The 229,315-nt window shown below is 60.1% G+C and carries 208 protein-coding genes, 3 tRNA genes, 1 other RNA gene and 1 riboswitch (2 of these 213 cut by a window edge); of the genes, 123 read left to right on the top strand and 89 right to left on the bottom strand.

Annotated elements, in window-relative coordinates; genetic code table 11:
• The 4 genes from AACQ95_RS07340 to AACQ95_RS07325 form a co-directional block, all read right to left on the bottom strand.
• Positions 1-63: the 5' end (the start) of a cobalamin biosynthesis protein CobD/CbiB gene (locus AACQ95_RS07340; protein ID WP_241278192.1), read on the bottom strand. The gene continues 888 nt to the left of window position 1, outside the view; 63 of the gene's 951 nt are visible here — the first part of the coding sequence; its start codon is at positions 61-63; its stop codon lies off the left edge, out of view.
• Entirely contained in the window at positions 60-752 is a 693-nt protein-coding gene (gene mtnN, locus AACQ95_RS07335; protein WP_043136828.1) for a 5'-methylthioadenosine/S-adenosylhomocysteine nucleosidase, read from the bottom strand. The genes AACQ95_RS07340 and mtnN overlap by 4 nt, the downstream gene beginning before the upstream one ends.
• 140 nt (positions 753-892) lie before the next feature.
• Positions 893-1,651, bottom strand: coding sequence for a substrate-binding periplasmic protein (locus AACQ95_RS07330; protein WP_241278191.1), 759 nt, complete (start codon positions 1,649-1,651; stop codon positions 893-895).
• Between the two features lie 97 nt (positions 1,652-1,748).
• The gene (locus AACQ95_RS07325; protein WP_043137005.1) at positions 1,749-2,681 is read right to left on the bottom strand and encodes a ZIP family metal transporter; all 933 of its coding nucleotides are present in this window, start codon (positions 2,679-2,681) and stop codon (positions 1,749-1,751) included.
• Positions 2,682-3,050: 369 nt separating this feature from the next.
• On the opposite strand from AACQ95_RS07325, the gene AACQ95_RS07320 reads away from it, so the two are divergent.
• Positions 3,051-4,682, top strand: coding sequence for a methyl-accepting chemotaxis protein (locus AACQ95_RS07320; RefSeq protein WP_043136824.1), 1,632 nt, complete (start codon positions 3,051-3,053; stop codon positions 4,680-4,682).
• 380 nt (positions 4,683-5,062) lie between these two features.
• Here the strand turns inward: AACQ95_RS07320 and suhB are convergent, their stop codons facing one another.
• A complete protein-coding gene (suhB, locus tag AACQ95_RS07315; RefSeq protein WP_005310327.1) occupies positions 5,063-5,866 on the bottom strand; it encodes an inositol-1-monophosphatase in 804 nt (267 codons plus the stop codon).
• A gap of 200 nt (positions 5,867-6,066) precedes the next feature.
• Here suhB and AACQ95_RS07310 point away from each other — a divergent pair, with 200 nt between their 5' ends.
• The 3 genes from AACQ95_RS07310 (at position 6,067) to emrD (ending at position 8,824) form a co-directional block, all read left to right on the top strand.
• Positions 6,067-6,522 (top strand): hypothetical protein, encoded by a 456-nt coding sequence (locus tag AACQ95_RS07310; protein WP_043136820.1) that lies wholly within the window; start codon positions 6,067-6,069, stop codon positions 6,520-6,522.
• Between the two features lie 190 nt (positions 6,523-6,712).
• Positions 6,713-7,375: a glutathione S-transferase family protein gene (locus AACQ95_RS07305; RefSeq protein ID WP_241278190.1), complete on the top strand. Its 663-nt coding sequence runs from the start codon at positions 6,713-6,715 to the stop codon at positions 7,373-7,375.
• 249 nt (positions 7,376-7,624) lie between these two features.
• The gene (emrD, locus tag AACQ95_RS07300) at positions 7,625-8,824 is read left to right on the top strand and encodes a multidrug efflux MFS transporter EmrD (protein ID WP_043136815.1); all 1,200 of its coding nucleotides are present in this window, start codon (positions 7,625-7,627) and stop codon (positions 8,822-8,824) included.
• 194 nt (positions 8,825-9,018) lie between these two features.
• On the opposite strand, the gene ssrS is transcribed toward emrD, so the two are convergent.
• A non-coding RNA gene (gene ssrS, locus AACQ95_RS07295) (6S RNA) lies at positions 9,019-9,201 on the bottom strand.
• A gap of 16 nt (positions 9,202-9,217) precedes the next feature.
• Positions 9,218-9,550, bottom strand: coding sequence for a cell division protein ZapA (gene zapA, locus AACQ95_RS07290; protein ID WP_042865847.1), 333 nt, complete (start codon positions 9,548-9,550; stop codon positions 9,218-9,220).
• A 173-nt stretch (positions 9,551-9,723) separates the two neighbouring features.
• Between zapA and AACQ95_RS07285 the strand changes: the two genes are divergently transcribed.
• The 6 genes from AACQ95_RS07285 (at position 9,724) to gcvP (ending at position 18,214) form a co-directional block, all read left to right on the top strand.
• The gene (locus AACQ95_RS07285) at positions 9,724-10,293 is read left to right on the top strand and encodes a UPF0149 family protein (protein ID WP_042034443.1); all 570 of its coding nucleotides are present in this window, start codon (positions 9,724-9,726) and stop codon (positions 10,291-10,293) included.
• 203 nt (positions 10,294-10,496) lie between these two features.
• Positions 10,497-11,720 (top strand): 2-octaprenyl-6-methoxyphenyl hydroxylase, encoded by a 1,224-nt coding sequence (ubiH, locus tag AACQ95_RS07280; protein WP_241278189.1) that lies wholly within the window; start codon positions 10,497-10,499, stop codon positions 11,718-11,720.
• Between the two features lie 100 nt (positions 11,721-11,820).
• The gene (locus tag AACQ95_RS07275) at positions 11,821-13,056 is read left to right on the top strand and encodes an FAD-dependent 2-octaprenylphenol hydroxylase (protein WP_241278188.1); all 1,236 of its coding nucleotides are present in this window, start codon (positions 11,821-11,823) and stop codon (positions 13,054-13,056) included.
• Between the two features lie 415 nt (positions 13,057-13,471).
• The gene (gene gcvT / locus AACQ95_RS07270) at positions 13,472-14,569 is read left to right on the top strand and encodes a glycine cleavage system aminomethyltransferase GcvT (RefSeq protein WP_241278187.1); all 1,098 of its coding nucleotides are present in this window, start codon (positions 13,472-13,474) and stop codon (positions 14,567-14,569) included.
• 93 nt (positions 14,570-14,662) lie between these two features.
• Positions 14,663-15,052 (top strand): glycine cleavage system protein GcvH, encoded by a 390-nt coding sequence (gene gcvH / locus AACQ95_RS07265; protein WP_043136806.1) that lies wholly within the window; start codon positions 14,663-14,665, stop codon positions 15,050-15,052.
• 285 nt (positions 15,053-15,337) lie between these two features.
• A complete protein-coding gene (gcvP, locus tag AACQ95_RS07260; protein WP_241278186.1) occupies positions 15,338-18,214 on the top strand; it encodes an aminomethyl-transferring glycine dehydrogenase in 2,877 nt (958 codons plus the stop codon).
• Positions 18,215-18,341: 127 nt separating this feature from the next.
• On the opposite strand, the gene AACQ95_RS07255 is transcribed toward gcvP, so the two are convergent.
• Positions 18,342-18,587 (bottom strand): hypothetical protein, encoded by a 246-nt coding sequence (locus AACQ95_RS07255; RefSeq protein WP_241278185.1) that lies wholly within the window; start codon positions 18,585-18,587, stop codon positions 18,342-18,344.
• Positions 18,588-18,705: 118 nt separating this feature from the next.
• On the opposite strand from AACQ95_RS07255, the gene AACQ95_RS07250 reads away from it, so the two are divergent.
• Positions 18,706-19,998 carry an MFS transporter gene (locus AACQ95_RS07250; protein ID WP_241278184.1) on the top strand — a complete coding sequence of 431 codons (1,293 nt, stop codon included), beginning with the start codon at positions 18,706-18,708 and terminating at the stop codon, positions 19,996-19,998.
• Between the two features lie 70 nt (positions 19,999-20,068).
• Here the strand turns inward: AACQ95_RS07250 and ahpF are convergent, their stop codons facing one another.
• The 3 genes from ahpF to AACQ95_RS07235 form a co-directional block, all read right to left on the bottom strand.
• Positions 20,069-21,661 carry an alkyl hydroperoxide reductase subunit F gene (gene ahpF, locus AACQ95_RS07245; protein WP_241278183.1) on the bottom strand — a complete coding sequence of 531 codons (1,593 nt, stop codon included), beginning with the start codon at positions 21,659-21,661 and terminating at the stop codon, positions 20,069-20,071.
• Between the two features lie 91 nt (positions 21,662-21,752).
• Positions 21,753-22,319, bottom strand: coding sequence for an alkyl hydroperoxide reductase subunit C (gene ahpC / locus AACQ95_RS07240; protein ID WP_017411392.1), 567 nt, complete (start codon positions 22,317-22,319; stop codon positions 21,753-21,755).
• A gap of 661 nt (positions 22,320-22,980) precedes the next feature.
• On the bottom strand, positions 22,981-23,427 hold the full coding sequence (locus AACQ95_RS07235; protein ID WP_098984366.1) for a CBS domain-containing protein: 447 nt from the start codon (positions 23,425-23,427) through the stop codon (positions 22,981-22,983).
• Between the two features lie 211 nt (positions 23,428-23,638).
• On the opposite strand from AACQ95_RS07235, the gene queA reads away from it, so the two are divergent.
• The 7 genes from queA (at position 23,639) to nlpI (ending at position 30,634) form a co-directional block, all read left to right on the top strand.
• Entirely contained in the window at positions 23,639-24,706 is a 1,068-nt protein-coding gene (gene queA / locus AACQ95_RS07230) for a tRNA preQ1(34) S-adenosylmethionine ribosyltransferase-isomerase QueA (RefSeq protein ID WP_241278182.1), read from the top strand.
• Positions 24,707-24,776: 70 nt separating this feature from the next.
• Positions 24,777-25,913 carry a tRNA guanosine(34) transglycosylase Tgt gene (gene tgt / locus AACQ95_RS07225; RefSeq protein ID WP_042865859.1) on the top strand — a complete coding sequence of 379 codons (1,137 nt, stop codon included), beginning with the start codon at positions 24,777-24,779 and terminating at the stop codon, positions 25,911-25,913.
• A gap of 50 nt (positions 25,914-25,963) precedes the next feature.
• Positions 25,964-26,299, top strand: a complete 336-nt coding sequence (gene yajC, locus AACQ95_RS07220) for a preprotein translocase subunit YajC (protein WP_098984364.1) — start codon at positions 25,964-25,966, stop codon at positions 26,297-26,299.
• 18 nt (positions 26,300-26,317) lie between these two features.
• Positions 26,318-28,171 carry a protein translocase subunit SecD gene (secD, locus tag AACQ95_RS07215; RefSeq protein ID WP_043555278.1) on the top strand — a complete coding sequence of 618 codons (1,854 nt, stop codon included), beginning with the start codon at positions 26,318-26,320 and terminating at the stop codon, positions 28,169-28,171.
• 9 nt (positions 28,172-28,180) lie between these two features.
• Positions 28,181-29,128 carry a protein translocase subunit SecF gene (gene secF, locus AACQ95_RS07210; RefSeq protein WP_043136784.1) on the top strand — a complete coding sequence of 316 codons (948 nt, stop codon included), beginning with the start codon at positions 28,181-28,183 and terminating at the stop codon, positions 29,126-29,128.
• A 99-nt stretch (positions 29,129-29,227) separates the two neighbouring features.
• Entirely contained in the window at positions 29,228-29,596 is a 369-nt protein-coding gene (locus tag AACQ95_RS07205; protein WP_241278181.1) for a rhodanese-like domain-containing protein, read from the top strand.
• 90 nt (positions 29,597-29,686) lie between these two features.
• On the top strand, positions 29,687-30,634 hold the full coding sequence (nlpI, locus tag AACQ95_RS07200; RefSeq protein ID WP_280136097.1) for a lipoprotein NlpI: 948 nt from the start codon (positions 29,687-29,689) through the stop codon (positions 30,632-30,634).
• 167 nt (positions 30,635-30,801) lie between these two features.
• Here the strand turns inward: nlpI and AACQ95_RS07195 are convergent, their stop codons facing one another.
• Positions 30,802-31,674 carry a U32 family peptidase gene (locus AACQ95_RS07195; protein WP_241278180.1) on the bottom strand — a complete coding sequence of 291 codons (873 nt, stop codon included), beginning with the start codon at positions 31,672-31,674 and terminating at the stop codon, positions 30,802-30,804.
• 14 nt (positions 31,675-31,688) lie between these two features.
• Entirely contained in the window at positions 31,689-32,684 is a 996-nt protein-coding gene (ubiU, locus tag AACQ95_RS07190) for a ubiquinone anaerobic biosynthesis protein UbiU (protein ID WP_241278179.1), read from the bottom strand.
• 190 nt (positions 32,685-32,874) lie between these two features.
• Between ubiU and ubiT the strand changes: the two genes are divergently transcribed.
• Positions 32,875-33,414 carry a ubiquinone anaerobic biosynthesis accessory factor UbiT gene (gene ubiT / locus AACQ95_RS07185; RefSeq protein ID WP_043137002.1) on the top strand — a complete coding sequence of 180 codons (540 nt, stop codon included), beginning with the start codon at positions 32,875-32,877 and terminating at the stop codon, positions 33,412-33,414.
• Here ubiT and AACQ95_RS07180 read toward each other — a convergent pair.
• The gene (locus AACQ95_RS07180) at positions 33,361-33,777 is read right to left on the bottom strand and encodes a hypothetical protein (protein ID WP_043136773.1); all 417 of its coding nucleotides are present in this window, start codon (positions 33,775-33,777) and stop codon (positions 33,361-33,363) included. The genes ubiT and AACQ95_RS07180 overlap by 54 nt on opposite strands.
• 180 nt (positions 33,778-33,957) lie before the next feature.
• Here AACQ95_RS07180 and trmJ point away from each other — a divergent pair, with 180 nt between their 5' ends.
• The 20 genes from trmJ to AACQ95_RS07080 all read left to right on the top strand — a co-directional run bounded on the left by trmJ (position 33,958) and on the right by AACQ95_RS07080 (position 53,022).
• Positions 33,958-34,680, top strand: a complete 723-nt coding sequence (gene trmJ / locus AACQ95_RS07175; RefSeq protein ID WP_241278178.1) for a tRNA (cytosine(32)/uridine(32)-2'-O)-methyltransferase TrmJ — start codon at positions 33,958-33,960, stop codon at positions 34,678-34,680.
• Positions 34,681-34,773: 93 nt separating this feature from the next.
• On the top strand, positions 34,774-35,277 hold the full coding sequence (gene iscR / locus AACQ95_RS07170; protein ID WP_042865866.1) for a Fe-S cluster assembly transcriptional regulator IscR: 504 nt from the start codon (positions 34,774-34,776) through the stop codon (positions 35,275-35,277).
• 57 nt (positions 35,278-35,334) lie between these two features.
• Positions 35,335-36,549 (top strand): IscS subfamily cysteine desulfurase, encoded by a 1,215-nt coding sequence (locus AACQ95_RS07165; protein ID WP_043136767.1) that lies wholly within the window; start codon positions 35,335-35,337, stop codon positions 36,547-36,549.
• Positions 36,550-36,590: 41 nt separating this feature from the next.
• Positions 36,591-36,974 carry a Fe-S cluster assembly scaffold IscU gene (gene iscU, locus AACQ95_RS07160; protein ID WP_005310405.1) on the top strand — a complete coding sequence of 128 codons (384 nt, stop codon included), beginning with the start codon at positions 36,591-36,593 and terminating at the stop codon, positions 36,972-36,974.
• A gap of 15 nt (positions 36,975-36,989) precedes the next feature.
• The gene (iscA, locus tag AACQ95_RS07155) at positions 36,990-37,313 is read left to right on the top strand and encodes an iron-sulfur cluster assembly protein IscA (protein ID WP_042865868.1); all 324 of its coding nucleotides are present in this window, start codon (positions 36,990-36,992) and stop codon (positions 37,311-37,313) included.
• A gap of 112 nt (positions 37,314-37,425) precedes the next feature.
• Entirely contained in the window at positions 37,426-37,944 is a 519-nt protein-coding gene (gene hscB, locus AACQ95_RS07150) for a co-chaperone HscB (protein WP_043136762.1), read from the top strand.
• A gap of 28 nt (positions 37,945-37,972) precedes the next feature.
• Positions 37,973-39,835 carry a Fe-S protein assembly chaperone HscA gene (gene hscA / locus AACQ95_RS07145; RefSeq protein WP_241278177.1) on the top strand — a complete coding sequence of 621 codons (1,863 nt, stop codon included), beginning with the start codon at positions 37,973-37,975 and terminating at the stop codon, positions 39,833-39,835.
• A 1-nt stretch (position 39,836) separates the two neighbouring features.
• Positions 39,837-40,175 (top strand): ISC system 2Fe-2S type ferredoxin, encoded by a 339-nt coding sequence (gene fdx / locus AACQ95_RS07140; RefSeq protein ID WP_005310414.1) that lies wholly within the window; start codon positions 39,837-39,839, stop codon positions 40,173-40,175.
• Positions 40,176-40,333: 158 nt separating this feature from the next.
• Positions 40,334-41,638: an aminopeptidase PepB gene (gene pepB / locus AACQ95_RS07135; RefSeq protein WP_103472925.1), complete on the top strand. Its 1,305-nt coding sequence runs from the start codon at positions 40,334-40,336 to the stop codon at positions 41,636-41,638.
• 103 nt (positions 41,639-41,741) lie between these two features.
• Positions 41,742-43,025 carry an aminopeptidase PepB gene (pepB, locus tag AACQ95_RS07130; RefSeq protein WP_043136753.1) on the top strand — a complete coding sequence of 428 codons (1,284 nt, stop codon included), beginning with the start codon at positions 41,742-41,744 and terminating at the stop codon, positions 43,023-43,025.
• Between the two features lie 283 nt (positions 43,026-43,308).
• On the top strand, positions 43,309-43,737 hold the full coding sequence (ndk, locus tag AACQ95_RS07125; RefSeq protein WP_043136750.1) for a nucleoside-diphosphate kinase: 429 nt from the start codon (positions 43,309-43,311) through the stop codon (positions 43,735-43,737).
• 166 nt (positions 43,738-43,903) lie between these two features.
• Positions 43,904-45,007: a bifunctional tRNA (adenosine(37)-C2)-methyltransferase TrmG/ribosomal RNA large subunit methyltransferase RlmN gene (locus AACQ95_RS07120; protein ID WP_098984356.1), complete on the top strand. Its 1,104-nt coding sequence runs from the start codon at positions 43,904-43,906 to the stop codon at positions 45,005-45,007.
• A 12-nt stretch (positions 45,008-45,019) separates the two neighbouring features.
• On the top strand, positions 45,020-45,811 hold the full coding sequence (gene tapF / locus AACQ95_RS07115; RefSeq protein WP_098984355.1) for a PilW family type IVa pilus biogenesis/stability lipoprotein TapF: 792 nt from the start codon (positions 45,020-45,022) through the stop codon (positions 45,809-45,811).
• Positions 45,801-46,736 carry a RodZ domain-containing protein gene (locus AACQ95_RS07110; protein WP_241278176.1) on the top strand — a complete coding sequence of 312 codons (936 nt, stop codon included), beginning with the start codon at positions 45,801-45,803 and terminating at the stop codon, positions 46,734-46,736. Before tapF ends, AACQ95_RS07110 begins: the two co-directional genes overlap by 11 nt.
• 10 nt (positions 46,737-46,746) lie before the next feature.
• Positions 46,747-47,862, top strand: coding sequence for a flavodoxin-dependent (E)-4-hydroxy-3-methylbut-2-enyl-diphosphate synthase (gene ispG / locus AACQ95_RS07105; RefSeq protein ID WP_043136741.1), 1,116 nt, complete (start codon positions 46,747-46,749; stop codon positions 47,860-47,862).
• Positions 47,863-48,001: 139 nt separating this feature from the next.
• Complete coding sequence (gene hisS / locus AACQ95_RS07100; protein WP_241278175.1) at positions 48,002-49,279, top strand: histidine--tRNA ligase; 1,278 nt, start codon at positions 48,002-48,004, stop codon at positions 49,277-49,279.
• Positions 49,280-49,282: 3 nt separating this feature from the next.
• Positions 49,283-49,933, top strand: coding sequence for a YfgM family protein (locus AACQ95_RS07095; protein ID WP_042865878.1), 651 nt, complete (start codon positions 49,283-49,285; stop codon positions 49,931-49,933).
• The gene (gene bamB / locus AACQ95_RS07090; protein WP_043136735.1) at positions 49,926-51,110 is read left to right on the top strand and encodes an outer membrane protein assembly factor BamB; all 1,185 of its coding nucleotides are present in this window, start codon (positions 49,926-49,928) and stop codon (positions 51,108-51,110) included. The genes AACQ95_RS07095 and bamB overlap by 8 nt, the downstream gene beginning before the upstream one ends.
• Positions 51,111-51,184: 74 nt before the next feature.
• The gene (gene der / locus AACQ95_RS07085; protein ID WP_042865880.1) at positions 51,185-52,684 is read left to right on the top strand and encodes a ribosome biogenesis GTPase Der; all 1,500 of its coding nucleotides are present in this window, start codon (positions 51,185-51,187) and stop codon (positions 52,682-52,684) included.
• 104 nt (positions 52,685-52,788) lie between these two features.
• Complete coding sequence (locus AACQ95_RS07080; RefSeq protein WP_241278174.1) at positions 52,789-53,022, top strand: zinc ribbon domain-containing protein; 234 nt, start codon at positions 52,789-52,791, stop codon at positions 53,020-53,022.
• A 354-nt stretch (positions 53,023-53,376) separates the two neighbouring features.
• Here the strand turns inward: AACQ95_RS07080 and mltF are convergent, their stop codons facing one another.
• On the bottom strand, positions 53,377-54,867 hold the full coding sequence (gene mltF / locus AACQ95_RS07075) for a membrane-bound lytic murein transglycosylase MltF (protein ID WP_241278173.1): 1,491 nt from the start codon (positions 54,865-54,867) through the stop codon (positions 53,377-53,379).
• Positions 54,868-55,016: 149 nt separating this feature from the next.
• Between mltF and purL the strand changes: the two genes are divergently transcribed.
• Entirely contained in the window at positions 55,017-58,934 is a 3,918-nt protein-coding gene (gene purL, locus AACQ95_RS07070; protein ID WP_241278172.1) for a phosphoribosylformylglycinamidine synthase, read from the top strand.
• Positions 58,935-59,001: 67 nt separating this feature from the next.
• Here purL and AACQ95_RS07065 read toward each other — a convergent pair whose 3' ends face one another.
• From AACQ95_RS07065 to AACQ95_RS07050, 4 genes are all read right to left on the bottom strand, one after another.
• Positions 59,002-60,543 (bottom strand): HD domain-containing phosphohydrolase, encoded by a 1,542-nt coding sequence (locus tag AACQ95_RS07065; RefSeq protein WP_241278171.1) that lies wholly within the window; start codon positions 60,541-60,543, stop codon positions 59,002-59,004.
• A gap of 18 nt (positions 60,544-60,561) precedes the next feature.
• Positions 60,562-61,995 (bottom strand): HD domain-containing phosphohydrolase, encoded by a 1,434-nt coding sequence (locus AACQ95_RS07060; RefSeq protein WP_241278170.1) that lies wholly within the window; start codon positions 61,993-61,995, stop codon positions 60,562-60,564.
• Positions 61,992-63,122 (bottom strand): FIST signal transduction protein, encoded by a 1,131-nt coding sequence (locus AACQ95_RS07055; RefSeq protein ID WP_241278169.1) that lies wholly within the window; start codon positions 63,120-63,122, stop codon positions 61,992-61,994. Before AACQ95_RS07055 ends, AACQ95_RS07060 begins: the two co-directional genes overlap by 4 nt.
• 203 nt (positions 63,123-63,325) lie before the next feature.
• On the bottom strand, positions 63,326-63,454 hold the full coding sequence (locus tag AACQ95_RS07050) for a hypothetical protein (protein ID WP_277604278.1): 129 nt from the start codon (positions 63,452-63,454) through the stop codon (positions 63,326-63,328).
• Positions 63,455-63,637: 183 nt separating this feature from the next.
• Here AACQ95_RS07050 and AACQ95_RS07045 point away from each other — a divergent pair, with 183 nt between their 5' ends.
• Positions 63,638-65,533, top strand: a complete 1,896-nt coding sequence (locus AACQ95_RS07045) for a M6 family metalloprotease domain-containing protein (RefSeq protein WP_241278168.1) — start codon at positions 63,638-63,640, stop codon at positions 65,531-65,533.
• A gap of 196 nt (positions 65,534-65,729) precedes the next feature.
• Here AACQ95_RS07045 and nuoN read toward each other — a convergent pair whose 3' ends face one another.
• The 20 genes from nuoN to mepA form a co-directional block, all read right to left on the bottom strand.
• Positions 65,730-67,193: an NADH-quinone oxidoreductase subunit NuoN gene (gene nuoN, locus AACQ95_RS07040; RefSeq protein ID WP_043136710.1), complete on the bottom strand. Its 1,464-nt coding sequence runs from the start codon at positions 67,191-67,193 to the stop codon at positions 65,730-65,732.
• A 61-nt stretch (positions 67,194-67,254) separates the two neighbouring features.
• On the bottom strand, positions 67,255-68,775 hold the full coding sequence (nuoM, locus tag AACQ95_RS07035) for an NADH-quinone oxidoreductase subunit M (protein ID WP_103472933.1): 1,521 nt from the start codon (positions 68,773-68,775) through the stop codon (positions 67,255-67,257).
• Positions 68,776-68,853: 78 nt separating this feature from the next.
• Complete coding sequence (gene nuoL / locus AACQ95_RS07030) at positions 68,854-70,701, bottom strand: NADH-quinone oxidoreductase subunit L (protein ID WP_241278167.1); 1,848 nt, start codon at positions 70,699-70,701, stop codon at positions 68,854-68,856.
• Positions 70,698-71,006: an NADH-quinone oxidoreductase subunit NuoK gene (gene nuoK, locus AACQ95_RS07025; RefSeq protein WP_042034381.1), complete on the bottom strand. Its 309-nt coding sequence runs from the start codon at positions 71,004-71,006 to the stop codon at positions 70,698-70,700. The genes nuoL and nuoK overlap by 4 nt, the downstream gene beginning before the upstream one ends.
• Positions 71,003-71,566, bottom strand: a complete 564-nt coding sequence (gene nuoJ / locus AACQ95_RS07020; protein ID WP_241278166.1) for an NADH-quinone oxidoreductase subunit J — start codon at positions 71,564-71,566, stop codon at positions 71,003-71,005. The genes nuoK and nuoJ overlap by 4 nt, the downstream gene beginning before the upstream one ends.
• Positions 71,567-71,575: 9 nt before the next feature.
• Positions 71,576-72,118 (bottom strand): NADH-quinone oxidoreductase subunit NuoI, encoded by a 543-nt coding sequence (gene nuoI, locus AACQ95_RS07015; RefSeq protein ID WP_043136700.1) that lies wholly within the window; start codon positions 72,116-72,118, stop codon positions 71,576-71,578.
• Between the two features lie 128 nt (positions 72,119-72,246).
• A complete protein-coding gene (gene nuoH, locus AACQ95_RS07010) occupies positions 72,247-73,215 on the bottom strand; it encodes an NADH-quinone oxidoreductase subunit NuoH (protein ID WP_043555312.1) in 969 nt (322 codons plus the stop codon).
• On the bottom strand, positions 73,212-75,950 hold the full coding sequence (nuoG, locus tag AACQ95_RS07005) for an NADH-quinone oxidoreductase subunit NuoG (RefSeq protein WP_241278165.1): 2,739 nt from the start codon (positions 75,948-75,950) through the stop codon (positions 73,212-73,214). The genes nuoH and nuoG overlap by 4 nt, the downstream gene beginning before the upstream one ends.
• 158 nt (positions 75,951-76,108) lie before the next feature.
• Positions 76,109-77,494 (bottom strand): NADH-quinone oxidoreductase subunit NuoF, encoded by a 1,386-nt coding sequence (gene nuoF / locus AACQ95_RS07000; protein ID WP_043136999.1) that lies wholly within the window; start codon positions 77,492-77,494, stop codon positions 76,109-76,111.
• Between the two features lie 67 nt (positions 77,495-77,561).
• Positions 77,562-78,104, bottom strand: coding sequence for an NADH-quinone oxidoreductase subunit NuoE (nuoE, locus tag AACQ95_RS06995; RefSeq protein WP_043136692.1), 543 nt, complete (start codon positions 78,102-78,104; stop codon positions 77,562-77,564).
• A gap of 62 nt (positions 78,105-78,166) precedes the next feature.
• Entirely contained in the window at positions 78,167-79,972 is a 1,806-nt protein-coding gene (nuoC, locus tag AACQ95_RS06990; protein WP_274452119.1) for an NADH-quinone oxidoreductase subunit C/D, read from the bottom strand.
• A 2-nt stretch (positions 79,973-79,974) separates the two neighbouring features.
• Entirely contained in the window at positions 79,975-80,649 is a 675-nt protein-coding gene (locus AACQ95_RS06985; protein ID WP_042034369.1) for a NuoB/complex I 20 kDa subunit family protein, read from the bottom strand.
• Between the two features lie 29 nt (positions 80,650-80,678).
• Complete coding sequence (locus AACQ95_RS06980; RefSeq protein ID WP_042865893.1) at positions 80,679-81,083, bottom strand: NADH-quinone oxidoreductase subunit A; 405 nt, start codon at positions 81,081-81,083, stop codon at positions 80,679-80,681.
• A 313-nt stretch (positions 81,084-81,396) separates the two neighbouring features.
• Positions 81,397-82,275, bottom strand: a complete 879-nt coding sequence (locus tag AACQ95_RS06975; protein ID WP_043555315.1) for a flagellar motor protein MotB — start codon at positions 82,273-82,275, stop codon at positions 81,397-81,399.
• Entirely contained in the window at positions 82,250-83,008 is a 759-nt protein-coding gene (locus AACQ95_RS06970) for a flagellar motor protein (protein WP_043555316.1), read from the bottom strand. The genes AACQ95_RS06975 and AACQ95_RS06970 overlap by 26 nt, the downstream gene beginning before the upstream one ends.
• 323 nt (positions 83,009-83,331) lie before the next feature.
• A tRNA-Ser gene (locus AACQ95_RS06965) sits at positions 83,332-83,419 on the bottom strand.
• Between the two features lie 177 nt (positions 83,420-83,596).
• Positions 83,597-84,214, bottom strand: coding sequence for a TPM domain-containing protein (locus AACQ95_RS06960; protein ID WP_098984343.1), 618 nt, complete (start codon positions 84,212-84,214; stop codon positions 83,597-83,599).
• 29 nt (positions 84,215-84,243) lie between these two features.
• The gene (locus tag AACQ95_RS06955; protein ID WP_043136681.1) at positions 84,244-84,981 is read right to left on the bottom strand and encodes a TPM domain-containing protein; all 738 of its coding nucleotides are present in this window, start codon (positions 84,979-84,981) and stop codon (positions 84,244-84,246) included.
• Entirely contained in the window at positions 84,978-85,583 is a 606-nt protein-coding gene (locus tag AACQ95_RS06950) for a LemA family protein (RefSeq protein WP_172955367.1), read from the bottom strand. Before AACQ95_RS06950 ends, AACQ95_RS06955 begins: the two co-directional genes overlap by 4 nt.
• Positions 85,584-85,625: 42 nt before the next feature.
• The gene (mepA, locus tag AACQ95_RS06945) at positions 85,626-86,393 is read right to left on the bottom strand and encodes a penicillin-insensitive murein endopeptidase (protein ID WP_241278164.1); all 768 of its coding nucleotides are present in this window, start codon (positions 86,391-86,393) and stop codon (positions 85,626-85,628) included.
• A 167-nt stretch (positions 86,394-86,560) separates the two neighbouring features.
• Here mepA and AACQ95_RS06940 point away from each other — a divergent pair, with 167 nt between their 5' ends.
• A complete protein-coding gene (locus AACQ95_RS06940; protein WP_241278163.1) occupies positions 86,561-87,103 on the top strand; it encodes a hypothetical protein in 543 nt (180 codons plus the stop codon).
• Between the two features lie 218 nt (positions 87,104-87,321).
• The gene (locus AACQ95_RS06935; RefSeq protein ID WP_080741091.1) at positions 87,322-87,600 is read left to right on the top strand and encodes an RNA recognition motif domain-containing protein; all 279 of its coding nucleotides are present in this window, start codon (positions 87,322-87,324) and stop codon (positions 87,598-87,600) included.
• 81 nt (positions 87,601-87,681) lie between these two features.
• On the opposite strand, the gene AACQ95_RS06930 is transcribed toward AACQ95_RS06935, so the two are convergent.
• Complete coding sequence (locus tag AACQ95_RS06930; RefSeq protein ID WP_241278162.1) at positions 87,682-88,581, bottom strand: aldo/keto reductase; 900 nt, start codon at positions 88,579-88,581, stop codon at positions 87,682-87,684.
• Between the two features lie 107 nt (positions 88,582-88,688).
• On the opposite strand from AACQ95_RS06930, the gene AACQ95_RS06925 reads away from it, so the two are divergent.
• From AACQ95_RS06925 to ltaE, 3 genes are all read left to right on the top strand, one after another.
• On the top strand, positions 88,689-89,096 hold the full coding sequence (locus tag AACQ95_RS06925; RefSeq protein ID WP_043136665.1) for a helix-turn-helix domain-containing protein: 408 nt from the start codon (positions 88,689-88,691) through the stop codon (positions 89,094-89,096).
• 90 nt (positions 89,097-89,186) lie between these two features.
• A complete protein-coding gene (locus AACQ95_RS06920) occupies positions 89,187-89,888 on the top strand; it encodes a short-chain dehydrogenase (protein ID WP_241278161.1) in 702 nt (233 codons plus the stop codon).
• A gap of 90 nt (positions 89,889-89,978) precedes the next feature.
• On the top strand, positions 89,979-90,998 hold the full coding sequence (gene ltaE, locus AACQ95_RS06915; protein WP_241278160.1) for a low-specificity L-threonine aldolase: 1,020 nt from the start codon (positions 89,979-89,981) through the stop codon (positions 90,996-90,998).
• Positions 90,999-91,070: 72 nt separating this feature from the next.
• Here the strand turns inward: ltaE and AACQ95_RS06910 are convergent, their stop codons facing one another.
• The 4 genes from AACQ95_RS06910 to AACQ95_RS06895 form a co-directional block, all read right to left on the bottom strand.
• The gene (locus AACQ95_RS06910; RefSeq protein WP_241278159.1) at positions 91,071-91,502 is read right to left on the bottom strand and encodes a PAS domain-containing protein; all 432 of its coding nucleotides are present in this window, start codon (positions 91,500-91,502) and stop codon (positions 91,071-91,073) included.
• Between the two features lie 9 nt (positions 91,503-91,511).
• Entirely contained in the window at positions 91,512-92,540 is a 1,029-nt protein-coding gene (locus AACQ95_RS06905) for a response regulator (protein ID WP_043555334.1), read from the bottom strand.
• A gap of 54 nt (positions 92,541-92,594) precedes the next feature.
• A complete protein-coding gene (locus AACQ95_RS06900; protein ID WP_043136656.1) occupies positions 92,595-93,533 on the bottom strand; it encodes a LysR family transcriptional regulator in 939 nt (312 codons plus the stop codon).
• Positions 93,534-93,606: 73 nt separating this feature from the next.
• On the bottom strand, positions 93,607-94,308 hold the full coding sequence (locus AACQ95_RS06895; protein WP_043555338.1) for a DUF2982 domain-containing protein: 702 nt from the start codon (positions 94,306-94,308) through the stop codon (positions 93,607-93,609).
• 169 nt (positions 94,309-94,477) lie between these two features.
• On the opposite strand from AACQ95_RS06895, the gene AACQ95_RS06890 reads away from it, so the two are divergent.
• From AACQ95_RS06890 to AACQ95_RS06875, 4 genes are all read left to right on the top strand, one after another.
• Positions 94,478-96,415: a putative bifunctional diguanylate cyclase/phosphodiesterase gene (locus AACQ95_RS06890; RefSeq protein ID WP_043136650.1), complete on the top strand. Its 1,938-nt coding sequence runs from the start codon at positions 94,478-94,480 to the stop codon at positions 96,413-96,415.
• 93 nt (positions 96,416-96,508) lie between these two features.
• Entirely contained in the window at positions 96,509-97,234 is a 726-nt protein-coding gene (gene nfsA, locus AACQ95_RS06885) for an oxygen-insensitive NADPH nitroreductase (RefSeq protein WP_043555340.1), read from the top strand.
• 188 nt (positions 97,235-97,422) lie between these two features.
• Positions 97,423-98,187 carry a hypothetical protein gene (locus AACQ95_RS06880; protein WP_043136644.1) on the top strand — a complete coding sequence of 255 codons (765 nt, stop codon included), beginning with the start codon at positions 97,423-97,425 and terminating at the stop codon, positions 98,185-98,187.
• A complete protein-coding gene (locus tag AACQ95_RS06875; protein WP_241278158.1) occupies positions 98,181-98,735 on the top strand; it encodes a VOC family protein in 555 nt (184 codons plus the stop codon). Before AACQ95_RS06880 ends, AACQ95_RS06875 begins: the two co-directional genes overlap by 7 nt.
• A 60-nt stretch (positions 98,736-98,795) precedes the next feature.
• Here the strand turns inward: AACQ95_RS06875 and AACQ95_RS06870 are convergent, their stop codons facing one another.
• On the bottom strand, positions 98,796-100,016 hold the full coding sequence (locus AACQ95_RS06870) for an MFS transporter (protein WP_241278157.1): 1,221 nt from the start codon (positions 100,014-100,016) through the stop codon (positions 98,796-98,798).
• 93 nt (positions 100,017-100,109) lie between these two features.
• On the opposite strand from AACQ95_RS06870, the gene AACQ95_RS06865 reads away from it, so the two are divergent.
• Both AACQ95_RS06865 and cysB read left to right on the top strand, forming a co-directional pair.
• The gene (locus tag AACQ95_RS06865; protein WP_241278156.1) at positions 100,110-100,985 is read left to right on the top strand and encodes a LysR family transcriptional regulator; all 876 of its coding nucleotides are present in this window, start codon (positions 100,110-100,112) and stop codon (positions 100,983-100,985) included.
• A 73-nt stretch (positions 100,986-101,058) separates the two neighbouring features.
• Positions 101,059-102,033, top strand: a complete 975-nt coding sequence (gene cysB / locus AACQ95_RS06860; RefSeq protein ID WP_043136635.1) for an HTH-type transcriptional regulator CysB — start codon at positions 101,059-101,061, stop codon at positions 102,031-102,033.
• A 79-nt stretch (positions 102,034-102,112) separates the two neighbouring features.
• Here cysB and ribA read toward each other — a convergent pair whose 3' ends face one another.
• Positions 102,113-102,706, bottom strand: coding sequence for a GTP cyclohydrolase II (gene ribA, locus AACQ95_RS06855; protein ID WP_043555348.1), 594 nt, complete (start codon positions 102,704-102,706; stop codon positions 102,113-102,115).
• A 248-nt stretch (positions 102,707-102,954) separates the two neighbouring features.
• Between ribA and cmk the strand changes: the two genes are divergently transcribed.
• From cmk to pyrF, 6 genes are all read left to right on the top strand, one after another.
• Complete coding sequence (gene cmk, locus AACQ95_RS06850; protein ID WP_241278155.1) at positions 102,955-103,647, top strand: (d)CMP kinase; 693 nt, start codon at positions 102,955-102,957, stop codon at positions 103,645-103,647.
• Positions 103,648-103,741: 94 nt separating this feature from the next.
• The gene (rpsA, locus tag AACQ95_RS06845) at positions 103,742-105,412 is read left to right on the top strand and encodes a 30S ribosomal protein S1 (protein ID WP_042034339.1); all 1,671 of its coding nucleotides are present in this window, start codon (positions 103,742-103,744) and stop codon (positions 105,410-105,412) included.
• A 92-nt stretch (positions 105,413-105,504) separates the two neighbouring features.
• Complete coding sequence (ihfB, locus tag AACQ95_RS06840) at positions 105,505-105,789, top strand: integration host factor subunit beta (protein WP_005299934.1); 285 nt, start codon at positions 105,505-105,507, stop codon at positions 105,787-105,789.
• 156 nt (positions 105,790-105,945) lie between these two features.
• Positions 105,946-106,230 (top strand): LapA family protein, encoded by a 285-nt coding sequence (locus AACQ95_RS06835; protein WP_103472943.1) that lies wholly within the window; start codon positions 105,946-105,948, stop codon positions 106,228-106,230.
• A gap of 9 nt (positions 106,231-106,239) precedes the next feature.
• Positions 106,240-107,406, top strand: coding sequence for a lipopolysaccharide assembly protein LapB (lapB, locus tag AACQ95_RS06830; RefSeq protein ID WP_043555350.1), 1,167 nt, complete (start codon positions 106,240-106,242; stop codon positions 107,404-107,406).
• A gap of 124 nt (positions 107,407-107,530) precedes the next feature.
• Positions 107,531-108,232: an orotidine-5'-phosphate decarboxylase gene (pyrF, locus tag AACQ95_RS06825; RefSeq protein ID WP_241278154.1), complete on the top strand. Its 702-nt coding sequence runs from the start codon at positions 107,531-107,533 to the stop codon at positions 108,230-108,232.
• 63 nt (positions 108,233-108,295) lie between these two features.
• On the opposite strand, the gene rrtA is transcribed toward pyrF, so the two are convergent.
• Entirely contained in the window at positions 108,296-108,874 is a 579-nt protein-coding gene (gene rrtA, locus AACQ95_RS06820) for a rhombosortase (protein ID WP_241278153.1), read from the bottom strand.
• Here rrtA and AACQ95_RS06815 point away from each other — a divergent pair.
• From AACQ95_RS06815 to AACQ95_RS06795, 5 genes are all read left to right on the top strand, one after another.
• Positions 108,804-109,493 carry a tRNA-uridine aminocarboxypropyltransferase gene (locus AACQ95_RS06815; RefSeq protein ID WP_241278152.1) on the top strand — a complete coding sequence of 230 codons (690 nt, stop codon included), beginning with the start codon at positions 108,804-108,806 and terminating at the stop codon, positions 109,491-109,493. The genes rrtA and AACQ95_RS06815 overlap by 71 nt on opposite strands.
• 22 nt (positions 109,494-109,515) lie before the next feature.
• A complete protein-coding gene (queC, locus tag AACQ95_RS06810) occupies positions 109,516-110,223 on the top strand; it encodes a 7-cyano-7-deazaguanine synthase QueC (RefSeq protein ID WP_241278151.1) in 708 nt (235 codons plus the stop codon).
• Positions 110,224-110,284: 61 nt separating this feature from the next.
• Positions 110,285-110,956 (top strand): 7-carboxy-7-deazaguanine synthase QueE, encoded by a 672-nt coding sequence (queE, locus tag AACQ95_RS06805; RefSeq protein WP_241278150.1) that lies wholly within the window; start codon positions 110,285-110,287, stop codon positions 110,954-110,956.
• 1 nt (position 110,957) lies between these two features.
• Complete coding sequence (locus AACQ95_RS06800; protein ID WP_098984327.1) at positions 110,958-111,188, top strand: DUF3820 family protein; 231 nt, start codon at positions 110,958-110,960, stop codon at positions 111,186-111,188.
• Positions 111,185-111,748, top strand: a complete 564-nt coding sequence (locus AACQ95_RS06795) for a cob(I)yrinic acid a,c-diamide adenosyltransferase (RefSeq protein WP_241278149.1) — start codon at positions 111,185-111,187, stop codon at positions 111,746-111,748. The genes AACQ95_RS06800 and AACQ95_RS06795 overlap by 4 nt, the downstream gene beginning before the upstream one ends.
• Positions 111,749-111,814: 66 nt before the next feature.
• Here AACQ95_RS06795 and AACQ95_RS06790 read toward each other — a convergent pair whose 3' ends face one another.
• Positions 111,815-112,219 carry an H-NS family histone-like protein gene (locus AACQ95_RS06790; protein WP_042871358.1) on the bottom strand — a complete coding sequence of 135 codons (405 nt, stop codon included), beginning with the start codon at positions 112,217-112,219 and terminating at the stop codon, positions 111,815-111,817.
• Positions 112,220-112,541: 322 nt separating this feature from the next.
• Positions 112,542-112,713, top strand: a riboswitch (Lysine riboswitch).
• Between the two features lie 86 nt (positions 112,714-112,799).
• Here AACQ95_RS06790 and AACQ95_RS06785 point away from each other — a divergent pair.
• Both AACQ95_RS06785 and AACQ95_RS06780 read left to right on the top strand, forming a co-directional pair.
• Entirely contained in the window at positions 112,800-114,380 is a 1,581-nt protein-coding gene (locus AACQ95_RS06785) for a Na+/H+ antiporter NhaC family protein (protein WP_241278148.1), read from the top strand.
• A gap of 86 nt (positions 114,381-114,466) precedes the next feature.
• The gene (locus AACQ95_RS06780; protein ID WP_043136617.1) at positions 114,467-115,048 is read left to right on the top strand and encodes a thymidine kinase; all 582 of its coding nucleotides are present in this window, start codon (positions 114,467-114,469) and stop codon (positions 115,046-115,048) included.
• A gap of 54 nt (positions 115,049-115,102) precedes the next feature.
• Here AACQ95_RS06780 and AACQ95_RS06775 read toward each other — a convergent pair whose 3' ends face one another.
• Positions 115,103-116,440 (bottom strand): flavohemoglobin expression-modulating QEGLA motif protein, encoded by a 1,338-nt coding sequence (locus AACQ95_RS06775; protein ID WP_103472946.1) that lies wholly within the window; start codon positions 116,438-116,440, stop codon positions 115,103-115,105.
• 157 nt (positions 116,441-116,597) lie between these two features.
• Here AACQ95_RS06775 and AACQ95_RS06770 point away from each other — a divergent pair, with 157 nt between their 5' ends.
• Positions 116,598-117,053: a YbjN domain-containing protein gene (locus AACQ95_RS06770; protein ID WP_084214039.1), complete on the top strand. Its 456-nt coding sequence runs from the start codon at positions 116,598-116,600 to the stop codon at positions 117,051-117,053.
• A 213-nt stretch (positions 117,054-117,266) separates the two neighbouring features.
• A tRNA-Ser gene (locus AACQ95_RS06765) sits at positions 117,267-117,354 on the top strand.
• Between the two features lie 368 nt (positions 117,355-117,722).
• On the opposite strand, the gene alr is transcribed toward AACQ95_RS06765, so the two are convergent.
• The 10 genes from alr to AACQ95_RS06715 form a co-directional block, all read right to left on the bottom strand.
• Complete coding sequence (gene alr, locus AACQ95_RS06760; protein ID WP_241278147.1) at positions 117,723-118,877, bottom strand: alanine racemase; 1,155 nt, start codon at positions 118,875-118,877, stop codon at positions 117,723-117,725.
• A 442-nt stretch (positions 118,878-119,319) separates the two neighbouring features.
• Positions 119,320-120,948: a methyl-accepting chemotaxis protein gene (locus AACQ95_RS06755; RefSeq protein ID WP_241278146.1), complete on the bottom strand. Its 1,629-nt coding sequence runs from the start codon at positions 120,946-120,948 to the stop codon at positions 119,320-119,322.
• A 122-nt stretch (positions 120,949-121,070) separates the two neighbouring features.
• Positions 121,071-122,291, bottom strand: coding sequence for an EAL domain-containing response regulator (locus AACQ95_RS06750; protein ID WP_241278145.1), 1,221 nt, complete (start codon positions 122,289-122,291; stop codon positions 121,071-121,073).
• A 2-nt stretch (positions 122,292-122,293) separates the two neighbouring features.
• Positions 122,294-123,370, bottom strand: coding sequence for a protein-glutamate methylesterase/protein-glutamine glutaminase (locus AACQ95_RS06745; RefSeq protein ID WP_241278144.1), 1,077 nt, complete (start codon positions 123,368-123,370; stop codon positions 122,294-122,296).
• The gene (locus AACQ95_RS06740) at positions 123,367-124,230 is read right to left on the bottom strand and encodes a CheR family methyltransferase (protein ID WP_241278143.1); all 864 of its coding nucleotides are present in this window, start codon (positions 124,228-124,230) and stop codon (positions 123,367-123,369) included. The genes AACQ95_RS06745 and AACQ95_RS06740 overlap by 4 nt, the downstream gene beginning before the upstream one ends.
• The gene (locus AACQ95_RS06735; RefSeq protein WP_098984283.1) at positions 124,227-124,757 is read right to left on the bottom strand and encodes a chemotaxis protein CheW; all 531 of its coding nucleotides are present in this window, start codon (positions 124,755-124,757) and stop codon (positions 124,227-124,229) included. The genes AACQ95_RS06740 and AACQ95_RS06735 overlap by 4 nt, the downstream gene beginning before the upstream one ends.
• Before the next feature lie 10 nt (positions 124,758-124,767).
• Complete coding sequence (locus tag AACQ95_RS06730; RefSeq protein WP_241278142.1) at positions 124,768-126,447, bottom strand: methyl-accepting chemotaxis protein; 1,680 nt, start codon at positions 126,445-126,447, stop codon at positions 124,768-124,770.
• A gap of 43 nt (positions 126,448-126,490) precedes the next feature.
• Positions 126,491-128,629, bottom strand: coding sequence for a chemotaxis protein CheA (locus AACQ95_RS06725; RefSeq protein ID WP_241278141.1), 2,139 nt, complete (start codon positions 128,627-128,629; stop codon positions 126,491-126,493).
• A complete protein-coding gene (locus AACQ95_RS06720; RefSeq protein WP_098984280.1) occupies positions 128,616-128,936 on the bottom strand; it encodes an STAS domain-containing protein in 321 nt (106 codons plus the stop codon). The genes AACQ95_RS06725 and AACQ95_RS06720 overlap by 14 nt, the downstream gene beginning before the upstream one ends.
• A 16-nt stretch (positions 128,937-128,952) precedes the next feature.
• Complete coding sequence (locus AACQ95_RS06715) at positions 128,953-129,321, bottom strand: response regulator (protein ID WP_098984279.1); 369 nt, start codon at positions 129,319-129,321, stop codon at positions 128,953-128,955.
• A 700-nt stretch (positions 129,322-130,021) separates the two neighbouring features.
• Between AACQ95_RS06715 and hybO the strand changes: the two genes are divergently transcribed.
• The 12 genes from hybO to AACQ95_RS06655 all read left to right on the top strand — a co-directional run bounded on the left by hybO (position 130,022) and on the right by AACQ95_RS06655 (position 142,317).
• On the top strand, positions 130,022-131,155 hold the full coding sequence (gene hybO, locus AACQ95_RS06710) for a hydrogenase 2 small subunit (protein ID WP_042871387.1): 1,134 nt from the start codon (positions 130,022-130,024) through the stop codon (positions 131,153-131,155).
• A gap of 2 nt (positions 131,156-131,157) precedes the next feature.
• Positions 131,158-132,201 carry a hydrogenase 2 operon protein HybA gene (hybA, locus tag AACQ95_RS06705; RefSeq protein WP_241278140.1) on the top strand — a complete coding sequence of 348 codons (1,044 nt, stop codon included), beginning with the start codon at positions 131,158-131,160 and terminating at the stop codon, positions 132,199-132,201.
• Positions 132,194-133,381 carry a Ni/Fe-hydrogenase cytochrome b subunit gene (gene hybB, locus AACQ95_RS06700; protein WP_042871392.1) on the top strand — a complete coding sequence of 396 codons (1,188 nt, stop codon included), beginning with the start codon at positions 132,194-132,196 and terminating at the stop codon, positions 133,379-133,381. The genes hybA and hybB overlap by 8 nt, the downstream gene beginning before the upstream one ends.
• The gene (gene hybC / locus AACQ95_RS06695) at positions 133,378-135,081 is read left to right on the top strand and encodes a hydrogenase 2 large subunit (protein WP_241278139.1); all 1,704 of its coding nucleotides are present in this window, start codon (positions 133,378-133,380) and stop codon (positions 135,079-135,081) included. Before hybB ends, hybC begins: the two co-directional genes overlap by 4 nt.
• A complete protein-coding gene (locus AACQ95_RS06690) occupies positions 135,081-135,611 on the top strand; it encodes a HyaD/HybD family hydrogenase maturation endopeptidase (RefSeq protein WP_241278138.1) in 531 nt (176 codons plus the stop codon). The genes hybC and AACQ95_RS06690 overlap by 1 nt, the downstream gene beginning before the upstream one ends.
• Positions 135,593-136,120, top strand: a complete 528-nt coding sequence (gene hybE / locus AACQ95_RS06685; protein WP_241278137.1) for a hydrogenase-2 assembly chaperone — start codon at positions 135,593-135,595, stop codon at positions 136,118-136,120. The genes AACQ95_RS06690 and hybE overlap by 19 nt, the downstream gene beginning before the upstream one ends.
• Before the next feature lie 129 nt (positions 136,121-136,249).
• Complete coding sequence (locus AACQ95_RS06680; RefSeq protein ID WP_241278136.1) at positions 136,250-137,860, top strand: ABC transporter substrate-binding protein; 1,611 nt, start codon at positions 136,250-136,252, stop codon at positions 137,858-137,860.
• Positions 137,845-138,855 (top strand): ABC transporter permease, encoded by a 1,011-nt coding sequence (locus AACQ95_RS06675; RefSeq protein ID WP_241278135.1) that lies wholly within the window; start codon positions 137,845-137,847, stop codon positions 138,853-138,855. The genes AACQ95_RS06680 and AACQ95_RS06675 overlap by 16 nt, the downstream gene beginning before the upstream one ends.
• The gene (locus AACQ95_RS06670; protein WP_241278134.1) at positions 138,845-139,660 is read left to right on the top strand and encodes an ABC transporter permease; all 816 of its coding nucleotides are present in this window, start codon (positions 138,845-138,847) and stop codon (positions 139,658-139,660) included. Before AACQ95_RS06675 ends, AACQ95_RS06670 begins: the two co-directional genes overlap by 11 nt.
• Positions 139,654-140,442, top strand: a complete 789-nt coding sequence (locus AACQ95_RS06665) for an ATP-binding cassette domain-containing protein (protein WP_241278133.1) — start codon at positions 139,654-139,656, stop codon at positions 140,440-140,442. Before AACQ95_RS06670 ends, AACQ95_RS06665 begins: the two co-directional genes overlap by 7 nt.
• Before the next feature lie 114 nt (positions 140,443-140,556).
• On the top strand, positions 140,557-141,189 hold the full coding sequence (locus tag AACQ95_RS06660; protein ID WP_241278132.1) for an ATP-binding cassette domain-containing protein: 633 nt from the start codon (positions 140,557-140,559) through the stop codon (positions 141,187-141,189).
• A gap of 285 nt (positions 141,190-141,474) precedes the next feature.
• On the top strand, positions 141,475-142,317 hold the full coding sequence (locus AACQ95_RS06655; RefSeq protein ID WP_241278131.1) for a hypothetical protein: 843 nt from the start codon (positions 141,475-141,477) through the stop codon (positions 142,315-142,317).
• An 89-nt stretch (positions 142,318-142,406) separates the two neighbouring features.
• Here the strand turns inward: AACQ95_RS06655 and hypB are convergent, their stop codons facing one another.
• A complete protein-coding gene (gene hypB / locus AACQ95_RS06650) occupies positions 142,407-143,255 on the bottom strand; it encodes a hydrogenase nickel incorporation protein HypB (protein WP_241278130.1) in 849 nt (282 codons plus the stop codon).
• Here hypB and AACQ95_RS06645 point away from each other — a divergent pair.
• Positions 143,136-143,528 (top strand): hypothetical protein, encoded by a 393-nt coding sequence (locus AACQ95_RS06645; RefSeq protein WP_241278129.1) that lies wholly within the window; start codon positions 143,136-143,138, stop codon positions 143,526-143,528. The genes hypB and AACQ95_RS06645 overlap by 120 nt on opposite strands.
• On the opposite strand, the gene hypA is transcribed toward AACQ95_RS06645, so the two are convergent.
• From hypA to AACQ95_RS06550, 19 genes are all read right to left on the bottom strand, one after another.
• Positions 143,506-143,847: a hydrogenase maturation nickel metallochaperone HypA gene (gene hypA, locus AACQ95_RS06640; protein WP_098984267.1), complete on the bottom strand. Its 342-nt coding sequence runs from the start codon at positions 143,845-143,847 to the stop codon at positions 143,506-143,508. The genes AACQ95_RS06645 and hypA overlap by 23 nt on opposite strands.
• Positions 143,848-143,929: 82 nt before the next feature.
• A complete protein-coding gene (gene hypE, locus AACQ95_RS06635) occupies positions 143,930-144,934 on the bottom strand; it encodes a hydrogenase expression/formation protein HypE (protein ID WP_241278128.1) in 1,005 nt (334 codons plus the stop codon).
• 85 nt (positions 144,935-145,019) lie between these two features.
• Positions 145,020-146,138 carry a hydrogenase formation protein HypD gene (gene hypD, locus AACQ95_RS06630; RefSeq protein ID WP_241278127.1) on the bottom strand — a complete coding sequence of 373 codons (1,119 nt, stop codon included), beginning with the start codon at positions 146,136-146,138 and terminating at the stop codon, positions 145,020-145,022.
• Entirely contained in the window at positions 146,132-146,383 is a 252-nt protein-coding gene (locus AACQ95_RS06625) for a HypC/HybG/HupF family hydrogenase formation chaperone (RefSeq protein ID WP_241278126.1), read from the bottom strand. Before AACQ95_RS06625 ends, hypD begins: the two co-directional genes overlap by 7 nt.
• A gap of 5 nt (positions 146,384-146,388) precedes the next feature.
• The gene (gene hypF / locus AACQ95_RS06620; RefSeq protein WP_241278125.1) at positions 146,389-148,815 is read right to left on the bottom strand and encodes a carbamoyltransferase HypF; all 2,427 of its coding nucleotides are present in this window, start codon (positions 148,813-148,815) and stop codon (positions 146,389-146,391) included.
• Positions 148,812-150,743, bottom strand: coding sequence for a selenocysteine-specific translation elongation factor (gene selB, locus AACQ95_RS06615; protein ID WP_241278124.1), 1,932 nt, complete (start codon positions 150,741-150,743; stop codon positions 148,812-148,814). Before selB ends, hypF begins: the two co-directional genes overlap by 4 nt.
• A gap of 4 nt (positions 150,744-150,747) precedes the next feature.
• Complete coding sequence (gene selA / locus AACQ95_RS06610) at positions 150,748-152,223, bottom strand: L-seryl-tRNA(Sec) selenium transferase (RefSeq protein ID WP_241278123.1); 1,476 nt, start codon at positions 152,221-152,223, stop codon at positions 150,748-150,750.
• A gap of 267 nt (positions 152,224-152,490) precedes the next feature.
• Positions 152,491-152,582: transfer RNA gene (locus AACQ95_RS06605), tRNA-Sec, on the bottom strand.
• A 213-nt stretch (positions 152,583-152,795) separates the two neighbouring features.
• Positions 152,796-153,287, bottom strand: coding sequence for a hydrogenase maturation peptidase HycI (gene hycI / locus AACQ95_RS06600; RefSeq protein ID WP_241278122.1), 492 nt, complete (start codon positions 153,285-153,287; stop codon positions 152,796-152,798).
• Positions 153,287-153,700 carry a formate hydrogenlyase maturation HycH family protein gene (locus AACQ95_RS06595; RefSeq protein WP_241278121.1) on the bottom strand — a complete coding sequence of 138 codons (414 nt, stop codon included), beginning with the start codon at positions 153,698-153,700 and terminating at the stop codon, positions 153,287-153,289. The genes hycI and AACQ95_RS06595 overlap by 1 nt, the downstream gene beginning before the upstream one ends.
• Complete coding sequence (locus AACQ95_RS06590; RefSeq protein WP_241278120.1) at positions 153,693-154,508, bottom strand: NADH-quinone oxidoreductase subunit B family protein; 816 nt, start codon at positions 154,506-154,508, stop codon at positions 153,693-153,695. Before AACQ95_RS06590 ends, AACQ95_RS06595 begins: the two co-directional genes overlap by 8 nt.
• On the bottom strand, positions 154,508-155,068 hold the full coding sequence (locus tag AACQ95_RS06585) for a formate hydrogenlyase complex iron-sulfur subunit (protein WP_241278119.1): 561 nt from the start codon (positions 155,066-155,068) through the stop codon (positions 154,508-154,510). The genes AACQ95_RS06590 and AACQ95_RS06585 overlap by 1 nt, the downstream gene beginning before the upstream one ends.
• Positions 155,069-155,077: 9 nt before the next feature.
• The gene (locus AACQ95_RS06580) at positions 155,078-156,796 is read right to left on the bottom strand and encodes a hydrogenase large subunit (RefSeq protein WP_241278118.1); all 1,719 of its coding nucleotides are present in this window, start codon (positions 156,794-156,796) and stop codon (positions 155,078-155,080) included.
• Positions 156,797-156,875: 79 nt separating this feature from the next.
• On the bottom strand, positions 156,876-157,829 hold the full coding sequence (locus AACQ95_RS06575; RefSeq protein ID WP_098984256.1) for a respiratory chain complex I subunit 1 family protein: 954 nt from the start codon (positions 157,827-157,829) through the stop codon (positions 156,876-156,878).
• A gap of 1 nt (position 157,830) precedes the next feature.
• Positions 157,831-159,702 carry a hydrogenase 4 subunit B gene (gene hyfB, locus AACQ95_RS06570; protein ID WP_241278117.1) on the bottom strand — a complete coding sequence of 624 codons (1,872 nt, stop codon included), beginning with the start codon at positions 159,700-159,702 and terminating at the stop codon, positions 157,831-157,833.
• Positions 159,702-160,382 carry a 4Fe-4S dicluster domain-containing protein gene (locus AACQ95_RS06565; RefSeq protein WP_241278116.1) on the bottom strand — a complete coding sequence of 227 codons (681 nt, stop codon included), beginning with the start codon at positions 160,380-160,382 and terminating at the stop codon, positions 159,702-159,704. The genes hyfB and AACQ95_RS06565 overlap by 1 nt, the downstream gene beginning before the upstream one ends.
• Positions 160,383-160,853: 471 nt before the next feature.
• Positions 160,854-162,722 carry a low affinity potassium transporter Kup gene (gene kup, locus AACQ95_RS06560; protein ID WP_098984253.1) on the bottom strand — a complete coding sequence of 623 codons (1,869 nt, stop codon included), beginning with the start codon at positions 162,720-162,722 and terminating at the stop codon, positions 160,854-160,856.
• 598 nt (positions 162,723-163,320) lie between these two features.
• Positions 163,321-163,743, bottom strand: a complete 423-nt coding sequence (locus AACQ95_RS06555) for a GNAT family N-acetyltransferase (RefSeq protein ID WP_241278115.1) — start codon at positions 163,741-163,743, stop codon at positions 163,321-163,323.
• A 63-nt stretch (positions 163,744-163,806) separates the two neighbouring features.
• Entirely contained in the window at positions 163,807-164,559 is a 753-nt protein-coding gene (locus tag AACQ95_RS06550; protein WP_241278114.1) for a hypothetical protein, read from the bottom strand.
• A 698-nt stretch (positions 164,560-165,257) separates the two neighbouring features.
• Here AACQ95_RS06550 and AACQ95_RS06545 point away from each other — a divergent pair.
• The 32 genes from AACQ95_RS06545 (at position 165,258) to AACQ95_RS06390 (ending at position 194,347) form a co-directional block, all read left to right on the top strand.
• A complete protein-coding gene (locus AACQ95_RS06545; protein ID WP_241278113.1) occupies positions 165,258-165,872 on the top strand; it encodes a 4Fe-4S binding protein in 615 nt (204 codons plus the stop codon).
• Positions 165,873-166,008: 136 nt separating this feature from the next.
• Positions 166,009-168,153: a formate dehydrogenase subunit alpha gene (gene fdhF / locus AACQ95_RS06540; RefSeq protein WP_241278112.1), complete on the top strand. Its 2,145-nt coding sequence runs from the start codon at positions 166,009-166,011 to the stop codon at positions 168,151-168,153.
• A gap of 82 nt (positions 168,154-168,235) precedes the next feature.
• A complete protein-coding gene (locus tag AACQ95_RS06535) occupies positions 168,236-168,634 on the top strand; it encodes a hypothetical protein (protein WP_241278111.1) in 399 nt (132 codons plus the stop codon).
• Between the two features lie 365 nt (positions 168,635-168,999).
• Entirely contained in the window at positions 169,000-171,114 is a 2,115-nt protein-coding gene (locus AACQ95_RS06530; protein WP_241278110.1) for a sigma 54-interacting transcriptional regulator, read from the top strand.
• Positions 171,115-171,124: 10 nt separating this feature from the next.
• Positions 171,125-171,949 (top strand): formate dehydrogenase accessory sulfurtransferase FdhD, encoded by an 825-nt coding sequence (gene fdhD, locus AACQ95_RS06525; RefSeq protein WP_241278109.1) that lies wholly within the window; start codon positions 171,125-171,127, stop codon positions 171,947-171,949.
• 196 nt (positions 171,950-172,145) lie between these two features.
• Positions 172,146-172,748, top strand: coding sequence for a recombination mediator RecR (gene recR, locus AACQ95_RS06520; RefSeq protein ID WP_043138375.1), 603 nt, complete (start codon positions 172,146-172,148; stop codon positions 172,746-172,748).
• Between the two features lie 241 nt (positions 172,749-172,989).
• Positions 172,990-174,903 carry a molecular chaperone HtpG gene (gene htpG, locus AACQ95_RS06515; protein ID WP_098984246.1) on the top strand — a complete coding sequence of 638 codons (1,914 nt, stop codon included), beginning with the start codon at positions 172,990-172,992 and terminating at the stop codon, positions 174,901-174,903.
• Between the two features lie 257 nt (positions 174,904-175,160).
• Positions 175,161-175,805 (top strand): adenylate kinase, encoded by a 645-nt coding sequence (adk, locus tag AACQ95_RS06510; protein WP_043555429.1) that lies wholly within the window; start codon positions 175,161-175,163, stop codon positions 175,803-175,805.
• 113 nt (positions 175,806-175,918) lie between these two features.
• Positions 175,919-176,893, top strand: coding sequence for a ferrochelatase (gene hemH, locus AACQ95_RS06505; RefSeq protein WP_241278108.1), 975 nt, complete (start codon positions 175,919-175,921; stop codon positions 176,891-176,893).
• Positions 176,894-176,933: 40 nt separating this feature from the next.
• Positions 176,934-177,326 carry an MAPEG family protein gene (locus AACQ95_RS06500; protein ID WP_241278107.1) on the top strand — a complete coding sequence of 131 codons (393 nt, stop codon included), beginning with the start codon at positions 176,934-176,936 and terminating at the stop codon, positions 177,324-177,326.
• 185 nt (positions 177,327-177,511) lie between these two features.
• Entirely contained in the window at positions 177,512-178,816 is a 1,305-nt protein-coding gene (locus AACQ95_RS06495; RefSeq protein ID WP_043138387.1) for an inosine/guanosine kinase, read from the top strand.
• Between the two features lie 182 nt (positions 178,817-178,998).
• The gene (locus AACQ95_RS06490; protein WP_241278106.1) at positions 178,999-179,361 is read left to right on the top strand and encodes a DUF2750 domain-containing protein; all 363 of its coding nucleotides are present in this window, start codon (positions 178,999-179,001) and stop codon (positions 179,359-179,361) included.
• 336 nt (positions 179,362-179,697) lie between these two features.
• Positions 179,698-181,098 carry a gamma-mobile-trio recombinase GmtY gene (gmtY, locus tag AACQ95_RS06485; RefSeq protein ID WP_241278105.1) on the top strand — a complete coding sequence of 467 codons (1,401 nt, stop codon included), beginning with the start codon at positions 179,698-179,700 and terminating at the stop codon, positions 181,096-181,098.
• Positions 181,099-181,107: 9 nt separating this feature from the next.
• Positions 181,108-183,723: a gamma-mobile-trio integrase GmtZ gene (gene gmtZ, locus AACQ95_RS06480; protein ID WP_241278104.1), complete on the top strand. Its 2,616-nt coding sequence runs from the start codon at positions 181,108-181,110 to the stop codon at positions 183,721-183,723.
• A 5-nt stretch (positions 183,724-183,728) separates the two neighbouring features.
• On the top strand, positions 183,729-184,388 hold the full coding sequence (gene gmtX, locus AACQ95_RS06475) for a gamma-mobile-trio protein GmtX (RefSeq protein WP_241278103.1): 660 nt from the start codon (positions 183,729-183,731) through the stop codon (positions 184,386-184,388).
• A 655-nt stretch (positions 184,389-185,043) separates the two neighbouring features.
• Positions 185,044-185,472 (top strand): hypothetical protein, encoded by a 429-nt coding sequence (locus AACQ95_RS06470; RefSeq protein ID WP_241278102.1) that lies wholly within the window; start codon positions 185,044-185,046, stop codon positions 185,470-185,472.
• 438 nt (positions 185,473-185,910) lie between these two features.
• Positions 185,911-186,573 (top strand): site-specific integrase, encoded by a 663-nt coding sequence (locus AACQ95_RS06465; RefSeq protein ID WP_241278101.1) that lies wholly within the window; start codon positions 185,911-185,913, stop codon positions 186,571-186,573.
• Entirely contained in the window at positions 186,573-186,824 is a 252-nt protein-coding gene (locus tag AACQ95_RS06460) for a hypothetical protein (RefSeq protein WP_241278100.1), read from the top strand. Before AACQ95_RS06465 ends, AACQ95_RS06460 begins: the two co-directional genes overlap by 1 nt.
• Before the next feature lie 148 nt (positions 186,825-186,972).
• A complete protein-coding gene (locus tag AACQ95_RS06455; protein ID WP_241278099.1) occupies positions 186,973-188,277 on the top strand; it encodes a hypothetical protein in 1,305 nt (434 codons plus the stop codon).
• A gap of 230 nt (positions 188,278-188,507) precedes the next feature.
• Positions 188,508-189,263, top strand: coding sequence for a hypothetical protein (locus AACQ95_RS06450; RefSeq protein ID WP_241278098.1), 756 nt, complete (start codon positions 188,508-188,510; stop codon positions 189,261-189,263).
• 14 nt (positions 189,264-189,277) lie between these two features.
• Positions 189,278-189,445, top strand: a complete 168-nt coding sequence (locus AACQ95_RS06445) for a hypothetical protein (RefSeq protein WP_241278097.1) — start codon at positions 189,278-189,280, stop codon at positions 189,443-189,445.
• A gap of 9 nt (positions 189,446-189,454) precedes the next feature.
• Positions 189,455-189,997, top strand: coding sequence for a YbjQ family protein (locus AACQ95_RS06440; RefSeq protein ID WP_241278096.1), 543 nt, complete (start codon positions 189,455-189,457; stop codon positions 189,995-189,997).
• A gap of 1 nt (position 189,998) precedes the next feature.
• Positions 189,999-190,322 (top strand): hypothetical protein, encoded by a 324-nt coding sequence (locus AACQ95_RS06435; protein WP_241278095.1) that lies wholly within the window; start codon positions 189,999-190,001, stop codon positions 190,320-190,322.
• A 16-nt stretch (positions 190,323-190,338) separates the two neighbouring features.
• Positions 190,339-190,995 carry a tetratricopeptide repeat protein gene (locus AACQ95_RS06430; protein ID WP_241278094.1) on the top strand — a complete coding sequence of 219 codons (657 nt, stop codon included), beginning with the start codon at positions 190,339-190,341 and terminating at the stop codon, positions 190,993-190,995.
• A gap of 210 nt (positions 190,996-191,205) precedes the next feature.
• Positions 191,206-191,463, top strand: a complete 258-nt coding sequence (locus tag AACQ95_RS06425) for a hypothetical protein (RefSeq protein WP_241278093.1) — start codon at positions 191,206-191,208, stop codon at positions 191,461-191,463.
• Between the two features lie 189 nt (positions 191,464-191,652).
• Complete coding sequence (locus AACQ95_RS06420) at positions 191,653-192,195, top strand: hypothetical protein (RefSeq protein ID WP_241278092.1); 543 nt, start codon at positions 191,653-191,655, stop codon at positions 192,193-192,195.
• 129 nt (positions 192,196-192,324) lie between these two features.
• Entirely contained in the window at positions 192,325-192,690 is a 366-nt protein-coding gene (locus AACQ95_RS06415; RefSeq protein WP_042468255.1) for a hypothetical protein, read from the top strand.
• An 18-nt stretch (positions 192,691-192,708) separates the two neighbouring features.
• Positions 192,709-193,086, top strand: a complete 378-nt coding sequence (locus tag AACQ95_RS06410; protein ID WP_241278091.1) for a hypothetical protein — start codon at positions 192,709-192,711, stop codon at positions 193,084-193,086.
• A 39-nt stretch (positions 193,087-193,125) separates the two neighbouring features.
• The gene (locus tag AACQ95_RS06405) at positions 193,126-193,311 is read left to right on the top strand and encodes a hypothetical protein (RefSeq protein WP_241278090.1); all 186 of its coding nucleotides are present in this window, start codon (positions 193,126-193,128) and stop codon (positions 193,309-193,311) included.
• Positions 193,312-193,337: 26 nt separating this feature from the next.
• Positions 193,338-193,718, top strand: a complete 381-nt coding sequence (locus AACQ95_RS06400) for a hypothetical protein (RefSeq protein ID WP_241278089.1) — start codon at positions 193,338-193,340, stop codon at positions 193,716-193,718.
• Between the two features lie 203 nt (positions 193,719-193,921).
• Positions 193,922-194,176, top strand: coding sequence for a hypothetical protein (locus tag AACQ95_RS06395; RefSeq protein ID WP_241278088.1), 255 nt, complete (start codon positions 193,922-193,924; stop codon positions 194,174-194,176).
• Positions 194,177-194,182: 6 nt separating this feature from the next.
• Entirely contained in the window at positions 194,183-194,347 is a 165-nt protein-coding gene (locus AACQ95_RS06390; protein WP_241278087.1) for a hypothetical protein, read from the top strand.
• Between the two features lie 463 nt (positions 194,348-194,810).
• Here AACQ95_RS06390 and AACQ95_RS06385 read toward each other — a convergent pair whose 3' ends face one another.
• On the bottom strand, positions 194,811-197,456 hold the full coding sequence (locus tag AACQ95_RS06385; protein WP_241278086.1) for an AAA family ATPase: 2,646 nt from the start codon (positions 197,454-197,456) through the stop codon (positions 194,811-194,813).
• 764 nt (positions 197,457-198,220) lie between these two features.
• On the opposite strand from AACQ95_RS06385, the gene AACQ95_RS06380 reads away from it, so the two are divergent.
• Positions 198,221-198,715, top strand: a complete 495-nt coding sequence (locus AACQ95_RS06380) for a hypothetical protein (RefSeq protein ID WP_043138390.1) — start codon at positions 198,221-198,223, stop codon at positions 198,713-198,715.
• Here the strand turns inward: AACQ95_RS06380 and AACQ95_RS06375 are convergent.
• The gene (locus AACQ95_RS06375; protein WP_241278085.1) at positions 198,678-200,318 is read right to left on the bottom strand and encodes an EAL domain-containing protein; all 1,641 of its coding nucleotides are present in this window, start codon (positions 200,316-200,318) and stop codon (positions 198,678-198,680) included. The genes AACQ95_RS06380 and AACQ95_RS06375 overlap by 38 nt on opposite strands.
• 188 nt (positions 200,319-200,506) lie before the next feature.
• On the opposite strand from AACQ95_RS06375, the gene glgC reads away from it, so the two are divergent.
• Positions 200,507-201,781, top strand: coding sequence for a glucose-1-phosphate adenylyltransferase (gene glgC, locus AACQ95_RS06370; RefSeq protein ID WP_043138394.1), 1,275 nt, complete (start codon positions 200,507-200,509; stop codon positions 201,779-201,781).
• Positions 201,782-201,875: 94 nt separating this feature from the next.
• On the opposite strand, the gene AACQ95_RS06365 is transcribed toward glgC, so the two are convergent.
• Together AACQ95_RS06365 and AACQ95_RS06360 are read right to left on the bottom strand one after the other, a co-directional pair.
• Positions 201,876-203,876: a hypothetical protein gene (locus AACQ95_RS06365; RefSeq protein ID WP_241278084.1), complete on the bottom strand. Its 2,001-nt coding sequence runs from the start codon at positions 203,874-203,876 to the stop codon at positions 201,876-201,878.
• 146 nt (positions 203,877-204,022) lie between these two features.
• A complete protein-coding gene (locus tag AACQ95_RS06360; RefSeq protein ID WP_241278083.1) occupies positions 204,023-204,574 on the bottom strand; it encodes a lipoprotein in 552 nt (183 codons plus the stop codon).
• Positions 204,575-204,899: 325 nt separating this feature from the next.
• Here AACQ95_RS06360 and AACQ95_RS06355 point away from each other — a divergent pair, with 325 nt between their 5' ends.
• The 7 genes from AACQ95_RS06355 to AACQ95_RS06325 are packed head-to-tail and all read left to right on the top strand — an operon-like array spanning position 204,900 to position 220,398.
• Entirely contained in the window at positions 204,900-206,063 is a 1,164-nt protein-coding gene (locus AACQ95_RS06355; protein ID WP_241278082.1) for an isochorismate synthase, read from the top strand.
• On the top strand, positions 206,060-207,727 hold the full coding sequence (locus AACQ95_RS06350) for a (2,3-dihydroxybenzoyl)adenylate synthase (RefSeq protein WP_241278081.1): 1,668 nt from the start codon (positions 206,060-206,062) through the stop codon (positions 207,725-207,727). Before AACQ95_RS06355 ends, AACQ95_RS06350 begins: the two co-directional genes overlap by 4 nt.
• Positions 207,728-207,750: 23 nt before the next feature.
• Positions 207,751-208,662 (top strand): isochorismatase family protein, encoded by a 912-nt coding sequence (locus tag AACQ95_RS06345; protein WP_241278080.1) that lies wholly within the window; start codon positions 207,751-207,753, stop codon positions 208,660-208,662.
• Positions 208,659-211,748, top strand: coding sequence for an amonabactin biosynthesis non-ribosomal peptide synthetase AmoF (amoF, locus tag AACQ95_RS06340; RefSeq protein WP_241278079.1), 3,090 nt, complete (start codon positions 208,659-208,661; stop codon positions 211,746-211,748). Before AACQ95_RS06345 ends, amoF begins: the two co-directional genes overlap by 4 nt.
• 29 nt (positions 211,749-211,777) lie before the next feature.
• On the top strand, positions 211,778-212,527 hold the full coding sequence (dhbA, locus tag AACQ95_RS06335) for a 2,3-dihydro-2,3-dihydroxybenzoate dehydrogenase (RefSeq protein WP_241278654.1): 750 nt from the start codon (positions 211,778-211,780) through the stop codon (positions 212,525-212,527).
• Between the two features lie 21 nt (positions 212,528-212,548).
• Positions 212,549-218,866, top strand: a complete 6,318-nt coding sequence (locus tag AACQ95_RS06330; RefSeq protein WP_241278078.1) for a non-ribosomal peptide synthetase — start codon at positions 212,549-212,551, stop codon at positions 218,864-218,866.
• Complete coding sequence (locus AACQ95_RS06325; RefSeq protein ID WP_339357887.1) at positions 218,863-220,398, top strand: amino acid adenylation domain-containing protein; 1,536 nt, start codon at positions 218,863-218,865, stop codon at positions 220,396-220,398. The genes AACQ95_RS06330 and AACQ95_RS06325 overlap by 4 nt, the downstream gene beginning before the upstream one ends.
• Positions 220,399-220,609: 211 nt before the next feature.
• Here the strand turns inward: AACQ95_RS06325 and AACQ95_RS06320 are convergent, their stop codons facing one another.
• Positions 220,610-221,554 carry an amonabactin ABC transporter substrate-binding protein gene (locus AACQ95_RS06320; protein ID WP_241278077.1) on the bottom strand — a complete coding sequence of 315 codons (945 nt, stop codon included), beginning with the start codon at positions 221,552-221,554 and terminating at the stop codon, positions 220,610-220,612.
• Between the two features lie 159 nt (positions 221,555-221,713).
• Here AACQ95_RS06320 and amoD point away from each other — a divergent pair, with 159 nt between their 5' ends.
• The gene (gene amoD / locus AACQ95_RS06315; RefSeq protein WP_241278076.1) at positions 221,714-222,439 is read left to right on the top strand and encodes an amonabactin biosynthesis phosphopantetheinyl transferase AmoD; all 726 of its coding nucleotides are present in this window, start codon (positions 221,714-221,716) and stop codon (positions 222,437-222,439) included.
• Positions 222,440-222,508: 69 nt separating this feature from the next.
• On the opposite strand, the gene AACQ95_RS06310 is transcribed toward amoD, so the two are convergent.
• From AACQ95_RS06310 to AACQ95_RS06290, 5 genes are all read right to left on the bottom strand, one after another.
• The gene (locus AACQ95_RS06310; RefSeq protein WP_043137045.1) at positions 222,509-223,312 is read right to left on the bottom strand and encodes an amonabactin ABC transporter ATP-binding protein; all 804 of its coding nucleotides are present in this window, start codon (positions 223,310-223,312) and stop codon (positions 222,509-222,511) included.
• Positions 223,312-224,379 carry an amonabactin ABC transporter permease subunit 1 gene (locus tag AACQ95_RS06305; protein ID WP_043137048.1) on the bottom strand — a complete coding sequence of 356 codons (1,068 nt, stop codon included), beginning with the start codon at positions 224,377-224,379 and terminating at the stop codon, positions 223,312-223,314. Before AACQ95_RS06305 ends, AACQ95_RS06310 begins: the two co-directional genes overlap by 1 nt.
• A 14-nt stretch (positions 224,380-224,393) precedes the next feature.
• A complete protein-coding gene (locus AACQ95_RS06300) occupies positions 224,394-225,410 on the bottom strand; it encodes an amonabactin ABC transporter permease subunit 2 (protein WP_043137052.1) in 1,017 nt (338 codons plus the stop codon).
• A 71-nt stretch (positions 225,411-225,481) separates the two neighbouring features.
• Entirely contained in the window at positions 225,482-227,455 is a 1,974-nt protein-coding gene (locus tag AACQ95_RS06295) for a siderophore amonabactin TonB-dependent receptor (protein WP_241278075.1), read from the bottom strand.
• A 57-nt stretch (positions 227,456-227,512) separates the two neighbouring features.
• A complete protein-coding gene (locus tag AACQ95_RS06290) occupies positions 227,513-228,748 on the bottom strand; it encodes a siderophore amonabactin export MFS transporter (protein WP_157774645.1) in 1,236 nt (411 codons plus the stop codon).
• Positions 228,749-229,004: 256 nt separating this feature from the next.
• Here AACQ95_RS06290 and AACQ95_RS06285 point away from each other — a divergent pair, with 256 nt between their 5' ends.
• Positions 229,005-229,315, top strand: partial view of a hypothetical protein gene (locus AACQ95_RS06285; protein WP_241278074.1) — the 5' portion only. It continues 442 nt past the right edge of the window; the window shows 311 of its 753 coding nt (coding positions 1-311); the start codon lies at positions 229,005-229,007; its stop codon lies beyond the right edge, outside the window.

Below are 229,315 nucleotides of genomic sequence, written 5' to 3'. Positions count from 1 at the left end.
GGCCCCGAGCAAAATGGCCGCCGGAGTGGCGGCCATCTGTTCCAGCGTGGCGAGGTCGATCACAGCTTGCCGAGCATCTTGATGATCATCTCGGCCGAATGCTGGCCCGCCACCTCGATGAAGGCGTCGAAGGATTCAACCTGTTCCTTGCCGGCGATGTCCGACATGGCGCGGACCACCAGATAGGGGACCTTGAACATGTGGCACACCTGGCCGATGGCGGCCCCTTCCATCTCGACTGCCAGCATCTGCGGGAAATCGGCACGGGCTTTCGCAATCGCCTCGGGCTTGCACATAAACTGATCGCCGGTGCAGATGAGGCCAACTTTGGTCTGATGCTTGCCTTGCTCGGCGATGCAATCCTGGGCCACCGCGATCAGCTTCTCGTCGCAGGGGAAGGCGGCGGGTTGTTGCGCCATCTGGCCCATCTCGTAGCCGAAGGCGGTCACATCCACGTCGTGGAAGCGCATTTCGCTGGCGATGACCACGTCACCTATATGCAGATCCTGGGCGAAGCCGCCGGCGGAGCCTGTGTTGATCACGCAATCCGGAGCAAATTTTTCCAGCAGCAGGCTGGTGGCGACGCTGGCGGCGACCTTACCGATGCCGGAGCGAGTCAGGATCACCTCTTTGCCCGCCAGCATCCCCTGATAGAACTCGCAACCGCCCAGTTGCAGGGTGGTTGGCTCGCTCATCTGGCTGCGCAGCAGGGCCACTTCCTGTTCCATGGCGCCGATAATACCTACTTTCATCACTCACCTCGTCTCGATGGCCGCGTGGCCGAATAAGTTGTTGTGGATCATAACAAAAGTTGGCGATGGCGCCGAGCATTCCGAGAGGGTCGCCAGGAGGAAGATAAAAGGGGAAAGAGGCGGAAGTGATGTGTCCCCGCTCAGCGGTATTGTTCCACCAGCCTGGTCAGCGCGCCGCTGTCGGCCAGTTGCTGCAGCGTGCTGGCAAACAGGGCCAGCCGTGCGGGCGAGGTGTGTTGATGAAATAGTATGTAGAAAGGGGTCTCCTCCAGGACGGTGGGGAGTATGCGCACTTGGCCGGTGAGCCTGTGCTGGCGAATATCGAATTCGAAGCCGGGTGAGCGGTAATAGATGAAGCGCCCCCGTTTCATCCGCAGCTTGTCGTAGTTGGCCGTGCTGTTGATCCCGCCGCTGTCGATGAGTAGTCCGCCGATGGCTTGCAGCCGCTCTATGGCTCCGCTGCCATGGTTGATGAGGATGATGCCCTCCTTGCCGAGGGCCCTGACATCGTCCCAGTGACGAATATGAATGGGGTCGTCGCTGCGCACTGCCAGGTGGTAGCGCACCGTGAAGATGGGAGGTTGCAGATAGATGAAGTGGTTGCGGCGGGCCGGGTTGTCACCGACGCCGCAGATAAAATCGAGCTGGCCGTGCAGCACGCTCTTCTCCAGTCGTTTCAGCGGCCGGAAGATCTGATCGCCCTGGATGCGCAGGGCGGGTTCCCGCTGCTCCATGAGTCGAAACAGGTCGACGCAGATCCCGCCGACGTGTCCATCCGGGTTTTCAATGTATTTTGGGGCCGACTCCGGCTGCGCCGCCGTGTGATAGACCTCTATGGTACTGGCTGCCCAGAGCGCAGGGGCAAGCAGGAAAAGCAGTGAGGCCACCCAGGATCTCATCTCATGCAGGCCCTCGATGAAGGCTCGGGGAGATCCCGATGCCAGCTATGTCAGTATCGTCAACGAATGAGACATTGGGCTATTTATCAGCATCTTATCAACCCAATGCGGTGTCGAGCGTCATCATGAGGGCAAAGCCGGCCATCAGCCCCAGGGTGGCGTGGGTCTGGTGACCATTGCGATGAGTCTCGGGGATCACCTCGTGGGAGACCACAAACAGCATGGCGCCGGCGGCCAGCCCCAGCCCTATGGGATAGGCGATGGCCATGCCGCTGGAGAGGCCCACCCCGAGCAGGGCGCCGAGCGGTTCCAGCAGACCGCTGCCGATGGCGACCAGTACGGCTTTGCCTGGATGAAAACCGGCGGCGCACATGGCCAGCGCCACCGCCAGCCCTTCCGGAATGTCCTGCAGTGCGATGGCGGTGGTGAGTGGCAGCCCCACCGACATGTCCCCCTGGGAGAAGCTCACCCCGATGGCCATGCCCTCCGGCAGGTTGTGCAGGGCGATGGCAAACACGAACAACCAGACCCGGGAGCAACTCTCATGGCCCGGGCCGCAGGGGCCCGTCTTGTCGTGTTCATGGGGGGTGAACTGATCCAGTCCCAGCATCAGCAGTACCCCCAGCGTCATGCCGGCTACCACCACGGCGGCGGCGAGGAAGCCATCCCCGGTGATCCCTTCCGCCGCCTCGAGTCCCGGCAGCAGCAGGGAGAAGGCACTGGCGGCCAGCATCATGCCGGCGGCAAAGCCCAGCATGCTGTCTTCCACCCGTTGCGGCACGGCGCGCAGGAAGAGGGCCGGCAGGGCCCCGAGGGCGGTGGCGGCAAAACCGGCCAGTCCACCGATGAGGCCATAACGGGCTCCCGGACTGATGTCGCCAGCCGCCAGCATGATGAGGCTCTGCAACAGCAGCAACAACACGGCTGCCAGGGCGATGAGCAGGCCGATCGCGGTCAGCGGGCGAGCCTGCATCTGCTCGCGCAGCTGAATTGACCAGGAGGAAACCGGCAGCGCCGACGCGTTATCCATAAGCATGACCTCGATTGGCAGCGGATGAGGGGGCTCATCACCATGGTCTTGCATTACACCGAGACGGGCCTGCTTTGTCCATGCCCGCTGACCGATTGCCTTCATCGGTTAACTATTTGATATGTTTTGGTCGCTATAAAAAGTTTGTGATGAAAGTCCGGTTGTACGGAAAAACAACTTGCTTTCACGCCGCGAAATCCGGTGAAGGAGTAGGCAGATCTGTGGTAAAGTGCCGCCCTCGCGAAACCAGCCCTTCCCTTGGTTTTTCGCAACGTCCCATCTCCCGTCAGGAATGTCCGGGTATCAGCTCATACGGATGTGATCGCCACAGTGCACCTGCTTGTCAGCAGTTGAGGATCACCAGCCACCATGTTTTATAAAAATCTGTCTATCGGCAAGAAGATTGCCGTGGTCTTTGCGGTCATTGCCGCCGTCAACGTGATATTCGGTATTTTTCTCTCCAGCGAGCTGCGCGGCGTGCGCGACCGCGTGCTGAACTTTACCGACTCCACCCTGCCGAGCGTGCTCTCGGTGGAAACGCTGCTCTACGATGTCTCCTACGTGCGTCGGGCCCAGTTCGCCCTGCTGATGGTTGACGATGCCGCCGATCTGCAGGCCCGCCGTGGCCGCATTCAGGACAATGTCCAGAAGGTCGAGCGTGCCTTTCGTGCTTACGAGTCAACGGTTGGTGCCGATCATGAGCGCCAGGTGTTCAACCGCGCCAAGCAGGACTGGCAGCAGTACCTGAACTCGGTCAATGCGGTCGATCAGCTGCTGGTACAAGGCCAGCTGGCCCAGGCCAAGGCGCAGCTGTTCCAGTCCAACGCCGCCTATGGTGCGCTGGAACAGTCGGTCAACAGCCTGGTGGAGGTGAACCTCGGCTTCGTGAAGGAGAATCGGGGCAGCCTGCTCGACAGCGTCAACATGGTGACCAGCTTTGCCATGGTGAGCATAGGCGGCCTGCTGCTGTTCATGATGGCCATGACCTGGTTCCTGACTCGCCAGATCTGCCTGCCACTGCAAGCCGTGGTGGCGCAGGCCAACGCCATCGCCGCCGGTGATCTGACCCATCAGCTGGATCGCCAGCACATAGGCCGCGATGAGCTTGGCATGCTGGCCAAGGCATCCCTCAAGATGCAGGACAACCTGCGTGGCTTGATCGAAGAGGTGGTAGCCGCGGTGACCCAGCTTGGCGCCGCCATCGAAGAGGTGAGCGCTGTTTCCGAACAGTCGGCGCAAGGGATCCAGAGCCAGCAGCAGGAGATCTCCCTGGTGGCAACCGCCATGACCCAGATGAAGGCGACCGTGGCCGACGTGGCCGGCAACACTGAGACCGCGTCCGAATCGGCCAGCTCTGCCAACGCCCTGGCCCGTCGCGGCAATCAGGATGTGCAGAGCTCGCTGGTGGCCATTACCCGGGTCGCCGAGGAGATTGAACAGGCGGGGACCCTGGTCGCCGAGCTGGAGCGTGAATCTGCCCAGATCAACGTGGTGGTGGATGTGATCCGTGGCATCGCCGATCAGACCAACCTGCTGGCGCTCAACGCCGCCATCGAGGCGGCCCGTGCCGGCGAGCAGGGTCGCGGCTTTGCCGTGGTGGCCGATGAGGTGCGTACCCTGGCGGGCCGTACCCAGGCATCCACCGGCGAGATAGTGGCCATCATAGAAACCCTGCAGGCGCGCGCCAACCAGGCGAAAGAGGTGACAGGTCAAAGCTGTGACATGATCCGCCAGTGCGTGGTGCAGAGCGAGCAGACCAGCAACGGCATCCAGCAGATCGAAGAGGCGGTCGCCCAGATTGCCGACATGGCCATTCAGATTGCCAGTGCCTGTGGCGAGCAGGATGCGGTCTCCGATGAGCTGGGTCGCAACGTGGAGCGGATCAATGAATCCTCCAACGAGGTTGCCATCGGTGCCGATCACACCGCCCGCGCCTGTCTGGAGCTGAGCCAGCTGGCAGCCGGTCTGAAGCAGACCATAGGTCGCTTCCGCCTGGCCTGATGAGGGCAATGCTGGCTTGGTCTAGGCTGAGCCGGCCAATGCCCGCTGGACACACAACAAAACCCGGCGCTTGCCGGGTTTTGTTGTTTTACAGGGCGCCAGGGGAGGCGGATACCCGGTGCATAGTGAATCCTGATCTTCACGCCGGGCCTGCGACAGCGGGCGGATGGCCGCGGGCAAGGGATTGATGTCGGCAGTGACGCCTGGTGAAACCCGGTTGGCAGGAAAGGGGGTATGAGGATTTGCGTTGATAACGCTCATGCCAGCTGAGCTGAAAGGGAGGCTCAGCACTGCCACGGGATGGCCTGGCCTCGTTGCTGTAGCAATAAAAAAACCCGGCCAAGGCCGGGTTTTTTGTGCGTGCGCTGCGAGAGGCTGGCTTATTTGGCCAGGGACTCCGGCAGGTTTTCGCGGATCTTGCCGAGCATCTCTTTCAGGACGCGCGGGTTGGCAACCACTATGTTGCCGGAGTTTTCGTAGTTGTGACCACCCACGAAGTCGGTGACGATGGCACCGGACTCTTTGGCCAGCAGCTCACCGGCAGCGGTATCCCAGGGCTTGAGGCCGATTTCCCAGAAACCGTCGACGCGACCGGCGGCCACATAGGCCAGATCCAGTGCGGCAGAGCCGGAGCGACGGATGTCGGCACATTCGATGAACATGCTCTGGAACATCTTCAGGTACGGCTCTATGTGGTGCTTCTGCTTGAACGGGAAACCTGTGGCCAGTACTGTGCCAGCCAGCTCTTTGGCCTTGCCGACACGGATGCGGTAGCCGTTCAGCTGGGCGCCGTTACCACGGGTCGCGGTAAACAGCTCGTCACGGATGGGATCGTAAACGACGGCCTGTTCGGTCTTGCCCTTGACGCGCAGGGCGATGGAGACGGCAAAGTGCGGAATGCCCTTGACGAGGTTGGTCGTGCCATCCAGTGGGTCAATGATCCATTGGTAGTCCGGATTGGTACCGGCAATCTCACCAGACTCTTCAGCTATGATGCTGTGTTCCGGGTAAGATTTTTTGATGGTGTGAATGATGGCCGCTTCGGCGTCACGGTCAACGTTGGTCACGAAGTCATTGCTGCCTTTCTGGATGGCCTCGATGTTCTCGGGCTGGGAGAAGGCTTTTACTACTACTTGACCGGCGTTGCGCGCAGCGCGCACGGCGATATTCAGCATCGGATGCATAGGTTCACCACTGGATGTTAAAGAACGGGGGATAAAAGGACGCGGTATAATACCAGTCTTTTCGATAATGGCAACCGTTATACGCCTTCTCCCTGACCTTGGCGACTGCCAGATCTGACGGCTCCAATATAGGCTCCTTTTGGTCTAGTCTTATGGCAGCAGCCGAATAACAGGCTGCATTGAGCATAGGGACGTGGATCATGAATCTGTCATTAGTCAGTCAAAAACCGTCGGCAGCGAGCACTCAAGGGCTGCTGGCTGCCTTGAGAGCATCAACCGGATATGGCGACTACTTCAATGAGGTGAGCATTGCCCAGCCATCACAGTGGCAACCGGGCAAAGAAGAGGCGGCCATACTGCTGCTCGATGGCGATACCCCCTGGCCCGAGTTTGCCTGGCAGCGCAGCGGCGAGACGTTCGGCTTGCCGGTATTGCCGTTGCTGATGCGCGGCGGGGATGAGACCCTCACCATTCAGGGGCCGGATGTGCGGGATCCGCGCTTCTATTTTGTCTCCAACGGCATAGTGCTGGACGAATCCGAGCTGGCCGATCCCGCCTGCAGCAGAGTGCTGTTGAGCAAGCTTGAGTCCTACTTCCCGCTGTTGTCCCGCCTCATTTTGCTGCGCCAGCGCCAACCCGTGGGGCTGTGCAACTAGCGCTTATCTTCCGGCTTTCGGGCTGTTCAAGCGGTGCAATATTTGTCATAACTGACCCGTATTGCGCCGCTTTGCCATGCCGGAGCCGGGAAAATGTCCGCATGGCGTCTATCCCGTAGTCTTTACCTGCTTGGCATCAGCACAGCAGTGGTCGTGTCTGTGCCAATGTGTGGATCACAAGGAGTTCATGATGATCGATTTTTATACCGCAGCCACCCCCAATGGTTTCAAGGTGGCGATCGCCCTCGAAGAGCTGGGGCTGCCCTATCGGGTGATCCCGCTGGATTTGTCGGCGCTGGATCAGAAAACCCCCGCGTTTCTGGCCATCAACCCCAACGGACGCATCCCGGCCATCATCGATCGGGATAACGGTGACTTCGCCGTGTTCGAGTCCGGCGCCATCCTGCTCTATCTGGCAGAGAAGGCGGGCAAGTTGTTGCCGCAGGATCCCAAGCGTCGTTCCCAGGCCATCCAGTGGCTGATGTTCCAGATGGGCGGGGTCGGCCCCATGATGGGGCAGGCCAACGTCTTCTATCGCTACTTCCCGGAGAAGATCCCGGCGGCCATCGAGCGCTATCAGAAGGAGGGGCGCCGCCTGTTCGAGGTGCTCGACAGCCACTTGGCGCAGCACGAATACCTGGCCGATGAGTACAGCATCGCCGACATCGCCACCTGGCCCTGGGTACGCATTCATGACTGGAGTGGCATCTCCATCGAGGGTCTGCCGCATCTGCAAGCCTGGATGGCGCGCATGGCAGAAAAACCCGCCTGCCAGAAGGGGATCACCATACCGCCACGCAACGAGACACCGGAGGATCTGGTCAAGCAGGCCCAGCAGATGGTAACGCGTTGATTTTTATTGCTGACGGGGCAAATTGCCCCGTTACATTAGAAAAACTAGGGAAAGCTGATTACAAAGATTCGTTCGTTTTTCGTGATCTGAATCACTAAGATCACGCCAAGCCAAGGGAGTGTCCTGCTCCCGGCCGGTGCGGGTTCTCCGCCTTGTATTTTCACCTTTGATTGACTCTGTTTTTTGGATCCCCTCTGCAGGTTTCTGCCAGGGGTGCGGCAGCTTTTTGATGATTTGCGGGACTGAGATATGTATCGGCACAGTTTTTACCCTCTGTTTTTTCTGACCATCCTGATGGTCGCCGTGGGTCAGATGACCCAGACCCTGTATGTGCCCTCCATTCCCATGATGGCGGGGGACTTCAACGTGGCCTCCGGCCAGTTGCAGGCGGTGATGGCCTGTTACCTCATTCCGTACGGGCTCTCCCAGTTCGTCTATGGCCCGTTGTCGGATCGCATCGGTCGTCGTCCTGTGCTGCTCATCGGCATGATGGTGTTTCTGGTGGGGACCCTGACCATTCAGCTGATCCCGAGCTTCACCGCATTGCTGGTGGGCAGCCTGATCCAGGGGATGGGCACGGGTGCCGGCGGTGCCATGAGCCGGACCGTGATGCGCGATCGTTACAGCGGCGCCGAACTGAACCGGGCCAACAGCCTGGTGAGCATGGGGGTGATCTTCTCCCCGCTGCTGGCCCCCGTCCTGGGTGGCTGGTTGACCGAGCTGTTCAACTGGCGTGCCGGTTACTGGTTCCTGTTTGGCTTTGGCGCCGTGACCACCCTGGCCCTGCTGGCCTGGTTTGGTGAAACCCTGCCGCAGGCGGCTCGCCAACAGCCGCTGCGGGTCGGCGCTGCCTACCGCCACGTGCTGGGCAATCCGCGCTTTCAGGGCAATCTGCTCTGCCTGATGGCGACCTTCGCCGGTCTGGCGGTGTTTGAAGCGGCGGCCGGCGTGCTGCTCGGCGATGTGCTCAAGCTGAGCGCCCGCACAGTGAGCGTGCTGTTCGTGTTGCCGCTGCCCGGCTACCTGTTCGGCGCCTGGCTCTCCGCCAAGCTGAGCTTCCGGCTGAGTCAGGGCAAGCTGATGCGCCTTGGTATCGTCTTCCTGGCGCTGGGCTCCCTCATCATACTGTTGCCTGGCTTGTTCGGGGTGGTGAGTGCGGCCTCGCTGGTGGGGGGCGCGGCCGTCTACTTCATCGGTAGCGGCATCCTCTATCCGACCGCCACCTCCTGCGCCATCGAGCCCTTCCCGGGGCAGGCGGGCACCGCCGGCGCCATCCTGGGTGGCATGCAGAACCTGGGGGCGGGGATAGTCACCCTGCTGGCAGCCTGCTTCCCGATGGAAGGCCAGGTGACCCTGGGAGCCATCATGACGCTCATGGTCCTGCTGGTGGCCCTGAGCTTTGCCTGGCTGCGCCACCACGGCTCGCCGCACGAGCAGATGGCCGTCTGATCGCCTCGTGACAGTGACAAGCCCGCCCTCGCCGGCGGGCTTTTTATTGGCTCGATACTGGGTGTCGTGGGGGCCTGGGTTAGGGGAGAAGTAGGGGATGAACCTGAGCAGACAAGAATGAGCTGTCGCGCTGGGTCCCTGTAAACGAGAGACAAAGAAAAAGCCCGTCATCGTGATGACGGGCTTTTTGCTGTTGGTACCCCGGAGATGCCGTTGCCGGTTTGGGCCCTTGAACCGTAGGTTCAAGGCGGGAATCGAATCTGACCGCAGGCTTCTCGGTCGTGCCGAGCATGCGCAATAGCCAGAAGGCCGATCCCCTGGTGGGTATGATTATCGGCTCGGGGACTTGAACCGGCTGACGCACATCCCAGGGAATTTTAAAACGGTGCGCGATTAGGGCTGCAGGCCCTCGCCGCTGGATTCGCCATACTGTCCGTGCTCGATCAAGGCCGCTTCTATGGTGCGTTGCAGCATCTTGATCCGCTTGTCCATGGTCTCAGAGTATTGGTGATTCTTCTCTTTTTCAAGGCAGAGCTCATGGCAAAAATTGAGCGCTGCCATGATCGCCAATTGCTCGTTGCTGGAGACCTTGGAACGTTGACGCAGCTCGATGAGTTTGTCAGTCAGCTGGTCGGCGGCCTGGCGCAGGGCATCCTGCTGTCCCAAGGGACAGGATACCTTGTAGGGACGTCCCAAAATGACGATTTCTACGGCCTCTGTGCTCATGCCTTCCTCAATACGGCGGTGCTGATTTCCGCCTTTATCCACGTGGACAACTGGGCGGGACTATATAGCGCAGATGCAGAAGTTTCAAGGCCTTGCTGGCTCTGGAAGGGGGAGAATGCTAGGATCCTGACCATTAATTTTGCATATTTGCCTGAACTTTGAGCGGATCTTCGATGAGCAAAACGAACCCCCTGAAATACACGGCCGTGGCCGACCTGATGGAACAGCATGAGCTGATGGCAACGGCGGTGGAGGCCCATGGCGTGATCTGTGGTCTCGTCTGCGGTGGCGTGGCACTGGATGACAAGAGCTGGCTGCCGCCCTTCAACGATCTGGTCAACGACGGTTTCGGCTTGCCGGCCCCGGTGCGCCAGGTGATGACAGATCTCTATCACGAGATAGTCGAGAGCCTGATGGCCCAGAAGGGCGTCGAGCTGCTGCTGCCAAGCGATGAGGCGCCGCTCGATGAGCGCATCGATTCGCTTGTTGACTGGTCACAGGCATTTCTGGCCGGGTTTGGCGTGGTGCAGCAGGAGCTTTCCAGGGCGTCCGAAGAGTTGCAGGAGATGATCCAGGACATCGCCAGCATCACCCAGGTCTCTGCCGAGTTCGATCAGGAAGATGACGAGAACGAAGCCTCCTTCCTGGTGCTCTACGAGCATGTACGTCTGGGGGTCATGATGACCTTCGAGGAGTTTGGCAAGCGTCCCGATACCCCGATCGCACCGCCGACCCTGCACTGATCGCCCCTGCGACAGAAACAGCATAAAACAACGCAGAGCGCCCCGGTGGCGCTCTGCTTTTATCCGGCCGTATGGGGGAGGCAGCTCAGCATTTTTTCAACCAGATCATGGTCGTGACGCCGTTTTTTGCCCGTGGCCTCGCATCCCGGCCCCCCGCTTTGTGATAGCATGAGGTCACGTTCCCAGCTTCTTCCTCTCATCTCATGTCTCAATCTGATCTGGTTCACGTCGACGTGGCTATCGTCGGCGGTGGAATGAGCGGCGCCGTGCTGGCGCTCTCTCTTGCCGCGTTGCGAGGTGCCGACGGCGAGCCCCTGCAGATCCTGCTGCTGGAGGCGAGCGCCCCCGAGCTCAATGCCCATCCGGGCTTCGATGCCCGCGCCATCGCGCTCTCTGCGGGCACCTGCGAGGCACTGGCCCGTCACGGGCTCTGGCCTCGCTTCGCCCCTCACTGCTCCCCCATCACCCAAATCCATGTCTCGGATCGGGGCCACGTCGGCCAGGCTGGATTGTCGGCGGCGGAATATGGTCTGCCCGCGCTCGGCCAGGTGATAGAGCTGTCGGCGGCCGGCATAACACTGCAGCAGGGGATGGCGGCCTGCCCCAACATCCATATGCTGTGCCCGGCCCAGCTCTCGACCATTGAGCCGCTTGAGGAGGGCGTGACCCTGACGCTGGCCGGTGGCGAGCGCTACCAGACCCGGCTGCTGGTAGCGGCCGATGGCGGTCACTCCTTCGTGCGCCAGCACTTCAAGATGGCCGTCACTCGTCACGACTTTGAGCAAAGTGCCATCATAGCCACGGTCAAGACCGCCGAGGATCCCGCCGGGCGGGCGTTCGAGCGCTTCACCCAGGGGGGGCCGCTGGCCTTGCTGCCGATGCAGGATGGGCTCTCCTCCCTGGTGTGGAGCGTCGGGCGGGAGCAGGCGGATGAACTGATGGGGCTGGATGAGGCCGCCTTTCTCGCCCGGTTGCAGCAGGCGTTTGGCTGGCGGCTGGGCCGTTTCGAGCGATGCGGCCAGCGCCACGTCTATCCGCTGGTACAGACGGCCACCGACTACCCGCTGGCCCAGCGCACCGTGCTGGTGGGCAATGCCGCCCACCTGCTGCACCCCATCGCCGGGCAGGGCTTCAACCTCGGTATGCGCGATCTGGACCTGCTCACCCAGGCGGTTGCCGGCGCGCTCGCGGCGGGGGAGGACATAGGCAGCTTTGCGGTGCTGAACGGTTACTGGCAGCTGCGCAAGGAGGATCAGGCCCGGACCATCTGGCTCACCTCCTCGCTGGCCCAGCTCTTCTCCAATGGCCACGATCCGCTGGTGGCGGGCCGCAACCTGGCGCTCTCCCTGATGGGACGGCTGACTTGCCTCAAGGCGCCGCTGGCCTCCCGTACCCTGGGGTTTGTGGCCGACCTGTGCCGTAAATGAGGGGCGCCGCCCACCCGCGGCGGTCAATCGCGAATTGAAAGGGGCTATGCCAACGGGCGTCCCCTGCTGACCCGGCGGTCAGCCACGAAAGGAACAGATGATGCAGATGCAAAACGTGGATGTGGTGATTGTGGGGGGCGGCATGGTGGGCCTGGGGCTCGCCGCCGCGCTCAAGGAGAGTGGCCTCAAGATTGCCATCGTGGAGGGGCAGTTGCCCGAACCCCAGCTCGGCGACGCGCCGGACAACCGGGTCAGTGCCCTGAGTCTGGCCAGCCAGCGCATCTTGCAGCAGGTCGGCGCCTGGGCCGGAATAGCGGCGCGGCGCCTGCAGCCCTACGAGAAGATGCAGGTGTGGGAGCAGGACAGCTTCGGCCAGATTGGCTTTGATGCCGCCAGTCTGCGCCAGGGGGCGCTCGGTCACATAGTTGAGAACCGGGTCATCCAGCTGGCGTTGCTGGAGGCGATTCTTGGTGGCAATGCAGGGGATGCAGACAACATACAGCTGCTGAGTCCGGCCCGGGCCGCCAGCCTGCAAAGTGGCGAGGCGGGGTCGCTCCTGCTGCTGGACGATGGCCGCGCGCTGTCGGCCAAGCTGGTGGTGGCCGCCGATGGCGCCCACTCCTGGGTGCGCCGCCAGGCGGACATTCCGCTCACCAGCTGGGATTACGGCCATCACGCCCTGGTGGCGACGGTGCGCTGTGCCGAACCCCACGAGGCGGTGGCCCGCCAGATCTTCACCCCGGATGGCCCGCTCGCCTTCCTGCCCCTGTGGCAACCGGATCTCTGCTCCATCGTCTGGTCCGTGCCCGCCAGCCGGGCCGAGGCACTGTGCGCCTGCGATGACGAGCAGTTCAACCGCCAACTCACCACCGCCTTCGATGGCCGGCTGGGGCTGTGCAAGGTGGAAGGGGCGCGCAGCGCCATCCCGCTCACCGCCCGCTATGCCCGCGACTTCGCTCGCGAGCGGCTGGTACTGGTGGGGGATGCGGCTCACACCATACATCCGCTGGCGGGGCAGGGGGTCAACCTGGGCCTGCTGGATGCGGCGGCGCTGGCGGAGCAGATTGTGCAAACGCATCGTGCCGGTGGGGACATAGGTCTGCTGGCCAACCTGCGCAGCTACGAGCGCTGGCGCAAGAGCGAGGCGGCCCGCATGCTGGCGGCCATGGAAGGGCTCAAGCGGCTGTTCAGCGGGGCCAACCCCCTCAAGAAGCTGGTGCGCGGGGTGGGATTGTGCGCCTTCGACGCGCTGGTGCCGCTCAAGCAGGGGGTGATCCGGGCTGCCATGGGGCTCGATGGCGAACTGCCCGCCCTGGCCAAGGGTGAAAAAATCTAATACTACTCAGGTTTTTTTACAACAAAACTAATCTGACGAGGCTGATGACCCATTTTGGGCATCAGCCTTTAATCTGGGTGGCAGGCGAAACGTTTTTCTTCAAATTGTGACGAAACGGTAAAAATCAAAATTTAATCTCGTGTGAGTCGCTGTTCGACTGTTTTTATCACTGTTTTTACCTTAGTGTCTGGGGTCTGTTTACTGGCGGTGGATTAGTTTTTTTTGAGCGGCAGGCTCGCCCGCTTGTCATATAATCCGCTGCGTTCAAGGAATCACTCTTGCCCCGCGGGGCTGGAACGAGCACAGACTCCGACTGTCTTTTCTCTTTCTGTTGCACAGGCGATTGCATGTCCTGTTGGCTGTCAGGGGAGGGCGGATTGCGAGTGTTGTCGCGAACGCTTAAGGAAACACAGCGATGATCCAGACTACAGTACTGCATCCCAAGCACCTGGAAGCCGGCGCCAAAATGGTGGACTTCCACGGTTGGGAAATGCCCATCAACTACGGCTCCCAGCTGGAAGAGCACCACGCGGTGCGCACCGATGCCGGCATGTTCGACGTCTCCCACATGACCATAGTCGACTTGACCGGCGAACGGGTCAAAGCCTTCCTGCAACACCTGCTGGCCAACGACGTGGCCAAACTCACAGTCCCGGGCAAGGCCCTCTACAGCGGCATGCTCAATCCGGAAGGCGGCGTCATCGACGACCTCATCACCTATTATCTTGGCGATACGTTTTACCGCCTGGTGGTGAACTCCGCCACCCGCGAGAAGGATCTGGCCTGGATCCGCCACCACGCCATCGATTTTGCCGTGAGCGTGACCGAACGTCCCGAGCTCGCCATGATCGCGGTGCAGGGCCCCAACGCCAAGGCCAAGACGGCCAAGGTGTTCACTCCTGAGCAAAATGCGGCAGTGGAGGGGATGAAGCCCTTCTTCGGCGTGCAGGCAGGAGATCTCTTCATCGCCACCACAGGCTACACAGGCGAAGACGGCTATGAAATCGTGGTGCCACAAGAGAAGGCGTGCGACCTGTGGCAGGCGCTGCTGGACAACGGCGTGGCCCCCTGCGGGCTGGGCGCGCGGGATACCCTGCGCCTCGAAGCCGGCATGAACCTCTACAGCCAGGACATGGACGAGAGCATCAGCCCGCTCGCCGCCAACATGGCCTGGACCCTGGCCTTCGAGCCGGCCTCCCGCCAATTTATCGGTCGCGCCGCGCTGGAAGCACAGAAGGCGGCGGGCACTCAGCCCAAGCAGGTCGGTCTGGTGATGGAAGAGAAGGGCGTACTGCGTGCCGGCATGCCGGTCACCTTCACCACCGCCAGCGGCGAGAAGCGGGAAGGTGTGATCACCTCGGGTTCTTTCTCGCCGACCCTGGGCTACAGTATTGCCTTGGCGCGGGTGCCCCGCGACATCGGCGAACAGGCCGAGGTGGAGATCCGCAAGAAGCTGGTCACCGTCAAAGTCACCAAGCCCGCTTTCGTGCGCAACGGCCAGAAGCTGGTGTAACAACCCCATTGCGGCGAAGGGGCTGCCCTTCGCCAGTACCCCTTGTACGCGGTCCAGGTACAAGTGATCCAAGTGAATAAGAAGGAAGCACAAATGAGCCATATCCCGAGCGAACTGAAATATGCCACCTCCCACGAGTGGATCCGTGTTGAAGCCAACGGCGAGGCCGTGGTCGGTATCACCGAGCACGCCCAGGATCTGCTGGGAGACATGGTGTTTATCGATCTGCCGGAAGTGGGCAAGCAAATTGGCGCCGGTGATGACTGCGCCGTGGCCGAGTCGGTCAAGGCCGCCTCCGACATCTACAGCCCGGTGAGCGGCGAAATCATCGCCATCAACGAAGAGCTGGAAGGCAGCCCGGAACTGGTCAACTCAGACCCCTACGGCGCCGGCTGGCTGTTCCGCATCAAGCTGGATGACGCGGGCGAGCTCGCCAATCTGCTGGATGCCGAAGGCTACCAGAACCTGGTGGACGAAGAGTAATGCCCCCGGGCCCTGCCAACACAGCAGGGCCCCTTTGTATGACCGCCAGCCGGGCACATGCCGGCCGGTGGAAGGGTGAAGTCGCCCGCGCCTGCCGTTTGCCAGCCTGGCCTTGCCAGGGGGCAAGCGGGCCGGTACGCAACAAGGCGATCCCCTGTCGATGCTGGCGCAGCATCCGGTGCCGCACCCAGCCTGCGGGACCCAGAACATGAGTGGAGTCGGTATCAACCGGCTATCAGGAACATCAGGTCTTGGTTATCAGGACTTAATACCAGGAATAGGGAAATGACCCAGTCACTGTTTGAACTCGAGCAAAAAACCGATTTCATCCGTCGCCACATAGGCCCGGGTGAGGAAGAAGTGCGCGCCCTGTTGGCCACCGTGGGCGCAGAGAGCCTGGACGATCTGATTGAGCAGACGGTCCCCGCCGCCATTCGCCGGCCGGGCCCGCTCGGCATCGGCGTCCCCATGACGGAAGTGGAGGCACTGGCCAAGCTCAAGGGCTACGCCGCCCAGAACAAGATCGCCAAGAGCTATATCGGCATGGGCTATCACGACACCCATGTGCCCCACGTCATCCTGCGCAACGTGCTGGAGAACCCGGGCTGGTATACCGCCTACACCCCGTACCAGCCCGAGCTGGCCCAGGGCCGTCTCGAAGCCCTGCTCAACTTCCAGCAGCTGACGCTGGACTTGACCGGCATGGATCTGGCAAGTGCCTCCCTGCTGGATGAAGCCACCGCCGCCGCCGAAGCCATGGCGCTGGCCAAGCGCATGGCCAAGTCCAAGTCCCATCTCTTCTTCGTGGCCGATGACGTGCACCCCCAGGTGATCGACGTGGTCAAGGAGCGCGCCGTGCATTTTGGCTTCGACGTGGCCGTCGGCCCCGCCGGCGAGGCGGTGAGTGAAGAGGTGTTCGGTGCCCTGTTCCAGTACCCCACCACCACGGGTGAGGTGAAAGATCTGCGTGCCCTGATCGCCGCCGTGCAAGCCCAGAAGGGGCTGGCCTGCGTCAGTGCCGACCTGCTCTCCTTGCTGCTGCTCAAATCCCCGGGGGAACTGGGGGCCGACGTGGTATTCGGCTCAGCCCAGCGCTTCGGCGTGCCCATGGGTTACGGTGGCCCCCACGCCGCCTTCTTCGCCACCCGCGATGCCTACAAGCGCTCCATGCCGGGCCGCATCATAGGCGTCTCCAAGGATGCCCGCGGCAAGGCTGCCCTGCGCATGGCGATGCAGACTCGCGAGCAGCATATCCGCCGCGAGAAGGCGAACTCCAACATCTGTACCGCCCAGGTGCTGCTGGCCAACATGGCGAGCTTCTACGCCGTCTACCACGGCCCTGTGGGGTTGAAAACCATCGCCTCCCGCGTTCACCGTCTCACCAGCATCCTGGCGCTGGGGCTTAAAACCAAGGGCGTGGCCCTCAAACACGCCAGCTGGTTCGATACCCTCACAGTGCTGACCACGGGCAAATCAGAGCTGATCGCCAAGGCTGAAGGGCTCGGCATCAACCTGCGCGCCGATCTCGATGGTGCCGTGGGCGTGTCCCTCTCCGAAACCACCACCCGTAGCGATGTCGCCGAGCTGTTCGAGCTGTTCCTGGGGGCAGGCCACGGCCTGGACATTGAGGCCCTCGACAAGGCGGCCCAGACCCATCACGGCATACCGCAGGATCTGCTGCGCACCGACGCCGTGCTGACCCACGAGGTGTTCAACAAGTACCACTCCGAGACCGAGATGCTGCGTTACATCCACCGTCTCGAGGCGAAAGATCTGGCGCTCAACTACGCCATGATTTCGCTCGGCTCCTGCACCATGAAGCTCAACGCCACCGCCGAGATGATCCCGGTGACCTGGCCCGAGTTCGGCAAGCTGCACCCGTTTGCGCCGCTGGCCCAGGCCAAGGGCTACCAGCTGCTGCTGGCCGACCTCGAAGACTGGCTGGTGAAGGTGACAGGTTACGATGCGGTCTGCATGCAGCCGAACTCTGGCGCTCAGGGCGAGTACGCGGGCCTTCTGGCCATCAAGAAGTACCACGAGTCCCGTGGCGATGGTCATCGCGACATCTGCCTCATTCCGGCTTCCGCTCACGGCACCAACCCGGCTTCCGCCCAGATGGCGGGGCTGCGGGTCATAGTCACCGCCTGTGACAAGTCAGGTAACGTGGATCTCGACGACCTGCGTGCCAAGGCCGCCGAGGCGGGGGATCAGCTCTCCTGCCTGATGGTGACCTACCCTTCCACCCACGGGGTGTATGAGGAGACCATCAAGGAGGTGTGCGACATCGTTCACCAGCACGGTGGTCAGGTCTATCTGGATGGCGCCAACATGAACGCGCAAGTTGGGCTGACGGCGCCGGGCTTCATCGGGGCGGACGTCTCCCACCTCAACCTGCACAAGACCTTCGCCATTCCTCACGGCGGTGGCGGCCCGGGCATGGGCCCCATAGGCGTGAAGAAACACCTGGCACCCTTCGTGGCCGGTCACGCCGTGGTCAAGACCGACAAGGAGAGCCGCAACAACGGCGCCGTGTCGGCAGCCCCGTTCGGTTCGGCCAGTATCCTGCCCATCAGCTGGATGTATATCGCCATGCTGGGCGACGAGGGGCTCAAAAAATCCACCCAGGTGGCCATCCTCAATGCCAACTATCTGGCCAAGAAGCTGGGGGAATCCTTCCCCGTACTCTATTCCGGGCGCAACGGCCGGGTGGCCCACGAGTGCATCCTGGATATTCGCCCGCTCAAAGAGGCGTCCGGCATCAGCGAGATGGACGTGGCCAAGCGGTTGATGGACTACGGCTTCCATGCGCCGACCATGAGCTTCCCGGTGGCGGGCACCCTGATGGTCGAGCCGACCGAATCTGAATCCAAGCGCGAGCTGGATCGCTTCGTCGAGGCGATGACCGCCATCCGTGCCGAGATAGCCAAGGTGCAGGACGGCCACTGGAGCCTGGCCGACAACCCCCTGGTCAACGCGCCCCATACCCAGGATGACGTGATGGACGAGCAGTGGAACCGTGGTTACAGCCGCGCCGAGGCGGTCTTCCCGTCCGACGCCGTGCGCGCCGCCAAGTTGTGGCCGTCGGTCAACCGCATCGACGACGTCTACGGCGATCGCAACCTGTTCTGCTCCTGCATCCCGACCGAGGATTACGCCAAGTAATAGCGGCGCAGAGTGAACGCGGGCCAGCTGCCCGATAAAACCAAGGCCACCCCAGCGGGTGGCCTTGTTGTTTATGGCGAATGTCTGACATGACATCACGCAGGAGCCTTCTCAGCCTCGGGCTGCGTCAGGATTTGGCCGGTGCGAGCAGGGCCAGGGCTTTGGCCAGGGTATCGACGGATTCCTGATGCTTGCCCGTCTTGTGCAGTGCCTCGCCTTCGGCGCGCAGCTGCTTCACCTCGGCCAGCTGCTCGGCGCTGAGGGCGGGGCCTGCGGCGAGGGCATCATCGATCTTCTTCATGTCTGCGGGGCAGTGAAACGCGAGGGCACTGCCGGCAAAGAGCAGGCCAATCAATAACAGGACAGGTTTCATCTTGGTTACCTCAATGGTGGGTCTCATCAAGGATAGTCCGGCCGTGGCGGGGCCGGTTGGGTTGAAGTGGGCGGGAAGCAAACGGTACCATGGCTGTTTAGCCCTACAGGGAGACCCCATGACACTCACAAGGTTGTTGTCACCCTTGGCCAGTCTGGTGATATTCATTCTGGGCCACGGCATGCTCAATACCCTGCTGACGGTGCGACTCTCGGCCGAGCAGGTGTCGGTGCAGGCCATAGGTCTGGTGTCGGCCGCCTATTTCGGCGGCCTGGTGCTGGGAGCCTTCGTCAACGCTCGCCTCATCATACGGGTCGGCCATATCCGGGCCTATGCGGCCTACGCCTCCCTGCTCTGTTTTCTGTTCCTGCTGCACGGCATGGTGGTGGAACCCGTCAGCTGGGCGGCGCTGCGGCTGCTGGGTGGCTTTGCCACAGGCGGCCTGTTCGTGGTGCTGGAGTCCTGGATGCTGGTTTCCAGCACCCCGGCCAACCGGGGGCGGCTGATGTCGCTCTACATGATACTGCTCTACGGATCTCTGGCCATGGGCCAGTTGCTGCTCAAGTGGGTGGATCCCATGGTGCTGACCCCGTTTGCCCTGTGCGCCATGGCGGCCACCCTGTCTGTGGTGCCGCTGGCGCTCTCCCGGGTGGCGACGCCCGCCATGGTGGCGCCCCAACCGGTCGGGGTGATCGAGCTGGTGCGGCTTACCCCGGCGGGTATGGGCAGCAGCTTCACCTCGGGCCTGATCCTCGGTGCCATCTACGGCCTGCTGCCACTCTATTTTACCGACAGCGGCGCCTCGCTCTCGCGGGTGGCGGACATGATGGCGCTGGTGATCCTGGGGGGCATGTGCCTGCAATATCCCATAGGCCGCATGTCCGATCGCTATGACAGGCGGCTGGTGATCCTGCTGCTCGGCGCCGTGCTGACCCTGCTCGCCCTGCTGATGGTGCTGTTGCCGGAGGCGTGGCGCGAGCCTGTCACCGGCACCCTGGTGTTCTTGCTGGGGGGGATGGCGTTTTCCATCTATCCCCTGAGCCTGAGTCACGCCTGCGATGAGCTGCGCCCGGATCAGGTGCTGGGGGCCAATCAGGGGCTGCTGCTCGCCTACAGCCTGGGGGCCATGATAGGGCCGCTGCTGGCGCCTTTCGTCATGCTGCAGTTCGGGCCGCAGGGCTTGTTCGTCTACTTCGCTCTGTGCGGCACCCTGCTGACGGCGTATCTGGGCTGGCGCAAGCGGCAGCGGGCCCCCATTCCGCTGGCCGATCATCAGGTGTTCATGCCGGTGCCGCCCAATACTCCCATGACTGCCGAACTGGAGCCGAGAACTGATCTGGCGGGGGAAGCTGTGCCTGCCAGCTATGCCACGTCTGAGTCGTCCGGGCCGCAGGATATGAAGGCCGGCTAGCGGTCGCTGAATCACGCGGATAAAAAAAGCCGGCTCCAGGGAGTCGGCTTTTTATTGGTAACGGAGACTATCAGGCGGTCACGGCATCGGCCTTGGCGGATGTCTCGGTGGCGTCCGGCGCCGCATTGCGGATGAGGTAATCAAATGCCCCCAGCGCAGCGGTCGCTCCTGCGCCCATGGAGATGATGATCTGCTTGAACGGCACCGTCGTGGCGTCGCCTGCGGCATAGACGCCGGGCAGGGAGGTGGCGCCCTTGGCGTCGATCTCTATCTCGCCAAAGCGGGTCAGTGCCACTTCACTCCCCTTGAGGAACTCGGTGTTCGGCACCAGGCCGATCTGCACGAAGATACCGGCGACCGCCAGATGCTTGATCTCGCCGGTGGTGCGATCTTCGTAATCCATGCCCACCACCTTGCTGCCGTCACCGATCACTTCCGTGGTGCGGGCGCTCATGATGATGTCGATGTTGCCCATGGAGCGCGCCTTCTTCTGCAGTACCTCGTCGGCGCGCAGGGTATCGGCGAACTCCACCACGGTCACGTGCTCGACGATGCCGGCGAGATCGATGGCCGCTTCTATGCCTGAGTTACCACCACCGATCACCGCCACCCGCTTGCCCTTGAAGAAGGGGCCGTCACAGTGCGGGCAGTAGGCCACGCCCTTGGTGCGGTATTCAAGTTCGCCCGGCACGTTCAGATCACGCCAGCGGGCACCGGTCGCCAGGATCACGGCGCGGCTCTTCAAGGTGGCGCCGGAGGCCAGCTCCACGTTCACATAGCCATCCTTGCTGATGGCGGCGGCGCGCTGCTCTGTGATCACTTCCACGCCGTACTGCTTGACGTGCTGCTCCAGACTGGCGGCCAGCTTGGGGCCTTCGGTGTAGGTTACCGAGATGAAGTTCTCGATGCCTACCGTGTCCATCACCTGACCACCGAAACGCTCGGCGACGATGGCGGTGCGAATGCCTTTGCGAGCGGCATAGATGGCAGCCGCGGCGCCAGCCGGGCCACCGCCCACTACCAGCACGTCGTAAGGCGCTTTTTCATTGAGCTCTTCAGCCTTGCGTTCTGCTGCGCCAGTGTCGAGCTTGGCCACTATCTCTTCCAGCGAGATGCGACCCTGGCTGAACGGTTGGCCGTTCATATAGACGTTCGGCACCGCCATGATCTGGCGCTCGTTCACTTCGTCCTGGAACAGGGCGCCGTCGATCATGGTGTGGGTGATGCCGGGGTTCAGGGTCGCCATCAGGTTCAGCGCCTGTACCACGTCCGGGCAGTTGTGGCAGGAGAGGGAAATGTAAGTCTCGAAGTGGAACTCGCCCTTGAGGTTGCGGATCTGCTCCTGCACGGCCGGATCGGCCTTGGAGGGGTGACCACCGCTTTGCAGCAGGGCGAGCACCAGGGAGGTAAATTCATGACCCATGGGGATGCCGGCAAAATGAACGCGCGGGGCCTGGCCCTTTGGCGCGATGCTCATGGAAGGCTTGCGAGCGGCAGTGCCAGAGGTCTGGGTAATCTTGGGGGACATCTCGCTGATCTCTGTGGCCAATGCCAGCAGCTCTGCGGATTTGTCACTGTCATTGCCGGACACGCTGATCTCGATGGGATTGACGATGTACTGCAGATAGGTGTTCAGCTGTTGTTTGAGGTTGGTATCCAACATCTTCGAATTCCTTCTTTTGATTGCGGGTCGGCGTTTTGTCAGGCCAGAAAGCAGACCGGCCCTTGAATGGGCCGGTCTTGGAAGCGGAGGCTTAGATTTTGCCTACCAGATCCAGGGACGGGGCCAGGGTGGCATCGCCTTCTTTCCACTTGGCCGGGCAGACTTCACCCGGGTGGGAAGCAACGTACTGGGCCGCTTTGACTTTGCGCAGCAGTTCCAGGGCGTCACGGCCGATGCCGCCAGCGTTGATTTCAACGATCTGGATGATGCCCTGCGGGTCGATGACGAAGGTGCCGCGGTCAGCCAGACCGGCTTCTTCGATCATGACGCCGAAGTTGCGGGTGATGGCGCCAGTCGGGTCACCAATCATCGGATACTGGATCTTCTGGATGGTGTCGGAGGTGTCGTGCCATGCCTTGTGGGTGAAGTGGGTGTCGGTGGAGACGGAGTAGATCTCGACGCCCAGCTTCTTGAATTCGGCGTAGTTGTCAGCCAGGTCACCCAGCTCGGTCGGGCAAACGAAGGTGAAGTCAGCCGGGTAGAAGAACACCACGGACCACTTGCCTTTCAGGTCAGCGTCAGACACCTGAACGAATTTGCCATTGTGGTAGGCGGTGGCGTTGAACGGCTTGATTTCAGTGTTGATGTAGGTAGACATGTATTAGCTCCTTGGTGATGTACATATGCCTGTCTGGTATTGAAGAGTCTGTCCGGACCAGGCGTTTAACGTTCGATGGATTCATCATAGGGGCTTCTCCTAATCGGTTAAAGCCGCAATTTTGAATCACTTCAATCTATCTATTAGATAACCTACCGCTGCTGTACCTAACATGAATATTTCTGACATGCAGAGGTAACCCCTTGTCGAGATTCAACATCTGTGCGGTTCTTGGGTTTTTCAAGGGGCGAATGGGCAGCTTTCTCGGGGGGACGGGGCGTGGCAGTGACGTACTGGGCGAAACACGCAAAAAGAGGGGGGCCCGGGGCAGGGCAGGAGGGTGCAGATAAAAAAAATCCCGGCGCTGTCGTAAGGACAAGGCCGGGTCATCAAACAAGGAATGGCTATATAAACAAAAGCTTTACAGCAAAGACTAACTACGGGGTGTGCAAACTTGCAGACATATGAGAGGAAGAGGCTGGGTGCACAATCCCTCGTCTCCCCCTCGGCAACTATTGCATGGGGGAGATAATAGTGTGATGCAGATCACAAAGCAAGGTTGTGGTGTAAATTTTCAATCAAAATGAAAGTCTTTCAGCTTTATTGCCGATTTCATGTGCTGAAAACGCTTTTATTGTAATTTTATTACAGGTTTTAAAGATCAGAAATCGCCGGGCGGTTCCTGTTCTTCCATCAGTTCGAGCAGGTTGATGGCAACCGCAATGAAATCCGACTCCGTGACTATGCCCACCAGTTTGCGCCCCTTGAGCACCGGCAGGCAGCCATATTTGTGGCGCTGCAGGTAGAGCGCCGCCTCCTTGATGCCGGCGTGGGGATCCACGCTCGCCACCTGGCGGGTCATGATCTCGTCGAGCTGGACGCTGTCGGTGAATTCCGCTTCCCGCTCCGGGTTGATGAGCAGCAGCTTGGACTCGCGGGTGGCCAGGATGTCGGTGAGGGTGACCAGACCCAGCAGGTGATGGTGCTCGTCGACGATGGGGATGTGGCGGATCCGCTCCTGCTGCATCAGATCCATCGCCTGTTTGACGCTGTTTTCCGGACCCAGAGTGAAGGGATGTTCTGTCATGATCTCGGATAAGGTCATCATGGTGGGCCTCCTTGTGTATCTGCTTTCACCCTAGCCCAGCCCCCACAGGCAAAACATGATCAGGGTCAATACAAAACCTTAAAGGTTTTTTAACTGGTCCTGCTTCACATAATTGCTCGCTATCCCTTGTCTCTCTTGGGTTTTTGGTCTTTTGGGTTGCCTTGGAAGAGGGGGATAACTAGACTAGCCGCCGATTCCCCCGAGGTGAAAGATGCAAGTATCCGATTTTCATTTTGATCTGCCAGACGAGCTGATTGCCCGCTATCCGATGGCAGAGCGTACCGCCAGCCGCCTGTTGCAGCTCGATGGTCAAAGCGGCGCCCTGCGCCATGGTCAATTTGTGGACGTGCTGGACCAGCTCAACCCCGGCGATCTGCTGGTATTCAACAACACCCGTGTCATTCCGGCGCGCATGTTTGGCCAGAAGGCCAGCGGCGGCAAGCTGGAGGTGCTGGTGGAGCGCATCCTGGATGAACACAGCGTGCTGGCTCACGTGCGCTCTTCCAAATCGCCCAAGCCCGGCACCCGTCTTATTCTGGATGGTGGGCCCGACGGTGAGAAAGTCGAAGCCGAGATGCGGGCCCGCCACGATGCCCTGTTCGAGATCCATTTCCAGGACCCCCGCCCCGTGCTGGAGATCCTGGAGGCCATAGGCCACATGCCGTTGCCCCCCTATATCGACCGCCCCGACGAGGATGCCGACAAGGAGCGTTACCAGACCGTTTACAACCAGAAGCCGGGCGCCGTGGCGGCGCCGACCGCCGGCCTGCACTTCGATGAGCCGCTGCTCGAGCGGATCAAGGCCAAGGGTGTGGAGCTGGCCTTCGTCACCCTGCATGTAGGGGCGGGGACCTTCCAGCCGGTGCGGGTGGACAAGATTGAAGATCACCACATGCACTCGGAATATGCTGAAGTGCCGCAGGAGGTGGTGGATGCCATAGCCGCAACGCGCGCCCGCGGTGGCCGGGTGATTGCGGTGGGGACCACCTCGGTACGCTCGCTCGAGAGCGCCGCCAAGGTGAGCCTGGCTCAGGGCAAGCCGCTGGCGCCGTTTTTCAGCGACACCGACATCTTCATCTTCCCCGGCTACCAGTTCCAGGTGGTCGATGCCATGGTGACCAACTTCCATCTGCCGGAGTCGACCCTGATCATGCTGGTCAGCGCCTTCGCCGGGTACGATCACGTGATGGCGGCCTATCAGGCGGCCGTGACCGAAAATTACCGTTTCTTCAGCTACGGGGACGCCATGTTCGTCACCCGTCGCCGGGCGGTGGCATAAGCCTCGCCCTTTATACCGGGCCTTCGGGCTCTCTATTGTCAGACTGTTTCTCTGACGCAACGAGGTAGCAATGAAATTTGAACTGAAAACCACCGACGGCCGTGCCCGTCGCGGCCAGTTGGTATTCGAGCGCGGCACAGTGCAGACCCCAGCCTTTATGCCGGTCGGTACCTATGGCACCGTCAAGGGGATGACCCCGGAAGAAGTGCGCGAGACAGGTGCCCAGATCCTGCTTGGCAACACCTTCCACCTCTGGCTGCGGCCGGGGCAGGAAGTGATGCGCGCCCACGGCGATCTGCATGACTTCATGAACTGGCAGGGCCCGATCCTGACCGACTCGGGTGGTTTCCAGGTGTTCAGCCTGGGGCACATTCGCAAGATCACCGAGGCGGGCGTGCACTTCCGTCACCCCATCAATGGCGAGAAGATCTTCCTCGACCCCGAGAAATCCATGGAGATCCAGTACGATCTGGGCTCCGATATCGTGATGATCTTCGACGAGTGCACCCCGTATCCGGCCACGTACGAAGAGGCGCGCAAGTCCATGGAGATGTCCCTGCGCTGGGGCAAGCGCTCGCGCGACAAGTTTGATGCCCTGGGCAACAAGAATGCCCTGTTCGGTATCATTCAGGGCTCCGTGTATGAAGAGCTGCGGGATGTCTCTCTCAACGGCCTGCTGGAGATCGGCTTCGACGGTTATGCGGTCGGTGGTCTGGCGGTGGGTGAGCCCAAGGAAGACATGCATCGCATCCTCGAACACGTCTGCCCGAAAATTCCGGCCGACAAGCCGCGTTACCTGATGGGCGTGGGCAAGCCGGAAGACTTGGTGGAAGGGGTGCGCCGCGGGGTCGACATGTTCGACTGCGTGATGCCGACCCGCAATGCCCGCAACGGCCATCTGTTCACCACAGATGGTGTGGTCAAGATCCGCAACGCCAAGTATCGCAGCGACACCAGCACCCTGGATGCCGATTGCGATTGCTACACCTGCAAGAACTACACCCGCAGCTATTTGTACCATCTGGACAAGTGCAACGAGATCCTCGGTGCCCGTCTGAACACCATTCACAACCTGCGTTATTACCAGCGTGTGATGCAGGGTTTGCGGGACGCGATCGAGCAGGGTAAATTAGACGACTTTGTAGCTGAGTTTTACCGTCGGCAAGGGAAGCCTGTGCCTCCGTTAGCTGAAAATGACGTGAAATAACAACGATATATAAGCCAGTTCTCAAATCTACATCAATAAGAGGTTGTTAAATGAGCATTATCTCCAAGGCGTATGCAGAAGGCGCAGTTCCGGGTGCACAGGGTGGTGGTATGGAAATGATCATCATGCTGGCCGTGTTCGGCCTTATTTTCTACTTCATGATCTATCGTCCCCAGGCCAAGCGCGCCAAGACTCATCGTGATCTGATGAGCTCCCTCTCCAAGGGTGATGAAGTGCTCACTTCCGGTGGCCTAGTCGGCAAGATTGCCAAGGTGTCCGCCGATAGCGAATACATTGTGCTGGCCCTGAATGATCAGACTCAAGTCACCATCAAACGTGATTTCGTCTCTGCCGTTCTGCCCAAGGGTTCTATTCAGTCCCTTTAATCTCCCGAGGAGCACAGCGTGTTAAATCGCTATCCGCTGTGGAAATACCTGATGGTGGTCTTCGTGATCGCCATCGGTTTTCTATATGCAGCCCCCAATCTTTACGGCGAAGACCCGGCCTTGCAGATCTCTGCCAGCCGGGGTGCCGAAGTCAAGCTAGAGACGCTTGATCTGGTGAAAGAGACGCTGGATGCGGCTCAGATCCCGGTCAAGCATGCTGCGTTCGAGCACGGTTTCATTCTGATCCGTTTCAAGAACACCGAAGAACAGCTCAAGGCGCGCGACGTCGTCGCCAACAAGCTGGGCGACAACTTCATTACCGCTCTCAACCTGGCACCCTCCACGCCTGCCTGGCTCGAAGCCATCGGTGCCAACCCGCTCAAGCTGGGTCTTGACCTGCGCGGCGGTGTGCACTTCCTGATGGAAGTGGACATGGCCGAGGCGCTGACCAAGCAGCAAGAGCAGATGGTGCAGGATTTCCGCGCCGAGCTGCGTACCCAGAAGATCCGTTATTCCGGCGTGCGTCGGGCCGGTGATCAGGTTCAGGTGCTGTTCCGCGATGAAGCGGATCAGGCCAAGGCGGTCTCTCACCTGCGTCGTCAGAACCCAGATCTCACCTTTACCACAGAACAGAAGGGGGATGAGTTCATCCTGCTGGCGGGTCTGAGTGAAGCCAAGATCAAGGAAGTGAAGAAGTACGCCCTCGAGCAGAACATCACCATCATCCGTAACCGGGTGAACGAGCTGGGTGTGGCCGAGCCGCTGGTACAACAGCAGGGTGCCGAGCGCATCGTGGTGGAGCTGCCCGGTATTCAGGACACGGCCCGTGCCAAGGAGATCCTGGGCGCGACCGCGACCCTGGAATTCCACATGGTCGATGAGACTGCCGACATCCAGGCTGCCGCCGATGGCCGGGTGCCACCGAGCTCCAAGGTCTACAACGATCGCAACGGCCGTCCCGTCGTGCTGCAAAAGCGCATCATACTGACCGGTGACCACATAGTGGGTGCCCAGTCTGGTTTCGACGAATACAGCCGTCCCCAGGTCAACATCAAGCTTGATGGCCAGGGTGGCAACAAGATGGCCAACTTTACCAAGGACAACGTCGGTAAAGGCATGGCCACAGTGTTCATCGAATACAAGCCGGTCGGTCAGCCGGGTCCGGATGGCAAGCGCAAGTTCCGCAAGCAGGAGGAGGTGATCAACGTCGCCACCATCCAGTCGCGTCTTGGCAGCCAGTTCCGCATCACGGGTATCGACAACGCGAACGAAGCCCACAACCTGGCGCTGCTGTTGCGTGCCGGTGCCCTGATAGCCCCGATCCAGATCGTCGAAGAACGCACCATAGGCCCGAGCCTGGGTCAGCAGAACATCGACAGCGGTATGGAAGCCATCGGCTGGGCCATGCTGGTGATCGTGCTGTTCATGGGGATCTACTACCGTGCATTCGGCTGGGTGGCCAACCTGGCGCTTACCATGAACCTGGTGCTGATCGTCGGCATCATGTCGATGATCCCCGGGGCCACCATGACACTGCCGGGCATTGCCGGTATCGTCCTGACCTTAGGGATGGCGGTGGATGCCAACGTGCTGATCTACGAGCGTATTCGTGAAGAGATCCGCAACGGTCGCGGGGTGCAGCAAGCCATCCATCTGGGCTTCGACCGCGCCTTCTCGACCATCGCCGACTCCAACGTCACCTCGCTCATCACCTGCGTGATCCTGTTCGGTATCGGCACCGGCGCCATCAAGGGCTTCGCCCTGACGCTGGGCATTGGTCTGAGTGCCTCCATGTTTACGGCCATCACGGTATCCCGCGCCATCATCAACCTGGCCTGGGGTGGACGGCGCATCGACAAGCTGCCGATCTAAGGAAGAGACATGTTTCAGATTCTACATTTTGAAAAGCCCATTCCCTTCATGCGCTTCGCCAAGTCGGGAATGGTGTTCTCTGCCCTGCTGACGATACTCGCCCTGTTCTGCCTGTTCGATCGGGGTCTGAACTGGGGTCTGGACTTCACCGGTGGTACCACCATAGAGGTGGGATTCCAGCAATCGGTGAGCCTGGACAAGATGCATGAGGCGCTGGATCAGCAGAAGATTGAAGGGGCGACCCTGCAATTCTTCGGCTCCAGCCGTGACGTGCTGGTGCGTATGACCCCGAAAGAGGGGGTCAAGGTGGAGCAGCAGGGTAACGAAGTGCTGGCTGCAGCCAAGTTGATCGATCAGAGCGCCGTGCTCAAGCGCGTCGAATTCGTCGGCCCCTCAGTGGGTGACGAGCTGGCGACCGACGGTGCCCTGGCCATGCTGGCCTCCATCATCTGTATCCTGATCTACGTGGCTGTGCGCTTCGAATGGCGTCTGGCCATGGGGGGCATTCTCTCTCTGGCGCACGATGTCATCATCACCCTCGGCATCTTCGCCTACTTCCAGTACGAGTTCGACTTGACCGTGCTGGCGGCGCTGATGACGCTGGTGGGTTACTCCCTGAACGACACCATAGTGGTGTTCGACCGGCTGCGGGAGAACTTTCGCAAGGTGCGCAAGGGAAATACCAGCGAAATCATGGATCTTTCCATGACCGAGACCCTGAGCCGGACCATCATCACCTCGGGGTTGACCTTCGTGGTGGTAGTGGCGCTGCTGCTCAAGGGCGGTCCGCTGATCCACGGTTTTGCCATCGCCATGGTGATCGGGGTGGCCTTCGGGACCTACTCCTCCATCTATGTGGCGAGTGCCTCAGCCATGTTCTTCGGGGTCAAGCGGGAGCACATGCTGCCGACCCAGGTGGAAAAAGAGGGCGCGGATCAGCAAGAGATCCTGCCGTAAACGACAAGGGCGCCGCGAGGCGCCCTTTCTCTTATGGCCCGGGTGAGTCATTATGCTCCCCGTTACCCATCTCCTATCATCCAAGGCAAGGAGCAAGCCATGCAACACAATCCCCGTTTTCTGGCGCTGGTAGAGGCCGTTCGTCCCCAGGTGCAAGAGACAGACGTGCATCAGGTCAAACGCTGGCAGGATGAGGGGCGCGCCTTTCATCTGATCGACGTGCGGGAAGAGAGCGAGTGGGCAAGGGGTCATCTGCCGGGGGCCGAATACCTGGGCCGTGGCGTGATAGAGCGCGACATAGAGACTCGTTATCCGGATCCGGCCACCGAGCTCTACCTCTATTGTGGTGGGGGATTTCGCTCCATCCTGGTGGCGGATAACCTGCAGAAGATGGGTTATAGCCAGGTTGTCAGCGTAGATGGTGGCTTTCGGGGCTGGTGTGATGCCGGATACCCTGTCGAATCCTGATTTATTTGAGGGAGAGAGGATCAGCCACATGACAAAGTGTCGGTTGACCTTTACCATATGCGGGGTCAAGCGTAAGCGTCGGAGTGTTCATTGAACGTCAGGAAAGGGATTGGATACCTCCTTGGTATCCTGTTGCTGCTCCCCATGTGGGGTTGCAGCAGTAGCAGTCAGGTTGAAGCGCCTCAAGTTCCCAAGCCGCAACCCGCTTCACTGGTATTGGCGACCCCCCTGCAGGTCTCTTACCAGAGCGAGTTGGCGTTGGCGCGACTCGGGCAGATGCTCGGTGAGATGGAATTGACCACCGAGCAACGGGCTGAACTGTTTTATGAGCGTGCCGTGGTGTTTGACCGGGTCGGCTTGCGCTCCCTGGCTAGGCTGGATTTCAACCGGGCCTTGCGGGAGAAACCGGATTTTGCCGAGGCCTACAACTTCATCGGTGTCTATCTGGTGCAGCAGCAGAATTATGACGAAGCCTACGAGGCATTTGATTCCGCTCTCGAGCTGGCTCCCGATTATGACTATGCCTATCTCAACCGTGGCATAGCGCTCTATTACGGCAATCGTCCCGAGCTGGCCGCAGCCGATATGAAACGCTTCTATGAAGCGCAGCCGGAAGATCCCTATCGGGTGATCTGGCTCTATCTGGCCGAGCAGAAGCTCAACGCGCCGGCCGCCATGAGCCGGATGCGCGAGCGTCTCAACAAATATGACGATGACGCCTGGAACTGGGATCTGGTTCGCCTCTACACAGGCGAGCTCAATGCGACCCAGTTGATGGGCAACGTGGTGAAAGGGGTGAAGGACAACCGGGAGCTTGCCGAGCGCCTGTGTGAAACCTATTTCTACCTCGGCAAGTTTGAACTGGCCAAGGGCAACCGCAAGGAAGCCATCAGCTACTTCAAGCTGGCACTCGCCAACAACGTGTACGACTTCATCGAGCACAGATATGCCCTGCTCGAGCTGGAGCTGATGGCGCGCAAACCCTTGCCGCCGGGTGCCCAGAGCGCACAGGGCAAGAGCAGCAAGCAGGCCTCCTGATTACAGGCTCTCGCGATGTAAAAAAGGCCTCACAATGAGGCCTTTTTGCTGTCTGAGCTCTGGCATGGGTGTGGCGTTATTCCACTAGGCCTATGCCGGGGGTATTTGGCAACAGTAGCCGTGGCAACAGCGCCCAGACCTGTCTGCGCTCTGGCATGGGAGTGGCGTTATTCCACCAGGCTCATGCCGGGGATCTGACGCCAGTAACCGTTGCAGTCCCGCTCCTGCTGCAGGGGGAGAGGAGCCTGACCCTGCACATTGGCCTTGAAGCTGGCCAGCATCTCCAGTGTCTCCATCCCTTCGGGAGAGAGGCGCACCACGTCCACCAGACCGTCCATCGTTTTGAGCTCGTTGCCCAAGTTGTAGCAGTAGCCGGACTGGGTCTGGATACCGTTGAGGTTGAACACCTTCTGTCCCTCCCGGCTGCTGGCGAGGCGCCCCGTGGGGTAGTGGATACAGGCGAGCTCGCAGCTGTCCTTGGGCTTGTCGAGGGAGCGGGCGGTGAAGCAGCGCGCCGAGTAGGCGAGCGGCAGGTGGCCGTAGGCGAACACCTCCACTTCGAACTGCTGGCGAGCGCTGCCCAGATCCTGATTGAGCTGCACCAGCCAGTCGCGCGACAGCTCCACCGGCATCACCCAGCGTTGCATCCCCTGTTTGAGCAGCATGCGCAGCACGTCGGCGTTGTAGGCATTGATGGCCGGACCGCAGACAAACGGGATCCCCGCCTCCCAGGCAAGTTGCACCGTGCCGAGATCGTTGGCCTCGACCATGAGATCGCCATTGTCGACCAGCCGCTTCACCTCCTTGAGCTCCGAGGGGGCCGAGATCAGCGCCAGGGTGGAGAGCACCGCCTGCTTGCCCGAGGTCGCCACCTGGCGGGCGAGGGCGATCCAGTCATCTACTTTCAGTTCGCGGCGCTTGCTGCAGACGGTTTCCCCCAGATAGATGATGTCCGCCTGGCTTTGTGCCGCGGCGTCGTAGAAGGTCTGGGTGTCGGCCTTGGGCCAGTAGAAGAGCAGAGGCCCGAGAGAGAATTGCATGTGGTTGAGCTCCTTTATTGCCACTGACGATGATAGGCACCCAGGGTAGTCTGACTCCCCTCGGAGACGCGGGCGAGCTGGGCATCCCACTCGGCCTTGACGCTATAGCCCTCGGGATTGGCCTGGTAGGCATCGATGGCCGCGCGCCAGACCCGGGTGACCTGCTCCACGTAGGCGGGACTGCGCTGGCGCCCCTCGATCTTGACCGACTGGATCCCGGTCTGGAACAGCTCGGGCAAGAGGCCGAGCGTGTTGAGACTGGTCGGCTCCTCCAGGGCGTGGTAGGTCTGGCCATCCACCTCGAAGCGGCCCTTGCACAGGGTCGGGTAACCGGCGTTTTCACCCGGGCCGTAGCGGTCGATCAGCACCTCGTTGAGGCGGGACTCGAGGCCAGTCGGTGTCTCCTCCCAGCGCACAAACTTGGCCGGTGAGCAGGCACCCACGGTATTGGGACTCTCGCCTGTCATGTAGGAGGAGAGATAGCAGCGCCCCTCGGCCATGATGCAGAGGCTGCCAAAGGCGAACACCTCGAGGCCGACATCGGTCTCGCGGGCCAGCTGTCTGACCTGATGCATGGAGAGCACCCGTGGCAACACCACCCGGCCGACGTTGAAATGCTGCTGATAGAAGCGGATGGCGGCGGCATTGGTGGCGCTGGCCTGCACAGAGACGTGCAGCTCCATGTCCGGATGATGGCGGCTGGCGTAATCGAGCACGGCGAGATCGGCGATGATCAGGGCGTCGGCACCGAGCGCCACCCCCCGGTCCACAGCCTGCTTCCATCTGGCATCCGAGCCCGGGTGGGCGAAGGTATTGATGGCGATGTGCAGCTTGCGGCCATGCTGGTGCACGTAGTCCACCGCCTTTTCCAGCTTGCTGTCGGTGAAGTTGAGGCCGGCAAAGTGGCGGGCATTGGTGTCATCCTTGAAACCGATGTAAACCGCATCGGCCCCGTTATCCACGGCTGTTTTCAGTGCCGGCAAACTGCCTGCCGGACAGAGTAATTCCATCGGGTACGCTCCGAGAGGGCAAAAAATGCAAAAGTGGCCCGATTGTATTCATCGATGCCTTCCCACTTTTTGACCTGAGGCAGCTTTGTGTGGCTTTACCCTTCTTGAGGTAAGTCGGCACAAGTTTGATTTCCAACAGGATCCAGAGCGTGGCCCTGTGTTTGAATGCGCAAAAAACTGGGAGTTTATCGTGTTTCAACAACTGCAATGTCGCCTGGTCGAACAGGCTCCCCGCTTTCTGCGCCGCCCCCTCAAGTTGGTGCCGTTTGCGCTGCAGCAGAACCTGATGGAGCGCCTGCTGGCACGGGTGTTCAAGGAAGCCATCCAGGATGGTGACTTCGAATTTCTGGCCGGCAAATGGCTCAAGGTCGAGGTATCGGATCTCGAGCTGTGCTGGTTCATCAGCGAACAGGATGGAAAACTGGTGGTGGCCCGCGATTGTGAGCGGGCGGATGTCTGCTTCAGCGGCACCACCAACGACCTCATATTGATCGCCGGTCGCAAGGAAGATCCCGATTCCCTTTTCTTTCAGCGGAAGCTGAAGATTGAAGGGGATACCGAGCTGGGACTGGAGGTGAAGAACCTGATGGACAGCCTGGATCTGGCTGGCTTGCCGAGCCTGATGCGCTACCCGCTGATGGATCTTGCCACCTTCATCGAACGGGCACGGACCGCGTCAGCGCAGGAGCCGCACTCTGCGCCGACGGGCGGGGTCCCGTCTCAGGTGTGATGCCAGGCCACCGGCATGGTGGCGATAGTGACTGCGTGCCCACAGACAGCGGCAGGCCCAGACGCAAGGGAGCAAGGCCAGCAGGGCAGTGGCGTTGGGGAGGCGGGAGAGCAACAGGCCCAGCGCCAGCCAGACGAAGGGCTGCGCCTCGTACAGCCACTCCGGCTGGAACCAGCGTTTGGTCGGAAAGATGACCAGATCGGTGCGCCGATAGCTGGATCGCATCATCCAGATGACGGCACCTGCGACAAACAACAGGCTGCCCGCCAGCCAGAGCAAGGGGGTCTGGGTAAGCGTGAGCGTGCCGACCGCGGTCAGCAGATAGCAGACGGGTAACCTCTCATAAAGCCAGCGTGGGCACATGTTGCCTCCGCTCCTAGATCCACACATCCTCCAAGTTTAGCCTGCGGTCAGCCTCCGCTCATGATGCTTTGTTCTACACAATGATGGTTTTGTTGTGAAATGGCGCGCCTTTTACGGTGCCAAAATAGCGATTGGCTATGTTACAATTGCGCGCCATTTTTGACTGAAGATTGACTGGGCATGTTGGATCAGATTCGTATCGTGTTGGTAAACACTTCTCACACCGGCAACATGGGCTCTGCGGCGCGCGCCATGAAGACCATGGGACTGACTCAACTGGTGTTGGTTGATCCGCAGACCCTGCCAGATGACAACGCCATGGCCCTGGCTGCAGGGGCCAGCGATGTACTGGCCAATGCCCGTATCGTCTCGACGCTGGATGAAGCCATTGCCGATTGTGGTCTGGTCATAGGCACCAGCGCCCGTTCCCGGACCCTGAGCTGGCCCATGCTGGATCCTCGCGAAGCGGGGGAGAAGGCTGTGGTGGAGGGCGTGAAGCATCCGGTGGCCCTGGTGTTTGGTCGTGAACGCACCGGTCTCACCAACGACGAGCTGCAGAAGTGCCACTACCACGTGGCCATTGCGGCCAACCCCGAATACAGCTCCCTCAATCTGGCCATGGCGGTGCAGACCATCTGCTACGAAGTGCGGATGCACTGGTTGCAGGATCAGGTTCCCGAGGTGGAGAGCGAGGCGGATTATCCCAGTGCCGATCAGCTGGAAGGTTTCTATCAGCACCTGGAGCAGACCCTGCTCAAGACGGGTTTCATCGCCGATGATCATCCGGGGCAGGTGATGAGCAAGCTGCGTCGCCTGTTCAATCGAGCCCGTCCGGAAACGGTGGAACTCAACATTCTGCGCGGCATTTTGACCTCGGTACAGAAGCCGAAACCGCAGGATTAAACCTGACTGGTTTACTCAACCATATACTTGACTGTTTTAGTCGGGTATGTGACCATATGCCCATATTGATTGGTTCGCAAGACGGTAAGGCATATGAGACTGACCTCAAAAGGACGTTACGCTGTGACTGCCATGCTCGACGTGGCGTTGCATGCAGAGCAGGGGCCCGTGCCTCTGGCTGATATTTCAGAACGCCAGGGCATCTCCTTGTCCTATCTGGAGCAACTGTTTGCCCGCCTGCGCAAGCATGGCCTGGTGAGCAGCGTACGTGGCCCGGGTGGCGGTTATCGCCTCGGTCTGGCCCCTGATGCCATCTCGGTCGGTCAGGTGATCACCGCGGTCGACGAGTCGGTGGATGCCACCAAGTGCCTCGGCAAAGGCGGCTGCCACGGCGGCACCCAGTGCCTCACTCACTCCCTGTGGCGTGATCTCAGCGAGCGCATTTCCAGTTTCCTGGGGGATATCACCCTGGCAGAGCTGGTGGGTCAGGCGGATGTGCGCCGGATCGCCGGCAAGCAAGACGAACAAATGAAAACCGTGTTGTCCCTGGTTGATCGGGCAGAACGCGGCGATGTGAGCTTGAAAGTCCAACTATAAACAAACGTGCTTTCCACAGTCGGTCGATGTGTGACCCTGGCTGTAACGGAGAAAAACATGAAACTGCCTATTTACCTTGATTATTCGGCAACCTGTCCGGTGGACCCGCGTGTCGCAGAAAAAATGATGCAGTGTCTCACCATGGATGGCCTGTTCGGCAATCCAGCATCCCGTTCCCACCGCTTTGGCTGGCAAGCCGAAGAGGCGGTAGACCTGGCCCGTAATCAAGTGGCAGAGCTGATCGGTGCCGACCCGCGCGAGATCGTCTTCACCTCCGGCGCGACAGAATCCAACAACCTGGCCATCAAGGGCGTTGCCCATTTCTATGCTGGCAAGGGCAAACACATCATCACCTCCAAGACAGAGCACAAGGCAGTACTTGACACCTGCCGCCAGCTGGAGCGTGAAGGCTATGAGGTGACCTACCTCGAGCCGATGCCGAACGGCCTGTTCACTCTGGAGCAGATCGAAGGTGCCCTGCGCGATGACACCATTCTGGTCAGCATCATGCATGTGAACAACGAGATCGGCGTGGTGCAGAACATTGCCGCCATCGGCGATCTGTGCCGCTCCCGCAAGATCCTGCTGCACGTGGACGCTGTCCAGAGCGTGGGCAAGATCCCGGTGGATGTGGAAGCCCTGAAAGTGGATCTGCTCTCCATGTCCGCCCACAAGGTATACGGCCCCAAAGGCATAGGTGCCCTCTACGTGCGCCGCAAGCCGCGCGTTCGTCTGGAAGCCCAGATGCACGGTGGCGGTCATGAGCGCGGCATGCGTTCCGGCACCCTGCCGACCCACCAGATCGTCGGCATGGGCGAGGCCTTCCGCATCGCCAGGGAAGAGATGGTGAGTGAAGGTCAACGCATCATGGCCCTGCGTCAGCGTCTGTGGGATGGCATCAAGGACATCGAAGCCGTTTACATCAACGGTGACCTTGAACAGCGTGTGCCGGGCAACCTGAACGTCAGCTTCGCCTATGTGGAAGGGGAATCCCTCATCATGGCGTTGAAGGATCTGGCGGTCTCTTCCGGCTCTGCCTGTACCTCGGCCAGCCTGGAGCCCTCCTATGTGCTGCGTGCACTGGGTCTGAACGACGAGCTGGCGCACAGCTCCATTCGTTTCAGTCTGGGTCGCTTCACCACAGAAGAAGAGATTGATTACGCAATCAAGCTTATCCGTGACTCCATCGGTCGTTTGCGCGAGATGTCTCCCCTGTGGGAGATGTACAAAGACGGCGTCGATCTGAACACGGTCGAATGGGCTCATCACTGATCCACAGGATCAGTGATCAACGGAATTAGCAGGAGTTAGATATGGCTTACAGTGAAAAAGTAATCGACCACTACGAGAATCCCCGCAACGTAGGTGGCTTCGACAAGAACGATCCCAACATTGCGACCGGCATGGTTGGCGCCCCGGCTTGTGGCGACGTGATGAAGCTGCAGCTGAAGATCAGCGACGACGGCATCATCGAAGATGCCAAGTTCAAGACCTATGGCTGTGGTTCCGCCATTGCCTCCAGCTCCCTGGTGACCGAGTGGGTCAAGGGCAAGACCCTGGACGAAGCCGCCGGCATCAAGAACACCGACATCGCCGAAGAGCTGGCCCTGCCGCCGGTGAAGATCCACTGCTCCATTCTGGCTGAGGACGCCATCAAGGCCGCCATCGCCGATTATAAGCAGAAGAAAGGTCTCTAAGGTCAGGAGCGCAGTATGGCCATTACCATGACAGATGCCGCAGCGGCACGGGTTTCCTCTTTTCTGACCAACCGGGGCAAGGGCATTGGCCTGCGCCTCGGCGTCAAGACCACCGGCTGTTCGGGTCTTGCCTATGTGCTCGAGTTTGTCGATGAGCTGGCGGATGAAGATCAGGTGTTTGAGCAAAACGGTGTCAAAGTCATCGTCGATGCCAAGAGCCTGATCCATCTGGATGGCACCGAGCTGGACTTCGTCAAGGAGGGGCTCAACGAGGGCTTCCAGTTCAACAACCCCAACGCCAAGGGCGAGTGTGGTTGTGGCGAAAGTTTCAGTGTCTAACCGATTTGACGCACGGCATGTCTTGCCGCTTGAACTGGCCGGAAACGGCCAGTTCAACATCGCCAGCGCCAAGGGCGAGTGTGGTGATGGCGAACGTGTCTAAGAGGCTTGCATGAATCATTTCGAGCTGTTTGGGCTGGTTGAAGGCTTCGAGCTCGATACCCGTCAGCTGGCGGACACCTACCGTCAGTTGCAAACCCAGTTCCACCCCGATCGTTTTGCCACGGCTCCCGAGCGGGAGCAGCTGGTTGCGGTGCAACGTGCCGCCCAGATCAACGATGCCTTCACGACCCTCAAGGCGCCCCTTCGCCGAGCCGAGTATCTGCTCTCCCTGCGCGGCACCGAACTTCGTGGCGAGCAGCAAACCCTGCAAGACACTACCTTCCTGATGCAGCAACTGGAGTGGCGCGAGCGACTGGCCGACCTGAAAGGGGAGCCCGAGCCTGAGCGCGCCATCAAGGATTTTCGCCACGAAATCAGGCATGATCACCAGTTGTTGATGCAACGCCTGACGCAGGATCTCGCCGCTGGCGATGATGTGAGCGCGGCTGATTGCGTTCGCAAACTCAAGTTTGTCGACAAGCTCCTCGAAGAGCTGGAACGATTCGAAGACTCGCTGTTCGAGTCTTGATCCTTTAACGCTGGAATTTTGATTACCCATGGCATTACTGCAAATCGCCGAGCCCGGCCAGAGCGCCGCACCTCATCAGCATAAACGTGCCGTTGGCATCGATCTTGGCACCACCAACTCTCTCGTTGCTGCGGTTCGCAGCGGCCACGCCGATACTCTCTGCGACGAGCAGGGGCGCGATCTGCTGCCATCCGTGGTGCACTATCAGTTCGACAATGGTCAGGCTGATGCGATCCGGGTCGGCTTCGACGCCAAGCGCGAGGCGGCCCTCGATCCGCACAACACCATCGTCTCCGCCAAGCGAATGATGGGCAAGGCACTGGCCGATATTGATACCCGCCAGCAGCCTTATGAGTTCGTGGCCGCCGATAACGGCATGCCCCAGTTGCAGACCCGTCAGGGGCTGGTCAACCCGGTGCAGGTCTCAGCCGAAATCTTGAAGAAACTGGCCGAGCGGGGCGCCGCCGCACTGGGTGGCGAGCTGGATGGCGTTGTCATTACCGTGCCCGCCTATTTCGATGACGCCCAGCGTCAGGGCACCAAGGACGCGGCCCGTCTGGCCGGTCTGCACGTGCTGCGCCTGCTCAACGAGCCGACCGCGGCCGCCATCGCCTACGGCCTCGACTCCGGTCAGGAAGGGGTGATAGCTGTCTATGACCTCGGCGGCGGTACCTTCGACATCTCCATCCTGCGGCTGCACCGCGGCGTGTTCGAGGTGATGGCCACCGGCGGCGACTCCGCCCTCGGCGGCGATGATTTCGATCACCTGCTGGCGGACTGGATCAAGGCGCAAGCCGGCCTTGAAGGCCAGCTCGACGCCCGTACCCAGCGCGAGCTGCTGGACGTGGCCGCCGCCGTCAAACACGGCCTGACCGATGCCGATCGGGTGCCCTGTGCCTTTGCCGGCTGGCAGGGAGAGGTGAGCCGCAGCCAGTTTGATGAGCTCATCATGCCGCTGGTCAAGCGCACCCTGCTGGCTTGCCGCCGCGCCCTGCGCGATGCGGGGCTGGAGCAGGTGGAAGTGCTGGAAGTGGTGATGGTCGGTGGTTCCACCCGAGTTCCGCTGGTGCGCGAGCTGGTGGGCGATTTCTTCCAGCGTCCGCCGCTGACCAGTATCGACCCGGACAAGGTGGTGGCCATCGGCGCCGCCATCCAGGCCGACATCCTGGTGGGCAACAAGCCCGATGCCGAGATGCTGCTGCTGGACGTGATCCCGCTCTCCCTGGGGCTCGAGACCATGGGTGGCCTGGCCGAGAAGGTGATCCCGCGCAACACCACCATACCGGTGGCCCGCGCCCAGGAGTTCACCACCTTCAAGGATGGCCAGACCGCGATGGCGATCCACGTGGTGCAGGGCGAACGCGAGCTGGTGGCCGATTGCCGCTCCCTGGCCCGGTTCACCCTGACCGGCATTCCGCCGATGGCGGCGGGCGCCGCCCACATTCGCGTCACCTTCCAGGTGGATGCGGATGGTCTGCTGTCGGTCAGCGCCATGGAGAAATCCTCCGGCGTGCAGGCCGAGATCCAGGTCAAGCCCTCCTACGGGCTGGGGGAGGAGGACATACTCACCATGCTGAGCGCCTCCATCGCCAATGCCCAGCAAGACATGGATGCCCGCATGCTGGCAGAGCAGCAGGTGGAGGCCGATCGTGTGGTCGAAAGCCTCAACGCCGCGCTGGCCGCCGACGGCGATGCGCTGCTGAGCGCCGCCGAGCGCGCCGCCATCGACGGTGCTATCACCCATCTGCTGGCCATGCGCGCCACAGGGACAACCAATCAAATCAAAGATGCCATCGAGGCGGCGGACGCCGCCAGTGGCGAATTTGCAGCCCGCCGGATGGATGCCTCCATCCGCAAGGTGCTGACCGGACAAAACGTCAACAAGGTGTAATATGCCAAAACTGATTATTCTGCCCCATCCCGAGCTCTGTCCGGACGGTGCCGCCCTCGAAGGCAAGAGTGGCGAGACCATTCTGGACGTGGCGCTGCGCAACGGCATCGAGATCGAGCACGCCTGCGAGAAGTCCTGCGCCTGTACTACCTGTCACTGCGTGGTGCGGGAGGGGTTCGACTCCCTCGAGCCGAGCGATGAGCTGGAAGATGACATGCTGGACAAGGCATGGGGACTGGAGCCGGAATCCCGCCTCAGTTGCCAGGCCCGTCTGGCGGACGAGGATCTGGTGGTGGAACTGCCCAAGTACACCATCAACCTCGCCTCAGAACGCCATTGATGACGCCTTAATTACACATGAGTGAATTGAGCGTGCAGCATCCCATGGTGCAGTAATGATATGGTGAAGGCCGTGACCCTCGAGGGGAACGGCCTTTTTTGTGCTCGTTATTTCCCTGTTCATGAATGAAAGTGCCAATAAAAAGGAAGCAAGCGAAGATGGCTGACATGATGAAGGTTCTGTTGTCCACCCAGGCCGCCGCCGCCCATTGGGGCGAAGGCGCCCTGCTCAGTTTCAACGATGACCAGGTGCTGATCCATCTGGACCTTGCCCGCCAGGAGCCGGATGCACTGCGTGCCATCCAGCGTGCTGGCCGTCGACTCGAGTCGACCGGCATCAAGCGGGTCAAGCTGGCTGGTGACGCCTGGGATCTGGAGCGCCGCTATGCGTTCGCCCAGGGCTTCTATGCCGCCAAGGGCGTGCGTGAGCTTGACCTCGGTGAGCAGAGTGTTGCTGATGCACGCGAGCTGGATGCGCTGATCAAGGCGAGCCGCTGGGTGCGCGAGGTGACCAACGGTTGCCCGGAAGACATTTATCCCATGAGCCTGGCGGAATCCGCCCTGCTGCTCATTCGCGGTCTGGCCGGGGATCAGGTGACTGCCCGTATCACGGCTGGTGAGGCGCTGCGTGAAGCCGGCCATATCGGGATCTGGTCGGTGGGCCGTGGCAGCGAGCGCGAACCCGTGCTGCTGGAGCTGGACTACAACCCGACCGGGGATCGCAACGCCCCCGTGGTGGCGGCCCTGGTGGGCAAGGGCATCACCTTCGACTCCGGTGGCTACTCCATGAAGTCCTCTGACAACATGCTGCCGATGAAGTCCGATATGGGCGGCGCCGCCATGGTGACCGGTGCCCTGGCGCTGGCCATCAGTCGCGGTCTCAAGCAAAGGGTCAAGCTGATCCTCTGCTGCGCCGAGAACCTGGTCTCCGGCCATGCCTTCAAGCTGGGTGATATCCTCACCTACAAGAACGGTATCTCGGTCGAGATCCAGAACACCGATGCCGAAGGGCGTCTGGTGCTGGCCGACGGCCTGATGGCCGCATCCGACAGTGGCGCCGCCTATATTCTCGATGCCGCCACCCTGACCGGCGCCGCCAAGACGGCGCTGGGCCGCGACTACAACGCCGTGTTTGCCCTCGATGAGACCGAGCAGCAACGCGCCCTGGCGGCCGCCAAAGCCGAACAGGAGAAGGCCTGGGCCCTGCCGCTGGAACCCTGGCATGCCAGCCAGCTCACCTCCGCCTTTGCCGAGCTGGGTAACGTGGCCTCCGCCGAGGGCACGGCCGGTGCCACCACGGCGGCCGCGTTTCTGTCCCGCTTCGTGCGTGACGAGGGGCGGGGCTGGGTGCACCTGGATCTGGCGGCTTCCTATCAAAAATCCGGCAACGATCTGTGGGCGACCGGTGCCAAGGGCCATGGCCTGCGCACTATCGCTCGCTGGCTGCAGGAGGTGACACAATGAGTGTCTGGCTGAATCAAGAATTGGGTGATGGTTTGGGACAACCGGCGCAAAGAGCCACGGCCTGCGCATTATCGGTAGCCCGCAGGCTGCAGGAGGAGACAGCATGAACGTCTGGTTAAGCCGTGAGTTTGCGCCAGCCGAGTGGGGGGAGGGAGCGCTGCTCTCTCACCGCGCCGATGGCATGGTGATCCATCTGGTCACCGCCACGCCACTGCTCGATATCCAGCAGGCGGCGCGTCGTCTGTGCAGCCAGGGGATCCAGAAGGTGGCGCTGGCCGGTCATTGGGAGCGCGAACAGCAGTGGGCCTTCGCCCAGGGGCTGCAAACGCCCAAGGCCGAGGTCGAATTGCAGTGGGCCACCTCGTCGGAAGAGGACAGGGAAGAGCTGGAGGCACGCTGGCTGTGCGGGCGCTGGGTGCGCGAGATGACCAATGCTACCCCGGAGCAGCTGGGGCCGCTGGAGCTGGCGGTGGAGGCGGCGGCCTTCATCACAGAGCTGGCGCCGGACAAGGTGAGCCACCGCATTTTGAAAGGTGAAGCCTTGCAACAGGCTGGCTGGGTCGGCCTCTATCAGGTGGGCCGTGGCAGCGAGCGCGAACCCGTGCTGCTGGAGCTGGACTTCAACCCGGGGCGGGATCCCAAGGCGCCGGTGGCAGCCGCTCTGGTGGGCAAGGGCATCACCTTCGACTCGGGTGGCTACTCCATGAAGAGCTCGGAAGGCATGCTCACCATGAAGTGCGACATGGGCGGAGCGGCCATTGTCACGGGCGCGCTGGCGCTGGCCATCTTGCGCGGACTCGACAAGCGGGTGAAGCTCATCCTCTGCTGCGCCGAGAACCTGGTCTCGGGTCACGCCTACAAGCTGGGTGACATCCTCACCTACAAGAACGGCACCACGGTGGAGATCGTCAACACCGACGCCGAAGGGCGCCTGGTGCTGGCCGATGGGCTGCAACTGGCGAGCGACAGCGGGGCGCCGCTCATCATAGATGCCGCCACCCTGACCGGCGCCGCCGTGATGGCGCTGGGGGGACGTTACAACGCCCTGTTTGGCCTGGACAAGGGGCTGCTGAGCCGGGCCATGGTCTACGCCGATGCGGAGCAGGAGCCGGCCTGGCCGTTGCCGCTGGAGCCCTGGCATCGCCAGCAGTGTCCGTCCCACTATGCCGACACGGCCAACAGTCGTCCGGTCAAGGGCGGCGGTCCGGGTGGTGCTTCCAATGCGGCGGGCTTCCTCTCCCGTTTTGTCGCGAGCGAGGGGCAGGGCTGGTTGCATATCGATCTGGCCGCCTGTTTCAGCGACAACGGCGACAGCCTGTGGGCGCCGGGGGCCAATACCCTGGGCATGCGCACCATAGCGCATACCCTGCTGGCGGAAGCGCGCTGAGCAGAGAGACAATCGTCAAGGAAGGGCACCTGAGGGTGCCCTTTTCAACCGTGCTGGATGAGTGAGCAATAGGCAGGGTTTCAGAGGCTTAACATTGCTATCGTGCACAAGCGCACATTTTTTCCTGCTGCCCTGGGCCAAGATGAGTGGTGATGTTGTTTTAAGGACGTGTTTGTTTAATAAAAAGTTGCTTTTTTGTGTGTTATTTCGGTTTTTGTTTACGTATAATCGCCGCCGAACATGGATTCTAACAATAAAACTCTGTAGTTAAGGAAAGATCTCAATGGCCATCGAACGTACCTTCTCTATCGTGAAACCGGATGCTGTCAGCAAAAACCTGATCGGTGCCATCTACAACCGCTTCGAGAGCGCTGGCCTGAAGGTCATCGCCGCCAAGATGCTGCACCTGAGCAGCGAGCAAGCCGCCGGTTTCTACGCAGAACACCAGGGCAAGCCTTTCTATGATGCGCTGGTCAGCTTCATGACCTCTGGCCCTGTGATGGTACAGGTGCTGGAAGGGGAAGAGGCCATCCGCCGTCACCGTGAAATCATGGGGGCGACCAACCCGAAAGAGGCCCTGGCCGGTACCCTGCGTGCCTGCTACGCCGAGAGCATCGACCGCAATGCGGTGCACGGCTCCGACGCCCCGGCCTCTGCCGCCCGTGAAATTGCCTACTTCTTCTCCGACGACGAAATCTGCCCGCGCGGCTGATCTTGCCCTGAGATGATCAAGGGAGCCTCGGCTCCCTTTTGTTTTTTGGCCTTTTGGTCAATATCCTCTTATTCTCCAGCTGGAAAGCCGGACCCATTATTTGTACAATGCCGCCCCCTGACATCGTCAGCCAATAATTTGTGTAGTTTGTGGACTGAGGCCTTTGATGAGCGAAATAAAAACCAACCTGCTGGATCTTGATCGGGATGCCATGCGTGCCTTCTTCGTCGAACTGGGCGAGAAGCCATTCCGGGCAGATCAGATCATGAAGTGGATCTATCACTTCGGTTGTGATGATTTCGATCAGATGAACAACGTCAACAAGGTACTGCGCGAGCGCCTGAAGGCGATCGCCGAGATCCGCGCGCCACAAGTGAGCCGTGAACAGCGTTCCGCGGACGGCACCATCAAGTGGGCGCTGCAGGTCGGCGATCAGGAAGTGGAAACCGTCTACATTCCGGAAGAGGACAGGGCCACCCTGTGCGTCTCCTCTCAGGTCGGCTGTGCGCTGGCGTGCAAGTTCTGCTCCACGGCCCAGCAGGGTTTTAACCGCAACCTGAAAGTGTCCGAGATCATCGGCCAGGTATGGCGCGCCGCCAAGATAGTCGGTGGCAAGCGCCCCATCACCAACGTGGTGATGATGGGTATGGGCGAGCCGCTGCTCAACCTCGCCAACGTGGTGCCGGCCATGCGTCTGATGATGGATGACTTCGGCTACGGCATCTCCAAGCGCCGGGTGACCATCTCCACCTCGGGTGTGGTGCCGGCGCTGGATATCCTCGGCGATCAAATTGATGTGGCCCTGGCCATCTCCCTGCATGCGCCGAACGACAAGCTGCGTTCCGAGATCATGCCGATCAACGACAAGTACAACATCGAGGACTTCCTCGCCGGTGTGCGCCGTTATCTGGCCAAGTCCAATGCTAACGGTGGTCGCGTGACGGTGGAGTATGTGCTGCTCGATCATATCAATGACGACATGCAGCATGCCCACGAGCTGGCCAAGGTGCTCAAAGATACCCCGAGCAAGATCAACCTGATCCCGTTCAACCCCTTCCCGGGCAACCCCTATGGCAAGCCGAGCAACAGTCGCATCGACCGTTTCTCCAAGGTGCTGATGGAATATGGCTTCACCGTCATAGTCCGCAAGACCCGTGGTGACGACATAGACGCCGCCTGCGGTCAGCTGGTGGGAGAGGTGATAGATCGCACCAAACGCACCATGAAAAATCGGATGCAACAGGATGGGATTTCCGTCAAAATGGTTTAAATTGCTAAGCCATTGTATAGTCAGGGAATGGATACACGTACATTGATCGTAGTGGCAGCGCTCTGCGCGCTGCCAGGCTGTGTTACCGAGACCACTTACGCGGGCCAGAATTCGACCCAGCGTGAGGTGGGTCCCGACCTTAAGGCGGCTGCCCAGACCCGTCTGGACTTAGGCATTCAATATTTGCGACAGGGCAACGCCGAGCAGGCCAAGTTCAACCTTGATCGCGCCCTCCAGTACGACCCCGACAACCCTCAGGTCTACATCGGCTTCGCTTACTTCTACCAGCAAGTAGAGGATTACAAGGCGGCCGAGGAGAGCTACAAGAAAGCCCTCGCCATGGATCCGTCCAATGCTGACGCAATGAACAACTATGGTGCCTTCCTGTGCAACCGTGGTCGCTTCGACGAGGCGGAGAAGGCATTCCTGCAGGCAATCAGCCAACCCAATTACATCAAGATTGCCGATACCTATGAAAATGCGGCACTTTGCGCCGCGCAAAATCGCAGAAATGATAAAGCAAGCGAGTACTATCGCTTGGCCTTGGGGTATAATCCCCGCAATCCAAGGTTATTGCTGGACATGGCTGAGCTTTCCATGAAAGATGGCAAGCTGCCTGATGTGCAGGCCTATCTCGCTCGTTTTGCCGATGCGTCAGACGAGAACGAGAGCAGTCTCTGGTTGAGATTGCGGCTGGCTCAGGCCATGGACAAACCGGCACTCCTTCACCAATTCGGGACTGAGCTGGTAAGGCAATATCCCTCTTCGCAACAAGCCAAGCGTTACTTAGCCAATGACTACTGAACAGCCACACGATTTTCAAGACGACTCTCAGGCAGCAGGCCCAGGCCAGCTGCTGCGCAACGCCCGTGAACAGCTTGGCTGGACACGAGAACAGGTTGCGTCCCGCATTCACCTTCGTCTGACCCTGATTGCTGCGATCGAATCAGATACGTATGACAAGCACACTTCCCATACCTTTATCCGGGGCTACCTGCGTACCTACGCCAAGCTGGTCGGCATCCCGGATGAGACCATACTGGCCGCCTACGACAAGCTGGGGCTGACGCCCCCCGACAACATCGACATGCAGAGCTTCTCCCGTCGCTCGCGCCAGCAGGCCAACGACAGTCGACTCAAGGTGGTGACCTGGCTGGTGATCCTGGTGCTGATCGCGCTCTCCGTCGCCTGGTGGTGGCAGAGCACTGCGCGCCGCTCCGCCGGTGACGAAGCTCTGGCGGCCACTGAAATGAGTGCGACCGCCAACCCGCAGGGGGCAACCCTGTCGTCAGCGGCGGATGTGGTCGACCCTGTGCTCATGCCTGTTGCCTCCGATGCGATGGCAACGACCGCAGAGCCGACCGTGAGCGGCGCTGCTGCCACGGCGCCGCAGGTTGAGGCCAGCAGTGCCGCCGTGGCGACTGTGACCTCTGCGAGTGTGGCGACGCTGCCGGTCGCTGACGATACGGCCGCGGATCCCGCCAAGGCACCTCAGCTCAAGATGAGTTTCACCGCCGATTGCTGGCTGGACGTCAAGGACGCCAAGGGCAAGACACTGTTCAGCGGCCTGAAGAAGGCAAATGATCAACTGGTATTGGAAGGACCCGAGCCGCTCAAGTTCATCATTGGCGCGCCCATGGCGGTCAATATCGAATATCAGGGCAAGTCCATCGACATGAGCCGTTACAACAACGGCCGGACTGCTCGCCTCTCACTGCCGCAGGAGTAATCTGTCCGCCATGTCCGCTCACGAATCTCCCATCATTCGTCGTAAATCCAGGCAGATCATGGTCGGTAACGTACCGGTTGGGGGCGACGCCCCCATCACGGTCCAGACCATGACCAACACCAAGACCACGGACGTGGCCGCCACCGTCGAGCAGATCCGGCGGATCGAGCGGGTTGGCGCCGACATAGTCCGGGTCTCGGTACCCACCATGGAAGCGGCGGAAGCCTTCAAGCTCATCAAGCAGCAGACCCGTATCCCCATCGTTGCCGACATCCACTTCGACTACCGCATCGCCCTGAAAGTGGCCGAGTACGGCGCCGATTGCCTGCGCATCAACCCGGGCAACATAGGCAACGAAGAGCGGGTGCGTGCCGTGGTCGACTGCGCGCGCCACTACAACATCCCGATCCGCATCGGCGTCAACGGCGGCTCTCTTGAGAAAGACATTCAGGAGAAGTACGGTGAGCCGACCCCGGAGGCGCTGCTCGAGTCGGCCATGCGCCACGTGGATTACCTGGATCGCCTCAACTTCGACAACTTCAAGGTGAGCGTCAAGGCGTCTGACGTCTTCCTGGCCATCGGGGCCTATCGCCTGCTGGCCAAGCAGATCGAGCAGCCGCTGCACCTTGGCATCACGGAAGCGGGCGGTTTTCGCGCCGGCGCGGTGAAATCCGCTGTCGGGCTCGGCATGCTGCTGGCCGATGGCATAGGCGATACCATCCGCATCTCGCTGGCGGCCGATCCGGTGGAAGAGATCAAGGTAGGCTTTGATATCCTCAAATCCCTGCGCATCCGTTCCCGCGGCATCAATTTCATCGCCTGCCCCTCCTGCTCCCGTCAGGAGTTCGACGTGATCGGTACCGTCAACGCCCTGGAAGCGCGGCTGGAAGACATCATCACTCCCATGGATGTCTCCATCATCGGCTGTGTGGTGAACGGGCCGGGCGAGGCGCTGGTCTCCGATCTGGGGCTGGCGGGGGCCGCCAACAAGAGCGCCTTCTACGAGGGTGGTCAGCGGGTCGACCGGCTGGACAACAAGGATCTCATCCCGATCCTGGAGCGCCGCATTCGCGCCCGGGCGGCCATGCTGGATCCGGCCAACCAGATCCAGGTGGACGAGGGTTGAGCCAGTGCGGGGCCACCTAGGGTGGCCCCGTCTTTAGGTTGCTGATTTTAAATCCCGCATTGGAACGCCCTGATTTTACCTCGGGGTCGAAAATCCCTATAATGCGGCCAAATTTCACGTCTTTTTCTCGAGTATCAACGTGGCAAAACAGATCCAAGCTATTCGCGGTATGAACGATTGCCTGCCGGAGCAGAGCCCGGTATGGCAGAAAGTAGAACAGATACTGCGCCAAGTGGTCGCCAGCTATGGCTACAGCGAAGTGCGCATGCCGATCGTCGAGCAGACTCATCTGTTCAAGCGTGCCATCGGTGAAGTGACCGACGTGGTCGAAAAAGAGATGTACAGCTTCGAAGACCGCAACGGCGACAGCCTGAGCCTGCGTCCGGAAGGGACCGCCAGCTGTGTCCGCGCCGGTATCGAGCACGGCCTGCTCTACAACCAGGAACGCCGGATGTGGTACATGGGCCCCATGTTCCGCCACGAGCGTCCCCAGAAGGGCCGTTACCGCCAGTTCCACCAGTTTGGGGTCGAGCTGTTTGGCATCAACGGGCCGGATATTGACGCCGAACTCATCATGCTGACTCACCGTCTGTGGCGTCTGTTCGGCATCAGCGATCATGTCACCCTGCAGCTCAACACGCTCGGTCAGAGTGCCGAGCGCGCCGCCTATCGCGATGCGCTGGTGGCCTACCTTGAGCAGTACAAGGATCAGCTGGACGAAGAGAGCCAGCGCCGCATGTACAGCAACCCGCTGCGGGTGCTCGACTCCAAGGATGCCAAGGTTCAGGCCATTCTGGTGGATGCCCCGCGTCTGTTCGATCACCTGGGCGAAGAGAGCCTGGCTCACTTCGAGGGGCTCAAGCGCCTGCTCACCTCCGCCGGTATCCAGTTCGAGGTGAACGAGCGTCTGGTGCGCGGCCTTGACTATTACAACCTCACCGTGTTCGAGTGGGTCACCAACAGTCTGGGTGCCCAGGGCACCGTCTGTGCCGGTGGCCGTTACGACGGCCTGGTGGAGCAGCTTGGCGGTCAAGCGACCCCGGCGGTGGGCTTTGCCATGGGCATGGAACGTCTGGTGCTGATGCTGGAGACCCTCGAGCTCAATGCCGACATTCGTCCTGCGGTGGATGCCTATCTGTGCATGGTGGGCGAGGGGACTGAGCAAGCGGGCTTCCAGTTGGCCGAGCGTCTGCGCGATGCCCTGCCTGACCTGCGCCTGATGAGCCACTGCGGTGGCGGCAACTTCAAGAAACAACTCAAGCGTGCCGACAAGTGCGGCGCGGCCATTGCCCTGATCCTCGGTGAAACCGAGGTGCAAAACGGGGAGATCACCATCAAATATCTGCGTGGCCAGGCCGAGCAACAGACCGTCAAGGTCGACGCCGCCATTGCCCTGCTGGCAGCCAAAGGAGAGTAAGCAGTGGAAGTTTATACCACCGAAGAACAACAGGTTGAGGTCATCAAGAGCTGGTGGAAAGAGAACGGAACCTCGGTGCTCGCAGGAACTGTTATCGGTCTGGTTGGACTCTTTGGCTGGCGTTATTACAACGAGCGTCAGCAGACCAATCAGGAAGCCGCTTCCCAGGCTTACAACGAGATCTCGGCCCAGCTGGCCAAGGGTGATGCCGCCGCCTTCGAACAGGTGCAAGGCTTTATCAGTGCCCATCAGGGTGACTCTTATGCCGAGCTGGCCGCCCTGCAACTGGCTGCCGCTGCCGTCAAGGCAAACAAGCTGGACTTGGCTGCCGAGCAGCTGACCCAGGTGGCAAACAATGGTGATGAGAGCATTCGTCCCATCGCCGCCCTGCGTCTGGCTCGCGTGCTCAACGATCAGGGCAAGGCCGACGAGGCCCTGGCCCAGCTTGGCAAGATCAGCAATGACGCCTTCAAGGCCCAGGTGGCGGAAGTGCGTGGCGACATCCTGCTCAAACAGGGCAAGGCCGAAGAGGCGCGCGATGCCTATCAGGCGGCGGCCGATGCCGGCGGCCTGCAGGGCAGCGCCGAGCTCAAGCTGAAGATGGACGATCTGGCGTTGCCAGCCGTGACCACGGGTGGAGCTCCGGATGCGTAATCTGTTCAAGATGGTGGCGTTGGGGGCGGCAGTCTCCTTCGCCCTGCAGGGGTGCTCCCTGTTCAGCTCGGAAGAAGATCTCAACCCCATGGCACCTTTGCCCGTGGTTGAGTCTGCCTTCACCGCCGACACGGCCTGGTCCTCTTCCGTCGGGGATGGCATAGGCGACTTCTATTCCCAGCTCAAGCCGGCGGTGGAAGAGGAGCGCATCTATGCCGCGGCCCGCGATGGCGATGTGACCGCCTTCGATCGTGCCAGCGGCAAGGAGCTGTGGAGCGTGGATCTGGCTGATCTGCCCATCAACGCCGACAAGCGCAGCGCCCGTCTCTCCGGCGGTCTGGTCTCTCGCTACGGCAAGTTGTTCCTCGGCTCCGAGAACGGGGTTGTCTACGCCCTGAACGAAGAGAACGGGGAAGTGCTGTGGCAGACCACGGTGCCGGGTGAAGTGGTGGCAAGCCCCGCCGTCGAAGACGGTCGTGTGGTGGTGCTGACCACTTCGGGTCGCCTGGTGGCGCTCGATACCGATGAAGGCAAGTTGCAGTGGACCCTGGCGGAAGAGCAGCCGCCGCTGACCCTGCGCAGTGCCGGTGCCCCCATCATTACCAACGGCGCCGTGCTCTATGGCCGTGCCGATGGCAAGGTCGGCATTGCCCTGCTGAGCAACGGCCAGCCGGTGCGTCAGTCCAAGGTAGCCGATCCGCGCGGTGCGACCGAGCTGGATCGCATGGTGGACGTGGATGCGACGCCGCTGATCGCCGGTGATGAGCTCTATGCCATCGCCTACAATGGTCAGCTGATGGCACGCAAGCTGATGACGGGTGACGAGGTGTGGAAGCGCAAGTATTCCGGCTACCGCGACATGGCGGTGACCGGCAATGCCATAGTGCTGACCGACAGCCGCAGCCATCTGTTTGCCGTTGACAGACGCAACGGGCTTGAGCTGTGGTCCAATACCCAGCTGGAAAACCGCACCGTGACTGCCCCCGTCATCCTGGGTGACTATGTGGTGGTCGGCGATGTGGAAGGTTACCTGTATTGGCTGGATCGTACCGACGGGTCCATCAAGGCCATGCAGCAGCTCGACAGCAGTGGTCTCTACGCCGCCCCTCTGGTGGACGGTGACACCCTGTATGTGCAGAGCCGTGGCGGCAAGTTGTACGCTATCAAGCGTCCCTGATCGTCCGATAATGTGAATATCCGGCTCCTGGTCTTCGGACCCGGAGCCTTTGTCGTCTTGAGAATGAGGCTTTTATGACTCCTGTAGTAGCCCTGGTGGGCCGCCCCAACGTGGGGAAATCCACCCTGTTTAACCGCTTGACCCGTACCCGGGATGCCCTGGTGGCCGACTTCCCCGGTTTGACCCGGGACCGTAAATACGGTCAGGCGAAGTTGGGCGAGCTGGAATTTATCGTGGTGGATACCGGTGGTATCGATGGCACCGAAGAGGGGATCGAGCTGAAGATGGCCGAGCAGTCCCTGCTGGCCATCGAAGAAGCCGATGTGGTGCTGTTCATGGTGGATGCCCGTGCCGGTCTGACCGCCGCGGATCAGGCCATCGCCGAGCACCTGCGCAAGACCCACAAGACGGTGTTTCTGGTGGCCAACAAGACAGATGGCATCGACGGTGACTCCGCCGTGTCCGAGTTCTACGGTCTGGCGCTGGGGGAGGTCTACCAGATCGCTGCCGCCCACGGCCGTGGCGTGCTGAGCCTGCTTGAACTGGCGCTGGCACCCCATCTGGAAACCCTGGTCGAAGCCGCTGCCGAAGAAGATGCGCAGGATGAAGAAGAGGAGGACTTCGACGAAGAAGCCCTGCTGCGCATGGTAGCCGCCGGTGATCTCGATACCCGGGAAGATACCAAGGAGACCCCGTTCGCCGACTTGCCCATCAAGTTCGCCATCGTCGGTCGCCCCAACGTTGGCAAATCGACCCTGACCAACCGCATGCTGGGTGAAGACCGGGTCATCGTCTATGACATGCCGGGCACCACCCGCGACTCCGTCTATGTGCCGATGGAGCGTGACGAGCAGAAGTACGTCATCATCGACACCGCCGGTGTGCGTCGTCGTGGCAAGGTGCATGAGACGGTGGAAAAGTTCTCCGTCATCAAGACCCTCAAGGCCATCGAGGATGCCAACGTCTGCCTGCTGGTGATCGATGCCCAGGAGACCATCACGGATCAGGACTTGAGCATCCTCGGCTTCGTGCTCCACTCAGGCCGCTCAGTGGTGCTGGTGGTGAACAAGTGGGACGGCCTGGATCAGAAGGTGAAAGAGGACGTCAAGAACGAGCTGGACAGACGTCTGGGCTTCATCGATTTCGCCCGTGTCCACTTCATCTCCGCCCTGCACGGCAGCGGCGTCGGCCACCTGTTCGAATCCATTCAGGAGGCGTACCAGTCCGCCACCCGCCGTACCAGCACCGCCATGCTGACCCGCATCATGCAGATGGCGCAGGAAGATCACCAGCCGCCCATGGTGAACGGTCGCCGCGTCAAGCTGAAGTATGCCCACGCCGGTGGTTACAACCCGCCGCGCATCGTGATCCACGGCAACCAGTTGAACGATCTGCCGGATTCGTACAAGCGGTATCTCATCAACTACTTCCGCAAGTCGCTCAAGATCATGGGCTCCCCGATCCGGGTCGAGTTCCAGGAGTCGGCCAACCCGTTCGAGGGCCGGAAGAACACCATGACCCTGAGCCAGGAGCGTCAACGCAAGCGCCTGCTCAAGGCCAAAACCAAGAAGTAAGGCCCAGCGGCTGCCCTCACCGGCAGCCGTTTTTTCTTGGGGAGAGGCGAGGGGGATCTGCTGTGGGGCGACCCACAGCAGATCCACTTTGAGAGGAGTCGAGTATGAGCACCCTGATATGCCCGGCCTGCGGCGCCGAGCTGGACAGCCGCAGTCCCGAAGTCTGCTGTAGCCAGTGCCAGGCCCGTTATCGCATCCGCGCCCTGTGTCCGACCTGCCAGCAGGATCTGGAGCGGCTCAAGGCCTGCGGTGCCGTGGATTACTTCTGCAACCACTGCAACAGCCTGGTGTCGAAGCGCGCGGTGCACTTCGAGGCGAGCCCGGCAGGGCTGGCGTGAGGCAATAAAAAACCCGGCAAATGCCGGGTTTATGCTGTGTGTTCTGCTATCAGCAAGGTGTAGGAGCGGTTTCTGCGCCATATCTTGCGTTTGGTGTCATTGAGCTTGAGTTTGCGTCTGGGGCTCCAGGCGCACTTTGCTTTTCTGACCAGAGTAGTTCTTTTACGAGCTCGCATCTTGGTCTCCTCCCATTGAATGGCCATCCCGGCCTCGATGAATGGAGCCCATCTGAAAATGCTGTCATCCAGCTGACAAGCTGCTGAAATCAGGCGATAAAAACAGTTTCGGACAGGCCCCGGCACATCCGGATGGTAACAGAGAACCTACCGGTAAAACAAACTTGTCAACAAGGGTTCAACGCAGGGTGATCTGCTTGACCACTTCGGCGATGACGGTGGGATGTTCGGCACTGGGCGGCTCGCTGCTGTCGTCGTCATCCAGCTCCTCGCGGCGGTGGGCCTTCTGCTGCTCGTTGTCGAGCCAGAGCAGGCTCTGGTAATACTGGCGCACGTTGTTGACGTAGTTGCGCGCCTCGCCGCCCCTGGCATAGCCGTAGCGCGCCTTGCGGTGCCAGCGTGCCTGCTGCAGCAGGGGCAGCACCTCTTTCACGTCGCTCCAGGCGTCGGGATTCTTGCCGAGCTCCTTGGTCAGGCGGCGGGCATCCATCATGTGGCCGTAGCCGATGTTGTAGGCGGTGAGGGCAAACCACACCTTCTCGTCATCGGGCACGGAGGCGGGTACCTTCTCCATCATCTGTTGCAGATAACGGGCACCGCCCTTGATGCTCTCCTCCGGGTGCAGCCGGTTGTTGACCCCCATCGCCTTGGCGGTGGGTTCGGTCAGCATCATCATGCCGCGCACGCCCGTGTAGGAGCGCGCCTCCGGATCCCAGTGGGATTCCTGATAGCTGATGGCGGCCAGCAGGCGCCAATCCACCACGCTGGCGTGGGTCTTGAACAGATCCTGATACTTGGGCAGCAGACTCTTGGCCCGTTGCAGGAAGGTGCGGGTGTCGACGAAGTCGAAGTTCTGCACGTGGCCGAAGTACTTCTCGTCCAGCTTGGCGATGGCGCCATCCATGAAGCGCTGGCCGAAGAAGTCGATGATGCTGGCGTAGAGGCTGTCATCGGGCAGCTTGGTCATGGCCCAGGCCACCGTCTGGTTCTTGGAGAGGGTCAGCCCCTCGGTGAGCTCGGGGTAGTAGCGCTGGGTACGGGCCAGCACAGTATCCTGCACCACTGTGTAATCAATCTTGCCGTCGGCCACCTGCTTGAGCAGCTCTTCCACATCCGCGTCCCGGTTGGTGCTCCATTTCAGGTTGGGGTGCTGCTTGCCGAGCTCCTTGAGCAGATCTTCCCCGGTGGAGCCGGCAGGCACCACTATGGAGCCCTTGAGATCACCAATCCCCTTGGGCTTGGGGGAGCCGTTGCGATAGACCAGCTTGGGGGAGACCTGATAAAAGCCGGGGCCGAAGCGAAACAGGGCACGTCGCTCCGGGGTGACCACGATGGCGGCGGCGGCGAGATCCAGCTTGCCCTTCTTGAGCAGCTCGACCAGTTCGGCGGTGGAGTAGACGGGGACTATGGTGAGCTTGACGCCCAACCAGTCGGCATAGCTTTTCGCCAGCTCGTAATCGAAGCCCTGGGCGGTCTCGTCACGCTGGTAATAGGAGGTGGGGCCATAGATGGTGCCAACCCGGATCTCGCCCCGTTGGCGGATCTGTTCCAGCTGGCTGGAGGGGGTGTAGAAGTCACAGCCGACCAGGGTCAGCAGCAACGTCAGCCCGATAAACAGTCGAAAAATGCAGCGCAAGTAGGTGAGTACCCTTGTTGAAAAAATCGGCATTTGTCAAAAAAGAGGGACCTTTATACCAGAGAGTGTGCACCGAGTCACACTTGGCAAATCAAGAAAAACGTTTGTCCGGCGTCGGCCTGATCCCTATAATACGCGCGTCTCAATTCCCCCCCACTTTAACACTTGGTGAGAAAGGTCATATGGATATCTTGCGTGGTGCCCCAGCACTGTCTGATTTTCGTGTCCAAAAACTGCTGCAACGCTTCGCACAGATGAGAAAGGAGAGTGGAGTAGAGAGCGGAGTAGAGATAGAGGATGTCTATGCCGAATATGTGCACTTCGCCGAGCTCTCGAGCCCGCTGTCACCGCCCGAGCGAGCGACATTGGGCCAGCTTCTGCGCTACGGCCCGACCATCCCCGAACACACCCCCAGCGGTCAGCTGTTTCTCGTTACCCCCCGCCCCGGCACTATCTCCCCCTGGTCTTCCAAAGCAACCGACATAGCCCACAACTGCGGCCTGACCCAGGTCAAGCGGCTGGAGCGCGGCATCGCCTATTACGTGCAGGCCAAGGGCGGCTTGACCCAGGCCCAGTGCGCTGACGTTGCCGCCGTGCTCCATGACCGCATGATGGAAGTGGTGTTTGGCGAGATGAACGAGGCAGCCGCCCTGTTTGCCCATCAGGCGCCGCGCCCCTTCACCCAGGTGGATGTGCTGGCCGGTGGTCGCGTCGCGCTGGCCGACGCCAACGTGGCGCTCGGTCTGGCGCTGGCCGATGACGAAATCGACTATCTGGTGGAGAACTTCACCAAGCTTGGTCGCAACCCCAACGACATCGAGCTCTACATGTTTGCCCAGGCAAACTCCGAGCACTGTCGTCACAAGATCTTCAACGCCGACTGGACCATAGACGGCGAGCTGCAGCCCAAGTCGCTGTTCAAGATGATCAAGAACACCTTCGAGCAGACGCCGGATCATGTCCTGTCTGCCTATAAAGACAACGCCGCCGTGATGGAAGGCAGCCAGGGTGGCCGCTTCTTCCCGAGTCCGGCCAGCGGTGAGTACCAGTATCATCAGGAGCGCGTCGACATCCTGATGAAGGTGGAGACCCACAACCACCCGACAGCTATATCCCCCTTCCCGGGGGCCGCCACCGGCTCCGGCGGCGAGATCCGCGACGAGGGCGCAACCGGCCGTGGTGCCAAGCCCAAGGCGGGTCTGGTGGGCTTTACCGTCTCCAACCTGCGCATCCCCGGTTTCGAGCAGCCCTGGGAGCAGGACTTCGGCAAACCGAGCCGCATCGTCAGCGCCTTTGACATCATGCAGGAGGGGCCGCTCGGCGGCGCCGCCTTCAACAACGAATTCGGTCGTCCGGCCATTCTCGGCTACTTCCGCACCTTCGAAGAGGAGGTGCCGAGCCACAACGGCGTCGAGGTGCGCGGCTATCACAAGCCCATCATGCTGGCGGGCGGTATCGGCAACATCCGCACCGAACACGTCCAGAAGGGGGAGATCCCGGTCGGGGCGGCCCTCATAGTGCTGGGTGGCCCGGCCATGAACATAGGTCTGGGCGGCGGCGCTGCATCGAGCATGGCCTCCGGTCAGTCGGCCGAAGATCTCGACTTTGCCTCGGTCCAGCGCGACAACCCCGAGATGGAGCGCCGTTGCCAGGAGGTGATCGATCGCTGCTGGCAGCTGGGGGACGACAACCCCATCGTCTTCATCCATGACGTGGGGGCCGGTGGCCTCTCCAACGCCATGCCGGAGCTGGTCAATGACGGTGAGCGTGGCGGTCGTTTCGATCTGCGCGCCATTCAGAGCGACGAGCCTGGCATGAGCCCGCTGGAGATCTGGTGCAACGAGTCCCAGGAGCGTTACGTGCTGGCGGTGGCGCAGGACAAGCTGCCGCTGTTCAAGGCGCTGTGCGAGCGTGAGCGCGCGCCCTATGCCGTCATAGGCACCGCCACCGAAGAGAAGCACCTCACCCTCTCTGACAGCCACTTTGACAACCAGCCCATCGACTTGCCGCTGGACGTGCTGCTGGGCAAGGCGCCCAAGATGCACCGTGATGTGGTGACCCTGCCTGCCCAGGGCAAGCCGTTGCAGCTCGATGGCACCACTCTTTCCGAGGCGGCCGAGCGGGTGCTGCGTTTGCCCACCGTGGCGGAGAAATCCTTCCTCATCACCATAGGTGATCGCAGCGTGACCGGTCTGGTCAACCGTGACCAGATGGTCGGCCCCTGGCAGATCCCGGTAGCCGATTGCGCCGTCACCGCCGCCACCTACGACGGCTATCATGGCGAGGCCATGTCCATGGGCGAGCGCACCCCGGTGGCGCTGCTCTCCCATGCCGCGTCGGCCCGCATGGCGGTGGCGGAAGCGCTCACCAACCTGGCACCGACCCATATCGGATCGCTCAAGCGGGTCAAGCTCTCCGCCAACTGGATGTCTGCTGCCGGCCATCCGGGTGAGGATGCCGGCCTCTATGAGGCAGTCAAGGCGGTGGGCGAGGAGCTCTGCCCGGCCCTTGGCATCACGATCCCGGTCGGCAAGGACTCCATGTCCATGAAGACCCGCTGGCAGCAGGATGGCAAGGAACAGAGCGTCACCTCGCCGCTCTCCCTGCTCATCACCGCCTTTGCCCGGGTCGAGGACGTGCGCAATACCGTCACTCCGCAACTGCGTACCGATCTCGGTGAGACAGACCTTATCCTCATCGATCTTGGCAACGGCAAGCAGCGTCTCGGCGCCTCCGCCCTGGCCCAGGTCTACCGCCAGCTGGGGGACAAGGCGCCGGATCTCGACAATCCGGTGCAGCTGAAAGGCTTCTTCAACGCCATTCAGGCGCTGGTGGCCGATCGCAAACTGATCGCCTATCACGACAGATCCGACGGCGGCCTCTTCGTCACCCTGACCGAGATGGCCTTTGCCGGTCACTGCGGCCTCGACATCCAGCTGGATCGCATCGGTGGCGAGCTGCTGCCGGCACTGTTCAACGAGGAGCTGGGTGCCGTCATCCAGGTGCGTCGCGACGACAAGGAAGCCGTGATGACACTGCTGGCCGGTCACGGCCTGGCGGCTTGCTCCCACGTGCTGGGCACTGTGCGCGAGGGGGATCTCATCACTCTGCAGCGCGCGGGCCAGGAAGTGTATCGCGCCAGCCGCACTGCGCTTCGCACCCTCTGGGGCGAGACCAGCTGGCAGATGCAGCGTCTGCGCGACAACCCGGCGTGCGCCGATCAGGAACATGCCGCCCGTCAGGACGCCACGGATCCGGGTCTGCAGGCCAAATTGAGCTACAACCCGTCCGACGACGTGGCTGCGCCCTATATCGCCCGCGGGGTTTCCCCCCGTCTGGCGGTGCTGCGCGAGCAGGGGGTCAACTCCCATGTGGAGATGGCGGCGGCGTTTGATCGGGCCGGGTTCGCGGCAGTCGACGTCCACATGAGTGACATCCTCAGCGGCCGGATCAAGCTGGAAGAGTTCCAGAGCCTGGTGGCCTGTGGCGGCTTCTCCTACGGCGACGTGCTGGGGGCCGGTGAGGGTTGGGCCAAGTCCATCCTGTTCAACGACAATGCCCGCGAGCAGTTCCAGCGCTTCTTCGAGCGTGGCGATACCCTCTCCTTGGGCGTGTGCAACGGCTGCCAGATGATGTCCAACCTGCGCACCCTGATCCCGGGAGCCGATCTGTGGCCGCGCTTCGTGCGCAACCGCTCCGAGCGCTTCGAGGCGCGCTTCAGCCTGGTGGAGGTGCAGGAGTCGCCGTCCGCCTTCTTCGCCGGCATGGCGGGTTCAGTGATGCCGATTGCCGTCTCCCACGGGGAAGGGCGAGTGGAGGTGCGTGACGCCGCTCACCTGAGCGCGTTGCAAGCCAGCGGTCTGGTGGGACTGCGCTTCGTGGACAACCGCGGCAAGGTCACCGAGCAGTACCCGGCCAACCCGAACGGTTCGCCGGACGGTATCAGCGCCGTGACCACCACAGACGGTCGCGCCACCATCATGATGCCGCATCCGGAGCGGGTGTTCCGCACCGTGGCCAACTCCTGGCACCCGGACAACTGGGGCGAGGACGGTGCCTGGATGCGGATGTTCCGCAACGCCCGGGTGCAACTGGGTTAATCCCGCAGCGCAACCTGCAACAATAAAAAACCGGCCAGCAGGCCGGTTTTTTTATCTCTGCCTCCTGCTAGCCGTTGCCCAGCTCGTGGGGGGTGAAATCCCCCCGATCCAGAATGCGCAGGCAGGCATCCACCACGGCCTCGTCCAGCTGGGCTCCCCGCATCCGTATGATGTGAGCCCTCGCCTGGGGAATGCCGAGGGCGGCGCGGTAGGGACGATCCGAAGACATGGACTCGACAATGTCGGCCACGGTGAGAATGCGCGCCTCCAGCAAGATCTGATCTCCCGTGAGACCCTCTGGATAGCCTGAGCCGTCGAGATACTCATGATGCTGGTGGATCATCTGGGCGATGGGCCAGGGGAAGGCGATGTCCTTGAGGACCTGGTAACCGGCGCCCGGGTGCTCCTTGACCAGGTTGAACTCCTGGGGGGTCAGCCTGCCCGGTTTGGTGAGGATGTCGACCGGTACCTGGATCTTGCCGATGTCGTGCACCATGGCCCCCAGATAGAGGCCGCGCAGCTGTTTGTCGCCCAGTACCAGCTCGCGGCCTATGGCCATGGCCAGGGTGGCGACATGCTTCTGGTGACCGGCTGTGTAGGGGTCGCGTTGTTCCAGTACGGCGGCGATGGCACCCAGGGCATCCTCCAGCGCCAGCTCCAGCTGACGGGCATGCAGCACCTTGTCCCGTTGTGCGGCGAGATAGGCCTGTTGAGTGCCACGGGCGTGCAGGCCATAGGCCAGGTAATCGGCCAGCTGGCTGAACAGTCGCACCTCCTCCTCGGTGAAGGCCCTGGCCTGCGGGCTGTGGATGAGCAGGGCGCCCCGCACGCTGGAATGCCACGGCAGCGGGAGCAGCAGGCGGGCCCGCAAGGTGGCCGAGTGATGGACAATCTCGCTCGCCAGTGCTTCGTTGCGTGGTTCGTCATCGCGGATGGCCTGACGCAAGGCAGGATCCCGGGTGAGCCAGCGGTCGTTGGCAAACCAGACGGCATTGCCCGCCTGCGCCAGGATCTGCAGCGCATCCGGCTCCGTGGCCTCCTGCAACACGGTGACGAGGGGAAAGCGGCCATCGAAGGTGATGGCGTCACAGATCTCCTGCAGCAGCATCTGCTCATCCCCCTGCCTGAGCATGGCATGGTGGGCACGGCCAATGGCCTCCAGGGTCCAGGTATATTGCAGCAACTGCTCCTGCTGCTGTTTCTTCTCCGTGATGTCATCGAAAAAGACCCCGACGCCGATCACCTGGCCCAGCTCATCGCGCAGGGGAAACTTGGTGGTGCTGAGCCAGCGGGCCTCGCCGCCCTTGAGGTAGGGTTCTTCGTGCCGGTGCGTTGTGCCGTTGGTCATGACCCTGAGATCGTCATCCCGATAGCGCTGGGCCAGTTCGGCCGGGAAAAAATCAGCATCGCACTTGCCGATGATCTGGGCCGGCTCCAGGGCGAGATCATCGGCCAGCAGCCGGTTGCAGGCGGTGAAGACGGAGCGGGTATCCTTGAGCAGGACGCGATAGGGCAGCTGATCCATCACCTGAGCGAAGAGAGGGCCAGCGGGCAACGGCAGCTGGGCGTCGAGCTGATGGCAGGATGAGGGTTCCGGTCTTGAAGTCATCTGTGCTCCTGCGGCTGATCAGCTGGTAGTGAAACGGTAGCCCGCCTGCCACACGGCGAGACAGGCGTTCACCACCTGCTCGTCATAGTGGACGCCGGCATAGCGCGCCAGCTGGGCGAAGGCATCGGTCAGCGACATGGCGCGGCGGAAGGGGCGGTGCGCCGTCATGGCAGCCAGCGAGTCCGCTACCCGGATGATCCTGGCCTCCAGGCAGATGGCATCACTCTGCAGGCCCTGCGGGTAGCCGCTGCCGTCCATGTTTTCGTGATGCTGCTGCACTATGGTGGCGATGGGCCAGGGGAAATCTATCTGCTGCAGGATGTCACTGCCGGCCTGAGGGTGCAGCTTGATCAGTTCAAACTCCACCGGCCTGAGCTCACGGGGGCGGGTGAGAATTTCGGCCGGGATCTGCAGCAGGCCTATGTTGTGCACCATGGCCGCGAGACCGAGCCCATCCAGCTGCTCCTGTGGCAGTTGCAGGTGTTGACCTATGGCCAGCGCCAGGTCGTGTACGCGCTTTTCATGGCCGGCCGTGCCGGGATCCTTGTGGGCGATGGCGGAGGAGAGTGCCGCTATGGTTTGAAACAGCAAGGTGCGCTGATGCTGCTCGCTCTCCTTGATATGGGTGATATCGACCAGTGCTCCTATGATGCCGGCCACCTTGCCCTGATGGTCATAGAAGAGATCCTTGAAGTTGAGCACCTGATAACGGTGGCCGCTGCGATCGAGCAGACTGTGCTCGAAATATTGCGGCTGTTTGCTGCGCAGTACCTCCATGTCCCGCTGGCTGTACTCGTCCGCCATCTCGGGCGGCAGAATTTCATCCACGCGTTTCCCCAGCAGCTCTGCCTTGCTGATGCCGGTGATCTGGGTAAAGGTCGGGTTGCAACTGATGAAGCGCCCTTCGACGTCCTTGTAGAACACGGGGATGGGGATCGCCTTGAGCAGGGATTCGTTGAAGCGCTGCATGTCCACCAGCTCCGCCTGCTGACGCAGGGCCAGCTGCTCGCTGTCCCGGCACAGCTGGATGGCGCGAGCCAGGTTGCCGAGGATGGGGCTGAACAGGTGGCACAGCTGTTCACCCTCTTGTTCGGCTCTGGGGGAGAGCAGCAGCATGAGGTAGCCCCCTTCGATCCGCAAGCGGTAGGCAAAGGGATAGGGGCGGGAGCCGGGCAGGGGGATGGGGCCGTGCAGGGTGCACTGCTCGCCGTCACTGACCCAGGCGGGCAGCGCCAGTGGTTGCCCGTGCTGCTGGATCAACTGCTCGTCCCCGATGGCCTTGACGATCTTGTACTCCCCCTGCGGCAACTGCTGCAGCACGAGACCAACCGGGCAGGCGCAGTGAAACAGAAAGCGTTGCAGCACCTTGGTCAGCAAGGCATCCAGGGTCACCTCGCGTCCAATGCAGAGGGCGAGATCGCAGACGATGGCCATGGCATGGTCGTTGTTCATGACGGCGTTGCTCCGTTGCAGAGAATGGCGCCATTGTGGAAGAGGGGATAATCCCCCGCCCGCAAACTGCCAATCTCGCCGAGTGAGAGGGCGCCGACCAGCTCGCGGGCGCCGCTATGGGTAAACAGCGTGCTCAGCTCGAGCTCGCTCTGCTGGCCAAAATGCTGCTGACGGCCGGCGCAGTAATAGAGCTCCAGTGTGTCGACCGGGCCGTGCTGGCGGAGCTTGCCGGCCAGTTCGATGGCATGGGCGGTCGGGCTATGGGGGGCCTTGAGCAGGGTGAGAATGCTGTGATCCGGCACCTCGCCGACACAGAGCAGGGCGCCCTCTTCGGTGACTGTGACCGGGATCCTCACGACCACGTCGCCATTGGCCCGCAGCAGACCCAGCGGCAGGTGGACGCCGTACTGATAGAACTGCGCCTGGGTCAGCGCCTGCTGAAATTGTTGCCGGACAAGCGACTGGTAGCGGCTGAAGGCGGGCTCCCAGTCGATGAAGGAGACCTTGTTGCCCTCCGTACTGGTGGCGAGCATGGGCTGGGCCATGAGTTGATAGCCATGCTCCAGCAGGGGATAGCTGTGATGGGGCAGTAGGCTGCAGATGACCGCCTGACTCGTCAGGGTCTGGCTGTCGAACAGGCAGGGCATGGCCTTGAACTGGCCGCTGCCCGCATTGACGCCTGCGTAGTTGACCCTGTCCGCCAGCCTGAGATAGATCCCCTCGAGGATGGAGGCGATGTTGGGGATCATGGCATCGAAGGTCAGAAAGAGGGTGGGGGGGCGGGCCGGATCCGGCCATTGCGCGAGCCGGGGCGCCAGCTGTTCGCAGAGCATGGCGGCAAGCCGGTCTGCATCGTCATTTTGGGGTAACGAGATCAGCCGGGGATCGTGGGATGACGGACGGGGCAGCAACCAGGCGCCCCTGTCATGAAAACCCTGTCGGCTGATGAGGCGGGGAAAGATGGCGCCGGAAAGCGAAATCGCCAGCTGCCGGCACTCTTGCTGCAGCTCGGCGACACGGTCGATATCCTGTTCGGCCAGCAACACATCGAGCCGACCGCCTCGATAGGGGAGCAGTGCATCGACCAGTGAGCGGGTATCAAAGAGGCAAAAGGAGGGTTGCGTCATGGCTCCTGGCTCCATTCCTGTATTTCATGAATATATCAGCAAGGGGCGGGGTGATGATACTCAGCGGTGACCTGCGATGTGACATAAGTGGTTATAAATACGCATAAAAAAAGAGCTTGCCACCTTGCGGCCGTGCTCTTGCTCAACCAGCAATAAAAAACCGGCCACCTGGGCCGGTTTTGTGTTTCTGGCAGAGGCGTTACTTAGCGCAGTACCAGGTTCTGGAAGCCCTGCACCAGGCTGATGACGGGTTGGGGGTAGATGCCCAGCGCCACCACAGCCGGACTTTGACCGTCACGTAGATGGGACTTGCCGATAAAGCCCAATGTCATGGGAATACCTGGGCGATTCCCTAACCTGGGATATAACGCTCCCACTTACACAAAAAATGACATGGTTTTGTTTGAATTCACGTCGGTGAATGGTTACACACATCCCAGTTTAAAAATAAAATTTGATCCCTTGGTGAACTGGATATAAGACTTACTCTGCACGGGACTCACAAGGAAGATAAAATGAAAAATGGAAGAACAGGATGGTTAAATATTTTAACCATCCTAGGGTCAGTAATGTTCACTGTTCAAACGGAGGCTGCAATACCTTATGTCAACTATCATCACACGGTTACGCAGCCGGATGGTTCGACACTTGAGTTGATCCTCAATGGTTCAACTCTTTACGCAGATCAACGTACTAAAGATGGCTATCCGGTTATCTATGACAATACCCTGAAAGGTTACGCTTATGCCAAGCTTTCAGAAAATGGAGAAATGTTTGAGTCGACCGGAATTCTAGTTACCAAGTCGAATGGTGTTAGCACCAGGTCCATACAGAAGGGCACCGATATTCCTCAACATGCCAAGCGTTCTATCGTGCAACGTAACGCCAAGCAATTACAAATTTTACAATATCAACCCCAGTCACCAAAAATCAGTGTTTTTGCCAATCAATATGCCAATGTAACAGGTAATGTTCGAGGGTTGACCATATTAATTCAGTTTCCTGATGAATCCAGTTCTATTCCACCCAGTGAGGTCATCAACTACACCAACCAAATCGGTTACACAGGCTATGGAAATGCACAATCAATCCGGGACTATTTTCGTGCTGTGTCTGGTAATAAATTAGACTATACCAATACTGTTGTTGGATATTATACGGCCAAGAAATATAAGTCCTACTACACAGACCCCACGATAACCTATGGTGCCAGAGCAAGAGAGTTGATAGCCGAAGCTCTGGATTGGCTTGAATACACCGAAGGCTTCGACTTTTCGACCATCTCGAAAGATAGTGACGGCAATATTCGTGGTTTGAACGTGTTCTATTCCGGCAGTACTGGTGGTGGCTGGGCTCAGGGCCTATGGCCTCATCAAGGTGGCTTGAACCGCTGGTGTGCTGATGGGGTCTGTGCATCCAAATACCAGATCTCCAACATGGATAGCAGTTTATCTATCGGGACCTTCATCCACGAGTCAGGACACCTGTTGTTCGGCTGGCCTGATCTTTACGATTACGATGGCAGCTCAGGAGGATCCGCTGGCTCGCACTGCATTATGGGATATGGCGGTGTAACCGGTAACAGACATAAAAAACCAGTTCCACCCAATGGCTACTTTCGCTCACTGAGTGGCTGGGAAACGATCACCGAGCTCAACCCTGCGGTTAACAGCAATGCTCCTTCAGGTCTATTGAGCCACCAGGCTAACAGCAACACACTATACCGCTGGTCCAACCCGAATAAAGCTGGTGAGGCTTTTTATATAGAGACAAGAACACAAGTCGGGCAAAATCAGTATATGCCAGGTCAAGGTCTGATTGTATGGCATGTTGATCCTAATGGCTCCAATAATAATGAGTGGTATCCATATGTTCAGATGGAGCATGCGGATGGGAATCGTGACCCAGAAAAAAATACTAATCTTGGTGATGCTTATGATATGTATCATGCTTCTGGGCAAGACACTTTCGGTGATACTCAGCCCAATGCGCTGTCCAGCCGAGGAACCAATTCACGCTGGTGGAGTGGTGCTGATTCAGGGTTGGAGCTGACTAATATCAGCGCTGTCTCAAGTCAAATGACATTTGGCATCGGTGGCAAGGGTAATTCAAATCAAGAGGAAAATTATTCAGGTTATCTGAGTGGGAAGGGCGTTAGCCATATTATTCCGAATGGCAGCTGGTTTCAATATGATGGTGGAACCCTGAGTGGTGTGTTGACCGGCCCCGGCAATGCTGATTTCGATTTGTCACTGGAAAAATGGCAGAATAGTACTTGGATAGCTGTGGCAACATCAACAAGCGTCACCTCGAATGAAGCGATTAACTATGTTGCAAGCAGTGGTTATTATCGGTTTAACGTTTATTCTTATAATGGTGCGGGGAACTATGATTTCACGTTGAGAAAATAGATTATTGTCATAAATATAAAGGGTCTTAATAAGCACATTAATGGAATGTGTCGACTAAAGTCCTATTCTTAATCTGTAGGTTTCATCTGCTGACAATCACATTAATCCGAAACCAGCCAAGCTGGTTTCGGATTTTTTCATCTCTGGAAGATGGCCAATGGTGCCTGACACAAGGGGCATTGGCCATCAGGGCGGGTTAGCGCAAGACCACGTTCTGGAAGCCCTGCACCAGGCTGATGACGGGTTGGGGGTAGATGCCCAGCGCCACCACTATGATGGCGGAGAGCAGGACCACCATGCCGCCCGAGGAGACGGCCCAGTCGGCCTTGGCATCGCGCAGCTGCATGCCGGGTTCCCGCAGATAGAGGGTGACCATGACGCGCAGGTAGTAATAGAGACCCAGGGCGCTGCCCAGCACTATGGCGCCGGAGAGCCACCACAGCTTGGCATCGACCGTCACCCCGATGAGATAGAACTTGCCGATGAAGCCCAGCGTCATGGGGATACCCGCGAGCGACAACATCATCACCGTCATGACGGCGGTCAGGTAGGGGCGGTGCCAGAACAGACCACGGTAGCTGTGCAGGGAGTCCGCATCCTTGCCGCGATAGGGGCTGGACATCATGCTGATGACGCCGAAGGCCCCCAGGCTGGTGAACAGGTACATCAGCAGGTAGACGCCGGCCGCTTCCACCGGCATCTGGCCGAGGCGGCTGGCGACGATCACCGCCAGCAGATAACCGAAGTGGGAGATGGAGGAGTAACCCATCATCCGCTTGATGTTGGTCTGCAGCAGGGCCAGCAGGTTGCCGATGACGATGGAGACGACCGCCATGGCGGCCAGCAGCCAGTGGATCATGGGATCTCCCGCCGCAGGCACCGCCAGGTAGAAGCGCAACAGCACGCAGAACACGGCTATCTTGCTGACGGTGGCCAGGAAGGTGGCCACAGGTGCCGGGGCGCCTTCGTACACGTCAGGTGTCCAGAGGTGGAAGGGGGCCAGGGAGAGCTTGAAGGCAAACCCCACCAGCATCAGTCCCAGACCGCCCATCAGCAGCGGGTGGTGAGCCGGGGTGGTGGCCAGGGTCAGGCCGAGATCGCTGAAGCTCAGGCTGCCCGCCTGGGCATAGAGCAGCGCCATGCCAAACAGCAGGAAGGCGGTGGCGGCGGCGGAGAGCACCATGTACTTGATGCTGGCCTCCAGCGAATGGCGCTCGCGGTAGGCGTAGCCCACCAGACCGAACATGGGCAGGGTCAGCATCTCGATCCCGATGAACAGGGAGGCGAGGTGGCGGGAACCGGCCAGCACCAGGCCGCCGGCGGTGGCGATCAGCAGCAGCAGGTAGAACTCTTCCCGGTTGTCCGGATAGCCCTTGAGCCAGGAGCGGCCGAAGGTGCAGGTGGCCAGGGCGCCGATGAGCACCAGCCCCATGTAGAAGACGGCGTAGCCGTCTATCTGCAGCAGCGGGGTGACCCCCTGATCACCCTGCGCCATGACGATGGGCAGGGAGAAGAGCGCCAGGTTGAGGCCCGCTATGGTGACGACGAAGGCGGTGTCGTCACAGCGCCGCCAGGCGATGGCCAGCATCAGGGCCAGCATGGCCCCCGTGGTCAGCAGCAGAGGCAACAGGGCCAGCAGTTGAGAAGCTGTGAATGTCATTGCAGTGCTCCTGTAATGGACAAGTAAGGCAACAGGGCCAGCGGTCGGGAAACAGTCAGGTTCATTGCAATGCTCCAGCGGACGGCAGTGCGTACCAGTGCAGCACGCTCATCAGGCTGCTGCCTGCGGTATCGAGCACCGGCTGGGGATAGACACCGAGCAGCACCAGCAGGCCGGCTATGGTCAGCATCATGGCCAGCTCGCGGCTGTCCAGTCCCTTGAGGATCTTGTCGTCCTTGGGTGCGCCGAAGCAGGCCCGTTGCAGCATGATGAGGGAGTAGACGGATGCCAGCACCAGACCGAAGGTGGCGATGATTGTGATGATGGGAGCGACCTGGAAGCTGCCGATGAGGATCAGGAACTCGCCGACGAAGTTGCCGGTACCCGGCATGCCAAGGGAGGCCACCGAGAAGAACAGCATGACGCCGGGCAGGTAGCGCAACCGGCCCCACAGGCCGCCCATCAGGCGCAGATCACGGGTGTGCAGCCGCTCGTAGAGCTGGCCGCACAGGATAAACAAACCGGCGGCGGAGAGACCGTGGGCGATCATCTGCACCACGGCGCCTTGCAGCGCCAGCTCGCTACCCGAGTAGATGGCGATCATCACGAAGCCCATGTGGGAGATGCTGGTGTAGGCCACCAGCCGCTTGATGTCGGTCTGGGCGAACGCCACTATGGCGCCGTAAACGATGCCGACCAGGCCCAGCAGCATGGCGTAGGGGGCAAACTCGGCGGAGGCCTCCGGGAACAGCGGCAGGGCGAAGCGCAGCAGACCGTAGGCGGCGGTTTTCAGCAAGATGCCGGCCAGGTCCACCGAGCCTGCGGTCGGCGCCTGACTGTGGGCATCCGGCAGCCAGCCGTGCAGCGGTACCAGCGGCATCTTGACCGCGAAGGCGATGAAGAAGCCCAGCATCAACAACCACTGGACGCCCTTGCTCATCGGGGTGTTGAGCAAGTCCTGATAGTCAAAGGTGAACACGCCGGTGGCGGCGTGGTGGGTCAGCACCAGACCCAGGATGGCGACCAGCATGATGAGGCCGCTGACCTGGGTGTAGATGAAGAACTTGGTGGCCGCGTTGATCCTGGACTTGCCGTCGGTGACCGAGTGGCCCCACAGCGCGATCAGGAAGTACATGGGGACCAGCATCATCTCCCAGAAGAAGAAGAACAGGAACAGATCCAGCGCCATGAAGACGCCGAGCACACCCCCCAGGATCCAGAGCAGGTTCAGGTGGAAGAAGCCGATGCGCTGCACGATTTCCTTCCAGGAACAGAGGATGGCCAGCACGCCGATGAAGCAGGTGAGCATCACCATCAAGAGCGACAAGCCATCCACCGCCAGATGCAGGGAGATGCCGAAGCGGGGGATCCAGGGCAACTGCAGTTCGGCGGCCCAGGCGGACACGCCCGTCTGGGTTGCAAGGGAAAAGTCACCGCTCCACCAGATGGCGCCGGAGAGCAGCAGGCAGGCGCTCATGGACAGCAGGGCGACCCAGCGCACGAAGTATTCACCGAAGCGCTCCGTCTGCCAACAGAGCAGACCGCCGATGAAGGGTATTAACAAGATCCAGAGTAAGGTCACGATATCAGCTCTCGTCTATGTTCTAGTCACTGTGCAGGCCCGTGGGCTTGCTGCGAGTTCAGGGGCTGCATCACGGGATCAGCCGAGCAGCAGCAGGGCCAGGATCAGGGCGGCGCCCATCCCCATGGAGGCTGCATACCAGCGCAACTTGCCGGAAACGGTCCAGGCCAACAGCTGGTGGCCACTCTGTGCCAGCCAGGCCGGCAGGTTCATCATCCAGTCCAGCGGATCCTTGCCGAGCAGGCGGGTGCTGAGCAGGTAGGGTTTGACCCACAGCTGATCGTACAACCAGTCAAAGCCCCAGGCATTGAACCAGAGGGTGCTGAGCAGACGGCCAGGCGCGCTGTTCGCCACGCTGGCGGCCAGTCGACGCTCACCCAGGAACAGGAAGGCGGCCAGGGCTATGCCCGCGATGGCGACTATGCCGGAGGCTATTTCCAGCGCATGACGACCCGCTTCTATGTGATCTCCCGGACCGGCCGGCAGTACTCCAGCCAGCGGCGGCACTATCAGGGCCCCGATCCCGGTGGAGAGCACCAGCAGCACCAGCAGCGGCAGCTGGTGGGCCAGGCCGTGGCCGGCGTGGGCCTCGGTCTGCACCTTGCCGTGGAAGGCGATGAAGATGAGGCGGAAGGTGTAGAGGGAGGTCAGGAAGGCCCCCACCAGACCGGCCCACAACAGTGTGGTCTGGCCGGATGCCTGCACCTGCCACAGGATGGCATCTTTACTGTAGAAACCGGCCGTGACCAGCGGCAGCGCGGCCAGCGCCGAGCCCCCCACCAGGAAGCAGGCATAGACCAGCGGCAGACTCTTGCGCAGGCCTCCCATCTTGAAGATGTTCTGCTCGTGGTGGGTCGCGACTATGACGGCACCGGCGGAGAGGAACAACAGTGCCTTGAAGAAGGCGTGGGTCATCAGGTGGAAGATGGCCCCTTCCCAGGCGCCGACCCCGAGGGCCAGGAACATGTAGCCTATCTGGCTCATGGTGGAGTAAGCCAGGATCCGCTTGATGTCGGTCTGTACCAGGGCCGCAAAACCCGCCAGCACCAGGGTAATGGCACCGACCAGTGCCACCAGATGCAGGATCTCGGGGGCCAGCAGGAAGAGGCCGTGGGTACGGGCGATGAGATAGACACCGGCGGTCACCATGGTCGCGGCGTGGATCAGGGCAGAGACAGGCGTCGGGCCCGCCATGGCATCCGCCAGCCAGGTTTGCAGCGGCAGCTGGGCCGATTTACCGACGGCGCCGCCGAGCAGCATCAGGCAGGCGAACGACAGGGCAGGGGATCCCTCGGCGAACATCGCGGGGGCGCGCACCAGCAGCTCATGGATGTTGAGGGTGCCCAGCTCCCGGTAGAGGACGAACAGGCCGATGGCGAGGAAGACGTCGCCGACCCGGGTCACCACGAACGCCTTCAGGGCGGCCGCCCCGTTGGCCGGGTTGCGGTAGTAGAAGCCGATCAGCAGGTAACTGCACAGCCCCACCCCTTCCCAGCCGAGGTAGACGAACAGCAGGTCATCGGCCAGCACCAGGAACACCATGCTGGCGATGAACAGGTTGGTGTAGGTGAAGAAGCGGGAATAGCCCTCTTCTCCGCGCATGTACCAGGAGGCGAACAGGTGGATGAAGAAGCCCACCCCGGTCACCACCCCCAGCATGGTCAGCGATAGGCCGTCCAGCGCCAAGCGGAAGGTGGGATTGAAGCTGCCCACCGACATCCATTGCCACAGGGTCTGGGTGTAGACACCGCCGACCGGCATGGTATTGAGGAAATCGATGCCGACCCACAGGGTGGTGAGGGCCGACAACCCTATGCTGCCGACGCCGATCAGTGCCGAGCTGCGCTCGCCGAAACGGCCGAGGGAGAAGGCCAGCACCAGCCATCCCAGCAGCGGGAATAGAAAAGTCAGGTATAAGAGGCTCATCCGCGCATCTCGCTCACAGTGTCCACGTTGAGGGTGTGGTAACGACGATAGAGCAGCAGTAACAGGGCCAGGCCTATACTGGCCTCCGCTGCCGCCAGAGAAATCACCAGTATGTACATGATCTGGCCATCGGCCTGGGCCCAGCGGCTGCCAGCCACCACGAACGCCAGCGCGGACGCATTCATCATGATCTCGATACTCATGAGGATAAACAGCAAGTTACGGCGGATCAGCAGACCGCACAAACCGATGCAAAACAGCACGGCGGCCAGCAGCAGACCGTGTTCCATGGGGATGCCACTCATTGCTGACCTCCTTCTTGAGATGGACTTGGTGCTGAGCGCACGGCAGTTTTGGGAACGGAAAGCACTTCTCCGCTCTTGTCTTCACGGCCCAGGTGGTAGGCGGTCACCAGACCCGCCAGCAGCAGGATGGAAGCGAGCTCCACCGCCAGCACATAAGGGCCGAACAGGGCGATGCCGACCTCTTTCGCGCTGACGTCGGTCAGACCAAGCTGACCCCCTGTCACGCCGAGGATGCCGTAGGCCAGAAAGCCCAGCAGGACGAGAGAGAGCAGGCCCGGACCCACCCAGGTGGTGGGGGTGAGCCAGTTCTTCTCCTGATCCTGGGACGATCCCAGGTTCAGCATCATCACCACGAACACGAACAGCACCATGATGGCGCCCGCGTAGACGATCACCTGCAGGGCACCCGCGAAGGAGGCACCCAGACAGAAGAAGATCATGGCCACGGCGATGAGCGAAATAATGAGATTGAGCAGCGCATGCATGGGATTGCTGGTGCTGATCACCCGCAGCGTGCTGTAAACGGCTACCAGGGCCGCGGCATAAAATGCCAGTTCCATGATTGACTCCTAGGGCAGCAGGCTCTTGACATCGATAGGTTTGGCTTCGTGCTCGGCATCCCCTTTCGGCTTGCCGTCGATGGCCATACCGCTCATGCGATAGAAGTTGTAATCCGGGTATTTGCCGGGCCCGCTGATCAGCAAGTCTTCCTTCTCGTACACCAGATCCTGGCGGCGGTATTCGCCCATCTCGAAATCCGGCGTCAGCTGGATAGCGGTGGTGGGGCAGGCCTCTTCGCACAGGCCGCAGAAGATGCAGCGGGAGAAGTTGATGCGAAAGAACTCCGGATACCAGCGACCATCGTCCCGCTCCGCTTTCTGCAGCGAGATGCAGCCGACCGGGCAGGCCACGGCGCAGAGGTTGCAGGCCACGCAGCGCTCGTCGCCGTCCGGGTCGCGGGTCAGCACGATGCGGCCACGGAAACGGGGGGCGGCATAGACAGCCTCTTCCGGGTAACTCAGGGTTTCGCGTGGTCGCCAGGCATGGGAAAACACCATGCCCAGACTGCGAAGTTGGGTACCGACACCCTTGATTATGCTAACAATTTTCATAGTCGTGCCTCACTGCACATTCATCAGCACCACAGCCCCTGAGCCTTGCATCCCGAGCGGGGTGCAAGACGCGAGGCAAGCAGACGTTCCAGCCAAACGGCATCACAATGTTCATATCCATTCCGGCCTCACTGCGCACTCATCAGCACCACGGCACCCGTGATCAGCATGTTGATCAGGGTCAGCGGCAGGCAGACTTTCCAGCCAAAGGACATCACCTGGTCAAAACGCGGACGGGGCAGGGAGGCCCGCAGCAGAATGAAGAGCACCATGAAGCAGGCGGTCTTCAGGGCAAACCAGATGAAGGGCGGCAACCAGGGGCCGTGCCAGCCACCGAAGAACAGGGTCACTATGAGGGAGGAGATCAGCACTATGCCGATGTACTCGCCCACGAAGAAGAGACCCCATTTCATGCCCGCATACTCGATGTGATAGCCGTCGGCGAGCTCCTGCTCGGCCTCCGGCTGGTCAAACGGGTGGCGGTGGGTGACGGCGACGCCGGCAAACAGGAAGGTGATGAAGCCCAGGATCTGGGGCACCACGTTCCACAAGCCCTCCTGGGCCTCGACTATGTCTCTCAGGTTGAAGCTGCCGGTCTGGATCACTATTCCCATCAGGGAGAGCCCCAGGAACACCTCATAGGAGAGGGTCTGGGCCGAGGCGCGCAGGCTGCCGAGCAATGAGTATTTGTTGTTGCTCGACCAGCCGGCGAACAGCACGGCATAGACCGCCAGTCCCGCGATGGCCAGTATGTAGAGCAGGCCCACGTTGAGATCCGCCACGCCCCAGGTGGGGGTGAGCGGCACCACGGCAAACGCCAGAATAAAGGCGGTAAAGGCTATGATGGGGGCCAGGATGAAGATCCGGCGATCCGCGAACGGCGGGATCCAGTCCTCCTTGAAGAACATCTTGACCATGTCGGCCGCCAGCTGCAGCAGGCCGAACGGGCCCACCCGGTTGGGGCCGTAGCGATCCTGCCACAGCGCCAGCAGGCGACGTTCGATGAAGCTCATGAAGGCGCCAGCCCCCACTATCCCCACCAGCACGATCAGCGCCTTGCCAACTTCAATCAGCAGCTCCATCAGGGAATCACTCATGCGATCGCCTCCTGCAGGTTGTTGATGTAGGCCTGTTGCAGCGCAGTCGGCAGACCGTTCACGCCGAGCGGCAGACCCAGCAGACCCTGTGCCAGAGCATGGCTCAGCCGCAGCTTGAGGCGCCAGTGGTTGCCACCCCAGGAGAAGCTCACCTGGTTGCCCGCGTTGAGGGCAAGGCGAGCCGCATCGGCCGGGTTCAGCACCAGCTCGGGCTCATTCATGCGGGCCTGGATCACCGGGCTGCGAGCGGAGAGCTCCTCGCCGCCAAACAGCTGGTCATAGTTGACCACCTGCAGGGCTTCCTGAGCCACGAAGGGGGCCGGTATGGCATCAAACCAGCCGAGATTGTCTTCACCCGGCTCCAGCAGGCGGCGACCGGGATCACCGGCGCGCAGCTTGCCGCCCACCTCGTCCTGGAACTTGTTCCAGGCTGACGGGGAGTTCCAGCCCGGCGCCCAGGCAAACGGCACCTGTTGCATCGGTTGGCGGGCACCGGCATAGCCTTCCATGGAGAAGTTGAAGGGGGAGTCCGGATCCTGGGCCACTCTCGGCTCGCTGACGTTCTGATCCGCCAGCATGGAGGTGCGACCGCTGTAGCGGTGCGGCTCACGAGCCAGCTTCATGCCACGGATCCGCAGCCCGGCGTTGGGCGAGGCTTCCAGCATGGGGGCGAGCAGCGGCGTCGAGGCGGCGCAGGCACTGCTGATCTCGTCAAGGTTCTGCCAGCGCAGGGGTTTGTGATCGAGAGCCCCCTGCAGCGCGGCCAGCCAGCGCCACCCTTCCCGGATCTGGATGTCGGCATTGTAGAAGGCCGGTGCATAGACCTGGAAGTAGCGCTGGGCACGGCCCTCCATATTGACGAGGGTACCATCGGCCTCGGCAAAGCTGGCGGCAGGCAGCACCAGATCGGCCTTCTGGGCTGTCTGGGTATCCTGATGATCGATCACCAGCAGGTGTTGCAGGCGGGCGATGGCCGCATCGACCCGATTGCGCGGGGCGCGGCGATAGAGATCGTTCTCCAGGGCCACCAGCGCCAGGTTATCCTGGGCTTCGACGCGCTCAAGGGCCGCTTCCAGCGATTTGCCTGCCGACTTGCCTGCATCCAGCATGGCCAGACCCAGACTGTTGGCCTCTTGCGCCACCAGTGCCAGGCTGACGTCCTGACCACGGCCCTTGAGGGCACGGGCTATGTTGCTGGCAGCCTCGATCAGTGCCAGAGTGCGGGCGCCGGAGCCTGCGATGATGAGCGGCTTTTTGGCGTTGCCAAGCAGGTCGGCCCAGCGAGCGGCTTGTGCCTGCTGTTCTTGGCCGAGATCGGCCAGGGCCGGGGCCGAGCTGTCGAGCAGATGGGCGATGGCGAAGCCGAGGCGGGCCTGATCCGCGTGGGGGGCGTGCAGTTTTTCTGCCGCCACGTCGTCGAGGCGGGTGCTATCCAGGCTGGTGATGAGCAGCGGGTAGCGCTCATTCTGGCCCAGGGTCTGCACCGCTGCGACCTGCCACAAGTCCACCTTCATCTTGCGGGCGATCTCGCGCGCCTTGCCCTTGACCGACTGGCGCAGGGCCAGGGCGATACGGGCGGCGCTCATGGTGACATCTTCACCCAGCACCAGAATGGCGTCGGCCTCTTCCATATCCCGCAGGCTCGGCGTGCGAATGCCGCCGTGTTGCAGTATGTGCAACATCTTTTGCAGGCACTCCCACTCGCTCTGCTCGACGCCGCAATAGAAGTTGTCGGCACCCACCAGCTCGCGCAGGGCGAAGTTGCTCTCCAGCGAGGCGCGGGGAGAGCCGATGCCGATGACGCCGGCCGCGGTGCGCAGGGCGTCGGCGGCACGGTTCAGGGCGCCGTCCACCGTGATGGCCAGCTTGTCGTTGCCGTCACGCAGCAATGGCTGACGCGGGCGATCCGCCAGATTGACGTAGCCATAGCCAAAGCGGCCGCGATCGCACAGGAAGTAGTGGTTGAGGCCACCGTGGAAGCGGTTCTCGATGCGGCGCAGTTCGCCGTAGCGCTCGCCCGGGCTGATGTTGCAACCGACCGAGCACTGCTGGCAGATGCTGGGGGCAAACTGCATGTCCCACTTGCGGTTGTAACGCTCGGAGTGGGTCTTGTCGGTGAACACGCCGGTGGGGCAGACCTCCACCAGGTTGCCGGAGAACTCGCTCTCCAGGGTGCCATCTTCGACCCGGCCGAAATAGACGTTGTCGTGGGCGCCATAGACACCCAGATCCTCGCCACCGGCGTAGTCCTTGTAGTAACGCACGCAGCGATAACAGGCGATGCAGCGGTTCATCTCGTGATTGATGAAAGGCCCCAGTTCCTGATTCTGGTGGGTGCGCTTGGTGAAGCGGTAGCGACGGCTGTTGTGGCCTGTCATCACCGTCATGTCCTGCAGGTGGCAGGCGCCACCCTCTTCACATACCGGGCAGTCGTGGGGGTGGTTGGTCATCTGCCACTCCACCACCGTCTTGCGGAATTCTTTCGCCTCCTCGTCTTCGATGGAGATATAGGTGCCATCGGTAGAGGGGGTCATGCAGGACATGACCAGGCGGCCGCGCTTGTCGTCGGCATTCTGATACTGCTTGACCGCACACTGGCGGCAGGCGCCGACGCTACCCAGCGCCGGGTGCCAGCAAAAATAGGGGACGTCCAGCCCTAAGGAGAGACAGGCTTGCAGCAGGTTGTCTGCCCCGTCTACCTCGTACTCTTTACCGTCTACAAAAATGGTGGCCATACAACTTCCCTGACATCAATTAGATAAAACGCGCAGATTGGATTAGCCGGCAGGCGTAATCAGACAATGGCGTCATCAAACATTCGTGAACTCTGGTTTGCACCTGTGTTGCATGAAACGGCCGATCAGGCTTCGCCCATCGGCCCTGCGTCCTCGTCTTACCAGCGTTCACCCAGCAGATTGGGCTGGATCCCTTTGAGCAGCTTGTGATTATCTTGCGGTCCCTTGATCCCGGCCTCGAACTCGGCGCGGAAATACTTGAGAGCGCTGCCAAGCGGCTCGACGGCGCCAGGGGCGTGGGCACAGAAGGTCTTGCCCGGGCCGAGGAAACTGACCAGCTGTTCCAGCGTTGCCAGATCTCCTTGCTGACCCTCGCCCCGCTCCAGCGCCCGCAGCAGCTTGACGCTCCAGGGCAGGCCGTCGCGACAGGGAGTGCACCAGCCACAGGATTCGCGGGCGAAGAACTCTTCCATGTTGCGCAAGAGCCCCACCATGTTGATGCTGTCATCCACCGCCATGGCGAGGCCCGTCCCCATGCGGGTGCCGACCTTGCCGATGCCGCCGGCATACATCTGGGCATCCAGGTGCTCGGGCAGCAGGAAGCCGGTACCGGCCCCCCCCGGTTGCCAGGCCTTGAGGCGGTAGCCGGGCTTCATGCCACCGGCGTAGTTTTCAAACAGCTCGCGGGCCGTGATGCCAAACGGCAGCTCCCAGACCCCAGGGTTGTTCACCTTGCCGGAGAAGCCCATCAGCTTGGTGCCGTGATCTTCGGAGCCCGGCAGCGCCAGCCCCTGATACCAGGCAACCCCGTTGCCTATGATGGCGGGCACGTTGCACAGGGTCTCGACGTTGTTGACGCAGGTCGGCTTGCCCCAGACGCCGGAGACGGCGGGGAAGGGGGGCTTGGCGCGCGGGTTGGCGCGGCGCCCTTCCAGGGAGTTGATGAGCGCCGTCTCTTCGCCGCAGATGTAACGACCGGCGCCGGTGTGGACGAACAGCTCGAAGTCAAAGCCCGAGCCCAGGATGTTCTTGCCGAGCAGGCCGGCTGCTTTGGCCTCTTCCACCGCGCGGCGCAGATTGATGGCGGCATCCACGTACTCGCCACGCAGGAAGATGTAGCCGCGATAGGCCTTGAGGGCCTTGGCGGAGATGATCATTCCCTCGATCAGCAGGTGGGGCAGTTGCTCCATCAGCAGCCGATCCTTGTAGGTATTCGGCTCCATCTCGTCGGCGTTGCAGAGGAGGTAACGTATGTTCATGCTCTCGTCTTTGGGCATCAGGCCCCACTTCACGCCGGTGGAGAAGCCGGCGCCACCGCGACCCTTGAGGCCGGCATCCTTGACGGTGCCGACTATCTCGTCCGGGCTCATCTGGCCGAGGGCTTTGCGGGCAGCGTCATAGCCCTGCTTGCTCTGGTATTCATCCAGCCAGACCGGCTGGCCGTCGTCACGCAGCCGCCAGGTGAGCGGATGGGTCTCGGGGGCGCGCGCGATCAGGTTGGCCGTGCCGATGGAGGCGAGAGGCGTGGTCGGCCGTGGGCTCATGGACATAGGTTGGCCTCCGGGGTCTTGTTGCGTTCAAGGCGCATGGGCAGATTGCCCTCGTGAAGACTCATGGGTAGGCCTCCAGGGTCTTGAGCAGGCTGATGGCATCGAGTCCGCCATAGGTGTCGTCGTCGATCATCAGCGCCGGTCCCTTGTCGCAGTTGCCGAGGCAGCAGACGGGCAGCAGGGTGAAGCGGCCGTCGGCGCTGGTCTGGCCGGGGGCCAGATCCATCACTTCCTTGAGGCCGGCCAGCAGCCCTTCGTGGCCGTTGATGTAACAGACCATGCTGTCACAGACCCGGATGATGTGGCGCCCGACCGGCTGGCGGAAGATCTGGCTGTAGAAAGTCGCAACCCCTTCCACGTCGCTGGCGGGAATGCCGAGTTCGGCAGCGATGGCATGGATGGCACCGTCCGGTACCCAGCCGCGGGCCTGTTGCACTATCTTGAGCGCTTCTATGCTGGCGGCGCGGGGATCTTCGTAGTGGTGTATCTCATGCCGGATGGCATCGCGTTCGGCCTGGCTCAGGACGAAGCCGTCCCCCTTGCCCTGGCACTCACTTTGCCCCTGCGGGGTCTGATTGTTTTGGCACTGACATTGCTGGCTCATGGCTTAACCTTTTGTGGCTTGTCCTTTTTGTCGCGTAACGGTTGTTTAGTAACAGCGGTTACTCAACGATCCACATCCGACATAACGAAATCGATACTGCCCAGGTAGGCGATGAGATCCGACACCATGCTGCCTCGGATCACCGAGGGGATCTGTTGCAGGTGAGCAAAGCTCGGGGTGCGGATCCGGGTCCGGTAACTCATGGTGGAGCCATCGCTGGTCAGGTAATAACTGTTGATCCCCTTGGTCGCCTCTATCATCTGGAAGGATTCGGCGGCCGGCATCACCGGGCCCCAGGACACTTGCAGGAAGTGGGTGATCAGGGTCTCTATGTCTTGCAGGGTGCGATCTTTGGGCGGTGGTGTAGTGAGCGGGTGATCCGCCTTGAATGGCCCCTCCGGCATGTTCTTCACACACTGCTCTATGATGCGCAGGCTCTGGCGCATCTCTTCGAGGCGTATCATGCCACGGTCGTACACATCACCGTTGGCACCAACCGGTACCTCGAACTCGAACTGATCGTAGCCCGAGTAAGGGCGCCATTTGCGTACGTCAAAGTTGAGGCCGGTGGCGCGCAGACCGCCCCCCGTGATGCCCCACGCCAATGCCTGCTCTGTGGTATAGGGGGCGACGCCTATGGTGCGGCCGCGCAATATGCTGTTGCGCATGGCCGCCTTCTCATAATCCATCAGCCGCTTGGGCAGCCAGTTCAGCAGGTTATCCTGGATGAGACGAGCCCAGCCCACCGGCAGATCGTGCGCCACGCCGCCGATACGGAACCAGGCCGGGTGCATGCGCGCGCCCGTGATGGCTTCGATGATGGTGTAGATCTTCTGCCTGTCGGTGAAGGTGAAGAAGACGGGGGTCATGGCACCCACGTCCTGGATATAGGTCCCGAGGAACAGCAGGTGGCTCTGGATGCGGAACAGCTCCGCCAGCATCACCCGGATCACGTCGACCCGGTTTGGCACCTTGATGCCCGCCAGCTTCTCGACCGCCAGCACATAAGGCAGGTTGTTCATGACGCCGCCCAGGTACTCGACCCGGTCGGTATAGGGGATGTAGCTGTGCCAGGACTGACGCTCACCCATCTTCTCGGCACCGCGGTGGTGATAGCCGATGTCGGGCACGCAGTCGCGGATCTCCTCGCCATCGAGCTGCAGCACCAGCCGGAAGGCGCCGTGGGCGGAGGGGTGGTTCGGGCCGAGGTTCAAGAACATGTAGTCCTCGTTCTCGTTGCCCCGGTTCATGCCCCACTCTTCTGGTTTGAACAGCAGGTTGTCCTGCTCCTGATCCTGTTTGACCGCATCGAGCATGAAGGGATCGAACTCGGTGGCGCGCGCCGGATAGTCTTTGCGCAGCGGGTGACCCTGCCAGCTCTTGGGCATCATGATGCGGGTCAGATGGGGGTGACCATCGAAGTTGATGCCCATCAGATCCCACACTTCTCGCTCGTACCAGTTGGCGTTGGGGAAGTGGCGGCTGATGGTTGGCAGGCTCAGATCGCTCTCTTTGAGCGGCACCTTCAGCATCACATCGGCGTTGCGGTCGATGGAGATGAGGTGATAGAAGACGGTGAAGTCGCTCTCGGGCAGGCCGTCGCGATGGCTGCGCATCCGCTCGTCGGTGGCGCTGAGATCAAACAGCATCACGAACGGGGAGGGGAGCTTGCGCAAGAAGCCCATCACGTCCAGCAGCAGCTCGCGGGAGAGCCAGACCACGGGCACGCCGGTGCGGGTGGTCTGAACGGTGAAGCGCTCGGCGCCAAAGTGGGCAAACAGCTCGCGGACCACCTGGGCATCCTGGTGATCGCTCGGTTGCCACTGGGCCATGGTGTAGTTACTGGGGAATTCTCGAGTCAGTTTCATGATCAGATCTCATCCGGCGTGCGCAGGTTGGTAACGTTGATCCGCTCGCCGCGCTTGCGTTCCTTCTCGGCCTGCATCTGGGGACGGTAGATCCCCTGATCGCCCACCACCCAGGAGAGGGGGCGGCGTTCCTTGCCGATGGAGTCCTGCAGCAGCATCAGGGCTTGCAGGAAGGCCTCGGGACGGGGCGGGCAGCCTGGAATGTAGACGTCGACCGGCAGGAACTTGTCCACGCCCTGTACCACTGAGTAGATGTCATACATGCCGCCCGAGTTGGCGCAGGCACCCATTGAGATGACCCACTTGGGTTCGAGCAGCTGTTCGTACAGGCGCTGGATGACGGGTGCCATCTTGATGAAGGGCGTCCCTGCTATCACCATGAAATCGGCCTGACGCGGCGAGGCTCGAATAACCTCGGCGCCGAAGCGGGCCACGTCATGGGGGGAGGTGAAGGCGGTACACATCTCTACGTAGCAGCAGGAGATGCCGAAGTTGTAGGGCCAGAGGGAATTCTTGCGACCCCAGTTGACGGTGTCTTGCAACACCTCCTCGAGACGCCCCATCATGATGCCGCGTTCAGCCTGTTGCGCCAGCGGATCATCGACTGTCTGGCGCTGTTCCTGGGGGTAGCGCTCAACCGGCGCATCCGGGTCAATCCGGGTCAGGGTGTACTTCATGGTGCAACCTCAAAGGGAATATCGGTAATTCAGTCTGGCTTCTTGTCAGTCAGAACGCGTTTCTTTGGTGCCCAGTCGAGGGCGCCGATGCGCCACAGGTAGATAAGACCTACCAGCAGCAGGGTGATAAAGATGGCGGCTTCAATAAAGCCGACCCAGCCACTCTCCCGAACGGAGACGGACCAGGCGAACAGATAGAGAGCCTCTACGTCGAAGATGACGAAGAACATGGCGACCAGGTAGAACTTGGCGGAGAAACGCAGACGGGCATTGCCAACCGAATCTATGCCCGATTCGAAGGGCTTGTTTTTGGCTCGACCGTAGGCACGGCCTCCCAGCAAGGCGGCCAGACCTATCATGATCAGGCACAGGCAAATGGCTGCAACGACATAGATAGCAAAAGCCCAATGCTGGACAGCAATATCAGCAAACATATAGGTTTTCCCTAACCGAATTAATCATGTGACTTAACAAGGGTGTTACGCATTATGCCACTTCCATACTGATTTACATGTCATTTCAAAGGATTAATTATTAATCATGGGGGGAAAAATCGGTTTTTGCTAGCAAGGTCAATTTTCTCATTTGAGAATCATTTTCAATGGCGCGAATAGACCCGGAAAACGGCGCGCCGCAGGGGCCTGTACAGCGTGGCATGCGGGGAAAATAGGGGATGCTGGTCGGATGACCGGGGCGATAACGGCTGGATGAGGCGCAAAGAAAACCCCGCTGGGCGGGGTTTGCTGATCAGGGTTTGAGGATGGGGAGCGCCTCTTCGGCGGCCTTGCCCTGGGAGAGGGTGATCTCGACCCGGCGGTTGGCCTGTCGGTGCTCAGGCGTGTCGTTGGCATAGCGCGGCTGGGCATCGGCCACCCCCTGAGCTATGACTCTGGTTGCGTCCAGCTTGGGGTTGGTGAGCAGGGTGTGGACGATGGAGGCCGAGCGCAGCACCGACAGCTCCCAGTTGCTGCGATAGAGCTCTATCGGCGCTTGCGAATTGTCTGTGTGGCCTGTCACCACCACCTTGCCTGGGATGTCGGCCAGTATGCCGGAGATCTTGCTGACCAGCGGAATGAACTGGGGCTGCAGGAAGGCCGAATCGGCCGGGAACAGCGCCTTCTCGCCTATGCGGATCACCAGCTGGCTGCCGAGCTGCTCCACCTCCAGATCCTTGGATTCAATCTGCGCCTTGAGCTGCTGCTCGAGTTTCTTCTTGGTAACCTGTACCCACTCCTGTTCCTTGGTCTTGTGCGGCCAGGCCTCGGTAGCACTCGGCTTCTCCGAGGCCCCTATGGTTTCGTTGAAGGGATCTGCCGCCGCGGTCGGTGCCTCTTTTTCCAGCACGGTTTCTTTATCCGGGCTGCTGGGGGCCGTTCTGGATTCCGGCTCCAGGATCCCGGTGCCGCCCTGCATCACAGGGGAACCCGCGGGTGGAGAGATGAGGCCGATTTTACCCAGCGACTCGATGAAGCCCTGGATCAGCACCCGGGTCTCGGATTGTTTGGCCATGGCAAAGGAGTAGAGCACCACGAACAGGGCGAACAACAGGGTCATGAAGTCGGCATAGGAAACCAGCCAGCGCTCGTGGTTCTCGGGCGCTTCAGGCTTTTTCTTTTTGGCCACCATGGCCTCCCAGATAAGGTTCGAGGGTAACTTGTAACCGGGCTTGCGACTCGCCATCCACGATGCAGAGGATACCGGTCAAGGTCATCTCCTTGTAGTGGCGGATGTCATGGGCAAACCCCTTGTAGCGGTTACCGAAGGGAAGAAAGATCAGGTTGGCGGCACCCACCCCGTAGATGGTGGCGATGAAGGCCACTGCGATGGCACCACCCAGTTTGTCAGGGGCATCCAGCAGGCCCATGGCGTGGATCAGGCCAAATACCGCGCCCACTATCCCCATGGTCGGGCAGTAGCCGCCCATGGCCTCGTAGAATTTGACTGTCTGCTCGAGATCCTCATGCTCGAACTCGATCTCGTTCTCCAACACCTCGTGGATCTTGGTCTTCTCGTAGCCATCGACCATCATCTGTACCCCTTTTTGCAGGAAGGGATCCTTGATCTCGTCGATCATGCCCTCCAGGGCCAGCATGCCGCTGCGTCTGGCGTTGCCGGCCAGGGTTTCCAGCAACTGCGCCTGCTCCAGCATGTCGAGCTTGGGGGGGGCAAGCAGCCACTTGAAGCGCTTGAAGGTTTTACCGACGACGGAGAAGGGAAACTGGGTCAGTGCGGCACCGACAGTACCACCGATCACTATGAGGAAGGCTGGCAGATCGAGCAGGGCGCTGGGATGGCCCCCCTCGATGATGTTACCGCCAAGGATACAGATTATTGCAAAAATCAGGCCAATCAAGCTCATTCTTTGTACGTCCCTGGATATTGATAATGGCTAGTGTAGCTATTTAAGTATCAGTTTTTCAAAATGATATCCAATCGGTGAGCAATAAATCAGAGCCGGGTCCGGCGGGAAAATATTTGACGGCGCAGGGCGGAACATCTGTCTGGACAGGGCGAGAAACCAGGCATGTTCATTCCTGGGTGGGCAAGGACACCTGATAGGGAGGATGTCCCCAGAATAGTGCCTGTGTTTTTCGGGAGGAGGGTGAGAGCATTAGCCGCTCGAGAGCCGATGGCGCAGGCCAGAAAGCAAAAAGCCCGACCAGTGGGTCGGGCTTTGCAATTTGGCGGTGAGGGAGGGATTCGAACCCTCGATACGTTGCCGTATACACACTTTCCAGGCGTGCTCCTTCAGCCACTCGGACACCTCACCAAATTTTGGTCTGTTGTTTAGGGTGCTCAGCCAACACCTTGTTCACTGCGCCGTTGCGCTGGAACGGGGCGTAATTTAGGGGAAAGGGCTGCCGGGGTCAACCACTTTTCCCCTTATTTTTCATAATCTTTATCGGATGCCTATCCCTTGAACAGAATGCCGGTTTTTTAAACCCGATCAGGGCTTGTCCAGGATGATCAGGCTGTCGGGCAGCTCATTCTGATCCCGGGTTGCCGGGAAGGCATCGGTCAGGATGGCGCTGGTGCGCTCCACGCACTCGATGAATCCCTGCTCCACTTCCCGGTTGCGCACCCGTTGGGTGAAGTCGTCGATGATCGCCTGCCACTGGGCATTGTCGATGTGCTGGGCTATGCCGTCGTCCACCAGTATCTCCACATAGTGCTCGGCCACCGAGACAAAGATCAGCACCCCCAGCCGGTCCCGGGTGCGGTGCAGACCCTGTTCGACAAACTGCAGGCGAGCCATCAGCGCCGCCCTGTGCCGGCGTACCTTCTTCGGGATCAGGTACATCTTGATGGGGGTCCAGTGGAACAACAGGCTCAGCAGCAGCCAGACCGACCACTGTGCCAGCAGGATCTCGTACCAGCCGAGCCAGAAGCCGAGCTCGAAGACCAGCAGGGGCGTGAGCATGGCAATCAGCGCTGCCCACAGGGTGGGAATATAACGATAGCCGTCGCTGGCTGGCGCCAGCACTGTGACCAGTTCAGCATCCGTTTCCAGCTCAGCCTCGCGAACCTTGGCCTGCAGCGTGTGGAAGAACTGTTTAGAAATCATGGTGTCGTCTCTTCATTCCTGTATTCCTGTTACCAACCACCGGAGGCTCCGCCGCCGCCAAAACTGCCGCCGCCCCCGCTGAAACCGCCCCCGCTGCCGCCACGGCCACCGAAGCTGCCGGCCCCGAAGCCTCCGGTCAGCAAGGCCGCGCGGCGTCGGCCACCGCTGCCGCCCCCTCCGCCACCGCCGCGCAGGTTGTGCAGCACTAGCATCACAATCACCATCAGGATGAACAGCCAGGGGCCGCCCAGTTTGCCCTCCTGTTTGTCGGTGTCCACCGGCGTATACTCACCCGCCAGCGCTTGCATGATGCTCCGGCTGCCGGCGACCACGCCGGCGACCATGTCGCCACGCTTGAAGGCGGGCAGGATCCGGGTCTGGATGATGTTGGCCGCAATGGCGTCGGGCAGGGCACCTTCCAGCCCATAACCCACCTCGATGCGCACCTTGCGTTCATCCTGGGCGATCAACAGCAGGACGCCGTTGTTCTTGCCCTTCTGACCTATGCCCCAGTGGCGGCCGAGCTGGTAGCCGTACTCCTCTATGGTGTCGCCACCCAGCGTGTCGATGGAGACCACCACCAGCTGGATGCCGCTGCGCTTTTCAAACGCGGCCAGTTGCTGGGTCAGCTGATGGGCCTGCTTGCGGGACATCAGGTTCGCCTCGTCCACCACCCGGCCGCTGAGGGCCGGAAAGGTGGGGGCGGCTTGCAGCGCCGCCGTCCACAGCAGCAGACAGGGCAACAGCCAGCGAACAAGCCTACTCATTGGAAGCTGACCTTGGGCGCCTCATCGGCACCTGGCTTGGCACTGAAGCTAGGTTTGGCCTCCAGATCCGAATAGAGCAACTTGGACCAGATGACGCCGGGGAAGGTGCGGATCTCGGTATTGAACTGGCGCACCGCCTCTATGTAGTCGCGGCGGGCCACAGAGATACGGTTCTCGGTGCCTTCCAGCTGGGCCTGAAGGGTGAGGAACTGCTGATCCGCCTTCAGGTCCGGATAGCGTTCGACCACTACCATCAGTCGGGAGAGGGCGCTGGAGAGCTGGTTCTGGGCCGCTTCAAACTCCTTGAGCTGGGCGGGATCGCTCACCTGCACGCTGCCGACCCGGGCACGGGCGTCGGTGACAGCTTTCAGGGTCTCCTGCTCATGGCTGGCATAGCCCTTGACGGTGGCCACCAGATTGGGAATGAGATCGGCCCGGCGCTGGTACTGGTTCTCGACCTGGCCCCAGCTCGCCTTGACCTGTTCATCCAGGGTCGGAATGTTGTTCATGCCGCAACCCGTCAGTCCCAGCAGCAGGGTCAGGGTCAACAGGCTCTGCGTTGTCCTGCGCCAGAGTGAAGTGGCCATCTTGTTGTTCTCCATTGAAATTTTTAGCGGATATAGGTGCACCATAACAGCTTGTGGTCAACTGCCACAACGGGCGGGCAGCCTGGGTTTGCTGTACGCCATCGAGACCTTGGGCAATTGCGGCTTGTCCTTGAGCCAGGAGGCCAGCTCGGCGCCGCAGCCATTGCCGGGCGGGATCGGGGCCTGGGGCTGGCAATCCGGACTGCCAGCCGGACAGCGCAGGCGCACATGGAAGTGGCTGAAGTGGCCGACCCAGGGACGCAGCTTGGCGACCCAGGGTTCGTCAGCGGCCCGTTTGCACACCTCGCCCTTGAGCACAGGGTTGATAAAGATGCGGGCCACCTCGGGCTTGCTGGCCGCGAGGCGCAGCAGTTCCAGTTGCTGGGGACCGAAGCGTCCCGGCAAGACCCGGTAACTGGACTCGTCGATGAGCGCCCACTCCCTGGGGGCATCCTGCTCCCATTTGCTGATGGGCTGGTTGGCCATCCGAAACCAGATGTCGGCATCGAGCCCGGTCTGGTGGCTGCGATGGCCCGAGCTGAAGGGGCCGCCGTGGGCCATGGCCAGATCGGCGATATAGAGATCCGGCATGCCAGCCATCCGGGTCTGGTTTGCCAGGGTAGTGAGGTAGTGAATAAGGTCGGGGTGACCGTAGTAGCGCAGTCGTTTGCTGCGGATCACCTGATAGCCGGGCCCGGTCAGCGGCAGGGCCATGCCATTTTTGAGGCAGCCGGCCGAATAGCCGCCAATGGCTTCGGGATCGATCGGGCGGCTGGTCCCGGTATGCAGGGCACTGGCCATGAAGAGCAGGGTGGTAGCAAGCATGAGACTCCCGACAATCACGCTAAGAGGTGGGCTCAGATAGCCCCAATCATATCAAGAGTCTGGCAAGGTCGTCATCCGACTTGCCGGTCGGGTTGCATCTTGGCGTCCGGCTCCCGCACAATGCGCGCCACAGCCAGGTGAGCGCATGAGAGCATGAGGAGAAGGAGATGAAGGTGAGTGAGCTGGTGGAGAAGGCGGGGCTCTGTTGCCTGATGCCTCCCGCCCGACGTTTTTATCTTGTGATGGGGGTCTTGCTGCTGGCGAGTCTGGTAACCGTGCTGGCCGCAATCGGCTTGGGTTATCCGACGATGGGGCTGCTGCCCTGGGTGGGTCTGGTGTTTGGCGGCATAGTGCTGCTGATGATGGTGCTGCCTCGCAACTGGCAGCGCTGGCGACTGGCCGAGCTCGCCTGGGACGATGAGCGCCTCTATCTGCTCAATGGCAGCGATGACAGGGCGCTGGCACTGCCAAGAGCGGCCCTGGTTGGCATAGAGCGGGATCGCAAGGTGGGCCACGACGGCCAGTGGCTGGAGTTCAGCCTGGATCTCAGGCTCGATGGCGAGCAGCTTGCGGCGGCGACCAAACTGATGGGGCTAGGCCGTGAGGGAACCCACGAGGTCGCGCCCGGCATTTATCGCTTCGGCTTTAAACGGGCCTGGCACGGTCGCCGTGCACTCAAGGAGATACTCAGGGCGCTGCTCCCCATTTGAGCTGACTATTTTCTCGACAATCCACCTCAAAGCTCAGATACTGCCAGTGACTCGAATTGATCTTGCCTGTTCTGTTCGCCCAAGAGATCAATGACTTGAGTGAACAGGACGGGGAGTGCCTCGGCATGATGCCCTGGCAGGTCCGGCATGGAGGTTGTGCCCTTACTTCTGTGTTGGTGATTGGATAGAGAAGGCACCTTGAATCGAGAGTGGATGGCATGAAGATTTACGTAGGTAATCTGTCGTACCGGATGACGGCCGACGAACTGACAACCGTGTTCAGCCAATTTGGGCAGGTAGAAAAGGTCGATATCATCATCGATCGCGATACCGGTCAGTCCAAGGGGTTTGGCTTTATTGAAATGCCTGTCAATGGCGATGCCGAGAAGGCCATCGCCGGTTTGCATGGCACCGAAATCGGTGGCCGCACTATCACAGTCAACCAAGCCAAACCGAAGACAGATGCACCACGTGGTCGCCCCCAGCGTCATCGTTGAGTTGCCTCGATAATGCAAAACGGCATGGGTATCTCCCATGCCGTTTTTGTTGGTGCGGCGCCATGCCGCTGTCACTCAGGGTCAGGGCACGTCATACCCGAGCGCCGCCTTGCGAATGCGGAACCACTGCTGGCGAGTGAGCACAATGGACTCGGCGGCCACGGCGGCGGCGATCCGCTCCCGCTTGCCTGATCCTATCAGCGGCAACGGCTGGCTTGGCAGCATCATCACCCAGGCGTAGACCAGCTGCTCTATGTGCTGAGCGCCCACTTCATGGCGGATCTGCTCGAGCTCGGCGCGCAGCGGCGCATACTCCTGGCCGTTGAACAGGCGTCCGCCACCGAGGCAGGACCAGGCCATGGGTTTGATGCGCAGTTGCTGGCATTGATCCAGGGTGCCATCCAGGGTGGTGCTCTGGTTCAGCGGCGAGATCTCCAGCTGGTTGGTGACCAGCGGGAAGGGCAGGCGCGACTGCAGCAGCTCGAACTGGCGAGGGGTGAAGTTGGATACCCCGGCGTGCTTGATCTTGCCTGCCTGCCTGAGGGTGATGAAGGCATCGGCCACCTCGTCGGCATCCATCAGGGGATCCGGACGGTGGATCAGCAGCAGATCAAGATGGTCGGTGCCGAGCTTTTGCAAGGAGGCCTCGGCGCTGGCGACGATATGGGTCTTGCCGGTGTTGTAGTGGTTGAGGGCATGTTCCGGCCTGGCGGTGAGGGCGATGCCACACTTGCTGACGATCTCCATCCGCTCGCGCAGGGAAGGCTCGAGGCGCAGGGCCTTGCCGAACGCCTCCTCGCACTGGTAACCGCCGTAGATGTCGGCGTGATCCAGGGTGGTCACTCCCAGATCCAGGTGGTACTTCATCAGGTCGAGCAGCGCGGCCGGGGAAAGTTGCCACTCCATCAGACGCCAGTAGCCCATGATGAGGCGGGAGAAGGTCGGGCCCTGATCGTGCAGGGCGACGCGAGATACAGACATGAGTGACTCCTTGGGAAATTAATGCTGTCAGCATCTTGGTCTCTTCTGCCTGGCAAGGCAATAATGCGGCTTTTGTTCACTCGAACTTTGGTTCTGACGGGATATATATGGAAGGATTTGCCGAGCGGTTGCGGAGTCTGATCGGGGCGGGCAGCATCAGTGCGTTTGCGCGTAAAGTCGGCTTGAGCGAAGCCCTGATCCGCAAATATTTGAAGGGGGCCGAGCCCGGCCTTGGCAAGGCAAACCAGATCGCCATGGGGGCCAACTGCTCGCTGGAGTGGCTTGCTACCGGCTGTGGTTATCTTTACCGACAGGCAGAAGTGGTGGATCGGGAGGCGCTGGCCGCCGCAGGCGCCCTGCTGCAGGAGCTGCAGCCGGCGCCATCCCTGCCTGATGAAAGGCAACTGGTCACCCTGCTCGCCTACTACCAGTTCCTGCGCAGCCACAAGAAGGCCGACGGCTTCCTGGATCTGGCGCTGGCGCGCGAATTTGGCAAGCACCTCAATGAGGCATGAACCCGGATGGGCATAGCCGGCCAACTCTTGGCGGCAGCCGGTTATTATTCTGATAACCTCTAAACAGACGGCAGATCCGGGGAGAGGGTGATGGGCTATCTGATCTTGGGCAGTGGTGGATTGGGCACGGCGCTGGCCAGGGAGCTGTCGGACCGGGGCGAGGAGCTGGTGCTGGCGGGCAGGCAACTGCCAAAAGGGCTGGATCCGGCCTGCTACTTCCCGTTGCAGGAGGTGGATCCACTCTCCTTCGATGCACTGTTCACCCTCTATGACACGACCACCCTGCCGAACGTGGTGATCAACACCATAGGCTTGCTGCACGACATCAACTTCATGCCGGAGCGGCGGGTGGAGGAGGTCAATCCCAAGTGGCTGTGCGACAGCCTGCTGGCCAATGCCTGGCCACATCTGGCCATCGGCGCCTGCCTGAGCCGCCGCATGGCCCCGGATGCCAGCTTGTGGCTCTGCTCTCTCTCCGATCTGGCCGGCAGCCTGACCGCCAATGAGACGGGCAGCCGCTACAGCTACCGGATGAGCAAGGCGGCCCTCAACATGGGGGCCAGGACGCTGGCGCTCGAATGGCGGGACCGCTTCCCCGGCGCCGGGGTGATCACTGTGCACCCGGGTCCCATGAATACCCCCATGAACCAGCCCTTTCTCCATGAGCTGGTTCCCGACAGCCTGCAGGATCCGGCCTGGGTCGCCCCCCGTTTGCTGGATCTGATCGCCGGTTTGTCGATGGTGCAATCCGGCGCCTTTGTGGATCTGCAGGGGCAGCCGCTACCCTGGTAAGCCGTCACCGGGTTCACATTCCGGCGACTCCCTGCTTGCCAAGCCCGCCCGGGCTGGCTAACGTCGTCCTCCTGCACCAGGAGGGATGTCATGCGCTACATCGATTTACGAAGTGATACGGTCACCCAGCCCACGGATGCCATGCGCCAGAGCATGCTGCATGCCGAGGTCGGGGACGATGTCTATGGGGAGGATCCGGGCGTCAATGCGCTGGAAGCCTATGGCGCCGACCTGCTTGGCAAGGAGGCCGCGCTGTTCGTGCCGTCCGGCACCATGTCCAACCTGCTGGCGGTGATGAGCCATTGCCAGCGAGGGGAAGGGGCCGTGCTGGGCTCGGCAGCCCACATCTATCGCTACGAGGCGCAGGGTTCTGCCGTGCTGGGGTCTGTGGCCCTGCAACCCGTGCCCATGCAGGCCGATGGCTCGCTGGCACTGGCGGATGTGCGGGCGGCCATCGCCCCTGACGATGCCCATTTTGCCCAGACCCGCCTCGTCTGCCTCGAAAACACCCATAACGGCAAGGTGCTGCCCTTGCCTTATCTGCGCGAGATGCGCGAGTTTGTCGACGAGCATGGCTTGCAGTTGCACCTAGACGGCGCGCGTCTGTTCAACGCCGTGGTGGCGAGTGGCCATACGGTGTGCGAGCTGGTCGCGCCGTTTGACAGTGTCTCCATCTGCCTCTCCAAGGGGCTGGGGGCGCCGGTGGGATCGCTGCTGGTGGGTTCCCATGCCTTCATCGCCCGTGCCAGAAGGCTGCGCAAGATGCTGGGTGGTGGCATGCGTCAGGCGGGGATCCTGGCCCAGGCCGGCCTGTTTGCCCTGCAGCAGCATGTGGTACGCCTCGCAGACGATCACCGCCGTGCCAGACGGCTGGCCGAAGGGCTGGCGGCGCTGCCCGGCATCAGGCTGGATCTGGCGCAGGTGCAGACCAACATGGTGTTCCTGCAACTGACGAGTGGCGAGAGTGCACCCTTGCTGGCCTTCATGAAGGAGCGGGGGATCCTCTTCTCCGGTTATGGCGAGTTGCGGCTGGTGACTCATCTGCAGATCCATGATGATGATATCGAAGAGGTGATCGACGCCTTTACCGAGTACCTAGGAGCGCATTGATACGGGTTGCTCACTACAGAAACAACACAGGGCGCCGCGGCGCCCTGTTTCATTTGTGAATGATGTTGTTCGTTACGCCTGTCGCTGGCCTGTCATCAGCATGGCCTCGTCGGTGGCATCGTAGATCATCACGGCGATATGGGTCACCTGACCGCCAAAATCGGCCAGCGGCACCAGGGTCAGATTTTGGAACATGTGGGGGGCCGAGCCCGTGATGGGGCGATAGTTGGAGAAACGCAGCAGATAGGGTTTCTGCTCCCAGGTGCTGAAGGCGCGATTGTTGAGCTTGAACACCATGTTGGCCTTGCGTTCGAACCAGGCCTTGTCAACGTCGGGGAAGAGATCGAACAGCACGCCATCGCGCACCTCACCGGCCAGCCGGCCGCTGTGGCTCTCCATGAAGCCGTTCCACACCTGCACCCTGTACTCCTTGTCGAGCACCACCAGCCCCACGTCCAGGTTCTGGACTATGTTCATCAGCCAATGAAATTCACGAATTTCCATGGTCACTCCTTAGAGCATGTGCATGATTTTGTTGTTCATGGTGGCGATGGAATCTTCGGTAAACAGCAGCAGCAGGTCACACTGCACCGCGTAATCCTGGACCCGGTAGTTGATCTCGATGGCCAGGGTGCGGCGCCAGCGGCTCTTGTTGGTGTTGATGAGATCCTTGATGGGCCTGTGCTGGCCGAGCACCACAGGGTGACCTTGGCTGAAGGGGGTATCGAGCTGGCTGGCGTAACCGCGCAGGAAGGCGCCGATCAGCACGTTGGCCGTGTCCATCAAGAGTTCCAGCTCGGCATTGCGATCCAGCGCGCCCTGATGGTTCATCAGCCGGGCCAGATCCTTGAAGCTGGAGTCGTGAAACAGGATCAGCGCTTCGCCGGCGATCCCCGCCCCGATGAAGCCCTGACAGACGGCGGAGAGGGTATCCGAATCGGCGGCGGCCGAGAGGGCCATGTGCAACTCGGAGACTTCCAGTACGTTGACATTTGGGATGGGCAGCACCACGAAGGCGTTGAGCAGACGGGCAAGCAGGTCGGCAGCCTGGCCCATGGAGACGTTGGCAAGCTCCTGGTAAACGTCGCGGATCTCGGGGGTGATCTTGACGCCGACATCGGCATCAGGTTCACCTGCCGCCAGGCCCTCGAGCAAGGCAGGCGCAGCGGCGACGCCATTGGGTTGCCACAAACCGTGTTGTCTGAGCAGGGCGCTCAGGGTCTCGGGGGCGGCGGGTTTCTTGATGAAATCGAGGGCGCCCAGGCTCATGACCCTTTGATGCGCCTCGGGCTGGATGTCGCCAGAGACGACGAACACCTTGTTGCGCAGCCCTTCCTGTTGCAGTGTCTCCAACACCCCGTAGCCGTCCATTTCCGGCATGGTCAGATCCAGAAAGATCAGATCGCCATGCCCCATCAGCACCTGTTCCACCCCTTCGAGCCCGTTTGCGGCGTAATGCAGCGTCACATCCCAGTCGGAAGGAAGGGCGCGGGCCAGCTGCTTACGAGCGAATCCTGAGTCATCACATATCAATACATTCATAGTGTTAGGCTGGCCTGGTCAACGAGGATTGCTATAAGTGTGGCCCGCTGACGGTCAGATGCAATGGGACAAACTGGTTGCCGGTGAAAATTGGTTGTCCCATTGATGGTTCCGGTAGCGCGCTGAGTATTTTTCAACGAATTCAGCGAACATCTTAACACGCAGCGGGGCGAACTGAGGCTGGCAGCGCAACATATAGAAGGGGCGATTGCCGGTTTTCCAGTCCGGCAGCACGGCGACCAGTTGCTCATCCTGCAGGAAGGGGTGCACGTAGTGGCGCGGTGCGTTGACTATTCCCAGATGCCGTCTGGCGGCCCTGACAGCCGCCTGGGTCTGGTTGACGGTGAGCTTGGCGGCGCGCTTGATCTGCACCGTCTGCTCGTCCCGGCCGGTCAGTTGCCAGTGCTGATGGGGCCAGCAGTAGATCAGGGAGTGCTCCTCCAGCTGGGCCGGGTGCGCCGGTGTGCCCATCTTTTCCAGATAGAGTCTGGAGGCGAACAGGCCGTATTCGATGTGACCGAGGCACTGGGCATTGGTCATGGATTGCGGCAGTTCACCGTTGAAAAACACCAGATCCCGATCGTTGTCGAGCAGGTGTTGATGGTCGTTGGTCTGGGCGATGTCAAACCGCACCGCCGGGTAGTGCAGGCCAAAATCCGCCAGCATGTCGACCAGTATGGTGTTGGAGAGCGCGATAGGCGCGGCGAGGCGGATCACCCCGTTGATGTCGGCTTCCCGGCCCTGGATTTCACCCGTGGCCTGCTCAATCTCGGCCAGCGGGGTGCACAGACGCTCGTAATATCTGAGCCCGTCGTCGGTGAGGCGGAGTTTGCGGGTGGATCTGTGTAGCAAGGAGCAGCCGAGCTGCTCTTCCAGCTGAGAAATACGTCGACTGATGGTGCCGGTAGGCATGCCCAGTGCGGCAGCCGCGTGGGAGAAGCCTCCCTCTTGCACCACCTTGACGAACAGATAGAACTCTTCGATGTACTTCATAAGCGGTGTTCTGGGTGTAACAAGGGAGTGACCTTAAAAAGAGCCGCCCGCCTTGGCAAGTGCAATCCGGCGTTTAATTGATCTGGATTAGATTCGACTCCCGCTGGTATTGGTGCAACAGGCGGACAAATTCGGCCGGATCCCGGTCCAGGCTGTTGTCCGGCACCAGCAGATCGTAACCGAGCAGGTCACGCAAGCGGGTCATGCGATTGGCCAGCATGGCGATCACCCCCTCGTAGCGCTGACCAGACGGGGAGCGAAAGTGGCTCTCTTCCAGCAATCCCTCCCCCTGAAAGGCATCACCGCAGCCGCCGCTGGCACAATCTTGTCGTTCACTGCGCAGGGCTTGCAACAGCACTGCCCGCTGTTCGGTCAGCAGGCGCACGGCCAATCTGGGTGTGATCAATGTCAAAAAATCGTCGTAATCTTTTATCTTCAAACCTATGTAGGGCAGGGCGACCAGATCCCAGCCCAGATGAATGCGTGGTTGGTCAATACGTTGAATATTTCTCCATTTCAGGATCCAACCGCCGTATTTATGGTGATATTGCAAACAATCGTGACAGAGCGAGAGGCTGAAATGGGGTTCAACCAGCTTCAATGAGCCGATAAATATCATCATCAGACCCGCCAACAGGCCGGAGACGAAGGGGATTAGTGGTTGTTCACGGAATAAAAAAAGTATAAAAATCATAGTAATGGTTACTATGATGCCCAACAATATCAAGGTGAGTCCGTTTTTCCTGACCATGGGTTTCACATGTAGCGTTTTCATATGAAGTCAGCCCTTGTGCGCATGCTTATTTCCAGATTATGGGCTGGATCCGATTTTGTACCAGCACCGGGCGTCCCGATAGGGCGTCTTGTTGCAGGGTTTCCCTGTGATCACACATCATGAATCACCATATTAGATGAATACGCTAGACGAACGGTTATTGAACGGGATGGATGTGCTGCATACCCCGATCTGGGTTTATGACATCCGCCACCATCATATCTACTGGGCCAACCGCACCGCATTGGGGGTGTGGGAAGCCAGCTCGCTTGCCGAACTGCAATCGCGCGACTTCTCGGCCGACATGGCCGATGCCATCGACTTGTTGCTGCAACGCTATCTCGGTGATTTTCAGCAGGGGCGCAGCTACAGCGAGTGGTGGACTCTCTCGCCCAAGGGCGTCAAGAAGCAGATCTACCTGCGGCTGTCCGGCATTCAGCTGGCTGGCCGCCTGATGATGATGACGGAGGCGGTGATCGATGCCGATACCCTCTATCAGGAGTCCTCCCTCGCCACTGGCGACACCCTGGCCTGCCTGTTTGACAATCAGGGGCGGCTGGAGAGTGGCAACCACCATTTCGACATGTGTTTCGGTGGCCAGGTCAGCCAGCTCTCCCAGGTGTTTTCCGGCAACGACGAAGCCTTCTACCAGAAGCTCTCCCGACTCGACGAAGTGGTGGCCGAGGGGGAGTGCCGGACGCTCAAGGGGATGCGCTGGTTCCAGTACCAGTTCCGTCATATCCAGCAGGGGGCGCAGATCCTGCTCACCATGCGCGACATCACGGACCGCAAGCTGGAGGAGCTGGAACACCGCCATCTAGCCTGGCACGACTCGCTGACCGGGTTGCTCAACCGCTACGGCCTGATGAAATCCCTCGAGGCATATTGCGGTCTGGGTGGGCGTTTCGCGCTGGTGTTCATGGATCTGGACAACTTCAAGCTGGTCAACGACAACTATGGCCACAAGGCCGGGGATCGGCTGCTGGAGCGGGTGGCCGGTCGGCTCAAGCAGGTTTGTCCGCGAGATGTGGAGCTGGCGCGCCTCGGCGGAGACGAGTTCACCGCCCTGGTGCCGCTGACGCACTCCAGCGATCGGGCGCAGGAAGTGGCCGATCTCATGCTCTCCCAGATGACCAAGCCGCTGCAGTTGAGCGGGGTGCCCGAGGTGACCATAGGCGGCAGCATAGGTATCGCCATCTACCCGGACGATGCGGATGACGGCGACAACCTGATCACCCGCGCCGACATGGCCATGTATCAGGCAAAGCAGATGGGGCGCCTACGCTGGCAGCGTTTCACCCCCAGCATGCAGCAGACCCTGCACCGCAAGCTGACCCTGAAGCAGTTTCTGGCCAAGGCCATAGGTCGGCAGGAACTGAGTCTCTGCTACCAGCCCCAGGTGGATGTGGCAAAGGGCAAGTTGCTCGGTTACGAGGCCCTGCTGCGCTGGCACAACCCTGTGCTCGGCCATGTCTCGCCGGTGGAGTTCATTCCGCTGGCCGAGGAGATGGGGCTGATCCGGGAGATCGGCAGCTGGGTGCTCTCGACGGCCTTGGCCCAGATGGCCCATTGGCAGCAGCAGTGGCGGGTGCGGGTGCCGGTTTCGGTCAATCTGTCCGGGTTTCAGCTCTCCTCCTCCTTGCCGGAGCTGGTGGCCCAGCAGCTCAAGGCGTATGGCGTGGATGCCAGCCTGCTGACTCTGGAGCTGACCGAGACAGTCCTTATGCTGGACATGAAAGGCTGCATCGAGATCCTCGATGCCCTGAGCGAGCAGGGGATCAAGATCGCCATCGACGATTTTGGTACCGGCTATTCGTCGCTGGCCTACCTGAACCGACTGCCGATCGACACCATCAAGCTGGATCGCTCGTTCGTGGTGGGGCTGAACCTGCCGGTGATCCGCGCCACCGTCGCCATGGCGACCAGCCTGGGGCTTGGCATCATGGCCGAAGGGGTGGAGGATGAGCATGAGCTCGCCGCGCTGCGTGCCCAGGGTTGTCACGTGTTCCAGGGCTTTTTGTTCAGCAAGCCGATGACGGTGGAGCAGGTGGAGGCCAGCGCTTTTCTGGTGTGCTGCAAGGCGGGCGACTATCCGCTGGCAGGATAGGGCCAAGGAAGTGCATCCGTCATCGTCAGCTACGAGGGGCCTTGGGCCCCTCCGTTTTTTTGGGTAGAGTGTGGGCTTCTTCCTGGAGGCATCATGAACCCGACCATAGACCTTATTCTCGCCCATAGATCCATTCGTCAATTTACCCCGGAGCCCATCACGGCGAGCCAGCTCGACCAGATCCTGAGTGCGGCCCAGTCTGCCTCCAGCTCCAGTTTCCTGCAGGCGAACAGCATCATACGGGTGACCGACATGGCCCTGCGTGCCCGGCTCGCCGAGCTGGCGGGGCATCAGGCCTATGTGGCCGAGGCGGCCGAGTTTCTGATGTTCTGCGCCGATTATCATCGCCACGGCCAAATCGTGCCGGATGCCCAGACAGGTTTTGTCGAGCAGTTGCTGATCGGGGCCATCGATGGCGCCCTGATGGCCCAGAATGCCCTGCTGGCCGCCCAATCGCTGGGATTGGGTGGCGTCTACATAGGCGGTATTCGCAACAATCCGGTCGCCGTGAGCGAGGCGCTGGGGCTGCCTCATCAGGTGATCCCCCTGTTTGGGCTCTGTCTGGGCCATCCGGCGCAGGCCCCCGAGCAGAAACCCCGCTTGCCCCGGGCGCTGGTGGTGCACGAAAACCACTACCAGGCCGAGCTGGACCGCCCCTTGCTGGCGCAATACGATCAGCAGATCGAGGCCTACTATCAGGCTCGCAGCAGCAATAACAAGCAGCAGACCTGGAGCAGCCAGATCCGGGGCATCCTCGGCAAGGAGGCGCGCCCCTTCATGCAGGAATTCCTGCAATCGAAAGGGTTCAACCTCAAGTAATGGGCCCGATGGGCGATACTATGAGGTAATGGCAGTGTTGCCATCGCTGCGTGATCCTGATCTCCGCTGCCAATTTGTGGCTCCAAAGCGCAATAAATCGTGGGTAAGCGCGGCGGTGCGGACTACCTTAAGTGGGTAAGCTGTTGTAGGATCACGCAATTGGATTGGGACAGGAGTTTGAACATCCTATGATTTTAACCTTGGTATTGCTGTCTATTGGCGCACTCCTGTTTCTGGTGATCGCCTATAACGTGATGCAGCAATATAAGCAGAAGGCAGAGGCCGACAAGCGCCATGCCATCGCTCGTCATAAGGCAGTGGCGGATGAAACCGAAGAGGTGCTGCTGAATGTCAACTTGGTGCCCTTCTCCAAGAACATAGTGCTGTTGCTGCAACACCGTATTCTGGATGCGTACCGGGCGATCGCTCTGGTGATGCCCAATGGCCAGATCAAGCAGCGCATCGCTGATGTGCAGACCCAGATCAAGAATGTGCAGGAGAATTACAGCAGCCAGGATGAGGGGCACTTCAAGACGCCCGAATCCGACCGTCAGGCCATTCAGATGCTGCAACTGGTCAAGAAGATGCGGGCCGTGCTGCGGGTCGAGCACAACAAGGGCAAGATAGATCCCCACGGTTTTGCCCAGGAGGAGCGTCGGCTCGAGCTGATGCAGCTCAAGATCAACATCTCCAATCTGGTCAAGCGGGCCATGGATGCCCAGATCCAGGGGCAATACGGTACCTGTCGTCAGCTCTATACCAAGGGACTCTCCGCATTGGCCGGGGTGTCTGACAAGGATCCCTATCTGATGGCCCGTGAAGAAGACATGCGCCAGGGGCTGGCCGGACTGGATGCCCACCTGCAGCAGCACAGCGAGAAGGAGCTGCAGAACATCAAGGATAAAGAGGCGGACGAGCTGGACGTCCTGTTCCAACCCAAGAAGAAATGGTGATCATGTCCCACCCACTCGATACCACACTGGGGCCCATGGCCCCATTTGTTTGCCAGCTGCTGGCTGAACTGGCGCAACGGGCCGTCCATGTCGATGCCATCGACGTTGACCACCTCTGTTACCGTGCGGCCACGCTGGTCGAATATCAGGCCCTGCAACAGACCCTGGTGGCGCACGGTGCCCTGCTGGTGGAAGGCATGATAGGGGGGCGTCCCATTGCCACCTACCAGCTGCATCATCCCGTGTGCTGTGGCGACGTCAGCGTGCCCTGCATCGAACTGGCGGCGCCCAAACCGGGTCGCAGCCATCAGGCGGGGCTGGAGCACATAGAGCTGGTGGTGCCGTCACTACCGGCGCTGGTGGCCGCGCATCCCGATGTGCCGTTCAAGACTGGCAACATGGATGATCTCTGCAACCCTGACGTGGGCTTGATGCTGACATCGGGCCAGATCAAGTTTCACCTGCGCTCTTTGGCCGAGGTGATCGAGGAAGAGCTGCACACTGGCGCCGTGGTGCCTGTGCCCGCCGATTATTACGACAACCTCTGATTGATGCGAGCGCGGGCACGGGTGCCCCTTGATGATGATGCTGTGTAGGCGTGGGGGCCGCTACCCGTGACTACGATGGCGTAAGGAGAGGGGGCGGGTGTTACGCCCCTTCAAGTGACCGAGCCAGAGGCTCAAGCCCGCGGTGATCACCAGCACCAGCTCGATGCCGAGCACCAATCCCCCCAAGCCACCCTGCTCCCAGAAGGGGTGCAGGTAGAGGCCTCCCAGACTGGCCCCCAAATAATACCCCACCAGATAGAGTGACGAGGCGAGCGCCCGGTTGTGTTCCACGTGCTGACCGACCCAGGCACTGGCACAGGCGTGGGCGAGAAAGAACCCGAAGCTCGAGATGAGCAGCCCCGTCAATATGGCCGCTAGTGAGCCATACAACAGCAGCGCACTGCCCAGCGCCATCAGCGAGATCCCCGCCAGCAGCAGGCGCTGTGCCCCCCAGCGGTGGGCGCAGCGACCACTCAGGGAGGAGGCGACCGTACCCGACAGATAGGTCAGGAACAGCATGCCGAGCCACTGGGTGGGCAGGGAGAAAGGGGCCTTGGCCAGCAGGAAGGTGAGGTAGCTGTACTGGTTCAAAAACACCATGAAGTTGAGTCCACCGATGAGATAGGCACCGACCAGCAGCGGGTTGCCGAGGTGGCTGCTGATGGCCTGCCGGAACTGGCCCGGCTCGGCGATGACGGGCACGAAACGGGTCTGGGCCGGCAGCAGCCAGATGACGAGTGGCAGCAGGGCAAGGCTTATCAGGCCTATGCCGAGAAAGGTGTGCTGCCAGTCGCCAAACCAGCCAGCCAGCAAGCCGCCGACCACCCGGCCTGCGATCCCGCCTAGCGAGTTGGCGGCGATGTAGACTCCGACGGCGGAGAGCAGGGCGCGCTTGCTGAACTCTTCTCCCATGTAGGCGATGGCGGTGGCGGGCAGCCCGGCCAGCAACACCCCTTGCAGTATCCTCAGCAGCAACAGCGATTCAAATTGGTTCACCAGGCCGATGAGCAGGGAGAGCAGTATGGCGCCGGCCAGGCTCCACAGCATGATCCGTCGCCGACCGAACCTGTCCGCGAGGCGGGCGCAGAGCAGCAGCGAGGCGGCCAGACCTGCGGTGCAGCCAGCCAGTGTCCAGCCTGCCGCCAGCGAGCTGACGGAGAAGACATCCGCCAGCAGTGGCAGCAGGGGGTGGGTCTGGTAGAGATTGAGAAACACCAGGAAGGAACCCAGGCTCAGGGCCAGGGTGGCGCGTATCCATTCGCGGCTGCCTACTTCGATCATATGCGGTTGTCCTGACGGCTTTTGTGCAGAGTAGTGCGCCGCAGTGCATAAATATAATATATTTAAGTTATCCAACTAATAAGATTAATTGATATGGATTTGAAACAGCTCACCTATTTGCTGGCGGTGCGGGATGCCGGTTCCTTCACTAAAGCGGCCAATGGCCTCCATATTGCCCAGCCCGCCATCAGCATGGCCATCGCCAAGCTGGAGCAGCAGCTCGAGTTGCGGCTGTTTGACCGGCAGGATCGCACAGTGCGGCTCACCCCGGAGGGGGAGGTACTCTGCCGTCATGCCGAGCGACTGTTGTTACAGATGCACCAGGCGGAAGCCGAGATGGCCGAACTGAAAGGGCTGGAGCGTGGCGAGGTGCGTATCGGCATTCCCTACATGATGGGCTCTTACTATTTTCCACCGATCCTGATGGCCTTCAAGCATCGCTATCCCGGCCTCAAGATCCGGGTGGAGGAGGCGGGCTCGCGTGAGCTGCTGAGCCGCATGATGGATGGCACCCTGGATCTCGCCATCCTGATCACCAGCGATCTGCCCCCAGCGCTGGAAGGGGCCCAACTGCTGCGTGAAGAGATGTTGATGGTGGTGGGGGAGGAGCACCCGCTACGGCAGGCCCCGGCCGTCTCCCTGACCCAGTTTTTCGGCCAGGAGCTGGCCATGTTCCGGCGCGGTTTCTACCACCGCGAGCACATGGAAGCATTGGCGCAGGGCTTGGGCTGTGAGCCCAATATCGCCTTCGAGAGCAACCTCATCCCGCTGCTCAAGGCGGTGGTAAAGCAGGGGTTTGCGGTGACCACCTTCCTGCGGATGGTGCTGGACGAGGAGACTGCCTTGACCGGCGTGCCGTTTGCTCCGCCCATTTTCCTCGATCTCTGCGTGGCGTGGCGACGGGGGGATCCGCTCTCCATGGCGAACCGTGCCTTGCGGGATTTTTTGCTGGCGCAGGCCCGGCCATAAATGGCCAAGAAGGAAAGGCTATCAGGCAAAAGTTTGTTAGTATTAGTTCAAGTCGCCTTTAGAGCCTAACACCATGAAACTCCAACAGTTGCGTTATATCGTTGAGGTTGCCAACCACAGATTGAACGTGTCGGCAACGGCAGAGAGCCTCTACACCTCTCAGCCAGGGATCAGCAAGCAGGTGCGCATGCTGGAAGATGAGCTGGGGATCCAGATTTTCGAGCGCAGTGGCAAGCATCTGACCCAGATCACACCGGCTGGACGGGATGTGATCAAGATAGCCAACGAGATCCTGGGCAAGGTGGAGAGCATCAAGGCGGTGGCGAGCCAGCATACTCATCCCGAGCAGGGCACGCTGCATATCGCGACCACCCATACCCAGGCCCGCTATGCGTTGCCCGATGTGATCAAGGGGTTCATCAAGCGCTTTCCCAAGGTCTCCCTGCACATGCATCAGGGCACCCCGACCCAGATCAGCGAAGCCGTGGTCAAGGGCCAGGCCGACTTTGCCATTGCCACCGAGGCGCTGCACCTGTACGAAGATCTCATCATGCTGCCTTGCTACCACTGGAATCGCAGCGTGATCGTGCCCAAGGGCCACCCGCTGACCCAGGTTGGCAAGCTCTCCATTGCCGATATTGCCCGCTTCCCGCTGGTGACCTATGTGTTCGGCTTCACCGGCCGCTCCGAGCTGGATACCGCCTTCAACCGGGCCGGGTTCGAACCCAACATCGTCTTCACCGCCACCGATGCCGACGTGATCAAGACCTATGTGCGATTGGGGGTGGGGATCGGCGTGATGGCGACCATGGCGCTGGATCCCCAGGTCGATACCGATCTGGTGGCGCTCGATGCCAGCCACCTGTTCGCCCACAGCACCACCAAGATAGGATTTCGCAAGGGCTCCTTCCTGCGCACCTACATGTATGACTTCATGACCCGTTTCGCCCCGCACCTGACCCGGGATGTGGTGGAGCGCGCCATTGCGCTGCGCTCCAGTGACGATGTGGATGCCATGTTCGCCGATATCGAGCTGCCCATCCGCTAGCGCGGCCAGTCTGAGTGTCTGCCAACAAAAACGCCTCCCGATGGGAGGCGTTTTTCATGCCGGCGTGGACGAGTCGGGATCACTTCTTGAACAGGTGATCCAGCTTGCTCGCCTTGGTCGAGAGATAAAACTCGTTGTGGGGATTGCGCCCTTCCTGCAGGGGAACCCGCTCCGCCACCGGAATGCCAAAGCTCTCCATTGCCTTCATCTTGCGCGGGTTGTTGGTCATCAAACGCAAACTGGTGACGTGCAACGCCTTGAGCATGTCGGCGCAGATGGTGTAGTCGCGCATGTCGGCGGCAAAGCCCAGCGCCACATTGGCCTCAACGGTATCGGCGCCCTGATCCTGCAGGTGGTAGGCCCGGATCTTGTTGAGCAGGCCTATGCCGCGCCCTTCCTGGCGCACGTACAGCAAGACGCCACGACCGGCCTTGGCGATGTTCTCCATGGCGGCCTGCAATTGAAAACCGCAGTCGCAGCGCAGGCTGAACAGGGCGTCTCCGGTCAGGCACTCAGAGTGAATGCGGCCCAGCACAGGCTCATCACCCGTGACATCGCCCATCACCAGCGCAGCATGATCCTTGCCGGTACCGGTTTCCTGAAAGCCTACCAGCGTGAAGGTGCCCCAGGGGGTCGGCAACTTGGATTTGGCCACGAGGGTAACGCTGCTCATAGGTTGCTCCTTACTACAGCTGCTTAAAAAGGGCGGCCAGTTTAGCGCGCCTTGTCCAGAACAACCATAAGAACAAAACCTTGCACTGTTTAATGACTTGAGTCGCTGTACGCAAACCACGCGATCGCGACGGCTTCTGCGCAAATGTGCGCCCTGACGACTGCCAGGCTCGGCACATTTGGGTATAATCGGCGCCCATTACCCCATCCCTTCCGGGATGTGTGCAACAAGTGTGCAGGAGAGAAGTTATGCCTCAGATGGCCCCCGTGATGACAATCGATGGCCCGAGTGGTGCCGGTAAAGGCACCCTGTGCCAGTTGCTGGCTGAGAAACTGGGTTGGCACCTGCTCGATTCCGGCGCCATCTACCGGGTGTTGGCCCTGGCTGCCTTGCATCACGATGTAGAGCTCGATTCTGAAGCCGCATTGGTCCCACTGGCTGCCAACCTGGATGTGCAATTCCAGGTGGACAGCGAGCAGGTCAAGGTGGTACTGGAAGGGGAGGATGTCTCCCGTACCATACGTACCGAAGAGGTGGGCAATGCCGCGAGCAAAATCGCCGCCTTCCCGCGGGTACGCGAAGCCCTGCTGCGCCGCCAGCGTGCATTTCGTCAGGCACCGGGTCTGATCGCCGATGGACGTGACATGGGAACCGTGGTTTTCCAGGAGGCCGAGGTGAAGATTTTCCTCGACGCCAGTGCGGAAGAACGCGCCCAGCGCCGCTATAAGCAGTTGCAAGATAAGGGCTTTGATGTTAACTTTGAGCGTCTTTTAACCGAGATTCGGGAACGTGACGATCGCGACAGAAATCGCGCCGTAGCGCCCCTTAAACCGGCAGAAGATGCTCTCGTGGTGGATTCTACCGCCATGAGCATAGATGAAGTGCTGGCAACGGTACTCGCCTATGCAGAGCAACAACTTGGTGATGCCAGCGCAAGCTGACATCCGGTCGTCTGCACCAAGGATGGCGCAGATTATTTAAAACAGCCCCGCTTGTGCCGGATTGCAAGTGGATGTTTCATTTGTGACATAAACAATGATCGAATCTTTTGCTCAACTCTTTGAAGAGTCCCTGAACTCCGTTGAAACCCGTCAAGGTTCCATCGTCAAGGGTACTGTCGTTGCTATCGAGAACGGTTTCGTACTGGTTGACGCCGGTCTGAAATCTGAGTCCGCCATCCCGGCTGAAGAATTCAAGAACGCCCTGGGCGAGCTGGAAATCAGTGTGGGTGACACTGTTGACGTAGCTCTGGACTCTATCGAAGATGGTTTCGGCGAAACCAAGCTGTCCCGTGAAAAAGCCAAGCGCCACGAAGCCTGGCTGCAGCTTGAAAAAGCTTACGAAGAGCAAGCTACCGTTATCGGTATCATCAACGGCAAGGTCAAGGGTGGTTTCACCGTTGAACTGAATGGCATCCGTGCCTTCCTGCCGGGTTCTCTGGTTGACGTGCGTCCGATCCGTGACACCGCTCACCTGGAAAACAAAGAACTCGAGTTCAAAGTCATCAAGCTGGACCAGAAGCGCAACAACGTTGTTGTTTCCCGTCGTGCCGTGATCGAGACCGAGAACACCTCCGAGCGCGAGAGCCTGCTGGCTAACCTGCAAGAAGGTCAAGAAGTTAAGGGTATCGTCAAGAACCTGACCGACTACGGTGCATTCGTAGATCTGGGCGGTGTTGACGGCCTGCTGCACATCACCGACATGGCGTGGAAGCGCGTTAAGCATCCTTCCGAAATCGTCAACGTTGGCGACGAGATCGCAGTCAAGGTTCTGAAGTTCGACCGCGAGCGTACCCGTGTATCTCTGGGTCTGAAGCAGCTGGGCGAAGATCCCTGGGTTGCTATCGCCAAGCGTTACCCGGAGACCACCCGTCTGTCTGGCCGCGTGACCAACCTGACCGACTACGGCTGCTTCGTTGAAATCGAAGAAGGCGTTGAAGGCCTGGTACACGTATCCGAGATGGATTGGACCAACAAGAACATCCACCCGTCCAAAGTTGTTAACGTTGGCGATGTGGTTGACGTGATGGTTCTGGATATCGACGAAGAACGTCGTCGTATCTCCCTGGGTCTGAAGCAGTGCAAATCCAACCCGTGGCAGCTGTTTGCCGAAACTCACGCCAAGGGCGACCGTGTTTCCGGTAAAATCAAGTCTATCACTGACTTTGGTATCTTCATCGGTCTGGACGGCGGCATCGACGGCCTGGTTCACCTGTCTGACATCTCCTGGAACAACCAGGGCGAAGAAGCAGTTCGTGAATTCAAGAAAGGCGACGAGATCGAAGCCGTTGTTCTGCAAGTGGACCCGGAGCGTGAGCGCATCTCCCTGGGTGTCAAGCAGATCGAAGAAGACCCGTTCAATAAGTACCTGTCTGATAACAAGAAAGGTGCTATTGTGAAGGGTAAGGTTACCGAGGTTGATGCCAAGGGTGCCGTGATCGAACTGGCTGACGGCGTAGAAGGCTACCTGCGTGCCTCCGACGCTGCTCGTGACCGTGTTGAAGACGCGACTCTGGTACTGTCTGTTGGTGATGAAGTTGAAGCCAAGTTCATGGGCGTTGATCGTAAGAACCGCACCGTAAGCCTGTCTGTCCGTGCTAAGGACGAGGCTGACGAGCGTGTTGCTATCGATAGCCTGAACCAACAAGAAGAAGTTGTGTTCAGCAATGCTATGGCTGAAGCGTTCAAAGCTGCCAAGGGTGAATAATCCTTGATGCAAGAAAAGGGCGGCTTCACGCCGCCCTTTTTTATATTGGCGTAATGAATATTGCATGTGATCGGGGAAGGAGATTTAACGTTATGACCAAATCAGATCTCATCGAACAATTGGCTGCGAGCCGCATGCATATGCCGGCCAAAGATGTCGAAGCTGCCATCAAGGAGATCCTTGAGCAGATGGCATCGACTTTGCAAAACGGCGATCGGATTGAAATCCGTGGATTTGGAAGTTTTTCACTGCACTATCGTGCCCCCCGTGTGGGTCGTAATCCCAAGACCGGGGACAAGGTTGAACTGACCGGGAAATATGTCCCTCACTTCAAGCCTGGCAAAGAGTTGCGCGAGCGCGTGAACATTATTGAATAATGCAGAAAACGGCATACTTGGGTATGCCTTTTTTGTTTTTATGGCCGCTATTGTGCCAATCGTCCGGTTTCTCCAAGTCTTTTCCCATTCGCTCTAGAGTCTGCCCGTGATTTTAAGGATAATCAGCCTTTCATTAGATACTGACAGGGAGCTCCTATGAAGCGTATCTTGGCCCTCATTCCGCTGGTGCTGGTGTTTATTCTGACTCTGGCCATCGGTTCGCAAAATGGTCAGCTGGTGCAGTTCAACTATCTGGTTGCCCAAGGGGAGTTCTCGCTCTCCATGCTGCTGGGTTTCTTCTTTGGCGGTGGTTTCCTGCTCGGCTGGCTAGTATTCGGCCTGCTGTTTTTGCGCCTCAAGATGCAAAACCGCACCCTCAACCGCACCATGCGTCGTCAATCCCGCGAGTTGGAGCTGGCTCGGTCGGCAGTCAAGGAATAATGTCCCTCGATGCTTGAACTGCTTTTCCTGCTGTTGCCGATTGCCGCTGGTTATGGCTGGTACATGGGGCGCAGGAGTGTTCGCCAGGACACCCAGAAACAGAGTAACCAATTTTCCCGCCAGTACGTGGCGGGCCTCAACTATTTGCTGTCTGACGAGTCGGACAAGGCGGTGGATCTCTTCATCCAGCTGCTGGAAGTGGACAGCGAAACCATCGAAACCCACCTCTCCCTTGGCAACCTGTTTCGCCAGCGCGGCGAAGTCGACCGTGCTATCAAGATCCACCAGAACCTGGTGACCCGTGAGCTGACCCGTGAACAGCGCCAGCTCGCGCTGCAGGAGCTGGCGCGCGACTTCCTGGCCGCAGGCTTGCTGGACAGGGCCGAGGCGCTCTGGAACGAGCTGTGCGAGGACGGCGACTATGAGGAGACGGCGCTGGCCCAGTTGCTGATCATCCATCAGCAGTTGCGTGACTGGGACAAGGCCATCGAGGTCGCGGTGCGGTTGCAAAAATATCAGGGCAAGAAGCTGGCCGATCCCATCTCGCACTTCTATTGCGAGCAGGCAGACAGTGCCTTGCGCGATGGCGACAAGCCAGCTGGGCTTGCCAAGCTCAAGCGGGCACTGGGGGTCAATCCTGCCTGTGCCCGCGCCAGCCTGCGACTGGCCGAACTGGCGATGGAGGCGGGGGAGTATGAGCAGGCCGGCAAGGATCTGCTGCGGGTGTTCGAGCAGGACATCGATTTTGCCTCCGAAGCCATTCCCTGGCTCACCGAATGCTACCAGCGCCAGGGCCGCTCTCTCGAGCTCATTCCCCTGCTGGAGCAGGCGGTGGAGGATCACGCCGGCGTCAGCGTGACCCTGGCCTTGGCCAAACTGGTGGAGGAGCGTGATGGCCTGAGTCAGGCCCGCGCGCTGGTGCTGCGCCAGCTGCGCCGTCACCCCTCCATGAAGGGCTTCTACCAGTTGGTGGGCTTCCAGCTTGCCAGCGCGGAGGAGGGGCCCGCCAAGGAGAGCCTGGAGTTGCTGCAGCAACTGGTTGGCGAACAGATCAAGATCAAATCCACCCACAAGTGTCGGCAGTGTGGTTTTGCCACCCACTCGCTGTTCTGGCAGTGCCCATCCTGCCGTCAGTGGGGATCCATCAAGCCGATCCGCGGCCTGGACGGCGAGTAAGAGCCGGATCAATTGAAAGTGAGATACCGGGGCTGCAAGTGCCACCGCGGTGTCATCAGGTTGAACCTGGGCCTGGATGGTGAAGCTGCGCCCAGATGGTGAACAACAATCAATAGGAAGTGAGATGCTAGATCCCAAAGTACTGGTAGCGCTGGATTATCAGCACGAGGCCGATGCCTTCGCGTTCATTGAACGTATCTCTCCGGCCCAGTGCCGCCTCAAGGTGGGCAAGGAGATGTTTACCCTGTTTGGCCCCCAGTTTGTGCGTCAGCTGGTCGCCAAGGGATTCGATGTGTTTCTGGATCTGAAGTTTCACGACATTCCCAATACCGTGGCCAAGGCCGTGGCCGCCAGTGCCGAGCTGGGTGTCTGGATGGTCAACGTCCATGCCAGCGGTGGTGAACGCATGATGCGTGCCGCCAGAGAGGCCTTGCTGCCCTATGGCGACAAGGCGCCGCTGCTGATCGGGGTTACCGTGCTGACCAGCATGGAGCAATCCGACATGGCGCCCCTTGGCCTGGATGTGAGCCCGGCCGAGCAGGTGATCCGGCTGGCGACATTGACCAGGGCCGCAGGGCTGGATGGGGTGGTCTGCTCCGCCAATGAGGCGAGTGAGCTCAAGGCCCTGCTCGGCACCGACTTCAAGCTGGTGACCCCGGGCATTCGCCCCACCGGGTCTGCGGCCGGGGATCAACGCCGGGTGATGACGCCGCTGGCTGCGATGCAAGCCGGCGCCGACTATCTGGTCATAGGTCGTCCCATCACCCAGGCAGAGGATCCCGCCGCCATGTTGGCAGGCATCAATGCGGAGCTGGCCGGGCGTTAAGGTTTGAAGGCCGGGTGAGCCCCGGCCTGTCTTTTGGTCAAGGCAACCAGGCGCTGGGCGCCATCACTCCTTGATGGGCTGGTTGCCGAGACTGACCGGCAACAGGCCAAGCAGCAGGCCCGCCACCGAGCCAATCAGATGTGATTCGATGTGAACCCGGGCGCCAATCAGTACAGAAACCGGGCTCTCGCCCGCGCTGTAGAAGTCCACTCCAAGCTTGATGGCCACCCCCAGCAGCATCAGCCAGCCCGAATAGCGGCGATAGCGGATGTCCTGCAAGGCTCCCCATACGAACAGGCCGTGCAAGGCGCCCGACAGCCCCATGTACCACTGGGTCTGCGGGCATAACCACCAGATGCCGAGACCGACGGCACCCCCCAGCAACAGCAGCAATACCGGCAGGCGGCAACCCGTCAGGTATTCACGAAACAGGCTGTAGAGCACGCACAGGCCGCTCAGGTTGAGCAGCAGGTGCCATAAATTGGTGTGGGCCAGATTGCCTGTTATGATGCGCCACCCTTCGCCTTGGGCGATCAGGGGGCGATCGAAGGAGAGCAAATGATTCGGTACTGTGAAGAAAAGCAACAAGCTGGCGAGTGAAAGCGTGATGACCCAGAGCAATCCTGATTTTTCTGACAACATGAAACAGCCCAACGACAAGAACAGCCGATACTGTACACGTTGCACCAGAGCCCTCAAAGCCTGTCTGTGTGATTATATTCGGCAGGTGCCGCATCTCGCTCCCCTCCATATTTTGCAGCATCCGAGCGAAGCGGGGCACCCCAAGGGCACAGCCGCTCTGCTCGCCGCCTCTCTCACCCAGGCCAGCATTCATGTGGGGGAGGATTTTGCCGAGGCGCATTGGCTCAATGCCTTGCTGGCGGATCCCGAGGTGCACTGCTATCTGCTCTGGCCTGACGAGCATGCGCTGGCGCTGGATCAGGTACGCGATCAAGGGCATCAGGCAGGGGATCGCCGTCAGGTCTGCTTTTTGCTGCTCGATGGCACCTGGCGCAAGGCGTATCGCATCTTGCACAGCAATCCGGCGCTGCTAAGGTTGCCCAGGATCAAGCTCGGCGCCATACCGGGCCAGTACTCCATTCGCAAGAAGCCGTTTCCCGAGGCGTTGTCGACCCTGGAAGCGGGTTATCATCTGTTATCCCAGTGGGAGGGCGAGCCCGCGCGCTTCGCCCCGCTGATGAACCTCTTTACCCATTTAAACCGGCAGTGGCATGACTTTGCACAAGGTCGCCGTACTTGAACTGCCTGAAGGAGTGATAAACGTGAAAAAAGCCGTCGTAGTATTCAGTGGTGGGCAGGACAGCACCACCTGTCTGGTGCAGGCTCAGGCCCAGTATGACGAGGTGCACGCCATTACCTTTGACTATGGCCAGCGCCATCGGGAGGAGATAGAGACGGCTCGCCGACTGGCCGGCGCGCTTGGGATTGCGGCCCACAAGGTGATGGACGTGACCCTGCTCAATGAACTGGCGGTCTCGGCCCTGACCCGTGACGACATTCCGGTGAGCTGCGAGCTGCAGGACAATGGTCTGCCCAATACCTTCGTGCCGGGCCGCAACATACTGTTTCTGACCCTGGCCTCCATCTATGCCTACCAGGTGGGCGCCGAATCGGTGATCACCGGGGTGTGCGAGACCGATTTCTCCGGCTACCCGGATTGTCGCGACGAGTTCGTCAAGGCGCTCAATCAGGCGGTCTCCCTGGGGCTGGGTCGCGGCATCCGCTTCGATACCCCGCTGATGTGGCTCGACAAGGCCGAGACCTGGGCGCTGGCGGATCACTATGGTCACCTGGAGACGGTGCGCCAGCAGACGCTGACCTGCTACAACGGCATCGCCGGCGATGGTTGTGGCACCTGTCCTGCCTGCGAACTGCGTAGCCGGGGGCTGAATCTGTATCTGGCCGACAAGGCGGGCATCATGGCCCGGTTGTACGAGAAAACCGGGCTGGGCGAGAAAAGCGGACTGTGAGCCTGCGTCTTGCCTTCGCTTGGGGTATAATCCGCGACTTTTGCAACAAGCCGTGACCGAGATGTACTACCCAATCAACGAGATTTTCCAGACCATCCAGGGGGAGGGCATCTTCACCGGCCTGCCCGCCATCTTCGTTCGCCTGCAAGGCTGCCCCGTGGGCTGCCCCTGGTGCGATACCCGCCATACCTGGATTGTCGATCCCGCTCGTGAAGTGGGGGTTCAGGCGGTGCTCGACTGTTCCAATGAATCCGATGGTTGGAGCAAGATGAACACCGAGCAGATCCTGGCCAGTTTCCAGCAGCTCGGTTATCAGGCTCGTCATGTGGTGATCACCGGGGGAGAGCCTTGTCTGTATGACTTGCAGGCGCTCTCTTGTGCCTTGCTGGCAGCCGGCTATCAGGTGCAGATTGAAACCAGCGGTACCAGCGAGATCCAGACCCATGCCAATACCTGGGTCACAGTGTCGCCCAAGATTGGCATGAAGGGGGGCCTGCCCGTGCTGGTCTCGGCCCTCGAGCGTGCCAATGAGATCAAGCATCCGGTGGCGACCGAGCGCCATATCGAGGAGCTGGATGCCCTGCTGGCGACCGCCACCTTGCGTCCTGACGTGGTGATTGCGCTGCAACCCATCAGCCAGAAGCCCAGAGCCACCCAGCTGGCGATGGCCACCTGCATCGCCCGTAATTGGCGGCTCTCCATCCAGACCCATAAATATCTGGACATTGATTAATATGGAGTGGCTCTCTGACGAGCGGGTGTTGCTGACCCTGGCCCACAAGATGCCTTACGGCAAATATCGGGGGCGGCGCATCATAGATATTCCAGAGCCCTATCTGGTGTGGATGGCGCGCACCGGTTTTCCTGCTGGCGCGTTGGGCCAGACCCTGGCCCTTGCCTATGAGATCAAGCTCAACGGGCTCGAATCCATGATTGTTCCCATTATTAACAGGATGTCGGTATGAGAATATATACGAGGCAGGGTGATAAAGGCATGACCCGGCTGGCCGATGGTGTGCAATTGGCCAAGGACGATATGCGGGTGGAAACCTATGGCTATATCGATGAATTAAATTCTCATATAGGTCTACTCATTGCCGAGGTTCCTGCTGCTGAAACCGGCTTATTAGCCGACTTGTTATTATTGCAACAAGAGTTGTTCGATTTGGGCGGTGAACTGGCATTTTCCAGCGAGGGTCAGCAGGAGGCCATCTGGCAGGTGAATAATGCATGGACGTTGCGCCTGGAGCGGCAAATTGATGGCTACAGCGCCAATTTGCCCGTGCTGCGCAATTTCATTTTGCCCAGTGGTTCCCGGGCGGCGGCGCAAGCCCATGTGGTGCGCACCCTGACCCGTCGTTGTGAGCGCCTGCTGCTGAGTCTGAGCCGTGCGGAGCAGATCAATCCGGCCATACTGCCTTATATGAACCGGTTGAGTGACTGGTTCTTCACCATAGCCCGCTACCTGCTGGCCTGTACCGCGACGCCGGAAGTGCTCTGGGTCAAGGCGGCAGAACGGAGTTGATGAGCGGATATCAGGCAATAAAAAACCTCGCAGTGCGAGGTTTTTTATGGGAGGTCGTTTGCCTGATCAGATGGCAAATTCTTCGACGGATTTACCGTCGGCAACGGCCTTGGCAATCACGGACGGCATGCGACCCTGACCGGTCCAGGTTTTTTCAATGCCGTTATCCAGATAGCGATATTTGGCCGGGCGAGGGGCGCGCTTGCCTTTGGCAGCTTTGGCCGGTTCAGTGGCAACCGTGCCCACCAGTTCGGCCGGATCAATGCCGGCGGCTTTCAGCATTTCAGCATATTCGTTAATCTTGCGCTGATGCTCTTCACGGGCCTGACGATCGGCGGATTCATCTTGCTGACGTTCGGCAACAATAGCAGAGAGCTTTTCCAGCCCCTCTTCCAATTGCTCCAGGGTCAGCTCACGGCAAGCTGCGCGCAAGCTACGGATATTCAGCAGTACTTTCAAAAATTCGTTCATAGTGTCCACCACGCGAGCAAAGGAGTGAATTAAATAAAAAAGAGTAATTTTGGGTAATTTATACGGCAGCTTGCTATTAAGTCAAGATAAGCGAATTAATAAATTCAGAGTGCAAATTAAGTGAACTATTTTGAATTCAGGCTGGATTCAGCAATATTGGCCGTCATCATACTCGACTGAGTTCTGGATAGATGAAAATAGCGACAAAACCAATATATTTGCACCATTTGACTACCACTTTGCCATTTTAAAACGCCCCATGTGGGGATTTAATCAAAAAACTTGCTATAACGTGCCGGCACGATAAAATGTGCCTCGAATACCTTTAAGTAGAGGCGCGCTGCCTATGACTACTTGTGCGGAGGGTGATGCCTGTGATGCATGAGGAAAGGAGTCAGCGCCGAAGTGGCCAGGCCATCATACCGGGCTGCTGGTTCTGCATCGAACAGGTGCAGGACTGCCATAGTCATCCACTATGGAGCGCTACCTGAAGGGGCTGAGGAGTATAACCTCCCCATGGGTTTTGTTTCTTTATCCTCTCGGTAGATCTCCACCTGCTGTCTTTAGGTGCAAAGAGATCATGGACATCGTTCATTACGCCGACTCCGGTTGGTCTGTCATTCCCCCTTTACTGGCCGTCGCTCTGGCGATCATCACCCGCCGCGTCCTGGTGTCGCTGGGGGTAGGTATTGTTGCCGGCAGCCTGCTGCTCAATCAGTTTTCCCCGCTCGATTCCCTGCATTACATGTTGAATACCGTGCTCAAGATCTTCTGGGTCGAGGGTGCACTCAACCGTGACAACGTCAACATGCTGCTGTTCATGCTGCTGCTGGGCGGCCTCATCAGCCTGATGAGCGTCTCCGGTGCGACCCGCGCCTTCGCCGAGTGGGCAGAGCGTCGTGCCAAGACCCGCAAGGGGGCCAAGGCGCTCACCGGCATGATGGTGTTTGCCTTCTTCATCGATGATTTCTTCCACAGCCTGTCGGTGGGGGCCATCTGCCGTCCGGTCACCGATCGCTTCCAGATCTCCCGTGCCAAGCTGGCCTATCTGCTGGACTCCACCGCGGCGCCCGTCTGCGTGTTGATGCCCATCTCCTCCTGGGGGGCCTACATCATCGCCCTGGTAGGTGGCATCATGGCGGCGCACGGTCTGACCGATCAGAGCCCCATCTCTGCCTTCGTCGAAATGATCCCGATGAACCTCTACGCCGTGTTCACCCTGATCATGGTGCTGGTGGTGATTGCATTCCAGCTCGACATCGGCTCCATGCGTCAGCATGAGCAATGGGCGCAGGAAGGCAAGCTGTGGGACGAGTCCAAGGGCCGCCCCATAGGTCTGGACATGGAGAGCCCGGAAGAGAGCAACGGCGGCATGATCGACATGGTGCTGCCGATCCTGACCCTGACCGCCGCCACCGTCTACTTCATGATCCACTCCGGTGCCGCCGTGCTGAGCGATAAGGGGCTGCCGTTCAGCGTGCTCGGCTCGTTCGAGAATACCAACGTCGGTTCTTCCCTGGTCTATGGCGCCCTGTGCAGTCTGGTGGTCTCCATCGGTCTGGCCATGCGCCTCAAGCTCGGCGCCAAGAACTGGATGAAGGCCGCCCCGCAAGGGATCATGGCCATGCTGCCTGCCATCAACATCTTGCTGTTCGCCTGGACCATAGGCGCCGTGGTGCGCGACGTGGAGACCGGCAAGTACCTGGCCTCCATGGCCAACGGCAACCTGCCGATCGAAGTGTTGCCGGCGGTGGTGTTCATCCTCTCCTGCGCCATGGCGTTTGCCACCGGCACCAGCTGGGGCACCTTTGGCATCATGCTGCCGCTGGCCGGCGACATGGCCGCCGCCAGCGACATCAGCCTGATGCTGCCCATGCTGGCCGCCGTGCTGGCAGGCTCGGTATTTGGCGACCACAGCTCGCCCATCTCGAGCACCAGTATACTGTCGGCCACGGGCGCAGGGTGCCATCACATCGATCACGTGATGACCCAGCTGCCCTATGCGCTGGCCATCGCCTTCGGTGCCGCGCTCGGTTACCTGGTCATGGGGTTGATGCATTCCGTACTGGCGGGCTTCACGGTCAGCGGGCTCTGGTTTGTGATCTTCTCCGGTTACCATCTGCGCAAGGCTCGGCTCCATCGAGAGCTGGCTATCGCATAAATAGAACAAGGGGCCCACGGGCCCCTTGGTTTTGGCAGGGGCTTTGGTTAGCATGCGCCCCATAAATTCAGTTTCGGAACAACACCATGGCTTCACTGCACTACAAATTTGCCACCATGAATTCAGGCAAATCCACCCAGCTCATTCAGGCCCACTTCAATTATCTGGAGCGGGGCATGCAGCCCCTGGCCATGACACCGGCCATCGATGACCGCTTCGGCGCGGGGGTGATCAGTGCCCGGGTGGGATTGGAGCTGAAGGTGGATGTGTTCAGTGACGGCTGCGATCTGTTCGAGATGGTGAAGGCGCGTCATGCCGAGAAGCGCATCGATGTGTTCATCGTCGACGAGGCCCAGTTTCTGACCCGCGAGCAGGTCTACCAGCTGGCGCGCATCGTCGATGAGCAGGATATTCCCGTGATGGCCTACGGTCTCAAGACCGACTTTCGCGGTGAACTGTTCCCCGGCTCCTACCATCTGCTCTGTCTCGCCGACAAGTTCGAAGAGCTGAAAAGCATCTGCTGGTGCGGCAACAAGGCGCACATGAATTCCCGGGTCAATGAAGCAGGCCAGGTGATGCGCGATGGCGAGCAGGTGGAGATAGGTGGCAACGATCGCTATGTGTCGCTGTGCCGCAAGCACTATCTGGAAGGACGGGCCTACAAGTGATCCGGCCGGGATAAGAGAGAAGGGCGCCAATCTGGCGCCCTTCTTGTTTGCGACTCAGTCGATCTCGATATCCACGGGGGCAATGATGGGATCGGCCACCGGCAGGCGATGGAACAGCTGGCGAAAATGTTGCTGAACCCGGCCTATGTCCACCAGCGACATGCCGGAGGCGAAGCCGAACCAGACGTAGAGCCCGGTGAGATCGCGAAACATGGGCGGCAGGTAGCGGGGGGCATCGATCAGCCCTTCCAGATAGTGCTGATAGAGCACGGGGATGTCGTCCAGGGTCACCTTGCCGACGAACAGCATGGGCAGGATCTCGGGGACCCCTTCCAGCACGGCGCTGCGGATGAAGTTGACCGTCTCCACGTAGCCGCGCACGTAGGAGAGATCCTTGGTAAAGCAGGCGCCGCCGCCCACCATGCCGCCACGAAACACCCGCTGGGTGATCTTGTAGGCATCGTGCTCGCTGGTGCCCTGCGCCACAAAATGCTGGAACACCTCGACAAAGTTGGCGCCTCGCTCCGCCATGTCGATGGCCATCACCCGATCCGAGATGCGCTTGGCCCGATCCGGAAAGGAGCTGAAGGTGAGCGTCTCGATCAGGACCGCCAGCCCCTCCTGACAGGCGGTGATGCGCGGCGAGCCGGCGCTGAGCCAGGTGGCGTAGGGCTGCTGGCGGCCGTTGAGGGTGGTGCCCACGTGCACCCAGCCCTCGTGGACCTCCAGCACCTGCAGATCCAGCTCGGAGAAGCGGGCGTGGGAGTTGAGTTTGATGTAATCGCCGCCGGCGGCGGCGTCCGAGACGATGCCATCGCTCAGTTTGACCTGTACAGTGCCGTCGCTGAAATAGCTCGACAGCTTGCCCTGCAGCTTGGCGACCGCCGCTTCCCCTTCAAACTCCTTGGGGTAGGGGCGCACCAGATGACGGGCACCGGGCAGGGAGAAGATGTCGCACAAGCGGGCTCCCAGCTCCTTGAGGGTCTTGCGATCCCCGCGCAGGTGATCGCTGGCCGAACCGTACAGCAGCTGGCTGTAGCGCAGGAAATCAGGCTGCCCGCGTTGGCGCAGCATCTCGATCACCACCATGTACTGATCGACCGTCTCTTGCAGGATCCGGCCCAGATCGTCCTGAGGGCCCAGTCGGCGCCGGATCCTGTCCCGCAACTCCTTGAGTTCAAGATACTTGTTGCGGGGATCGAAGCCGAGGGGCAGGGCATCGTAGAAGTGCTGATCGATGGCGGGCAGCGTTCGTCCCCCGTTGGCCAGAAAATCGGCCTGGAGGTGACGGGGCCACTTGATGGCATCCAGAATGCGAATGGGCTTTTGCAGGGCCAGCAGTTCATCCGACAGGGATTTCAGATGCAGGCGGTACTTTTCTTGGATGGTCATCAGGCCTTCTGTGGGGTGAAGGTGGGGCGAGAATGGCTGAGTATATGCATAGTGTTTGCCAAAAAGAAGCTGGCTCCCTGCTTATCCGGCCACTGCACTTTTGGTTGCCGGAAAATTGGTTTAGACTGCGCCCCTTGATCCTTATCGTGTCGTGGAAATGATGAATATCCCCAGCTCTGAAATGATAATGCGTTGGTTGCAGCAGGCTCGTATCGAGCATTATGTCTGCGATCAGTGTCATGGCATCCACATTGTCTCCCTGCAGTCCGTCGACGGCATCCAGGAGAGCCGGATCTTTGTCGAAGAGGAAGGGCTGCTGTTTTCATCCGAGCTGGAAGTGCGTCCCTCCTCGCTGTTGCCGCTGATGGCCGAACTGGGTCGCCTCAACATGCAGTACCCGTCGCTCAAGGTGTTCCTCGACATTATCGATGACAACCTGCCGCGCCTCATCGTGGGCCACACCGTGTTCACCAAGGCGGGTCTCTCAGTGGAACAGTTCCTGCTGTTCGTCGAAAGTACCACGGCCGCGACCCATGAAGTGGTGTCCGAATGCGAGCGCCTTGGCTTCCTGAACCTGCCCGAGATCCTGGTCGCGCCGGAATGCGTGCACTGATTTGTGCGTTAAATGTGCGAACGATTCGTCAGGCAAAAAAAGCCGTTGACGCCGGCGGGGCTTTCCCCTAAATTACGCCCCGTTCCAGCGCAACAGCGCCGTGAACACAGTGTTGGCTGAACACGTTAAACAACAGACCAAAATTTGGTGATGTGCCCAAATGGCTGCCAGCCGATGATATCGGCAAGCAACGGCACATGACTAAAACAAATTGGTGAGGTGTCCGAGTGGCTGAAGGAGCACGCCTGGAAAGTGTGTATACGGCAACGTATCGAGGGTTCGAATCCCTCCCTCACCGCCAAATAAAACAAAAGGGCCTGTCGAAAGACAGGCCCTTTTGTTTTTCAGTGCTTGCTGGTACAACCCGTATCCTGGCTCGGCAAGCGGACAGGCCCAGCGATGCTGGGCCGCCGAAGCTGACGGAGGGGCTGCAACTCATGATGCCCGGCGCCTTGATCACGCAGACGCTGGTCGGGTTTGATATCGACTAGCCAGGACAAGATTCTGGGGTCTGCGTCGAGCAACTCGCCCAGGGTCGGAGCGGCTGGCCAGTGTGAGTCCGCCTCAGCCACCAGAGGCTCAGTCACACTCGGCGCAGTCCGGCTGCGCCGGGTGTTTTTAGATGCCGCCATGCCTCATCTCTCCCGAGTTGAGATGGGGGCGCCTGTGCTAGGCCATGACTCGCCGGGCGTGGCCTGCATATGAGGGCATATCGGCGTCAGCCAGCGATTGCGCATTGGCGCAGGGCTGGGCAAGCGTGACGAACACCCGGGAGGTGAGGCGGGTCAGCAGTTCATAGGGGATAGTCCCTATCTTCTCCGCCACCTGTTCCACCGGCAGACCCTCTCCCCACAGGATCACCTCATCCCCGCACTGGTCGCTGGCGTGTAGCCCGAGATCGACCGTGATCATGTCCATGGAGACCCGGCCGACGATGGGCACCCGGCGACCATTGACCAGCATGGGCGTCCCCTCGGGAGCCATGCGCGGGTAGCCGTCGCCATAGCCGACCGCGACCACCCCCAGGGTGGTGTCGCGCTGGGCCACCCAATGGGCGCCATATCCTACCGATTCTCCCCGCTTGCACTCTCTGATGGCGATGAGCTGGCTCTTGAGGGTCATGACGGGGCGCAGCCCATGATCGGTGGCCAGCTGACCCCCGAAGGGGGAGGCGCCATAGAGCATGATGCCAGGTCTTATCCAGTCGCTGCGTGAACCCGGCCAGGCCAGGATCCCCGCCGAGTTGGCCATGGCCCGCTCGCCCGGCAGGTGGGCGGTGAGCTGGTTGAACGCCTCGATCTGTTGCTGGGTGGCTTGGTTCTCCTGCTCGTCGGACTGGCCGAAATGGGTCATCAGATGGAAGGGTTGTACCACGCTCCTGCAATGGCTCAGTCGTTCGATGAAGGCGGGCAGATCCTGCGCTCTCACCCCCAGCCGGTTCATCCCGGTATCGAGCTTGAGCCAGACCTTGATGGGGGCCGGCAATTCAGCCTGCTCGAGCAGTGCCAGCTGATCCCAGGTGTGCAGTGTGGTCTGTAGATTGTGCTCCGCCAGCAGCGGCAGCGCCTCGGCCGAGAAGAAGCCGCCCAGCACCAGAATGGGTTTGGTGATGGCATTGGCACGCAGTACCAGCGCCTCTTCGAGTCGCGCCACCGCATAGGCATCCGCCTGGACCAGGGTGTTGGCGACCTGCAGCAGGCCATGACCATAGGCGTTGGCCTTGAGGACCGCGATGATCTTGCTGTGGGGGGCGTGACGCCGCACGACGGCAAAATTGTGATGGAGCGCATCGACATCGATGCTGGCCGTAACTGTGTTCATCATGGGATCGGGTGTCTGCTCGATGAGGGTCTGGGTTGGCTGTTCGTCTCAATCTTGACCCGCTGGCTTGGGCGCCCTGTGTCGGGTCGCCGGAGCACGCAGCGGATGTTTATTTATATGCTTCAAAATGTACGATTATGTTATCAGTTGTTTTTTGTTTGGTAAATTACGTGGCGAATGGGAGCGCATGAATGACCTGAATACGGGATATTCCTCTGTATAAATGTGCTTCCCAACGCTTTGTCTTGCTCCCTATCACGCGATATTTATCACTGGTTATGACCCGCCAAAAGGCAGGGGTTAATGTGGGTTTTTCAGTGAGTTGGCGGCAGGAGCCGGCTCGGGTTGATGGGGTTTGACACGGATTGGGGGCCGAGACCGGCCGGATGAAGGTGTGGGGGAGGGGAAAAGCAGGGCTGCCGGGATGGCAGCCCTTGTTGGCCTGTTACACCTTGAAGAAACCTATGCCCTGGTTGAGCTGGTGGATGATGTCGGTCAGCTGGGAGGCATCGTGGTTGACGCTCTCGGCGGCGGATACGTTCTCCAGCGACATCTGGGTGATCTCCTCGACCGACTGGGCGATCAGCTGGCTGGCGGCGGCCTGCTCATGGAGCATGGAGCTGATCTCCTGGATGAGGCCCACCACCTTGCGGGAACTCTGATCCACCTGGGCCATGGTATCGCTGGAGCTGTCGGTGGTTTCTCGCACCCTGCTCATGCTGTCGGCACAGGCATTCATTCCCTTGACCGCGCCTGTGGCCCCCTGCTGGATCGACTTGAGCATCTCGTTTATCTCTTGCGTCGCCTGGGTCGTCCGCGCCGCCAGGGTGCGCACCTCGTCGGCCACCACGGCAAAGCCACGGCCCATGTCACCGGCCCGTGCGGCCTCGATGGCGGCGTTGAGTGCCAGCAGGTTGGTCTGATCCGCCACTCCCTGGATCATCACCGAGATCTGGCTGATGCGGGTGATGTCATCGAACAGCCCCTGCACCTGTTTGGCCGAGTCGTTGACGGCCGTGGTGACCTTGAGCACCTCTTGCGAGGCGTGCTTGACCTGCTCTTCGCCCGAATGGGCAATCTCCCCCGACTGCATCACCACGCTGTTGGCCTGGTTCGCGAAGGAGGAGAGCTGGGAGACCGAGGTGGTCAGCTCTTCGACCGATGCGGCTGTGTTGGCGGTCGCCAGCGACTGTTGCTGGGAGCTGGTATTGACCTGCTGGGCGGCGGCGACCAGCTGGGAGGAGCTGGCGGTCAACCCTTCGGCGGCGCGCTGCATGGTCGAGACGATGTCGCGCAGGCTGTGGCGAGTGCTGCTCATGGCTTGCTGCATCTGGGTCAGCTCGTCGTTGCCTTCCGCACTGTCCTGCGCCGTGAGATGCCCTTGCGCCAGCTGCTTCAGCTCGCTCATGATGGCGAGCAAGGGCAGATTGATGCTGCTGAGCAGCCAGCCCAGCAACAGGGAGAGCATGACGGATCCGGCGAGTATGGTGTAGGTGGCGGTGGTGATATCGGTGACGATCACGTCGCTGTCATCATAAGCCTTCTTGCCGAGCCCCTGATTGATGTCCACCAGCTTGCTGAGCAGGTCGTCGACCACCTGGAAGCTGGCGGCGGCTTCCCCCTTCATCAGCTTGATGGCGGTGTCGTTGTCATTGGCTGCGCTTGCCGTCATGGTTTTTTTCGCCGCTTCCTTGTAAATCGGCCAGGCTCTGTCCACCTCCGTCAACACGGATTTTTCCTGATCGGAGGTTTGGGTTGCCCGGTATTTATTCAGCAGGGCATTCATCTTCTGTTCGTAGCCATCCATCTGGCTGGCGATCTTGTCCATCCCCGCAGGAGTGGGCTCGATGACATAGTCAAACAGCGAACGGTTATGGTAGATGGCCTGCATATTGGCGTTGGAGACATCTGTGATGGGGGTCAGAATGTTGAGATACATGTCATTGAGCATGTCGTTGACGGTGGCGGTATTCTGTTTGCCGTAGAGCCCCACCCCGATCAGGATGAGGTTCAGCAACAGAAAAGAGACCATTAGTCGCGTCTTGATGGAGATCTGACGAAGTAGGTTGTTCATGGTAGCCTCATGCTTGTTTTATTTGCGTTCCCTGCAGCGAGATTACGACTGCTCTCTTGTCATCCCACCCCTGGCCGGGTGAGCACCACAATATCGTTTCTGCATCCTCGTTATTTCACCCTTCATGTCACCCTGGCTTGCCATTCGGCAAACCAGGACGCTATCTGTGCCACAGGCAAGGGACGACTGACGTAATAGCCCTGGGCCAGTTCACAGCCCAGCAGGGCCAGTTGCCGCCAGTCCTCTTCGCTCTCAACCCCTTCGGCCACCGTCTTGAGCCCGAGCTTCTGGCTCATGACGATGGCTGAGGTCAATATAGCCAGCTTCTTCGGGCTGCTATGGGCGTCGTGGACAAATTCTTTATCTATCTTGATCTCGGTGAAGGGGCAGCGGGATAACTGCTTCATGGAGGAGTAGCCGGTGCCATAATCATCCATTGCGACGCCAAACCCCCTGAGCCGCAAACGGGCCAGGGTGCCCAATGACATGGAGAGATTGGACATGAAGGTGGTTTCGGTGACTTCAATAATGATGGCGTTGCAGGGCAGTTGATGCTCCTGCACGACGGCAATCATGTTCTTGACCAATTTATCCGTGAGCAGCAGGCTCACCGGCAAATTGATCGAGCAGCTGATGGGGCCAGGCAGGCTGGCCAGTGTCGTGAGCGCCTCACAGGTGGCGTGCAGGAAGTGATAAAAGAAATCCAGCGCCAATTGCCCCTCTTCCAGATGGTGGACGAAACAGACGGGCGGGATCACGCCGTGTTCGGGATGGAGCCAGCGCACCAGGGCCTCAAAGCCATAGAGGCGCGAATCCGCCATCGTGATCTTGGGTTGCAGAAAGGGCACCAGTTGCCGGTTGTCCAGCGCCTGTTGCACATCGTCGGCGGTGAAGGCGAGCTGCATCCACTTCTTGTTCTCCCTGTGCACCAGGGGATCGCAATGCTGCAGCATGTTGCGCAGGTCACTCTGCCTGAGCGGCTTTGACAGCACACCTATCACCTCCAGGGTACCCGCATCGGCAATGGCGTGGATCACGTCCAGCACATCCCGCTCCACCCCGCTCATCACGGCCACAAACATCCGGTAGCGGGTATTTTTCTCCAGGTTGCTGATGAGCTCCACCCCGTCCATGCCCGGCATGTTGAGGTCGGTCAGCAGCAGATCGATGCGCTCGTCTATGCGCTCCAGCTGCTGCAACTTGTCCAGTGCATCCTGACCATCCTGAGCCACATGAACGTGGCCAAACCCCAGCTCCTGCAACAGGCAGGTCACCTCATACTGCTGGGTGCGGGAGTCATCCACCACCATGGCACTGCGTCCTTGCCATTTTTCCAACGACATAATTACACGCCTCGCTGATCCGGACGGCTGAGCGTCTGGGTGATGTGGGTGAGTGACATGACTTCGTCCACGCCGCCATGGGCTATGGCCTCCTTGGGCATGCCAAACACCACGCAACTGCCTTCATCCTGCGCTATGGTGCGGGCCCCTGTGTCGTGCAGCTCTTTCATGCCCCGGGCACCGTCGTCCCCCATGCCGGTCATGATGATGCCGAGCGCATTGCTGCCCGCGCTCACGGCCACCGAGCGAAACAGCACGTCCACCGACGGGCAGTGGCGGGAGACTGGCGGGCCCTCTTTTACCTCGGCCAGATACTGGGTGCCGCTGCGCTGGATCAGCAGGTGCTTGCCGCCCGGGGCTATGATGGCGACGCCCGGCAGCAGGCGATCGCCGGTGGTGGCTTCCTTGACCTCCAGCTGGGAGAGGCTGTTGAGCCGCTCGGCGAAGGAGGCGGTAAAGCGGGCCGGCATGTGCTGCACTATGGCCAGCCCAGGGCAGCTGGCCGGCAGGCGGGAGAGCAGGTACTCCAGTGCCTGGGTGCCGCCGGTGGAGGTGCCTAGCGCGATGATCTTCTCCGTGGTGCGAAACGAGATCCGCTCGGCCGGGGGGGAGAGCATCTCATCGGCATTGCGGCGCGGGACGACCGCAATCTGATTGGTCGCGGGCAGCAGATTGCGCAGCTTGGCGCTGACGGCAGCTCGTATCTCCTGGATGAAGTCGTTGGTCGACTGCTGCAGGAAGCTCTTGATGCCCACGCTGGGCTTGGTGACGATGGAGATGGCCCCCGCCGAGAGGGCCTCCAGGGTGATCATGGCGCCCTCCTCGGTAAGGGAGGAGCAGATGATGACGGGGGTCGGGCGCTCGGCCATGATCTTCTTGAGGAAGGTCAGCCCGTCCATGCGCGGCATCTCTATGTCGAGGATGATGACATCGGGCCAGCACTTCTTCATCTGCTGCATGGCGAAGATGGGGTCGAAGGCGGCGCCAATGACCTCTATGTCCGCAGCCTTGCTCAGCATCTGGGTCAGCACTTCCCGCACCAGGGCCGAGTCGTCGACGATCAATACCCGTATTGTCATGGCGCATCCTTTGCTGGCAGATGGTGATAGCGGGAAGGGGCCTCCTGCATCAGGGGAAGATCCTGTTGGCGAATGACCTCTGAGTGCCCGACCAGCAGATAGCCACCGGGTCTCAGCAATTGGCAGAGCTGGGTCAGGACGCGGGCCTTGGTGGTGTCGTTGAAGTAGATGAGGACATTTCTGAGCAAAATCACATCGAAATTGCGCTCCTGATACTCGCCGCACGACAGCAGGTTGAGGTTGGCGAAGGCGACTTTTCTGGCGAGCGCCGGCTTGACCCGGATCTTGCCCGCGTATTCGTCGTGACCGCGCTGAAAGTAGCGCAACCACAGATGGGGTGGCACATGCCGGGCCCGCTCGACCGAATAGATGGCGCGCCGGGCAAAGGGAATGACGCGGGTATTGATGTCGGTGCCATGAATGCTCCAGCGTTCGTTGATGCCGAGCTGCTCGGCCAGCACCATGGCGGCGGAGTAAGCCTCCTCGCCGGTGGAGCAGGCCGCTGACCAGACGCGAAGCGGCTGGCTGCGACTGGCGAGCAGCTGCTCGGCATGGTGTTTCAGCCAGCTGAAGTGCTGGGCCTCGCGAAAGAAATAGGTCTCGTTGGTCGACAGAAGATTGATGGCGAGCTGGCGTTCCTGGGGATCGAGGGGCTGGTTTATCCGCTCCCAATAGGCTTGATAGCTGGTGAGCTGCAACGCCCGCAGCCGCTTGGCGAGTCTGGATTGCACCAGCGCTCGCTTGCAGGGGGCGAGATCTATGCCCGCCGTGTTGAGGATGAAGCGTCGAAACAGATCAAATTCGCTCTGACTGAGGGTCGGGACCAGCTCTGGCGTGAACAGCGGCGCCGCCATGTTCATCCGCCTTGCTCTTGCGAGAACAGCTGGCCGGTGGCGGCCTCGGCCATGGCGCTCAGCTCTGTGATGGAGAGTGCCTTGTGCATGTCGAGCAGGATGGCGAACCGCTGATCTATGGTGACCACCCCCTGAATGAAGTCGCCCCGGATGTGGGTGCCGAAGGTCGGGGCCGGTTCTATGGTATCGGTTCGGATCTCCAGCACCTCGCACACCGCATCCAGCAGCATGCCGATCTCCTGCTCCTCCCCATTGCTGTTGGGCAGGGAGAGGATCGCGACGCAGGTGGTGGGCAGCAGCGGAGTCTGATCTCTGCCAAAGCGGATGGAGAGATCGATCACCGGTACCACGGCGCCGCGCAGGTTGATGATGCCCCGCACGAAGCGCGGCATCATGGGGACCGGGGTCATGCCTTCGAACTCGATGATTTCACGGATGCAGCCTATGTCGACCCCATACAGCTCCCCCCCCAGCATGAAGGTGACGCAGTGAAAATGGGAAGCCGTGGCAGCAGGAGCAAAGGTATCTCTCATCTGCCTGCTCCTAATAGTTGGTGAACTTGCCATCATCTATCTCTCGCTCCAGATCCTCTTCGTGGAAGGGCTGTTGACGGGCAGATCCCTTCTTTGGCTTGATGCGTCTGGCGGCGGAGTAGGTGGCACTGTGCAAGGGATGGGGTTGGCGGTTGTTGCCCCCCCTGAGCGTGAACTGCTGCATCAGCTCCTGCAGTTGCAGGGCGGTGGAGCTGAGCTCTTCCGAGGTGGAACTGAGCTCTTCCGCCGAGGCGGCCGAGGCCTGCATGCCATCGCTTATCTGGGTCACGGCTATGTTGATCTGGGAGACGCTGGCCCGCTGCTCGCGGGAGGCAGAGGCTATCTCCTGCACCAGGGTGGCGGTCTGATCGATGCCGGGCAGCATCTCGCGCAGCAACGAACCCGCCTGCTCGGCCACGCTGACGGAGCGACCCGCCAGCTCGCCTATCTCCTTGGCGGCAGTTTGTGACCGCTCCGCCAGCTTTCTCACCTCGGCGGCGACGGTGGCAAAGCCCTTGCCGTGTTCACCGGCCCTGGCCGCCTCGATGGCGGCATTGATGGCCAGCAGATCCGTCTTGTTGGCGATGTCATTGATGACTGTGATGCGCGAGGCTATCTCCTTCATGGCGTGGACCATCTCGCCAACCGCCTTGCCACTGTCGGTGGCGCTGCTGGCGGCCTTGGTGGAGATGTTCTCGGTCACCCTGGCGTTGTCGGCATTCTGGCTCACTGTCGCCGTCATCTCCTCGACAGAGGCGCTGGTCTGCTCTACGCTGGAGGCAAGCTCGGACGACGTCTGGGAGAGGGCATTGGCGGTGGCGGCCACCTGCTCGGAGGCCGAGCCTATCGCCTCCGACATGGCACCCACCTCGTTGAGGGTATCGGAGAGGCGGTGGGCCATGCTCTTGATAGCGTAAAGCAGGCTGCTGGTGTCGTCGGCTCTGAGCAGCACAGGGGTGGAGAGATCGCCGTCGGCGACGCGGGCTACCACCTGCACCGTATAGGAAGGATCTCCTCCCAGCTGGCGCAATATGCTGCGGGTCACCAGCAGGGACAGAATGAAGCAGATAAAAAAGGCGCTGCAGGCGATGGCGACCAGGATCTGCAGATTGTCCCCATAAACGATTTTGCTGTCGGCTAATGACTGAGTGGCGAGTTTGTCATTCAGGTTGACCAGGTCGGTGAGAAGATCGTCAGCAACATTGAACGCCGGTCGTCCCTGTTCGGCCAGCATGATGGCGGCTTTCTGGTTATTGAGATTATCCCCCGTATCGGATTGCACAGTCCGTATGATGCTGTCGGCTATGGGTTTGTAAATTGCCCATGCCTGGTCAAAGCGAGCCAACATATCTATTTCTGGCTGGGTGAGGTAGGTTTTGCGATAATTTTCAATTAACTCATTCATTTTCTTCTCATAACGAAACATGTTGTTTTCGTTTACTTTTCTGGTCTCCACATTGTTCTCGAGCACATAGCGATAGAGGGCCCGACTCATGTATATGGCCTGTATGTTGGCGTTGGCCAGATCCTTGATGGGGACGAGCTGATTGGCGTGCATGTTCTCGACCAGTTTTGCCATCTCCTTGGTGGAGGAGTAGCTGGTGAGCGTCAGCACGCCCAGCAACAGCATGAGAATGGAAAACGAGAACACCAGCTTTGTTCTGACTTGCAAGTTGTGAAACCAGTCCATGGCTCTACTCCGTGAATCCTGTTAGTGACAGTATGGTCTGTGGTCAATGCCTGATGGTGTACAGGGCGTCGGCCTGCTGATGGAGCAAGTGTTGCTCCCGCCGCCACGCCAGCTGGATGAGTTGGGGTACGTCGAGGATCAGCGCCGGCTGGCCATTACCCAGAATGGTGGAGCCGCTGACGTAACGCAGGGATTTGAACAAGTCTCCCAGCGGCTTGATCACCGCCTGCACTTCCCCTATCAGGCGATCCACCACGATACCGGCGCGGTTGTCGGCGTAATCGACCATCACCACGAACTCGGGTTCGGTCGCCGCCGGCAGGGCAAAGAGTTCGCGCAGGGCGATGAAGGGAACCCACTCTCCGCGCACGTTGATCTGGCGACTCTGGCTGTGCAGGGCATCCGGCGGCAGGTCGATGCACTCGACCATCATGTCGAGGGGGATCACCAGGGAGGCGTGATCCACCTCAATCCGGAAGCCGTCTATGATGGCCAGGGTCAGGGGCAGCCTGAGCCGGAAGGTGGTGCCTGCACCCAGCCGACTCTCTATGGTGGTTTCACCGCGCAGAAAGTCCAGATTGCGCTTGACCACATCCAGCCCGACCCCGCGCCCCGAGAGATCGCTGACATCGGCGGCGGTCGAGAACCCCGGCAGGAACAGCAGCTGGAAGATCTCCTGCTCACCGAACACCTTGCCCTCCGGCACCATGCCCTGGGCGTGGGCCTTGGCGAGGATCTTGTCGCGATCTATGCCCCGGCCGTCATCGCTCACCTCCACCACAACGGCACCGGCGTCATGGTAGGCGTTCAGGGTGATCACCCCTTGCGCCGGCTTGCCGGCCGCCAGCCGCAGTGCCTGATCTTCGAGGCCGTGATCGGCGGCATTGCGCACCAGGTGCATCAGGGGATCGGTCAGTTTCTCGACCATGGATTTGTCTATGTCGGTGTCGGCGTTGCGGATCTGCAGCTGGATCTCCTTGCCCGTCTGCTGGGAGAGTTCGTGCACCAGTCGCGGGAAACGGTTGAAGATCTCGTTGATGGGCACCATGCGCAGGGTCAGGGCATCGTCACGTATCCCCTCCACCAGGGTGTTGACGGTGGCGACTGATTCGATGAGCTCCGCATCCCCCCTGAGTCTGGCCTGCAGTGTGGTGGCCGAGGTGGCGATCACCAGCTCGCCGACCCGGTTGATCAGGCGATCCAGCTTGGCCGCCTCGATCCGGATATAGTGCCCTTCGGCGCGCAGCTGCGGCTTGGCCTGAACCAGGGGGGCGGGGATGGGGGCCGGATCGGGCTCCGTTGGTGTCGGCGTCGTGGCGGCACTCGACAAGTCACCGCTCGCGATGCGGGCGGCTTCCGCTTCGGTCAGTGCCTGGGCGGCTATCCAGCGTTGCAGCTGGGCCGAGAGAGGTTCATCCCGCCATGCCGCCAGCCGTTGGCCCTGCTCGGCAAACAGCGCCAGATCCTGATGCGGCGTGAGCACGCTGATGAGGCTGGCGTGGGCGATAAAGTCGAAGGTGCCCAGGATCCGCTCTCTGGGCTCGGCACTGAGCAGGCCTATCTCGTAGCCGAGAAAACATTCTGTGGGATCGAGCAGTTGCAGTGGTGGCCACTCGTGCCAGACTGGCTGGATGAAGTGGATCCGTCCCAGATTGGCCAGGTAGCGGATGAAGGCAAGCAGGTCGAAGCCATCCTGATACAGTGCCGGATAGAAGCGCAAGGAGAGGTGCCAGGGGCGCAGATCCTGCGAGGCGACGGGGGTCGGCGAGGGCATGGCCAGCGGCTCGCTGGGCAGGGTCTGGTGACCCTGCAACTGGGAGAGCAGGGCCAGGATCTGCTGGGTCTCGGTCTGCTGCAGTTCGGGATTGTGTTCGGCGCCCTGCAACAGATCGCGCAGTTGATCGTTGCAGGCCAGCAACAGGTTGATCAGGTGTTCATCCAGCGCTATCTCGCCGCTGCGCAGCCGCTCCAGCATGTTTTCCATGGCATGGGCGAAGCGCACCAGCATGGTCAGCCCCAACATGCCCGCCGAACCCTTGATGGTGTGGGCGGTGCGAAACATCAGGTTGTAGGTGTCGGGGTGGGCCGGATAGCTCTCACGATCCAGCAGGGCATGTTCCAGGTTGTCGCATTGCTCATAGGCCTCTTCGAAAAAGAGGGCGCGGGCCTTATTGATGTCCATGAATCGCCCCCTCTGAGCCTACGTCTGCCCACAACCCCAGCTCGGTCAATACCTCGTGGGCGACACACTCATCGCTCGCCAGCAGCCGCAGCCGCTTGCTCTGCTGGCTTGCTTCCTGCTGCAAGATGGCGATGAGCTGGGCGCCACAGCCGTCGAGCACCTCCAGCGGGTTCAAGTCCAGGTTCAGGTCGGCAAAGTTGAGCAGGCCGAACAGATCGTCCTGCAGATCCCCCAGCGTCATTATGCTCAGTTCACCGCTCAGGGTGGCGGTGGGGGGCGTGTGCCGGGTATCGAGTTCCAGGCTCATGACAGTCGCTCCCGGATCATGGTTGCACCACCTTGTAGACATCATCGAGCAGCTTGAGCGGCTCGAACGGCTTGGTCAGCCAGACCCGGGCGCCGGCCTCGAATCCCTCTCGCTTGATCTGGTCGGAGTCTTCCGTGGTCAGCATGATGAAGGGGAGGTAGCGGGTCGTCTGCTGCGCCTTGACCCGTCTGAGCAGCGTCATGCCATCCATGCCGGGCATGTTGAGGTCTGAAATAATGAGGTGTACGCGTTGGTTGCCCAGCTGGATGAGGGCGGCCTCGCCATCTTCTGCTTCTATCACGTCAAAACCGGCGCTGCTGAGCGTCATGGTGATGGCCGCCCTGATCCCGACGGAATCATCCACCACCAGTATGGTCTTGCCCATAAGTCATCCTCTCGACGCTACATCAGGAGTGGGCCCCAGCGCAGGGGCGAGGCCAGCTCTGGGCCTCAGTGATAATTGTTGTTCAAGAGTCTGATGTTGGAGAGATTTTTTATATTGCAACCAGACCTGGGAGACACTTGGCACTGATTGTGCAACCTCATATGGGGGCTAGGGGTGGAAACGAGGGGAAGGCTCCTGGCCGTAGTGCGGTTTTGCCCAAATAAAAGGCAGTTGAATGAGCGCTGCCATGAGCACGATATTGACGGAGCGACAGCTGATAATAAATATCATTGGCAAGTCCATTCTTGTTGTTTACATATATTATCACAAATAATAAAGGTATATTTTATCGGCCTCTTTCTTTTCTGGCGATCACTCATGGCTGATAACATCAGTGGCCTGTAAAATAGTGTGACAACGCTTTCATTCTGATTATTTAACATCGCGAATTAACGAATGATTTTTATGTTGTTAATTCATAAATCCACAAAAATAACCCTTTATAGGTATTTTGTTGGTTCATTGGAGGTTTTGCTAACTATATGCTGCATATGGTTTTTTTAAATTAATGATGATGAGTTATATATCCGGATAATGTCCCACAGCTTGATGGAGATCAACACGGGAGGAGAGGGGAGTCCTTAGCATTTCCGCTATTAAGCATTTATCAAACAAGTGCTCACTAACGGGAATAAGAAGAATGGTCGAGGATAATTTTTTATCGGCTCATGGAATTAATCGCCGTGACTTTATGAAATTGTGCGCCGGGATGGCCGCAACCCTGGGATTAAGCCAGAATGCCGTGGCCAAGATGGCCATGGCGCTCACCAGCCCCGAGCGGCCACCGGTGATCTGGATTGGCGCGCAGGAGTGCACGGGTTGCACCGAGTCACTGCTGCGCTCAACCCACCCCACCATAGAAAACCTGATCCTCAACACCATTTCGCTGGAGTACCACGAGGTGCTCTCGGCGGCCTTTGGCCATCAGGCGGAAGAGAACAAGCGCAACGCCATCGAGCGCTACAAGGGCAAGTATGTGCTGGTGGTGGACGGCTCCATTCCATTGAAAGATGGTGGCGTCTACTGCATGGTGGCCGGTGAACCCATAGTCGATCATATCCGCCGTGCGGCTGCCGATGCGGCTGCCGTCATCGCCATCGGTTCCTGCTCTGCCTGGGGCGGCGTGCCCGCCAGCGGTGGCAACCCGACCGGCGCCGTCAGCCTGGAGGAGGCCCTCGGCAATATCGGCACCCCCATCATCAATATTCCAGGTTGCCCGCCCAACCCCCACAACTTCCTCACCACGGTCGCCTACTACATCACCTACGGCAAGTTGCCGGCGCTGGATAGCAAGAAGCGCCCGCTGTTTGCCTATGAGCGCCTCATCCACGAGAACTGCGAGCGCCGCCCGCACTTCGATGCGGGACGTTTTGCCAAGGAGTTCGGCGACGAGGGCCACCGTCAGGGCTGGTGCCTCTACCATCTTGGCTGCAAGGGGCCCGAGACCTACGGCAACTGCTCGACCCTGGAGTTCTGCGACGTGGGTGGCGGCATCTGGCCGGTGGGCATAGGCCATCCCTGCTACGGCTGCAACGAACAGGGGGTGGGTTTCAGCAAGGGGATCTTCCAGCTCGCCAAGGTCGAAAATCCGACCCCGCGGGTGGAGAAACCCGACGTGGCCATTCAGGAGGGGGGACACATGTCGCCCACCGCCACCGGCCTCATCGGCGGTGCCCTCGGGGTACTGGTGGGGGTGAGCCTGATGACGGTGCGCGAACTCGGTCGCCAGCAGAAGCGCCACGAAGCCGGGCAGCACCCATCACGGGAGGAGTGACCGTGAACAGACGCAATTTCCTCAAGTTTGCCTCCGCCAGCGCGCTGGCGGCAGGGGCTGCCGTGCCCGGCAGCGCCATGGCGGCGGCCAAGAACAAGCCGCCCATTCCCGGATCGCTCGGCATGTTGTACGACTCCACCCTCTGCGTCGGCTGTCAGGCCTGCGTGGCGGAGTGCCAGCGCCTCAACGGCAGCCCGGCCAACCCGGCGGGGGAGCAGACCTGGTCCAACAACGACAAGCTGACTCCCTACACCAACAACATCATCCAGGTGTGGAAGAGCGGCACGGGTGAGAACAAGGATCAGCTGGTGGATGGCTATGCCTACATCAAGAAGCAGTGCATGCACTGCGTCGATCCCAACTGTGTCTCCGTCTGTCCGGTGCAGGCCCTTAAAAAAGATCCCAAGACCGGCATAGTCCACTACGACCCGAGCGTCTGCACCGGCTGCCGCTACTGCATGGTGGGCTGCCCGTTCGATGTGCCCAAATATGACTACGACAACCCGTTCGGGGCCATTCACAAGTGCGAGCTCTGCAACCAGCAGGGGCTTGAGCGGATTGATCAGGGCAAGCTGCCCGGTTGTGTCGAGGTGTGCCCGACCGGCGCCGTCATCTTCGGCAGCCGCGAGGATCTGATGGCCGAGGCCAGGCGCCGCCTGCTGGCGAGCCCGGGCAGCGAGTACGCCTATCCGCGCCAGACCCTTAACGCCAACGATCCTTATCTGCATGAAGTGCCGAACTACCAGCCCTACGTCTATGGCGAGAAAGAGGGCGGTGGCACCCAGGTGCTGGTGTTGGCCGGGGTGCCTTACACCAAGCTCGACATGCCGGACTTGCCGGAGCTCTCCTCCGGGGCGCGCTCGGAGCATATCCAGCACACCCTCTACAAGGGGATGGTGCTGCCCATGGTGGTGCTGACCGGCCTCTCCGTGCTCATTCGCCGCAACGCCAAGAAGCACGATCAGGCGCACCCTCATGACGAAGACCATGCGCCTGGGCAGGGCAAAGAGCCGGGTTCTGACAAGGGAGGCAAGGATCATGAGTAACCACAAGGCACATCCGCTCGGTGGCAAGCTGGTCAGCTGGCCCGTCATAGTGCTGGCGCCCTTCGTCATCCTGTGCGGCATGCTGATCCTCAAACGCCTCATCTTCGGGCTGGGTTCGGTCACTGATTTGAACGGCGGCTATCCCTGGGGGCTGTGGATCTCGTTTGATCTGCTGATCGGTACAGGTTTTGCCTGCGGCGGCTGGGCACTGGCCTGGGCGGTCTACGTCTTCAACCGGGGCGAGTATCACCCCCTGGTGCGACCGGCCCTGCTGGCGAGTCTGTTCGGCTACTCCCTTGGCGGCCTCTCCATCACAATCGATGTAGGCCGTTACTGGAACCTGCCTTACTTCTACATTCCGGGTTTCTTCAACACCTCCTCTGTGCTGTTCGAGACGGCGGTCTGCATGACCATCTATATCGGGGTGATGGCGCTGGAGTTTGCGCCCGTGCTCTTGGAGAAGTTCGGCTGGAAGACCTCCATGGCCCGGCTCAACAAGATCATGTTCTTCATCCTGGCGCTGGGTGCCCTGCTGCCCACCATGCACCAGTCCTCCATGGGATCCCTGATGATAGTGGCGGGGGAGAAGATACATCCGCTCTGGCAAAGCTACGAGCTGCTGCCGGTCTTCTCCTTGTTGACCGCCTTCATCATGGGCTTCTCCATCGTAGTGTTTGAAGGTTCTTTGGTGCAGGCGGGGCTGGCGGGGCGGGGCCCCAACGAGAAGTCGCTGTTCTACAAGCTGACCCAGGTGATCGACATCTTCCTGATCCTGTTTGTGGCGCTGCGCTTTGCCGAGATCGTCATCAACGACAAGTCGGCCTATCTCTCAGAGTTCAACCGCTACGCCGTCATGTTCTGGAGCGAGATTGCACTGATGATATTCCCGCTGCTGGTGTTCCACTGGGACAAGAGCCGCCGGGACTCGCGCATGTTGTTCCTGGGGGCACTCAGCATGCTGCTGGGCGCCGCCCTCTGGCGACTGGATTACTCCCTGCTCGCCTTCAACCCCGGCAATGGCTATCACTACTTCCCCTCCGCGGCGGAAGTGCTGATCTCCCTTGGCTTCGTCGCCATCGAGGTCTGTGCCTATTTGCTGCTGATCCGGCTCTTGCCGGTACTGCCATCACTTGAACGTGTTCACCAAGATTATCAGGCCCGAGGGAAAGCCAACGTATGAGCCAACGTATCACCATAGACCCCATCACCCGTATTGAGGGGCACCTGCGTATCGACTGCGAGATCGAAGGCGGCATAGTCACCAAGGCCTGGTCGTCCGGCACCATGTGGCGTGGGATGGAGGAGATCGTCAAGGGCAACGACCCGCGCGATGCCTGGATGATAGTGCAGCGCATCTGCGGGGTATGTACTTCCATTCACGCCATCGCCTCGGTGCGGGCGGTGGAGAACGCCATCGGCGCCCAGGTGCCGGTCAACGCCCAGTACATCCGCAACCTCATCATCGCGGCCCACAATATCCACGATCACATAGTCCACTTCTACCAGCTCTCCGCGCTGGACTGGGTGGACATCACGGCTGCACTGCAGGCCAACCCGCAAAAGGCGGCGGACATCCTCAAAGGGGTGTCCACCTGGTCCCTCAACAGCGCCGAAGAGCTGACCAAGGTGCAGGACAAGATCCGCGCTCTGGTGGCGAGCGGCCAGCTCGGCATCTTTGCCAACGGCTACTGGGGTCACAAGGAGATGAAGCTGAGCCCGGAGGTGAACCTCATCGCCGTGGCCCACTACCTGCAAGCGCTGGAGTGCCAGCGCGATGCCAACCGCATCGTCGCCATCCTCGGCGGCAAGACTCCCCACATCCAGAACCTGGCGGTGGGCGGGGTGGCCAACCCCATCAACCTGGATGCGCCGAGCGTGCTCAACCTGGAGCGGCTGCTCTACGTGAAGAGCTTCATCGATCGGCTCGGCGAGTTTATCGAGCAGGTCTACAAGGTGGATGCCGCCATCATAGCCGCGCACTACCCCGAGTGGCTGAACCTGGGGCAGGGGGCCAAGCACTACCTGAGCGTGCCGGAGCTGCCCACCGACGGTGACGGCGGCAGCTTCCTGATGCCGGGTGGCTACATCGAGAACGGCGATCTGGCCGGCTATCGTCCCATCGAGAGCCATCAGGATGCCTGGCTGATGGATGGCATCGCCGAGAGCAACAAGCACGCCTGGTACAAGGATGACGAACCTCTCAAGCCGTGGGAGGGCAAAACCGAGCCCAACTACACCGGCTGGCAGGACGATGGCAAATACTCTTGGGTCAAATCCCCCACCTTCTACGGCAAGGTGGTGGAGGTGGGGCCGCTCGCAGACCTCTTGGTGAAACTGGCCGCCAAACACCCGGAGACGGTGGCGCACTTCGACCAGCTGAACGGCATCTACAAGGCGCTCACCGGTTCGGCCATCAAGACCGAACAGCTGCACTCCACCATGGGCCGCATCATAGGCCGCGCGGTGCGCTGCTGCGTGCTGAAAGATACCCTGGCGCACCAGTGGAAGGCGCTTGTCGACAACATTGGCAAGGGGGATACCACCGCCTACATCAAGGCCGAGATCCCGGCAGACAAAGAGTTTCGCGGGGTGGGCTTTGAAGAGGCGCCGCGGGGCATGCTCTCCCACTGGATCGTCATCAAGGGTGGCAAGATCGCCAACTATCAGGCGGTGGTGCCATCGACCTGGAACTCGGGCCCGCGCAACTTCAATGACGAGCCCGGCCCCTACGAGCAGGCGCTGGTAGGCACCCCGGTGGCGGATCCCGCCAAACCGCTGGAAGTGGTGCGTACCATCCACTCGTTCGACCCCTGCATGTCCTGCGCGGTCCACGTGGTGGATACCCAAAATGGCGAAGTGACTCAGGTGAAGGTGCTGTGATGAACACCCTGATCCTGGGCGTGGGCAACCTCTTGCTGAGCGACGAGGCCGTCGGTGTGCGCATCGTCGAGGGGCTGGGGCGCGAATACCGTTTTGCCCCCGGCATCGAGCTGCTGGACGGCGGCACCGCCGGTATGGAGCTGCTGGAAGCCATGGCCAGTCGCGACCACATCATTCTGGCGGATGCAGTGCGCAGCGGTAACCCGCCGGGTACAGTGGTGACCCTGAAGGATGAGGAGATCCCGACCCTGTTTGGCCGCAAGATCTCCCCGCACCAGCTGGGGCTGGCGGACGTGCTCTCGGCGCTGTACATGACGGGGGAGTCGCCCAAGCGGCTCACCCTGATCGGCATAGAACCCGAATCCCTCGAACCGCGCATCGGCCTCACCCCAGTGGTGGCAGCCGCCATGGGGGAGGCGACGGATCGGATTTTGACCCTGCTGGCCAGTGTTGGCGCTCCCGCCATCCCGCTTTCCGAACAGGAACGAGCAGAACAAGAACGGGAGGGCTTATGGCGCAGTCCCATTTAAGCGAGGCAGATGCCATGCAGGAACGCGTGCAGGATTTTTCGGGTTTTGCCACCAATCCTGCGCCTTTGCTGGTAGCCCAGTATGAGCGGATCGCCCGAGAGGAGATGCAAGGGCTGCCCTTCTATCACGCCACCATGCCCATCGTGGCCGAGTGCGTGCTGTTTGAAGAGCAGTGGCTCGGCTGCGTGCTCACCCCCTGGATGCTGAGCGTGGTGGTGTTGCCGGGGCCGGATCAACTGTGGCCGGTGCGCAGCAGCAGCGATCGGCTAGCCCTGCAGCTCCCCTGCGGCAACCTGACCTTTATGGTGGGTGAACTGCCCGAAAGTGGTCAGCTGCTGGCCTGCTCCCTGATGTCGCCGCTCGAACCCCATCTCGGGGCCGAGCAGGGGCGCTCGCTGGTGAACAGCACCCTCAAGATGCTGCTCTCCTTGCCGGTGCAGCAAGGGGCTGGCGGTGTGGATCTGGGGCGCAGACGGCTATTTGGTGCCCGGCGTGGCCAACCGGCATAGTCGCTAGGTTTCACGCGAAATCAAGTTTAGAATAGGGGGCCACTTTGGCCCCTCACTCGCATTTACCAGCACGCATTCAACCTCTTCTTTCAGAGATAAAGAGTGAGTGGAACCATAAAAAGGATCCCCATGACGATTCCACGCAATTGCCTTCGCCATTACGTCGGCCCCAGTGCTGCCGCCCTGTTGACTCTGCTGCAGGGCACCGCCTCCCACGTGGCGCTGGCCGCCGCCCAACCTGTGCCTGCCGAACTCAAACTCGCCATCGGCGCTGAGCCCACCGAAGGGTTTGACCCTCTGCTGGGCTGGAGCCACGGCAGCTACCTGCTGCTGCACAGCCCGCTGCTCAAGCAGAACGCTGATCTCAGCTGGCAGGATCTGCTCACCCAAGCGGTGACCCCGAGCAAGGATGGCAAGGGGTGGCTCATTACCCTCAAGCCGGATTTGAAATTCTCCAACGGCGCGCCGCTCACCGCCGAGGATGTGGCCTTTACCTACAACAGCGCGGCCAAAGGCGGCGGCAAGATCGACATGGGCAACTTTGTCTCGGCCAGAGTGGTCTCGCCTACCGAGGTGGCCATCGTCTTAAGCGCCCCCCAGAGCACCTTCGTCAACGTGCTGGGGTCGCTCGGCATTGTGTCGAAGAAGGATTACGATCCCAAGGCGTACGCTCAAAAGCCGGTCGGCGCAGGCCCCTACCGGCTGGTGAGCTTCCTGCCCGGTCAGCAACTGGTGGTGGAGGCGAACCCCTATTACGCCGGTGGCAACAATGATTTCAAACGGCTGGTGTTTGTCTTTATCGATGAAGAGAGCGCCTATGCCGCTGCCCAGAGCAGCCAGCTCGATCTGGTGCGCATCCCCCCGTCGCTGGCGCCCACCGTACCTGCCTCGCTCAAGCTGTGGGTACGGCCGAGCGTGGAGAACCGTGGCATCGTCTTCCCCATTCCGGCTGCTGGTAAAAAAGATGCCAAGGGCTATCCCATTGGCAACGACGTGACCTCGGATGTGGCGATGCGCCGCGCCATCAACTACGCCATCGACCGCAAGCTGTTGGCCGATCAGTTGCTTGAAGGGCACGCCATCCCCGCTTACAGCGCGGTGGAAGGCTTGCCCTGGCTGAACAAGGCCACCGCCTTCAAGGATGGGGATGTCGCCCATGCCAACGCCCTGCTCGACGAGGCGGGCTGGAAGAGGGGCAGTGACGGCATTCGCCACAAGGGCGACCTGCGCGCCGCCATTACCCTCTGGTACACCAGTGGCGACAGCACCCGCCGGGATCTGGCGGAAGCGGTGCGTGCCATGCTCAAACCCATCGGTCTCGAAGTGAGCCTCAAATCCGGCAGCTGGGAGCAGGTGGAGCGGGAGATGCACGCCAATCCGGTGCTGATGGGGTGGGGGAGTCTGGATCCCATGGAGCTCTATCACCACTACCAGAGCGGTTCGGGCGGGGTAGAGTTCTACAACCCGGGCCACTACAGCAATCCTGTGGTGGATGGCCACCTCAAGCAGGCGCTGGATGCCCCGAACTGGCAGGCGGCAGTGCCCTTCTGGCAGCAGGTGGAGTGGGATGGCAAGAGCGGCGCCGGGGTGCAGGGGGATGCCGCCTGGGCCTGGCTGCTCAATGTGCAGCACACCTATCTGGCCAACAGTTGCATTGACCTTGGCAAGGGGGCGCCAGAAATTCACGGTAGCTGGTCTTTGCTCAACAACCTGCAGGATTGGCGGTGGACGTGCCGTTAAGTTCGCCCTTTAGCTCTTCCGGTTACATTCTGGTAAAAGCCCTGCTGCGTCTGGCAGGGCTGCTATGTCTGGTCTCTGTCGCCACCTTTGTGCTGCTGAGCTACTCCCCCATCGATCCCATCAAGGCCTATATCGGCAACGATCTGCTCCATGTGCCGCCAGAGCAGTACGCCCGCATTGCCGCCCGCTGGGGGTTGGATCAGCCGCTCTGGCTGCGCTACTGGCACTGGTTTACCCAAGTGCTGCAGGGGGATTTCGGCTATTCCATGCTCTACAACGCGCCTGTGGCTCAGGTGATAGGCCAACGCTTTGCCGCCTCTTTCCTGCTGCTGGCGGGGGCATGGCTGCTCTCCGGTTTTTTCGGCATCCTGCTCGGGCTCTGCGCCGGTCGCTATCTCAACCGCTGGCCCGATCGCTTTATTTGCCGCTTTGCTTACTTGCTCGCTTCCTTGCCCACCTTCTGGGTTGGCCTCTTGCTGCTGGCGCTGTTTGCGGTGCACTGGCCGCTACTGCCGGTCTGCTGCGCCTGGACGCCGGGCCTCGCTGCCGATGAGGCGGACTGGTTGATGCGATTGCGCCATCTGTTGCTGCCGGTGACTACTTTGGCGCTGCTCGGGGTGGGCAATATTGCCCTGCACACCCGGGGGCGGGTGGCCGAGGTGCTGGAGAGCGACTTTATCCGCTACGCCCGCGCCCAGGGGGATGGTGGCTGGCCCATGTTGCGCTTTCATGTGCTGCGCCACGCCCTGACCCCGGCGATCTGCCTGCAGTTTGCCTCGCTGGGTGAGTTGATTGGCGGATCGCTGTTGGCAGAGAAGGTCTTCTCCTACCCGGGGCTCGGGCAAGCGACGGTGGATGCGGGGCTGAGGGGAGACATCCCCTTGCTGATGGGAATCGTGCTCTTCTGCACCCTGCTGGTCTTTATTGGCAATACGGTGGCCAGTTTGCTGCTGGCGCGCATCAATCGGGGTTGGGAGGGTGAGCATGCTGTTTAATCCGCTTCCTTCACTGCTGCGGCTGGGTTTTGCCCTGATCGGATTGGCGCTGCTGGCCGCCTATGGCTGGGGCTTGTCGGCTCAGGATGTACCGATGGATCTGCTGGCGCGCCAGCAGCCCCCCTCGCTGGCCCACTGGTTTGGCACCGATCAGATGGGGCGGGATCTCTGGCTGCGGGCTTTTCAAGGCACCCTCACCAGTCTGGAGCTGGGGATCAGCACTGCGCTCTGTAGTGGCCTGCTGGCCATGGTGGCGGCAAGCGTGTCGCTCATTCATCCCAGATGCGATGTGGCAGTGCGCCTCGTGATCGACGCCATGCTGGCGTTGCCCCATATGCTGCTGCTGATCCTGATCTGCTTTACCGTGGGGGGCGGCATGCGCGGGGTGATCCTGGCGGTGGCGCTCACCCACTGGCCCAAGCTGGCGCTGATCCTCTGCGCGGAGGCGCGGCGGATCGCTTGCAGCGATTACGTGGTGCTGGCCCGCTGTCAGGGGATGGGAGCACTGCGTCGCTGGCGCACCCACCTGCTGCCGGGGTTGTTGCCCCAGTGGTTTATCGGCACCCTGCTGATGTTTCCCCATGCGGTGCTGCACAGCGCGGCCTTGAGCTTTCTCGGCTTTGGTCTGGCGGCCCACGAGGCCTCCCTTGGCCTGCTGCTGGCCGATGCCCTGCGTTATCTGGCCGGTGGCGGCTGGTGGCTGGCCCTCTTCCCGGGACTGATGTTGCTGCTGCTGGTACTGCTGTTTGATCAGGCTACCCGCGCTCTGCAACAGCTGCTGTGGCACAGGAGCGAACCATGCTGAGTTTTGACCATGTGACCATAGAGGCGGCCCACTACTCCTGGCTGGGGCGACGCAGCTGGCAGCCTTTACTGACCGATATCAGCCTGCAACTGGCGCCGGGGGAGATAGTGGCACTGGTGGGAGGGAGCGGCGAGGGCAAGAGCCTGCTGCTGCAAAGCGCCCTGACCCTGCTGCCGGACAACCTGCGGATGCGTGGCGCCATCTCCCTCGATGGCACGCCCTTGTGCGACGCCAGCCGGGCCCGTCTGCGTGGCCATACCCTCTGCTATGTGCCGCAGGGGGTGAGCGCCCTCAATCCATTGCTGACAGTGGAGCGCCAGCTTGGCCGCGCGGCCAAGCTATGTGGTCAGAACGGTTCCCGCGAGCGGCTTGGCGAGCAACTGCTGCGATACCAGTTGCCCGCCACCACGCTGGACAGATACCCGCGTCAACTCTCCGGCGGCATGGCCAAGCGCATTCTGGCCTGCACTGCGGCACTCGGCGGCGCCCGCTACATTCTGGCGGACGAGATCACTGCCTGGCTCGACGAAGGGCTGGCCTGTCTGCTGCTCAGCCAATTGCGTGAATTGGCCAATCAGGGCAGCGGCATCCTCTGGGTCACCCACGATCTGGCGCTGGCGGCCCGCTTTGCCGATCGCATTGTGGCGCTCCATCAGGGGCAGGTGAGCGACACCTTGAGCAGCCACCATCTGCGCCAGGGGCTGGGGAGCGAGATGCTCCGTGCCCACTGGCAGGCGCTGCCGGAGTTCAACTCGCTCTTCTCTGCGCCGGAGGTTTCCTGATGTTCGAGTCTCTTAAACAGGCAGCTTGCTGCGCGGCAAATATGCAATGGCGGGGATTCAATCTCAGGGCTCGCAACAACGCCATTCACCCTTTGTTACCCCGGAGGTCTGCTGATGTTTGAAGTACGGGATCTCACCATCGCCCAGGGGGAGCGCCCTCTCTGGCAGGGGTTGTCGCTGGCGGTGAAAGCCGGTGAGCGGCTGGGGGTGTCTGCCCCGAGCGGTTATGGCAAGACCACGCTGGGGCGGGTATTGGCGGGTTGGCAACCAGTTAGGGCAGGTGGGCAGATCCTGCTGGATGGGCAGCCTTTGCCTGAACGGGTAAAAGGCTACAACCCAATCCAGCTGGTGCCCCAGCACCCCGAACTCACCTTCAATCCCTATCGCACCACAGGGCAGGCGCTGTGGGATGTGTGGCGCCCCGATGATGCCATGCTGGCCCGCTTTATGGTCAAGCCCGAGTGGCTTGAGCGCAAGCCAGGCCAGCTCTCCGGTGGCGAGCTGGCCCGCATCGCGCTGCTGCGCGCCCTGGATCCCCGCACCCGGTTGCTTGTCGCCGACGAGGTGACCGCCCAGCTGGATCCGCAAATTCAACGCCAACTCTGGCGGGAGTTGATGCGTGAGTGCGAACAGCGCGGGCTCGGCATGCTTGTCTTCAGTCACCAGCAGGCGCTGCTGCGCCAGATCTGCCACCGGGTAGAAATATTTGGTCTGTGTCCATTTATCTCAATAGCCGTTATTGAGTGAATTCGTGAATTAAGATCTTAATTACAGTTTAAGGTCTGCTTTTCACCATTGAAAGTTTTGTGATAGGACTGTGCCAATTTTTCAGTTCGCAGACATGGGCGATAATGTTGCCTAGAGAGAGTGCTGACAATGAAGTTATTAATGGATGTGTCATTACATGGCTGAAATTGTAAAAACCTGTACTTGTTAATCGTGATACCTTACTCTTGATGAGCCTCAATGGAGGCTTTTTTTGCAAAGCTTAACTATAAACTTAATGTGATATACGTCACGTATGGATAAATTATGAAGGCTATCTATATTTCTCTTTTGGCTATGGCATTTGGTGCTAATGCAACGGTCGTCGAATATCAAATAGAACAAGATGGTATTGTTGATGGTATTGTCACCGAAGGTAACACGGTTGGCTTAACAGTCAACAAGCAACAAGATGCTTTCTCTGGATATGATGAATCCTCTGTCACACGGGGATATTTTTCTAACAATGAGAAAGTTATTCGTTTTGATAAAACAACAAAAGACACTGTTAGTTACTACCTTGGGACTAAGTCTGAAGACGGTCAGTATAAAGGTAATTGGTACGATACAACTGGAAATGGTGGCGATTTCCGTCTTTTGAGTTCCGATGTTGAAAACGAAGGGTGCTCCGGTGCAACTCAAACTGGCTGGTACAATGGCCAGTACTGTAATGTGGAGATTGATGGCGGTGGCTGGCAACTGGTTGCTGTGCGAGCGGGTGTTCGTCAGGGGATTGGAGACGCTGTTGATGAAATAACTACGCTCAGTAGTAGTCAATATCTTAAGGCTGAAGAGTGGGTTATGTTGAAAAGCAAAATGAAAGAAGTTTTGTTTGTTCAACCCAATACCGGTATCTGGGGCATTATGAATATCGCTGCTGCAAGTTCTATGGATTTATGTAAGCCATTGTCAGATGACCTGAGTGTACCAGTACTGGTGCATGCTGAAGATGAGGGCTGTAATGCAGTTGGTTCAGATTATACCCTTGTTGGGCATCCAAGTACGCCAACTTATCAGGGGAACCTATACGCAATGTCAGACAAATATATTCTCTGGCATAACCCTGTAAAGTCTACTTACAGTGACCAACTTATGGTGTATGTAAGATAGAAATGTAATGAGTATCTTAATGTTAGAGGGAGGCATCAGCCTCCCTCTCTTTATCTGCCGTTAGCAACGGCGTTTAACCGGTTTACCACTCAGGCACTGGCCAGCCAGTTAAGCCAGGCATCCATCCCTTCACCCGTGGTGGCGCTGACCTGGATCACCTGGATATAGGGGTTGACCCGTTTGGCGTTCTCGATGCAGCGGGCCACGTCAAAGCTGACATAGGGCAGCAGGTCAATCTTGTTGATCACCATCAGCTGAGCGGCGGCAAACATGTCCGGGTATTTGAGGGGCTTCTCTTCCCCCTCGGTGACGGAGAGGATCGCCACCTTGTACTTCTCGCCGAGATCGAAGCTGGCGGGGCAGACCAGATTGCCCACGTTCTCGATAAACAGGATGCCCCCTTCATTGGCGGGCAGCTGGTGGCAGGCGTCGTGGACCATTTTGGCATCCAGATGGCAGCCCTTGCCGGTATTGATCTGCACGGCAGGGACGCCGGTGGCACGGATGCGATCCGCATCGGCACTGGTCTGCTGATCCCCCTCGATCACTGCGCAAGGGCGCTTGTCGGCCAGTTGGCGCAGGGTTTCGCACAGCAAGGTGGTCTTGCCTGAACCCGGGCTCGACACCAGGTTAAGCACCAGCTGGGCCGCCTCGTCGAAGTGCTCGCGGTTGTGGGCTGCCAGCTTGTTGTTCTTGGCCAGCACATCCATCTCGATGGCGATCAGCTGGCGCTGTCCCATGCCCGGGACCGACAATCCCGCTTCCCCTTTGCCGTAGTGCAGATCACCCTGCTGATGGTCATGGTCATGGTCATGGTCATGGTCATGGTCATGAGAATGGCTGTGGTCATGAGCATGACTATGGTGATGCGGGTGGGCATGATCATGATGATGGTCGTGGGGGTGATCGTGATGGAGCTCATGACCCTCTGCTCCCACTGGCGCCCGTACCCCGTGGTAGTGGTGATGGACATCCCCCTGATGGTGATAGTGGTGGTGAATGATCAGGGTGCGCGGTGCGCTCTGCTCATGGCCATGATGGTGCTGAGCCTCATGGGCATGAGGGTGGCCGTGCTCATGTTCATGGTGATGATGGTGCTCATGATCGTGAGCGTGGGGGTGTGCATGGTCGTGATCCTCTTCATGGCCGGCGATCCGCGCCTGGCCGCATCCGCATACGCTACACATATCAACTTACCTCGATGTCGGTGATGCGCAGGCTATCGCCTTGCGCGACTCGTAATTTGTATCCGCCGCACTCGGGACAGGCCTGCCCGCGCTCGGTGAGGGTGACCGTCTGGTTGCAGTCGTAACACCAGGCTTCTGCCGCCTGATGCTGAAAGTGGAGCCGGGCGCCTTCGACGGCGGTGCCCTTGGCGGCGGCTTCGAAACAGAAGGCAATGGTGTCCGGGTCGACGCAGGAGAAGCTGCCGACCTCGAGCCAGAGGGCTGTCACCTTGTTAAAGCCCCGCTGGGCGGCCTGTTCAGCCGCCAGATCGATGGCAGCCATGGCCAGAGACATTTCGTGCATGGTGACTCCTTAACCGATATTGGGAGGAGGAACCGTTCCCCCTCCTTGTGACATGCATCCGCTTGGTGAACGGCAATGCCGATCAACAGATCCGCGGGAGCAGTTCCCCTTGCGGCAGCTCCAGATAACGGCGGCTGCCCCAGGGGTTGTTGAGCACCACCTTGTGGCGATCGCTCGTCTGCACCACGCCTATCTGGCTGGCGGAGGGGTTGAACTGCCGCAATATGCCCAGCGCGTCTTGCGCCTGTTCGGCAGGCAGAGCCAGCACCATGGTGCCCTCGTTGGCGAGATCATGGGGCTCGAAGCCGTAGAGCTCGCACAGGCCGCGCACCGGATCGCAGACCGGAATGGCGGACTCCTCCAGCTCGATGGCCACTTGGGAGGCGGTGCTCCACTCGTTGAGCACGGCGGCGAGGCCACCGCGGGTGGCATCGCGCAGGGCATGGGGGGTAAGCCCCGCTTGCAGCAGCGCCTCCACCTGAGGCCAGAGGGTGGTGCAGTCGCTCTTGAGTGTCGAGCCCAGCTGCAGGGCGTCGCGGGCCATCAGGATGCAGGCGCCGTGGCTGCCGATATCCCGTGACACCAGAATGGCGTCACCGGCCTTGAGGTTTCGTACCGAGATGCCCCGGCTCTGCTCGGGCAGGGGGAAGGTGCCGACCCCGCTGGTGTTGATGAAGATCTTGTCGGCCGCTCCCCTCGGCACCACCTTGGTGTCGCCGCAGACGATACGGGCACCGCTCTTGGCAAGCTCTGCGGACATCGACTCGACGATGCGGACGAGATCCGCGTAGGGGAACCCCTCTTCGATAATGAAGCTGCAGCTGAGGTATTCCGGTTTGGCCCCCATCATGGCGAGATCGTTGACCGTGCCTGCGATGGCCAATTTTCCGATATCGCCCCCCTCGAAGAACAGCGGCGAGACGGTGAAGCTGTCGGTGGTGAAGGCGACGGGGCCCTCTACCTGCAGCAGGGCGGCATCTTCGCCGCGCAGCAGGATCTCGTTGCCGAAGTGGTGGAAGAAGAGCCTATTGATAAGCTGGTTCATCTCGACGCCACCGCCCCCATGGCTTAACTGAATTTCTCTCATCGGGTCTGGTTCTCCACAAGATTGCCGAAACAGGCTGGTTCATCTCCACCCATCACCTGACCGTCGTGGCTAAGTTGAGTTTCTCTCATTGCTGCTGGATCCCCATATAGCGGTAGTAGGCATTGCAGGCCCCCTCGGAGCTGACCATGCAGCTGCCCATGGGCTGGGTCGGGGTGCAGCCCCGGCCAAAGACCTTGCACTGGTTCGGCTTGGCCAGCCCGCGCAGAATGTCGGCGCACTGGCACGCCTTATGGTCATCGATGGGGGTCTCACTGAGTTGAAAGTGGCGCTCCGCATCGCGCCTGGCGAAGGCATCGCGCAGGCGCAGGGCGGAGGCGTTGATGTCCCCGAGACCTCGCCAGCGAAAGTGCTCGCGGGTCTCAAAATATTGGTCGACCAGCCGCTGGGCGGCGCGGTTGCCGTTGGCGGTGACGGCGCGGCTGTACTGCACCTCCAGGGCGTAGCGCCCCTCCACCTTCTGACGCACCATCATCAGCAGCGCCTCCATTACATCCACCGGCTCGAAGCCGCTCACCACCACAGGCACCTGATAGCGATCAACGATGGGCAGGTAGATATCGGCACCTGTGATGACGCTGACGTGGGAGGGGCCGATAAAGGCGTTGACCTTGGCAACCCCGTCGGCCATCACGGCGTGGATGGCGGGCGGTACCAGCACATGGTTGATATGAAACAGCAGGTTCTCCACCCCCGCAGCGTCGGCTGCTGCCAGCAGCGCGGCTGTCATGGGGGTGGAGGTCTCGAAACCGATGGCGAAGAAGACCACGGTTTTGTCCGGGTTCTCCTTGGCGATGCGCAGCGCATCGAGGGGGTCATAGACGGGGCGGATATCGCTCCCCTTGGCCCGCTGCTGGGCCAGCGTGCCCCTGGAGCCCGGCACCCGGATCATGTCCCCCAGGGTGACCAGAATGACGTTGGGCTCTCTAGCCAGTTCGATGGCCTGATCGATGCGTTCCTTGGGCATGATGCAGACCGGGCAGCCGGGGCCATGGACGAACTCTATGCTGGCCGGCAGCAGCTGGGGCAGGCCGTACTTCATGATGGTGTGGGTATGGCCGCCACACACCTCCATCACCCGCAGCGGCTCGGGCAGATCCTTTGCAAGTTCAGTAATTTGCGCGGCGAGGGCGCGGATCACCTCGGGCTGGCGAAAGCCCTGAAACAAGTCATTCAAGGTCAGCATGGCAAGATATCCTGTTTGGGCATCAGGGCCACCATCTGGCGGAAGCTCTCGAGGCTGGCCTGCGCCTCCGCTTCGTCAATCTTGCTCATCACAAAGCCGATATGGAGCAGCACATAGTCGCCAAGGTTGAGGGGCTCTTCGAGCAGCATGCAGCTGACGCGCCGCTGCACCCCCAGGGTGTCGACGGTGACGCAGTTATCTTCTGGGTGCAGCTGCACCACCTGAGAAGGTATGGATAGACACATGGATTTCAGGACTCCGACAAGGTGGCACAACCGGTTGTGGCAGGCTGGTGCGTGGCAATATGGTGGATGGCAAACCAGAGCTGACCGGCGGCTATGCCACCGTCATTGAGCGGCAGGGTTTCGCTGGTCAATACCTGGCGGCCGGCTGCTGCGAGGCCGGGCACAAGCTGGTCCATCAGCACCCGGTTTTGAAACACGCCGCCCCCGAGCGCCACCGGATAGCCGGGGAAACGCCCGGCCAGGGCGATGACCAGATTGCTGATGGCGCAGATAAAACCGGCGGCCAGGCTGGCGGTGGAGGTGCCTTTGCGCCGCTCGCCGACAAGGGTATTGAGCAGCGCGGCCCACTCAATAAGCAGCGGCCCCTCTGCGCTCTGGTTCAGGCCAAAGGCGAGGGGGAAGGGCAGTTCATCGGGGGCCAGTTGCAAGGCAGCTGCCTCCAGCAGGAGCCCGGCTTCTCCCTCGTAATCCGGGGTATCGATCACCCCCAGCAGCGCCGCGACGGCGTCGAACAGTCGGCCGATGGAGCTGGTGTAAGGGGCGTTGCGACCCAGCTGCCAGAGCTGGTGCAGATTGCGGATCCGCTCAAGGGGCAGTTTGTTGATCAAAGGAATATCGAGGGCGCAGACCTCCTCCACGGCATAGGATTCGAACAGCAGCCCCAGCAGCTGGCGCACCGGCTCGCGGATGGCCACCTCGCCGCCGATCAGCTTGAAGGGTTTGAGGTGCGCAACCCGTGTAAAGTCCTTCACATCGGCCAGCAGCAGCTCGCCACCCCAGAGGGTGCCGTCATCCCCAAGGCCTGTGCCATCGAAGGCAACACCCAGAACTGGGCCCGTGATGTCGTGTTCGGCCATCACAGCCAGCAGGTGGGCGTGATGGTGCTGTACCTCGAGATGGGTCGCACCCTCTGCCGCGCAATAGCCCTTGGCCCACTGGTGGCTGAGATAGCCGGGGTGGCAGTCCGACACCAGCAGTTCTGGCTTGAGATCGTAGAGTTCGCGGAAGGTGGCGAGGGTCTGCTCGAAGTGGCCCTGCATCGGCAGGCTGTACAGATCGCCGATATAGGGGCTGTAGATGCGCTGGCGGCCGAAGGCCAGCGCCAGCTGGTTTTTCTGCTGCGCCCCGACTGCCAAGAGCGGCACCTTGACCGCCTCTTTCAGGCTGGGGGTGCAGGGGGCATAGCCCCGGGCCAGCCGTAAAGTCTGGCGTCGCCCGCCTGCCCACTGCACCAGACTGTCGTCGCAGGGGTGCAGTATGGGGCGGTTGTGATCCAGGATGCCGTCGATTTCGCCCCCGAGTTCGCTGACCACAGCATCGCATTCGATGAGGATCGGGCTGCCGCGGCCATTGGCGCTGGTGGCCACCAGCGGCATGGCGCATGCGTCCAGCAGCAGTTGATGGAGCGGGGTGTAGGGAAGCATGACGCCGAGATAGGGAATGCCGGGGGCTATCCCTTCGGCCAGCGGGGCCGCGGTGTGTTGGGATTCTGACGGCCGATCATCCTTGGTGCGCTTGCGCAGCAAGGTGATGGGCCTGGCCTGAGAGGCGAGCAGCTTCCACTCCTCCTCGCAGCCGGTGACATGCAGTTTGGCCTCGGCAAGGGAGCCCATCATCACCGCCAGCGGCTTGCGCTCGCGCCGTTTGAGCTGGCGAAGTCGTGCCACGGCGGACTCGCTTCGCGCATCACATATCAGGTGATAGCCCCCCATCCCCTTGACCGCAATCAGTGCCCCCGCTTGCAGGGCGCGGGCAGTCATTTGCAGGGCATCCTCACGCTCGGCCTGCACATCGCCATTGCCGCTGCGCCAGCTGAGGTGGGGCCCGCACTCGGGGCAGCTCACCGGTTGTGCGTGGTAGCGCCGATCCAGCGGATCCTCATAAGCCGCCGCGCAGCGCGGGCACATGGCAAAGCCCGCCATGGCGGTGTGGGGTCTGTCGTAGGGGAGGCGGCGGATGATGCTGTAGCGCGGGCCGCAGTGGGTGCAGTTGGTAAAAGGGTAGTGATGGTGACGATCCGCCGGATTGGCCACATCCCGAGCGCATGCCTCGCACATCCCCTGATCCGGCGAGATGGCGACCGTGGCGGCGCTCTGCTGCTGGCTGGCCTTGATATGAAACTGGCCGTCATAATCGGGATTATGTTCGGGGTCAGCATATCGGGGCAGTTCCCGCTCGCTGAAATGATCGATACGGCTGAGCGGTGGTGCCAGCTTCCGCAGTTCGCGGGCAAAGGCGGCCAGCTGCTCGGGCAGGCCTTCTGCGCCTATGGTGACGCCGTTGGCATCGTTCAGCACATAGCCGGTAAGCGCGTGGCGCAGCGCCAGCCCATAGACGAAGGGGCGAAAGCCGACCCCTTGCACTATGCCGTCGATATGAAATTCGCGGCGCAGTCGGGTTGCTGCAGAATGGGCTGCTAGCGTGGCCGTCATGCCGGCTCCTGCTGCATGGCATCTTGAGTCTGTGGCAGGCGCAGCACCCGGCGCTCGTTCTCCTCGCGCCGCACCCAGCCATCCATCTCCATGCGCAGGCAGAACGGAATGGCGTATTTACGCGACAAGCCGGTGATCTCCTTGAGGGATGCCATGTCGATCAGATCTCCCACCTGCTGGCCCGCCAGCACGGCGGCGACCATCTGGTTGTAAAGGGCGGTGTCGTAGTAGATGGGGCCATCGAGCTGCACCAGATACTTGAGTCGCGCCAGGTTGCGCAGCTGCTTTTGCAGCGCGCAGTTTTTTTGTAAACCATTGCGCTGCAACCCCTGCTGCAGGGCCGCGGGCAGCTTGCGGGTGATAAAGGGATCCAGCTCCACGCCGCCGGGGCCCAGTTTACCGGGCTCGTAACCCTCCTTGCCTTGATCTCGCACCACTTTGAGCACCAGCTGCGCCTCTTCCCCCAAATCATCTTCCGACTCGCCGCCGCCCGGCTGCCACTTGTCATAGTGCAAGCGGATCAGCTGCTCGCCCTTGAGTTGCTGGAGCAGGGCGTGAGTGAGCGGCAAGGCAATGCCAAAGCGGGTCGCCAGTTCGGCGGCGCTAAGCGGCTCGCTGGCCAGGGTGGCGAGCAGCCGCTCGCGGCTCTGCGCCAGCCAGTGGTTGTCCAGCAGCCAGTCACCGAGGGGGGTGACATGGCCCGGCAGCTCGCCAAAGCGGCTGGCCAGCACATAGCCGTTGAGCCCCAGTTGCAGGGTGGCCGGGTTGTAGTTGGCGAGTTCATCGGGCAGCTCGCCCAGCAGGGCGTGCAGCGCCTTGCGTCTGGCGGGGTGAATATCGCCGCACCAGAGGATGCGGGCGCCGTGCAGCAGTTCGCTGCTGCCGTGGCGAATGATGGCAAGCGGCTGGCCGAAGAAGCAGGGGATGGGGTTGGCAAAGATCAGTCGCGCCAGCCGGGTATCCTTGATCGGAACAAAACGGGCCCGGCCGTGCCAGCTGCCGAGGGCCACCTCCACCTCGCGGTTGCGCTGCTCCCGGATGCTGCCGCCGACCTCGTTCAGTCGCACGATAAGGTGGGTCGCCGCCTCGCACTGGCCGGCGGCGCTGGTGAGGCAGTGGCCGCGTGCCACCTCCTTGTGGGGCACCTTTTTCAGGCCCACCGCCACCCGGCAGACGGCGCCGATCTCATCGACGCTCTGGTGATAGGCCTGCAGGGATCGCACCTGCACCTCCCGATCGGCGGGGTAGAGGCGCAGCTTGTCTCCCACCTTGAGGCTGCCCTGCTGCAGGGTGCCGGTGAGCACTGTGCCTGTGCCATTGGCGGTAAAGACCCTGTCCACATAGAGGCGCGGTGGCGCCGCTTCACGAGAGCGGCGCGGCGCGCCCTGCTCGCGGGCAGCGTGCGATGCTGGCAGATCGGCAAGCTGGCCCACGATGGCAGTGTGCAGGGCGGCCATGTTGGCACCTGTCTTGGCGCTGACGCTGACGATATCGGGCACCATGCCGCTCTCGTCCATCACCCGCTCCAGCAAGCTCTCCTCAAGGAGTGCCAGCTCGTCGGCGCTGACCAGATCGCACTTGTTGATGCAGACCAGCAGGCGCGGCACCCCCATCGCCTTGAGCAGGCGCAGGTGATCCCCTGTCATCGGCATCCACCCCTCGTCGGCGGCGATCACCAGCAGCACCAGATCCAGACTCCAGAGCCCCGCCACCATGTTGCGGATATAGCGCTCGTGGCCGGGCACGTCGATGACGCCTATGGTGTTGCCCTGACCGTCGTCGAAGTGGGCAAAGCCGAGATCCTGAGTCATGCCAATGGCCTGCTCGTGGGCGCGGGCTGTGGTGATGCCGGTGAGGGCCTTGATAAGCAGGGTCTTGCCGTGATCCACGTGGCCGGCAAGGCCGATAACGGCGCGATAGGGGGTCATGGGATCAGGGCTCCTCTGTCGCATTGATCTGGGCGGGCAACAGCAATTCCTTGAGTTGGGCTATCAACAGCGCCATCTCAGCCGGCAGCAGGGTGGCCATATTGAGCAGCGCCTTCTGCTGGCGCACCGTGGCAATGACAGGCACCGGTAATTCCCGCAGGGCGTCGAGCAGTTGCTGGGCCGGGCGCGGATCTGTGCATTCGAGCGCCAGCGCCGGGTAGAATTCGTCCGGTAGGGTGCCGCCGCCCACCACCAGCTGGGCGGGCACCTCGGCAAAGCAGCCGGGCAGGGCGGCCATCAGCTGATCGGCTCTGGCCTGCATGGCGGCGGGGTTGCTCAGGGTGCGCTGGGCAATCCCTTCGCCGATGGGGGACTTGTTGAGCTTGTGGATGAGCAGGCGTTCCAGCAGGGAGTAGACGATGCGGCTCGGGCGGAAGGTGCGCATCATGGGGTGTTTTTCCAGCCGCTTGATGAGATCGCTGCGGCCGCTGATGATGCCCGATTGCGGGCCCCCCAGCAGCTTGTCGCCTGAATAGCAGACCAGATCCGCCCCCGCCTTGATGTACTGGCGCACCGAGGTTTCGTCCGGCGCAAACTCTTCTGTGGTCAATCCCGAACCCTGATCCACCGCCAGCACCACGTGCTCTGGCAGGGCGCGGGCCAGCTCGCCGATGTCGGGGGATTCGGTAAAGCCGCGAATGGCGAAATTGGATCTGTGCACCATCAGCACCAGCGCGGTCTGATCCGTGATGGCATCCAGGTAATCTTTGGCGGTAGTGATATTGGTGGTGCCCACCTCCACCAGTTTGGCGCCGGAGAGGGCCAGAATGTCGGGAATGCGAAAGCCGCCGCCAATCTGGATCTGCTCGCCCCGCGAGACGATCACCTCGCGCCCCTTGGCTATCTCTTGCAGCAGCAGGAAGAGGGAGGCGGCGTTGTTGTTGACCACCAGCGAATCCTCGGCCTGGGTGAGGCAACGGAGCAGGGGAGCGATCAGCCCCTTGCGCCCGCCGCGCTTGCCGGTGGCGAGATCCAGCTCCAGATTGTTGTAGCCGGTGTTGAGGTCACGCACCTCGTCCCACAGCTCACTGCTTAGCGGCGAGCGCCCCAGATTGGTGTGCACCAGGGTGCCGGTGGCGTTGATGACCCGGGTCTGACGCTGGCGCAGCTGCTGCTGGCAGCGGCTGGCAACCAGCGCTTCAAGATGCTCGGGGGCGACCCCGTGCTGGCGAAACGCCTCGCTCTGGCGCAGTTCACTCAGGGTCTCGCGCACTGCCTGGGTCACCAGCGGGCGGCTCAGTTCATCGATGTAAGTGGCGAGAAAAGGTTGCTGCAGCAGCTGTTCCACTTGTGGCAAACGGCGCGCTTGTTGCTGGCTGGACTGTGACCGTGAATCTGGCAGTGAATCGTTGGCAGTCGACCCTGGCTCGGGCTGGCTGTGGGAGTGGGCTATGGCTGGCGCGTGAGACGGGTTCGGCATGGGATTACCAGGGCAGTGCGTGGGTTTGACATGCACACAGCTTTGCCGATAGAGAGGCCGAGTTGACGGGTTATTTCAGTGCTGGCTGGTTACTGATTCTTGCAAATATCGCGCATAAATTAATGATGAATTGATGCTGATAAATTAATTGTTGGCCAGAACGATAACCTGTGATCGGATTATATTGGCAAGCGGCAAGCACCGTTTTTAAACAAGCATCAACCGGCTTTGAAATGTGGTTGATTCAATTTTTCCAATATATGTAATTGGCGGAAGAGGCAGGAATCGAACCTGCCAAAGCCTTCTCGGCTCACATCGGTTTTGAAGACCGAGGAGGCCACCAGACCCCATCAACTTCCGTAATGGCCGCCATTTTGTGGCAAATTTCTGTGACTGGCAACGCTTTTTTTGTCATGAAAAAGCGGGGGTTAGCGGTTTTTTGAAAAATCAAAAGAACCTTGTTTTATATCAAATTCAGCACGATTAGCCCGATGTTTTTAATTTAACATCGGGCCTCGATCACATTGCCAAAAGCGTCAGTCAATAACGCTCGTTAACAACTCGGTAAATAGTTATCGATCGGCGTTGGCGATATTCCACTGGTCCAGTCGTTCTATTAACAAGCTGGTATCCTTGGCGGCATCAAGGTGCTGATAAAGATAATCCATCGCCTCGCTCGCCATCTCTGTCATCGGGAAGGAGAACGCCACGATGGCCGGTTGCACCCCGACAAAGATTACCTCGGGGACAAAGGTCTTGAGTTCGTCGATCAGGAAATTGAGCGGCATATTGTGGGTCGAGAAGATAAACATCTCGGCTATGGTCTCGGGGGGGATCACCTGCAGGGTGCCCGCCTTCTCGCCGATCTCGGCGGCATCCACCAGCACCACCCGCGCCGGTTGCAGCTCCCGCACCTTGTGGACCACATTTTCCGGCGCTATGCCGCCGTCGATATGGAGCCAGCCGGGCAGGGGGGCGGCTTGCAGCTTGTCCGCCAGATAGGGGCCGGCACCGTCGTCCCCCATCATGGCATTGCCCACGGTCAACACGAGATTGCAGCCCATCAGCGGCTCCTTACCATCAGGTACATATGGGGGTCGTTATAGAGGGCGGTGAGCTGATCCATAAAGGTGTCGGTCCAGCCCAGCTGCTGCTCATCGAGCACGCCTTCGGCCTTGCGCAGCCGGTCGAAGGCACAGGCCAGCATGTGGCAGTGCTCCCGATAGACGGTGATCTCGCCAAAGGTGAGAAACCCCTCCATCTTGCGGCGTGCCTCGCTGCCGGCGGGCAGTTTGGCCACCCAGTCGCGATAGCCCGTCAGCGGGCAGACCAGATCGGCGCTCAGACAGTCGACGATGCCGAGGTGGTGGCCGATGGCGAGGCTGTAGTACATCACCTCTTTGGCCTCCTCGGGCACGTCGAACTGCTCGTCCACGAACTTGCGCGAGAGGCGGTAGAAGAAAACCTGATCAGCCATGCACCGCCTCTCCCTTGCCAACAGTCCGGTTGAGGCAGGCGTTGGCCAGGTTGTTGACGATCTCCGACAGGCGCGGATCATCGTGCTGATCGAGGTAGCTCTTGATGCGCAGATCCACATCCTGCTGGGTCGCCCCTTCGAGCAGGGCCATGAACTCGTCGGCTATGATGCGCCCCTGCCGGTAACCGGCCATGCGGCGCGCTTCGCGCTCTATCATCACCCGGATTTCATTGGGGATGCCGGTGTGGCGCAGCTCGACCCGCTCCCCCGGTTGCACCTGGTGGCTGGTGGCTTTGAGTTTCTGCTCAAGCAGACCGAGCGCCACCGCAAAGCCATAGATGGTGGCGGCCGGCGTGGGCGGGCAGCCCGGAATATAAACATCCACCGGCACTATCTTGTCGGTGCCACCCCAGACGCAGTACAGATCGTGGAAGATGCCGCCGTCACAGCCGCAGGCGCCGTAGGCGATGCAGATCTTGGGATCGGGAGCCGCTTCATAGGCGCGCAGGGCGGGCACTCGCATCGCCCTGGTCACGGCGCCGGTAAAGAGCAGGATATCGGCGTGGCGGGGAGAGGCGACCACCTTGATGCCGAAGCGCTCGGCATCGAACAGCGGTGTGATGGTGGCGAAGATCTCGATTTCGCAGGCGTTGCAGCCGCCGCAATCGACCCGATAGACATAGGCCGAGCGGCGAATGTCTTTCAGCAGTGTCTTCTTGAGTTTGGTGATCTCGGGATCCTGTGCCAGCGGCACGGCGCGGGTATGGGCATGGCCGACAACCGGTTCTATGCCTTTGATCTTGCTCATCACATCCACTCCTGTTGTGTGGCGATCGGTGTGGCAATCGGTGTTGTGGTTATGGCCGAGTCAGGCTGGCTCAGCATGCTCTGTTTTCGTTTGCAGTCGGGGCAGTGGTGCAGGCGCTCGGGATGCGCCAGCGGGGTGGCTGCTTGTACCAGGGTGTCCTCCACCAGTGCCACCAGCTTGCTCGGGGCAAAGTAGGTGCCGCACAGGGTGCAGGGGGCCAGCGCGAAGCGGGCCTCCTCATAGAGATCCGCCTTGTTGGTCACCGCCAGCTCGAACTCGGGGGAGAGGGCGATGGCATGGGTCGGGCAGACCTCTTCGCAGCGGCCGCAGAAGATGCAGCGGGCCATGGAGATCTCCCAGCGCCGTTCGCCGGTCTCCATGTCGACTTCCATCACCAGCGCATTGGCCGGGCAGGCCTTGGTGCAGGCGGCGCAGGCGATGCACTGATCGGCCTGATATTTGGGTTTGCCGCGAAAATCCCGGTTCACCTCATAGGGGGCGAAGGGGTACTTGGCGGTCGGCGTGCCCGCCTGGAGTATGGTCTTGAACAGCTTGATCATGATGACCCCTTACTTGAGCGGAGAGTTTTTACGGTCGATGCCGTAACGCTCGATCTCCTTGTAGGAGACCACGGTGGACTTGCCCTTCCTGGGGTCGACCAGGGTGACCCGGTCGGTACAGGAGTAGCAGGGATCCAGACTGCCGATGATCAGCGGCGCATCGGCGACGGTATTGCCACGCAGCATGTAGCGCAGGGCAGGCCAGTTGGCGTAGGTGGCGGCGCGGCAGCGCCAGCGGAACAGCTTCTGGTTGTCGCCCGTCATGCTCCAGTGGACGTTCTCGCCACGGGGCGCTTCGGTAAAGCCCAGCGCAAACTTGCCCGGCTGATAGGTGAAGCCTTCGGTGAGCAGCGGCCCCTCCGGCAGGTGCTCAAGGCCGAACTCGATCATGTCGAGGGAGTCGTAGAGCTCGTGGATGCGTACCAGTACCCGGGATTGCACATCGCAACCCGCCAGGGTCTGGATCTCCATCGGCAGTTCGCGATAGGCGGCAAAGTCGTGAACCCGGCGCACGTCGCGCTTGAAGCCGCTGGCCCGCACCATGGGGCCGACGCAGCTGAAATCCCGGGCGATTTGCGGATCGAGACGGCCTATCCCCACCAGACGGGAGGAGATGTTGGCGGTGTCGAGCAGCATGGCCACCAGGGGTTTGAGCTCGTCACGCAGTTCCCGTACCAGCTGGGCACCCTTGATGCGATCTTCCTTGAAGATGTCCCGTCGCACCCCGCCAATCAGGTTGAGGCCGTAGGTCTTGCGGGCGCCGGTGAGCAGCTCGGCCAGGGTCATGGATTTCTCCCGCACCCGGAAGAACTGCATGAAGCCGGTGTCGAAACCGGTGAAGTGGCTCGACAGGCCTATGTTGAGGATATGGCTGTGCAGGCGCTCCACCTCCAGCAGCACGGCGCGGATCATCTTGGCCCGCTCGGGCACCTTAATGCCCATGGCGTTCTCCACCGAGGTGGTGTAGGCGACGCTGTGGGTGAAGCCGCAGATGCCGCAGACCCGGTCGGTCAGAAACGCCACCTCGTTGTAGCCCATGCGGGTTTCCGCCAGTTTTTCCATGCCGCGATGGACATAAAAGAGGCGGTAGTCGGCATCTATGATGTCTTCCCCGTCGACGAACAGGCGAAAGTGCCCCGGCTCGTCCGAGGTGATGTGCAGCGGGCCGACCGGCACTATGCGGTTGGCCTCATTGCCGAGCTCGTTGACGAAGGGGTAGGTCTCTGTGTCCGTGGTGGGCATGGGGCGCTGGCGATAATCCATGGCGTCCTTGCGCAGCGGGTGGATATCTTCCGGCCAGTCATCCGGCAGCACCAGCCGGCGTTCGTCCGGCAGGCCGACCGCGCGCAGGCCATACATGTCGCGGATCTCCCGCTCGCCCCATACAGCCGCTGGTATGGTCGGGGTGATGGAGGGGTACTCCTGCTCGATGGCGTTGACCAGCACCTTGACCGTGATCCAGCTCTTGGTGTCGCCCTCCATGGAGAAGACGTGGTAGACGGCGAAGTGGCCGTTGAGGCTGCGCTCGTCATTGGCAAACGAAACCGAGAGCCAGCCGCCCTGCTTGTGGAAGATCAGGCTGGTGAGGGCCACCAGGCTGGTGGGCTTGACGGTCAGGGTGGCCTGATCGGCGGTCTGCCACTGCTCGTCGATGATGGCGTGGGGCAGTTGCTGTCGCAGTTGCTGGATATAGTCGCAGCCGATGCGATCCGAAATGGCGATGGTCATGCAGTTCTCACTTTATGTTCGGGAATGAGCAATCGGAAAAGGTGAAATCGAAAAAAGCAGCTGTGATGGCGGGCATGGCTTAGACCCCGACCAGATAGGCGAGCAGCGCCAGCAGGGCCAGCCCTAGGCCATAGCGGGTGAGCTTGTGGGTGCGCACGAACTGGGTGCGGGCCATGGCGTTTTCGATGATGCCCGCAAGAAGAAAGGCCACCAGCAGCTTGCACAGCAGGATCAGGGCCGCCACCGCCAGCGCGGGCAGGCTCCAGTTCGCCGCCTTGCCGAAGGGCAGGAAAATAACCAGAAAGAGCTGCACCACCACCAGTTGCTTGAGGCCCATGCTGAGCTTGAGCAGGGCGAGCCCCGCGCCCGAGTACTCGGTGAGCGGCCCCTCCTGCAACTCCTGTTCTGCCTCGGCGCAGTCAAAGGGCAGCTTGCCCATCTCCACAAACACCGCGAAGGCGCAGGCGGCGCCGGCCAGCAGCGTGGCGATGGGCGCGGCCAGCGGCTGGTTGGCCACATAGCTGCTGATGTTGCCCAGATCCGAGCTGCCCACCATCATCGCCATGATGAAGCAGGCGAGCACCAGAATGGGCTCCACCAGAATGCCCAGCGTCAGCTCGCGGCGGGCACCAATCCCTGCAAACATGCTGCCGCTATCCAGCCCCGCCAGGGAGAAGAAGAAGCGGAAGATGGCGAACAGATAGATGTCGGTAATGAGATCCCCGGCGATGGGGAAGGGGGATTCCTGGGTCAGGGTCGGCAGCGCCATGGCTACCAGCAAGAGGGCTGAGATCAGCAGCGCAGGCATCAGGTTGAAGATGATGCCGGCAGGCTCAGGGGTGACCTCCTGGCGGCGCAGGAGCTTCCCGATATCCCGGTAGTCCTGCAGCAGGCCCGGCCCCTGACGGGAGTGCATTTTTGCCCGCAGCACCCGGTTGAAACCTGTGGCCAGCGGCGCCAGCGCCAGCATGGCGATGGCCTGGGTCAGGGCGAGGGCAACCATGCCCCAGCTCGGCATTTCAAGAACAGGCATATCAGACTCCTACAGCCATCAGGATAAAGAGCGCCAGCACAACGCCATGGAGGATCCAGCCAGTGTTGCCGGGGGCATCGCTCACCCCGTGCAGGGCGCTGGCCAGATCAAGCTGCGGCTGTTTGCGATAAAGCGGCGCGCAGAGCTGGCGCAAGGTGTGGGTGACGCCGCCGGAGGTGAGGCTCATGCGCTCCTCATAGGCGTAACCACAGGCCCAGGGCGTACCGGCGTGACGACGACCCAGCTTGGGCCCCTTGAAGATGGCCACGACCAGCAGCGGGATGAGGAACAGCCCCAAGAGGGTGATGGCAATGACCGGTGGGGAGAGGATCGCCTGAGCGCTGTCCAGCGGCAGCAGGGTTGCGCCGGTGGCGACGCTCATCTGGCTGGCAACAAGGGCCTGACCGTAACCCGCGATGTGGGGGGCAATCCAGGGGGCGCCCAGACCCAGTACCAGACAGACGGCGGCCAGCAGCAGGGTGCCTGCCACCATGGCATTGGGTACTTCGCGGGCCTGACTCGCTTTTTCGCTGCGCGGGGCGCCGCAGAAGCAGATGCCGTACACCTTGACGAAGCACATTACCGCCATGGCGCCGGTCACCGCCAGCATCACCACCGCGAGCGGCGCGACTATGGAGGTGCCGAGCTTGGTCATGCTGAGCAGGGCCTGATAGATAAACCATTCGCTGACAAAGCCGTTGAGCGGTGGCAGCGCCGAGATGGCCATGGCGCCGATGAGGAACGCCAGCGCGGTCCAGGGCATCAGCTTGGCGAGGCCACCCATCTTGTCCATGTCGCGGGTGTGGAGGCGGAACATCACAGATCCTGTGCCCATAAAGAGCAGGCTCTTGAAGATGGCGTGGTTGAGCAGGTGATAGAGGGCGCCGAGCAACCCCAGCACCACCAGCGCCGGTTGCTGGTTGGCGATGCCTATCATGCCGATCCCCATCCCCATCAATATGATGCCGATGTTCTCCACCGTGTGGTAGGCGAGCAACCGCTTGAGATCGTGTTCGGCGAGTGCGAACAGCACCCCGAGCACAGCCGAGCAGGCACCGAAGATCAGCACCATGTAGCCCCACCAGAGCTGGCTGGCGCCGAGAAAGTCGATGCTGACCCGCAAAATGCCGAATAGCCCCAGCTTCACCATCACGCCGGACATCAGCGCCGAGATATGGGAAGGGGCGACGGGTTCGGCCACTGGCAGCCAGCCGTGCAGGGGCACGAAACCGGCGCGCAGGCCAAAGCCGCAGAAGCTGAGCAGGAAGACCAGGGAGGCCAATCCGCCCGCCAGATGGTGTTCACGCAGGGCGGCGAACTCCAGCGAGCCGCTTTCGCGGCAAAGCAGCCAGAAGGCGATCAGCACCAGCGCCATGCCGATATGGTTCATCACCAGATAGAGACGGCTCTGCTTGGCGGCGTCCGGGTTGGTCTTGACCAGCCAGTAGGTAGTGAGGGTCACCAGCTCGTAGCAGAGCAAGAAACCGAGCGCGTTGTCGGCCAGCACCATGCCCACCATGGCGAACAGGAAGAGGTTCATCAGCACGCCAATGGCCACATCCCCCTTGCCCTGGTACTCGCGGATATAGGCAAAGGAGTAGAGGGAGACGGCGACGCCGACCAGGGTGATCACCAGCAGCATGAGCGCGGCAAGCATGTCCAGATGTACCGAACCCAGCAGCCAGAGCTGGCCGTCGATGGGGGCACCTTGGGCCAGGGCCTTGATGGCGGCAACCACACCGGCCAGCGAACCCAGCAGGGCAAAGCCGCTATTGAGGCGGTTGGCAAGCCAGGGCTGCTTTTGCAGCAACAGACCGGCGGCCGCGCCTAATAGAAAGAGCACGAGCGTGCCCATAACAAGCGGGGACAACATCAGCGAACTCCCTCTGTGATTGAAGCGTCGAGTGAAGGGGGCGTGGTCGCAGTGGCCGTGCATGCAGAGGCCGAGAATGCGGGCGCACCTTGCGGGTGAGCGTTGGCGGCTTGCAGGCGACGGTCGCGGGCGGCGCTGGCACAGGCACTGTCGTTGACCATGCTCAGTGATTGGGAGGGGCAGGCCTCGATGCAGGCGGGGCCTTCTGCGCGAAATTCACAGAGGTCGCACTTGACCGCTATGCTGCGCACGCCGGGCTCCCAGCTCAGCAGATCCTCGCCAAAGCAACGCAGACCGGCGGAGGTGGAGGGGTTGCTGGAGCGGATGGAGCAGGGGATATAGGTGTCGTAGCTGTTGGCCATGGCCACCGGACGGCTGCCACCGCTCTGGATGGCGCCGAACGGGCAGGCCACGGCGCACAGGTTGCAGCCGATGCAGAGCGACTCGTTGAGCTGCACGCAATCGCCCGTCTGGGCAATCGCCTCGACCGGACACACCTTGATGCAGGGGGCGTCTTCACAGTGACGGCACTGAACCGGCATGGTCGCCTGCTCGTGTCGCATAACGGTTAATCGGGGGGCTTGCTGCAAACCTTGCGCCTTGTGAACCGTGCTGCAGGCCGCCATACAGGTGCCACAGCCGATACACAGCTTGGGGTCAGCGATAACGAAGCGGTTCATAGCCTACCTTGTCGTGTCGCGAACGGAGAGAATAGGGGCAGGATGGCAAAATGCGGGCCAGATTGACTTTTGGCGTGAAATTGATTTCAAGTTGTTGTTTTTAAATGGCTTTAAATTTTGTGTCGAACCGTGGCCAGGGCGCGGCACAGTGTCGAAGTGTGACGTTCGTCACTTGTGACGAAGGGAGGGAGAGGCTTCGTCACCTCGGAAAAACAGTGCCGACAGGGAGCAATGCGGGGTCGTAATGAAGGGTGAAAGGGTTATTCGTCTGCGGTAGGGAATGGGGTGCAAAGAACGAAATGAATTGCACCGTTTGCAGCCATATGGTCGTCGTGGCTTGCTCCCTTCTCCCCTCGCGGGAGAAGGGTTGGGGATGAGGGGGAAAATGCCCCCGTGGTTAACGGCAAAAAGAGAGGGAGGCCAAAGCCTCCCTCTCTCTTGCTGGCGTTCTTTATGCCATCAAAAATGCCATCAAATATCCACCTGCGAGCCCAGCTCTATCACCCGGTTGGGCGGGATCTCGAACTGATCCGGCGCGCGCAGGGCGTTGCGTTGCAGCAGCATAAACAGCTTGCCGCGCAGATAGAGGTACCAGGGGCGCTCCTTCATGATCAGCGACTCGTGGGCCATAAAGAAGGAGGTCTCCATCATGCGGCAGCTCAAGCCCTCCGCGTTGCAGCGGTGGAAGATCTCCTCCATGTTGGGGGTCTCGCGCCAGCCGTAGCTGGCCACCACCCGCCAGAAGGTGGGGGAGAGCTGCTCTATGCAGACCCGGCGCACGTTGTGGACGTAGGGCACATCCTCCACCCGCAGGGTGAGCAGGATTATCCGCTCGTGCAGCACCTTGTTGTGCTTGAGGTTGTGGAGCAGCGCATGGGGGATCACATTGACCACCCGCGACATATAGACGGCTGTGCCCGCCACCCGGGTCGGCGGGGATTTTTCCAGCGAGGCTATCATGGGCTCGAGCGAATTGCCGTGCTCGTTCAGGCGGCGAATAAGCTGGAAGCGCTCGCTCTTCCAGCTGGTCATCAGGGTGAACATGACGGCGCCCAGGGTGAGTGGCAGCCAGCCACCGGAGAAGATCTTGCCCAGGTTGGCGGCAAACAGCGGCACGTCGATGGCCAGCAGCAGGGCGAACAGGGCAGCCACCAGGTAGGTGGGCCAGCGCCAGCTGTTCTTGGCCACGGAGCAGAAGAGGATGGAGGTGAGCACCATGGTGCCGGTCACGGCGATACCGTAGGCTGCCGCCAGATTGCTGGAGTGCTCGAAGCTCATGATGACGATCACCACTGAGATGTAGAGCATCCAGTTGATGACGGGAATATAGATCTGGCCGGACTCCTGCTCGGAGGTGTGGACGATGCGGATGGGTGAGAGATAACCGAGCCGCACCGCCTGCCGGGTGAGGGAGAAGACCCCGGAGATCACCGCCTGGGAGGCGATCACGGTCGCCATGGTCGCCAGCACCAGCAGCGGCAGCAGCGCCCATTTGGGGGCGAGCAGGAAGAAGGGGTTGGCGATGGCCGCCGGGTTGCCCAGCAGCAAGGCCCCCTGGCCGAAGTAGTTGAGCACAAGCGACGGCAGCACCACCACAAACCAGGCGAGCCGGATCGGGTTCTTGCCAAAGTGGCCCATGTCGGCGTAGAGCGCCTCCACCCCTGTGATGGCCAGCACCACGGCGCCGAGGGCAAAGAAGGACGTGGTCTGGTACTCGGCGAAGAAGCGCAGCGCCCAGATGGGGTTGAGCGCCCCCAGCACCTCGGGATTCTGGATGATGCTGCGCAGCCCCAGCACGGCCAGGGTCAGAAACCAGGTGAGCATGATGGGGGCAAACAGCTTGCCCACCATGGCGGTGCCATGTTTTTGAATGGCAAACAGCAGGGTCAGCACCAGCACCGAGAGCGGCACTATATAGGGGTCGAGGGAGGGGGCCATCAGGCTCAAGCCTTCGATGGCCGACATCACAGACATGGCCGGGGTGATCACCACCTCGCCATAGAAGAAGCTGCCGCCAATCAGCCCCAGGATGATCAGCACAGGCGTCCAGCGGGGAGAGGCATTGCGGGTGGCCAGCGACATCAGGGTGAGAATGCCCCCTTCACCGGCGTTGTCGGCCCGCATCACGAAGGAGAGGTACTTGACCGAGACCACCAGGATCAGCAGCCAGAAGATGAGGGAGAGAAATCCCAGGATGGCGGCGGGTTCGGCCCCGATCCCGAATTGACCCGACAGGCACTCACGCAGGGTATAGAGGGGGCTGGTGCCGATATCACCATAGACCACGCCAATCGCCGCCAGCGTGACGCCGGACAGGGCTTGTTTGTTATCACAGCTCATGAGGTTATCTTGTTACACGTTTGCCAAAGCACAAGGGCCCGAACGATCAGGAAAAACCCTGATATTCAATCGGGATAGTATTAAGAAATTGCTATGGGAAAGGGAGTTAACTGGATATAAAGGGGCTCATTATGGGACACAGTCTGTTCATCTGCCGTTAAGCGTATGATGACACACACTCTGTGGGATCATGCTCTGGTATAAATAATCAAAAGGGGCTTTTGAACGAAATTATTAATTATCCATTGATTGAAATAACCCGTCGGGACGCGTGCAAGCGTTTGTTTTCTCTGAGTATCCATTTTGGCCAGAGTTTTCAATCGGGCTGGTTGAAAAATAGACGATAAAATGCTGACTAATAAATTGATGCAGAGGTGGGTAAAGAGGGCAGAGTTGGGTGGCGATAGAGTCTTTATTTGGTCTGGGGGTAGGGACGGAAGGAAAAAGGATATGGCCACCACAACATCAGCCATCATCAAGCAAAGCAAGAGAGAGGATATATACGTAGGGTGCAATGAACGAAGTGAATTGCACCGCTAATGAAATACGTAAGAGTAGAGGTGCAATGCGCTGCGCTTATTGCACCCTACGAGAATGATTATTCTCCATGATAGTGTTTTAATAAAAAGTAGCGATCAGGACTATCTTTAACACCACTCACGTTACCGACGATTTTAAATCCCATTTTTTCATAAAATTTGGGGGCCTGAAATGAGAGGGTATCGACTTGAGCGGCAATACAGCCTCGTGCCTTCGCTTCACGCTCAGCGACCTCCATCAATTGAATGCCGAACCCCTGACCTCTCTTATCATCGTGTACCCAAAGCACCTCGATCAAAAGTTGATGATAAATGGTTCGTCCGGCAATGCCACCGACAATCTCGCCGCTATCATTACGAATGATCACCATTAAGGGTTGAGATCGCTCCTCACCCATCTTCTTAAAGTTGAATTGTCTGAGATTATCAACAAGTGTATTAAATATTTCATTCTGAGACTCGTTATAAATTTCTATTACCATAAACTTTCAACCTTCATATCCAAGTGGTATATATAAAAAGCCGTGGCCATATATAGTTGGATATTAATATTTTTCATAATTTGCGCTGGCATAACCGTCCTTATATTCACAGCTTGGGCAAAGTGCTGCATCCTCTCCATATTCACACGAAGAGAAAATATATGGCTCTTTACACCACTTGCAAGTAAGCACATTTTCCTCATGACCGCACACCAAACATTTTTCGTAATCAACACTGAAAGTATCATTATGGCAAGATGTACATGTGATAGAATGTAGGCCTTCAGTTTCAATTTTATTATTTGCTTTTTCTAATAACTGGTAATAAAACTCAGTGTATTGAAATAGAACATACCAACTTTTCTTTTTCAGATGGGTATTTTTCCAGTCAAGAAGAAGATGTTCTTCAGAAAATTTAAAAATAAAAGATAATACTTGGCCGACTAATGCTTTAGCTTCATTTTCAGATATAGAAAACTCATAGTGCTCTATTTCATTGCGCTTATTCCTTGCTGTATTGATGGCGCTCTCATCTTCCTTGGAAAAATGTATACCTCCAATACTTTTAAGTCTCTTAAAAGCCTTTTCAGCACCTACAGTAAACGCATCATTAGATGGGTATTTATCTATGTTATCAAAAACAAAGGCAGGATGGATTTGTCGTAGTTTTTCTTTAAATAGCAACTCCACGACATGAGAAAAATCAACGATTATTCTTTTCCAGTCACCGACACTATTCTGATCAATAGGCCCCATGTGTTTAATCGCATGTTCCAATGAATCATTGGCATTTTCTATTAGATTAAACTTATGCATATTTAAATCCAAAGTTGATGGAGCAGGTCTTGTGCTTTTGACCTATGCGGTGCGAATAGCAAGCTCTATGAGAACTACCCCCAATGAAGCTGGTTGCCAAGTAGCACATAGTAACCGGACAGGTAAAAAACTGAAGGGGCAGGCGGCTAAAACCGGCTCTGGCTCAACAACGTGGTCAATATAAGGTGCTTTATTGTTCGGTTTTGCTTGATTCTGATGGGCATGCTCGATAGTAAAACCAAACGACAGTCGCTCCCAGAATCCCTCGTATGGCTATGTTCTCGCCCTGTATTGGCCCTTTCAGGGCTCGTTTACACGGATTTTCTCCCTCCGAACGCGGGTCTACTCGCGGGTAAGGCACACCCGATCAGGCACCGTTGATCCCCCGATAATCCGTTGGGGCAGGGGCCTGTCAGCCGGTGTCGAGCTCGTCACTTTTGTCGTGTCGATCACAGTTCTGCGAGTCGCTCGTCATCGTCACCAGTCCGAAAATCTCACTTCCCCGTTCTGATTAACCCTTTTTTTTTCAGTTGCTTGCGAATTTTATTTCGTTCACTCCCGCTTTTGGTCTGATAAATGCTTTGTGGGTGAGCCGGCTGCGTCGTTGGTGTGCGAGTGCGCGCCCCCTGAGGTGATGACACTTGGGCACGCCGGGCGATGCCAGTGCGGCAGTAACGAAACATTTAGGATCCCTCTCTATGAACAGCTTCGTGATTGCAGATCCCAGTCTTTGTATTGGGTGTCGTACCTGTGAGGTGGCCTGCGCCGTGTCACACCAGTCAACGTCCTGCGCGGGTACCGTTGAGCGGGAGGGCGGCCTGCGTCTTGCCATCGAGGATGGACATCTGGTCTCCAAGGACAGCTATTTCCAGCCGCGCCTGAAGGTGATCGTCGGCAGCAAGGTGACCACGCCCGTGCTGTGCCGCCAGTGTGAAGACAAGCCGTGCGCCCTGGCCTGCCCCAACAATGCCATCGTGACCGAAGATGGCTGCGTCAAGGTGCTGCAGGCGCGTTGCATCGGCTGCAAATCCTGCGTGGTGGCCTGTCCTTACGGTGCCATGGCGGTGGTGGTGAAAGAGGTGGCCCCCGCGGCCGATGCGCTGTTCAAGCGCCCGCAGACCAAGGCGCAAGCCTTGAAGTGCGATCTCTGCCGTCATCGCGAGGCGGGCCCGGCCTGTGTCGAGGTGTGTCCGACCCAGGCGCTGCGCTTGGTGACCCCGGAGTCGCTCGGCGAGCTGAACCGCCAGAAGCAGCTGGCCAGTGCCGAGGCGATGGCGGCCTGCCAGCGCCAGCCGGTCTCTGCACAGGTGTAAAGCATCAGGATGGCGTGCGCAGCCCCTTGCTGGCCGCTGCTTGCGCTTCTTTGCCCTTTATCCCTGACAAGCCATTTTCGTTAAAGGCCTTTTATCGTTAACAGCCTTTTACCGTTAACAAACAAGAGTGTGAGTCATGAAAAAAGTCATTACCGTGTGCCCCTATTGCGGCACCGGTTGCAAGATCAACCTGCTGGTTGAAAACGACAAGGTGGTGGGGGCCGAAGGCGCCCACGGCCGGACCAACGAGGGGCAGCTCTGCCTCAAGGGTTATTACGGTTGGGATTTCTTGAATGACACCAACCTGCTGACCCCCCGTCTCAAGAGCCCTATGATCCGCCGCGAGCGCGGTGGCAAGCTCGAAGCCGTCTCCTGGGACGAAGCCATCGGCTTTGCCAGCAGCCGTCTGTCCGCCATCAAGGCGAAATATGGCCCCGACGCCATCATGACCACAGGCTCGGCCCGTGGCCCTGGCAACGAAGCCAACTATGTGATGCAGAAATTTGCCCGCGCTGTGCTTGGGACGAACAACGTCGATCACTGCGCGAGGGTGTGACACGCACCCTCAGTCTCCGGTCTGGAGACAACTGTAGGCAACGGCGCCATGAGCAACGCCATTCCCGAAATTCAAGAGACCAAGTGCCTGCTGGTGTTTGGTTACAACGCTGCTGACTCTCACCCCATAGTCGCCCGCCATATCCTCAAGGCGAAGGCGAACGGGGCCAAGGTTATTGTGTGTGATCCCCGCATGGTGGAGACCGCCCGCATCGCCGATCAGTGGCTGCCGCTCAAAAACGGATCCAACATGGCGCTGGTCAACGCCTTCGGCAACGTGTTGATCGCCGAGAACCTCTATGACAAGGCGTTCGTCGCCAACTACACCGAGGGGTTTGAGACCTACAAGGCGCTGGTAGCCAGGTACACCCCGGAATACGTGGAGGGGATCACCGGCCTCAAGGCCGCCGATATCCGCGCCGCCATCCGCACCTATGCCGCCTCGCCTGCTTCCATGATCCTGTGGGGCATGGGGGTGACCCAGTACGGTCAGGCGGTGGACGTGGTCAAGGGGCTCGCCGGGATTGCGCTGCTGACCGGCAACTTCGGTCGCCGTGGCACCGGCTGCGGTCCGGTGCGCGGCCAGAACAACGTGCAGGGCACCTGTGACATGGGGATGCTGCCGCACCAGTTCCCGGGCTATCAGTCCGTGAGCGATCCCGCCATCAGCGCCAAGTTCGCCAAGGCGTGGGGCGTACCGTCCCTCTCCCAAAAGCCCGGCTACCGTCTGACCGAGCTCAGCCACAAGGTGGAGGAGGGCAAGTGCAAGGCCTTCTATATCTTTGGCGAAGATCCGGCCCAGACCGAGGCCGACCTGGCCCAGTTCAGGCGCACCCTGGGGGGCATGGATCTGGTGATAGTGCAGGACATCTTCATGACCCAGACCGCCGAGATGGCGGATGTGATCCTGCCCGCCACCAGCTGGGGCGAGCACGAGGGGGTTTACAGCTCGGCGGATCGCGGCTTCCAGCGCTTCTACAAGGCGGTGACGCCGCCAGACAACGTGAAGCCGGACTGGGCCATCTTCTCGCTGATGGCCACCGCCATGGGGTATCCCATGGAGTACCGGGATACCAACCAGATCTGGGACGAGATGCGCGCCCTTTGCCCGCTCTATACCGGGGTCAGCTATGACAAGATGGCCGATCTCAAGAGCGTGCAGTGGCCTTGCCCGACCGAGGATCACCCGGGCACCAGCACATTGTTCGAGGGCAATGTGTTCACCACCCCGAGTGGCAAGGGCCAGCTGATTGCCTCCGAGTGGCGGGCACCGCTGGAGCAGCCTTGTGCCGAGTACCCGCTGGTGCTCTCCACGGTTCGGGAGGTGGGTCACTACTCCTGCCGCTCCATGACAGGCAACTGCTCTGCGCTGCAGACCCTGGCCGATGAGCCGGGCTATGTGCAGATCCACCCGAGCGATGCGCAAAAGCTCGGCGTGAAGGATCAGGCGCTGGTCTGGATCTCGTCGCGGCGCGGCAAGGTGATCACCCGCGCCAACTACAACGAGCGGGTGAACGCTGGTGTGGTCTACATGACCTACCAGTGGTGGATCGGGGCCTGCAACGAGCTCACCATAGAGCACGTGGACCCCGTCTCCTACACTCCCGAGTACAAATACTGCGCGGTGAAGATAGAGCGCATCGATGATCAGCCTGAGGCGGAGAATTACGTTCAGGTTGAATACAGCGCGCTCAAGGCGAAATTGCGCAGCGCCGCCAAAGGGTAATCGTCGTTAAATAAAGTGGATCCAGGCTCTGTTCACAGGGCCCGGATCCTCTCATCCTTTTTTCAGCTGGCAGGTGTCCTTCATGAAAAATGAATTAACTCTCTCATTCGGGATCTTTTATGTTTCCGCTTATTTTCTGGTGATGTTATTGGGGCTGGTCTGCTTCTGGTGGCACGACGAGTTGATATTTCTGCTGGGGTTCGGTTTCTTCGGCTGTTTTATCGCCGCGCGCATCGCCATGGGCGCCGTGCTGGCGGCGCTGAGCGTGCAGGCGGCCTGGCTCATCGCCTTTCTCTCCACCACCCTGGTCAACGGCCTGCTGACGGGCTTGCTGGCGCTGGTGATCCTGCTCACCCATCAGGCGGTGTCTGCAGAAATAGCCGACAATATCAGTGGGTTATTGATTGCATTTCAGCTGCTATCGGCCGGCTTCATCCTGGGTGGCCTCAAGCTCTACAACTACCAGATCATCTCCTCCTGACGGAGCGCAGCCATGGGCAAGCGGCGGCTATCCAGTCAACCCATCAAACGACGCCATGCGGCGACGCGAGCCGACAGGAGTTGGCGGAGCACTGCAATATATATGTGAACCAATGTGAGCATATTTGGTAGTGATGGCGGGATATTGGCGCTGGCCTGTCTGGTTGTAATGGGGGTAGGGCTACCTTATTATGCATCAGGCAGTGAGAAGCTATTTCAAGGCATGTTAGTTTTTATAATTAAGCGTTAAGTTTTTAAAAATTAATTATAACATCTGACGGATCTGGCTGACCTGTTGTTTACCGTCGTTGCTGACCGCAATGTGCCCGCAATCTTTTGCCCATATAGATGTAACGTGAGGCCAGAATGCTGAATGTGAGTGCCATTCCGTTAACCGACATCTCACCCATCTGGGATGACGGCTTTCTCTCTCTCTCCAAGAACCTGCTCTCCGCCGTCACCCTGGATGATTTCATCAAGAAGCTGAACCGGATCGATGCCTGCTTCGCCGGTGTGACCCGGGTCAACCTGATCCTCAATCTGGGGGCGGGGGAGGAGGCCCTCTTCTACTTCATGGGGGAGAAGGGCCCCAAGCACCTGGTCTGTGCCAAGGCAGATCTCCATTTCTCCAGGGAGCAGGCCATAGTGCTGCCCGCGGCCCGCTTTCACAACCGCTGCGAGTTACTGGCGGCGGCCGGGGTGTATGAGGGGTTGCACTCTTACTGCCAGCTGCCCATCACCACGGCCCGCAGCCACCTGGGCGGGGTGGAGTTCATCAGCCCGGCGGCCAATGCCTTCCCGATGGAGACCCTGGCCAAGCTGACCCAGCTGGCGGCCATCGTCGCCATCGCGCTCGAGAACGTGCTCGACAAGGAGCGCACCCTGGAGCAGGCCAACTCCCTGCGTCTGGAGCGCGACAGCTGCAAGATCCTGGTGGATGTCACCAATGCGGTGATCAAACTGGTGCGCATCGCCGAGTTGCCGAGGAGCCTCTTCTCCATACTGCAGCACCACTTCTCCATCAGCAGCCTCTGCCTGGCGGAGTACAACGCCACCTCCGACAGCTTCAAGAGCTATCTGGTCAATCAGCAGCAGAGCGATCAGCCCGGCATCATCAACCACTCCTGCTTCGAGAAGAACTGTCTGCAGGGTGCGCTCGGCCACAGCGAGCCCTTCTTCATCTATCGGGAGCAGGGCCACGGCTGCGATTCGAGCTGCCGCTTCAGCTCCCAGATACTGCCGGCCGATGCAGACAGCTCCTGCATACTGCCGCTGCGCTATCGGGGCAATCTGCTGGGGGTCTTGATCCTCTCCCACCCGGATGCCGACTTCTTTGCCGACATCGATATCTCATTGCTGGAGCAGGTGGCGGCCCGCACCGCCATTGCCATGAACAACGTGCAGGCGCAGCAGGAGATCTCCAACACCACGGGGGCCCGCGAGAAGACTATCCGGGTGGCGGAGCTCGAGCCCAACGCCGATTTCTCCAGCATCATCTATCAAAGCGCCGCCATGGAGAGCGTGCTGGAGAAGGTGAAGCTGGTGGCCCAGAGCGACTGCTCAGTGCTGATCCTGGGGGAGACCGGCACCGGCAAGGAGCTGATCGCCCAGGCCATCCATCGGCTGAGCGATCGCCGCGAACAGGAGATGGTGAAGGTAAACTGCGCCGCCATACCCACCGGCCTCATCGAGAGCGATCTGTTCGGCCACGAGAAGGGGGCCTTCACCGGCGCCCTGGCCCAGCGCATCGGTCGCTTCGAGCGGGCCCACAAGGGCACATTGTTTCTGGACGAAGTGGGGGACATGCCGCTGGACTTGCAGCCCAAGCTGTTGCGGGTATTGCAGGAACACGAGCTGGAGCGGGTCGGCAACAGCAACCCCATCGCCATCGACGTGCGGCTGGTGGCGGCCACCAACTGCGATCTGCTCTCCATGGTCAAGAACAAGCGCTTCAGAAGCGATCTCTACTACCGGCTCAACGTCTTTCCCATCGAGTTGCCGCCCCTGCGTGAGCGGCGCGAAGACATACCGCTCTTGGTCAACTTCTTCATCAAGAAGATTGCCAAGCGGATGCGGCGCAACATCACCTCTATCCCGGCCGATGCCATGAAGATGCTGGTGTCGCTCCCCTGGTACGGCAACATCCGCGAGCTGGAAAACATCATAGAGCGCGCCGTGGTGATGACCCGGGGCCATGTGCTCAACCTCTCCCCGGATGAGCTGATGCCGCTCAAGGGCTATCACAAGATAGAGACCCTGGTCTATGACGAGCCCGAGCAGGCCTTGTTCAAGGGCGCCAGCGGCCAGAGCGAGGGGGTGGAGGACGAACGCCAGACCATCATAGACACCTTGCGTGAATGCAACGGCATAGTCGCGGGGGAGCGGGGCGCCGCCAACCGGCTCGGCATGAAACGCACCACCCTGCTGTCGAAGATGAAGCGGCTCGGTATCTCGGCGAAAGCCCCCCAGACCCTCAACTAAGGGCTCCAAGATGTTGCTCGAACTCGATAGCGATACGCCGCTGGCGCTTAGCGCCCACCGGGAGGTGGTCCATTACCAGCGCGACGGCGTCACCACGGACAGCGCCATGCAGCTGCCCTGCGAAACTCCGGTGGCGCTGGTCTACAACGGCATCGCCCACAGCGTCATGATGTGTTCGGCCGCCGATCTGGAGGACTTTGCCATCGGCTTTTCACTCTCCGAGGGGATCATCGACAGCCTCCACGATATTCACGACATCGATCAGGTTGATGGCTGCCAGGGGATTGAGCTGCATATCACCCTGGCCAATCGCTGCGTTCATCGCCTGAAAGAGAAGCGGCGTACCCTGGCGGGGCGCACTGGGTGCGGCATCTGTGGCAGCGAGAGCCTGGAGCAGGTGGTGCGCACTTTGCCGCGGCTGCCGGATAGCCAGCGTTTCGAGGTGACCCTGATCGACAAGGTGCTGGACGCGCTGCGCCCGCTGCAACTGCTGGGGCAGAGCACCGGGGCCACCCATGCCGCCGTCCATGTGGATGGTGCTGGCAATATCCTGGCCATTCGCGAGGACGTGGGGCGTCACATAGCGCTCGACAAGCTGGTGGGGCACCTGCAGCGCACCGGCCGGCGCGACGGCGCCATCCTGGTGACCAGCCGTGCCAGCTTCGAGATGGTGCAAAAGTGCGCCAGCGCCGGTGTGGAGATCCTGCTCGCCATCTCGGCCGCCACCGAGCTCGCGGTCGAGCGGGCCGAGCAGACCGGGCTCACCCTGGTAGGGTTTTGCCGCCCGGGCCGCGCCGAGATCTACAGCGGTCGTCAGCGCATCCTGCTGGGGTAGTGTGGCCGCGGTCACCGCCTCATCCGGCTGGCGACGTCATAGAGCCGGCAGGCACAAGGCCATTGGCGGACGGGGGGCGGCTCGGGTATAGTCCTGCGCCAACAAGATAGGTTCGGCCGGGCGAAGCGCAACCCGTACCCGCAAGGGTTGCCTGAGGTCACCGCCCGCCGACACAGCGTCAAAGGATACTTAGCCCATGAAATTCAGCCCCTTGCTGGATGAGATGATGAAGGCCCTGCAGGTGCTGCCGGGGGTCGGTCCCAAGTCGGCCCAGCGCATGGCGTTCACCCTGCTCGAGCGCGAGCGCAGCGGCGGTTTGCGCCTGGCCCAGCTGCTCAACCGGGCGCTGACCGAGATAGGCCACTGCAGCCATTGCCGCACCTTCACCGAGAACGATCGCTGCGAGATCTGCGCCAATCCCAAGCGCGAAGAGAGCGGCCTGCTGTGCGTGGTGGAGAGCCCGGCGGACGTGGCCGCCATCGAGCACACGGGCCAGTTCTCCGGCCGTTACTTCGTGCTGATGGGGCACCTGTCCCCCCTCGATGGCATAGGCCCGGAAGAGCTGGGGCTGGAGATCCTGGAGCGGCGCCTGAAGGCCGAATCCATCAGCGAGCTGATCCTGGCCACCAACCCCACCATCGAAGGGGATGCCACCGCTTGGTACATAGCCGACATGGCCCGCGCCGCAGGCGTCAAGGTGAGCAGGATTGCCCACGGCGTGCCGGTGGGTGGCGAGCTGGAGCTGGTGGATGGCACCACGCTTTCTCACTCCTTGATGGGGCGTCAGCCCCTTAATTGAGGCCGCGTCAGCCCCTTAATTGAGACCGCATCAGCCTCTGAACTGAGCCTGCGCCAGGCTTATTGTTTCCCAAACCCGCCTCGGCGGGTTTTTGTTTGAGCGATGGGCGGCGCCTGGCGGAGTGCTGGCGCAAAAATCGCCATTCGCACCGTCAGCAGACTTGTCCCCCTTGAAATGGGGATCCCAGGCCCCATCTTGTATCAGGAATGTGTTCAACCCGAATCGCCTGAGGATAGTGTCGATGACCCAAAGCGTTCATGCCGAAACCCACGGGTTTCAGACTGAAGTCAAACAACTGCTGAGCCTGATGGCCCACAGCCTCTACTCCAACAAAGAAGTGTTCCTGCGCGAGCTGATCTCCAACGCCTCAGATGCGGCGGACAAGCTGCGCTTCAAGGCGCTTTCCGATGCCTCTTTGTTCGAAAACGACGGCCAGTTGCGCGTTCGCCTGGTGGTTGATAAAGAGAATCGGACCCTGACCATCTCTGATAACGGCATAGGTATGAGCCGGGATCAGGTGATCGAGCATCTGGGCACCATCGCCAAGTCCGGTACCGCCGAGTTCTTCAAGAACTTGTCCGGTGATCAGGGCCGCGATTCCCAGCTGATCGGTCAGTTCGGGGTGGGTTTCTACTCCGCCTTCATCGTTGCCGACAAGGTGACTGTGGTTTCTCGCGCCGCCGGCACCGAGCCTGATCAAGGGGTGCAGTGGGAATCGGAAGGGGAAGGCTCCTTCACCGTGGCCGATGTGACCAAGGAAGGCCGTGGTACCGACGTCATCCTGCACCTGCGTGCCGAAGAGGAAGAGTTCCTCGACGACTGGCGTCTGCGCGCCGTGGTCGCCAAGTATTCCGACCACATCAGCGTGCCGGTGGAAATGTTCAAAGAGGGCACCCCGGACCGTGAAGAAGATGGCGAGACCGTCGTCGGCACCCCGGGCGAGTGGGAGCAGGTCAACCGCGCCACCGCACTCTGGACCCGCAATCCGAAAGAGATCAAGGACGAGGAGTACCAGGAGTTCTACAAACACGTCGCCCACGATTTCGAAGATCCGCTCTTGTGGGGTCACAACCGGGTGGAAGGGGCGCAGGAGTACACCAGCCTGCTCTACGTACCGGCCCGCGCGCCATTCGATCTCTACAACCGGGATCAGAAACACGGCCTCAAGCTCTACGTGCAGCGCGTCTTCATCATGGACGACGCCGAGCAGTTCATGCCGGCCTACCTGCGCTTCGTCAAAGGGGTGCTGGATTCCAACGATCTGCCGCTCAACGTCAGCCGTGAAATTCTGCAAGACAACAAGGTGACCGTCTCCCTGCGCAAGGCCTGTTCCAAGCGGGTGCTGACCATGCTGGCCAAGCTGGCCAAGGATGACAGCGAGAAGTACGCCAAGTTCTGGAGCGAGTTCGGCAACGTGCTCAAAGAGGGTCCGGCCGAGGATCACGCCAACCGGGAAGAGATCGCCAAGCTGCTGCGCTTTGCCAGCACGGCGGGCGAGGGCGAAGCCCAGACCGTCTCTCTCGAGGATTACGTTGGCCGCATGAAGGAAGGCCAGCAGAAGATTTACTACATCACCGCTGACAGCTTCGCCGCCGCCAAGAACAGCCCGCACCTCGAGATCTTCCGCAAGAAGGGCGTCGAAGTGCTGCTGATGTGGGAGCGCGTCGACGAGTGGCTGATGAGCCACCTGACCGAGTTCGACGGCAAGCAGCTGGTCTCCGTGACCCGTGGCGAGCTGGATCTGGGGGATCTGGAGGATGAAGCGTCCAAGCAGGCGCAGGAAGAGGCTGAAAAAGCCAACGCCGGTCTGGTGGAGCGGGTCAAGCAGAGCCTGGCCGACGCGGTGAAAGAGGTGCGTGTCACCCACCGTCTGACCGATTCACCCTCCTGCATCGTCACCGACGACCACGGCATGAGCACCCAGATGATCAAGCTGATGCGCGCCGCCGGCCAGCCGGTACCTGAGCAGAAGTACATACTGGAACTGAACCCCGACCACGCTCTGGTGAAGAAGCTCGACACCATCCAGGACGAGGCGCTGTTCGGCGAGTGGGTCACCCTGCTGCACGAACAGGCCCAGCTGGCAGAGCAGGGCGGGCTGAATGATCCGGCGAGCTTCGTCTCCCGTATCAACCGTCTGTTACTCCAGGCATGATGTTTGGGCCCACTGCATGCAGTGGGCCTTTTTTATGTGGCGCTTGCCCGACAAGGGGCAAGCGCCTCTCTTCGTTATTGGGGGGCGCTGCATTTTCACTCATTTTTTCAGGGTAGCGTTGCGGCTTGAGTCGCCTCGCCGCTGCGGGAACATGGTGAAAAATAAGCCACTCACACGGGGCAAGCTTGTGAAAATGAGCGAAACCGTGTAGTTTTTTGCCTTCTCAAGAATTGAATAACCAATCAATAGGAGCGTGTATGCGCATTGTTCTGTTGGGGGCTCCGGGTGCCGGCAAGGGTACTCAGGCTCAGTTCATCATGGAAAAACACGGTATTCCGCAGATCTCCACCGGCGACATGCTGCGTGCGGCGATCAAGGCGGGCACCGAGCTGGGCCTCAAGGCCAAAGCCGTGATGGACGCAGGTCAGCTCGTCTCTGACGACATCATCATAGGCCTGGTCAAAGAGCGTATCGCCCAACCGGATTGCGCCAACGGCTTCCTGCTGGATGGCTTCCCGCGCACCATTCCCCAGGCGCAAGCCATGAAGGATGCCGGTGTTGTGGTCGACTTCGTGCTGGAATTCGACGTGCCGGACGAAGAGATCGTCAAGCGCATGAGCGGTCGTCGCGTCCACTCCGGCTCCGGCCGTACCTACCACGTGGTGTTCAACCCGCCGAAAGTGGAAGGCAAGGATGACGTGACCGGCGAGGATCTGGTGATCCGTGCCGACGACGAAGAGACCACGGTGCGCAAGCGTCTGGACGTGTACCATCAGCAGACTGCGCCGCTGATCGGTTTCTACGGTAAAGAAGCGGACGCGGGCAACACCCGTTACGTCAAGATCGACGGCACCCAGCCGGTGGATCTGGTCAGCAAGCAGCTGGCCGCCATTCTGGGCTAAGCCTGCCGTTGCCAACCGCAATCGGTCGATGACGAGTCTGAGACAAGGGTCCATCCAGGGCCCTTTCTTGCATCATAACAAGAACGACAAAAACAGCATGACAGGAAGCTAACGTGACCACCAAAACCGGGATCTTGCTCGTCAATCTGGGGACGCCAGCGGCGCCGACCACCTCCGCCGTCAAGGCCTTCCTCAGCCAGTTCCTACAGGATCCGCGGGTGGTCGAGATACCCCGCCTGTTGTGGTCCCCCCTGCTCAACTTCGTTATATTGCCACTGCGTGCCCCCAGGGTGTCCAAGCTCTACCAGCAGATCTGGACCGAGCAGGGATCGCCGCTGATGGCCATCAGCCAGCGTCAGCGCGATGCCCTCGAGCAGGAACTCAAGCGCGAAGGGGTGGATGTGCCCGTGGTGCTCGCCATGACCTATGGCAAGCCGTCACTGGCCGACGGTTGGCAGGCGCTCAAGGCGCAGGGGGTCAACCGGGTGATACTGTTGCCGCTCTATCCCCAATATGCCGCCAGCACCACGGCCGCGGTGTTTGACGGCTGGGCGCGGGTGATGAAAAACGAGCGTCACCTGCCGGTGATGCGGCTCATCCGTGACTATCACAATCACCCCGAATACATACAGGCACTGGCCATGAGCGTGCGCCGCCAGTGGGAGCAGCAGGGCCAGGGTGAGCATCTGCTGATGTCGTTCCACGGCATCCCCCAACGCAGCGAGGACGAGGGTGATCCCTATGGTCATCAGTGCCGCCGCACCGCGACCCTGCTGGCCGAGGCCCTGGGTCTTGCGCCCGAGCAGTGGAGCGCCAGTTTCCAGTCCCGCTTTGGCAAGCAGGAGTGGCTCAAGCCTTATACCGATGCCACCATCACGGCGCTGGCGGGGCAGGGGATCAAGCGACTCGATGTGATCTGCCCGGCGTTTTCCGCCGACTGCCTCGAGACCCTGGAGGAGATCCAGGTCGAGAACCGCCACCTCTTCACCGAGGCAGGTGGCGAGCAGTTCAATTACATCCCAGCGCTCAACAGCGATCAGGCTCATATCCGCATGATGGTGTCGCTGATCTGCCGCGAGTTGGCGTGACCGCGCCGGGTTTCAACGTTCAACGATAAGGATTGTCTTCATGATGCATATCACGCTGATCTACGCCGGCCTGCTGGGGCTCTTGTTCCTGCTGCTCTCCTTCTGGGTGGTCAAGCGCCGTGCCCAGTTCAAGGTGATGATAGGGGAAGGGGAGGCGCCCGAGATGCGCTCCGCGATCCGCGCCCACGGCAACTTCGCCGAGTACGTGCCGCTGACCCTGCTGCTGATGGCTCTGTGTGAACTGGCGGGGGTCGGTGCCCTCTGGCTGCACCTCGGCGGTGCGCTCCTGCTGGTGGGGCGAATCCTGCACGCCATCGGCATCCAGATCCCCAAGGCGCCGAACAAGCCCAGGCTGTTTGGTACCCTGTTCTTCTGGCTGTCCCTCGGCCTCTTCTCGGTGCTGGCCCTGGTGCAGGGGCTCTCGCTCGGCTGATCTCCTCATCGTTGCTGACTGAAAAACCACCTCCCGGCGAGGTGGTTTTTTTATGGGAACGGGATAAACGTTTTCCTCTGCAGCCCTTGTCTATACTGACGCCATATTTTAATCAGGCGACTTTTCGGCGCGGCGGATTGTGTTAAAATCCCGCCCCTCTTTCCCCCAGAGCACAGAACATTGCCATGAAATTTCCCGGTCAGCGCAAGTCCAAACACTACTTCCCGGTCGACAGGCGCGATCCCCTGATCCCGCAAAACCCCCTGCTTACCGAACTTGGCAAAGCCTATGTGGTGGGAATCGATCAGACCCTGGTGGACATCGAAGCCCATGTGGATGAGGACTTCCTGAACCGTTATGGCCTGAGCAAGGGCCACTCTGTGGTGATCAGTGACGACGTGGCCGAACGGGTCTACGAAGAGCTCAAGACCAACAACATGGTGGTGAGCGAGTTTGCCGGTGGCACCATAGGCAACACCATGCACAACTACTCGGTGCTGGCGGATTCCCACTCCATCCTGCTCGGCGTCATGAGCCAGGACATCCGCATCGGCAGCTACGCCTACCGCTATCTGTGCAACACCTCTTCCCGCGTCAACCTCGATTACCTGCAGCCGGTAGACGGCCCGGTCGGTCGCTGCTTCACCTTCATCACAGAGTGCGGCGAGCGCAGCTTTGGCATCAACGCCGGCAAGATGAACCAGCTGGATGTGCACCATGTGCCGGAAGAGGTGATCAAGGGGGCTTCCGCCCTGGTGATCACCGCCTATCTGGTGCGCGGTGACGATGGCGATCCCATGAAAGAGGCCGCCATGGCCGCCGTGCGTTACGCTCGCGAGGCCGGCGTGCCCGTGGTGCTGACCCTGGGTACCCGCTTCGTCATTGCCGACAATCCCCAGTGGTGGCGCGACTTCATCGCCGAGAATGTGACTGTGCTGGCGATGAATGAAGATGAGGCCGAGGCTTTGACCGGCATCGCCGATCCCCTCGGCGCTGCCGACAAGGCGCTGGACTGGGCCGACATGGTGCTCTGCACCGCCGGCCCCATCGGCCTCTACATGGCGAGCTACACCGAAGAAGATTACAAGCGCGAGACCACTCATACCCTGCTGCCCGGTGTCATCCCCGAGTTCAACATGTATGAGTTCAGCCGCCCCATGGCCCGCGCCAAGTGCCGCAAGCCTGCCCGCATCTACTCCCACATCTCCCCTTACATGGGTGGCCCGGAGAAGATCAAGAACACCAACGGGGCAGGGGATGGCGCGCTGTCTGCCGTGCTGCACGACATGGTGGCCAATGCCTATCACCGCATGAATGTGCCGAACTCCGCCAAGCACATGTCCGAGTTCCTGACCTACTCCTCCCTGGCCCAGGTGTGCAAGTACGCCAACCGGGTCAGCTATGAGGTGCTGGCCCAAAGCAGCCCGCGTCTCTCTCGCGGTCTGCCCGAGAAGGAAGACAGCCTGGAAGAGGTTTACTGGGAGCGTTGATCCCGGCCATGGCAAACGCCTCCTTCGGGAGGCGTTTTATCAGGCAAAACACGGCATTGGGCAGTTTTTTGTGCGAATAACCCCAAGATGCTTGAGTCCATGTCACTTTTGCGACACCATTTGGCCACCGCATTGCCACTCGGCACTGCAGTGGCCGCAGCACCCGATAAAGAGAGAGCCCCATGAGTAAGTTAACTGACAATCTTGACACCAATTTCCAACTGTTCATCGAAGAAGTCCGCGAGTCGGGTCAGGTGTGGGGCTTGCGTTATGGTGAAGACTGGGTCGTCTGCCGCTCTGCCGAATTTGAAGATGCCGATGTGATGCCGCTCTGGTCCGCCGAGGTAGATGCCCGCCTGCATTGCGTGGACGAGTGGGCCGACTACGAGCCGGAAGTGATCGAGCTGGAAGAGTTCCTCGACATCTGGATCAACGATCTGGACGAGGACGATGTGCTGATCGGCCCGAATTGGAATGCCGATCTGGAAGGCCAGGAGCTCGAACCCATAGAGCTGGCCAAGGCACTGGTCGAACTGGACGCCTGAACTGTTCTGCATTGATGGCCACGGCCATCGGATGCCTGAAGAACCGATATCCGCGAGTTATTCCCCCTAACCTAGAATACATAGTTAGGGCTTTTTAGCTGTTAACCATCCGAATACCCCTATTAAAGGGGTATTTTTTTGCCTGTAATATTGAGAAGCTACTCCATAATTATGCATTGTATGTAGAATGACTACAGTGATGCATAGAAGAGGTTGTTCATTACAACACCAGCTTTCCTTGAAAACCGATTCGCTAGGAAGGAAGAATCGAGGACTCAGAACGACAACTCGATTTCAAAAGCTCGACTGCGTTGTTTGGGTGTGTAGGGAGAGAATATGTTTGTGACCGTTAAGGCGCGGATCTACACGGATGCGACAGGAGTCTATACAGAGCTACCCGTGCTGCTCACTCCAGCCGGTGTGGTGGAACCGCTGCTCGATTACTGCCTTTATCGTAGTCACGATCGCAGTCTGGTTTGGATGTCCAAAGTCACTCGCTCGGTGCGAATGTTCCTTGAGTATCTGCAAACTAATCCTACTGAGCGCGATACCTACCATCTGTTCCAGAATTTCGCCCAGCGGCTCTACACTGGAACCTTTGACCGACAGACCGGCCTAGATCCCTGCGGCCTTTGTTGGTCGCCCCGCTCGCCGCAAGACGCTAGTCACATAATTACCCATCTCACTGACTTCTTCGACTGGCTCAGCGAGATGCGTCCCGAGGTTGCTAAGGTCAATCCGCGTTATATGGGCGGCGCCTTTGACCGGCAGGTCGACGAAGCCGCTTACCAGTACCGACGTAGTAAGGCCTTTCTCGGGCATACTTGGGCGGCAAACTCATCGCCCGCCGAGAATGGGCATCGCGTGAGGAGCCAGCGCCAGCCAAAGGTCGAAAAGAGCGAACCGCCTGCCTTCCCGGAGGCGCGTTTCGAGGAGTTGCTGGTCAAGGGGTTCTGTGCTGCTGGGCGTTACGATTATCGCGGTATGCTGATCACATTGTTACTACATGGGGCAGGTTTCCGTGAATCGGAGCCATTCCACCTCTATATCCAGGACGTGTTCCCGGATCCGGCTAACTCAAGACAAGCCAAAGTCCTCATCCATCATCCAAGCTTCGGTGTCGCCCCCATAGATTGGCGTGACGCACAGAGCCCACAACGAAAGGGTAATCGGACTGAATATCTTACTCACCAGTTTGGCCTTGTACCGCGCACCGACCTGATGGATAGCCGTCACGCTGGCTGGAAGGGGGGCATACTTGATGGTGCTTATTACAAGCAGGCCTACTGGTTCGTGCCTGAATATGGCGAGTGGTTCCTACACCTGTGGCATTGCTACCTCAAGCAGGTGGCACTTATCGAGCGAGACCATCCATTCGCCTTCATCAATCTGCATCGTGAACCCGTCGGCGCAATGTACACACTCAACCAGTACAACAAGGCACACGCCGCAGCCTGCAAGCGTATTGGTCTGACGGTGAGCAAACCACTGGGGACAACCCCACACGGTCATCGCCACGCCTACGGTCGCCGCCTGCGTAACGCAGGCATCGACAAGGAATACATTCGCCGCTTCATGCATCACGCCTCGATGGAAAGCCAAGAGGTCTACACACAGGCAAGCACCCGCGAGACCCTAGCAACGCTCGAGGTTGCCGCTCAACTACTGCGTACCAAGTACCCCGAAACAACATCTGCATCCAGATTGTTGCTCTCTGGCATCGAACTTAACGATTGAGGACACTTCATGGCCGAACAGAAGAAAACGACCGTGCCCAAGGCATCCGTTATCTCGACCCACAAGGTGAAAGTGACTCCTCGTCACTCCGATACAGCTCTGACTTGGGTCGAACGCGATTACCCGCAGCTCGCTGCATGGCGCTCTCTGGCGTTAGAGTGGTTAAGCGGTGAGACAAACGGTATCCACCAGCGGCTTAACTCACTTACAACCTTCTTTGAGCGCTATCTTGTTCAGCAGAGACTACCGCTCGATCCTACAGTTTTTTTGGCCCGAACCACTGTTCTACCTGATTTTTACCAGATAGCGTGCCCCGATTCTGAAGCCGGTATCAAGAACAACAACTGCATTCACGCTTTCTTGCACTTTGTTTTGCTGCGCGAGTGTAGTGTATCCAGCGATGACGGACAGCCAGTTATCTCCCCGGTTTTCCACAATCCTGTCCCACGAATATCCAAGGGGCGCCTGCCGCAACGTGACGATAGTGTGCATTCACCTTTGCCCTACGGCTACATCGACGAGTTGCGACAGATACTTGCGGCGGGCCCGCATTTTCGCGACTGGTTGTGGGCTCAGAGTGAATTGGGTGCCGAAATCGGTAAAAGGGGGCATGGCGCACCCGATTGGTTCGAGGTAAATGAAGAGCAGATTGACCAGAACGACCCAGACTGTGTGTGGCGGGTCCGTAAGGTAACCCCGAACTATCGCGGTGGGCAGATAGTGGAGATGTGGAGTCCGGTTCGCTGGGTGGCGCTGCTCATGAAACTTATCCTACCACTGCGCACTTTCCAGATTCGCATGCTTGACTCGAGTGAGGCTGATACTTGGCGCTACACAGCGGGGAACTGGGTGTTGAATTCAAGCCGACTCGCCCAAGGCAGCGAACAACGACCTTTACAACAAGGCGTGTTCCGCCGGACTAACCTACTCGCCGATGGCGAAGCAGTCCCAAAGGTGCTCTACATCAACACCAACAAAACTGCCGATATCGGCAAGTCGGGTATCGATAAAGGTTACGTCCTACCATGGTCTTTTGGTGGGCCAGTGCATCAGGATGCCTTCTACTGGCTGGAGAGGTTGCGTAACTGGCAGGAAAAATACAACCCTATCACGCGGCGCACGGCCTGGGCAGAATTGGATGAGCGGCACATGGCAGTGAAGAGCGAGGTAGAGCTGGCAGGTTATCCCGATACTTGTTTTTTATTCAGATTGCCGGAAAACAAGGAAGGAGAGCGCCATTTACCAGCCAGAAAGGATTTGTTGGATTATTCATGGTTTCGTCTACTGAAAAAACTGGAACTGGGTCTCGCCGAGCGGGGCGAAACCCATCGCAACGGCACACCTATAAGATTCCTTCCTCCGCTGGAAGAACAGAACAATAAAAGAACAACACTCTTTCCGCTTCACAGCCTGCGCGTATCTCTTATCACAGCTCTGGCTCTCGAAGGCCAAGTGCCGTTCCCCGTACTGCAAAAACTCGTTGGCCACAGCCGCCTGCTGATGACACTCTACTATTGCAAGCCAGGCGCAACACATATCCGGGACGTCCTTCTTGGTGCGGCGGAGCGGCTGGAGGCGAACAAAGAAGCAAGCATCCAAGACTTCCTGCTCGACACCGCGCATGAAGAATTGCTGCAAAAGGCCATTTGTAACAATTCGTCCAGCCTCGCTGCCGCCATCCCACAGCATCCAGCAGTACGTAATCCGGTGGGATGGATGCCTATGCACCATGGCCTGTGCCTCGTTGGCGGTAATACCAGCGAAATCGAGGACAATGGCTCCGTCGGAGGCTGCTACAACGGAGGACCAATGATTACAAGTGGTTCTCAATCAGTAAATTCCAAGTATGGGCCCGTACCCGGCGGAAGTCGTAATTGCATACGATGCCGCTGGTTCGTGACTGAGCCGCACCATCTGCCGGCGCTCGTGGCCCATTTCAACACGCTCGCTTACCACTTCGATGAGGCGCGAAACGCCAGCCTCATTCGTGAAAGCGAACTTCAGGAACTGAAAAAACAAAGGATTGATGCTGAAGATGCATGTCAGCCATTTGCTCGTATTGACGCCTACCGGCAGGCTGAGCGGGTGTGGGAGGCTACTATGAAACACTTTAGCGACTATGCGGAGGACTTGGTGGCCTGCTGGCGTCTAATTGAGCGCTGTAAAGCAGCTCTTAACCCCCGGGGCGATGGCACTCAACTGGTCGCTGTCGGCAATGTGGCCGATGTTCATGTTGCCTTCGAGGAGACAGAGTCAGAATTGCGCCAGCTTGCTGGTGTATGCGAGAACGTTGAAGTCTATCCCGACTTGGATCCCGGAAAGGCAGTGTTCCGTCGCAGCCAACTGCTCGATGCTGTACTTTATCGCGACAATCTAGCGCCAGTATTTATGCTCTTAAGCGAACAAGAGCAACTGCTCGTTGGCAATGCCTTCATGCGTCGCCTCTCCCAGCAAATGAACCCAGCGAATCCTGCATTGGGACAACGAGAGGTCATTCGCCTGATGGATGCTGGTGTGAGTCTGAGCCAGTACTTCAATATAGACCTGACCTCGCTACTGTCCACGACCAATTCCGTCCTTACCCTGCATGCAGGGTCACAGACTCTACTGGGAGAAAATACATGAGTGGTATGTCAGACATCCATCCTGATGTGGTTTTAGAGTTTCTGCTCTCCAAGTCCGAGCGCTCGAACCGGCGAGCGAACCTCGCTAGGATGCATGAGCTTTGCCGCAGAGTGCATGCGGCTGGTTCGCGCGACTTCTCGCTGGCGGCTATTGGCCGTTTAGCCGAAGCCGAAGGGATCATGAAGGGACGTGCGCTCTACAACGCCCAGTCGGCGGACTATAAAGCATTGATTGAAGCTTGGGCTGCCTACGCAGGGCCAGCCGCGCCCAAGCAACAGAAGACGTTGGCAAGCCACGAGTATCTGATGCGTATAGAAGATCCTGCCATTCGCTCCATTATGCAGGCTATTATTGCTGAGCGTGACAAACTCAAGGCTCAGCTCAACGTGCTGAAGGCCAACACGCATGTGACCGTCGATCGGCGACCTCTTGGGGCAACCATCTCGACTACAACGGGGGGACACCCGGTGACAGTGCTAGAAGTCGCAGCACAACTGACTCCATCTGAACGAGAAGCCTTGCAAAAAGCTGTTACGGCTAACTACCTCGAAGAACGGGGTCTGCGCGAAGGCAGCCATGGTGAAATCGTCAACGAGCGTGGCAGGACCATTTTTGAAATGGGTTTTACGCGAGCTATTCGCAAGTTACTTGTCGACGCTGAGTGAAAACCCACATCAAACAATGAAGGGATGCTGTCAGTCAAAGATCGCCCTAATCAAGTGTCCAGATTTAGTTGACCACTGAGGCACCTCAATTGAATCACCCCTGGCGTCACCTAGAATCATGTTGGACCAACTAGCAGCTGGTGATCAAGGACTGACTCAGACCCGAATGTTAAGGTCAGTTAGTAGATGGGCGGACGCTATTGACCCCCCTTGTTGCAAGGTTTTGAGGATCAAAATGGAGATGTTGAAGGTGAATTCAAACAATTAAGAAGCGCTGATAAATGGGATTACGAGCATCAGCATTTACTGAGTGTATGCCCGCTCAGCAACTTACAGTTACGGCTACCACATTGATACCTTTTTGGCCTATTGCTATGTAGCAGTTAGCTTTCTAACGTGATGAAGTTTTAGAACAGTAAGATACGTTACAGCTAGTTAGGTCGTGCCATGAATTACTGGAAGTTGCAACAAGCAGGTCATGGATATATAAACCATGAGCGACCCAACATGGCGTGTGTGGCTGCACGTTAACACAGCGCACTGCGCAGGCCACACGACCTCTGCCTTTCAATACCCCTAAAAATGTGAAAATTACTCTATAGGGCGCGCCAAAAAACACTATACATAACCTGTCGTTATGCTGGAGGCTACCTAAATGAATAAAAACACTGGAGTGAAGCACAAATTTAATGTGGTTTCGGCAGCTCAACTGTCTGAACAGGTACTTAACCTGTCAGAGTGGCTGACGGCACAGCAGGTCTCCGACAATGCAGGATATAAGGGGTCAAACTCTTCAGCACTGCCAAATAAGTGGATAAAAGCGGGGCAGATTTTCGCAATCTCTGTAGGGGGACAAGATCTTTTCCCTGCCTATGGCTTAGGGATTGATGGTAAGCCTGTACCCAAAATGAAGGAGATACTGACTATTCTAGCTGCTCACAGAACGGCACTTGTGATCGCTTCCTGGTTTGTCAGTGCAAATAGCTGGCTTGGTGGTAAGACACCTATGAATGAGTTAGCTGAACGACCCTTGGATGTGCTTAAAGCTGCTCGAATGGAAGTTGCCCCCATTGAACATGGATAAGTTATGCTGGAGTTAGCGGGCTGTAAGCACGTGTGCAAACGAGCAGACAGCCAGCTTCTTCGTGCGACGTAGAGATGTCTGGTATCCATTTCCTCAGGAGCGGTTATAACGGCCACTTCCGCCTCCAGCCCCTTCAGCAACAAGGTCCTTTCAATAGCACGACGCGCAAGGGGCCGGTTCTCATGCCGATTTCGTTCGCATTCCCGCACCGTGGCATCGGCAAAACTGCAACTGCCTCCAGCAGCCATTTGCATCGCGCGCAGACAGCAATACAAAACATCGGGGCGACAGACCCGAGTTTATAGTTCCATCCTTGAAAATACAGTCTCACCCTAACTTTCCGTGAACAGCTGGACATAATTGAGATAGGGGCCTTGATGGCTCCCTTTTTTTGCCGTACTCTCTATGTCTAGTTGTTTATATCGGAATCAAACATAGATGCCAAAGGCAATTGTTGTTGAAGATGCCCAGCTTGCCCACACAGTGGCAGTCGCTCGGGCATCGAGCAAGGAGAACGGATCCCGCGATGCTGCCCTGCTCCTTTGCTTCTTTGGTACTGGCATGAAACCGACCGAGTTGTCGCAACTGTTGGTCAGCGATTACCTCTCCCCTGGCGGTGAGCCGCTGGCTGAGACAGTGGTGAGGGCCGAGATTGCTTTCAATGGCCGACCCCGTCCGTTGTGCTGGGTGAATCTGAAGCTGATCAAAGCAGTGGATGAGCATTTGGCAGACCGGATCAAGCGCGGTCATGGCATCACCGGCAAGGTGACAGCATACCGTGGGCTAGACCCCCGCAGTGATCTGTTTGTTTCGGGCCGTAACGGCCAGCCGTTGAAGCTGACGAGGGTGGAGCGAGACGGGCGGGTTAGCTATCGTGCTGACCAGTTGACGGCCCTGATAAGCCGCCTGTTTGCTCAGGCAGGGATTGAAGGGGCAACTTCTCAATCTGGTCGCCGCACCCTGGCGGTGAAATTGAAGCGCCAAGGCATTGATGAGCGGCATATCGGAGAGATCTTGGGGATGACCAGCATCAAGGCAATCAAGACTCTGTGTGATACCGATCCGGTGCGACTGGGTGACCTAATCAAGAGGATTGTGTGATGACTGAGTTGAGAGAATACGCAACAGAAAGCACTTTAACCGACATGATCAACAGCTCACCTGTTGGTAAAGAACTGTGCGTAATGTTTGAAGGGATACCAAAAATCATTGATGTTGAGTTCAATTTCGTTGGTGGTTGGGTGATTAAACAATCCCTTGCCCCTGGGATGGAGCTGAAATTTGTAAAAGGGGAAGGCGAATATCTGGAAGGTATCAAAATTACTCTCACCGAGTATGAAGGGTTGAAGTAATCGCTGGTCTGTCACGGCGCGCAGTCATAGGGATTTTGGAGTAATTAAGTTGATAATCATGATGCTGTATTTTTAGCTACCTTTATCAACAACGAGAACAATCAAACTATAGTAAACATAGCATTGTAATATTGTTGAGGGGGAATTAATGCATCAAACGTTCAAAGATATTCATCAAAATCTAGAAAAGGTTATTGAGCAGCTGAAAGCTTCAATCCCAAGTGATGAGCCGTTTGGAAATGCGCATGGGAATTGGTCCTTCCCTTGCCTTACAAAGTCTGAATTAATTGAAGAAGCACAATCTATCATTGACCTAATAGATATAAATGCAGGTGATGATATTTCTGGGGATGACACGCGGCTCAAGGATTATTCTCGTCGCCTTACTCATCTTCAACAGCAAACGATTCCCAACCTTTGGTCAAGCGCTGCTAATGCTGTGCCTGCATTTATGATCACAATGGAAGGGCTTCGTAGAGCCATTACTCCAGTCCTGAGCGGAGATTCTCACAGAGATTCGCTCGCCAAATTAAAAAAATTAGCGAGCCAGATTCGGAATATGGAATCAAGAATCAATGGGCTAGACCCCCGCACAGCTAAGTTAGCCACGATGGTAGAACGTATTGAGCAGGCATATAATGCTGCCGCACAATTGCCTACAGATTTGGAAACTCTCTCTGAAGCAAGAGCTGAAATTAATGAGCTTCTTGCTCAATCAATCAAAGATCGAGCCCATCTCGAATTGATTAAAACGCATGTTGATGAGCTCGACGAGAAATTAAATAAGAGTAGTAATGATGCAGAGTCAGTATTAGAACGGTGCGAAACAGCATATTCAGCATCAACAAGCGTTGGACTGGCTGCTGCCTTTAGTGAAAGGTCAGTCACCTTATCGAGTTCGATGTGGTTTTGGATAGTAGGGCTTGTAGTTGCGCTAATGTCTGGTAGCTATTTTGGCTCAGCGCAACTCCAGCGACTATCAGAGCTATTAAAAATTCCTGATATCTCAACTCCAGTAGTTGCTCTTAATTTACTGCTATCTATGTTGTCTGTTGGTGCACCCATCTGGTTTGCATGGTTGGCAACAAAGCAGATAGGGCAACGTTTTAGACTTTCTGAGGATTATGCGTTTAAAGCTTCTATATCACGTGCTTACGAAGGGTTCCGTCGTGAGGCTGCTCGATTTGATAAAGGTATGGAAGCTAAGCTGCTTATGTCTGCATTGACTCGTCTTGATGAACTACCTCTCAGATTGGTGGAAAATACCAACCATGGCAGTCCATGGCATGAGTTAGCATCTTCAGAGATCGTAACGCAAGCGATAAAAACTGTGCCCGGTTTTGCGGAGCAGGTGAAGAGTCTTGCGGGCAAGGCTATAGATACAGTTAGTGCCCGAGAGATAAGACCCGTGACACCAGCAACTGTGCCTATGGAAAAGTCGAATACCGCTTGAATAGGAAGATTAGCTAGTAAGGCTGTGGTTTGAATAGGTGCAGGATGTGAGTCCTGCCTATTTACAGGAAAATTATTTAGAACAGGCTAGATGTGTTAATGAAAGCCTCTTCCCTATGGCTGGACTTAGTTCTAACTGATCGAGGAAAACACGTAATTCAGGCACCTGTACCAACAGCATAAAAATTATCGAAAAATTCGTTTATTTTACTGATGTAGCAAGGATGATTGATGTTTGACTCTACTTTATCCCAAGTGAATTTAGCTATTTTTATAACCGCAAACAGCGTCATGTTTGTACAGAATAAATATGCTCGTATATCCCCACATGCTCCCTCCTGGAAGGTCTGGTTAATGAGTCCGGCGACGGCTTATCCGGTAGTGATATTCTCGTTGCTTGCTATAGCGGGAATAGCTTTGATAGATGGTGCTGAGTTTGATGTGACTATGTTAAGTTTCTTGGTTGTTGCCGGATTAACTTACCGGCTGGCCCAGCATGGAATGGTGGAGGGGGCTCGCTTAGACTTACTCGGACTAGATCCGGTACTGTCCTGGTGGTTGGATCGGCAAGGCCATGTCTACCCTCACCTGATGAGTGGCAAGGAAAATTGTCCCGCCCTGTCTCCCTCCAAGGACACAGTCGATCAACTGCTTGGCCAGTTTCTTGTTGTGGGCTCTCATATTGACAACCCCATCAATGTTCGTTCGCCGTTCAAGCTCGCCTATTTGATGAAAAAATTGACAAGGCAGGGCTGGCACGTTGAACCCTCACCGGCAACAAACACACCTTTTTTGATGCGGATAATCTTGGTGCTACGTCGTCGATCCGCTGGTTGTTCTTGCAAAGAAATATGTCTCGGTTGTCGTAAAAATTCCCCATTCCCTTGGCGAGCACAGTGGCAGCAGTGCGCCATTCTTTATGCTGCCGTTTTCTACCCTCCGGCGATGAGTCGGGCTAAAAATGGTTTAGTTGTAGTTCCGGGTTAAAGGAAAGACAGACCATGGAAAGCCAAGAAAAGAAGCTGGAGGCGCTGGCCGAGCGGATTGAGGAGGGCTTGCTGTCCATTTTACGGAACGCCACCTTGGATAAGTATGACCGGGGTTTTGTTGAGGCGATGCTCGAAGATGTGCGGGGTACTCTTGACCCCAGCCAGGCAGACGGAAAGTAAGAGGAAAAAATGTACAATTACATCATTCTGGTTGGCAAAGGGATACCCGTAGCTGTTGACCTCTTGTCTGAGTCTGCATCCAGCGAAATAGCATCTCTACAGGAACAAGGATTCATTATCGCTTATGACTCTTGCCGAGCTGAAAGTATTGAACATGCATTGAAAACGTGGAAACAGCAAAGGGATGGCACCTATGGCTATGAACACATAATCACTTCTACAACCAACGTACTAGCACAAGATACCAGAGTCATCGAGGTAAAAGGGGTTACTACTGCGACAATTGTGGCCGGAATGAATTTTCTGAGAGACTTCATGGCCTCGATCCGAGACTTCACTGGTGGTAATTCAGGCACCTACATGTCAAAGCTCGATGACCTCAAAACTCAAGCATTGGTACAGCTAAGAAAGCAAGCTGACGAATTAGGCTGCAATGCTCTAATTGGTGTATCAATTGATGTTAACGAGATTTCTGGTGGCGGCAAATCGATGATGATGGTCACTGCAACCGGTACAGCAATCGTTGCGGAAAAAGGTCTCGATGAGAAATGATATGACATTTGGTGATTTGTATGAGCTTCAATGTAAGGTTTTTGAACCTGCAACAGCTGACTTTTCAATACATGAGCTGAAGGGGCTGCTAAACAGTCTGCTCAACAGCTTTCCTCATACAGTTGATGATAAAGGCAATAGACGTCCTTATAAACCAGGTATGGACGAGTCAATAATGTGGTTCAAATGCTATGACCACGTGATCACCCTAATGAATCTCAAGCGAGACGAATCAAAAAACAGAAGAACGTTTTGGATTTCAATTATCGCGCTGGTTGTCTCAGTTGTGACCGCAGTTCTTCAGATTGCTTTCCCAGCAAGTTGATAGAGGAAAAACTGACATGAATAAATCTATATTAGCGTTGTTGTTGGGCTGGACATGTCTTTGGACAAATATAGTTCAAGCAAAAGACTTGGCTAACAAACCTATTGCAGTCATAGAGCAATATGCGTCGTTGGGAGATGTCGATGCACAAATATTCCTCAGCAAATTGTACTACGAAGAGAAAAATTACAAGCTAGCTGAGACATGGCTCAGGGCCGCTGCGGAACAAGGGATCGTTAGAGCACAAGTAGCCCTCGCGGTATTCTACTATCACGGTATCGCTGTTCCGCCGGACTATAGAGAATCTGCGTTTTGGGCTCGCAAGGCAGCAATTCAGGGGGATTCTAGTGCGCAAGAGGCGCTAGGCATCTTGTACTTCGAAGGGAAAGGAGTAACACAAAACTACCAACAGGCTGAGGCGTGGGCACGTAAAGCCGCAGAGCAAGGGAATGCTGGTGCACAATTTTTACTCGGAAGATTGTATTACCAAGGGAAGGGGGTTCACCAAAATTACAAACTGGCATATGTATGGTTTTCTGTATCTGCCACTAATGGTGAGCCTTCTAGTGTTGAACTCCGAGACAATAGTGCCAAGCATTTGACCAATGAGGTTCTGATTGATGCTCAGGTTTTAGCTGAAGAGTATTTTCACAAATATAAGCTGAATAAATAGTACCAAAACCCTGCGGTCTGGCCCGCTCCCTCAACTAAGTTGATTGTGTGGGATAAAAATGCTAAGGCCATGGCTACAAATTCTGCCCGTGTTCGCTTACAAGTGGCTGACGCGGCGCTATTGCTCCTGTACAGCTGTATATGGCCAAGAGTGGAACCAATCAGCCCCAGATGTACTAATCAAGACAGACGGCAAGTAAGAGGAAAAAACATGTCAACGAAAGCGCTCCAGCATCCCTTGAGGGCAAGTGAATTGGGTAGGTTTGAACGTAATCTAGCGCAATGGTTGAAGCAAGATCCGGCAGAAGCCGCGTATCACCGATTCCAAGGGATTTTAGAAAGCCAAATTGTGACATTGCAAATTTGTGGCGTGATCACGAGCCAAGGGGCTCTGAAGCTGCACACCCGTATGGGCGAAGCGATGCGAGAAAAGAACGCTGCTGATGACGTTCAAAAACCGAAAAATTAAAGCTGGTCTGATGTACGAGGAATAGCTTTCATTTATCCTACAGTTAAAACGTCAACTTTGAGGTAATATATTGAAAGGATTGGTATGAGTATTCTACAAGAAGATTGTCAGGCTATGTGGAACAACTACATGTTTCTATACGGATACTTTTCATATAATAAATTGTTATAAATTACAGAGAGTACGAATGTGAAGGATATATTTGAGATTTCATTAGCAATAATTGCTTCTCTTGGAGGTTCAGCCCTTTTATTGGCCACATTTTCCAGTTGGCTTGGAAATATTTGGGCTAAAAGAATGCTTCAAAATGAAAGGGCAAAGAATGAATCGGTGCTTGAAGAATTAAAAAAAGAACTCGATGTTCTTAAACATAAAGAGCTTACAAGGCATTTTGATAAATTGGCAATTTATAAGGATGTTGTTCACCTCATAAGCGAAATACTTAGAGAGCTCGAGGCTGTAGCTTTATTAAAGCAAAAAAATATCAATCCTGATATTGAGAATTCCTTTTCTCTTTGTAGAAACAAAGCCTATGGCTACATATCCTTAGTTTCTACCCAAGAGGTTATGGATAAATACAACGACATGATCGATTTTTTTATACCAATAATGTACGAAGGCCAAAGTACTACTTGGGAAGAAATGCGAACTAAGGCTGATACATTGCTTAATGAAATGCGAGCAGACTTAGGTATAAAAGATGGTCAGATTGTCTATCGTGGTAGCAGGTGATTATAACAAACGGCTCAAACGGAAAAATATTCGCAGTCACCTTTTTGCAAAAAAACGCAAAAAAGCCGCCATCAAACATTTGCCCCGCTAGCTGGGCGTTATCAAAATAGGCTGATTGATAGAGGAAAAATGATGAACGGGTTAGCCCGAAATGCAAAAGGGCATTGGGTAGCCACCCACATGGGCCAGCGCGTAACCTTCACCGAACAGCGCTTCGGCGATGCTGCCGAGTTACTTGCCCGCCGTGTCCTGCTGGCGATGCAGGCCGGTACATACGACGAGTTAAGGGATAGCGCCCTGCTCAAGCAGAGTTACAGTCGAGAGCTGGCCGCCCAGGTGTTGGGCATCCACGTAGGCGAGCTGAATGAATGGCTTCTGCGCGGTGTATTACGCGGTCAGGAGATAACGCCCCCCCGTCCAGACAACCGGAGAGGGGCAGGGAAAATTAGCGGTTATGAACTGGCTATCGTGCAAGAGCGCATGAAGGCAGACTGAGTTAATTAAGGAAAAATGATGAGACTTATCTTAGTAGCCACCTTTGCCTTACCGGCATTTTATTCACTCGCTGAAGCTCCTGACAGACTAGAAGAAAGTGCAGAATCATTTAGTAATTGCTTAGTGGAATACGCTGTACATCAGGCTTCTTCAACAGATAAAAAGTCCAAGGATATATTTGACAATGCATTAGATCATTGTCGAATTCAGGAAGATATTATGGTGAATTCCATTGGGCCAACTCCGGAGCAGGAGAAGTCACTTTCAACGGAGCAAATGACTGCCATTAATAAGCTTCGGCAGAATACTAAGGTTACGATTGAGGAACACATGAAGGCCTCTATAGAAGAGGTTGTTGTATTCACTAGGGAAGGTGCGAACAAGCCCCCGAGATGAGATTGTAGGCGCCATTTGGCGCTATCGATGAGTTCTAGCATGAGTCACCAGCTCACCTTCGCGGATAGCGAGCTCAATGGAAAACGGACTAAGTATTTAGGTGCCTTTTTATTATTCATCGTCTTGGCATTTATCGAAACAAATCCAGTAGTTACAGCCGGTGAATGCGTCGCTGCTGCGATTTGCTTGCTCGCCAATGCAATTGAAAATCACCGAGCTGGATAGCCAGCTGATGTTGAGGGAAAAAAATCATGAGTTCAAAGGACGAGAGATACCCCATGCCGGAACACGACAAGCGTAGCCTTGGGTGTGGTCTTCATAGCGATGTAGAGGCGGCATATGCTTATGTCGAATCTGTTTCTGATACCCGTGACATACCATCACCAGCGGGGTGGCGTGGTTGGGCACTGAGGGAGGCATTTCTGGCGGGCATCAGCCATGCAGATGCCGGGAAGCAGGCCGAAAAGGCTAAGATGGCACTCGATAGAGAAAGCAAGCTTGAGGCTGCCCTGGCGGCGCTGCTGGCCGAGGTAGTGAACATCCGGGAAGACTACCCCGCCGAAGCATGGCGCTTTAGCGACGAAGTTATCGCTGAGGCGGAGTCGGCAATGGATATGCCGAAGCACTTTTGATCGAGGAAAAGAATGGGACGGTTTGATGAGGGTATGGGGCGTGTAGATCCTGAAGTGGGTGAACACATCGAGCGCAGTAAGCCATATCGGGATCCACAACGAGTGAAGCTCGTTAGGTTTATATGGGTGGTCGTCGTGTTAACCGTCGTCCTGGTGTGGTTTAAGTTCATTCGCTAAGAGTGGCAAGTAAGAGGAAAAAAATCATGTGCAACTGTCAGACGATGGCCCGCGACCTGTCCGAAACGCAAGATGGCCGCTTCCCTCCAAGTCTCCACGCCCCACGCTGCGAGGACTTCAAACAGATCGAGTTCGCCCGCATAACGTGCGACATGGGGTGTTTCATCGTCCCTGCAGATGAGCATGGCGGTGTATGTGAGAACCTTGATGAGCCATATCAGGTTGAAACCGTGATGCTCACTCAAGACCAGTTCGATAAATTGCCGGAATATGAGGGTTGACGGGACATGGAACGGGTAACGATTGAGATAGACAGGGACGACCTGCCGCCCCATACGGATGATGAGTTTGAAGAGTGGGTGCGGTTTTGTGTCGGCTATCAGGCAGATATTGATAGCACCAATCCGCTCTCGGATATGGACATGACCGCCCAGGCGGTAATGGTCGGCTGATTGATAGAGGAAAAGTTAGCAGCTAGGATCGGCGTGCCACGTGATTGGCCAGTAGCGATTGGCGATATTCTGTAGCTCTTCCTGAATGGGGGCGGGCCACTTGTCTTCCGGGGTCCCGCAGTACGTGTTCCCCAGCTCCTGTAGACGGCACTCGTCCGTATCAATATTCGGGTAGTTGTGTGATTGGTTATCTTTCCTGATGTTCCCAATCGCGCGTTTAGCGTAAGTAAAGGGTTTGGTGCGTTTAAGCATAATCACCTCTAATGATGGATTTCGACATATGTTTACCATCAGAGCGCTGGAGTTTGTCAAATAAAACCTGCTGTGAAATCCTCATGGAGGATTCGGCGGCTCCGACTTACAACCCTATATACCTGCCCAGAATGCCCGGCCATTACGAGGCGTTGAAGCAGCGCATTTGCTGCAAGCATGTCGGGGGATGTCCAAAACTAGATGGCCACCATCAGGCCTGTGGAGCCTCAATGGCCTCGTCGAGCTTGACGACGGTTTCGAGCATGCGCCTAACGATCACGGCGTCGAACTCTTCTGCCCGATCCTCTTCATGGGTTCCTTTATTCAGGTAACTCCATTCGACCCTGTTCATTTCCTCATATCCAATCATCTTGCCCAGATGTGGCACAGCTTCCTGGAACACGTTCACGTCCTCCTTGTTAAGGAACTTGAAAAGCCCCGTCGCTAAGCTCATTAGGTCTGGGTTTCCGGGTCCTCTCATCCCGACACTTATCTGCGCAGACAGATTTTTATTTGCAATCTTCTTCCAGAGGCGGTTGAGTTCTTCTTCGAACGCTTTCCGGACGTAACTCAGGGAATCACGAATACGTCCCTCATCGTAGCTGCGGGTCGCCACCGTGAGGTAGTGACGGGGCGAGTCGAGCTTCACGGTGATCTTTTTGGCGGCGAACGGTACGAGGAAGTCGATTCGGGTGACTGTTTCCTTGTACTTCTTCATCGGCACGGCGTTCTCGAGGCGTTTCACGAAATCCTCTCCGTGGGTAGTGACGATGAGTTGTCTCTTACCGACCTCTTCCGGATTCAGGATGAGGTCGATGATCGCGCCTCGGTGTTCGTCGTCGATCGAGTTCACTACGTCATCGAATATCAGGAATGGGAGGCTATCCCTAGTGATCTTCGCCAATAGAATCGCGAGCCCGAGGCAGCGAATGTGGCCTTCGCTGAGGACCTGGAGCGCGTCGCACCAGTCCCCGTTCTCGAACTCAATCTCTATCTTCTCCCCGGCGGCCGTCGGCAACCTCAGGGACTTGAGCCTGTCGGAAGGGTGGTCGTTCTTGTTGATCTCGTTGTAGAACTTCAGAGTCTTTTCATTGAGATCAGCGGCCAAGGCCAAGGGTAGGCTGGCGTTGTAGTCCAGGAGCTTATCGCGAAGCGAAACGTAAGCGATGCTGTAGCTCAGGTTTCTCGCGATTCCGGGTTTCTCTGCTTCCGCCTCCCTGATGAGCTCCTCGTTCTCTTGGTTGAACTTCTCAATAGCCTGCTTTGCTTCCATCTCGCTCTTGGCATTCGCGGCGACAAGGGTCGTGATGGCCACGATTTCCTCGAAGTCTTTGGTGATCGTGAGGTTATCCTCTTCAAGCTTCTTGATCGCGGCCTGGGATTGTTCGACCTTTGCGTTATGGATGGCGGTCGCGTGCTTAAGCGCCTGTAGGAGTTCGCACCTTGCAGGCAAAGCACGGAGAAAGGTCTCGATGCCCGCCGCATCCAAGGCGTCAGAAGCCTCGGCACTGAATGCGCCGACCTCGGGTGCTTCGGCGAATCCGATAGCTACAGCGGACGCTGGAAGCTTGGTGACTGTCGAAAGTAGGTCCCGCCAGCCGAGGTTGAGGGCCTCCCAGATTTCCTTGATCCGCCCTTCAACCCTCAGGGCAGAGTCGAATTGCTTCAGCTTTTCCTCCGCGTTGCCGTACGGATCGAGTGGAACAACGAGTTGACCGTCGCGGTAGAGTTCGGAGGCGCACGCGGGACATTTGTTCTCGAATTTTTCGCGGTTACCCAAGATCGCGGCGTATAGGTCTCGAAGAGAAAGCTGGTCTTTGTACTGGTTGAGGAACGTTTCGGATTCCGCCTTCTCTTTGATTAGCCGAAGCAGTGCGTCAGCATCGACTAGGATGTCGTCCGTCCTAGGATCGATGGCCATTTTAAGGTTCTGCTGGCGGCCGATTTCAGTGTTGTTTGCCTTTAGCTTGCCGCCATTACCTTCTGGGCCGGTGAGGGCAACCTTGATTTCGGCGAGATCCTTACACTCTGAATGTTTCGCGAGCAGCGCGGCGCCTCGCTGTTCAGCAGCTTTAGCTTTTTCCGGGAGGCCTTCGAGGGTCGCCTTGTGACCAGAGAGGGCCTTCTCCCGCTCCACGAGCTCCTTCCCCTTTTTGCCAACGCAGTCCAGGTAAGAGCCGATGTTCTCGTTGAATTGCGTTGCGAACGCGTTGAACTCTTCCAAGCCGAACAGCGCCGCCAACCGCGCTTGCTGGGCGGACGGGGTATTGGCCGCCACCCGTGCGAATCCGTCGATCCGGTTCTTTTCGATGAAGCAGAATTCGAAACTTCGGGAGTCTGCTTTTACTTCGATTCCTTTCTCGCTCGCGGTATCTCCATACAGAACGGGTTTCGCCGATTTCCTTGAGGTGGCGTTTCTGATGTAGTCCGAGACGGGGATCCGCTTCGAATCTGCTTCGTGGATCGAGGCGAGCAATCCGTATTCGAGCGCCTCACAGAGACTCGACTTTCCCGTCCCGTTCAGCCCATAGATGAACGTGTACGGTTTTTTGAATTCGAAAGTGTGTTTGTCGGAAAACCCACGAAAGTGCTCGACCTCCACTTTGGTAAGCCGGACAATCTCGCTCTCGTTGGCGTTCGTTTCGTCGGATGCGATTTCGAGCACAGGAGATGCAGCCTCTCCGTTGTCGACGATCAGTTTCGCCAAAAACCTCCCGCGCCGTCCGCCAGCCGTTCCGGTCACTACGACTTCGTCGAACCTCCCCAGAATCAAGTTGGCTAGTTTTTTTTCGTTTTCAGATAGCTTCGGGGCGGACTTCGTCAAGAAGCGTTTGAACTCGACTAGGGACTTGGACATGTCAGTTCTCGTAACGGTTATTATCGATTATCCAGTAGGGCGCGGGTAGTCAGCCGATGCTTCATTCTATTATGCAAAAATATTTTTGGGGAATGCCTTGTTCAATATTTGCGGAAAACGGATGGGCGTCAAAAGACAACTATTTCATGTGGCAGACGTGGAACCCAATACGATCGTCTGTGCTCGAAGACGCTATAGCGTTAACGCATGTATTTCGGGTCGGTCGTAATCAGATAGGATCCCCGGGCCTGAAGTTTGGCGGTGAGTTTGCAACCTCCACATTTCCTCAACTGGGGTGATCACCATCAGCTTGGCTCGGTTAGCTTCATCGAGCAGATCTACTATACCACCGGTGGCAAACCATCGGGACGTACTCAATGATACGTCCATGGGCGCTGATAGCGTCTGTGAATATCCCATTGAGAATGGTTAAACGAGTTCTTGAAACAGTAAAATACCTCCTCTCTGAGGACGGAGTTCAGCCTGCGGCCAAGTGAGAGGAAAAGTGCTGACGGTAAGGCTAACGGTTAAATTAAGATGTACTGCGATGTATTCATACATCATAACAATTCTTCCATAAAAGCCTTGTATAGCGCGACTTGTGGGTCGATAAATTATTAAGTATGTATATTTATGGTATAAGTCCCTACGGGATGTCGGTTTTTTTATGGCCAGCTTGCAGAATACTGAATGAAAAGGCGATTTGGCTTTGCACCTGTGGGGGGTATGGTCCATCATCAACCTTTTGCCGAGCGGGAGGAGCCATGTTTGTATTCGACGTAACCGGCATTGCAGGGGAGCGCGCCGAGATCCGGGTCCAGGCGCTGGACTGGGGGCAGACAGGCCCAGTCACCTTCAGCTGTGATGACGATCAACTGGCCGTGCTGCTGTTGACCGAGTGCCGCTGCGATGCGGTGGGTTTCTTCAATCTGCTGGCGGGCAGCAAGCCGCTTTATCTCGAACAGTGGCTCGCCTATCTGCAGGAGACAGGCCGCATCGCCAAGCAGAGCAGCCAGCTGGAGAGCCCGGCCCAGAGCGACTACCTCGCCAGAGCCGGCTTCGAGCACGAAGAGCTCAATGCCCTGCTGGGCCAGATCTATCAGGTGGCGGGTTTCAACCGCCTGCAGATCAACCGCTACCTCAAGAATCGCCACAATCCCACCACCCTAGCGACCCGTTACGATCAGAAGGAGCTGGAACGTTATCGCCAGCTCAACGACATCATTCTGACTCTGCTGAAGTTGAAGCGTCCTCAGTAAACAGGCCAAGCTGGCTGATATCCGGCCGCAACTGCTGGGGCTTGGCGATGAGATAACCCTGCAAGCCGTCCACATACATGCCCTGCAGCAGCTGTTTCTGGCCAAGCTGCTCCACCCCTTCCGCTATCACCTGGCAGCCCATGCGATGTGATACGTCCACTATCATCCGCACGAACTGCTGATTGGTCAGATCCTGCTCCAGCCCTGTGATCAGGGCGGGATCCAGCTTGATATAGTCGGGCTTGAGCTCGCGAAACAGGTTGAACGACCCTATCCCCTTGCCGAAGTTGCAGATGGCGGAGCGACTGCCGTTGCGCCTGAGCAGCTCGAACACCCGCTTGGCCCCCGTCATGTTGCGCTCCAGATGCTCTTCATCCAGCTCGAACACCAGGTTGGCGCTGGTGTTGGGATCCTTGAGCAATTGCCGGTCGAGCCAGATCAGGAAGGCGCTGTTTTGCAACAGGTTACTGGAGAGGCTGATGCCCCAGCGACTCTGGTTGGAGCCAAATGCCCGGTACTGGCGCATGACGTTGATGACCAGCATCTGCTCCAGTCGCATCACCATGTCCAGTCGCTGGGCCATGGCAAACAGGGTGTCGGTCGGCAGCACTGTGCCGTCGGCGCCGCTGAAGCGGGTGTAGATCTCGTTGTAGGCCAGCATGCTGCGGTGCATGGGCTGGATCGGCTGATAGGTAAAGCTGATGCGCTCCTGCTCCAGCAGATCATTGAGCACCAGCTTCCAGTGGTGCTGGCCCTGCAGTTCCACCACGTCATCGTCCTGTTGAATGGCCCAGCCGTTGACCGTTTCTGTCTGGGCGCGAGCCAGCGCCAGATCCGCCCGCGCCAGTATGGCCTCTATCTTCTGTCCGCTGCTCAGGCGCGTCAGCCCCGAGTAGGCGGCGCTCTCCAGCTCGTGTTGCTGCTGATAGTGATCGAAGGCGATTTTCAGATCCCGGCCGAGCAGGGGCGGCGGTATGTTGGCCACTGGCTGCACCAGCACGGCGAAGTCGGCCCCCGAGATGCGATAGACCTGATGGCCCGGGAAGCGGCTGACCACCCGGGTGATGAGATTGGCGATATCCTTGATGTAGGCGTCCCCCGACTGGAAGCCGCGCTGGGCGTTGAGCTTGCCAAGTTCGGTGGCGCGGATCAGCACCAGGGTGGCGGTCTGGGTATCCTGATCCCGCTGCAGCAGCTCCGTCATGTCGCGCCGGAACGCATGGCGGTTCTGCAACTGGGTCAGCTCATCCTGGGTGGCCTGATTGTGCAGCTCGCTGATCTGACGATGGGCGTCGAGCTCGGCTTCACTGAATCGGGTCAGCAGTTGTTGCAATGCCTCCTGGGCTGCCGGGCTCTCCAGACAGGCGGGATCGCGCAGTCGCAGTGCCTTGAGCCAGACTTGTTCCTGCTGTTCACGCTCGGCGTTGCGGGTACGATGGGCCAGCATGAACAGCAGGCCAAAGCCGAGCAGGGTAGTGCCGACGATGAGGATCAGGGTGAAGGGGGTTGCCTGTACGGCGAGCCAGATGCCTTGTAACAACAGCAGAGGAGCACAGGTGACGGCTGCGATCAGTAACAGGTTACTCCCGAGCTTGTTCAACATCTTGTCATCCTTGATGATGCGTGTGATGTTGAAATTCTAACCAAGCTCGGGGTGTAAAGCATGGGATCCCGCTCAACTCCTGGAAAAGGGCCAATTGAAATCGGTTAAATGTGAGTGAAACCACTTTCATGGGCACTTAAAAAGGCGAAGATGGGTTGAAAATAGATCAAACAAGGCAGAGGTAAATCATGTTGTTAGAACCCGTAAATACTGCCAAAGCACGGCAACTATTGAATCAGAGTATGGCCTTGGTGCTCGCGGGGGGACGGGGCAGCCGCCTGAAGCAGTTGACAGACAACCGCGCCAAGCCTGCCGTCCATTTCGGCGGCAAGTTCCGCATCATCGACTTCGTGCTCTCCAACTGCATCAACTCAGGCATTCGCCGGGTGGGGGTGGTGACCCAGTACAAGTCCCACAGTCTGTTGCGCCACCTGCAATCGGGCTGGTCCTTCCTGCGCTACCAGATGAATGAATTCATCGATCTGTTACCTGCCCAGCAAAGGGTGGACGAGGTGCACTGGTATCGCGGCACCGCCGATGCCATCTATCAGAACGTCGACATCATTCGCGACTACGGCCCCAAATACATAGTGGTGCTGGCGGGGGATCACATCTACAAGATGGATTACGCCGCCATGCTGCTCGATCACGTGCGTCTCGGTGCCAAGGTGACGGTGGCCTGTATCGAGGTGCCACGGGCGGAGGCCTCTGCCTTCGGGGTCATGGACATAGACGAGCAGCGCAAGATCCGCGCCTTCGTCGAAAAACCGGCCAACCCGCCGGCCATGCCGGGCCATGAGGACAGATCCCTGGCCTCCATGGGCATCTATATCTTCGAGGCGGAGTATCTCTATCAGCTGCTGGAAGAGGACATCCACAATCAGGAGTCCAAGCACGACTTCGGCATGGACGTGATCCCGCGCATCGTGGGAGAGGGCAAGGCCTTTGCCCATCCCTTCACCATGTCCTGTGTCGGGGCCAAGGAGGGGCAGAAACCCTACTGGCGCGATGTGGGGACCCTGGATTCGTTCTGGGAAGCCAACATGGATCTCGCCTCCGTGGTGCCCGAGCTCGACATCTATGACGAGAACTGGCCCATCTGGACCAGCCAGACCATGACGCCGCCCGCCAAGTTCGTGCAGGACAGAAACGGTCAGCACGGCATGACCATCAACTCCATGTTCGCGGGGGGATCCATCGTCAGCGGTTCCTTCGTGCTCAACTCAGTGCTGTTTACCCATGTGCGGGTACACTCCTTCTGCACCCTGGATCAGGCCATCATATTCCCCGGGGTCGAGATAGGTGCCGGCTGCCGTCTGCGCCGGGTGGTGGTGGACAAGGGCTGCGTGCTGCCCGATGGACTGGTGGTGGGGGAAAATGCGGACGAGGATAGCCGCCGCTTCTACCGCTCCGAACAGGGGATCGTGCTGGTGACCAAGGAGATGCTGGCCAAGCTGGGGTGAGAGAGAGGCTTGAAACTGTGTCAGACGTTGTAATGCAAAGGGAGCCGAATCGGCTCCCTTTCTTTATGGTGTGTCGTTGGATTTATCCGCTGACTTATTTCTCGCTGACAATGGCCTTGGCGGCCATCACCATGGCGGTGCCATGTTTACCACCGGCGGCGGTGACTTGCGGCACGCCGTCTTCGTCCGTGTCGCCACCGGCTCCTTCGATGACGTTCTCACCGGAGTCGCCGATCCACTCGGCCATCTGCATGCCGCCGTTGACCGTGCCACGGAACCAGCTCACGTAGCGCTGGGTCAGCTGGGCCAGTTCTAGCGCGGGGGCCTTCTCTGTCCCTTCGTTGCGCAGGTTCAGCATGGCGGAGCGCAGAGCGCCCGAGATGGCGGCCTGGGTCCAGGGGGTGTATTCGCCCTGCTTGGCCGCAAGCCAGGTGCCGGCCTTCTGGTTGAAGTAGGCCTTGTCGGCGGCGATGAAGAGCTCGCGCGCGGCAGTGCGGTACTTGGCATCCGAGGTCGCCAGGAAGGCGGCCGTCAGACCCCGCACGGCGGCAAATTGCGCGTCGATGGACTGACCGGCATCCAGCTTGCCACCCAGGGTCAAACCGTCATGCACCAGACCGTTCTTGCCCTTGAGCTTGCCGAGGATGAAGTCGGCCTGCTGGCGAATGAGCACCAGCGCCTGCTGGCCTTGTGCGGTTTTCAGGTTCAGCTCGCCGTTGTCACCGGCGGCGTAGCCGACCGGCAGTGCATCCTGGGCACGCTGGAAGATCTGCAGGGCGACCAGGGCGTAAGCGGCGTCGAAGGTGGTGACGTGCTTGCCCTGTTTGCCTGCCTGCCAGCTGTCGACCAAAGTGCCGGCCTTGGGCTCGAAGTGCAGGGCGTTGAGGTTCTTGAACACCATGCCGGAGAGGTTCAGGGCCAGGGAGAAGGCGTCGTCGCCGACCACCTGCTTGGCGCTCTGACCCTGGGTGTTGGCGGCCGGGGCGGCGGCAAACGGGGCACCGTCAAACACGGCGTGGAAGGCCGGGTTCTGGTTGGTGTTGGCCGTGCGTTGATCGCTGAAGGCGTAGAACTCGGAGAGCGGCCACAGCATCATCCAGGCGTCGCGCAGCTGGGCTGAGCCATCCACCACCTCGAGTTTGCCGATGGCGCCTACCTCATTCTTGCTGGTTTCGGTCACTTTCACCTGATGGGGGAAGTAGACGATACCCTTGGACGGATCGTATTGCGGTGTGATTTTGGCACCCAGCTGCTTGCCATCGAAACCGAGCTGGCCCTGCATGATGGCCAGCTTGTCGATGGACTGCTCGGTCAGCATCATGCCGTTGAAGCCGTCGGCGGCAGAGACGCCCAGCTTGTGCTTGCCATCCTGATCCATGGTGGCGGACGCGGCTTCCACCTCTTCATCGCTCTCGGCCACGTGCATGCCGCCGAGGAAGTCCTGGGACCACATCACCTCTTTGAGCAGTATGCCGCCCACGGCTGCCGGGTTCAGCAGGTTGTCGGCACCGCTCCAGCGCAGGGTGGTGTAGTCGCGGAAGTAGGCCGGTACCTGGGTCTTGACGGTTTTCTCTGTGCCCTTGGCGGTCTTGATGGTGATCTGATCGCCGTTGACCGGGGTGGTGTTCACCGCTTGTGCAAACTCCGGATTGGCGGAGGCGTAGGGCAGGGAGAGAGGATACATGCCTTGCGGCACTTCATCGGCCGGGAAGCCGACGGCCTCGGCCATGGCCAGCACCCGCTTGCCGAGGTCGGCCAGGGTGCCGCCGCGGGCCAGGTTTTGCGGCCCGTTCACCAGATGGGGGCCCATGCCGGACTGATAGTTCAGCGCGTACATGGCCTCTTCGGAATATTCATAGGATTCGATGCCAGCGGCGAAGTCGAACGGGGTCGGCTCATCGGCGCGGTTGGCATCCAGCACATCCAGATCCAGCCCCAGCGCTTCGGCCAGCGGCTCGCCGGAGAGCTCGAACTCGGTATAGGCCAGCATGTTGGCGGCGGTGTTGAATGTCTTGTCTTCCACCTTGACGGCAGCGTGTGCGGCGCTGCTCAGGAGCGCGCAGGCGATCGCCTGGACCAGTACGGTTTTTCTCATGTCCCTTCTCACCATATGTTTGATTTTATTATGACGCTTCTCATGAATCTAAATGAGAATGGTGTGCATTATGAGGCAAAGGGGGGAGCTTGAGAAGAAAAAACCGCGCCCCTGGAGTTGAAGAGAAGAGGGGCGCGGCCTGAGGGTCACAGCAGCTTGAAGGGGATGACCAGTCGGCCCGGTTCCACCTTGAGCGCCTCGACCTTCTCCTTGATCCTGGCTTCGTTCTTGCGACTGCCATCCAGCCGATAGACGGGGGTCTGGGAGAGGAACAGCGAGAGCGACTGGTTGAAGGTGGGCAGCAGGGGGGTGAGGGCGGCGCCCACGTCGGCCGGCTCCGTCTTGACCGAGATGAGTTCGAGGTCACGCAGGTAGATGGCGCCCTGCTCGGCCACATAGTCGGGGCGGGCGCTGAGAGATAAGCGGATCTTCATCTGCTGGCTGCCAAGGGGGCTGCTGACCTGCAGATCACCGGCCGCATCCAGCTCGACCCGATCGGCGCGGGCGCGGCCGATGCGGCTCTGCATCTCGTCCAGGCGGATCTTGCTCGACATGATGCCGGGGATCCCCAGCTGTTTCTCGAAGGCGACCCTCTCTTTGAGGTATTGGTTGATTTCGCCTTCGCTGACGTTGTACTGGGTGAGCGAACAGGCTGCCAGCAGCAGGCTGAGGGGAAGCAGAAGCAGGTGCTTTAACATCGACAGTTCCGTGAGTTGAGATAAGTGATCAGAAAGATGGCGCCATCTTAGGGGGAAATGCCCCTGGCTGCCAGTCTGGGCACACAGCTGCCGTTTTTGTCGCAGCCTCATATGGGGTGTGGGCTGCGTCTTCATACGAGTAACCCCTTCGGTGCCTGGCATGGCAGGCCGCCAGTGGCGCGGTTTGCCCAATATCCACAGATAAGTTCCAGTTTTATCGATATAAAAATCCCATTGACCGGGTGATTTCAAAGCGAGTATTTTACCGCCGCACAAATACAAATTGATAATCATTATCATTTTGAATCATGTTTGAGGGTGTAACGTGGATACTCTTGTGATGGAAAATAGCGCACCTGCCCAGGCTGCGTCTCCGCCCGATTTCTTGTTTACCTCAGGTCAGGGCACGATCAGCGCCTACGATCTGGGCCAGCCTATCACCACCCCCGCCTGCGAATGGCCCTTGCTGGAGCGACAGATAGCCAGGGCGCTGGCGGCGGCCGAGGCCGCAGGGCAAGCCAATCCGCTGCTGATCGGTGCCTTCGCCTTCGACCCGGCCGACGCCTCCTGCCTCTATGTGCCCGGCCGTTATGAGCGGGGAGAGCGAGCGCTTGCGGCGGAGCGTGCCGCCGAGGCCAACCAGGTCATCTCGGTGCAGAGCACGCCGGCGGCGGCCGAATTCAAGACCTCGGTCAGCTCGGCGCTGGATGCCTTCGCCCAGGGTCACCTCGCCAAGGTAGTGCTGTCGCGCAAGCTGATCCTCACGCTGCACAAGCCCGCCGATCCCGAGCAGGTGCTGGCCCGGCTGATGAGCCAGAATCCCCATGCCTTTCACTTCTCTCTGCCGCTCGGGCAAGATCGCCGTCTGCTCGGTGCCAGCCCCGAGCTGCTGTTGCGGGTCAGCGGGGGCGAGGTCTTCACCCACCCGCTGGCGGGCTCTGCCAAGCGCGGTGGCGAGCCGGCGCAGGACCGGCAGGTGGCCCAGGATCTGCTGGCCTCCCGCAAGGATCAGCATGAACACCGTTTGGTGATCGACGAGATCCGCCGGGTGCTGACACCGCACTGCCGCGAGCTGGCCATTCCCGCCAATCCCACCCTGATGAGCACGGATACCCTCTGGCATCTGGGCACCCCCATCGCCGGCCAGCTGCATCCGGGTCAGGCTTCTGTGCTCTCCCTGGCCTGTCAGCTGCATCCGACCCCGGCCCTGTGCGGTTACCCCACAGATCTGGCGCGCCAGTTCATCCTCGAGCAGGAGCCCTTCCGGCGCGCCCTGTTCAGCGGCATCGTCGGCTGGTGCGACAGTCAGGGCAATGGCGAGTGGGCCGTGGTGATCCGCTGCGGCGTGCTCGATGGCCATCAAGTGGAGCTGTTTGCCGGCGCCGGCATAGTGGCAGGCTCGGATCCCGCCATGGAGTGGGCCGAGACCGGCACCAAGCTCGGCACCATGCTCAAAGCCCTGGGCCTGAGTCCGGAGGTGGCGCAATGACTCAGCCCAACCGCTTCCTGCCCTATACCCGCTGGCCCGCAGAGCTGGCGGATCAATACCGAGCCAAGGGCTATTGGCGTGGCGAGCCGCTGACCGCCATGCTGCACCGCCAGTGCGAACTGGCGCCGGATGCCGACGCCATCCTCTGCGGCGAGCGCAGCTTCAGTTATGGCGAGCTGGACGCCGCCTCGAGCCGATTGGCCGGGCGGCTCGCCCGCCATGGCCTGGGGGTGGGGGATACCGCCCTGGTGCAGCTCCCCAATGTGGCCGAATTCTATCTGGTGTTCTTCGCTCTGCTCAAAGCGGGCATAGCGCCGGTCAATGCCCTCTTTAGCCACAACCGGCTGGAGCTGGCCTCTTACGCCGAGCAGATCCGGCCCAGGCTCTTTATCGGCTCGCTCGCCCATGCGCTGTTTGCCAACGGGGATCGCCACAGTGGCCTGCTGCGAGGCATAGGCGCCGAGCTGGTGTTGCTCGATGGCGAGAGCGGGGAACTGGGGCTGACCCATTGGCTGAGTGATCTGGCAAAGACCGAAGGATTGGCCGTCCCCGCCTATGGCCCGAGTCCGGCGGACGAGGTGGCCTTCTTCCAGCTCTCCGGCGGCAGCACTGGCACTCCCAAGCTCATTCCCCGCACTCACGACGACTATCTCTACAGCGTGCGCCGCAGCAATGAGATCTGTGACTTGGGGCCCCACACCCGCTATCTGTGCGCCCTGCCGGCGCCCCACAACTTCCCCCTGAGCTCCCCGGGTGCCCTGGGGGTGTTCGAGGCGGGTGGTGCCGTGGTGCTGGCGCCGGATCCCGGCCCCATGAGCTGCTTCCCGCTGATAGCCCGCCACCAGGTCAACCTCACCTCTTTGGTGCCGCCGGCCGTCTCCCTCTGGTTGCAGGCGGCCGAGGCGGATCCGTCCGTGCGCCGTCAGCTCGAGAGCCTGGCCTTGCTGCAGGTGGGCGGCGCCAAGCTGGCCGAGGCGGTGGCGCGCAAGATCACCCCGCTGCTCGGCTGCCGGCTGCAACAGGTGTTCGGCATGGCCGAAGGTCTGGTCAACTACACCCGGCTGGACGATAGCGATGACAAGATAATCCACACCCAGGGCCGCCCCATGAGCCCGGACGACGAGGTGCGCATCCTGGATGAGGCGGGCAAGCCGGTCGCCCCCGGCGAGCCTGGCGCCCTGCACACCCGCGGCCCCTATACCTTCCGCGGTTACTACCAGAGCCCGGCCCACAACGCCCGGGTGTTCGATGCCGAAGGCTTCTACTGCTCCGGCGATCTGGTGGTACAGGATGCCGATGGTTACCTCACCGTGGTCGGGCGACAGAAGGATCAGATCAACAGAGGCGGCGAGAAGATAGCGGCGGAAGAGGTGGAAAACCAGCTGCTGCACCACCCGGCCATCACCCATGCAGCCCTGGTCTCCATGCCCGACAGCGCCATGGGGGAGAAGAGCTGCGCCTTCATCGTCAGCACGGATCCCGCCTTGAAGCCGCTGGCCTTGCGCAAGTTTCTGCGCGAGCGCGGGGTGGCGGACTTCAAGCTGCCCGACCGTTTCGAAACCCTGGATGCCCTGCCCATGACGGCGGTGGGCAAGATAGACAAGCAGGGGCTGCGGGCGCGCATTGCGCACGCCATCGCCGGCAATCCCCTTAAAACAGCTTAAAACTAAAAAGGAATCATGACGTTATGGCTATCCCAACCCTGAACAATTACGCCATGCCCAGCCAGTGGAAGGCCAACAAGGTCGACTGGACCCTGGATCCCAAACGCGCCGCCCTGCTGATCCACGACATGCAGGAGTACTTCACCGCCTTCTATGGCGAGAACAGCCCGCTGATCGCGGCGCTCACCGAGCGCCTGGCCGCCGTGCGCAAGCAGTGCAAGGCCCTCGGCATTCCGGTCTTCTACACCGCCCAGCCCAAGGATCAATCCCCCGAGGACAGAGCCCTGCTCAATGACATGTGGGGCCCGGGTCTGAACAAGAGCCCCGAGTTGCAACAGGTGGTGGCAGCGCTGCGTCCGGAGCGTGACGATATTGTGCTGGTCAAGTGGCGCTACAGCGCTTTCCAGCGCTCCGAGCTGGAACAGATGCTTAAAGGTCTGGGGCGGGATCAGCTCATCATAGGCGGCATCTACGGCCACATCGGCTGCATGATGACCGCCTGTGACGCCTTCATGCGCGACATCCAGCCCTTCTTCCTGGCGGACGGGGTGGCGGACTTCTCCCTGGCCGATCACCAGATGGCGCTGGACTACGTGGCGACCCGCTGCGGCAAGGTGATCCCCTGCGAGGAGGTGCTGGCGCTCGCCCCGGTTTCTGCTTCTGCCGCCCAGAGCAATCCGTTGCTGACGTATGAGGGGCTCAAGGCGCGGCTGCTGAGCCACATCGACGAGGATGAAGCAGAGTTCGATGCGGACGAGAACCTGATCGACTACGGCCTGGATTCGGTGCGCATCATGTCCCTGCTCACCGAATGGCGCGCCGCCGGGGTGGAGCTGGGCTTCGTGGACTTGGCCAGGCTGCCGACCCTCAACGGCTGGTGGCGCCTGATCGAGAAGAAGATGGCCGAGCAAAAAACTCTGGAGGTGGTCCAATGAGCCGCTTCCCCTTGACCATACCCCAGCAGGGGCTCTGGTCCGGTCATCTGCTCAACGATGACAAGGCGATGTTCAACACCGCCGAGTGCATCGCCTTCGATGGCAAGGTCGATGCGGCCGTGCTGGTGGCTGCGCTCACCCGGGCTGTGGGTGAGTGCGAGGCGCTCAAGGGCCACTTCGAAGAGGATGGGGAGGCGGTCTGCTTCGTTTCGGACGAGGCACAGCTCGCCTATGGCGAGGTGAACCTTGCGAGTGACGACGAGGCTGCCGCCCGCGCCTGGGCCTGGGCCGATCTGCGCCGTCCGTTCGAGTTGACCAAAGAAGCACCCTGCCGCTTCGCCCTGCTGCGCGGCCCCGGCCGGGATTACCTCTACAGCTGCGTGCACCACATAGCGTTGGATGGCTTTGGCACCACCTTGCTGTTCCAGCGCATCGCCGAACTCTATGGCGAAGGGCTGGCAGAGGCTGTGCCGTCGCCATCGCCGTTTGGCCTGCTGGACGAGGTGCTGGCCGAAGAGCTGGCCCGCGAGGAGAGCGGCAAGAACGCCGCCGCCCGCAGCTTCTGGCAGGAGCAATTGCAGGCCTGGCCCGAGGTGAAATCCTTTGGCGAGGCCCGCGCCCCCATCGCCGCCGAATTTATTCGCGAGAGTCGCCCGCTGCCGGCGGCGCTGTGGCAATCCCTGACCGGTTTTGCCGACGAGCACAAGCTGGGCTGGCCCGATCTGCTGCTGGCCGGCCTCTCGGCCCAGCTCTCCCTTGCCAGCGGTCAGGAAAAGACCCTGTTTGGCCTGATGATGATGAACCGCATCGGCTCGGCCTCCCTGACCGTGCCCTGCATGCAGATGAACATCACCCCCCTGGCTCTCGCGCTTGGTGAAGAGCTGGATCTGGCGGGGGCCGCCGGCGCCGTGGCCAAGGCCAAGCGCGGGGTGCGCAAGCATCAGCACTATCGCTACGAGCTGCTGCGCCGCGACCTTGGGCTGGTGGGGGGCGACAAGCGCCTGTTTGGCCCTCTGGTCAACATCATGCCGTTCGATCACGCTCGCCGCTTCGGGCCGCTATCGGCCCATATTCTCAACATCAGTGCCGGCCCTGTGGAGGATCTCACCATAGAGGTGCAGGTCGGCGCCGACGGTCAGCCCAGACTGGATCTGGACGCCAACCCCGGTTGCTACCAGCAGGCCGATCTGGCGGCCATCGCCGATACCCTGTTCGCCCTGCTGGGGCGCTGGCTGGCCGAGCCCACCCTGACTCTGGGCACCCTCAAGGCCGACTGGCTGGCCGAGCAGCGAGCCAGCGCCCTGATCGCCGGCCCCGCCCATGAAATGATCAAGGTGCGCCCGGTACTGGATGCGCTCTGCCACTTCGCAGCTCAGACCCCGCACAAGATTGCCTTGATACAAGGGGAGAGCCGCTTCAGCTACGAGGCGCTGCTGACCCGCTGCGAGCAGATGGCGGCGGCCCTGCAGACCGCCGGCGTGCAGCCGGGGGACAGGGTCGGCGTCATGCTGGCCCGCACCCCCCAGGCCATCTTCACCCAACTGGCGGTGCTGCTGGCGGGCGCCGTCTATGTGCCGCTCGATCCCGAGCAGCCGCTGGAGCGTCAGGGCCACATACTGCGGCTGGGGGAGGTGAAGACCCTGATCACCCAGGCCGAGTATCGTCACAAGCTGGCCAGCCTGTTTGAGGGTCACACCCTGCTGGCGGGGGATCTGGTGAGCGGCGATCGGCTCAACCAGCCGGCCGCCGGTCGCGCCGTCGCCTACCTGATGTTCACCTCGGGCTCGACCGGTCTTCCCAAGGGGGTGGCGGTCAGTCACGGGGCGCTGGATCACTTCGCCGCCGCCGCCCGTTGCCGCTATCACCTGGATGAGGAGGCGCGGATGCTGCAATTCGCCCCCTTCAACTTCGACGCCAGCATAGAGGAGGTGTTCGCCACCCTGAGCGCCGGCGCGACCCTGGTGCTGCGCACCGACGCCCTGCTCGAATCCATTCCCGCCTTCGTGGCCGGGGTGGAGGCGCTGGGGATCACCCATCTCGATCTGCCCACCGCCTTCTGGAACGAGTGGGTGGTGTCTCTCGGCGCCGGCCAGGCCCATATCCCGGCCAATCTGGCCACCGTCATCATAGGCGGCGAGGCTGTCTACCCCGAGCAGTTGGCCCAGTGGCAGCGTCAGGGGCGCGCCGATCTGCGCCTGTTCAACACCTATGGCCCGACCGAGACCACTGTGGTGGTCACCACTCAGGAGCTGCAAGGGGAAGACCCGACTCAGGCCCAGCTGCCCATAGGCCTGCCGCTGCCCGGCATGCAGGCACTGATCCTGGGGGCGGGGGAGCAACCCGCCGAGGAGGGGGAGCTGGTGCTGCTCGGCCCACAGCTCGCCAACGGCTACGTGGGTGGCGTGCAAGGCAGCTTCGGCACCCTGAGGGTCGGCGCGCAGGAGCTGCCCGTCTATCGCACCGGCGATCGGGTGCGCTTAATGGCCGGTCGTCTGGTCTATCTGGGCCGGCGTGACAACGAGTTCAAGATAAGCGGCTACCGCATTCAGCCCGGCGAGGTGGAGGCCCAACTGCTGGCCCTGCCCGGGGTGGACGAGGCCTGCGTGCAGGGGGTGAGCATTGGCAGCGTGCGCCGGCTGGTAGCCTTCGTTGCCGGGTCCGAGCGCGACAGCCGAGTCATCAAGGTGCAACTGGCCAAGGTGCTGCCTGCCGCCATGATCCCCACCGACTATCGCCACTTTGATCAACTGCCCCGCACCGGCTCCAACAAGCTGGATCGCAAGGGGCTGCTGGCCCAATACCAGGCGGGTGGGGAAGCCCTGACCCTCGGCAGCGAGACCGAGAACCGGGTTGGCGCTATCTGGCAGCAGATCCTGGGGCTGGCCACCATGGCGCCCGCGGACAACTTCTTCGAGCTGGGGGGCCAGTCCCTGCAGACCATACAGATAGTGAACCGGCTCGGCGCCGAGTTCGGGGTGCAGGTGAAGGTCTCCGATGTCTTCGACCACCCTCGTCTCAACGACTTCTGCCGTTTCCTCGACGGCAAGCTGACCGAAGACGAAGAGAGCGTGGAGATGGTCTGGTGATGAGCAAGATGACGAAGGAGCAGCAAAAAATGGCGTTTGATTTCAGTGGCAAGCGGGTCTGGGTGACCGGGGCTGGGCGCGGTATCGGCCGCGAGGTGGCCGAGCAGTTCGTGGCCGCCGGCGCCGCCGTGGTGGGGCTGGATCTGGCGTTTCCCGAGGCCGACTACCCCTATGCTACGCGGCTGCTCGATATTCGCGACTCAGGGGCGGTCAATGCCTGCTGTGAGCAACTGTTGGCGGATGGCGGGCTGGATGTGCTGGTGAACGGGGCCGGGGTCTTGCGCCTCGGCCCCACCGAAGCCCTGAGCGATGACGACTGGCACGACTGCCTCGCGGTCAACGCCACCGGCGTCTTCTATCTGCTGCGGGCCCTGGTGCCCCACTTCAAGGGGCAGCGGTGCGGCGCCATCGTCACCATAGGTTCCAACGCGGCCCATGTGCCGCGAATGCAGATGGCGGCCTACTGCGCCTCCAAGGCGGCGGTCACCAGCCTGACCCAGACGGTGGGGCTGGAGCTGGCCCCCTTCGGCGTACGGGTCAACCTGGTGTCGCCGGGCTCGACGGATACCCCCATGCTGCGCGGCATGCTGCCCGATGAAGGGGCCATGGCCCGCACCATAGCCGGGCTGCCTGCCCAGTTCAAACTCGGCATCCCACTGAACAAGATCGCCACCCCCCGCGAGATCGCCAATACCGTCCTCTTCCTGGCCTCGAGCCTGGCCAGCCATATCACGCTGCAGGATCTGGTTGTCGATGGCGGCGCCACCCTGAGCGCCTGATCCAAGAGGCTGAGATAACTTATGAACAACATGATTGCGTTGCTCCAGCAGCTGGAGCGCCAGGGAGTCAAGCTGGCCCTGAACGACAAGGGCCAGCTGATCTCCCAGTCGAGCAAGGAGGCGGTGACCCCCGCCATCGGCGCCACCATCAAGGCCCACAAGGATGAGCTGGTGCGCTGCCTGGCAGCCCGTGCCGCCTTCGAGGCGCCTATCGTCGCCCAGGGCGCCCTGCAGGGGCCGCTCTCGTCGTCCCAGAGCGGGCTCTGGTTTATCGAGCAGTACGAGGAGGCCTCCCACCTCTACAACATGCCGGTCTATTTTCGGGTCAAGGGAGATCTCGACACCGCCGCCCTGGAATTTGCCTTCGATCACCTGTTTGCCCGCCACCCCAGCATGCGCACCCGCTTCGTCAAGGACGAGGCAGGCAGGGGGGCCCAGGAGATCCTGCCCCATCAGCCGTTCAAGCTGCAGATAGAGGATGTGAGTGCAGAGTCCATTGCCGAGCGCGAAGCTTATGTGGCCAAGCGGGTGCGCGAAGAGATAGGCCGCCCCTTCTCCCTGACCAAGGGGGACTTGAGCCGGGTGCACCTCATCCGGCTCGGGAGCCATGAGCATGTGCTGCTGATCACCCAGCACCACATCATCTCCGATGGCTGGTCGGTCAAGAACATGTTCGCGGACTTGAAGCGTGCCTTCCTGGCCCATCAGAACCGTGCGCCCTTGAGCGTGGCCGAGCTGCCGCTCAACTACCTCGACTACGCCCACTGGTTCAACTCGCCGCACTTCCTCGACTATCACGCCGAGTTCAAGCCGTTCTGGGTGGACAGGCTGGGTGGCAGCCCCGAGGTGCACGGCCTGCCGCTCGACAAGCCGCGCCCGGCCCATCAAGGCAGCGGCGGCGAACTGGTCTTCTCCACCATAGACAACGATCTGTGGGACAGCTTCAAGCGCCTGTGCCAGCGTCACAGCACCTCCAACTTCATCGGTCTGCACGCCCTGTTCGCCCTGCTGATGGTGCGCCAGAGCGGGGAGAAGGAGGTCGTCATCGGCACCCCGCTCGCCTACCGCGAACGCCACGAGATAGAGTCTCTGGTGGGCTTCTTCGTCAACACGCTCGTGCTGAGAACACGGCTGGAGGGGCGGCCGAGCTTCGTCGACTACCTGCAACAGTGTCGGGAAGAAGATCTCGCTGCCTTTGACCATCAACTCTATCGGTTCGAGGCGCTGGCCGAGGCCATAGGCGCGGATCGCACTACCGCCATCAACCCCATCTTCCAGATCATGCTGGTGTATCAGGCCAAAGTGGATTTCAACGATCTCATCCCCGGCTGCCAGCTGGTGGAGGAGACCTCCCCCGTGCTGCCCGCCAAGACCGACATCTCGGTCAAGGTGACCGAGTTGATGGACTCGGTGCGGGTGGACTGGCTGTTTGCCACCGCCCTGTTCGAGCGTGCCACCATCGAAGCCTATGCAGATCGCCTGCTGCACCTGATGCGCGCCGTGGTGGCCGCCCCCGACACCGACATCTGGCAGTTGCCCCTGGAGGCGGGGATGGACAAGGCGGCGCTGGCCGCCGAGCTCGCCAGCCTGCCGAGCGACTACCCGAGCCGGGACACACTGCTCTGCCAGTTCGAGTGCCAGGCGGTAACTCATCCCGCCGCCCTCGCCGTGACCGACGATGAGCGCGCCTTGAGCTATGGCGAGCTGGAAGATCAGGCCAACCGGCTGGCCCACTGGCTGCTGGCGCAAGGGGTGACCCCGGGCGCCGCCATCGGCATCCAGGCCAAACGGGATGTCGCCTTCGTCATCGCCTTGCTCGCCTGCTGGAAGGCGGGGGCGGCCTATGTGCCGCTCGATCCCGCCTATCCCGCCGAGCGGCTGGCTCATATCCTCGGCGACGCCGCCATCAGCCTGGTGCTGGGGGGAGAGCAGGACGAACGACTGGCGGAGGCCCTGCCGCTGGTGGCCGCCAACCGCCAGGCTCGTTATCAGAACCTGCACCATCAGAACCTGCACCGACTGGCGCTGGACTCGCCGGCACAGGCTCCGGCTGTGGTCCGCGAGCCCACCATGCTGGCCCAGATCATCTACACCTCGGGATCTACCGGCCTGCCCAAGGGGGTCATGGTAGAGCAGGGCAGTCTGGTCAACCTGATGGCGGATCACGGGGCGCGGATCGCGCTTGATCACAGTGGGACCATGTTTAACTGCATGTCCTTGTCGTTCGATGCGGGCAACATGACGGCCCTGCTGCCGCTCTCGTGCGGCGCGGCCCTGCACTTCGGCGAGCCGGGGGAGGGGGTGATCGCCGCTGCCATCGCCAGGGGCGCCAGCCATATGATTTTGCCGACCGCCCTGCTCGCCAACCTGCTGCCGCCGACGGATCTCGGCTACCTCAAAGCCATCGGCTTTGGCGGCGAAGCCTGCCCGAGCAGCCTGGTGGATCGTTGGGGCGACAGGGTGGCGCTCTATAACATGTACGGCCCGACCGAGTGCACGGTGACGGCGCTCTGTGCGCGGCTGGTGCCGGGTGCGCCCATCACCATAGGTCAGCCCATCAGCAATTTAAAAGCGCTGATCTTGGACGAAGCGGGCAACCCCTGCCCGGTGGGAGTGCCGGGCGAGCTCTGCCTGGCCGGCCTCGGCCTGGCCCGTGGCTACCTCAATCTGCCGGAGCGCACCCAGGAGGCCTTCGTCGAGCTGACTCTTGATGCAGACACGGATGGTCGCACTTATCGCCTCTATCGCTCCGGGGACAGGGCGCTGTTGCGCCGGGATGGCAACATCAACTACCTGGGCCGCCTCGATGAGCAGATAAAACTGCGGGGCTATCGCATCGAACCCGGCGAGATAGAGACCCAGATTGCGGCACTCGAACCGGCCATCCGCCAGATCAAGGTGGTGGTACAAGAGGGCCGATTGCTCGCTTACGCCAGCCTGCAAGCCGGCGCGACCGAGCCGGATGCCGAGGCCCTGCTGCAACGGGCCGGCGAACAGCTGCCGGAATACATGGTGCCGGTGAAGCTCTGTTGGCTGCCCGAGATGCCGCTGACCCCCAACGGCAAGCTGGACCTGCGCCGCCTGCCCGCCATCCATTGGCAGGAGAGCAAGGCCGAGCCACAGAGCGAGCTGGAGCAGACAGTGCTCGCCATCTGGCAGGGGGTGCTGAAACAACCCCTCGGGGTGGAGGATGACTTCTTCCGCTTGGGGGGCGATTCCATCCTCAGCATCCAGCTCACCACCAGGCTGCGGGACGCCGGCCTGCACTGCAGCGTGAAAGACGTGTTCGAGGCCAAGACGGTGCGCCGCCTCTGCCGCCGGCTCGGTCAGCAGCAGACGGTCAGCCACCAGACTGAGCAGGGGATCCTGGAAGGGGAATTCCCCCTGCACCCCATTCAGCACTGGTTCTTCGAGCAGGGCTTTACCAAGCCCGGTCACTGGAACCAGGGGGTGATACTGCGCCTGCCCGCCGGCATCGACGACGATGTCCTGATGGGTTGGATGAGCACCCTGCTCGGTCACCACGACGCCCTGCGCCTCGCGGTCACCCCGGCCGGTCAGCGTTATCTGCCCGAGCTGGCGCTGCCGCCTCTGCAGGTGCTGGACGCGGCCGGGCTGGATGAGGCCGAGCTGCAGGTTTGCCTGACCCAGTGGCAGGGGGGGCTTGCGCCCGAGCACGGCCAGACCCTGGCCTGGGCCCGGCTGCGCAATCTCGCGAGCGAGGCGGATGCCGACCCCGTAGAGGGGCTCTTCATCGCCTTCCACCACCTGGTCATAGATGCTGTCTCCTGGCGCATCCTGGCCGAGGATCTGGCCCGTCTCGCCGAGGGCCGAGCCTTGCCCGCCAAGGGCAGCAGCTACCGCCAATGGGGAGAGGGGCTTGCCGCTTATGCGGCCCGCGAAGCCGCGCAGCTGGCGTTCTGGCTGGGGCAGGGGGAAGGCTGCGAGCAAGGCTTGCTGGAGGCGAAGCGCGCCCCGGATGGCCGCGCCGCCGCCAGCCTGTTGCGTCTGGATGAGCGGATCACGGCTCGTCTCATCGATGAGGCCAACCAGGCCCATCTCACCCAGGTGCCGGATCTGTTGCTGGCCGCGCTGACCCGCACGTTGAGCGAACTCGGTTACGGCGCCAAACAGTGCGTGATGCTGGAAGGGCACGGCCGTGAAGCCATCGATGCGAAAGTCATTGATTCTGACACCAGAGCCCCGCAACTGGATGTGAGCCGTACCCTGGGCTGGTTCACCAGCACCTATCCGCTGGCGCTGGCCGATAGCGCGTCCTGGAGCGATCTCGTCTGCGACACCAAGGAGCGGCTGCGGGCCGTGCCGGACAAGGGAGTAGGCTTCAACGCCCTGCGCCTGCACCATCCCAATGGTGGTGAGCTGCCTCATTCCGCCATCGTCTTCAACTACCTGGGGGTCTCCCACAGAGGCACGCCGGCTCCCTGGCAGCCGCTACCGGTGGTGCCGGGCCAACCCTCGGCACCGGAAAACTTACCGCGGGAGCTCATCAGCCTGCACGGCGGCGTCTACGGCGGTTGTCTCACCCTGCGCCAGGTCGGCGCCCTCAATCAAGAGGCGAGCGACGCCCTGATGGCGGCCCTCGCGGCCAATATCGAGGCCCTGGTGAACGCCTGCTGCGCGCAAGTCAAGCCACGCCGCACCCCGAGCGACTTCCCGGGGCTGGCGCTGTCCCAATCCACCCTGGACAGGGTGCTGGACGCAGAACAGGCTGGCGGCGAGGTGGAGACCCTGCTGCCCATGACCTCCTTGCAGCAGAGCATGCTCTATCACAGGGCGCTGGCACCCCATGATACGGCCTATCACCTGCAGACCGAGATAAGCTATCGGCAAAACCTGGATGTGGCAGTCTATCGCGCTGCCTGGCAGGCCCAGCTCGCCCGCTGGCCCGTGCTCAGAGCCGCCCTGTTGATGGAGGAGGGCGTGGCGTTGCAGCGCATACTGCGCCACGCCGAGCTGCCGTTCCACCACGAGGACTTGTCCGGCGTGGCGGGGGCGGATGCCCGCATCGAGGCCTATCGCCAACAGGATCTGGCCCACCCCATTGCACTGGACAAGGCGCCGCTGCTGCGGATCGCCTGCTTCACACTGGCCCCCGATCACCACAAGGTGATCCTGAGCGCTCACCACGCCGTGCTCGATGGCTGGAGCGGCCCCGTGCTGCTGGGCTCCCTGCATAGACACTACCAATCGCTGAAGCAGGGTCAGGTACCAGAAGCGACACCGGATACCGCCTGGCTCGCCTTCGGTCGCCATATCGCCAGCGAAACGGCCACCAGCGCCGCCTACTGGCAGGGACGCGCCGAGCTGCTGGCGCGGCCCAACGATCTCGCCAGGCTGTTCGGGGTGGCGCTGGAGCCACACCTGACCCAGCACAGGCCCGAAGTCTGCGGCGAGACGCTGGCGCCGGCCTTGTCCGGACAATTGGAAGCACGGGCCCGGGCGCTTGGGGTGACCGCGGGCCTGTTGGCCCAGTACGCCTGGCATCGCTTGCTCGCCCGCCAGTGCGGCGACGAGATAACCCTGGTGGGCAACGTGACCCCGGGCCGGGACTTCCCCATCGAGGGGATCACCCAGAGCGTCGGGCTCTATATCAACAGCCTGCCGCTCGCCCTGGATTGGCGCAGCGAGGCGACCCTGGAGCAGCATATCGCCTTGCTGCAGCGGGACTCGCTGGCGCTCAATGAGCACGGCACCCAGTCCCTGGCGGCCCTGACCCGGGGTGGCCCGCGCCTGTTCCAGAGCCTGTTCGTGTTCGAGAACTACCCCATGCCGGCGCGGCCCGAGACGCCGGAGCCCCATCAGCTGGTGCCGCAGTTTGGCGCCGTGGTGGAGAAGGTGGAGTTGCCCTTGTCGCTCGTGGTCAACGCCCGCGGCGGCCAGCTCAACCTGCGCCTCGAATACGACGGTGAGCTGATAGCGCGGGAAGGGGCACAGAGGGTATTGGCGCAGTGGCTGGCGGAGCTGGCGTGGCTGGCGCAGGCCCCCCTGACCGAGCCTGCCCGCCTGACGGGGGTGGACAGGATCCAGGCCCCCGTGCCGGTACAGATCCCGTCGGGACAGGAGGCGTGTCCCGCCCATACTGCCGCTCGCCGCCTGCTGGCCCTGTGGCAGCAGCACTGTGGCGAGGCCGCGCGCTGGCAGCAGCCGCTGGCAGCGCTCGGGGCGGACTCGGTGCAACAGCTCGCCCTGCTGGCGGCTCTCAATCAAGCGTTCGCCGGGGATCACCGCCCGCTGACGCTGCGGGATCTCAAGGCGCACGGGGCGCCCTGTGCCCTCTACCATTACTGGCTGGAACGGCTGCCCGAGGAGGTGCTATGACGGTCGCTACATCGATTGCAACAAAGGAGGCGGGGGGGGCCCCGTCCCATTCCCCGCAGCGGGTGGGGCTGAGTGCCCGGCTGGCCGGGTTGCTCGGCGGCACGCCGCTGGCCCCCGCCATTGGCATGGAAGGTCATTGGCTCACCTACGCGGATCTGCAACGCCGGGTCGATCAGATCGCCGCCAGCCTGCAAGGGCTGGCGGTGGGGGAGCGGGTCGGTCTCTATCTGGATCGCACGCCGGATCTGGTGGCCAGCCTGCTCGCCTGTCTACGCCTCGGGCTCTGCTTCGTGCCCCTCGAGCCGGATTTCCCGGTGGAGCGCCTGCAGGGCATCGCCCGTCAGGCACGGCTGTCGGCGGTGATCTGCGACCGTGGGCAGGCGGTGCCGGACTTTGGTTGCCCGCTGCGGGCCCTCGCCGAGCTGGTTGGCTCTGGATCTGGCCCTGTGAGAAGCGGGGCGGCCTCCTGTCCCCAGGTGGACGACGCCCTGGCGGCCTACATGATGTTCACCTCGGGCTCCACCGGCGAGCCCAAGGGGGTAGTCATCAGTCGGCGCGCCCTGCTCTGCTTCCTCGACGGGATCCGTGAACGGTTGGGTCTGACCCCGGCTTGCCACTGGCTCTTTATCACCACCCCGGCCTTCGACATCTCCTTGCTGGAGATGCTGGGGCCGCTCTGGAGCGGTGGCCGGCTGACGGTGGCGGGCAATCGGCACAATAAGGATCCCCTGGGGATGCTGGCACTGCTGGCGGCGGACTCGTCCATCGACTGGATGCAGGCGACCCCGGCCTGCTGGCGCATGCTGCTCAAGGCGGGTTGGCAGGGCAGTGACAGCCTCACCGCCCTGTGCGGCGGCGAGGCGCTGGATCTCGGGCTTGCCGAGCAGCTGTGCGGCCGCACCCGGCGGCTGTGGAACTGCTACGGTCCGACCGAGGCCACCGTCTGGTCCCTGGTGAGCGAGGTGCGCATGCCGCCGGTTGGGGGACGGATCACCGTTGGCCACAGCCTGCCGGGCTACCGGCACTGGGTGCTGGACGCCGAGGGGCGGCCGGTGAGCGAGGGGGAGGAGGGAGAGCTCTGCATCGAGAGTCCGGCCCTGTGCGAGGGCTACTGGCGCAAGCCTGCCCTGACGGCGGCCGCTTTCTTGCGGCTGGGCACTCATCGCCTCTATCGCACCGGCGATCGGGTGCGCAGGCTCGGCAGCGACAGTTTCCTCTATCTCGGGCGGCGCGACGATCAGATCAAATTGCGCGGTTTTCGCATCGAACTCGGCGAGGTGGAGGCCGGCCTTCGCCGCCAGCCCGGGGTGCAGGAGGCGGCGGTGCGGCTCTTCGGCGAGGGGGACGAGGCCATGCTGGTGGGCTATGTGGAGGCCAAGGCCGGGATAACCCTGAACCGGCTGGCCCTGCGCAAGGGCCTGCAGGCCAGCCTGCCCCACTACATGGTGCCGGCGCGCCTCATGCTGCTGGAGGCCCTGCCCAAGACTGGCAGCGGGAAATTAGATAGAAAGGCGTTGCCGCTGCCTGAGTGAATGGTGGTGGGGTGGTAAACTGCCAGATCTGATTTTCATAGATCACATATGCTTTGAAACTCAAATCTACTGGTGAGTTGTCGCTTGCAGGCCTCTCCCGCGAGCGGCAGGCCGGATCTCTCCGAGGATCCTGTCCTTGTCGGCAACACCAGTTTGCCAGCCAAACAAAAGCCCGCATGATGCGGGCTTTTTTTATGCCTGTGTGACGGCATTAACGGGTGATGGGGGCGGCATCTGGCTTGCTCATCAGCAGCTCCACATCGTCGATCACCCGCAGGGCCGCCTGGGGGCCGCCGGTGGAGGTCCACAGCGAGCCGTCCACGGCGCCAAAGCGCTTGCCCTTGATGGCGTTCAGTTGCTGGAAGGCCGGAGTCTGCTCAGCCTGCTTCATGGCATCCACCGCATCGCCGCTGGCGCTCAGTGTGCCTATCACCAGCCAGTCACCGTCCAGCAGGTTGAGGGACTCCAGGCTCAGGGCCGGGGAGTGGGGGGTCTTGTCACCGATCTGGTGGGTCGGACGGGCCAGCCCCATCTCTTCCACCACGCTGCTGGCGAAGGTGCCGCCGTGCATGTAGCTCGGGCCCTTCGGGTTCCAGCGCACTATGCTCAGGCGCTCGCCCTGATGCTTGGCGAGCTTGCTGCGGGCCTCCTGCAGGCGGGCGTCATACTGGGCGAGGAAGGCCTTGCCCTCGGCATCCCGGTTTAGCACGTGGGCGCTGCGATTGAAGATCTCCTTCCAGGAATCCCCCCAGTTGCCGGTGACCACTGTGGGGGCTATCTCTTGCAGCAGGGTCAGCAGCTCGGGTTTGGTCTGGCCGGTCAGGATGAGATCTGGCTCCAGATCGATCAGTCGCTCCAGATTGGGGTTGTCCAGATCGCCGACCACGGCGATATCCTTGCCCGCTTTGGTCAGCAGGTAACGGGGCAATGTGCCCTGGCCGCGACCGTTGACCGTGCCGACCGGCTGCAGTCCCAGGGTCAGGGCCGTATCCAGATCGATTTCGCTCAGCACCACCACCCGCTTGGGCTGGGCGGGCACGACCTGGGTCTTGCCATCGGCATCGGTCACCTGACGGGTCTCTGTGCCGGCCTGGGCCTGAAAACCGACCAGGCTGGCCAGCATGAGCGCGGCGGCCAGGGGGGAGGAGATCTTCATCGTTACATCCTTCTTGGTGAAATCAGCGAAAAACCGGGCCCCAAACGGGCGGCCTTATGCTATCACAAATTCAAATGATAAAAATTGTCATTTGCGTTTGTGGTGTTTGGACTGGGTGATTTGTTACCATGGCAGCTCTCGAACCAAGGTCTCTTTGTGATGTTCATTGCCACTGCGCCAGCCTGTTCACTGGACCGTTTTATCCTGCAGGCCGACGGCCTGCCGCTGCCCGGTTTTGCGGAACTTGCGCTGCAGCGGATCTGCTTCGATCCCGCCGCTTTCACCCCGGCTTGCTATGAGCAGGCCGGGATCCTGTTGCCCGCCAGTTTGCAGCGCGCGGCCCCCAAGCGGCTGGGGGAGTTTCTGGCCGGCCGGTTGGCGGCGCGCCAGGCCCTGCACCGATTTGGGCTGAGTGATCATGTGGTGGCCATAGGATCGGCCCGCGAGCCGCGCTGGCCTGCGGGGTTTGAGGGCAGCATCAGCCACAGCCTGTTGCAGGGGCGCGGCATGGCCCTGTGTGCGGTACGTCCGGGTCAGGCTGGTATGGGGCTGGATCTGGAGGCCTGGCTGGAGGATGGGCAGGCGAGCGAGCTCTGGCCCGGCATCGTGGATGATGAGGAGTGGGCGCGGCTGCAGCGCTGTCCGCTCGGTCCGGCTCTGGGATTGACCCTGGTGTTTTCCGCCAAGGAGAGCCTGTTCAAGACGCTCTACCCCAGGGTGGGGCGCTATTTTGACTTTCTCGATGCCCGCTGGCTGGCCATGACGGAGCAGACCCTCACCCTCGAACTAAAAAGCGCGCTGACCCCGGCTCTGCCTGCCGGTTGGCGTGCGACTCTGCACTGGCAACGCTTGCCGGGGGGCGTGCTGACCACGCTTCTGCTCTGAACGTGCCTCTGCCGCTCGGTGTCATGGGATAAAAAAACCGCCATCAAGGCGGTTTTTTTGATCCTGTGTTCAGGCCTGCTGCTGCATGGCAAAGGCGTGCGGGCGGCGGCGCGGCACTATGATGGGGGCGCCATCGCCGGGGGCGTGCAGTATGTCCACGTCCGTCTGGTAGAGGCGGTCGATGAGGGGCTTGGTCACCACCTCGCGAGCCGGGCCCATGGCCTGGATCTTGCCCTCGCCGATGGCGATCAGCTCGTCGCAGTAGCGGGCGGCGGTGGCGAGATCGTGGATGACGATGAGCACAGTCTTGCCCTCGGCGGTGATCTGGTGGATGGCCTCCATCACCTCCGTCTGGTGGCCTATGTCCAGCGCGCTGGTGGGTTCATCGAGCAATATGATATCCGCATCCTGGGCCAGCACCATGGCCAGCCACACCCGCTGGGCCTGGCCGCCGGAGAGGGAGCTGGCGCTCTGCGCCAAGATGTCGCCAAGCTGCATCCGCTCGCAGGCCCAGCGCACCATGCGGGCATCCTCTTCGCTCCACTGATTGAACCAGCCCTGATGGGGATGGCGGCCGTACTGCACTAGCTGTTCGACCTGAATGCCGGCGGGCACCAGGGGGCGCTGGGGCAGGTAGGCGAGCTCCCGGGCCAGCGCCTTCATGCCGTAACTCTCCAGCGGTTTGCCCTTGAGCAATATCTCACCGGATTGGGGCTGCTCCTGGCCCGCCAGCAGCTTGAGCAGGGTGGATTTGCCACCGCCATTGGGGCCGACTATGCCGACCAGCTTGCCCTTGGGAATGGTGAAGGAGATGTCGTTGAAGACGGGCTTTTGCTGATAGCCGAAGTGGAGGCGATTTAGGGTGAGGGTCATCAGTCGGTTCTCTGTCTGTCTTTGATCAGAATAAACAGCAGCAGTATGCCGCCAAGAATACGGGTCATGATGCCGGTGGCGACCTCATGGGGGCTGGCCAGCACCCGCACCAGGGTGTCGCTCGCCAGCAGCAGCAGGGCGCCGCACAGGGCGGCAATCCACAGCGGCACTATGCGATCCCGGCTCATCCAGGAGGCGAGTATGGGGGCCGCCATGGCGATGAACACCACTGGGCCGCCGATAGCGGTGCCAAGGGCCGCCACGACTATGGCCTGGGCCAGCACGCCGAGCTGCACCCGGTTGACGTTCACTCCCAGACTCTGGGCCGTGATGGGGCCCAGACGCAGCACGCCCAGGGCGCGGGAGAGATAAATGATCCAGGGGCAGACCAGCAGGATCAGGATCCCCACAGGCACCACTGTGCCGTAGCCCTGGCCGACGAAGTTGCCCATGTTCCACAGGTAGAGGCTGGTGAGGTGCACCAGCGACTGGGTGGACATCACGAACTGGCCGATGGCGTTCATCAGCTCGGAGACGCCGATGCCGATCACCACGAACAGATAACCCTGCTCCCCCGGCTTGTTGCACAGGGCGTAGAGCACTGCGGCGGCAAACAGGGCGCCGAGTGGCGCGGCCCACCAGGGCCAGCTGCCCAGGGTGAGATAGAGGGAGAAGGCGATGATGGCGAGCGACGCCCCCTCGTTGACCCCTATCATGTCCGGGGTGGCGAGGCGGTTGCGAATGAGGGTCTGCACCAGGCAGCCGGAGAGGCCCATGGCGGCGCCTGCCACCAGCACGGCGACGATGCGCGGCAGCCGGATCTTGAAGACAGTCACCTCATCGAGCCGGCTCCCCTCGCCAAGCAGGGTCTGCACTACCCCCAGCATGGTGAGCTTGCTTGAGCCCAGGGTCAGCGCCAGCAGGGAGAGCAGCACCAGAGCCACCAGGAGCCCCAGTGTGATCAGCCAGGCACGGCGGTGCAGCAGCAGGGTGCGCTCACCCAGTCGCAGGCAGAGGGTGCCGGAGGGGAGGGAAGCATTCAGCGGTGTATTCATTGGATTATTCATGAGGCAGGGCGACCTTATTTGACGGCCAGCAGGGAACGGAAGCCGCCGCTGCGCACCACCATGATGAGCACGGGGGCACCGATCAGCGCCAGGATCACCCCGTTGGGCAGCTCGAACGGCTGGATCAGCCAGCGGGCCAGTATGTCGGCCCCCAGCAGAAACAACACGCCAAACAGGGCGGAGAAACGCACCTGGATGGCGAGGCGTACCGGCTCCACCAGACGGGCGCAGTAGGCGGCCAGGAAGCCGACGAAGCCGATGGGGCCAGCGATGGCGATGGCGCAGGCGGTGAACAGGGTGGCGGCAAGCAGCACGCCGATCCGCACCCGGGTCGGCCGTATGCCGAGGGCCTGGGCCTGGTTGTCCCCCATCTGCATCAGGGTGAGCTGGCGGCACAGGGCCAGGGTCAGCAGCAGACCGGCCAGGGCGAAGGGCACCACAGTGAGCACGGCGTCGAGATCCGAGGCGGCCAGCGATCCCAGGTTCCAGAAGCGGAACTGCTCCAGCACCACCTTGTTGGAGAGCAACAGGAAGTTGGAGAGGCCGCCGAAGGTGGCGGAGAGGGCGACCCCCACCAGGATGAGCTTGAGCGGATTGGAACGCCCCACCATGAGGCCGAGACCCAGCACTATGAGGTTGCCAAGCAGGGCACCCATGCCGGACCAGAGCAGGTAACCGTAGGCCGATTCGACGCCGAAATAGGTCAGCCCTATCACCAGGGCGAACACGGCGCCGGCGTTGACGCCGAGCAGGCCGGGCTCGGCCAGCGGATTGCGGGTGGCGCTTTGCAGCATGGAGGCCGCCAGCGCGAGACAGACGCCCACCACCAGGGCACACAGGGTGCGGGGCAGACGCAGGGTATGAATGATCATGGCGAGCTTTTCATCGGCCATGAGGGCGGGATCGCCCAGCAGAAATCCGGCGACCTCGCGGCCACCATAGACACCGGCACCCGTGGCCAGTGACAGACAGATCAGCAGGAACAGGAGAACAACTCCCAGCCAGAACAGCTGTGTTTGGTGTCTGAGCACCCGGCTACTCCTTATTGTCGAGGCGATAAAACGGAAAAAGGGAGCCCTGGACCGGGCTCCCGAACGGGGGATTACAGCTTGTAATCCACGCCGGCATAGACGGTGCGACCTTCCAGGATGAAGTCGGCGTCGGTGGCGACCTGGTCACGCTGGGTGTTGGTCAGGTTGGTGATGCCGAGTTTGAAGTCGAGCGCCGGGGTGACCTTCCACTTGGTGTTGACGTCCAGGGTCTGGTAGTGCTTGGACTTGAGCGCCTGGGAGTTGTGCATCGGTACCTTGATGAACTGGCTGCCCACGTATTGCCAGGCCAGGTTGGTGCTGACGATCTCGGTGGCTTGCCAATCCAGGCTGAGGTTGCCGGTGTGATCCGGGGTCTTGGCCAGATCCTCGCCCGTGCTCTTGTCTTCGGAATCCAGCAGACTCCAGTTGCCGGTCAGCTTGAGGTCGTCTCGCACGTCGATCCAACCGTTCAGCTCCAGCCCTTTCACCCGCGCCTTCTTGACGTTGAGGTAGGTCATGACGGTCGGACGGTAGCCAGGGCCCCACTGATCGCTCTGGATCAGATCCTCGATGTCGTTGTGGAAGCCGGTTACACCGGCGCCGAAGCGAGCGCTCTCGTAGGCGGTGCCCAGCTCATAGCTGACGGCAGTTTCCGGTTTCAGGTTCGGGTTGCCGACCACCTTGCAGGCGCCACGGCAGGCGGTGGTAGCAAAGCCTTCGCTGGACTGGGCCAGGGTCGGTGCCTTGAACGCCTTGCCGGCGCCACCCTTGATCACCCACTCGTCGCTCAGCTTGTAGAGCGCATAGGCGCGCGGGCTGAACTCGTTGCCATAGGTTTCGTGGTGGTCGAGGCGGCCGGAGAGGGTCAGCGCCAGATCCCCCAGGCTGAATTCGTCCTGCAGATAGAGGGCGCTCTGGCTCGCATCCACGCTGCCGTTGGTGATGCTGCGGCTGTGCTCCAGCTCGGTCTTGCGCATCTCGGCGCCCGAGGTCAGCAGGTGATCCCCCAGATAGCCGCTCAGCTGGCCATCGACCGTGTGGTTGGTCTGGGTGACATCGGCGGCGCCGCCATTGAGCTGGGAGTCATCCATCAGATCCGTTTGCTCGAAGTAGTAGCGGGCGCGGCTGTCGAAGTGCTCCCAACGGCCGTTGTGGGTGACTCCCAGGCTCAGGCGATCGAGCTTTTGCACGTTGTGCGGAGTGGCCGGTGCGGTCGGGGCACGGGGCACGTTGTTGAAGTAGCTGTCCATGTCGTTCTGGTTGTAGCCCAGATCGAAATCGATATCCTGGTTGTCACTGACCAGCCACTTCAGGCTGGAGAGCATGTTGACCACTTCCCGTTTTTCCAGCGCATCGGCATCCGGGTTGTTGGACTGATCGCTGTGCCAGCGGTCGCGCTGATAGCCTTCCACCACCACGCTGCCCAGCAGCTTGTTGTCGATCAGGGCTCCGGAGACGAAGGCGCTGCCCTGGTTGGCATCGCCACCGTCGCCCTTGGTGGGCATGGTGTGGGTGTAGCCGAAGGCCGCTTCCGTCTTCTCCTTGGCCTGGCGCAGGATCACGTTGACCACGCCGCCGAGGGCGTCGGCACCGTACAGGGAGGAGACGGGGCCACGGATCACCTCGATGCGCTCTATGGCCGCCATGGGGATGGAGCTCAAGTCGAAGTCATTGCCAAAGGAGCTGCCCAGGGTCTCGCGGGCGTTGACCCGTTTGCCGTTGATCAGCAGCAGTGTGTAGTCGCCGCCCATGCCGCGGATCTTGATCTCGCTGCGGCCCGTGGGGTTGGTGCCTATGATGTTGACACCCGGCACATGCTTGAGGGCATCGCCTATGTTGTTGGCGTTCATCTTGTCCAGATCGGCGCGGGTCACCACAGAGACGCTGGCCGGGGCGGACAGCTCGGTGTGCTGGGTCTGGGTGGCGGTGACCACCATGGTCTCGTTGGCCTTGACCGATTCGGCCTGGGCCAGGCCCGGCAGGGCAAACAGGCCGAGGGAGAGTAAAATCGGGTTCAAGCGAAATACGCCAGGCTGCAACTGCATAGTCAAAACTCCATGAATAAAACAGAGGTTATGGGGTCCGGCTCTGGGGCCGGTAGCTCACTGACTTCCTTGTCTGGCGGCGCCAGACTCGGGGTTATTGTTATTCCTTGTCTGCGCCAGCCCCTTGAGCAGGAGCCAGACACCGCCGCAGGCCAGCAGGCCGCAGCCGATATTGATCCAGGCGAGCCCCGCAAAGCCGTGCAGGGCGCCAGTGTCATCCGAGAAGAGATACCTGGCCGAGAGCAGGCTGCCGAGACCCGCCGCCACATTGGTGACCGTGCCCTGGAAGGACATGAAGGCGGCGCGCTGATGGGGGGCCGGAATGGCCGCCGTGATGGCGAGCGTGGTGCTGGATCGGGCCGAGCTCAGCGCCATGAAGAGGGTAAACAGCAGGTAGACGGGCACGCCGACGGGGGCGGCGAAGCCGAGCAGGGTGATCATCGCCAGCAACAGGCTGGTGATCAGGATGGCGGCCAGCGCCCGGCCCTGATCGATCCAGCTGCCGCACAGCCGCATGGTCGCCATGCTGGCGAGACCGCCACACAGATAGAGGGCGGCGATCTGCTCGCGCGGGAAGGCGAGGTTGAACTGGAAGTAGTTGGCAAAGTGCGGGATCAGCAGGAAGTGACCGAACATCTGCAAACAGAGAATGAGCAGGGCGCCCTGGCAGAGCGGCGAGCCCAGCAGCTGGCGCAAGCCGCTGCCGTGAGGGGCGCGGCTGACCGGCAGGGAGGGCAGCAGCCGGGCGCAGAGCAGGGCCAGCAGCAGGCCGCCAGCGCCAAACAGCAGGAAGGGGCTCTGCCAGCCGAGCCACTGGGCCAGCACGAGGGCGATGGGCACCACCAAAATGGCAGCCAGCGAGAAGGCCATGCCCACGTAGGCGAGGCGGCGGCCCCGTTCGGTCGGGGGAACCAGGTCCAGCACGGCGGCCATCAGGATGGCGGAGAGGGGCCCGGCCACGCAGCCCGACAGAATGAACAGCATCAGCAGTTGCTGGCTGTTCTGCACCAGGGCGCAGGCCATCAGCAGCAGGAAACGCAGGGTCAGCAGCACCAGCAGGGCGGGTTTGCGGTTGACGCGATCGAGCCAGGGCGCGGCGATAAGCCCCATCAGGGCCGCGCCCAGAGTGGCACCGCCGCTGAAATAACCCGTCTGTTCCGGTTGCATGCCGAGGCTGATGACCAGATCCGGCCCGAGCGGCATCACCATCATCATGCTGCCCATGGAGAGCATGTTGATCAGCATCGCCAGATGGATGATGGCAGGAGTGGTGGTGGCGGTAACAGGCTTCATCAGCGGCTGGCTCGAAAAAATGAGTCCGAATTGTATCCGAGCGATTTTTTCGTGACAACAAATGGTAATCATTTTTATTTGTATTATTTGATCTATCTCCGTCCTTTTAGCTCGCAGGCCGTCAAGGGGGGCGCTCCGGCCCATGCCGCCATCGCCCTTGGGGTGCAAAGTCATTGAAATGCGAGGCAGATGGATCATGATGGTGATAGCCAGACTGGCAGAGACGGTGAGCCGGGCTCCCGGACAGGAGAGAGAGATGAAAAGGTGGCGTTGGAGCGGGATCTTGTTGTTGGGCGGGCTCTGGTGCCTGCCGCTGCGGGCCGAGGTCAAGGTGATCCCGGTATTCGAGGCCCAGGCGGCGGTGCAGACCCTCAAGGAGATCTACCCGGATCTCGGGGTGAGTGCCATGGGCAACCAGCTGGTGCTGAGCGGCAGTGGGGCCCAGTTGCAGGAGGCCGAAGCGACCCTGGCCAAACTCAACCAGCCGCCCCAGAGTCTGCTCGTCGAATGGCGGGTGGATGGCGCCTCAAGCGGTCAGCAGATAGAGGCGGGTATCGGTGGTGATGC

It is taken from the genome of Aeromonas sp. MR19 (assembly GCF_963899305.1).
GTDB lineage: Bacteria > Pseudomonadota > Gammaproteobacteria > Enterobacterales > Aeromonadaceae > Aeromonas > Aeromonas bestiarum.
This window is presented reverse-complemented; position numbering and strand designations above follow the sequence as displayed.

What these genes read in the sequence shown, in the direction of transcription:
- mtnN (WP_043136828.1), bottom strand. Translation starts at nt 752, where the DNA reads ATGAAAGTAGGTATTATCGGCGCCATGGAACAGGAAGTGGCCCTGCTG.
- AACQ95_RS07330 (WP_241278191.1), bottom strand. Translation starts at nt 1,651, where the DNA reads ATGAGATCCTGGGTGGCCTCACTGCTTTTCCTGCTTGCCCCTGCGCTC.
- AACQ95_RS07325 (WP_043137005.1), bottom strand. Translation starts at nt 2,681, where the DNA reads ATGGATAACGCGTCGGCGCTGCCGGTTTCCTCCTGGTCAATTCAGCTG.
- AACQ95_RS07320 (WP_043136824.1), top strand. Translation starts at nt 3,051, where the DNA reads ATGTTTTATAAAAATCTGTCTATCGGCAAGAAGATTGCCGTGGTCTTT.
- suhB (WP_005310327.1), bottom strand. Translation starts at nt 5,866, where the DNA reads ATGCATCCGATGCTGAATATCGCCGTGCGCGCTGCGCGCAACGCCGGT.
- AACQ95_RS07310 (WP_043136820.1), top strand. Translation starts at nt 6,067, where the DNA reads ATGAATCTGTCATTAGTCAGTCAAAAACCGTCGGCAGCGAGCACTCAA.
- AACQ95_RS07305 (WP_241278190.1), top strand. Translation starts at nt 6,713, where the DNA reads ATGATCGATTTTTATACCGCAGCCACCCCCAATGGTTTCAAGGTGGCG.
- emrD (WP_043136815.1), top strand. Translation starts at nt 7,625, where the DNA reads ATGTATCGGCACAGTTTTTACCCTCTGTTTTTTCTGACCATCCTGATG.
- zapA (WP_042865847.1), bottom strand. Translation starts at nt 9,550, where the DNA reads ATGAGCACAGAGGCCGTAGAAATCGTCATTTTGGGACGTCCCTACAAG.
- AACQ95_RS07285 (WP_042034443.1), top strand. Translation starts at nt 9,724, where the DNA reads ATGAGCAAAACGAACCCCCTGAAATACACGGCCGTGGCCGACCTGATG.
- ubiH (WP_241278189.1), top strand. Translation starts at nt 10,497, where the DNA reads ATGTCTCAATCTGATCTGGTTCACGTCGACGTGGCTATCGTCGGCGGT.
- AACQ95_RS07275 (WP_241278188.1), top strand. Translation starts at nt 11,821, where the DNA reads ATGCAGATGCAAAACGTGGATGTGGTGATTGTGGGGGGCGGCATGGTG.
- gcvT (WP_241278187.1), top strand. Translation starts at nt 13,472, where the DNA reads ATGATCCAGACTACAGTACTGCATCCCAAGCACCTGGAAGCCGGCGCC.
- gcvH (WP_043136806.1), top strand. Translation starts at nt 14,663, where the DNA reads ATGAGCCATATCCCGAGCGAACTGAAATATGCCACCTCCCACGAGTGG.
- gcvP (WP_241278186.1), top strand. Translation starts at nt 15,338, where the DNA reads ATGACCCAGTCACTGTTTGAACTCGAGCAAAAAACCGATTTCATCCGT.
- AACQ95_RS07255 (WP_241278185.1), bottom strand. Translation starts at nt 18,587, where the DNA reads ATGAAACCTGTCCTGTTATTGATTGGCCTGCTCTTTGCCGGCAGTGCC.
- AACQ95_RS07250 (WP_241278184.1), top strand. Translation starts at nt 18,706, where the DNA reads ATGACACTCACAAGGTTGTTGTCACCCTTGGCCAGTCTGGTGATATTC.
- ahpF (WP_241278183.1), bottom strand. Translation starts at nt 21,661, where the DNA reads ATGTTGGATACCAACCTCAAACAACAGCTGAACACCTATCTGCAGTAC.
- ahpC (WP_017411392.1), bottom strand. Translation starts at nt 22,319, where the DNA reads ATGTCTACCTACATCAACACTGAAATCAAGCCGTTCAACGCCACCGCC.
- AACQ95_RS07235 (WP_098984366.1), bottom strand. Translation starts at nt 23,427, where the DNA reads ATGATGACCTTATCCGAGATCATGACAGAACATCCCTTCACTCTGGGT.
- queA (WP_241278182.1), top strand. Translation starts at nt 23,639, where the DNA reads ATGCAAGTATCCGATTTTCATTTTGATCTGCCAGACGAGCTGATTGCC.
- tgt (WP_042865859.1), top strand. Translation starts at nt 24,777, where the DNA reads ATGAAATTTGAACTGAAAACCACCGACGGCCGTGCCCGTCGCGGCCAG.
- yajC (WP_098984364.1), top strand. Translation starts at nt 25,964, where the DNA reads ATGAGCATTATCTCCAAGGCGTATGCAGAAGGCGCAGTTCCGGGTGCA.
- secF (WP_043136784.1), top strand. Translation starts at nt 28,181, where the DNA reads ATGTTTCAGATTCTACATTTTGAAAAGCCCATTCCCTTCATGCGCTTC.
- AACQ95_RS07205 (WP_241278181.1), top strand. Translation starts at nt 29,228, where the DNA reads ATGCAACACAATCCCCGTTTTCTGGCGCTGGTAGAGGCCGTTCGTCCC.
- AACQ95_RS07195 (WP_241278180.1), bottom strand. Translation starts at nt 31,674, where the DNA reads ATGCAATTCTCTCTCGGGCCTCTGCTCTTCTACTGGCCCAAGGCCGAC.
- ubiU (WP_241278179.1), bottom strand. Translation starts at nt 32,684, where the DNA reads ATGGAATTACTCTGTCCGGCAGGCAGTTTGCCGGCACTGAAAACAGCC.
- AACQ95_RS07180 (WP_043136773.1), bottom strand. Translation starts at nt 33,777, where the DNA reads ATGTGCCCACGCTGGCTTTATGAGAGGTTACCCGTCTGCTATCTGCTG.
- trmJ (WP_241278178.1), top strand. Translation starts at nt 33,958, where the DNA reads ATGTTGGATCAGATTCGTATCGTGTTGGTAAACACTTCTCACACCGGC.
- iscR (WP_042865866.1), top strand. Translation starts at nt 34,774, where the DNA reads ATGAGACTGACCTCAAAAGGACGTTACGCTGTGACTGCCATGCTCGAC.
- AACQ95_RS07165 (WP_043136767.1), top strand. Translation starts at nt 35,335, where the DNA reads ATGAAACTGCCTATTTACCTTGATTATTCGGCAACCTGTCCGGTGGAC.
- iscU (WP_005310405.1), top strand. Translation starts at nt 36,591, where the DNA reads ATGGCTTACAGTGAAAAAGTAATCGACCACTACGAGAATCCCCGCAAC.
- iscA (WP_042865868.1), top strand. Translation starts at nt 36,990, where the DNA reads ATGGCCATTACCATGACAGATGCCGCAGCGGCACGGGTTTCCTCTTTT.
- hscB (WP_043136762.1), top strand. Translation starts at nt 37,426, where the DNA reads ATGAATCATTTCGAGCTGTTTGGGCTGGTTGAAGGCTTCGAGCTCGAT.
- hscA (WP_241278177.1), top strand. Translation starts at nt 37,973, where the DNA reads ATGGCATTACTGCAAATCGCCGAGCCCGGCCAGAGCGCCGCACCTCAT.
- fdx (WP_005310414.1), top strand. Translation starts at nt 39,837, where the DNA reads ATGCCAAAACTGATTATTCTGCCCCATCCCGAGCTCTGTCCGGACGGT.
- pepB (WP_103472925.1), top strand. Translation starts at nt 40,334, where the DNA reads ATGGCTGACATGATGAAGGTTCTGTTGTCCACCCAGGCCGCCGCCGCC.
- pepB (WP_043136753.1), top strand. Translation starts at nt 41,742, where the DNA reads ATGAACGTCTGGTTAAGCCGTGAGTTTGCGCCAGCCGAGTGGGGGGAG.
- ndk (WP_043136750.1), top strand. Translation starts at nt 43,309, where the DNA reads ATGGCCATCGAACGTACCTTCTCTATCGTGAAACCGGATGCTGTCAGC.
- AACQ95_RS07120 (WP_098984356.1), top strand. Translation starts at nt 43,904, where the DNA reads ATGAGCGAAATAAAAACCAACCTGCTGGATCTTGATCGGGATGCCATG.
- AACQ95_RS07110 (WP_241278176.1), top strand. Translation starts at nt 45,801, where the DNA reads ATGACTACTGAACAGCCACACGATTTTCAAGACGACTCTCAGGCAGCA.
- ispG (WP_043136741.1), top strand. Translation starts at nt 46,747, where the DNA reads ATGTCCGCTCACGAATCTCCCATCATTCGTCGTAAATCCAGGCAGATC.
- bamB (WP_043136735.1), top strand. Translation starts at nt 49,926, where the DNA reads ATGCGTAATCTGTTCAAGATGGTGGCGTTGGGGGCGGCAGTCTCCTTC.
- der (WP_042865880.1), top strand. Translation starts at nt 51,185, where the DNA reads ATGACTCCTGTAGTAGCCCTGGTGGGCCGCCCCAACGTGGGGAAATCC.
- AACQ95_RS07080 (WP_241278174.1), top strand. Translation starts at nt 52,789, where the DNA reads ATGAGCACCCTGATATGCCCGGCCTGCGGCGCCGAGCTGGACAGCCGC.
- mltF (WP_241278173.1), bottom strand. Translation starts at nt 54,867, where the DNA reads ATGCCGATTTTTTCAACAAGGGTACTCACCTACTTGCGCTGCATTTTT.
- purL (WP_241278172.1), top strand. Translation starts at nt 55,017, where the DNA reads ATGGATATCTTGCGTGGTGCCCCAGCACTGTCTGATTTTCGTGTCCAA.
- AACQ95_RS07065 (WP_241278171.1), bottom strand. Translation starts at nt 60,543, where the DNA reads ATGACTTCAAGACCGGAACCCTCATCCTGCCATCAGCTCGACGCCCAG.
- AACQ95_RS07060 (WP_241278170.1), bottom strand. Translation starts at nt 61,995, where the DNA reads ATGAACAACGACCATGCCATGGCCATCGTCTGCGATCTCGCCCTCTGC.
- AACQ95_RS07055 (WP_241278169.1), bottom strand. Translation starts at nt 63,122, where the DNA reads ATGACGCAACCCTCCTTTTGCCTCTTTGATACCCGCTCACTGGTCGAT.
- AACQ95_RS07050 (WP_277604278.1), bottom strand. Translation starts at nt 63,454, where the DNA reads ATGACATTGGGCTTTATCGGCAAGTCCCATCTACGTGACGGTCAAAGT.
- AACQ95_RS07045 (WP_241278168.1), top strand. Translation starts at nt 63,638, where the DNA reads ATGAAAAATGGAAGAACAGGATGGTTAAATATTTTAACCATCCTAGGG.
- nuoN (WP_043136710.1), bottom strand. Translation starts at nt 67,193, where the DNA reads ATGACATTCACAGCTTCTCAACTGCTGGCCCTGTTGCCTCTGCTGCTG.
- nuoL (WP_241278167.1), bottom strand. Translation starts at nt 70,701, where the DNA reads ATGAGCCTCTTATACCTGACTTTTCTATTCCCGCTGCTGGGATGGCTG.
- nuoK (WP_042034381.1), bottom strand. Translation starts at nt 71,006, where the DNA reads ATGAGTGGCATCCCCATGGAACACGGTCTGCTGCTGGCCGCCGTGCTG.
- nuoJ (WP_241278166.1), bottom strand. Translation starts at nt 71,566, where the DNA reads ATGGAACTGGCATTTTATGCCGCGGCCCTGGTAGCCGTTTACAGCACG.
- nuoI (WP_043136700.1), bottom strand. Translation starts at nt 72,118, where the DNA reads ATGAAAATTGTTAGCATAATCAAGGGTGTCGGTACCCAACTTCGCAGT.
- nuoH (WP_043555312.1), bottom strand. Translation starts at nt 73,215, where the DNA reads ATGAGTGATTCCCTGATGGAGCTGCTGATTGAAGTTGGCAAGGCGCTG.
- nuoG (WP_241278165.1), bottom strand. Translation starts at nt 75,950, where the DNA reads ATGGCCACCATTTTTGTAGACGGTAAAGAGTACGAGGTAGACGGGGCA.
- nuoF (WP_043136999.1), bottom strand. Translation starts at nt 77,494, where the DNA reads ATGAGCCCACGGCCGACCACGCCTCTCGCCTCCATCGGCACGGCCAAC.
- nuoE (WP_043136692.1), bottom strand. Translation starts at nt 78,104, where the DNA reads ATGAGCCAGCAATGTCAGTGCCAAAACAATCAGACCCCGCAGGGGCAA.
- nuoC (WP_274452119.1), bottom strand. Translation starts at nt 79,972, where the DNA reads ATGAAACTGACTCGAGAATTCCCCAGTAACTACACCATGGCCCAGTGG.
- AACQ95_RS06985 (WP_042034369.1), bottom strand. Translation starts at nt 80,649, where the DNA reads ATGAAGTACACCCTGACCCGGATTGACCCGGATGCGCCGGTTGAGCGC.
- AACQ95_RS06980 (WP_042865893.1), bottom strand. Translation starts at nt 81,083, where the DNA reads ATGTTTGCTGATATTGCTGTCCAGCATTGGGCTTTTGCTATCTATGTC.
- AACQ95_RS06975 (WP_043555315.1), bottom strand. Translation starts at nt 82,275, where the DNA reads ATGGTGGCCAAAAAGAAAAAGCCTGAAGCGCCCGAGAACCACGAGCGC.
- AACQ95_RS06970 (WP_043555316.1), bottom strand. Translation starts at nt 83,008, where the DNA reads ATGAGCTTGATTGGCCTGATTTTTGCAATAATCTGTATCCTTGGCGGT.
- AACQ95_RS06960 (WP_098984343.1), bottom strand. Translation starts at nt 84,214, where the DNA reads ATGATTTCTAAACAGTTCTTCCACACGCTGCAGGCCAAGGTTCGCGAG.
- AACQ95_RS06955 (WP_043136681.1), bottom strand. Translation starts at nt 84,981, where the DNA reads ATGAGTAGGCTTGTTCGCTGGCTGTTGCCCTGTCTGCTGCTGTGGACG.
- AACQ95_RS06950 (WP_172955367.1), bottom strand. Translation starts at nt 85,583, where the DNA reads ATGGAGAACAACAAGATGGCCACTTCACTCTGGCGCAGGACAACGCAG.
- mepA (WP_241278164.1), bottom strand. Translation starts at nt 86,393, where the DNA reads ATGCTTGCTACCACCCTGCTCTTCATGGCCAGTGCCCTGCATACCGGG.
- AACQ95_RS06940 (WP_241278163.1), top strand. Translation starts at nt 86,561, where the DNA reads ATGAAGGTGAGTGAGCTGGTGGAGAAGGCGGGGCTCTGTTGCCTGATG.
- AACQ95_RS06935 (WP_080741091.1), top strand. Translation starts at nt 87,322, where the DNA reads ATGAAGATTTACGTAGGTAATCTGTCGTACCGGATGACGGCCGACGAA.
- AACQ95_RS06930 (WP_241278162.1), bottom strand. Translation starts at nt 88,581, where the DNA reads ATGTCTGTATCTCGCGTCGCCCTGCACGATCAGGGCCCGACCTTCTCC.
- AACQ95_RS06925 (WP_043136665.1), top strand. Translation starts at nt 88,689, where the DNA reads ATGGAAGGATTTGCCGAGCGGTTGCGGAGTCTGATCGGGGCGGGCAGC.
- AACQ95_RS06920 (WP_241278161.1), top strand. Translation starts at nt 89,187, where the DNA reads ATGGGCTATCTGATCTTGGGCAGTGGTGGATTGGGCACGGCGCTGGCC.
- ltaE (WP_241278160.1), top strand. Translation starts at nt 89,979, where the DNA reads ATGCGCTACATCGATTTACGAAGTGATACGGTCACCCAGCCCACGGAT.
- AACQ95_RS06910 (WP_241278159.1), bottom strand. Translation starts at nt 91,502, where the DNA reads ATGGAAATTCGTGAATTTCATTGGCTGATGAACATAGTCCAGAACCTG.
- AACQ95_RS06905 (WP_043555334.1), bottom strand. Translation starts at nt 92,540, where the DNA reads ATGAATGTATTGATATGTGATGACTCAGGATTCGCTCGTAAGCAGCTG.
- AACQ95_RS06900 (WP_043136656.1), bottom strand. Translation starts at nt 93,533, where the DNA reads ATGAAGTACATCGAAGAGTTCTATCTGTTCGTCAAGGTGGTGCAAGAG.
- AACQ95_RS06895 (WP_043555338.1), bottom strand. Translation starts at nt 94,308, where the DNA reads ATGAAAACGCTACATGTGAAACCCATGGTCAGGAAAAACGGACTCACC.
- AACQ95_RS06890 (WP_043136650.1), top strand. Translation starts at nt 94,478, where the DNA reads ATGGATGTGCTGCATACCCCGATCTGGGTTTATGACATCCGCCACCAT.
- nfsA (WP_043555340.1), top strand. Translation starts at nt 96,509, where the DNA reads ATGAACCCGACCATAGACCTTATTCTCGCCCATAGATCCATTCGTCAA.
- AACQ95_RS06880 (WP_043136644.1), top strand. Translation starts at nt 97,423, where the DNA reads ATGATTTTAACCTTGGTATTGCTGTCTATTGGCGCACTCCTGTTTCTG.
- AACQ95_RS06875 (WP_241278158.1), top strand. Translation starts at nt 98,181, where the DNA reads ATGGTGATCATGTCCCACCCACTCGATACCACACTGGGGCCCATGGCC.
- AACQ95_RS06870 (WP_241278157.1), bottom strand. Translation starts at nt 100,016, where the DNA reads ATGATCGAAGTAGGCAGCCGCGAATGGATACGCGCCACCCTGGCCCTG.
- AACQ95_RS06865 (WP_241278156.1), top strand. Translation starts at nt 100,110, where the DNA reads ATGGATTTGAAACAGCTCACCTATTTGCTGGCGGTGCGGGATGCCGGT.
- cysB (WP_043136635.1), top strand. Translation starts at nt 101,059, where the DNA reads ATGAAACTCCAACAGTTGCGTTATATCGTTGAGGTTGCCAACCACAGA.
- ribA (WP_043555348.1), bottom strand. Translation starts at nt 102,706, where the DNA reads ATGAGCAGCGTTACCCTCGTGGCCAAATCCAAGTTGCCGACCCCCTGG.
- cmk (WP_241278155.1), top strand. Translation starts at nt 102,955, where the DNA reads ATGCCTCAGATGGCCCCCGTGATGACAATCGATGGCCCGAGTGGTGCC.
- rpsA (WP_042034339.1), top strand. Translation starts at nt 103,742, where the DNA reads ATGATCGAATCTTTTGCTCAACTCTTTGAAGAGTCCCTGAACTCCGTT.
- ihfB (WP_005299934.1), top strand. Translation starts at nt 105,505, where the DNA reads ATGACCAAATCAGATCTCATCGAACAATTGGCTGCGAGCCGCATGCAT.
- AACQ95_RS06835 (WP_103472943.1), top strand. Translation starts at nt 105,946, where the DNA reads ATGAAGCGTATCTTGGCCCTCATTCCGCTGGTGCTGGTGTTTATTCTG.
- lapB (WP_043555350.1), top strand. Translation starts at nt 106,240, where the DNA reads ATGCTTGAACTGCTTTTCCTGCTGTTGCCGATTGCCGCTGGTTATGGC.
- pyrF (WP_241278154.1), top strand. Translation starts at nt 107,531, where the DNA reads ATGCTAGATCCCAAAGTACTGGTAGCGCTGGATTATCAGCACGAGGCC.
- rrtA (WP_241278153.1), bottom strand. Translation starts at nt 108,874, where the DNA reads ATGTTGTCAGAAAAATCAGGATTGCTCTGGGTCATCACGCTTTCACTC.
- queE (WP_241278150.1), top strand. Translation starts at nt 110,285, where the DNA reads ATGTACTACCCAATCAACGAGATTTTCCAGACCATCCAGGGGGAGGGC.
- AACQ95_RS06800 (WP_098984327.1), top strand. Translation starts at nt 110,958, where the DNA reads ATGGAGTGGCTCTCTGACGAGCGGGTGTTGCTGACCCTGGCCCACAAG.
- AACQ95_RS06795 (WP_241278149.1), top strand. Translation starts at nt 111,185, where the DNA reads ATGAGAATATATACGAGGCAGGGTGATAAAGGCATGACCCGGCTGGCC.
- AACQ95_RS06790 (WP_042871358.1), bottom strand. Translation starts at nt 112,219, where the DNA reads ATGAACGAATTTTTGAAAGTACTGCTGAATATCCGTAGCTTGCGCGCA.
- AACQ95_RS06785 (WP_241278148.1), top strand. Translation starts at nt 112,800, where the DNA reads ATGGACATCGTTCATTACGCCGACTCCGGTTGGTCTGTCATTCCCCCT.
- AACQ95_RS06780 (WP_043136617.1), top strand. Translation starts at nt 114,467, where the DNA reads ATGGCTTCACTGCACTACAAATTTGCCACCATGAATTCAGGCAAATCC.
- AACQ95_RS06775 (WP_103472946.1), bottom strand. Translation starts at nt 116,440, where the DNA reads ATGACCATCCAAGAAAAGTACCGCCTGCATCTGAAATCCCTGTCGGAT.
- AACQ95_RS06770 (WP_084214039.1), top strand. Translation starts at nt 116,598, where the DNA reads ATGATGAATATCCCCAGCTCTGAAATGATAATGCGTTGGTTGCAGCAG.
- alr (WP_241278147.1), bottom strand. Translation starts at nt 118,877, where the DNA reads ATGATGAACACAGTTACGGCCAGCATCGATGTCGATGCGCTCCATCAC.
- AACQ95_RS06755 (WP_241278146.1), bottom strand. Translation starts at nt 120,948, where the DNA reads ATGAACAACCTACTTCGTCAGATCTCCATCAAGACGCGACTAATGGTC.
- AACQ95_RS06750 (WP_241278145.1), bottom strand. Translation starts at nt 122,291, where the DNA reads ATGTCGTTGGAAAAATGGCAAGGACGCAGTGCCATGGTGGTGGATGAC.
- AACQ95_RS06745 (WP_241278144.1), bottom strand. Translation starts at nt 123,370, where the DNA reads ATGACAATACGGGTATTGATCGTCGACGACTCGGCCCTGGTGCGGGAA.
- AACQ95_RS06740 (WP_241278143.1), bottom strand. Translation starts at nt 124,230, where the DNA reads ATGAACATGGCGGCGCCGCTGTTCACGCCAGAGCTGGTCCCGACCCTC.
- AACQ95_RS06735 (WP_098984283.1), bottom strand. Translation starts at nt 124,757, where the DNA reads ATGAGAGATACCTTTGCTCCTGCTGCCACGGCTTCCCATTTTCACTGC.
- AACQ95_RS06730 (WP_241278142.1), bottom strand. Translation starts at nt 126,447, where the DNA reads ATGGACTGGTTTCACAACTTGCAAGTCAGAACAAAGCTGGTGTTCTCG.
- AACQ95_RS06725 (WP_241278141.1), bottom strand. Translation starts at nt 128,629, where the DNA reads ATGGACATCAATAAGGCCCGCGCCCTCTTTTTCGAAGAGGCCTATGAG.
- AACQ95_RS06720 (WP_098984280.1), bottom strand. Translation starts at nt 128,936, where the DNA reads ATGAGCCTGGAACTCGATACCCGGCACACGCCCCCCACCGCCACCCTG.
- AACQ95_RS06715 (WP_098984279.1), bottom strand. Translation starts at nt 129,321, where the DNA reads ATGGGCAAGACCATACTGGTGGTGGATGATTCCGTCGGGATCAGGGCG.
- hybO (WP_042871387.1), top strand. Translation starts at nt 130,022, where the DNA reads ATGGTCGAGGATAATTTTTTATCGGCTCATGGAATTAATCGCCGTGAC.
- hybB (WP_042871392.1), top strand. Translation starts at nt 132,194, where the DNA reads ATGAGTAACCACAAGGCACATCCGCTCGGTGGCAAGCTGGTCAGCTGG.
- hybC (WP_241278139.1), top strand. Translation starts at nt 133,378, where the DNA reads ATGAGCCAACGTATCACCATAGACCCCATCACCCGTATTGAGGGGCAC.
- AACQ95_RS06690 (WP_241278138.1), top strand. Translation starts at nt 135,081, where the DNA reads ATGAACACCCTGATCCTGGGCGTGGGCAACCTCTTGCTGAGCGACGAG.
- hybE (WP_241278137.1), top strand. Translation starts at nt 135,593, where the DNA reads ATGGCGCAGTCCCATTTAAGCGAGGCAGATGCCATGCAGGAACGCGTG.
- AACQ95_RS06680 (WP_241278136.1), top strand. Translation starts at nt 136,250, where the DNA reads ATGACGATTCCACGCAATTGCCTTCGCCATTACGTCGGCCCCAGTGCT.
- AACQ95_RS06670 (WP_241278134.1), top strand. Translation starts at nt 138,845, where the DNA reads ATGCTGTTTAATCCGCTTCCTTCACTGCTGCGGCTGGGTTTTGCCCTG.
- AACQ95_RS06665 (WP_241278133.1), top strand. Translation starts at nt 139,654, where the DNA reads ATGCTGAGTTTTGACCATGTGACCATAGAGGCGGCCCACTACTCCTGG.
- AACQ95_RS06660 (WP_241278132.1), top strand. Translation starts at nt 140,557, where the DNA reads ATGTTTGAAGTACGGGATCTCACCATCGCCCAGGGGGAGCGCCCTCTC.
- AACQ95_RS06655 (WP_241278131.1), top strand. Translation starts at nt 141,475, where the DNA reads ATGAAGGCTATCTATATTTCTCTTTTGGCTATGGCATTTGGTGCTAAT.
- AACQ95_RS06645 (WP_241278129.1), top strand. Translation starts at nt 143,136, where the DNA reads ATGGTCATGGTCATGAGAATGGCTGTGGTCATGAGCATGACTATGGTG.
- hypA (WP_098984267.1), bottom strand. Translation starts at nt 143,847, where the DNA reads ATGCACGAAATGTCTCTGGCCATGGCTGCCATCGATCTGGCGGCTGAA.
- hypE (WP_241278128.1), bottom strand. Translation starts at nt 144,934, where the DNA reads ATGAGAGAAATTCAGTTAAGCCATGGGGGCGGTGGCGTCGAGATGAAC.
- hypD (WP_241278127.1), bottom strand. Translation starts at nt 146,138, where the DNA reads ATGCTGACCTTGAATGACTTGTTTCAGGGCTTTCGCCAGCCCGAGGTG.
- AACQ95_RS06625 (WP_241278126.1), bottom strand. Translation starts at nt 146,383, where the DNA reads ATGTGTCTATCCATACCTTCTCAGGTGGTGCAGCTGCACCCAGAAGAT.
- hypF (WP_241278125.1), bottom strand. Translation starts at nt 148,815, where the DNA reads ATGACGGCCACGCTAGCAGCCCATTCTGCAGCAACCCGACTGCGCCGC.
- selB (WP_241278124.1), bottom strand. Translation starts at nt 150,743, where the DNA reads ATGACCCCCTATCGCGCCGTTATCGGCCTTGCCGGCCACGTGGATCAC.
- selA (WP_241278123.1), bottom strand. Translation starts at nt 152,223, where the DNA reads ATGCCGAACCCGTCTCACGCGCCAGCCATAGCCCACTCCCACAGCCAG.
- hycI (WP_241278122.1), bottom strand. Translation starts at nt 153,287, where the DNA reads ATGGGCTGCAATCTCGTGTTGACCGTGGGCAATGCCATGATGGGGGAC.
- AACQ95_RS06595 (WP_241278121.1), bottom strand. Translation starts at nt 153,700, where the DNA reads ATGGCTGATCAGGTTTTCTTCTACCGCCTCTCGCGCAAGTTCGTGGAC.
- AACQ95_RS06590 (WP_241278120.1), bottom strand. Translation starts at nt 154,508, where the DNA reads ATGAGCAAGATCAAAGGCATAGAACCGGTTGTCGGCCATGCCCATACC.
- AACQ95_RS06585 (WP_241278119.1), bottom strand. Translation starts at nt 155,068, where the DNA reads ATGATCAAGCTGTTCAAGACCATACTCCAGGCGGGCACGCCGACCGCC.
- AACQ95_RS06580 (WP_241278118.1), bottom strand. Translation starts at nt 156,796, where the DNA reads ATGACCATCGCCATTTCGGATCGCATCGGCTGCGACTATATCCAGCAA.
- AACQ95_RS06575 (WP_098984256.1), bottom strand. Translation starts at nt 157,829, where the DNA reads ATGCCTGTTCTTGAAATGCCGAGCTGGGGCATGGTTGCCCTCGCCCTG.
- hyfB (WP_241278117.1), bottom strand. Translation starts at nt 159,702, where the DNA reads ATGTTGTCCCCGCTTGTTATGGGCACGCTCGTGCTCTTTCTATTAGGC.
- AACQ95_RS06565 (WP_241278116.1), bottom strand. Translation starts at nt 160,382, where the DNA reads ATGAACCGCTTCGTTATCGCTGACCCCAAGCTGTGTATCGGCTGTGGC.
- kup (WP_098984253.1), bottom strand. Translation starts at nt 162,722, where the DNA reads ATGAGCTGTGATAACAAACAAGCCCTGTCCGGCGTCACGCTGGCGGCG.
- AACQ95_RS06555 (WP_241278115.1), bottom strand. Translation starts at nt 163,743, where the DNA reads ATGGTAATAGAAATTTATAACGAGTCTCAGAATGAAATATTTAATACA.
- AACQ95_RS06550 (WP_241278114.1), bottom strand. Translation starts at nt 164,559, where the DNA reads ATGCATAAGTTTAATCTAATAGAAAATGCCAATGATTCATTGGAACAT.
- AACQ95_RS06545 (WP_241278113.1), top strand. Translation starts at nt 165,258, where the DNA reads ATGAACAGCTTCGTGATTGCAGATCCCAGTCTTTGTATTGGGTGTCGT.
- AACQ95_RS06535 (WP_241278111.1), top strand. Translation starts at nt 168,236, where the DNA reads ATGAAAAATGAATTAACTCTCTCATTCGGGATCTTTTATGTTTCCGCT.
- AACQ95_RS06530 (WP_241278110.1), top strand. Translation starts at nt 169,000, where the DNA reads ATGCTGAATGTGAGTGCCATTCCGTTAACCGACATCTCACCCATCTGG.
- fdhD (WP_241278109.1), top strand. Translation starts at nt 171,125, where the DNA reads ATGTTGCTCGAACTCGATAGCGATACGCCGCTGGCGCTTAGCGCCCAC.
- recR (WP_043138375.1), top strand. Translation starts at nt 172,146, where the DNA reads ATGAAATTCAGCCCCTTGCTGGATGAGATGATGAAGGCCCTGCAGGTG.
- htpG (WP_098984246.1), top strand. Translation starts at nt 172,990, where the DNA reads ATGACCCAAAGCGTTCATGCCGAAACCCACGGGTTTCAGACTGAAGTC.
- adk (WP_043555429.1), top strand. Translation starts at nt 175,161, where the DNA reads ATGCGCATTGTTCTGTTGGGGGCTCCGGGTGCCGGCAAGGGTACTCAG.
- AACQ95_RS06500 (WP_241278107.1), top strand. Translation starts at nt 176,934, where the DNA reads ATGATGCATATCACGCTGATCTACGCCGGCCTGCTGGGGCTCTTGTTC.
- AACQ95_RS06495 (WP_043138387.1), top strand. Translation starts at nt 177,512, where the DNA reads ATGAAATTTCCCGGTCAGCGCAAGTCCAAACACTACTTCCCGGTCGAC.
- AACQ95_RS06490 (WP_241278106.1), top strand. Translation starts at nt 178,999, where the DNA reads ATGAGTAAGTTAACTGACAATCTTGACACCAATTTCCAACTGTTCATC.
- gmtY (WP_241278105.1), top strand. Translation starts at nt 179,698, where the DNA reads ATGTTTGTGACCGTTAAGGCGCGGATCTACACGGATGCGACAGGAGTC.
- gmtZ (WP_241278104.1), top strand. Translation starts at nt 181,108, where the DNA reads ATGGCCGAACAGAAGAAAACGACCGTGCCCAAGGCATCCGTTATCTCG.
- gmtX (WP_241278103.1), top strand. Translation starts at nt 183,729, where the DNA reads ATGTCAGACATCCATCCTGATGTGGTTTTAGAGTTTCTGCTCTCCAAG.
- AACQ95_RS06470 (WP_241278102.1), top strand. Translation starts at nt 185,044, where the DNA reads ATGAATAAAAACACTGGAGTGAAGCACAAATTTAATGTGGTTTCGGCA.
- AACQ95_RS06465 (WP_241278101.1), top strand. Translation starts at nt 185,911, where the DNA reads ATGCCAAAGGCAATTGTTGTTGAAGATGCCCAGCTTGCCCACACAGTG.
- AACQ95_RS06460 (WP_241278100.1), top strand. Translation starts at nt 186,573, where the DNA reads ATGACTGAGTTGAGAGAATACGCAACAGAAAGCACTTTAACCGACATG.
- AACQ95_RS06455 (WP_241278099.1), top strand. Translation starts at nt 186,973, where the DNA reads ATGCATCAAACGTTCAAAGATATTCATCAAAATCTAGAAAAGGTTATT.
- AACQ95_RS06450 (WP_241278098.1), top strand. Translation starts at nt 188,508, where the DNA reads ATGTTTGACTCTACTTTATCCCAAGTGAATTTAGCTATTTTTATAACC.
- AACQ95_RS06445 (WP_241278097.1), top strand. Translation starts at nt 189,278, where the DNA reads ATGGAAAGCCAAGAAAAGAAGCTGGAGGCGCTGGCCGAGCGGATTGAG.
- AACQ95_RS06440 (WP_241278096.1), top strand. Translation starts at nt 189,455, where the DNA reads ATGTACAATTACATCATTCTGGTTGGCAAAGGGATACCCGTAGCTGTT.
- AACQ95_RS06435 (WP_241278095.1), top strand. Translation starts at nt 189,999, where the DNA reads ATGACATTTGGTGATTTGTATGAGCTTCAATGTAAGGTTTTTGAACCT.
- AACQ95_RS06430 (WP_241278094.1), top strand. Translation starts at nt 190,339, where the DNA reads ATGAATAAATCTATATTAGCGTTGTTGTTGGGCTGGACATGTCTTTGG.
- AACQ95_RS06425 (WP_241278093.1), top strand. Translation starts at nt 191,206, where the DNA reads ATGTCAACGAAAGCGCTCCAGCATCCCTTGAGGGCAAGTGAATTGGGT.
- AACQ95_RS06415 (WP_042468255.1), top strand. Translation starts at nt 192,325, where the DNA reads ATGATGAACGGGTTAGCCCGAAATGCAAAAGGGCATTGGGTAGCCACC.
- AACQ95_RS06410 (WP_241278091.1), top strand. Translation starts at nt 192,709, where the DNA reads ATGAGACTTATCTTAGTAGCCACCTTTGCCTTACCGGCATTTTATTCA.
- AACQ95_RS06405 (WP_241278090.1), top strand. Translation starts at nt 193,126, where the DNA reads ATGAGTCACCAGCTCACCTTCGCGGATAGCGAGCTCAATGGAAAACGG.
- AACQ95_RS06400 (WP_241278089.1), top strand. Translation starts at nt 193,338, where the DNA reads ATGAGTTCAAAGGACGAGAGATACCCCATGCCGGAACACGACAAGCGT.
- AACQ95_RS06395 (WP_241278088.1), top strand. Translation starts at nt 193,922, where the DNA reads ATGTGCAACTGTCAGACGATGGCCCGCGACCTGTCCGAAACGCAAGAT.
- AACQ95_RS06390 (WP_241278087.1), top strand. Translation starts at nt 194,183, where the DNA reads ATGGAACGGGTAACGATTGAGATAGACAGGGACGACCTGCCGCCCCAT.
- AACQ95_RS06385 (WP_241278086.1), bottom strand. Translation starts at nt 197,456, where the DNA reads ATGTCCAAGTCCCTAGTCGAGTTCAAACGCTTCTTGACGAAGTCCGCC.
- AACQ95_RS06380 (WP_043138390.1), top strand. Translation starts at nt 198,221, where the DNA reads ATGTTTGTATTCGACGTAACCGGCATTGCAGGGGAGCGCGCCGAGATC.
- AACQ95_RS06375 (WP_241278085.1), bottom strand. Translation starts at nt 200,318, where the DNA reads ATGTTGAACAAGCTCGGGAGTAACCTGTTACTGATCGCAGCCGTCACC.
- glgC (WP_043138394.1), top strand. Translation starts at nt 200,507, where the DNA reads ATGTTGTTAGAACCCGTAAATACTGCCAAAGCACGGCAACTATTGAAT.
- AACQ95_RS06365 (WP_241278084.1), bottom strand. Translation starts at nt 203,876, where the DNA reads ATGAGAAAAACCGTACTGGTCCAGGCGATCGCCTGCGCGCTCCTGAGC.
- AACQ95_RS06360 (WP_241278083.1), bottom strand. Translation starts at nt 204,574, where the DNA reads ATGTTAAAGCACCTGCTTCTGCTTCCCCTCAGCCTGCTGCTGGCAGCC.
- AACQ95_RS06350 (WP_241278081.1), top strand. Translation starts at nt 206,060, where the DNA reads ATGACTCAGCCCAACCGCTTCCTGCCCTATACCCGCTGGCCCGCAGAG.
- AACQ95_RS06345 (WP_241278080.1), top strand. Translation starts at nt 207,751, where the DNA reads ATGGCTATCCCAACCCTGAACAATTACGCCATGCCCAGCCAGTGGAAG.
- amoF (WP_241278079.1), top strand. Translation starts at nt 208,659, where the DNA reads ATGAGCCGCTTCCCCTTGACCATACCCCAGCAGGGGCTCTGGTCCGGT.
- dhbA (WP_241278654.1), top strand. Translation starts at nt 211,778, where the DNA reads ATGGCGTTTGATTTCAGTGGCAAGCGGGTCTGGGTGACCGGGGCTGGG.
- AACQ95_RS06330 (WP_241278078.1), top strand. Translation starts at nt 212,549, where the DNA reads ATGAACAACATGATTGCGTTGCTCCAGCAGCTGGAGCGCCAGGGAGTC.
- AACQ95_RS06325 (WP_339357887.1), top strand. Translation starts at nt 218,863, where the DNA reads ATGACGGTCGCTACATCGATTGCAACAAAGGAGGCGGGGGGGGCCCCG.
- AACQ95_RS06320 (WP_241278077.1), bottom strand. Translation starts at nt 221,554, where the DNA reads ATGAAGATCTCCTCCCCCCTGGCCGCCGCGCTCATGCTGGCCAGCCTG.
- amoD (WP_241278076.1), top strand. Translation starts at nt 221,714, where the DNA reads ATGTTCATTGCCACTGCGCCAGCCTGTTCACTGGACCGTTTTATCCTG.
- AACQ95_RS06310 (WP_043137045.1), bottom strand. Translation starts at nt 223,312, where the DNA reads ATGACCCTCACCCTAAATCGCCTCCACTTCGGCTATCAGCAAAAGCCC.
- AACQ95_RS06305 (WP_043137048.1), bottom strand. Translation starts at nt 224,379, where the DNA reads ATGAATAATCCAATGAATACACCGCTGAATGCTTCCCTCCCCTCCGGC.
- AACQ95_RS06295 (WP_241278075.1), bottom strand. Translation starts at nt 227,455, where the DNA reads ATGCAGTTGCAGCCTGGCGTATTTCGCTTGAACCCGATTTTACTCTCC.
- AACQ95_RS06290 (WP_157774645.1), bottom strand. Translation starts at nt 228,748, where the DNA reads ATGAAGCCTGTTACCGCCACCACCACTCCTGCCATCATCCATCTGGCG.